We start from the raw sequence: 230,686 nt of genomic DNA, 5'->3' as shown, positions 1-230,686 counted from the left end.
ACGGTGGCGCGTCATATAGCCTCCATTCGGTCTTTTCATCAATTTCTTCTAAGGGAAAAAGTAACCGATCAGGATCCGTCCATACATATAGAAACACCAAAACCGGAACGAAGTCTTCCAAAGGTATTAAGCATGGAAGAGGTTGAAGCACTATTGGAAGCCCCAAAGAAAATGGATGAATTCGGTTTACGCGATAAGGCAATGCTAGAACTGATGTATGCGACGGGTATGCGTGTCAGTGAGTTGATATCCATGGATGTAAGTGATGTCCATGCATCGATGGGTTTTGTCCGTTGTGTAGGGAAAGGAAATAAAGAGAGGATCATTCCGATTGGCCAAACTGCATTGGGTGCGATTGAGCATTATATGGAAAGTTCCCGGGGAAAAATGGCCAGCCCCAAGCACAGGACAGATTCACTTTTTTTGAATCATCATGGAAACAGGCTGACAAGGCAGGGATTTTGGAAGATTCTAAAAAAACTTGTAAAATCGGCACAAATTGAAAAAGAAATTACACCGCATACACTAAGACATTCTTTCGCGACACATCTATTGATGAACGGGGCTGATTTACGTGCCGTCCAAGAAATGCTTGGTCATGCGGATATTTCGACAACTCAAATTTATACACATATTACGAACGTACGGATCAAGGATGTATATTCAAAATTCCATCCGCGAGCATAAAAGAATAGTAGAATGATAGAAAGGTTGTGAATTTAACTGCGAAGCGGTTGAAGGAGCAGCCTTTTTATTTCAGTGTGGACTTGACTGGTAAAGGGCTGCTGATGATTCTAAAGCACGCTCTATTGGCACTTTGTTTTATTCCGAAATATATTATTTGTCTCCATCATGGTAATCGTTTACAATGTAGAGAGGTCAGACTTCTGACGTTCTCACGGTTTCATTTAAAATGAAGAGTAACTGAGCAGAATAAGGGTATTATAGAGAGTATAAAAAGTGATTTACTATTTTAGGAGGAATGACTCATGAAAGGGAATTCAGCATTTAATCGAATATTTGTAATAGTTATGGATTCAGTTGGAATTGGCGAAGCACCTGATGCAGATTTATTCGGTGATAAAGGGGCGGATACACTCGGCCATATCGCAGAAAGAATGAATGGATTGAACATGCCGACTCTCGCAAAATTGGGTTTAGGCAATATCCGTGAAATCAAGGGGATTGAAAAAGCTCAGCAACCTCTCGCATACTATACGAAAATGAAGGAAGCCTCTACAGGAAAAGATACGATGACTGGGCATTGGGAAATCATGGGTTTGAATATATCGACTCCATTCCGTGTATTTCCGGATGGTTTCCCGGAATTATTAGTCAATGAACTCGAGGCGAAGATGGGTCGGGGAATTATTGGGAACGTCCCGGCAAGCGGCACGGAAATCATTGAAAGGCTCGGCGAGGAACATATGAAAACGGGTGCGCTGATCGTATATACATCAGCAGATTCCGTATTACAGATTGCTGCACATGAAGACATCGTCCCGATAGACGAATTGTACAAGATTTGTGAAATTGCCCGTGAAGTGACAATGGCTGATGAGTTCAAGGTTGGGCGCGTGATTGCCAGACCTTTCACAGGTGAACCAGGAAACTTCAAAAGAACGCCTAACCGTCATGATTATGCATTGAAGCCTTTCAACCGGACAGTAATGGATGAATTGAAAGATTCTGGATATGATGTGCTCGCAATCGGGAAGATCTCGGATATCTTTGATGGGGAAGGCGTCACTGAATCATTAAGGACCGTATCCAATATGGATGGAATGGATAAATTAATCCAAACGGTAGAACAGGATTTCAAAGGGTTAAGTTTCCTTAATCTAGTCGACTTCGATGCTTTATACGGTCACCGCCGCGATCCAGAGGGATACGGAAAGGCATTGGAAGAATTCGATGCTAGGATGCCGGAAGTCCTTGATAAACTGAAAGAGGATGATTTATTGATCATCACTGCCGATCACGGGAATGATCCGGTTCATGAAGGAACCGATCATACACGTGAATATGTACCTTTATTAGTCTATTCCAAACGATTTACAGAAGGTGCCGAACTCCCGATAAGAGATACATTTGCTGATATCGGGGCGACGGTCGCTGCTAACTTTGATGTGAAAATGCCTGCCTACGGGAAAAATATATTGGGCGATCTAAATTTAGGGGAGATTAAATAGATGTTTAATAAAATAGAAACTGCTGCGTCATTTATAAAAAGTAAAATTGAAGGCTCTCCGGAGATAGGCCTGATTCTTGGTTCCGGACTTGGAGTATTGGCGGATGAAATTGAAAATCCCATAACGATTCCATACCACGAAATCCCGGAATTCCCGGTATCGACTGTTGAAGGACACGCTGGACAGCTTGTCATTGGACAATTAAGTGGCAAAAAAGTTGTAGCCATGCAAGGGCGTTTCCACTTTTATGAGGGTTACTCCATGGAGAAGGTCACTTTTCCTGTACGTGTAATGAAACTTCTTGGTGTTGAGCAGTTAATTGTAACGAACGCTGCCGGAAGCGTTAATGAAAGCTATGAACCAGGTGACTTGATGCTCATTACGGATCATATTAATTTAATGGGGGCAAACCCATTGATTGGTCCTAATGAAGAGCGTTTCGGACCTAGATTCCCTGATATGTCGGAAGCTTATAATAAAGACCTTCGGGCACAAGCGAAAAAAATAGCAGCTTCACTAGGATTGGATATTAAAGAAGGTGTCTATATCGGGAATACAGGACCGACCTATGAGACACCTGCAGAAGTGAAAATGGCACGGATCCTTGGCGGGGATGCAGTTGGTATGTCGACAGTTCCGGAAGTTATCGTAGCAAGGCATAGCGATATGAAAGTGCTCGGAATCTCATGCCTTACCAATATGGCCGCAGGCATTCTGGATCAGCCTTTATCGCATGAAGAGGTAATTGAAACGACGGAAAAAGTGAAAAGCAGCTTTCTGGAATTTGTTAAGCACATCGTTAAAGACATATAAAACGGACCAAAAAATACAAGTACACCTAAAGAGAAGCGGTGTCCTTAAAAAAGTGGGGATTCTAATATGAGAATGGTAGATTTAATCGAGAAAAAGCGTGATGGAAAGGCACTTACTACAGAAGAAATACAGTTCATCATCAAAGGGTTTACCGACGGATCGATTCCGGATTATCAAATGAGCGCTTGGTCAATGGCTGTTTATTTCAAAGGCATGAATGAGCAGGAACGTGCTGATTTAACCATGGCAATGGTCGAATCAGGAGATCAAATTGATTTATCGATGATTGAAGGAATTAAGGTCGATAAACATTCAACAGGCGGTGTTGGTGATACGACAACATTAGTGCTTGGACCATTGGTTGCTGCTGTAGGTGTTCCAGTGGCAAAGATGTCAGGACGCGGTCTTGGCCATACAGGCGGAACGATCGATAAGTTGGAGTCTGTAAAAGGATTTCATGTCGAAATAGAAAATGACGAGTTCATCCGACTTGTTAATAAAAATAAGATAGCTGTCATTGGACAAAGTGGTAACCTGACTCCAGCCGACAAAAAGCTATATGCATTGCGTGATGTTACGGCTACCGTTAACAGTATCGGTTTGATTGCTGGCTCGATCATGAGTAAAAAAATCGCCGCTGGTGCTGATGCAATCGTACTTGATGTTAAAACGGGAGCGGGCGCTTTCATGAAAACACTTGAAGATTCCGAAGAGTTGGCGCATGCAATGGTTAGCATCGGAAACAATGTAGGGCGAAATACGATGGCTGTCATTTCCGATATGAGCCAACCGTTGGGTTACGCAATCGGAAATGCTTTAGAAGTGAAGGAAGCCATCGATACACTTAAAGGAGAAGGACCGGAAGATTTAACGGAACTTTCTTTAACACTAGGAAGCCATATGGTATACCTTGCCAAAAAGGCAAGTTCTCTAAAAGAAGCAAGAACCTTGCTGGAAAATGCGATTAAGGACGGTTCTGCACTTAACTCATTCAAGGTTTTCCTAGAAGCGCAGGGAGGCGATGGATCAGTTGTGGATCAGCCGGAAAAACTGCCGCAGGCTGCTCATGCTTTCGAGCTGGAAGCGAAAGAGGACGGATATGTATCGGAGATCATCGCTGATGAAGTAGGAACGGCAGCCATGCTGTTAGGTGCCGGGCGGGCGACTAAGGAATCAGAGATTGATTTGGCAGTCGGACTGGTACTTCGTAAAAAAATCGGGGAAACCGTGGCAAAAGGTGAATCCCTTGTGACGATTTACAGCAACTTTGAAGATGTTTCAAAGGTAAAAGAAAAATTGTATGAAAGCATTGCGATTTCAAAAGAGAAAGTAGAAAAACCTACATTGATCTATAAAGAGATCATGGAATAAATATTTTCCAAAAAAGGCCGCGCTTTTGAGCGGCCTTTTTACGTTTATTTCATTGAAAGTTTAAAAGAGGATGCCCATGCGCATCCTCTTTTAATTTGGTTCACTTTGTTACCCTATATCCAGTATATGTTCAAAATTCATCTTTATTTGTATAAAAATGGGTTTAATGGAAAAAATAAATTCTATAAAGATTGGAGGGTATGGAGATGAAGCGGATTCTTTCTCTATTTTTAACCGTATTGGTAGCAATGGGTTTTAGCATCCCGCATACAAAAGCAGCTGAAGAAAAAGGAGTCGAATTGGCGGCAAATGCTAAATCCGCTATTTTGATTGAACGGGATACAGGTACTGTTCTTTATGATAAAAATGCAGACGATCGTCTTTCACCGGCAAGCATGACGAAAATCATGACGATGCTGCTGATCATGGAAGCGATTGATAAAGGCGAACTTAGCATGAAGGAGAAAATCAGGACTAGTGAGTATGCAGCGTCGATGGGCGGTTCCCAGATCTTCCTCGAGCCAGGTGAAGAAATGACCACAGAACAAATGCTCAAGGGCATCACGATTGGTTCGGCGAATGATGCATCGGTGGCAATGGCTGAACGTCTAGCTGGGTCGGAAGAAGAGTTTGTTAGGAAAATGAACAAAAAGGCGAAAGACCTTGGTTTGAAAAATACAAAGTTCCAAAACGCAACAGGCCTTCCTGTTAAAGATCATTACAGTTCGGCACATGATATGTCGATCATGGCGAAGGAATTATTGAAATACGATACGATTACAAGGTTCACGGGTACATATGAAGATTATCTCCGTGAAAATACCGAAAAGAAATTCTGGCTTGTCAACACAAATAGATTAGTGAAATTTTACCCTGGGGTCGATGGACTGAAGACAGGATTCACAAATGAAGCGAAGTATTGTTTGACAGCTACTGCCAAAAAAGGGAATATGCGTGTCATTGCCGTCGTTTTCGGAGCCGTTTCCCCTAAGGAACGAAACGCTCAGGTCACCAAGATGTTAGATTATGCATTTTCACAATACATCACATACCCGATTTATAAACGCGGCGAGGTGTTAGGTGAAGCCAAGGTAAGTAAAGGACAAAAGAAAACCGTGGTGGGAGTCACAAGTGAACCTATTTCAGTTTTGACAGCCAAAAACGGAACGGCAAAGGACTTTACAAAAAAAATCACGCTTGATAAAGATTTGGATGCCCCGATTAAAAAAGGTGAAGAAATTGGTACGCTTGAATTGAAGAAAAACGGTAAGGTGTATGTCGAATCTCCGATTGTTGCGAAGGAAACTGTTGAAAATGCCAGCTGGTGGCAATTGTATAAACGGGCTTTCGGCATGTTTACCCATGCGAAATAGAATAAATTGTCGCATTGCCTGTTAATCGTACTAATTTAGGCGAAACTCCACTAGTTTTGCTAGTAAGGAGGAATCGGCAGGTGAAAAAGAGAATTTGACTCTTTATAAGACAGTGAAGGAGGCTGTATATAATGAGTCTTACGATTAATATGGAGGCGAAAAATCGCGTATTGTGCATTCGTCTCAAAGGTGATTTAGATCATCATACAGCAGAAAAATTGAAAAATCAGGCAGAGGCAGCCATTCAAAAGCATAATATCAAGCATATCATCCTCAACATGGAAGAATTGGATTTTATGGATAGTTCAGGACTCGGAGTTATTTTGGGGCGTTATAAGCAGGTAAACAAAAAGCAAGGTGAAATGGTGGTCTGTGCAATTTCTCCAGCAGTAAAGCGGTTATTTGAGATGTCAGGGTTGTTTAAAATTGTTAAAATGGAACTATCCGAAAAAAACGCTTTGCAAAGACTGGGGGTTGCCTAAGATGAAAAATAAAATGGAAACGAAATTTTCTGCACTTAGCCAAAATGAATCTTTTGCCAGGGTAACTGTTGCGGCATTCATTGCCCAATTGGACCCGACGATGGATGAATTGACAGAGATCAAGACTGTCGTGTCAGAAGCCGTTACGAATTCGATTATCCATGGGTATGAGAGTGACCCGGAAGGTTGGGTCTACATTTCAGTGGTCATCGAAGGCGATACTGTGGAATTGACCATCCGGGATGAAGGACTGGGCATTGAAGACGTCGAAGAGGCTAAACAGCCGTTATTTACGACAAAACCCGAACTTGAACGTTCCGGTATGGGATTCACCATCATGGAAAACTTCATGGATGAAATCAATATAATTTCCCATAAGGGCGAAGGCACGATCATTCGATTAAAAAAGCACTTAACTACAAGCAGAGCTTTGTGCAATTAAGGGAGACTTGCATATGGATGTGGAGGTTAAAAACGAGAAGAGCAAGAAAGGCCAGCCCCATTTAAAAGATGAGGAATTGCGGAATTTAATCCAACGCAGCCAGAGCGGTGACCAAGATGCGAGGAATCTGATTGTCAATAGCAATCTGAGGCTTGTATGGTCAGTAGTGCAAAGATTCCTCAATCGAGGTTACGAACCGGATGACCTTTATCAAATAGGCTGTATTGGTCTGTTGAAATCCGTGGATAAATTTGACTTATCGTTTGAAGTGAAATTCTCAACGTATGCTGTGCCTATGATCATTGGTGAAATCCAACGTTTTATCCGTGATGACGGAACGGTTAAAGTAAGCAGGTCATTAAAGGAAATGGCGAATAAAATTCGCAGGGCCAAAGAGGAACTTTCAAAGACGTATGGCCGTGTTCCGACTGTCAATGAATTGGCGGAACATCTAGAGCTGTCGCCAGAGGAAATCATCATGGCCCAAGAAGCTAGCAGGAGCCCTTCATCCATCCATGAAACGGTTTACGAAAATGATGGAGATCCGATTACTCTTCTTGACCAGATTGCCGACCATAATGAAACATCCTGGTTCGATCAAATTGCTTTGAAAGAAGCCATACATGAATTGAATGAACGTGAAAGGCTGATTGTTTTCCTGAGGTATTATAAAGATCAGACGCAATCGGAAGTGGCGGCAAGGCTTGGTATTTCCCAAGTTCAGGTGTCAAGGCTGGAAAAGAAGATTCTTCAGCAAATGAAAAACCACATGAATCAGTGATTCATGTGGTTTTTTTATTGAGCTGAAAATAAATATTGATTTTAGGAAAAAGTAAAAGTGATTCCTTATCAGGTAGGATGAAAATATGAATGGGGTCGAATTTTTAGTTGAATTTAGGAATAAAAACGAATATTATAGTAAAGGTCGCGTTTCTCATTCGTTTTTTATCTTTCTTTCGATGAAAAATGATCAGGAAAAACGTCGATGCAGTACAATATTAGGACACCTTGTCTTTTCGTGCAAACGGTTGTCGGTGTTTCCTTTAGATCTGGAGGTCTAAAATATGTTTATGGAAAAGTTTTTCTCCCTGAAAGAAAATGGGACGGATGTCCGTACAGAAGTCATGGCGGGTGTTACGACATTTTTAACTATGGTTTATATTCTTATTGTGAATCCGGCTTTATTGTCTTCAATCGGAATTCCATTTGAACAAGTTTTCATGGCAACGGTCATATCAGCGGTGATTGGTACCCTTATCATGGGGCTCGTTGCAAAATACCCGATTGCGATAGCACCAGGGATGGGTTTGAATGCTTATTTTGCCAGCGTGGTGGGGGCACAGGGCCTTTCATACCAGACCGTATTCGGTACGGTTTTCATTGCTGGTTTGCTATTTCTATTAATTAGCGTGACAAGCTTGCGTAAAATGATAATTGATGCGATTCCTGACTCATTAAAATATGGCATCACATCCGGAATTGGTTTATTCATTGCTTTTATCGGATTGAAAAATGCTGGAATCGTAGTGCCTAATGAATCAACGATGGTGACGCTTGGCGATTTGCATCAGCCTGGAACTGTTTTAGCGTTAGCAGGCTTATTCATTACCTTGATTTTTATGGCCCGTAATATAAAAGGGGCAATTTTCATTGGTATGATCATTACGGCAATCATTGGCTACTTTATCGGTTTGCTCAACTTCGATGGGGTCTTATCTGTACCTCCAACACCGGTATTTTTCGATATCGATATTGCTGGGGTCTTCACGAATTCTTTATATTCAATTGTTTTCGCCTTTTTACTTGTGACGATCTTTGATACGACAGGAACCTTGATTGGCGTGACAGAACAGGCAGGACTAACGAAGGATGGGAAAATCCCTCGTGCCAAGAAAGCCTTTTTAGGTGATGCGATTGCGACTACGGTCGGCTCGATGTTTGGTACAAGCCCTTCGACTGCCTATGTGGAATCGAGCACTGGAGTGGCGGCAGGCGGACGTACGGGATTAACCGCTACTGTCGTGGCAATCTTGTTTGCTGCATCGATTTTCTTTTCGCCATTGATATCGGCAATTTCTTCAGTTCAAGCAATCACAGCTCCTGTATTGATCATCGTGGGATGTTTCATGATGGAAGGGCTCGCTAAAGTCAATTGGAAAATTTTCGATGAGGCATTTCCGGCATTTGCGATCATTTTAACGATGCCGCTTACTTCAAGTATATCTACAGGGATTGCAATCGGGTTCATTACATATCCCCTTATGAAGGTATTCAGTGGAAAAGGAAAATCGGTACATCCGCTCATTTATATTTTTGGATTGATATTTTTGGTTCAGCTGATTTTCTTCCCCACTCATTAATATATGAATGTAAATCAAAAAGACATGCTGTCATTGCAGCGTGTCTTTTTTTGTTTTCAAATTAGTAATATTTGGACATGGTTCACTTCCTGCATTTTCAAACTGCTTCCAATCCATACTACTAGCATAAGGAAATAAAAGGTCGGGATGTGATGATAGTGGCAGTTGTATATATCAGGATGAGGAACCGTGTACAAGTAAAGGGAAATCAAACGGTGAAGATAAAAGATATTGCAAGGATAATCGGACCTGAAGAAGTGATTACCAAAATTGAAGAAATCATATTATTAACGGTCAAGAAGGAAGATAAGAATATTATTGTCATTGATTTGGCTCAAGTTATCATGGCCATCCGTAAGGTGGATCCGACTATTGAAGTGGAGACATTCGGGCCGTCCCAAACGATCATCGAAATCATCCTCTCGAAAAAGAAAATGTCATACCTGACATTCGCCTTAGTTTGGTTTTTGTTATTTGTCGGCGGCGGGATGACGATCATGAATTTTCATGTGGATGTCAGCATGGGGGAAGTGCATCAAAAAATATTTACTATAATAACGGGAAAAGTGGAAGATAAGCCGTTATTGATCCAAATCCCATATAGCTTCGGCCTTGGTATGGGTATGATTCTATTTTTTAATCACTTCTTTAAAAAACGCTTCAATGAGGAACCTAGTCCGCTCGAGGTTGAAATGTTCAACTATCAGCAGGATTTGGACCGTTATGTAATCATGAATGAAAATAAGGAGAACGTGCGCCACCTTGATGACCGGTAAAATCATCTTCGGAATCTTTGTCGGTTTAGCCGGGGGTTTTGCGACAGGTGCCGGTTTTGTAGCGTTTTTAACTGTACTTGGGGTGATTCCGAGGCTGACTCAGCTGACAAAAACAATGAAAATGATACATTACTACGAAGGAGCCATCATAGCCGGAGTTGTCGCAGGAACATGGTTAGGATTACAGGAAACGGAACTTTCCCTCCCGCATTTTTTATTAATTCCGATCGGTTTGGCTGACGGGATATTTAATGGGATGCTCGCTGCTGCCTTAACTGAAGTCCTGAATGTATTTCCGGTTCTTTCAAAACGAATCGGAATTCAAGAGAAGATCATTTATCTGTTGATGGCACTCGTATTGGGAAAAATAGCCGGATCATTATTCCAATGGATTTATTTTGTCGATTTATAAGATTATGAGGTAACTATTCCTGATGATGAAAGGTAGGCCCAAGATGGTGACCAAACGAAAAGTGATATTGATTACGGATGGAGATGAGTATGCGAAACGGGCTGTCGAGCATGTAGCCAAGGAAATTGGGGGAAGATGTATCTCCATGTCCCAAGGTAATCCATCACGATATACGGGCTTGGAGTTAGTTGAATTAATAAAAAAGGCGAAGTATGATCCTGTATTGGTCATGTTTGATGATAGCGGTTTTATAGGAGAAGGATCAGGCGAACAGGCAATGAAGGTAGTTGCCGGGCACCCTGATATTAATGTCCTTGGCGTAATAGCGGTCGCTTCAAAGACTAGAAGGGAAGAATGGACCAAGGTGGATATCTGTATTGACCGTGATGGTAATTTGACACCGAACGGGGTTGATAAATACGGCGCCGAGGAATTTGAACTGGGCAAGATAACAGGAGATACGGTGTATTGCATTGATCAATTACATGTTCCCATCGTAGTGGGGATAGGAGATATAGGGAAAATGTCCCATCAGGACGATTTTAAAAGAGGAGCACCGATAACCAAGCTAGCGGTGGAAATCATATTGGAAAGGAGTGGTCATAATGACTTCAGAAAAACCTCAAAACATGATGCCGATTCCGAGTAGGGTAGCGGATGTTGACGCGTACATGGAAGAGAAAGTAGGTCTAGGCGTCAGCTTCGACTTAGGAGTAAGAAAGATAAAGGTCTTAAGAAAAGATGTGCATATTTACTATATAAACGGGCTGACGGATACAGAGTACATCATTGATATCCTCGATTCTCTTATTCATAACAAAAATGCCGAAATCGTGTCTACTAAAGTTTTTGATGTAGTCAAAAACTTGCTCGTACACCAATCCGTTCAGGAAATAAAGACGATGGATGAGCTTGTTGATCAGGTATTATCCGGTTTAATAGTCGTTGTTGTTGATGGAAAACCAATAGGGTTGGTTGTGGATGTCAGGAGTTATCCCGGGAGACAGCCAGTAGAACCCGATACGGAAAAAGTCGTCCGTGGATCAAGGGATGGTTTTGTCGAGAATATCATCATTAACACAGCGATAACCAGACGAAGAATCCGGGATGAAAGATTACGTTTCGAAATGTTACATGTAGGGGAACGATCGAAAACGGATATATCCATCGGCTACATTAAAGATATTGCCGATCCCGATTTAATAGAAATCGTTCGTAAGGAATTGAATAGTATTGAGGTTGATGGCATAACGATGTCTGATAAAACGATCGAAGAGTTCATCGTCAATCAAAGATATAACCCATACCCGCTTGTCAGATACACGGAACGGGCTGATGTGGCGGCAACGCATTTGCTTGAGGGGCATGTCCTTATTTATGTGGATACTTCACCGAGTGTCATCATTACCCCGTCCACTCTTTTCCATCACATGCAACACGCTGAAGAGTATCGGCAGGCACCTGCCGTTGGAACCTTGGTGCGCTGGGTCCGGTTTCTCGGGATTTTCGTTTCGTTATTCTTGCTGCCGATTTGGTTATTGTTTTGTTTAGAGCCTTCCCTCCTGCCGGATAGGTTCGAGTATATCGGGCCGAATGAAAAAACGCATATACCCATTGTGGTCCAAATCTTCATTTCCGATATAGGGATAGAATTTTTAAGGATGGCAGCCGTTCATACCCCGACCCCGCTTTCCACGGCAATGGGCTTGGTTGCGGCGGTTTTGATAGGACAAATAGCGATAGATGTTGGCCTATTTGTTCCTGAAGTGGTTCTCTACGCTTCAGTGGCGACAATCGGTACATTTGTCACTCCAAGTTTAGAACTAGGGGTTGCAAATAAAATTTCCCGTTTGGTCCTGCTAGTTTTGGTCGCTTTATTTAAAGTGCCTGGCCTAGTCATAGGCATCACGTTCTACATTATCATGCTTACTAGCATAAAAACGTTAAATACACCTTATTTATGGCCGCTTCTACCGTTTCAGCCGAAAGCCTTGTCACATATAATATTTAGAAGACCTTATCCAGGTTCTATAGAACGTCCGAGTATTGTACATCCCCAGGATTTATATAGGCAGCCGAGAAAATCTAAAGGTTGATGTTGTCGAAAAGTTGTGGTAATTTAATTTTATTCGGATAAAGCGGTAAAGTTAGGCTTCACAAAGAGATAAAGTTACTATGACTCTTTGGAGTTTAAACCAATCTGTCTTTCCGTTCGAACTACTAAGCAGTCATAGAGAACAATATTTACATGGGATAATCGATTCGGATGAGGCTTGTTCATATAGAGAACCTTTTACAGCAAGGTTTCTTTATTTGAGGCTGCCTCATTTCTTATTAATCTTTAGTTTTAAGTCAGGAAGGTGAGGCTATCATGCATTTGTACGGAACCGGTTGTGTCAATGAACGTGGACATCTGGAAATTGGCGGAGTAGACACGATCGAATTGATCGAACAATTTGGCACACCATTATATGTTTATGATGTAGAGCTAATTCGCGAACGGGCAAGAGGGTTTAAGAGAACTTTTGAGGAATTGGGGATTTCAGCTCAAGTTGCTTACGCAAGTAAGGCGTTTTCTTCGATTGCCATGATCCAGTTGGCTGAACAAGAAGGACTTTCTCTCGATGTTGTCTCAGCAGGGGAATTGTATACGGCAATTAAGGCAAATTTCCCAACAGAACGGATTCACTTTCATGGAAATAACAAAAGTGAAGAAGAGCTACATATGGCTTTGGATTATGACATTGGCTGTATAGTAGTCGATAATTTTTCAGAGTTGACACTGTTGGAAGAAATTTGTACAAACCGTGAACAAAAGGTGAAAATCCTTCTTCGTGTAACACCAGGTATCGAAGCCCATACGCATGATTATATTTTGACAGGGCAAGAAGATTCGAAATTTGGTTTTGATCTTATTAACGGCCAAGCCGAAGCAGCCCTTAGGCAAGCGCTGAAAAGTGAATTCCTGGAAGTTCTGGGGCTTCACTGCCATATAGGTTCCCAGATCTTTCAAACGACCGGTTTCCTTCTGGCAGCCCAAAAAATTATCGGCAAGCTGAGTGATTGGCACGGTTCGGTAGGGTTTCAACCAAAGGTATTGAATCTCGGAGGGGGATTCGGGATTCGGTATACACAAGAGGACGACCCGCTACCGGCGTCTCAATATGTTGAGGAGATCGTTAGTGAAGTGCAGAACCTGATTGCTGATTCTGATTTAGTGATGCCTGAAATCTGGATCGAACCTGGCCGTTCTTTAGTCGGAGACGCCGGTGTGACACTGTACAAGGTCGGTTCTGAAAAGGAAGTCCCTAATGTCCGTAAATATATTGCCGTAGATGGGGGAATGAGTGATAATATACGTCCCGCTCTTTACGAAGCGAAATATGATGCCATTCTTGCAAACCGGCCGCTTGACCCTGTAGAAGAGACAGTGTCCATTGCCGGCAAATGCTGTGAAAGCGGAGATATGTTGATTTGGGATTTACCATTGCCAAAAGCCGGCCGCGGTGATGTCTTGGCCGTATTTTGTACAGGGGCATATGGATATTCCATGTCGAATAATTACAATCGGATTCCGAGACCGGCTGTCGTCTTTGCCGAAAATGGAGAAGCCCGGTTGGTCATCAAACGCGAGACGTACGAAGATCTTATCCATTTGGATTTGGCCCTTCATGAAGCGGCAGTCGTCAATAAAGAATAGAAAAAAAGGATGGCATTGGCCATCCTTTTTTTATTTGAATCAGCTGAAAAGTGATTTGATCGCGTCTATTAAACTACTGAAGACTTCTTTCAATTTATCCAGAAATGATTGACCCTCTTCCGATTCAAGAAAATTGGAAAGCTTATCTTTAGCTGCAGTAAGCTGATCACCGACAGCGTTCCAATCAATATCCAATTCTTTTAGCTTATTGAATAAATCAATTAAACTTTGGACTTGAGCATCATTTAAGGTGATTCCAAGGTCTTTTGCTGAAGACTCGACCACCTCGCGGACCTCCTCAGTATTGGCTGGTGGATTTGCAGCCATTTCCTCTTTGATTTTCGTAACAAGTGCAGAGGCTTCTTCTGTACCGATTTCGTCACCCAATTTTGCTGTTTTCACCATTTCTTCATTCGCTGCCTGTTTCACATCTTCAGGAATCTTCTTATCGGCAGAGATTTCATAGGCTTTAATGACTCCTGTCAAAGCCGCTGTACCAGAGACGGGTATTGGAGCGGTGACATAAACGGTAGCATCCTTTACTCCAGCAGTTGCCAGTGCATTGATATACATTTCATCGGAAACCCAGTTAATGTTTTTCGACTCCAATTTAAGTCCGGTCCCTTTTTCCTCCAAAGTAATCGCAGAAGATGAAATCGCTTTTGTACCGATCAGACGGCTAGCAATATAGTCACCTAAGTATTCATGTTCCTCCGCATTTGTAACCGTAAGGACCTCAACATCATTAGGTGCTTTCATTTCTGATAAAATCATATTTTTTTGTTCATTCGTCAAATTCTCACCAAGTGTGACGATCATTTCACCAACAGCTGCATCTGCAAAAGCCTTATATGGCAATAATAGGCATAATAAAATGGTTACAATGACCCATTTATTCATTTTTTTCATGATAATCCTCCTTAACTTTTCCTGCTGAATTGGGAATCTTTCAATAAAAGGGCGGCACTTTAAATCAGATTCATAGTATTTGACGAAACAAAGGATAAAAAAGATACATATTTTCCTGAAAAAAATTTATATAGCCCAAGATAGCTACGTTTTTTTAACGAAAAAGTTTGGTGTATCTTTGTCTTTTATACCTAAGAGGGCATTCTATGAACCTAGATCACTTTACCAATGTAGTAAAATCGAAGCAAGATTGCAAGGATATTTGTCAGATTGTGTTAAGTTATAGTAGAATGAATTCGTTATTTAAATATTTGGACCATTCATAAAGGGAGTATGGGATGAGGAAAAGTAATAAGACTCTTTTACTTATGATGCTTATTATCGCTTTGATGTGGGGAGTCGTATACTGGCTGTTTATCGCTTAGCACATAGCACTTCGATAAATCAAGTGCAGAAAGTGATGTTGAAACGAACGAGGTTTTTATGTATGATGTAAATGTTATATGTGAGGATTATTATTCAAAGCAAATTAATTGTAAACAGGAAGATAATAAAAACGTTATTTAGTAACGAGGGATATTATGTTGATTAAGTATAAGAAAAGTTATGAGAAGTTTGCCATGGGATTATTATCTTTCATGCCAAATGAAAAAGAGATAAAAACGCTTCGGAATACGATGAAGAATTATGAAACGGATGAAAATCTACAGCTGTTCTTATGGAAAGATGAAGAGATTACGGGCTTGATCGGGATAGAAGTCTCTCCAAACCACATTGAGATACAACATATATCTGTAAATCCATCCTTCCGGAAGCAAGGTATCGGTAAAACGATGGTCAGGGCCATCAAGGAGCAATATCCTGACAAAGAATTAAAAGCAAATGAGTTTACCGAAAGCTTTCTTGACAGATGTGAAGAATTCTGAATATGAAAGCTGGAAAGGAGGACCACCTTTAAGGGCGGTCCTCCTTTCTTGTTTTTCGAAGGGATAGCTGCCGAGCCCTTTCAGAAATGACATCCGAACGGTCACGCATTAGATGCTTATCGACTATGGATGAATTAGCCATGTCGCTGTCTGCACCCCATATGTACCCTTCTTGCAAACACATGGTCTGGCATATTTCGTTCAAGCCTTGATCCGCAATCGGCAGATTAATGCTTTCATATGGCTTTTGAGATAACATTCGCTCATGGGTGTCCTCGAGCAATTTGGACAGTCGTTCTGGGTCGAGTCCCAACTCCAGGAGCTCGGCCTTTTTATGGTGGAGGTTTGACAGGGCTTTAGACAGGGTCCTTGCAGCCCCTTTTTTGTTTCCCCTGCGATCATGATACAGGGCAACCGCAATTTGAATGAGCCCGACCCAATGAGAGTCACGCTCTTTTGGTGCGGTTTCTTTCCAATATTCTTCAAGAATTTCATGACATTCGAAGTAATCCCTAGTCCCATGGAAATGGACAAGGAAAGAAAGGTAGTCTTCCGCGTAATTCAATAGGAGCACCCCTTTTGTTTGATGGAATTATCTAAGGTAAGGCAAAAACATTTTCTTATAGCCTAACACCCGCTATGTATACTCACCAAGTTTAGCATAGAATTTTTTCTTGGAAAATAAAGAAAGCCGATTGCAAGGCAATCAGCTTGATTCGTCAGTCTTCAATTAACACCAAGAAGCACCGACGATAACTAATAAAATGAACAATACTACAATAAACGCGAATCCGCCGCCGTGTCCAAAACCACCTGCACCCATAATGAGTACCTCCTTTGTTCTGCTATTCTTACATTTCTAGGTTATGTTGGATTTCGTAATGTGATTGGGCAACGACCCATTTGTCGGAAATCCCTAATAAAAACTTTTCTAGGGACAGTAAATTATTATTTGGATAAAGGGCGGCAATCCACTATACTTGATTAGTAAAAGAAATAGGCCTTTTCCGGCCAATTAGATTTAAATGAGGTAATTTAATGGGTTATAATATAAAAATTGACGCTTTCGAAGGTCCGATGGATTTACTCCTGCATTTGATTAATCGCCTGGAAATAGACATCTACGATATTCCGATGGCTGATATTACAGATCAATACCTAGGGTACATCCATACAATGCAGCATCTGGAATTGGATGTGGCCAGCGAATATCTGGTGATGGCTGCAACACTGCTTGCCATCAAGAGTAAAATGTTGCTTCCAAAGCATGAAGATGAACAATTGATTGATGAAGATGGGGAAATATTTGAGGAAGATCCACGGGACGAGCTTGTGGAAAAACTATTAGAATATAAAAAGTATAAATATGCAGCCGAAGAATTTAAAGGGATGGAAGAAGAACGCAGCTTGCTGTTCACTAAACCCCCAAGTGATTTATCTGTTTATGTTAAAGAAGCGGAAAGTGATAAACAAGAGTTGAATATAAGTCTATATGATATGTTGGGTGCTCTGCAAAAACTGCTGCGAAGGCAAAAAATTCAAAAGCCGCTATACACGAAAGTAACGAAACAAGAGATATCGATAGAGAAACGAATGGATGAAATCATGATTGAGTTACAATCAATAAAAGGGAAGAAAAGTTTTTTTGAACTGTTTTCGCTCCCGGTAAAGGAGCATATCGTCATCACTTTCATGGCGGTGCTGGAACTGATGAAACTAAATGAAATCATCGTTGAACAGGAAGATAATTTTTCGGAAATCATGATTGCTGCTAAGGAAGGTGTAGAACCAGTTGGAAGTTATTAATTGGAAAGGGATTCTTGAGGCATTATTGTTTGCTGCCGGAGATGAAGGGCTCTCCGTCAAACAAATTGCCTCTGTCCTGGAAATTACGGAATATCAAGCAACGGACATCGTTGAAAGTTTGAAGGAAGAATATATATCTGATGTACGCGGGATTCAGGTGATCGAAATAGCGGGTGTTTATCAAATGACGACAAAGAAAGAGCACTCGGATTACTTGAAAAGGCTAGTGGAAACATCAAGCACTCAAGGCTTGTCACAGGCGGCCTTGGAAACACTCGCAATCATTGCCTATAAGCAGCCGATTACCAGAGCGGAAATTGATGAAATTCGCGGAGTGAAAACGGAACGCCCCATTCATACACTTGTCACTAAAGTTTTAATAAAAGAGGTCGGACGTGCTGAAGGCTCCGGCCGGGCTTATTTATATGGGACAACAAAAGAGTTTTTGGATTACTTCGGCCTGAATTCCATAGATGAATTACCGCCTCTCGCCGATAATTCGGATGATAGCTTTGAAAATGGTGAAGCCGATCTGTTTTTTGAAAAATTTCAGCAAACAATCGAATAACATTTTTCTTTGAATTGTGATAATATAGAAAAAAATGAATGCGGGGGGATTGCGGGTGCAAATTGTAGCATGCAATGGATTTGGGCTTGAAAAGTCAAAGTCAAATTCACCTGAGGACTTCTTTAATCGATCCGTTATACAATACATAAAGGATGGAGAAGAAAAGACGCTGAATGTACTGTATCTTCGCTATTTTGATGAGATGGTCACTCGTTGGACCCCATATCCCGCCAATCCCATATTCAAAAGCCCTAACAGGGATATTTATATGGCTGATATCATTGCCATGGTCTGTCTACTCAAGGACCCGAGCCTGGATAACCGAAAACGTATATATATAAATGCAGAAAAAGAGCTGGCTGGTTATTTCGAAAATATGGATTTTGAAAAATTGGAGAAAGTGTTTATATCTATTGACCAAGCTAAACCATATGATATAGAATCACATGTTGACTATTATATTCAATCTTAATCATTTTGAGGAGGGTTCACGGTTGGGGAATACATTGGTAAAATCTCAGCTTGAGGATGTAAAGGGCTTTTTAGAAACGACAGTGGCTCAGCTAGAGGAATTTATAAATGAGACGACCTATTCTAAGCTGCAAGAAGAGAAAAGCGGGGATGAAACCTATTATAAAGGGATCCTTTCTAGTTTAAGAAGAATGCTTGTAAGTTGTGAAGAGGGCTTGGAGGCTTGCCAAATCGTTCTGAAAAATGATGTTTTCAATAAAGCTGCAGCTGAAAAGACGCTTTATAGAATTTATCATCAATGTATCGAAGAATACTTTTCCCCAAAATCAGATCGGTGGTTTGAGGACAGCAGATCTGCCTATACAGGGAAAAACTCGATTAAATTTCACCAAAGTGTACCTGACAGCATAATATCCATTCTGAAGGCCGTGGAAAGTGGATTCCAGACCATGCGTGAAGAATTGGAGTTTTATGAAACGGATTACCGGACGAAAATGTTACAGTCAAGATAATGAAACAGCTAGGCTTAATAGGCCTTGCTGTTTTTTTTATCTATAAATGGAATCTCCGCTTATTCGAAACATAAAATACTTTGATGATTTATGTGCATAAAGGCTAAGAGGAGGTTGCAAGATGTCTGATGTAAGAGATTATGCTAAAGAGGTAAGTGATTGGGTTGATGGAGTGATGGAATATCTTGAGAAGATCGATATCACCGATTCGCCATTGCTGTCAAATATTGAACGGCTTTCCGAGATGACAAAAGATATGGATGAGGAAGAAATGGATTATGAGGATATGGTCCTGATTGAAGAAGAGATGGCTCGGGTTTACGAGGAAATTGAAGAGCTCGCTAGGGAATTCAATATACAGGAAAGGCAATCGGTGCCGATTGGGAAGCATACGCTACCGCCGTTACCTTATGCCTATGATGCGTTGGAGCCGACGATTTCGAGGGAAATCATGTATCTGCACCATGATAAGCATCATCAAGCATATGTCGATGGTCTGAATAAAGCGGAATTGATGATGAAAAAAGCGAGGGAAACGAAAGATTTTTCCTTGTTGAAACATTGGGAAAAGGAAGCAGCCTTTCATGGATCAGGCCATTATCTCCATACGCTGTTCTGGGAAGAGATGATTCCGGGAGGGGGCGGACAGCCAAGGGGGGATTTACTTAACCAGGTTGAGAAGGATTTTGGAAGCTTTGCCGCTTTTAAAAGTCATTTTAGTGAAGCAGCCAAACAAGTAGAAGGTGTTGGCTGGGCGATTTTAGTCTGGGTTCCGCGTGCGCGGCGGCTAGAAATACTTCAATCGGAATTGCATATGGTTTTGACCCAGTGGGATACAATCCCAATCCTTGTTCTTGATGTATGGGAACATGCTTATTACCTGCAATATAAAAATAATCGGGCAGCCTATGTGGACAAATGGTGGGACGTTGTAAACTGGCCGAAAACAGCCGTAAGGTTCACCGAAGCGAAAAAGCTTATTTGGAAAAAGCAATAACAGATAAAATATAGTAAAGTTTTTGGAGAACCAAATACAAATACACGAGCCGTAAAGATTCGTTCCAGACTGTAGACAAACTCGATGAAAACTCAGTTTGCCTGCAGTTTTTTATTTGAAAAGTTCAGTTGATTTGAGAAATTCGCTCCCTTTCCGCCGACTGTCTGCCAAGCCAAATCAAAGCAAGCGCCTTTGGTGTCTCGGCTAGCCAGTTTTTCGGCAGTAGTGTCGCAAATTTCTCAATTCAATGAAGATTACAGTAAAAAACCATAAAGACCGGAGCGCTTTATTCGACCCGCAGCACTGACTTGGGACGTTAACGCAGTTTATCGACCTTCACTTACGATTCGGAATCCGAACAACATTTTGCCACCAAACTGACACGAGCCGTAAAGGTTCGTTTTTTTTTTTGCCTGAAATTTTGTATCAAGAATTTTTTAGGGAAATTATGGCAAGGATATGAAGGAGAACCTGCTAATTTAATTTTAAAGCGACTTATGATTCTCATTTGGATATTATAATTAGATTGAAAGGGAGATGATATCATCTCACGAAATAATGAGCATATGTCTTATTCAAATCCTTGAAATAACATTGGAAATGTGTTAATAATGCTAATTCGAAGTACTATGGGTTTTTAAAAATAATTAATTTATATCAATATAAAAACTGTGACCAATTTGTGAACTTAAAAATTATTAAGGTATATTTATTGACTAGTTTCTATTTAATAATTATTATAAATAGGAGCAGATAAAAAAATTAGCTATTGGAGGAATTTATTATGTCATTGATCAATAAACAAGTTGAAGATTTTAAAGTACAAGCTTACCATGCAGGAGAGTTCAAAGAAGTTACACTTGAAGATGTTAAAGGAAAATGGGCAGTATTCTTTTTCTACCCAGCTGACTTCTCTTTCGTATGTCCAACTGAATTAGCTGATCTTCAAGATAACTATGAAACATTCAAGGAAATCGGTTGTGAAGTTTACTCAGTTTCAACAGATACTCATTTCAGCCACAAAGGATGGGCTGATGCTACTGATACAATCGGTAAAATCCAATATCCAATGCTAGCTGACCCAGCAAACGTTTTATCCCGTCAATTCGGTGTATTGATTGAAGAAGATGGTTTGGCTCTACGTGGAACTTTCATCGTAAATCCAGAAGGACAAATTAAAGCATACGAAGTCAATGATTTAGGAATTGGCCGTAATGCAGAAGAACTTGTAAGAAAAGTTCAAGCTGCACAATTCGTAGCGGAACATGGAGATAAAGTTTGCCCTGCAAAATGGACTCCAGGTGAAGATACTCTTGAACCAAGCCTAGACCTTGTAGGTAAACTTTAATTTTTAATGGGAGGGTCCATTTCTACAGGTAATGGACATACCCAGCATTGATTACGATTACTGGACAAATCGTCCGACATGACTAATGACAAAAGGCACTTACCTAAAATAAGTGCCTTTTGTTTTTCAAAATAATCAGTTTAGCACGTTATAATCATTCAGCAAGGAGCACAAAAGATGAAAAAAATATATGATTTATTAATTATTGGTGGCGGTCCTGCAGGCCTCTCAGCCGGTGTTTATGCAGGAAGAGCTAAGTTAAAAACAATAATCCTAGAAAAAGGAACTGGCGGCGGACAAGCTGCAACTACGTCGGAAATAGCCAATTATCCTGGTATCCGTCATATATCGGGCCCTAGGTTAGTTGAAGAAATGAAGCTTCAAAACGAAGATTTTGGCGTTGAGTTCGCCAAAGCCGATGTAACGGGCGTGGATTTCTCCGGTGAGGTGAAAGTCGTTAAAACCCTTGGCGGGGACTACCATGCACGCGCCGTCATCATTGCAACGGGTGCTTCTCCAAGAACACTAGGATTTCCAGGTGAAGAGGAATTTACCGGCCGCGGTGTAGCTTATTGTTCAACATGTGATGGTGAATTCTTTGAAGGGTTGGAAGTTTTCGTTATCGGGGCAGGATATGCAGCTGCTGAAGAAGCTATTTTCCTGACACGCTTTGCAACAAAAGTTACAATCATCGCCCGGGAATCAAGCTTCTCGTGTGCCCCGTCCATTGTTGATAAAGTAATGGCAAATGATAAGATTGAAGTGAAATTCAATACGGAAATCCTTGGGGTATATGGAGACGGGATGATTCAAAGTGCCCGTTTCATCAATAATGCGAATAAAGAAGAATTTGAATATAAGGCGAAGGAAGATGACAGTACGTTTGGCGTATTCGTTTTCATAGGTTACGAGCCGAAAACAGAGATTTTCAATGGCCATATCGAAATGGATGATGCTGGTTACATTTTAACCGATGATGATATGAAGACTAATGTGAAGGGTGTTTATGCCGCGGGCGACCTAAGGCCAAAATCCTTGCGCCAGATTATCACAGCTGTATCCGATGGAGCGATTGCAGCAACGGATGCCGGTAAATATATTGCAGAAGAAAAAGATCGCCTGGGAATCAAAGATGAACCTGAAGTTGAGAAACCGGCGAAAAAAGAACAGGCCGCGGTCCCAGCAGGCAAGAGCGCTTTATTGAGTGATGCGTTACGTGGCCAATTAAAGGGAATCTTCGGCAAGATGGAGAGCGACGTTACATTAGTGTCCATCGTCGATGAAAGTTTGCCAAAATCAGTCGAATTGCGAGACTTCTTGTTGGATGTTGCGGAATTAGGAGATAAGCTTCATCTTGAGTTATACAACAAAGGGGAAAATACGGAAATTGAAGAAAAAATCAATGCAGATAAGTTCCCTGTCGTTTCCCTCTTAAATTCGAATGGTGAATACAGTGGCGTCAAATACCACGGTGTACCTGGCGGCCATGAGTTGAATTCCTTCATTTTGGCTATCTATAACCTGGCCGGACCTGGTCAAGCATTGGATTCAGCCGTATTGAATTCAATCAAGGGTATCAGTAAAAAAGCGAACATTAAGGTTATGGTTTCATTGGCATGTCACTACTGTCCTGACGTTGTAGTGGGCGCTCAGCGCATAGCGATTGAAAACCCTAATGTTGAAGCTGAAATGGTCGATATAAGCAATTTCCAGGAAATCAAGAAGAAATATAAAGTCATGAGCGTGCCGGCCATGATCATCAATGATGAAGAAGTGGTATTCGGAGCTAAGAAAATTGATGAAATCGCTGCATTATTAGTATAATAGAACACTAAATCGATAGGGGCCCCTATCGATTTTTTTTATGGGAAATCACGAGAAAATCAGTAGATAACATGAAGGTTTACATTCTTTTATTCATAACCCTTGTCCCTTTGCATAAACTTGTACAAAAACAAGTAAAGAGACGAGGGGGCACTCATGCGTTTTCCATATAAAGGGTTATCAAGTTTGTGTATCGTCATTCTCCTGTTGTCTTTTATGGCTCCTGTACAAAGCGCCAAAGCAAATGTATCCGTAAGTGCCCATAGTGCGATTTTAATGGATGAGGATAGCGGAAGGGTCATTTATGAAGTGAATGCCCATGAAAAGAACCGTATTGCAAGCATTACGAAAATAATGACGGCTATCTTGGCTATTGAATCGGGACAAATGGATGAAACAGTGAAGGTAAGCAGCAATGCCTTCGGGACGGAGGGCTCTTCACTTTATTTAAAAGAAGGAGAAAAAATTAAGCTCGAAGATTTGGTTTATGGCTTGATGCTTCGTTCAGGTAATGATGCCGCAGTCGCAATCAGCGAAAAGGTTGGCGGAAGCCTGGATGGTTTCGTCTGGATGATGAATCAAAAAGCTGAAGAAATCGGAATGGAAAATACCCATTTTTCAAATCCACATGGTTTGGATAATACGAAGAACCATTATTCAACCGCATATGATATGGCCATACTCACTCGTTATGCCATGCAAAATAAAACGTATGCAAAGATTGCCGGCACAAAGGAACACAGGGCACATAATTCCACAGAACAATGGGATTATGTATGGAAGAACAAAAACCGTTTACTTACACAACTATATGAGTATTGCACAGGAGGGAAAACAGGGTATACCAAACTAGCAAAACGTACTTTGGTCACGACGGCAACAAAAAACGAGCATGACCTGATTGCTGTGACATTGAATGGTCCTGATGATTGGAATGATCATATTCAAATGTACGAATCCGCCTTTAAGGATTATATGCCGACAGAAATTTTACCCGAAGGCATAGTGAAAAATATGGAAAATAAAATATATAAAGGGCATGTCTACATTAAAAATGATTTTTCGTACCCACTGACAAAAGAAGAGAGAGAATTGGTCAATGTGAAAATGAAATTGCTGAAGCCCCAGAAGGCTTGGAAAGATAAAAGGGAAATCCCGGAAGTGGTCGGTAGAGCATCCATCTATCTCGATGGAAAGAAAATAGGCACTCGTTCGATTTTTTATGGGGAAGCAAAAGAAAGCTTCAAGCAACAATCATTCCAATCTTCTTGGGCTGAGGTATTTGAAGCGGTATTGGGAATCGGACGAAATGGTTAATTACATTTGGTTCGGGATGTTTGTGATCGGTATTGTCTTTGGCATGGTTAATGGGACGATGGAACAGGTGAATGAAGCTCTTTTTGTCAGCGCAAAGGAAGCGGTCACCCTTTGTCTGGGATTGATGAGCATACTTGTTTTTTGGCTGGGTCTGATGAAAATAGCGGAGGAGTCGGGGCTGTTAGATAAACTATCCAACTTGTTCAAGCCATTCATGAGATGGCTGTTCCCAGAAGTTCCTCCTAATCATCCCGCTATGGGGTATATACTTTCCAATATGATGGCAAACACATTCGGATTGGGGAATGCAGCTACGCCTCTTGGTATAAAAGCCATGGAACAGCTAAAGAAACTAAATGGAGGAAAAGCAACGGTCAGCCGCTCGATGGTCACTTTTTTAGCAATCAATACCTCAAGCGTAACGTTGATTCCAACTACTGTCATTGCGATCCGCATGAATTACGATGCCCACTCCCCGACGGACATCGTTTTTCCGACCATAATAGCAACGGCCATTTCTGCCGTTGGAGGAATCGCGATAGATCGATATTTTTATTACAGGAGAAAGAGGAACGGGAGGGAATAGGATGTTGCACTGGATGACCACCATTTCAATTTGGATGATACCGATTTTGATTCTCTGTATATTACTCTACGGCACATTGAAAAGAGTTCCCACCTATGAGACCTTCGTTGAGGGGGGGAAAGAAGGAATCAGCATGTCCTTTTCCCTCATCCCTTTCCTGGTAGGGATGCTTGTGGCGATTTCAGTATTTAGAGCATCAGGGGCCTTGGATTTCATTGTACAATCACTGCACCCATTGCTTTCATTTCTTCATTTTCCGTCTGAGGTTTTACCCCTTGCGATTATTAGACCAATATCCGGAACAGCCGCTTTAGGAATCACCAGCGACCTAATATCGGTTTATGGACCGGATTCCTTTGTTGGGCGCTTGGCTGCCACGATTCAGGGAAGTACAGATACGACCTTCTATGTATTGACCGTTTATTTTGGAGCCGTCGGAATCAAAAAAATGGGTGATGCCCTTAAGGTCGGCCTTTTGGCAGACTTGATCGGAATCATAGCTGCCGTTATTGTCGTCACACTGGTTTTCGGTATGAATTAAAGGTAGGGAAATGGGCGATTCCATTTCTTTTTTTTTGTCTTTTTTCTTAAAATTAGCCCTCCATTAATAAGGTGCATTCAAACTTTCATCAAAAGAAACATTTTTTTGTATGGAAAAATAAGCTATGTTACACTCATTATGGAAACCAACCCATTTAACCGTCCCATTATTGGTGTAATAATAAAAGAAAAGCTCTTAATCGCGAAAAACCTTTTGTTTTTGCCTCTCAATATGTAATAATTGTATGATTGTGTATGTATAGACAATAACAAACGAATGATTATACTATGGGGTGAAGATAGATGGAACGATTACAAAAGGTGATAGCACATGCTGGACTGGCTTCCCGCCGTAAAGCAGAAGAGTTGATTTTAGAAGGTAAGGTAAAAGTGAACGGCAAAGTAGTGAAGGAATTAGGTGTGAAGGTAGGGCCTAATGATAAGGTTGAGGTTAATGAAGTCCCGCTTGAAAAAGAAGCCCCGGTTTATTTCCTATTCTATAAACCGCGCGGCGTCATTTCGGCAGTTTCTGATGATAAGAACAGAAAAGTCGTAACGGACTTTTTCCCTTACATCAATGAACGGATTTATCCAGTTGGCCGCTTGGATTACGATACTTCGGGCTTATTGATTTTAACGAATGACGGAGAATTTGCAAACACGTTAATGCATCCGAAGCATGAAGTGGATAAAGTGTATGTGGCAAAAGTGAAAGGAATGCCTTTGCGTGAAAGCTTGAAAAAGCTGGATAAAGGTATCAAGTTGGAGGATGGCAAGACTGCTCCAGCCAAGACAAGGGTATTGTCTACCGACAAGAAAAAGGAAACGGCCATCGTTGAAATCACAATACATGAAGGCAGGAACAGGCAAGTCCGCCGGATGTTCGAAGCAATTGGCCATCCCGTCATAAAATTGAAGAGGGAACAATATGGTTTCTTGACCTTGGACGGTTTAACAGCAGGAGATTCCCGGGAGCTGACTCCACATGAAGTTAAATTAATGCGGACATTAGCAACGACCGAGCCTAAACAGCGGAGAATGTAGATAAGAATTTTTCCTGTATTAATAGGTTGAAACCACTACCCCATTCTCCTCCTGGAAGAATGGGTGGTGGAAAACAACCTGTAAATACCTTTTCCTTCATGAATCGGGAAAGAATGTCACAAAACCTTCAGAAATGTAAATAAAAAGGACATGGCGTTAAATGGTATAATGGTATGGTTAAATTTAGTGTGGCCTTAGGAGGATCTCTATGGATAAAAAGAAGCGACGCCTAATTAGCAGAACCATCATTCTCCTGCTTTTAGGTGCAGCTTTAGTGTTTGCCCTTTATACGAACTTCACTAAAGATAAGAATGAGAGTCTGAGCAAAGGATCCGATGCACCCAATTTCGTCTTGACTGATATGGAAGGCAAAGAGCATAAACTTTCCGATTACAAGGGAAAAGGCGTCTTCCTGAACTTTTGGGGTACATATTGCAAGCCGTGTGAATATGAAATGCCTTATATGGAAAATCAATATAAAAACTTTAAAGACCAGGGCGTTGAGATATTGGCGGTTAATGTCGGGGAATCTGACTATGCTGTCAATAATTTCATTACAAAGCATGATCTTACCTTTCCTGTCATGATCGATAAAGGTAGGGAAGTGGAAAATGCTTATCGCGTGGATATATTGCCTGTCTCCTTTTTGGTTGATAAAGAGGGGAAAGTGATAGATATCATCACCGGAGCTTTGACAGAAGAGAGCATCCAAAAGCATATGGAGAGAATTAAACCATAATATTGGGGAGTTTTTGACATGAAAGAAGTAAAATGCGATTGTGGTCATGTAAATCCGTTTGGCACAAACATTTGTGGGAAATGCGGTATGGTGCTTGATAACGAAAAAGAGAACAAACTTATTGATATGAGATATGAAGGAAGTGCCAGGCGTTCACAAACATATAAAAAAACGATCATCGATAAAATATGGAACTTCTTTTCTTCCGTTAAGGTCGGGGTGACGCTCATTGTCATTGCCTTGATCGCTTCAGCTATCGGGACGATTCTACCCCAGGAAATGTACATCCCTTCAACAGCTACGCCTGCAGAGCATTATGAACTGGAATACGGCTGGTTCGGAATGGTGTATTATGAACTCGGGTTTCATAACTTGTATAGTTCATGGTGGTATTTGATTATCATAGGCATGCTGGGCATATCACTATTGATTGCCAGTATCGACCGGTTCTTTCCGTTATATCGATCGTTAAAAAAACAAGGGGTCACACGTCATGACGGGTTCATGAAACGTCAGCGGATTTATGGGGTGACAAAGCTTGAAGACCAAGATATAAACCTTGAAGAAGTAAAGGATAGACTAAAAAGGCAGCGTTATCATATACGAGAGGAAAACGGTCATATACTTGCCGAAAAGGGTCGTTTTTCACGTTGGGGACCCTATGTAAATCATATTGGACTTATCATTTTCTTAATTGGAGCATTATTGCGTTCCGTCCCTGGGATGTATATCGACAAAGTACTTTGGCTGCGTGAAGGCGAAAGAAAAGAAATCCCGGGTACAAATGGTGAATACTACCTCCAGAATAATGAATTTACCTTAGAGGTGTATGACAAAGAGAATGAAGAAGATGAGCAGTACAGTGCTGCAATTGATAAAACCGGTACGATCGCAAAAACCTATCAATCCGATGTTACGCTCTATGAGCGCAAGGGAGAAACCTTACCAGGGGAAAAAGTGGACCTTGATAAGCTTAAAGATTATAAAATCAAAGTCAATGAACCTCTGAAACATGATCATTATGCTCTCTACCAAGTAGACTATAAACTGGATGAACTCAGTACGATGGCTTTTAATTTGATAAATAAAAAAACCGAAGAGAAATATGGCAGCTTAAAGGTTGATTTGAATAATCCTCAAAAGAAATACGAGTTGAAAGAAGGATATTCCGTTGACTTGATCAGTTACTTCCCCGATTTCGAGTTCGATGAAAAAGGCGAACCTAGAACGATATCGAAGATTCCGAATAATCCAGCATTTATCTTTGAAATGCATACTCCGGATAAGCCAGAGGGTGAAGTCAGTTTCGTGGCGATAAAGGAGACTGTGGAGCCTTTAGGGGAAAACACTTATAAAATGGCTTTTAATGGTGTGGAAACCCAAGATGTCACGGCATTGACCGTCAGGAAGGATTTAACGCTTTGGATCCTATTCACGGGTGGAATCATTTTCATGATCGGCGTTATCCAAGGGTCTTATTGGAATCACCGGCGTATATGGATTAAGAGGAAAGATGATGAGATACTTTTGGCCGGCCATACAAACAAAAACTGGCACGGCATTAAAAGAGATATAAAACAAGCGATAGAATCAACATCACTTTCCGAACCAATGGATCAACTTGAAGAGGAGAATTCTTCTAGTAAGGGGGAAGTTTTAAATGGCTGAACTAAGCAGTAACCTTTTATATGCAGCTTTCATTTTATATCTGATCGCTACCTTTTTATTTGGGGGATCGATCAAGGATAAACGCGGAGCGGAGGAAAAGAAACAAAACAAATGGGCTAAGCTGGGCATTTTCATTACCATTATCGGATTTGCAGCCCAAATTGGGTATTTCATCACAAGATGGATTGCTGCCGGCCATGCCCCGGTAAGTAACCTGTTTGAATTTACGACCTTTTTCGGAATGATGCTGGTCGGTGCTTTTATATTAATTTATTTTCTTTATAAAACACCTGCCCTTGGGCTATTCGCTTTGCCGATTGCGTTATTGATAATCGCATATGCAAGTATGTTCCCTACAGAGATTTCGCCACTTATCCCTGCTCTGCAGAGCGATTGGCTTCATATTCATGTAACGACTGCAGCGGCAGGACAGTCAATCCTTGCCATAAGTTTCGTTACTGCCATCATTTATTTAATCAAATTCGTCGATCAGACACAATCAAGCAAAAGAACGTTCTGGCTTGAAGCCATCATGTTTACATTAGTCTGCACCCTCGGTTTCGTCATCATCACTTCTTCTTTTGCTGCCATGGATTATAAGGCAAATTTTGATTGGGTCGATAAACATGGTGCCGAGGTCAAACAGGAATTCAACCTGCCGGCATTGGTAGGTCCCAATGAAGGGAAACTTATCGAGACGGATCGGTTTGAACCACTGGTGGACATGCCTGCACTGATCAATGCCAAGAAACTGAATACTGTAATTTGGTCAATCGGTGTGGGACTCGTCCTGTATGGTTTAATAAGGTTGATTGCTCGCAAAAGAGTGGCGGCATTGATTAAACCAATCGTTAAAAATGTGAATCTGAATTTATTGGACGAGATTAGTTATCGTTCGGTCCTTATCGGTTTTCCGATCTTTACACTCGGTGCCCTCATTTTTGCAATGATCTGGGCTCAAGTGGCCTGGACAAGATTCTGGGGCTGGGATCCGAAAGAGGTCTGGGCACTGGTTACTTGGTTGTTTTATGCGGCTTTCTTGCATCTGCGCATGTCAAAGGGGTGGCAAGGGGAAAAATCAGCTTGGCTTGCCGTAATCGGTTTTGCCATCATAATGTTTAACTTGATATTCGTAAATCTTGTTATTGCTGGTTTGCATTCATATGCTTGATTCTGTATTGTAATATTTAGATGAAGGGGTCTTTTGATAGAAACGTCGAGGAGTAGGCTTATCGATTTTTCTGGAAAATGATCCCTTTTTCCGTCACTCCCTTTAATAAAACAATATTTCGTTGAAATAGCATTTATGAATTCTAAGATAGCGGTCGAAGTCTTTTTTTGTGACAAAATGGTGAAAGGTTCATGGAAGCCATGCGAAATACGCTCTTTATCGTACTTTGAGAGGAAAAAGTATTAGTCATGGAAGTTTTCATTTTGTAGAATATATGATAGGAGGCTGATTACATAATGTATAATGCTATTAAAATTCTCGTGGTGGATGATGAGGAAAGAATCCGCCGGCTGCTAAAGATGTATTTGGAAAGAGAAGAATACATGATCGATGAAGCTGAAAATGGAGATGTGGCTTTAACAAAAGCCCTTGAAAATGATTATGATTTAATTTTATTGGATATTATGATGCCTGGTAAAGATGGAATCGAAGTTTGCCGTGAATTAAGGGAAAAGAAAACGACACCGATTATCATGCTGACTGCTAAAGGTGAAGAAGTGAACCGCGTTCAAGGGTTCGAAGTGGGGACCGATGATTATATCGTAAAGCCCTTCAGTCCCCGTGAAGTCGTGTTAAGGGTTAAGGCTTTATTACGTCGCTCATCAAGCACAAGTTACATGCAGACGGAAACGACGGCAAAAGATGTGATCGTCTTCCCACATCTAACCATTGATAATGATGCCCACCGTGTACTTGCGGATAACAAAGAGGTTTCATTAACACCAAAAGAATATGAATTATTATATTTCTTGGCGAAATCCCCAGATAAGGTTTTCGATCGGGAGCAATTGTTAAAAGAAGTGTGGCACTATGAATTCTTTGGAGATCTTCGAACTGTAGACACGCATGTTAAACGCTTACGTGAAAAATTAAACCGCATATCCGAAAACGCAGCCAAGATGATTGTCACCGTTTGGGGTGTAGGTTACAAGTTCGAAGTCGTTAATGACTGATGCTATGGGGCAGTGTTGTAGGGAAGCTATGGGCAACGATCCTATTGCTCGTGTCATTTGTATTAATCGTTTTAACCGTTCTGCTGGTCGAATTCTTTGAGAATTTCCAAATTGAAAATATTGAAAATGATTTAACTAAAACCGCTGAACAAATCATTAAGGTTACCAATGAACATCAGGGATCCAGCAATGAGGTTTTACAAATAGCTTCGGAACTAATAGGCAACGAAGCGAAAATGATCATTCTTAATGATGACAAAATGATATTCTCATCCATCGGAGGAGATAATGAGTTCGAAATCACACCGGAACTCATAAAAAATGATCCCGAATTACTCAAGGTTTTTACGGAAAGAAAGACTGTTAAAAAGGAAATGGCGCTTTCCGATGATGCGGATAAAGAGGGATTGTCAGCAATCGTAGTAGGCATTCCACTTGAATTGAATGGGGAACAGGATGAAGTTTTTCTATTTCAATCGTTGGAGTCCATGGAAGAAACCACAAAATCCACTACACAGTTCATTTTATTGGCAGCGGGCATCGCCATTATTTTGACAACGATTTTTGCTTTCTTTTTATCCACAAGAATCAATGCACCATTGGTGAAGATGAGGGAAGCCGCTCTAGCGATTGCCCGGGGGAAATTTGATACAAAGGTTCCAATTCTGACTCAAGATGAAATCGGTGAGCTGGCCATAGCGTTTAATCAGATGAGGAAGCAGCTGAAATTCAATATGAATGCACTTAGTCAGGAAAAGGAACATCTCTCAAGCATTCTTAGCAGTATGGCAGATGGGGTCATTACCTTCAATAAAGATGGCACAATTCTTGAAACGAATCCGCCCGCGGAAAGGTTTCTGCAATCCTGGTACTTTGAAAAGGGCTATAACCGGGAAGATAATGTGAATGTCCCATTGGTTTTAATGAATCTTTTTGATGAATCAGAATCCTTCAATAAGGAGAAGGTCGGTGAAATTACCTTGCAGGGCCGTGATTGGGGATTGATTGTCAGTCCGCTATATACAAATGCCGACAATATTCGGGGAGCGGTGGCCATCATACGGGATATGAGTGATGAAAGACGTATGGACAAACTTAGGACTGATTTCATAGCGAATGTCTCCCATGAGTTAAGAACGCCGATTTCAATGTTGCAGGGATATAGTGAAGCGATCGTAGATGACATTGCGAGCAGTGAAGAGGAAAAGGTGGAAATGGCCCGCATCATCTATGATGAGTCTTTGAGAATGGGACGTTTAGTCAATGATCTACTCGATCTAGCTAAATTGGAATCGGGTAAAATGAACCTTAGCTATGAATGTGTACCTATTTCTCCTTATTTAAAGAGGATTACAAGTAAGTTTTCCGGGCTAGCTAAAGAAAAAGGGATCACAATATCAGCCAGTCTTGAAGATGAGCAAATTCAATGGCATTTCGATCCGGATCGTATTGAACAGGTTTTGACGAATTTAATTGATAATGCGATTCGTCATACTCCTCCAGGAGGTAACATTGATGTCATTCAGAGGACAAGTGATCGAAGGGGTCTGATCATTGATGTGAAGGACTCTGGATCCGGAATTCCCGAAGAGGATTTACCTTTTGTATTCGAGAGGTTTTATAAAGCGGATAAAGCAAGGACCCGCGGGCGTTCGGGCACCGGATTGGGGTTGGCAATCGTAAAAAATATAATCAATGCCCATGATGGCTTCATATCGGTAAACAGTTTACCTAATAAAGGGACAACGTTCAGTTTTATCCTGCCTCGAATTTTGGAGAATGCTGAATGAATGACGGGTGGCTTGCCAAAAAATCTTGTTTCATAAGGAACTGAGAAGACAAAGGCAATTGGATTTCTTTCCAACTTGTCTTTGTTTTTTTTAGGAAACAGATAAGTCTCGAATATTTGGAAATTAACGGAATTTTATAATAAGATAAAAGCCGAAGTATGTAACTTTTGTTTAGGATTGACGACTATATTTATGAACGGATGTGGGGAAATGATGGATTCCGTTTTCCACGATCTTTATGAGAAATATCATCAGGAAATTTATCAATTCATTTTTTATATGACTAAGAATCGAGAAACGGCTGAGGACCTTGTTCAGGAGGTCTATATCCGGGTGATGAAGGCGTATGAACGCTTCGAAGGAAAGAGCAGTGAAAAAACGTGGATGTATTCGATTGCTAGAAATGTGACGATTGATTACTTTCGGAAACAAAAAGGGTGGAAAGACAAAATCTTTCCTAACTTTGATTGGGATAGGCAATTGATAAAAGATAAAGAACCCATTCCCGAAGAAGTGGCTATCATGAACGATGAAATCCAAGATATTTATCAATGCTTAAACCGGTGTACCACGAATCAAAGATCCGTCATCATTTTACGATATATTCAGGGATTGTCCATTACGGAAACTGCTGAAGTATTGAATTGGAGTGAAAGTAAGGTAAAAACAACCCAGCACCGTGCTTTGAAGGCTATTAAAAAGTTGATGGAGGATTTATCAGGAAAGGAGGGCCACCGCATTGAGAAGGTCCCGTTGGAAAGAAAGCGAAATTGAAGACTTGCTCCGAGAGCTTCCGAAATTTAAAGATGACCGAACCAAGTCAGAGGTGTTTGAGAGAATACATGATAAGAAGAGAAAGAAACACTGGATACCTCTAATTGCGGGTGTTGCCTCCTTATTCTTAATGGTTGTTTTGGCATCATCGTTAATTATTGAAAAAAAAGGAACGACAAGTCAAGAGGGCAGCGGCAGTAGTGGGAAATTATCGCTATCTGAAAATAAGGAAACGGCAGATCATGAACGGCAGGATGCAAGCAACAAAGAAAATCCTCCAGAAGATAAACAGGATTATCAAGAGTTTTCGAGTAAGCAAGCAAAAATCGAATCTAAAGACGAGGTTTCAGAAATGGGACCCGGAAAAGGGAAAAAGGAAAAAAACTTTGCACAAGCGATCTATCAAGATGATCTAAACAATGCATCGATCATTACGATGGGTATCCCAGATGATCAAATGAATTTCATCGTTCCCATTTCAATTAAACTCAAACATTATGATCAAAGTGATACATTGAAACAGTTAGTTAATCAAATGTCCGATATCAATGAAGAGCAATATGGGCTATCTGACTATTTTCCACTTGATATAAAGATAAGCCAAGGAAACGATACGGCCACTGCTCATATTGATTTTCAAGAAAAAAGCCAACTATTGGATGAAGATACACTTTTTCTCCATTCGATGGAGGAAACGCTTTCCTATAATAATATAGAGAAAATGACATTTTCTACAGATGGTAAGCAAGGTGCCATGTTTGCGCATGCGGGATATTTAAAGGAGGTGGATATACCTCATCATAAAAATCGCACATACCTGCTTTACCAAGAGGATGAGTCCTCCCCAAGGTTTCTTGTTCCAAGCAATATGGGATATCAGGACTTTGAGGAGGCGCTGCAGGCTGGAAAAGGGGAGGCAGACATCGAGGGAATTTCACCTGCAATCCCGCCTGACCTGAAATGGGAAAGGATAAGCTCTCATGGAGATCTTGTGATCATTCAATTATCAGATCAAGCTGCTATTGAAAATAGTGAGGAATCCCTTCAAGCTTTAGAAGCCATACTCTTCATAGCTAAGGATTTTGGTTTTGAAAAAGTGAAGTTTGAAAATGCTCCAATTGAAGAGGTAGGCCAGCTGAACTTAACTGAAGACATATTGGTGCCCAAAGCACCGAACCAAGTGAATTGATGCAGCGGGCAAAGTCTAAATAAATATGAAGGTTTTCCATATGATGGTGCGTTATAAACACCCTGTCCATGGTTGTCAAAAGCCCCTTGCATTCACAGAAAAAGTGCCCGCGATGACGGGCACTTTTTTTTTCTTATAATGAAATACGGGCCATGAATGTAATTTCTTCTGTTTCCATTAAAAATTGTTTCATGTTATCTTCCAATGGTAAATCAAAGCTCAAAACCATGATGGCTTCCCCGCCAGCTTCTTTTCGGCCAACCTGCATGGTGGCGATATTCACTCCGTGATCACCCAGGACCTTACCTACGTTACCGATTACACCAGGTTTATCGGTATGCTGGATATAAAGTAAATTCGGTTCTGGATGAAAGTCGATTTTGAAACCATTCAAACTTACAATACGAGAACCGTAATTTTCGATATAGGTCCCACTGATAGTTAATTCACGGTGGTCACCTTTTACTTTAAGGCTGATCAAATTCGAGTAACCTAAAGAGTCCGTAGAGATTTTTTCACCAACGGTTATTCCACGCTCTTTTGCGATCAACAAGGCATTCACTTCATTTACTGATGCATCGACTCTTGATCTCAAAAATCCAGAGATTAGACTTTTTGTAAGAATCGCTGTATCGAAATCCAATGATTCTCCTGCATACGTAACGGATATTTCCTGAATTCCTTCATTCATGCACTGAGAAGCAATGGATCCCATTTGCTGAACAAGTTGATAGAATGGCTGTACCTTTTCAAACACTTCTTTAGATATGGCTGGAAGGTTGATCGAACTTGAGACTGGATTTCCTTCGAAATAGGTCAATACTTCTTGGGCAACCTGTACGGCAACATTTAATTGGGCTTCTTTAGTGGAAGCACCCAGATGCGGTGTAGCAATGACGCTATCCAGTTCAAGCAGTTTATGGCCAAGTGGGGGTTCTTCGACGAAAACGTCCAGTGCCGCCCCTGCAACATGTCCTTGGACTAACATTTCATATAAATCATCTTCGTCCAGAATACCGCCCCGGGCGCAGTTCAGTACATAAACCCCTTTTTTACAGGTAAGCAGTTTTTCTTTATTGATTAATCCTCTAGTTTCGTTCGTAAGTGGTGTATGAACAGTAATGATGTCTGCTTTAGGAAGCAATTCATCTAACGGCAGGGCCGTTACGGACATTTTCTTTGCACGATCGACAGTAAGGAACGGATCATAGACAATGACATCCATGCCGAATACCTTAGCGCGTTTGGCAATTTCCCCTCCGATACGTCCAAAGCCAATTATTCCTAATGTTTTACCACGAAGTTCAGTACCCGTATATGAAGAACGTTTCCACTCCCCATTCTTCAGTGAAGCATAAGCTTGCGGAATGTGGCGCATTAATGAAGCCATCATGGCGAATGTATGTTCAGCTGTTGAAATGGTGTTGCCGTCAGGTGCATTAACCACGACAATCCCGCGTTTTGTCGCCGAGGGGATATCTATGTTATCAACACCGACACCAGCGCGTGCTATAATTTTTAGCTGCGGCATACGGTTCATTAAATCCTCCGAAACCTTCGTAGCACTTCTTACAAGAATTGCATCAATCTGATCAAGTTCGTTTGCAGCTTCCTCTACGGTCTTTTGAATGAGATGAATATTGGATGCCTCAGATAGCGGTCCGAGTCCTTCTGGTTTAATGGCGTCTGCTACTAAAATCCGATACACGTCTAAACACCTTCCTAGGAAAAAAAATTATCTTAAATTTCAGTTAATTTTACAATTGAAATGCTGAATATGTCAATTTGGCTTAACTGTATGTAAGCGCTTAATAGAATGGTTATCTTCTGATCATCTGTTTAATGTCGCGATATAAATGGCTTCATCTAGGATTGAATAATATAAAAAAATAATTTTCATTATTTTGAATTTTCATTTTGTGTATCCGCTATTTGTTTTAAGCCATTCACTGTGACGATCGATATTCAACCTAAATGAATCAACTGAGAAAAAAAGTGCTATCAAAAAACAGGTAATTCAGATATAATGGAGAGTATAAAAAATTTTATAGATCTATCTTCGGGGCGGGGCGAAATTCCCCACCGGCGGTGATGAAGGAATTTCTTCTTCTAAGCCCGCGAGCCTTACAAGGCAGGATTTGGTGCGATTCCAAAGCCGACAGTATAGTCTGGATGGGAGAAGATGGAGGTTCCTGAGTGCGTTTCAACAGTTATTTGCTGAACGTTTGTTTGATGTAACCTTTAATTTATCCCTTTAATTCTATTGGAATTAAAGGTTTTTTTATTGAACATCAACATACTTTGGAACCCTAACCTCTTTTTCAGGTAGATCGGAAAAGAAGGAGAGAGAACTATGAAAAAGAACAAAGTGAAAAAAACGGTCACACTTGCCATGATGGGAAGCATTTCTTATTTATTGATGCTTTTAAATTTCCCGTTTCCGGGATTCCCGACTTTTCTCAATGTTGATTTTAGCGACATACCAGCACTGATGGCGGCATTAATTTTCGGTCCGATGGCTGGAATTCTAGTCGAGTTCATTAAGAACCTATTGGATTTAGTCATGACAGGGACCTTGACTGCTGTACCTGTGGGGCATATCGCTAACTTTATAGCTGGAATACTGTTTGTCTTGCCGACTTATTATGTATTTCAGAAAATCAATTCAAAAAAAGGGATGACATTCGCTTTACTTGCAGGAACAGTTTCCATGGCAGTATTCATGAGTGTTTTAAACTATTATGTCTTTTTACCGGCTTATACCTTCTTTATGGGATGGGATGCAATGTCGGCACCCGAGTCAAGAAAGCTCGTTACGACGGCAATCTTGCCTTTCAATGTGATTAAAGGCGTACTCATCACATCTGTATTCATGTTGCTGTTCATTAAATTACAGACATGGATCAATAAGCAAACATTATATAAAAATGCTTAATGGCATTGACGATAGAAATAAAAAAACAACCGGATATTCGTATTCGGTTGTTTTTTATGCCTGTTTAATTTTGGTATGGGGAGATGGCAAAAGAAAAGCCATTTTCGATAGAAAATGGCTTGTACGTTATTCGAATTTAAGTGCATCTCCGTCAAATGCCTCGTCAGCGACTTTAATAGAATCCGTTGGGCATCCTTCAAATGCATCCATCATGTCATCAATAAGTACATCAGGAATTTCAACGATTCCCTCGTTATCGTCAAGGGTAACAAATGCAATCCCTTCGTCATCGTAATCATATATATCTGGTGCCGCTGCTCCGCAAGCTCCACAAGCTATGCATGTTTCTTTATCCACAATAGTAAATTTAGCCATGAATATAACCCCTCCTAAGTTGATTGACAACTGATAATCTTTTTATTTCAGATTATTATCTCTTTCTTATTGTAAGACCGAATGCCAAACTTTTCAATAGAAATTGTATTGATAATAACTATCATGTAGCACAATGTCAACGGAAAACATCGAAATAATTAACTTGGTTCTTTCCATGATTCGTCATTTAGTCACATAATTTCCCTTGTATTCATCAATAATAACGGCGATTTTTGCAGTTATTTGTTACAATGGGTTTATTGGTTAAATGAAACAAGGATGTGAGTCCCATGAATAATTATCTACAGGCCATCATTCTATATGCGATAAAAAAATTTCAAGGCGAACGCTCCATTTATGCTATATACCATATGCTGCAGGGGAAGAAATCGTCACAAACAATCCAGGATGCCCATTTATTCGGGCTAAGGGATATTTTTGGGACAATACCTCGATTTACCCGTCAGCAATTAAATCAAAACATTGAACATTTACTTAAGCATGACTTGATTAATTTAACGGATAAACCAGATGCATATGAAATTAGTATGCAAGGTGAGGGAATGTTAGTCGATTACTTTAAAAATAATCCTTTTCCGGCGTATATAAATGGTTGGAAGTATCACAATATCACCCCGGTTTTCTGGGGAAGGTTAAACTTACTCATTCAAACCATATCCCATATTGTCCACAATGAAAGACGTTTTTATCCGATACAAAGAAATCCCAAAATCCAATTCTTCGTAAAGGAATTTTTACATGCCAATCGTCAGGATCGAGCGTTGATTGCCCAACATCTATATGATGAATTGATATCCCTTTTAGAAAGTCAAAGTGATATGAAACGAGACATTTTCATTTTGAAAATAACCGGGATTAACAGGATTGGACTTACGTTTGAACAGATTGCAAAAAGGAAAGACGTAGAAGAAGAGTATGTTCGCTTTACTTTCCTTGACTCATTGCATCAAATGCTTGCTGAAATGGAAACGGGAAAGGATTACCCTCTCTTGTCCACATTAACAAATGATTGGAAAAGTAGTGGAAATCCTCATTTGACACAATCTACACAGACTACTTTACGATACATCCAGGAAGGGAAAACTCTGGGTGAAATAGCTGAAATCCGCAGATTGAAAGTCAACACCATCGAAGATCACCTCGTAGAAATTGTCTTATCGGACAAGAGTTTTCCGATTTCAGATTATGTGTCTATCGAGGATGAGAGGAAAATTGCTGAAGCTATTAAGGAACTTGGAACGAAAAAGCTTAAAGCAATCAAGCAGATGGTCGATAATAAAGAGATAAGCTTTTTCCAAATAAGACTTGTACTTGCGAAAATAGGTGAGTGATGATGAATATAGAACGAGTCCTCAAAGAAAAATTCGGTTTTGATGAATTCCGTCCTGGACAAAAGGAAGTGGTCGAATCATTGATGTCCGGCAATCATACTTTAGCGATGCTACCGACCGGATCAGGTAAATCATTATGTTACCAGCTGCCGGCTTATCTTTTAAATAAGACTGTCCTAATTGTCTCCCCGTTATTATCATTAATGCAGGATCAGGCAGATCAGCTGAAGATGAGTGGCGAAAAAAGTGTATTGACCCTCAACTCTTTTTTGACATTAAATCAAAAAAGGAAAGCTTTCGACCGGTTGCATAGTTATCGTTTTATCTTTTTATCTCCTGAAATGCTAAGCCTGGATGGTGTGATAAAATCCTTGAAATCCATAGATATAGGCTTGTTCGTCATAGATGAAGCACACTGCATCTCACAATGGGGGTATGATTTCCGTCCGGATTATTTGAATTTAGGAGAAGTGAGGCGTGAATTGAGCAATCCATTGACTCTTGCCCTGACAGCAACTGCAACCGATGAGGTCCGGAGGGACATCGTTGGTAAACTCAATATTGAGCCGGTCAATGAAACGGTCTCATCTGTTGATCGGGAAAATATTGCAATCATTGTCGAGCGAATGTTCAGCTACGATGAGAAGCTAGCACGTGTGCTGGAGCTTGTCAGGAAATTTACCGGAAGCGGGATTATTTATTTTTCCTCTAAAAAAGTGGCGGAATCGGTCACAGGGTTTTTACAGGAAAACGGGTTCGATAGTGTCAATTATTATCACGGTGGAATGGAACAGGAACAAAGGATGCTCATTCAGCAGCAATTCATTTCCGGCCAGTTGAAAATCATATGCGCAACAAGTGCTTTTGGAATGGGTGTGAATAAATCGGATGTCAGATATGTTATCCATTTTCATATCCCGTCCACGATGGAAGCATATCTTCAGGAGATTGGCAGGGCGGGGCGAGACCGGAAACAAAGTGTGGCTGTCTTATTATATAGCGAAGGGGATGAAGGGCTTCCCCTTCATTTGATGGAGCAACAGTTGCCTACGGATTCGCAAATTGATGGTGTATGTTCTTTCCTTAATGAATCACAAAAGAATCTGGCGAATTTGACCCCCTCAGAAAAAGAACAGCTGTCGCAATACTTTTCGTTGAACGAAATCCAACTCCGTTTTTTTACCCAGTTTATTATGGGCAATAACCAGGATCAAGTGGCAGAGATGAAAGAGTATTGTCAAAAGAGGAAAACCAGGAATCAAGAAAAGCTGCATAAATTCCTTCACTGGATATATGCACAGGAATGTCGCCGTTCAGGGATACTGGACTATTTTGGAGAAAAGCATCGGGAAGTGAACCCCATCTGCTGTGATATCTGTGGGATGGATGCCGAAAAAATGGCTGATGTATGGCCGGAAGTAAAGGTGGATCCGGTCAATTCCTTTTCCACTTGGAAAAAGGAATTGGCTTATATCTTACTAAAGAAGGAAAATGGCAATGAAAAATAAGCAAGCTGAATTAATTAAACAACTTACAGATAGACAGTTACTATATAATTTGTTTCTTACACAAATTATTCTCTTAACGTTAGCCATCTTTTTAGGTATTATTTTATTTAAAGACCGTTCTGCTTTTTTCGACTTATTTATCTTTGATGACCTGAACATTTTGCTGATTGGTGTTCCTGCTGGAGTAATTGTCGTGTTAATTGACATATTGCTTATGAAAGTGACACCATCTTCCTATCAGGATGATGGCGGTATTAACGAACGCATTTTCAGTAATTTGTCATACCCGATGATATTTGTTGTAGCTTTAGTGGTAGCGATAAGTGAAGAAGTATTATTCCGTGGAGTGTTGCAAACACATTTTGGTTTGCTTCTTACGAGCCTCATTTTTGCAGCCGTTCATTATCGTTACCTTTTTAATTGGTTTTTATTTTTAAATGTATTGGTTTTGAGCTTCTTTATCGGTTTTCTATTTGAAATGACTAATAATATCATCGTGACGATTACGGCCCACTTTTTGATTGACTTTATCCTTGGTATTTTAATCAGGAACAAAAAGCAAAGAGGGTTTAGCAAGAAAGGGGGTGACTTGAATGAGCCGGGTGCAAAAGAATGAAAAAGAAAATGATCAGGCTGGTGAACTTCGTTCGCGAATTGAACGCCAGAAGGCTAAGTCATCATTGCCCAAACGGAGCAAAGTCCACCAGAATAAAAAGAAAAAAAGTAAAGTGAAGATTAAACTTCCAATGATACAATTATTAGCATTATTTTTCATTTTGCTTCCAATTGGATTTTACAGCCTTTATACATATTTTCAGGATAGGCCTTTACCTGTTACTAAAAGTGACCAAGTCGTCTTAAAAGAGGAAGATAAAGAATCGATTCCAACTACAGCAACGGCAGAAGATTTAAAGGAAAAAGAGTCGGCAAAGGCTGAAGAGGAGAAGGAAAAAGAAGAAGCAGAGGCTAAAGCCAAAGCGGAGCAAGAAGCTGAAGAAAAGGCCAAAGCGGAGCAAGAGGCTGAGGAAAAGGCCAAAGCGGAGCAAGAGGCTGAAGAAAAAGCCAGAGCGAAGCAAGAAGCTGAGGAAAAGGCCAAAGCGGAGCAAGAGGCTGAAGAAAAAGCCAAAGCACAGCAAATAGCTGACGAAAAAGCAAAGAAGGAAGCCGCAGAAAAGAAAAAGTCTGCCGAAAATGTTCAAGCCGCGAAAACGGATAAAGAGGGATACAAAGTTGTCTTACATACTGTTCAAGGTCAAGAAACATTATTTCGCATTTCTATGAATTACTACAAATCACAGGAAGGGATTGCTCTGATCAAGGAGTGGAATGGGCTGAATGGCAATGAAATTTCCAAAGGTCAAGTATTGAAAATTCCAATCAAGAAATAATGATGGCACTCTGTCTTTTATAGGCAGGGTGTTTTTAAAATTGTTTGAAACTCGGTAAGTATGAAGGCAATCGTGGCAGGTACATTATCATTTTTTCCTCTACTCTTTCATATCATGATTTGAAAGAGCAGAGGAGGAAATGCGATGGAATCGACAATCATTTTACTGGATGAGAAAACGGATCAAGCAACAAAACAAATGCTGCAAAATGTCGTGGATCGGAAGAAAAAATTCGAGGCACTTAAAAAGAAGCACCTTCAAAGCTTATGGGCAACCATGATTGTTGCTGTCCTTTTTATGATTTATCTTTATTTTTATATCGTTGTACCTTATTCCTATTCCTTTTTCAGTATGTTTAGTGTTTTCGTCGACCATTTTAGCCATTTCCTTTTTTTGGCGGCAGCAATTGGTCTATATGGATATATGGTTTTAATTAAAAAAAAGCTAGATAAAGCTGAAAAGGAGTTTCAACTGCTACGCTGTGAAATCATTAATAAAAGTAAGCAATTGTGGGAAAAAGAGGAAGAATGGAAAAATCGCCATAAGGTTTTTGAAATGATGAAGAAGAATTATGATATTAACTTATATCATGAAAATAAATGATGATTGCGTTAAATCATATTTAATTGCGGGTAATACCGTTTTATGGTTATATGAAAGTACGTTTGGATAAGGATGGAAAGAAGGTTTAACGAAGATGTTATGGTTATCTGGATTATTTTTAATCATCATCCTGCTGTCATTTGCCACGGTCATTTACATGTGGCGTACGGCTATGCAAGATAGGGTGATTTTTCAAGACTTATATTTCAAAGACTTTCCTGAAGGCTTTGGCGATGTTCGGATTTTTTTCATTTCCGATCTTCATCGACGGATTGTTGCGGATAAATTAATTGAGGAAGTTCGTGACAAGGCAGATTTGGTGATAATCGGCGGTGACATTAGGGAAAGCGGGGTTCCCTTAGAACGTGTGGAAAAAAATATATTGAAACTAAAAGAAATTGGCCCCCTTTATTTTGTTTGGGGAAATAATGATTATGAAGGAGACTTCCATGAACTGGATGCGACTCTTCTGAAACATGGTGTGAAAATCCTTGATAATACAGCTGTTTCATTTGAGTCTCAAAATGGCAGCAAAATAGCTCTTCTGGGCATTGATGATATATCGGAAGAACGTGATAGGCTTGACCTTGCACTGTCGGATTGCGGGAATGAAGGTTTTCGGATTTTGGTGAGCCATAATCCATTGGTCAAGAATCAGTTGACTCCGGAACACAATATTAGTTTTGTCCTGTCAGGTCACACCCATGGCGGGCAGATTCGCATATTCGGATTCGGGCCCTATCAGATCGGCAGCATAAAGAAAGAGGGGGACTGCTTATATATGACGAGTAATGGCTATGGGACAAGCGCAGTGCCTTTAAGGCTTGAGGCTAAGCCGGAAACGCACCTGTTCACCCTGAAAAGGGGGACGGACACTGAAATAGGCGAAGCAGTGGAAAAAACCTATTAGGCTGCTTTTAGACGAGCATATCGGGATTTTACAGACTTTGAAAAATCCACTATAATTTCAACAAATGATCGTACAGTTATTGGAGGCCTTGTAAAACCATGCAAGAAGGTAAATATAATATAAAGGCAGTTTCAAAACTGCTGGACATTCAGCCGGGAACCCTAAGGGCATGGGAAAGGCGCTATAAATTTATCGAGCCTGTCAGGAATGAATCAGGGCACCGGCTTTATACAGAAAAACATCTGCAAATCCTTAAGTGGCTCATCAATAAAACAAAGCAAGGTTTTACAATAAGCCAAGCCGTTTCACTTCTCGAAAGTACTGGCACTAAAGCGATTGGAGTCCCTGAAACGAACCGTAAGGATGAACAAACGGTTAAGTTATCGGATGAATTGATCGAAGCTCTATTAAATTTCAATGAAAATAAAGCCCATATGCTGATAAGCCAAGCATTCAGTATGTATACAATCGAACAAACCATAGTTGAAATACTCGGTTCAATATTGGTTCAGATTGGGGATAAGTGGGAAAGGGGAGAAATTACTTCCGCTCATGAACACTTTGCGTCGAACATCCTAAAATCCAGGATCAGTTCAGTCATGCATGCGATTCCGACTAATGGTTTCCTTCCGAAAGCCCTTACCGTTTGTGCTCCCGGTGAAAAACATGAATTTGGACTGTTGGTCTTCACCATTTTCTTGAAGCGGAAAGGGTATGAAACCATTTATTTAGGTGAATCCATTGCTGATAAGGACCTTTTCACCGTTTTAAACATCATAAAGCCCTCATACCTATTCATGTCATGTTCACTGAAAGAGAATCTTGATGGAACATTTATGCTGGTTGAAGCATTAATAAAGGATTTCCCGGATTTGAAGGTGGGTCTTGGCGGCGCGGCGCTGAGCCTTATATCCGAAGAAAACCGTACGGCCTTCAGCGGAGTCTTAATGGGGGACACGCAATCTAAATGGGAGGAATGGCTGAAAGGTTAGCTGCGCCGGCTTAGGTGAAATAATGGATATGCACCCTGCGACCAAGGCTTCATATGATGTATGAAGATGGTAACCAGGGGGCATTTTTTTATGAAGCTGGAGCGATTAACTAATAATAAAATCAAGATTTTTTTGACCCTTGATGATTTAATTGATAGAGGCATTACTAAAGAAGATATTTTAGGGAATTCCTTAAAGGTCCATAAGCTATTTCAGGATATGGTCGAAGAAGCATGCGAAGAACTCAGCTTTAAAATGAGTGGCTCCATTGCAATTGAAATTTTCTCCTTGCCTGCTCAAGGATTGATAATCATTGTGACAAAGGACGAAGAGGAATTATTGACAGATGAAGAGGAGTACTTGGATTTACAAGTGAAAATTGATGACTTCCCCCATATTCTGTATGTTTTCAATGACTTTGAAGATATCGTCCAATTATCTCATAGATTATCTTTTCAAGGTTTGCTTAAAAGTACTCTTTATCATTTTGAGGGAAGATACTATTTACTTATCGAAAATGTTAAAGACACCACCTATGACACGGTCATATCTTTAGCGGCTGAGTATGGCCATGCATCTACATTGACACTCTGCCGCATCAATGAATACGGAACATGTATAATCGAAAATGAAGCGATACATGTTTTACTCACACACTTTAGTTGATGTAACACGAATGAGACAGGGCAGCCACATTAGGAAAAAACAATGCGGTTTGCCTTATTTGTCTCAACTCTCGGCCGAAGAAGATATACGGTTAAAGTGTATGAAAACAGTTGATATGATAACGTTTTCATTTTTAGAATATTTCCAACTTTTAAATTCCCATTTTTACTCTTGCATATCTGTATCGAAGGTGTATACTAGCACATGAAGAGGACTATTTGTACATTATAGATTTTATATATGGATGAGATTTTCTAGGAGGTACTTTAATGGAATCGGCAAAAGGCAATAGCCATGTAAATGAAGAAGAAAAACACGACGTACTGAGGTCTACCCAAACTGTAATACATAAAGCTTTGGATAAGCTGGGTTACCCGGAAGAAGTTTTTGAGCTGTTGAAGGAACCATTGCGCTTATTAACGGTGAAGATACCAGTCCGCATGGATGATGGCTCGGTTAAGATTTTCACGGGTTACCGTGCACAGCATAACGATGCTGTTGGACCTACAAAAGGTGGTATCCGTTTTCACCCTAATGTAACGGAACGTGAAGTGAAGGCATTATCCATTTGGATGAGTTTGAAATGCGGCATCGTTGATTTGCCATACGGCGGGGGTAAAGGCGGTATCGTATGTGATCCTCGTAATATGTCATTCCGTGAGCTTGAAAGGCTGAGCCGGGGCTATGTTCGCGCAATTAGCCAAATCGTTGGGCCGACTAAAGATATCCCGGCACCTGATGTGTTCACAAACTCTCAAATCATGGCTTGGATGATGGACGAATACAGCCGTATGGATGAATTCAACTCGCCAGGATTCATTACGGGTAAACCGCTAGTGCTTGGTGGTTCCCATGGCCGTGAATCAGCCACTGCCAAGGGTGTAACGATTTGTATCAATGAAGCAGCCAAGAAACGCGGCATCGACATTAAAGGGGCACGGGTCGTCATTCAAGGTTTTGGTAACGCAGGTAGTTTCTTAGCTAAATTCATGCATGACGCAGGTGCTAAAGTTATTGGGATTTCGGATGCATATGGCGCTCTTCATGATCCTGAAGGCTTGGATATCGATTATCTTCTCGATCGGAGAGATAGTTTCGGAACCGTAACGAAATTGTTTAAAAGCACAATTTCAAATAAAGAATTGCTTGAATTGGAATGTGATATTCTAGTTCCGGCTGCAATTGAAAACCAAATCACTGAAGAAAATGCTGCTGATATCAAAGCATCGATCGTTGTCGAGGCAGCTAACGGACCTACAACAATTGAAGCGACACAAATCCTAACGGATCGCGGAATCCTTCTTGTTCCTGATGTCCTTGCTTCTGCTGGTGGTGTAACGGTTTCTTACTTCGAATGGGTACAAAATAACCAAGGATATTACTGGTCTGAAGAAGAAGTGGACGAAAAGCTGGAAAAAATCCTTGTGAAATCCTTTAATAACATATATGAACTTGCACAATCAAGACGTGTTGATATGCGCCTAGCGGCCTATATGATTGGCGTAAGAAAAATGGCTGAAGCTTCTCGCTTCCGTGGTTGGATCTAAAAGATTCAAATCATGTATTAATTTATAGTTAAAATCATGTTCATTGCTTTATCATTGAAATGATTTGTAAAAACTCCTATCATGTATTGATAGGAGTTTTTATTATTTAGACGAACGAATTACATAGTGCATGGAAAGGCAGTGGAATAAAGATGAATGTTGAAGAAGTCATTATCATAGGTGGGGGCCCTTGTGGATTGGCTGCTGCAATCGCTCTTAAAGAAGTGGGAATACAGTCCCTGATCATTGAAAAAGGCAATGTGGTTGATTCCATTTACCGTTATCCAACACATCAAACATTTTTCAGTTCGAGTGAAAAACTGGAGATTGGTGATATCGCTTTTATAATTGAAAACCGTAAACCGGTCCGCAATCAGGCGCTAGCCTATTATAGGGAGGTAGTCAGAAGGAAAGAATTGCGGGTCAATAAATTCGAAAAAGTGGAAAAAGTGGAAAAGCGTGAAGATGGGAAGTTTATAGTCAAGACATCGAAGAGTGACTATACTGCTCTGCATGTCATCGTATCGACCGGATACTATGATCATCCGAACTATATGTGCATACCGGGTGAACAGCTTCCTAAGGTGTTTCATTACTTCAAGGAGGGCCACCCCTACTTTAATTGTGATGTAGCCGTCATCGGTGGCAAAAACTCAAGCGTGGATGCAGCTCTGGAATTGGTCAAATCAGGAGCAAGGGTTTCAGTCCTTTATAGAGGATCGGATTACTCTCCAAGTATCAAACCTTGGATCCTTCCCGAATTCGAATCATTGGTCCGCAATGGAACGATCAAGATGGAGTTTAATGCGAATGTTGACAGGATAACGGAAGACAGCGTCATCTATCATGTAGGTGATGAGGAAAAAGTCATTAAAAATGATTTTGTATTTGCTATGACTGGATACCATCCTGACCATTCATTTTTAGCTTCAATGGGCATTACTATTGATAAGGAGACTGGAAGGCCCGCATATAACGAGGAAACGATGGAGACGAACGTTAAAGGTCTTTATATTGCAGGAGTTCTGGCAGCCGGAAATAATGCGAACGAAATCTTCATCGAGAACGGCAGGTTCCATGGTGGATTGATTGCTTATCATTTGGCTGTTAAAGAAAAGTGAATTATATAAATAAGGAGCTGGGACAGTATGGAAAAAATATCATTAATAACGACTGGTGGGACTATTGCCAGTAAAGCAACTGCAAATGGTATGTTGGCCTCTGGTGCATTGACTGGCCATGAGTTGGCATCACTTTGCGAATTGCCCAACGATATCGAGGTTAAAGTGGTTGATCTTTTCCAGATTTCAAGCATGTCCATGTCCTTCGAGAAAATGCAGCAGCTTAAATCAGCCATTCAAAAGGAATTGGAGGATCCTGATGTTACGGGAATCGTTGTGACACACGGTACGGATACACTTGAGGAAACGGCTTATTTCCTTGATGTCACGACTAAGGATCAACGTCCAATCGTAATAACCGGCTCACAACGTTCTCCTCAAGAGGTGGGCACCGATGTATATTCCAATCTAAGGAATTCGATATTATGCGCTGCGAGTGATCTTATAAGGGACGTCGGCGTAGTAGTCGTTTTTAATGAGCGGATCTATTCAGCCAAGTATGTCAAAAAAGTTCATGCTTCCAATTTGCAGGGTTTCGAATCTTTTGGCTATGGATATTTGGGGATAATTGATAATGATGTCGTCAGCATCTATCAAAAACCATTACATAGGGAGTGTTATGATATTCGGGATCGCATTCCCAGGGTGGATATCATCAAGTGCCATACAGGCGCTGATGGCCTCTTTATTGATGCTGCGGTTGCAAACGGTGCGAAAGGCATCGTACTCGAGGGCGTAGGAAGGGGACAGGTTACCCCGGTAATGGTAACTTCCATACAGGCTGCAATCGATAAAGGCATAACGATCATCATGACTACAAGTGCAGAAGAAGGAAAAGTTTACCCAGCTTATGATTATGAAGGCAGCGCATTTGATTTAAAACAACGCGGTGTGATATTAGGCGCTGACTATGACAGCAAGAAGGCCCGGATTAAGTTAGCTGTCATGCTGGCAAGCGAAAACACTATAGATGAGACCTTCTTTAAGTACTGAAGGATTAAATAAAATTTGGAAGACTTGATTCTTGGATTCAGTTTTTCTTCATTCCATGGTACGATTAAGGAAACGAAGATGAAAAGAGGGTCAGCTAATGCTGGTCATGTTGTCAGCGGCCATTGCGCCAGGATTGGCGCTACTGAGCTATTTCTATTTGAAAGATCAATATGAAACCGAACCGATATCGGTTGTGGTCAAAACATTTTTATTCGGTGTCTTTCTTGTATTGCCGATTATGTTCATACAGTATGTGCTTGAAACCGAACATATCTTGAATACCGATTTAGCAAATGCTTTTTTATGGGCTGCACTGCTTGAGGAATTCTTCAAGTGGTTCATACTCATTTATGTCATTTATCAGCATGTAGCATTCGATGAGCCGTATGATGGGATTGTTTACGGAGCTGCAGTCTCCCTTGGATTCGCTACAATGGAGAATATTTTGTACCTGTTGGCCAACGGGGTGGAACATGCTTTTCTCAGGGCCGTTCTCCCTGTATCCAGTCACGCTTTGTTCGGTGTGATCATGGGATATTATTTGGGCAAGGCGAAATTTTCAGCATCGAATAATAGGGTCTATTTATCATTGGCATTGATCATACCAATTTCGTTACATGGGGTTTACGATTATATTTTAGTTTCCCAAAAATTTTGGGTATACTTTATCATGCCATTCATGATTTATTTATGGTGGTTAGGCATGAAAAAAGTAAAAAAAGCACGTTTGTTGTCTGACTTTCATGCAGAAAAACTTTCTCAAAATCAATTCCTTAGCAAATGAAGAATACTATCAAAACGGAGTGCTGGCATATTTTGCCCGCTCCGTTTTTTTTATGTTTGGAATAAAAAAGCCAGTAAAGAAGAAAATAGAATTACATTAATTCAAGAAAAAGAGGAGTGTTTTTGATGAAAGGAATTTCGTCAAAATGGAAATGGCTTTTGCTGTTTTCGTGTATTACTATTTGTTTCGGAATTTACCCGGAAACAAGAACAAATGCCTTTTCGAGCCAAATCATTCAAAAAGGTGCGGTTGGAGACGATGTAATTGAACTGCAGGCACGCCTACAAAACATCGGTTACTATAATGGAAAGATTGATGGAGCCTATGGATGGGGCACTTATTGGGCACTTCGAAATTTTCAACAAGATTTCGGGCTTCCAATAGATGGTTTGGCAGGGACTACAACAAAACAGAAGTTGACGAATGCCTCTAATTTCAATAAAGAATATGTTCACCAACAGATCAATAAAGGGAACGAGTTCACCTATTATGGGGGAGTCCCCATTGAAAAACAGGTAAAAGCGAAAGGAAATGGCACTACGTCTGGAGGGGCCGCTTCCGGAAAAGCTCCTTCCAAAACAACGACATCAGCCAATCTTCCAGGAGGATATTCTCAAAACGATATACAGCTGATGGCCAATGCCGTTTATGGAGAAGCACGAGGGGAGCCATATACAGGTCAGGTTGCCGTTGCGGCAGTAATACTGAATAGAGTGGAAAGTGCTGCTTTTCCTAATACCATTTCAGGAGTGATTTTTGAACCTGGAGCCTTTACGGCTGTTGCGGATGGACAGATTTGGCTGACACCGAACGAAAGGGCGAAAGAAGCCGTGGTGGATGCTATCAATGGATGGGATCCAAGCGGTAATGCAGAATATTATTTTAACCCCGAAACGGCAACAAGCAAATGGATCTGGTCAAGGGAACAAATTAAAAGAATCGGAAAACATATCTTTTGTAAGTAAAGAGGTGAAGGAAAATGATCAGGAATATAGTGATTGCCCTGCTTGTTGTAGTTGTTGCGGGAACTGCATTCTGGGGCTATCAAGAACATAAGGAAAAAAATGCTGTATTAATCAACGCGGAAAATACGTATCAGCGAGCCTTTCATGATTTAAGCTATCAAGTGGATTTATTGCATGATAAGGTCGGCAGTACTTTGGCCATGAATTCACGTTATTCATTAAGTCCGGCTTTAACGGATGTTTGGCGTATCACTTCCGAAGCACAAAGTGATGTCGGGCAGTTGCCATTGACCTTGCTTCCTTTTAATAAGACAGAAGAATTTTTATCGAAAATTGCAGACTTCAGTTATAAAACAGCGGTACGTGACCTTGAAAAAGAACCATTGAATGATAAGGAATATGCGACTCTACAATCCTTGTACACACAGGCTGGGGACATCCAGGGCGAGTTAAGAAAAGTGCAGTATCTAGTCCTGAAAAACAATTTAAGGTGGATGGATGTCGAAATGGCTCTTGCATCAGGGAAAGAAAATTCCGATAACACGATCATCGACGGTTTAAAGACGGTGGAGAAAAAAGTATCTGGGTACGGCGAAACGAATGAGATGAATCCGACTTTTACATCTGCACAACAGAGGGATGAAAACTTTAAAAATTTGCAAGGTGAAACCATAACAAAAAAAGAAGCCATTGCGACAGCAAAAAACTATGCACACTCAAAAAGCAGAAATTTGCAGGTGAATGTGGAGGAAAACGGAAAAGGTTCCGATTTTGGATTTTATAGTGTGAGCATTCTCGATAAAGATTCCGATACCGAATTGAATATGGATTTGACAAAAAAAGGCGGTTACCCTATTTGGTATATCAATAATAGGGACGTGAACAAAACAAATATTGATTTGAATCAAGCCTATACAAAAGCTGAAGAATTTTTAAAGGAACATGATTTCAGTTCACTTGAATTATTTGAAAGTGCTCAGTACGATAATATCGCATTATTGAATTTCGTGACATCAGAAAATGGCGTCAAGATTTATCCGGATTCAGTCAAGGTCAAAGTCGCATTGGATGATGGATCCATTATAGGATTTTCAGCCGACGAGTATTTAAAATCACATAAAACCAGGGAAATAGCGAATCCGAACATATCCGAGAAAGAAGCTAAGGACAAAATCAACAGTAATGTAAAAATAATGGAAGAAGGAAAGGCGTTAATCACCAATGATATTGGTGAAGAAGTTCTATGTTATGAATTTCTCGGTACGATTAAAGATGATACCTACCGTATTTTCATTAATGCAGATACCGGTCAAGAAGAAAAGGTGGAAAAATTAAAGAATTCCGAACCGATATACGAGAATTTAATTTAATGTTAACTGTTATCATGAATCATTGGTTGTAGGGAAATGTGCTTAGTCACTTTCCCTTTTTCTTATTTCATGACATAATAACGTAAATGATTATTGGATAATATGGGGAAATTAATAGGTAATATTATGTAGTTTCCTTTCTATCAAAAGGACGTGGATAACGATGTTTAAAATTGGTGATATATTAATGCTCGAACCGAAATACTCATCACAGAAGGAAAAGTTCAATTGTATGGTTGTCGAAATGGGACAGGGTTGTGTCTATACCGACTTTCCCATCAACCTAGAGACTGGTAAAACTGCATTCCTTATGGATTGGACACAGTTGAACGTCACATTTTCCAATGAAGAGCAGGCTGTTTATGTCTTTGATTCTGAAGTGCTTGGAAAAGTGAAAGGCAGAATACCCATGATGCAAATTTTGCTGCCCGAAGCAGAAACGTTTGTGAAAATCCAACGGAGGCAATACGTGCGCCTGGATGTAACCCTGGATACAGCCATTCATCCAGAACATTCCGAGTTTCCCCCTTTTCGCGCATTAACAGAGGATATAAGTGCAGGCGGAGCTTCCATGGCTTTTAAAAGGCACTGATATACAATCGGTTTCCCACTTATACCTGTGGATGGCGCTCACGCTTAAATCAGGTGAGATTCATTATTTAAGGTTAAAAAGCAAAGTCATTCGCGTAACGGAGAAAGAGCATGGAAAAATTCTGTTGCACGTCCAATTTCTTGAACCTACAAAAAATGATGTTCAGACATTAATGAGATTTATATTTGAAAAGCAGGTCGAATTAATGAAAAAAGGCTTGCACGTTTAACATGATTGAATGAAAAACAGCGATTCCATCCATACTGCTAATATAAACAGATGGAGGGTACGGCTTATGAAAACATTTGAAAGACTATTAATTAAAGTGATCATCATTCAATTGGCCTGCTTATTTTTTTTCCAGTTCCTTTTGAGCAGGCACGATCAAATCTTTGATTTGACCAAGCTCTCGAGATATGAAGGTGTCACCAGCAATAACTATACGAAAATCATTGAAACATTCAATGAGACCGGTAGTAAAAGCGGTGATTAATTTCATTTTGTCGACAAAATGAGATGAACCGTGTTTAAAAGTAAAATATATTTTCCTTTTTATATGGAAAAAACTCTACCCAGATTGAAGAATTTAATGAAAATACTGCAGGCAAACTCGTTTTTCTATGAATTGTCTACAGTCTGAAGCGGTGATCCGCTTTTTTGTATGAAGATTTTCAAAAAAGGATAACTATTGATGGCTGTAGTGATAAAAAAAGAACAAAGGTGATTTTGAACCTACACATCCCTTTTATTAATGATTTTCCCGCTAGTTGTGATAAAATGAAAGGGTACTAAATAATCAGCATGATTGTAGGATTCTTGGGAGGATTTATGGAAAAAAAATTATCAGTCGCAATCGATGGACCAGCTGCTGCTGGAAAAAGCACGGTTGCTAAAATTGTTGCAGAAAAGTTCAATTACATATATGTGGATACAGGTGCAATGTATAGGGCCCTTACCTATAAGGCCCTTAATCAAAAGATTCGCCTGGATGATGAACCAGCATTATCAGAAGTTCTCATCAATACGGAAATCGAATTAAGACCAAGTGAAAATGGACAGTTGGTGTTCTTGGATAATGAGGACGTGACAGCCCAAATCAGGAATAATGAAGTGACTGGTTCCGTTTCGGAAGTGGCAAAGCACCGAAGCATCCGGGAAGAATTGGTTCGCAGGCAGCAAATCTTTGGTGAAAATGGCGGTGTCGTCATGGATGGCAGGGATATTGGTACGCATGTTTTACCCAACGCCGAAGTAAAGGTATTTCTTATCGCATCTGTGGATGAAAGGGCACAGCGGAGGCATCAGGAAAATATATTGAAAGGTTTTCCTTCAGATATCGAAAAGTTAAGGGAGGAAATTGCAACAAGGGACAAGCTGGACTCGGAACGCGAGGTATCGCCACTGAAAAAGGCTGCGGATGCTATCGAAATCGATACGACTTCATTATCGATTCAGGAAGTTGCAGAAAGTATCATGTCTTTAATAGAAGAGAGGAAAAGATGACATTGGATTTTTACACATTTGCCAAGAACATCGTAAAAGGCGTTTTAACGCCTTCGTTTAGGGTTAAAGCGCTCGGAAAGGAACATATCCCTAAAGAGGGCGGAGTATTGATCTGTGCCAATCACATTGATAATTTGGATCCGCCCGTAGTTGGAATGACATCTCCAAGGGATATTCATTTCATGGCGAAAGAAGAGTTGTTTCAAGCACCTGTTTTAAAGGGTATATTACCCAGAGTAAATGCATTTCCCGTGAAGCGGGGCAATAGCGATCGGGAATCCCTGAGAAAAGGTTTAAAGCTTTTGAAGGAGGGCAAGGCGATCGGTCTGTTTCCCGAGGGAACCAGAAGCAAGACTGGTGAATTGGGAGAAGGTTTGGCGGGTGCTGGATTTTTCGCTTTGCGGTCTGATGCCGTTATCATACCGTGTGCAATCATCGGCCCATATAAATTTTTGCGTCCGTTGAAGGTCGTTTACGGTCCTCCAATAAATTTTACTGAATATCGCGAACAGAAAATATCAGCCGATGAAGCTACCAAAATCATCATGGACCAAATTGGGAAATTGATTTCCGCGCATAAATAGTCCTTCATACTTGACAATTTTCTGATTTTGTTAGAATTTATAAAATAAGGGTATTGTTCCTTATTGCCGATAAAAAGGAATATAACTTTATTACTCTAAAAAAACTGTTTTTATCTTTATTAGGAAAGTGTTTTTATTGAACCACTTTAAATAAAATATGTGGCCGATGAAGAGGATATTTGCTGATCAGTCATGGGTTAAGGAGGAGTTAGTAATGACAGAAGATATGAACCAGGTAGAAGTGAACAATTACAAAGTTGGGGATCAAGTTAAAGCAACCGTTTCAAAGGTAGAAGAAAAACAGGTCATTGTCGATGTGGAAAACAGCAAGACTGATGGAATCATACCAATCAGTGAGCTTTCAAGCCTTCATGTCGAAAAGGCGTCAGATGCCGTTTCGGAAGGTGATGCATTGGAGCTGGAAGTCATTAAGGTCGAAGAAGAAGCTCTCATTCTATCAAAACGTAAAATTGACGCTCTTAAAGCATGGGATGACCTGGAATTGAAATTTGAAAATGGAGACGTATTTGAGGCTGAAGTTAAAGATGTCGTCAAAGGCGGGCTTGTTGTAGATCTAGGCGTACGTGGTTTTGTTCCGGCTTCTCTAGTAGAAGACTATTTCGTTGAAGATTTTTCTGATTACAAAAACAAAACTTTAACATTCAAGATCGTTGAGCTTGAGAAAGACAAGAATCGCTTAATCCTCTCGCATCGGGCAGTCGTCCAAGAACAAAAGGAAAAGCAAAAAGCAAACGTTTTGGATAAGATTGAAAGCGGGCAAGTGCTTGAGGGCGTGGTCCAAAGGATTACCGATTTTGGTGCATTCGTGGATATTGGAGGCGTAGACGGTCTTGTCCACATTTCCCAGCTTTCCCATCAGCATGTCGACAAGGCATCCGATGTCGTTTCCGAAGGGGATAAAGTGCAAGTTAAAGTACTATCCATCGATCGTGATAACGAAAGGATCTCACTTTCAATTAAAGATACCCTTCCGGGACCTTGGGCAGGCATTGCAGAAAAAGCGGCCAAAGGCTCTACACTGGAAGGTATCGTCAAACGCCTTGTTTCTTTCGGTGCATTCGTGGAGATTTTCCCAGGGGTGGAAGGACTTGTTCATATTTCCCAGATTTCCCACAAGCATATTGCCACACCGCAAGAAGTGCTTAAAGAAGGTCAGTCTGTCGAAGTGAAAGTGCTGGAAGTCAATGAAACGGATCAACGTCTATCATTGAGCATTAAGGAACTTGAAGAATCTCAAGCCAATTACAATACATCGGATTATGAGATCCCTGAAGAATCGAAGGGCTTTCAGCTAGGTGAAATGATCGGTGATCAATTGAAAAAACTAAAATAAGATAATAATGGTGATGGCCTTGGAGAGAAAACAACGAAAATTAGATCATATAGAATTTGCGCTAAAGACAGGGCAGCAGCATAAAACCGGACTAGAAGATATTTCGTTTATTCACCAAAGCTTACCAGGTATTTCCTTGAATAATGTGAACCTCACAGCAGAAGTTGGCGGACTTGAATTAAGTTCGCCAATTTTCATAAATGCCATGACCGGAGGCGGAGGCCCTGAAACCGAAAAATTGAATGGTGACCTAGCCATTGCTGCTCGGGAAACAGGAATCGCCATGGCGGTCGGATCTCAAATGGCAGCCATCAAGGATTCTAGCCAGCAGGCTTCTTTTAAAGTTGTAAGGCAGGTAAATCCTAATGGTGTGTTGATTGGTAATCTCGGTGGCGAAGCAACAGTCGAACAGGCTAAGCGGGCCAGCGATATGATCGGGGCAAATGCCCTTCAGATTCATATCAATGTAATTCAAGAATTGACGATGCCTGAAGGGGACAGGGATTTTGCCGGTACCCTTTCGAGAATTGAAAAAATCAATAGAACGATCGGAATCCCTGTCATCGTAAAAGAGGTTGGATTTGGGATGAGTATGGAAACGGTGCAGCAATTACATTCTATTGGTATTTCGATCATTGATGTAGGCGGGTTTGGCGGAACGAATTTTGCTAAAATCGAGAATGAGAGACGCGCAAAAATACTCGGATATTTCAATGAATGGGGCATACCGACCGCCGCTTCGATTGTCGAAGCAGTTAATGTTTCACCACAGCTATCAGTCATTGGATCAGGCGGCATTCAAAGTCCTTTGGAAATTACAAAAAGCCTGGCATTAGGAGCGAAAGGTGTCGGCTTGGCCGGACATTTCCTCAAGCTCTATAAAGAGTTGGGCTTGGAACAACTGATTAAAGAAATAAATTACATACATGAAGATTTAAAAATCATCATGACTGCACTCGGGTGCGGTAATATCTCAGAGCTAAGGAAATCGAAATTAGTCATCAAGGGCAATACCTATCATTGGTTATCTCAAAGAGGCATTGATTGTTCGGCATATGCTAAATGAATGACCAGAAAAAGAAGCATCTCAATTGAAACGGATTGAGATGCTTCTTTTTGTTCAGGGATAGACTTAACTATTCCTTTTTCGAGCCTCTTCAGGGCTTTCCATTCTAGTTGCCCCTTTATGCTCCAGTGATTGGTCCCTGTCGGACTCCACCCGTTTACTTTCTTTCAATTTCTTCTCTTGCCGATCTTTTCCCATGGTTACACCTCCTTTTCTAATGATAGGAGGAAGGTTTCCTCATTAAATGCCGTGCTATACGTTTATACTTTGAATAAACAAGCCATAATGTTCCTAAAAGGGGGGCGCTGCATGGATGGAATAATATTTTATTGGATTTCATGGATAGTTTGGGTCATTGTCATGTATTTTATTCCGAAAACGGTTCCCTTTCGTTTTGATTTTCTATTTCATCTATTAGCCGTTATGGTTTTAGCTGGCTATAAACTGGATGCTCCCTTGGTTTCCGTGCATTTGAGCGGGCCGTATCTTTTCTTTATACTGTGTGTGTATATTAGGAAGAAATCAATCATCAAGATGATGGAACTGATCAGCGGAAGTCTTATTATCACTCTCGCTTATGCCAGTTTTCAACTTTTTTCTTTGCTTGATCCGATATGGCTCATCATGAAACCGACTTATCTTTTGTGTATTTTTCTGAATTATCTTATCCTATTACTTTTTAAAAATTGGAAACATCGATTGTTCGTCCTTTTAATTGGGATGATGATGGGAGATATCATATATTCTGGATTGCTTGCTTACCACTCTTTACCTTATGTGGCCCTTGCTTACACATGGCATGATAATGCAGTGCTGGTTTTGGGCGCAAACATACTGTGGAGAATGTTGGAACTGGCTGGCCAATTCATTTATTCAATATCTCAATCGAGATTTTTATCAAAACAAGGAAAAGAGAATTTTAATCAATGAAGAGTATGGTGAAAAATTTATCAAAATGGTGCAAACTGGAATTAGAAGGCTTTTATTCATACAATCATTGTTGATTGGCGAGAAATTTGTTACTATATGATAGTTAGAGGTCTGTAGATAATCGTAAAATGCTCTAAACAATTAAAAAGGAAGCCGTTTGCCAAAGCTTTCTTCATTTTTTTGGGCTGTTTATAATCAAGTTTGAGCATGCAGAGGGGTCAGCTTCACGTCACCTCAGGAACTGGGGCGTCAAGTGGACAAACTGCCCGTGAATACTTGATACATTTAACTGAACATCAGTTGCGAATATTCTTACTGATGAAAGATTCCTTTAAATGATGATGGATACAGCTCTTTCCTTTAAAAGGAAATAATGAAAATCAATAATGCAAAGCAACCGTATAAATGCATTCATGAATTTCGTGACTTTGACAGAGATATAGTAGCAGAAAGGGTGAATAGCAATGCCAAAACCGGTAATTGCGATAGTCGGTCGTCCGAACGTGGGAAAATCGACAATCTTTAATAGAATAGTTGGAGAACGGGTTTCGATTGTCGAAGACGTTCCTGGAGTGACCCGGGACAGGATTTATAGTTCTGGTGAATGGTTGACACATGATTTTAACATTATTGATACAGGTGGAATTGATATCGGTGACGAGCCGTTCCTGGAACAAATTCGCCAGCAGGCTGAAATTGCCATCGACGAAGCTGATGTGATAATTTTTATGACGAATGGTCGTGAAGGGGTAACGGCTGCTGATGAAGAAGTCGCTAAGATTCTCTATAAATCGAGAAAGCCAGTTGTCCTTGCAGTAAATAAAGTAGATAACCCAGAAATGAAGGATCAAATTTATGATTTCTATGCGTTAGGTTTTGGCGATCCATTCCCGATCTCCGGGTCTCATGGGCTTGGTCTTGGTGACCTTCTGGATGAAGCGGCCAAACATTTCCCTAAATTCACTGGCCAGGATTATGATGATGATGTCATTAAATTCAGTTTGATCGGAAGACCGAACGTAGGTAAGTCATCTCTGGTCAATGCATTGTTAGGTGAAGAACGTGTCATTGTAAGCGATATTGAAGGTACGACTCGCGACGCGATTGACTCTCCGTATAAGTACAATGGCAAAGAATATGTCATTATTGATACAGCAGGGATGAGGAAAAAAGGTAAAGTGTATGAAAGCACGGAAAAATATAGCGTACTTCGTGCATTAAGGGCAATTGAACGTTCAGACGTTGTTCTTGTGGTCCTGAACGCTGAAGAAGGTATTCGTGAGCAGGATAAAAAAATTGCTGGATATGCCCATGAAGCGGGTAGGGCGGTCATCATCGTCGTCAATAAGTGGGATGCCATCGAAAAAGATGAAAAAACGATGAAGGATTTTGAAGAAAAAATTCGTGCCCATTTCCTATTCTTGGATTATGCGCCAATCATTTATCTTTCTGCCTTAACGAAAAAACGGACACATACCTTAATACCGGTCATTGATCAGGCTAGTGAGAATCATGCTATCCGGGTTCAGACAAATGTATTGAATGAAGTGGTCATGGATGCCGTGGCGATGAATCCGACACCGACACATAATGGCAACCGTTTGAAAATTTATTATACGACTCAGGTAGCGATCAAGCCGCCAACTTTCGTTGTATTTGTTAACGATCCGGAGTTATTGCATTTCTCATATGAGAGATTTTTAGAAAATCGAATTAGGGATGCCTTTGGTTTTGAAGGAACACCAATACGAATTTTTGGACGCCAGAGAAAATAGTAAAGGTGGTTATACCATGGTGAAAGATAAAGAAAGTATCGCAGTGATCGGAGCAGGGAGCTGGGGAACTGCTTTAGCGCTCGTGATCGCTGATAACCAGCATGAAGTGAGATTGTGGGGACATAATCAGAATCAAATCAATGAAATAAATCAAAATCATACGAATGAAAAATACTTGCCTGGGATTGAATTGCCTTTGGGGATTAAAGGTTATTCTTCAATTAAGGAAGCATTGGTCGGGATTGAAATAATAATTTTGGCTGTGCCGACCAAAGCCTACCGGGAAGTGCTTGGGCAGATTGAAGAGGCTCATGATAAGCCATTGACAATCGTTCATGTAAGTAAGGGGATTGAACCTGATTCCCTGCTTCGTATATCGGAAATGATTGAAGAAGTCTCTTCGGCGGATTGGCTTAAAGATATAGTGGTTCTTTCAGGACCGAGTCATGCTGAAGAAGTCAGTCTACGTCACCCGACAACAGTTGCCGTTTCTTCAAAGAATATGAAGGCTGCCGAAAGGGTTCAGGACATCTTCATCAATAACAATTTCCGTGTGTATACAAATCCGGACTTGATTGGTGTTGAAATCGGAGGGGCATTAAAGAACATCATTGCATTGGCTGCCGGAATTACGGATGGTTTAGGCTATGGGGATAATGCCAAGGCTGCATTAATGACACGAGGATTGGCTGAAATATCCCGTCTAGGGGTGGCCATGGGTGCTAACCCGCTTACGTTTTCAGGTTTAGCTGGGATTGGCGACTTGATCGTCACTTGTACAAGCGTACATTCCCGTAATTGGAGAGCTGGGAATATGCTTGGAAAAGGGCAAAAGCTTGAAGAAGTTTTGGAAAACATGGGTATGGTCGTTGAAGGTGTCAGAACCACTAAAGCCGCCTATCAACTAGCACAAAAGTACGAAGTGAACATGCCGATCACTGAAGCTCTGTACGATGTTTTATTCAATGATGAAGAAGTGAAAAAGGCAGTTGACCTCTTGATGAATCGTTCAAAAACGAATGAGATGGAAGAACTTTATAACATTTTGGATAGCAGACAGCACGATTGAAATCCGAATCTGTTGATTTTCATAAAAGAATTTCATTAAATTAGGCATTTGATGATGCGCCTTGCCGTGTATCAGCATACAATGCAACGAAAGTAAACTAGTAATTTGACCTCGGCACGGGGGATTTAGTCAAATGAGCAGAAGATATCTAATATCTTCTGCTTTTTTTTATGGGCAAAAAAGCACCTGTTCTCTTATGAATAATTGAATAGATTATTCAAATTTGCATAAAGCATTCTACATATTTCCTTGTTTTTTGTTATAAATCGACTATTTTTTTTTGGTATGAAAATTGCGAGGTGTAATATGACCAAAGAATTATAAGGGAGGCCAGAAAAGTTGGTTAACTTTTCTCGCTAAAAAAGGAAGGGGAATGATACATGCAAACAGGTAATCTGAAAAGGTCTTTAAACTTGTGGCATATCGTATTGCTTGGTGTTGGATATATGACGCCGATGGTTGTTTTTGATACATTTGGGATAGTTTCCGAAAAAACGGGGGGGCATGTGCCAACCGCTTATGTCATTGCTCTTTTAGCGATGTTGTTTACTGCCGCCAGTTATGGGAAAATGGTAAAAATTTATCCGCAGGCAGGTTCATCCTATACTTACACACAAAAAACGATCAATCCACATTTAGGCTTCCTTGTCGGGTGGTCTTCATTACTTGATTATTTATTTTTACCGATGGTGAATGGCATATTGACAAAAATATACTTAACCGCTCTTTTTCCGGAGGTGTACCCGTGGATATGGGTGGTGGCATTTGTCCTTTTAATGACAGGCATTAACTTATTCAATGTTAATTTTGCCGCAAACTTTAATAGCTTCCTTGTTTTTTTTCAAATGTTGGTGATCGTTATATTTGTGGCGCTTGTCGTTAAAGGTGTCATGGGTGGAGAAGGAACTGGAGAGGTCTTATCGGTTCAGCCATTCTTCGGGCATCATATGGAAATGTCGACGCTCATAACTGGTGCTACAATCCTGTGTTTTTCTTTCTTGGGGTTTGACGCTGTCACTACTTTATCGGAAGAAACACCGAATCCAGCTAAAACGGTTCCCCGGGCCATCTTTTTGACCGCCCTTATCGGAGGGGTTTTATTTGTGACGGCATCATTCTTTACACAGTTATTTTTCCCGGATGTTTCCCGTTTTAGCGATCCAGAAGCAGCTTCTCCGGAAATTGCCCTTTTTGTGGGCGGGAAGTTATTTCAAGCCTTCTTTCTTGCAGGAACTTTATGCGGTACACTTGCCTCGGGGCTTGCATCCCATGCTAGTGTTTCTAGGTTGCTATATGTCATGGGACGTGACCAAATGATCCCGAAAAAACTATTTGGGTTTGTCCACCCAAAATACAACACGCCATTTTTTAATGTCATATTTGTCGGGTCCATATCATTGGTTGCACTATTCCTTGATTTGGTTACAGCCACTTCCCTCATAAACTTTGGGGCATTAATTGCTTTTACTTTCGTGAATATTTGTGTAATCGTCCATTCAATAAGAAACAAAAGCTTCAGAACGATTAAAGGATTTCTTTCAACTATTCTGTCCCCGGTTTTAGGTGCTGCATCGGTCTTCATCCTTTGGCTTAATCTCGAGACGAGTTCATTGATCCTAGGAATTGTATGGGCGGTAATTGGGATTGGTTATCTTCTGTATCGTACAAAATGGTTTACGGAATCCCCCCCGCTATTCCATTTTGAAGAGGCACAGTGAATTTACTCACTTCATGAACGAAGGAGGTTTATATGACTGTTGAGAAAATGAAAATGTCTTTAACGCTCTTTCTATTCGGTTTTTTGTACATGGAATTAGCAACAGTGATTTAGCGCTTATTGGATTGCTGCAGAGATGTCACATGAAATGGTTCCGGAGGTCTGCCTGCTCGCTTTAATGGTGATGCTTCTCACAGCATGTATTATGGACAGATGGCAAAGGTCATTCCTTCGGCAGGTTCGGTATATGCGTAGGCGCGCAAAGTTCTATCAATACATATGCCGGTTTACTTAGATGGATTATTTATTCATTACAATGGTCAATTACTTGTTTTCAGCATTTTTCTTTTCAGCAGCTTTTCCTTTTGTACCGGCTTTTACATGGGTACTGAATTTACTGATTATTGTGACGGTTATCGATATCATGGGGGTGAAACCGGCTGCGTTCTGTACTATGGCTGCTTTTCATAGCCATATTCATCGTTTTATCAATCCTGATCAGGAATAATAAAAAAAGGTGAACGGTCCTTTATAAAATAAGTCTAAGGTGCATAGCAGGTTTTTAGGTCAAAAGGGTCCGTTAAAGGACCCTTTTGTTGTGGAATGGATAAAGGTAAATGCTGGATATGAGTAATCGTACATGTTATTTTTTATCTAGCAATTCAGAATTGTGATAAAATATAGGTTAGGTTACAAAAGGAGAGTGAAACTGTGTTATCTATTCCGGATGATAAAATAAGACCATTCATAACTATAGCAATTGATCAGCCTACATTATCAGACCAAAAAATTCATGAGATACAGGAACCTTTCTTCTTTCTTATGAAGGAAAATCAAGTGTTTGCGTATATCCGCATGGATGACCTCCCGTTAAATGAAAAAATAACGACAGTCGATCAGCTTTTACAGTATGCTTTTTCGATTGATAATGTCTGTAAATTAACCCCTAACATATCCTTGCCGCTTCTGTTTCAAATTATCGGAGAACCTATCGTGCTGATAAAAACGGATGATGGCCTGCTTACCGGTTATGTAAGAAGGGAAGATGTGTTAGCAGAATTATTCAAGCAGGACAGCAAACAAAATTTAGACCTGCTAAATGTTATTTTAACCTCCATTCCTATGGGGATTTTTGTAGCTGATAAAGAAAAAAATATTGTGAACTTCAATGAATCAGGCTTGAAAATGATAAAAAAGCCTTCTGAACAAGTCCTAAATGAACCTGCTGCGGACATCTTCAATAAGCAGCATATACATAGCGTGTTTGCCAGCGGGAGCAGTATTCTGAATCAGTTGGAGATTACTGATGTCATGAGTGTGCTTGTCGACTATAGCCCGATTCTGAACCATGAAAAAGAAGTCGAAGGCCTGATCATCATCGTTCAGGATTTACCGATGGTTGAGGAAATGGCCATGGAAATTGAATTGATAAAAAGCTCGAATAAAGACTTGAATGCTATTTTAGCGAATATCTATGATGAAATACTTGTAGTCAATCAAAAAGGAGAGCTGCTGCGTTATAGTGACAGCATCATCTCAGGATTCTGGGGGAAGAATTTAAAAGATTATATCGGGAAGAATCTTTTGCAATTAGAAGATGAAGGGATTTTTAATCCTTCGGTCACCCGGTTAGTCCTTGAACAAAAAAAGAAAGTATCGATTGTCCAAGATACGAAAATGAATAAGAAAGTCCTTTCCGTCGGCACCCCTGTGTTCAATGAAAAAGGGGATATAGATCGAATAGTCATTGCATCAAGGGATATAACGGAAACGACACAATTGAAATCGGAATTAAATGAAATGAGGAAAGAACTGGATTCATTCAAAAAACAGGATCAATTTTATAAAGAGTTGGTTTTTGCAAGTCCTAAAATGGAGCAGATAATCAGCCAAGTCAAGAAAATCGCTCATTTCTCATCAACTGTTTTGATCAACGGGGAGTCGGGAGTAGGTAAAGAAGTGATAGCCGAAGCCATTCATAAAATGGGCAGGCGGTCCAAGCAGCCTTTCCTTAAGATAAATTGCGGGGCGATTCCGGAAAACCTCCTCGAAAGTGAATTGTTTGGTTATACGAAGGGTTCCTTTACAGGAGCAGATAAAAATGGGAAAGTAGGATACTTTCAGCAGGCTAATAAAGGTGTTTTATTCCTTGATGAAGTGGGTGACATGCCCATACACCTGCAAGTCAAGCTGCTGCGGGTCCTTCAGGAACAGGAAGTGATTCCGATTGGCAGCACTACACCCATTTCAATTGATGTTCAAATTGTTGCGGCCACGAATAAGAGTCTGGAAAAAATGGTCGAGATGGGGACGTTCAGAGAAGATTTATTCTATAGATTAAACGTCATACCCATACATGTGCCCCCTTTAAGGGAAAGGCCGGAGGATATACCGCCGCTAGCCTTTCATTTCCTGCAAAAACTGAATGAAAGGTATCAGCGGAATTACCACTTTTCCCCCGATGCATTAAATATACTGGAAGTCTATACATGGCCGGGGAACATCCGTGAATTGCAGAACATGATTGAAAGATTGGTTGTTTCTGCAGATGAAGAGATGATCGATGCTGATTTCATTCAAAGGTTCATACCTGTGGGCAGTGACTTTAAACAATCGAAACCCATCATTACGAGAATCCTTCCGCTGCAGGAAGCACAGGATCATGTCGAAGAGCAATTGATCATGCTTGCCATGAAACAGTATAAAACTACGACCAAAGCGGCAAAAGCGCTCGGGATAAGTCAATCGTCAGTGAGCAGGAAGTATCAAAAAGTGTTAGCTGAACAGAGTAAGAAAATCGAAAAAAATGCATATTGAATAAAAGCCGTTGCCGAGTGATAAAAAATCACTTGTCAACGGCTTTTATTTTATTTTTATAAGAGCATTTGGGAAGTTTTTTATGATTTATAAGGATGATTATGCAAATTGAAATATTGATATGCAAATTTGCATAATTTTAGCGTGATTTATCAAAAAGAATGCGGTTTTATTGGTTAATTAACTTGGCATGGTTCTTGCTTGATTAGTAAGTATAAGAAAAAAGGGAGGTAAGCATCAAAGTTTTATAAAATAAGCAATTTCAATTAATCATCCACTAAAGTTATAAAAAAAAGGAGCTTATAAAATGTCAATTAACGTAGAAAGTAAAAACACTCAAGCTAACCAATCAGCAACCCAAGATTATATTAAAAAAGTGCTTCAATTAATCGAACAAAAAGAAATTTCAAAAGAAGACGCGCAATGGATAACAAGAGAAACGGTCGAGAATTTCCGTAACCATGTAAACCCTGGATTTTTGGAATATCGGAAGACGGTCACTAAAGACACGCAATTCGCTTCGGTGGAGTGGTCTGATCAAGATTCCTGTTTTACGGATGTAAATGGAAAAAAATATATTGATTGTTTAGGTGGCTTTGGTATTTATAATGTTGGCCATCGTAACCCTAAAGTAGTAAAGGCCGTAACCGATCAATTGCAAAGGCAAGCCCTTCATAGCCAGGACTTACTTGATCCATTACGTGCAATGCTTGCCAAGATCCTTGCTGAAATCACACCGGGAGATCTAAAATACTCGTTCTTTACGAACAGCGGTACCGAGAGCGTGGAGGCTGCACTTAAGCTGGCTAAAATGTACAGTGACCGATACACGATCATTTCCACGACAAAATCATTTCATGGGAAAAGCCTTGGTTCCCTATCTGCAACGGCAAAGGGCATGTTCAGAAAACCGTTCATCCCGTTGGTACCAGGTGTGCGTCATGTACCATTCGGTGATGTGGATATGATGAGAAAAACGTTTGAAAGTTGTGCATTGGTCGGTGAAGATGTTGCTGCTGTGCTGTTGGAGCCTATTCAAGGTGAAGGAGGGGTCATTCTTCCTCCGCAAGATTATTTAAAGCAGGTTCGGGCATTGTGTGACGAATATGATGCGTTATTGATCTTGGATGAAGTGCAAACAGGAATGGGACGGACAGGTAAAATGTTCGCTTCTGAGCTATATGATGTTGTTCCGGACATTATTTGTTTAGCGAAAGCATTTGGCGGCGGAGTAATGCCTGCAGGGGCTGTCGTAGCCAATGAGAAAGTGTTTAAAAGCTGGTTCGACAATCCATTCATGCACACAACCACATTTGGAGGAAATCCACTTGCTTGTGCTGCGGCCATTGCTACGATTGACGTACTTTTGGAAGAAAACTTACCGCAGCGTGCTGCAGAAGTTGGTGAATACTTCCTAAATGGGTTAAGGGAAGTGGCTGCTGAGCACAAAGATAAGGTTTTGGAAATCCGCGGCCAAGGATTGATGATTGGCATTGAGTTCCATAAAGATGAAGTGGGTTATGAATTCTCAAAAGCCCTCTTTGATAAAGGCATCTTGGTGGCAGGTACGCTTATCAATTCCAAAACAATCAGGATTGAGCCGTCATTGACTATTCAGTTGGATGAAGTCGATACAGTCATTAAAGCGTTTAAAGAGGTCTTGCCGACGCTTCAATCTTAATTTAAAAAAGCAGAAAAACAGCCTTTGGGCTGTTTTTTTGTTGCTTGGAGGGAGGAGGTATGGAAATTACTTACTATACTTATTTCTCGTTTTATATTTTTTTCATGAAAATGAGTCATGAAAACGGGAATTACACAGATTGGACAAGGATTTAATTCCTTTAACGTAATTTGGTATGTTATAATAATTTCTGGAAAAAGGAGTGATGAAGATATGACACCAGCTCTGCAAAAAATGTGGATATCCTTTATAGCAATGGGCTTTATGATTATCTCTATATTTCTAATCTACTTAAGCCGCTATAAATTAAAAGGTTTTTGGAGAGTCTTGACAGCAATTATCGCATACATACTTATGATTCTGGCCGGCTTGATCATCCTTATCGTTGTTCTTAGCGGGCCAACCACTTGATAGGTGAGGAGAAATGATGAGAATTTTTTTCAAAATATTATGTTTATTTTGCATCTCTGTATCATTATCTGGCTGCTTATATCCGGAGAAGCAAAAAATGCAAAACCAATTGCCTTATAAAGAGCAAATACAATCCGTCCAAAGTGCAGTGGATCAATTTCAGAAAGATGAAGGGGGCATACTGCCCATCGTTACAAAAGATGCAGGTACACCGATTTATCAAAAATATGTCATAAAATTTTCAAAGATTTCACCTAGGTATATGGCTGAACCGCCGGACAATGCATTTGAATCAGGAGGTGTCTTTCAATACATCCTCGTTAATGTTGAAAATGATCCGACCGTAAAGCTGTTGGATGTCAGGATGGCGCAGAAGATTCAGGATGTTTCCTTGAGATTGACTGCCTATCAGCAAAGCAACGGATACCCGCCATTTAAGGAAAGGTTATCCGATAATGTCTTCACGCTTGATTATGAAAAAATGGGCCTGAAGGACGCTCCGACGGTCACGAGTCCATTTTCACAAAAAGACTTATATCTCGTAGTTGATGGTCAAGGCAGTATTTTTGTTGATTATACCCCGGATTTAATTGAGGCATTAAAGAAGCATGAGGGGGAAATGAAGCCGGGTGAAGATATCCGGGAACTGCTGGTGCAAAGTTCGGAGTTCGTCCCTGCCTATTCATTGCCATATACAATTGATGAAAAAACAAAAAATCCAATATTCCTTACAAAATAGGCATAACCCTTCTTCTGCAAAATATATTGTAGGGGAAGGGTTATTTCTTTTATCTTTATTTCATCTTACTTTTAAAATAACAACCCTTATATAAAATTTCTGGTGGAGGAAGGGATTGAACCAGGGAAATAATTGGAATAAATTTTTAGGACAACATCATAGATATATAATGTCCTAAATAAATGCAAATGGATAAACGAAATCCCAAAACTCTAATTCGGGAGGGGATACCTTGGAAAAGGTAGATATTTTTAAAGATATAGCTGAACGGACCGGTGGCGACATATATTTGGGGGTGGTCGGTGCCGTCAGGACGGGGAAATCCACATTTATTAAAAAATTCATGGAGCTAGTCGTCATTCCGAATATTCCGTCAGAGGCGGACCGCGCAAGGGCACAGGATGAATTGCCTCAAAGTGCTGCTGGAAAGACGATCATGACTACGGAACCTAAATTCGTACCGAACCAGGCAGCATCGATTCAAGTGGCTGAAGGTCTCGACGTGAATATTCGTTTAGTCGATTGTGTCGGTTATACAATACCTGGGGCTAAAGGGTATGAAGATGAAAATGGTCCCCGCATGATTCACACGCCTTGGTATGAAGAGCCGATTCCGTTCAATGAAGCGGCTGAGATCGGTACTCGCAAAGTAATTCAAGATCATTCCACATTAGGTGTGGTCGTTACGACGGATGGGTCGATAGGAGAAATCCCGCGAAGTGATTATTTAGAGGCCGAGGAAAGGGTTGTCGAAGAATTGAAGGAGGTTGGCAAGCCATTTATCATGATTGTCAATTCTGTTCAGCCTCACCACCCGAATACGATAGCCCTGAAGGAATCCCTGCAGGAAAAGTATGATATCCCTGTATTGGCGATGAGTGTCGAAGGAATGCGGGAATCGGATGTTTACAGCGTACTCCGCGAGGCCCTGTACGAATTTCCAGTTCTCGAGGTCAATGTTAATCTTCCGAGCTGGGTAATGGTTCTGCGCGAGGATCATTGGTTAAGGGAAAGTTACCAGGAAGCGGTTAAAGAGACCGTAAAGGATATTAAACGCCTGAGGGATGTAGATCGTGTAGTCGGTCATTTCAATGAATTCGAGTTCATTGACCGTGCAGCGCTTGCAGGCATTGAGATGGGGCAGGGTGTTGCAGAGATCGACCTATACGCCCCTGATGAACTCTATGATGATATTCTGAAGGAAATTGTCGGTGTGGAGATTCGGGGCAAGGATCATCTATTATCTTTAATGCAGGACTTTGCGTATGCCAAAGCAGAGTATGACCAGGTGGCCGATGCATTGAGAATGGTCAAACAAACAGGATATGGTGTCGCAGCCCCTTCCCTTAACGATATGAGTCTTGATGAACCGGAAATCATCCGTCAGGGAGCCAGGTTCGGTGTCAGGCTAAAAGCCGTAGCTCCTTCCATCCATATGATCAAGGTCGATGTCGAATCCGAATTCTCGCCAATCATCGGTACTGAAAAGCAAAGTGAAGAATTAGTCCGGTATCTGATGCAGGATTTCGAAGACAATCCACTATCCATTTGGAACTCAGATATTTTTGGCAGAAGCCTAAGTTCCTATGTAAGGGAAGGCATACAGGTGAAATTAGCGATGATGCCTGACAATGCCCGCTACAAATTGAAAGAAACACTGGAGAGGATTATTAATGAGGGCAGTGGGGGATTGATTGCCATCATCTTATAAAAACGTTTAAAAGCTGGACCAACTCCATTTATGGATTGGTCTTTTTGCATGCGAAAGACTCAGGATCACAAGAAAAATATCATTTATGAACGCTAAAATTTGAAATAATCTGCTGTTTTTTAGTATAATCTTGAAAAAACCCTGTGGTTAAGCGATTTTCAGCAATACAAGAAGTTTAATTTCTATAAAAAAGGGAAATGATGAATAGCGAAAGACAAAATTTATAATATATACAATTATTGATGAAAAGATTCCCATTATTTTTTGAATTCCCTTGCTAAGCTAATAGGATTTGTGATAATCTACATACAGAAAACGCGTTATAACAGCGATTTCAACGTATTTATAAATTTCTGGATGAATTATTTGGAAATTAATTCGGCTTGATAATCCTTGATTGCCAGGGAATGAAAATTTTGGACCGAAGCTAATATCAAATCACTATTATAGTGTTGTAATAATGATTTTTTATAAAGATTCCTTTTGGGAGGAGGTGAATGGCATGAACAAAACAGAATTAATTAATGAAGTTGTTACAGCAACTGAAATTTCTAAGAAAGACGCTACAAAAGCTGTTGATGCTGTTTTTGATACAATCTTAGAAGCTCTAAAAAACGGTGATAAAGTCCAATTGATTGGTTTTGGTAACTTTGAAGTTCGTGAACGTGCGGCTCGTAAAGGCCGTAACCCACAAACTGGTGACGAAATCGAAATTGCAGCTAGCAAAGTGCCAGCTTTCAAACCCGGTAAAGCGCTGAAAGATGCAGTGAAGTAATTCTACCATTACATACGGGTGCTTAACCGAAAAGGGCCGCGTGAAAACGCGGCCCTTTTTTTGCTTCTTAATTTCCATCTGTGATAATATAAAAGACAGTGAATATTTTAGAAACGCTGCAGATGGTTAATCCATCACAAGGAAATGCCCATCCAAAAACCGCTTCCGGCGAAACTGCCGTTCAAGGGCTCAATGTATGGGTGTATGGGTCTTCTTTAATAATTGCAATTATGGATATCCGGGTGCAATGCGCTTTGGATTTTTTATCTGAATACATAATATTATTGATTTTTTAGGAGGTACAAAAAATGGCTAATGTTGATCATGCCAAATTGGAAGAAGCGGTTAAAATGCTTCTTGAGGCTGTAGGGGAAGACCCAACGAGGGAAGGACTGCTGGATACTCCTGGCCGTGTAGCCAGAATGTATGAAGAAATTTTTTCTGGACTTAATCAGGATCCAAAGGAATATTTCGATACTGTTTTTGGAGAGGACCATGAAGAACTCGTACTTGTAAAGGATATTCCGTTTTACTCAGTATGTGAACATCATTTAGTCCCTTTTTACGGGAAAGCCCATGTAGCATATATTCCGAAAAACGGAAAAGTGACTGGCTTAAGTAAATTGGCACGGGCGGTTGAGGCTGTATCGAAGCGTCCGCAACTTCAAGAGCGCATCACTTCTACAGTTGCTGACTCGATAATGGAAAAGCTCGAGCCTCATGGTGTAATGGTTGTAGTAGAGGCTGAACATATGTGCATGACCATGAGAGGTGTAAAAAAACCTGGATCTAAAACAGTGACTTCAGCTGTAAGGGGAACGTTTGCGAAGGATCATCGTACTAGGGCTGAAGTGCTGGCATTCATTAAAGACTAAGGACATGGGGGCAGGAAAAAATGAATGAAAAAAAGATCTTGAATGATTTTGTCGTAATCAAAGCCATTGAGGATAGTGTGAACGTCATCGGGTTGACAAGGGGAACGGACACCAAGTTTCATCACTCCGAAAAACTTGACTCAGGAGAGGTGATGATCGCACAATTCACGGAACATACCTCGGCAATTAAAATCAGGGGCCATGCAAAAGTCTATACTCCATTCGGAGAGATAGAAAGTGATTCCAAAAAGAATTCACCTGAGAAATGATAGCTTCTCAATACTTGGTTAATTAGTAAATCAATCATCTGATATCACGTTTAACAAGCTGTAAATTTCCCGCATCCATTTTTTTGAAGAGCAAAAGACGATGGTTTCCTTACCTTTGGAAGTTTCATTTTATAAACGTTGACCATTTCATCTGATTGTTTTTATGGTATAATAATGTGTATTTTACACAGACAGAAACCAATATGTATGAAAAAAATTATCTTTCGGGGATGCAAGGGTGATCTCAATTGTTAAACATAACGGACGACATAAGGCAATTAAAGCGATTAATAGAAACGAAAGCTCAACATCCATATTTATTGAAGTATATACAAAAGCCAAGCTTGGACGAAGATAAACTGATATTGCTTTGGGGATTGTTTAACGATTTGGACGTTTTAAGCGAAAAACGAAATCAATACATCATTTCAACCATGTTAGTGCAAATTGCTCTGGATACCCATGAAATCGTCTCGAATTCAGGAGAAGGAACCGAGTTGCCCGAGGTATTGAAAAATCGTCAATTACAAGTGCTTGCCGGTGATTACTATAGTGGCTTATATTATCAAGGGCTTGCCAGTGTAGGTAATGTTGATATGATCCGTATACTTTCGAGCGCGATAAAAAAAATAAATGACAATAAAATCATTCTTTACCAACAAGGGTCCATTAATGATGTCCCAACGCTTTTAATGACGATCAAAGCGATCGAGGCTTCGCTGATTCATAAACTCGCGGATTACTATAATGAGCCTGCCTGGATAGAAATAGCGGAAGATCTGCTGCTTTTAAAACGGTTGCATGCCGAGAAGAGCAGTTATATGGAGTCGGGGCAATCGATAGTTTTTGATGTCCTAAGGGAAATGCCTCTCGATGACTCGATTGACGGGAAAGTTACCATTTCGGAAAAAGAAGAACAGGTACGCACCCAATTCGACATTTGCCTGAGGGATGCCAGGCAATCCGTACAGTGCTCGATGCGGAAGCTGGCAAAGTTGGATGATGAACTTCTGGAAAGAGTGAAGGCCATCTTGGAACAAACAGAGAGTATAGCAAATTCATATGTGAAAGAAGGGTGAATCATGGAGCAGTCTAAAGAGCAAAAAGTTCATCATGTCTTTGAAAAGATCTACGGAAATTATGACAAGATGAATTCCCTCATCAGCTTTAAACAGCATCTTAAATGGCGGAAGGCTACAATGGCCATCATGAATGTCCCAAAAGGCGCCCATGCACTGGATGTATGCTGTGGAACAGCGGACTGGACCATTGCCCTTGCTAATGAAGTAGGACCAGAAGGAAAGGTTGTTGGTCTGGATTTTAGTAAGAACATGCTGAAAATCGGCGAACAAAAGGTAAATGAACTCAATCTAGAGCAAGTGTCCCTAATGCATGGGAATGCAATGGAGCTTCCTTTTGAGGATAATAGCTTTGACTATGTCACGATCGGTTTCGGGCTGCGGAATGTCCCCGATTACATGAAAGTGCTCAAAGAGTTAAACCGGGTAGCCAAGCCGGGTGGAATGATCGTTTGCCTGGATACTTCACAGCCTACGATGCTTGGCTTTAAACAGGGCTATTATTTTTATTTCCGTTTCATCATGCCCATGTTCGGCAAATTATTCGCAAAAAGCTATAGCGAATACTCATGGCTGCAAGAATCGGCTCGGGATTTCCCTGGCATGAAAAAGCTTGAAAACATGTTCAAGCAGGCGGGAATGGAAAATGTCAGTTATAAGGCCCATTTCGGTGGGGTAGCAGCAACACATTTCGGGTACAAGCCTTCAAAATAAGCATAATAGCAATGGACAAAGCTGGGTGGAATGTATGAAATTTAAAATGATGTATTCATTTTTGAATGCAGATTTGCAATTAATAGAAAAAGAACTGGAAGCCGCAATCGAAGCGGATTCCACAGTTTTAAGGGAAGCTTCCCTGCATTTGCTGCAATCCGGTGGAAAACGGATCCGTCCGGTATTCGTCCTATTGGGTGCGAAGTTTGGCAACTATGATATTCATGTCGTAAAGCATGTCGCAGCGACTTTGGAACTGATTCATACAGCTTCCCTTGTGCATGATGATGTTGTGGATGATGCGGATTTACGCAGGGGATCTGCTACCATTAAATCAAAATGGGATAATCGTGTCGCCATGTACACAGGCGACTTCATTTTTGCTCGTGCACTGGAAATGATGGCGGTTATCGAGTCTCCGCTGGCGCATCAAATTCTCGCTGATACTATGGTTGAACTATGTCTTGGTGAGATTGAACAAATAAAAGATAAATACAATTTCGAACAGAATTGGCGGATATACTTTAGAAGGATCAAACGGAAAACGGCACTGCTCATTGCATCCAGTTGCCAGTTGGGAGCCATTTCAGCGGGTGTTGAAGAGAGAATTCACCAAAAGCTATTTAAATTCGGATATTATGTCGGTATGTCTTATCAAATCACCGATGATATATTGGATTTTACTGCTTCGGAAGAAGAGCTTGGGAAACCAGCCGGCAGTGATTTGATTCAAGGTAATATCACTTTACCCGTATTGATTGCTATGGAAGATCCAAAGTTAAAAAAGCTTATCGAAACAGTTCGGGAAGATACGCCAAAAGAGGAAATGTCCCATATAATTCATGTGATAAAAACTTCCGGTGCCATTGAACAGGCAGCGAGGATCAGTGATATGTATTTAGAAAAGGCTTTTACTGAGTTGAAAGGTCTTCCTGCCATCAAAGCTAGAAAAACTTTATCGGATATCGCGAAAAATATCGGAAAAAGAAAGTTTTGATAATGGGAGTTGCGAAACTCATCAAACAATGGTAATATTCTAAAAGTATTGCCTTATATAGGCAAATAACAATGATACATATTAGGAGTGACATTCATGGAAAGAACATTTTTAATGGTTAAGCCTGACGGCGTTCAACGCAATTTAATCGGTGAAATCGTTTCCCGTTTTGAAAAGAAAGGCTTCCTTCTTGCAGGAGCAAAATTAATGGTCATTTCTCAAGAATTGGCTGAGCAGCATTATGGCGAGCACAAAGAACGTCCTTTCTTTGGCGAACTAGTGGACTTCATTACTTCAGGTCCTGTCTTCGCAATGGTTTGGGAAGGTGAAAACGTAATCGCTACTGCACGTCAAATGATGGGTGCCACTAACCCTAAAGATGCAGCAGCAGCAACAATTCGTGGCGATTTTGCCGTAACTGTCGGCAAAAACATCATTCACGGATCTGATTCAGCTGAAAGCGCTGTACGCGAAATCGGTTTATTCTTCAAAGAAGAAGAACTTGTTGAGTACTCTAAACTTGTTAACGAGTGGGTTTATTAATTAATACGATCTATTTAAAAAAAGCGGGTTCCATCGTCATTATGCGATGGAACCCGCTTTTTTTAATTGCTTTTTTAATTTCAAGCAGCAACGTAAGGGATAATTTTAGTTTAAAGAAAATATGGCACTCTCCGATATATATAAAGGGAAGAACCACTTAAAATAATTATGTGCAGGGGAGTCGTGGGAATGCCTCAAGAATATGAAGAGTTTATTCGTAATATCAAAATGCTGACAGGCATTGATTTGGCATTATATAAGGAAGGGCAAATGAAAAGGCGACTAACATCTCTATATGAAAAAAGAGGATATCATTCATTTCGTGAATACTACAAAGACATTCAAACCAATCCCGGTGTATTAAATGAGTTTTTGGATAGAATGACAATCAACGTTTCCGAATTTTATAGAAATGCGAAAAGATGGGAAGTGTTGGAGCGGAAAATCCTGCCTGGGTTATTAGAAAGCAAAAAAAAGTTGAAAATTTGGAGTGCTGCCTGCTCAACTGGCGAGGAACCATATACGATTGCCATGATATTATCCAATCTGGTCCCACTTAGCCAGATAGAGATATTGGCGACGGATCTCGATGAAAATGTATTGGCGCGAGCGAAATTGGGGATATATCCCGAACGTTCCTTAAATGAAGTGCCTGAGGAAATTAAAAGGAAATACTTTGAAAAAAAAGCGGATTTTTATCGTGTCGATGATGAAATCAAGAGAAGGGTGACATTTAAAAAGCAAAACCTTCTTGCTGACCGATTCGACCAAGGGTTCGATTTAATCGTTTGCCGCAATGTTTTAATTTATTTCATTGAAGAAGCCAAGAATTTATTATATGAAAAATTCAGTGCATCGCTAAAAAGCGGCGGGGTATTTTTTGTAGGAAGTACAGAGCAAATATTCACCCCAGGAAAATATCAATTTGAAACGATCGACACATTTTTTTATAAGAAAAAGTAAATACTTTAGAAAAAAGGGACTGAACCTGCACGTGCGCATTCAGTCCCTTTTCGTTTGCCGTGTAATAGCAATTCCAGTAGAACTCTAATTTGAAAGAATAAACTATATCGAAAATGTTTAAGTACTTGTAAAATAGAAAGAAAAGTGATTAAATTCAAACAATATGGTTTTTACGTTTTACATATACCCATATTTCATAAAATTGTGGTATATTGATACATATACACTTTAAAGTGCTAAAAGGGGGCTGGAAGATGAGATATTTAACAGCGGGAGAATCACATGGTCCGCAACTGACTACTATCATTGAAGGATTACCGGCAGGAATGCCGATTTCGAAAGAGGATATCAATCAAGAATTAGGACGCCGGCAAAAAGGGCATGGACGTGGAAGAAGGATGCAGATCGAGAAAGATCAGGCTTTTATTTCTTCGGGAATCAGACATGGCTACACACTCGGTTCACCGGTTGCTTTGGTCGTTGAGAACGATGACTGGAAGCATTGGACAAAGATTATGGGAAGCGAAGGGCTTTCAGAAGAGGAAGCTGAAGAAATTAAACGTAAAATCACCCGGCCACGTCCTGGTCATGCCGACTTGAACGGCGGGATTAAATATGGGCACCGCGATTTGAGAAATGTTCTGGAACGCTCTTCAGCCCGTGAAACGACAGTAAGGGTGGCAGCAGGAGCTGTCGCTAAAAAGCTATTGTCTTTATTGGGGATAGAAGTGGCATCTCATGTTTTGGAAATTGGCGGAGTGAAGGCAGAACCGCCAAAATACGAAAGTATTCAGCAATTGCAACAAGTAACAGAAGAATCTTCTGTTAGATGTTTTGACAAGAACGTAGAACAGCAGATGAAGGATGCAATTGATGAAGCGAAACAAAAAGGAGATTCCATCGGCGGCATCGTTGAAGTCATTGTAGAAGGAATGCCGGTGGGTGTAGGAAGTTATGTGCATTATGACCGTAAGCTTGATGCAAAACTAGCCGCAGCGATAATGAGCATCAATGCATTTAAAGGGGTGGAAATAGGTCTTGGATTTGAAGCTGCCCATCTATTTGGCAGTGATGTCCATGATGAAATCGCATGGGACGAAGAACAGGGCTATTACCGGAAAACCAATCGCCTTGGCGGTTTTGAAGGCGGTATGACAACTGGAATGCCGATAGTTGTACGCGGTGTGATGAAGCCGATCCCAACTTTATATAAACCTTTGAAAAGCGTTGATATTGATACGAAGGAAGTTTTTGAAGCAAGTGTCGAACGTTCCGATAGTTGTGCGGTTCCTGCAGCAGCAGTGGTTGCTGAGGCGGTAGTAGCATGGGAACTGGCGGCTGCCATCGTTGATCAATTCCCTTCAGATCGTTATGAGCAATTAGCGGAATACATAAGATCATATCGGGAAGAAGTAAAGGAGTTTTAAATCATGGAATCCATCCAAATAAAAACGGCTTCCAAGCAATATCCGGTTTTAATTGGCAAGAAGGCAATAAATGAATTGCCCGAATTAATATCACATGAATTAAATCATCTAAACAAGATTCTGATCATAACTGATGAGAAAGTGGCGGCACTTCATTTGCAGACCGTGAAAAACGCCCTGATCAAGACGGGGAAACCTGTCCTGCATCATGTAGTACCAGAAGGGGAGCATGCTAAAACATTCGATGTGTTTTATGAATGCCAAAGCTTCTGTTTAACTCAACAGATTAATCGCAAGTCATTGATTATCGCCCTTGGCGGTGGTGCAGTAGGTGATTTGGCTGGATTCGTTGCGGCTACTTTTATGAGAGGGATTCCATTTATACAGGTTCCGACGACTTTACTCGCCCACGATAGTGCAGTGGGCGGCAAGGTTGCGATCAATCACCCGCTAGGGAAAAATATGATTGGGGCCTTTCATCAGCCTGAAGCGGTCATTTATGACCTTGAATTTTTAAAAACTCTGCCCCTTAAAGAATTAAGGTCAGGTTTTGCAGAAGTCATTAAACATTCATTGATAGCCGATAATGAGTTTTATCTATGGTTAAAGTCGAATATTGTTGATTTGAATGATATAACGGATGAGCAATTCCTGACAATGATTACAAAAGGAATTGGAATTAAAGCTAAAATTGTCGAAGAGGATGAGAAGGAAAACGGCATTCGTGCCTTTTTGAATTTTGGTCATACGCTCGGACATGCAGTGGAAGGTTCAATGGGATACGGAAACTTTACGCATGGGGAATCCATTTTAATCGGGATGGTATATGCTCTTAAATTAAGCAAAAAGAAAGTGGATCTCGATTTTAAACTGGATGAGTTTATTAGCTGGGTTTCTTCTTTAGGTTATCAAATAACGATTCCAACCAGGCTTGAACATGCAATGCTGCTTGAATTAATGAAAACAGACAAAAAATCGGTCAATGATTCAGCTACTTTTGTCCTGCTAAACGAAGTAGGGTCACCGCTATTAATGGATATAGCCGACTCTGAGCTGATAGAGGAAATGGCGGATATGATATAGAGTTCAGGAGAAGGGGGGACTATGTGTGATAAGAGGAATAAGGGGTGCCACTACTGTAGAAAGAGACAAGGAAATGGAAGTGATTTCCGCTGCCGAAAAGTTGATGGCAGAGATCATTCAGGTCAACGAGATTGATCCCGAAATGGTAGCTTCTGTGTTTTTTTCTGCTACGGAAGAGATTCGTTCTGTCTTCCCTGCTAAAGCCTTGAGGAAATTCGAAGGCTGGACTTATGTACCGGTTACATGCATGAAAGAAATACCGGTCAGCAATTCCTTGCCATTTTGCATTCGGGTCATGATCCATGTAAATACGACGAAATCTCAAAAAGAGATACAGCATGTATACCAGGCAGGGGCTACGGTATTACGGCCAGATTTGACAAAGCAGATATAAGATGATTTTAAATCTATGAATATGATATACTATTCTCACACTTTCTTACTTTAAAGTGATAAAAATATAGAGGTGATTGACATGAAATGGAATGAAGCGGTCCTTTCCTTGAAGTCTTATCAACCGGGAAAATCTACTGATGAAGTGAAAAAATTATACGGGTTGGAAAAAATCACGAAATTAGCTTCAAATGAAAATCCTTTCGGCTGTTCGGAAAAGGTAAAGGAGTCCGTTAGGAATTCAACCCATTCGTTTGCCATCTATCCAGATGGATATGCAACGATGCTAAGGGAAGCTGTTGCAAAACATACAGGTGTGAAAGAAACTCAGCTTATTTTTGGAAATGGATCTGATGAGAACATTCAAATCATCTCCCGAAGCCTATTGGGGGCTGGAAAGAATACGGTCATGGCAACAGGCACTTTTTCACAGTATCGCCATAATGCCACGCTAGAAGGTGCAGAAATCAGGGAAGTTCCTCATATTGATGGTGCTCATGATCTAGAAGGAATGCTTAAAGTTATAGATGAAAAAACAGCAGTTGTCTGGCTTTGTACACCAAATAACCCAACAGGTAAATACATTACGGAACAGGACTTATTATCATTCATTGAAAGAGTGCCGGAAGATGTACTTATCGTTTTGGATGAAGCTTACTGTGAATATGCAACGGCTGAGGATTACCCGAGAACGAATCAATGGATTAATAAATATAAAAATTTGATCATACTCCGGACATTCTCAAAAATCTATGGACTTGCCAGTTTTAGGGTAGGGTACGGATTGGCGGATGAGGATATCATCCAGAAACTAGATCCATCCCGGGAACCATTCAATGTCAACACATTCGCACAGAATATTGCTATCGTCGCTTTGGAAGATCAAGCCTTCATTGAAAAATGCAAGGAAGAAAATCAAAAAGGGCTTAAGCAGTACTATGAATTTTGCAATAAGGAAAATTTAGCTTATTACCCGTCACAAGGTAATTTCATCTTTATCCATTTTAAACAGGATGCCGAGGTGGTGTTTCAATATTTGCTTGAGCGCGGATACATTGCAAGGTCGGGGAAATCTTTCGGTTTTCCTACCAGCTTAAGGGTCACCGTTGGTTCTACGGAAGAAAATGAAGGAATGATTAACGCTATTAAAACTTTTTTGAATGAAGTTGAGGCACCTTCTGATTCGCTGCTTTAACGTTTCATCAAACCTAGAGGAGCACAAAAGATGCGGGGGAGAGAAGAGTGAAGGGTAAGGTTTTTGTAATAGGTCTAGGTCTAATTGGCGGATCATTGGCCATGGCTGTACGCCATGCACATCCTGAAGCCGTTATTGTTGGTACGGACCTAAGTGAAAAGAATATTCAACTATCGATGCTATTGGGGATCATTGATGATTCTGTATCATCATTGGAAGCGGGAGCATGTGATGCTGATTTGATTCTACTTGCTGTGCCTGTCAATGAAACCGTGAAGATTTTAGCTCAATTGGCTGAGATGGATTTGAAGAGTGATGTCCTCATATCGGATGCAGGAAGTACGAAGGATACAGTCGTTAAGGCAGCAAAACCATTGATAGATAAAGGGGTGGCCTTCATCGGGGGGCACCCTATGGCTGGTTCCCATAAAAGCGGTGCTGCGGCAGCCAAATTGCATTTATTCGAACATGCATTTTATTTGCTTACTCCAGAAGATTCCATCGAAGAAGAAAAAGTCGAGCAGCTGAAAGGGTGGCTGCAAGGAACAAGAGCGAACTTTCTGGTTGTGTGTCCTGCCACGCATGATAAGCTGACTGGGGTCATTAGTCATTTCCCGCATATTGTCGCATCGGGGCTCGTTAAGCAGGCAGAAAATTACAGTAAGGAAAATAAGTTGATTTCAAGGCTTGCAGCAGGTGGATTTCGAGATATTACAAGAATTGCTTCAAGCAGTCCGGAAATGTGGCGTGACATTTTGTTACATAACCGGGATGTGTTACTTGAATTAATGAATGATTGGCTGAATGAAATGGAGCATATAAAAGGCCTGGTCGCGAATGAAGATAGTGAAGAAATCCTTCGATTCTTTACCGATGCCAAGATTTTCAGGGATGATTTGCCAACACATGCGAAAGGCGCCATACCAGCGTTTTATGATTTATATATCGATATACCGGATTATGCCGGAATAATTTCTGAGATTACCGGATATTTGGCACAAGAAGGTATCAGCATTACAAACATAAGGATCATTGAAACCAGGGAAGAGATATACGGTGTGCTGGTCATTAGCTTCCAAACGGATGTTGACCGCATAAAAGCTGCAGAGTGTATTTCAAGACATACAGATTATGAAACGATCCTGGCATAACATTTATAGGGAAGGATGGTTTTATGAATACAAAAAAATTACAAACGAACATCCAATCATTACGTGGTTCGATTGCCATACCTGGAGATAAGTCGATCTCCCATCGTTCGATAATGTTCGGAGCCCTTGCCGAGGGGGAAACGACAGTCACTAATTTTCTTCCAGGAGCCGATTGTTTAAGTACGATTTCCTGTTTTAAGCAGCTTGGAGTTCATATTGAACAAGATGGCCAGCACGTCAAAATTGAAGGCAAAGGTTTTAATGGATTAAAGGAACCGGAATCAGTACTGGATGTCGGAAACTCTGGTACCACGATCAGGTTAATGATGGGCATTTTGGCAGGACAGGAATTTTCGGCCGTTTTGGCAGGTGACGAATCGATAGCTAAACGTCCAATGACCCGGGTAGTCAACCCGCTTCGTCAAATGGGAGCGGTCATTGACGGTCGAAAAGGAGCCGAATACACCCCCCTCTTCATAAGAGGAGGCAAGTTACAAGGGTTTCGCTATGAATTGCCTGTGGCAAGTGCGCAGGTGAAATCAGCGATAATCTTGGCCGGTTTACAGGCAGAAGGTGAAACGATCATTATCGAACCGGAAGAGACCCGGGATCATACAGAACGAATGATCCAAGAGTTTGGCGGAAAAATCGAAAAAGACGGTCAAACGATTAAAGTAAGCGGAAACCAAGTCTTCAAAGGGACTACCATCCATGTGCCGGGTGATATTTCTTCAGCGGCTTTCTTCATGGTGGCTGCAGCGATTACGGAAAATAGTGAAGTGGTATTAAAGAATGTCGGCCTTAATTCGACAAGGACTGGAATCATTGAAGTCATGAAATCGATGGGGGCGGATATTACGATTGAGAAGAAGACGAGTGAGGGTGAACCTGCAGGAGACATCACTGTCAGAAGCTCCCGGCTAAAGGGAACGACCATCAGCGGTGATTTAATTCCCCGTCTCATCGATGAAATACCGGTAATTGCACTCCTGGCAACACAGGCTGAAGGGATAACGACAATCAAGGATGCAGCAGAACTTAAAGTGAAAGAGACGAATCGAATTGATACTGTTGCAAATGAGCTTTCCGTCCTGGGCGCAGATATAACCCCGACAGCAGACGGATTGATCATCAAAGGGCGTAAAGCCTTGAATGGTGGCAAGGTTACAAGCCATGGGGACCATCGTATCGGGATGATGCTTGCTGTAGCGGCTTTGATAACGGATGGGGAAGTGGAACTTGCTGACCCTGATGCCATAGATGTATCATATCCACAATTTTTTGGGCATTTGACGCAATTGATAAAGTGAATATAAAAAAAGTTTACATACCTTATTTGGTCTGTAAACTTTTTTTAAATGCTGAAAAGTGTTGAAAGCGCTAACATTCGGGCTTTTTCTATCTGTATTGATCATGAAAATAATGAAAAAGGGGTTCATGATCAAAAAGGAGATTTACCATAGCGTGGAGAATTAACTAGTAACCTTTTTTTAATGAGAATGGGAGGGGACTTCATCAATGGAATACAGGGCTACAGTATGGTAAACTAATGAATACTGTTTACTATGCATCTCGCGATTATATGGTATTTTGTTCTTAATGGCAGAGTATGTTACATTATGGCGTGAGTGTGTATGACTAGGGACCAAGTCTATCATGCAAAAGGAAGGATTCAACAATGAACACAGTGGAACAAGTTATACAGCATTTAAAAAAAGGGGAATTAACAGAAGCTCTTAAACATATAAATCGAATTAAATCATCAGAGTCAGCAGAGGACATATTGTTGCTGGCCGAAGAAATGCTCCAGCTTGGTTTTGCGGAGGAGGCAAAGGATCTTTTTGAACATCTGCTGCAACTCTATCCCAATGAAGGAGAATTAATTGTTTCGTTGGCTGAAATCCTGATTGACATGGACCAGGAAGATGAAGCGATGCTGATGCTTGAAAAAGTAAGTGCAGATGATGAAGTATATCCAAGTGCTTTGCTTTTGGAAGCGGACCTCTATCAATTACAGGGGATGGACGAGGTCAGCGAAAGGAAATTACTGCAGGCCAAGGAAATGCTTCCAGATGAGATCATCATTGATTTTGCACTAGCTGAACTGTTCTTTCATCAAGGAAGGGATCAGGAAGCCATTGCAAATTACATAAAGGTTTTAGAACATGAACAAGAAATCGCTGGTGTTAATGTCAATCAGAGGCTTGCTGAAGCATTAAGCAGTTCGGGGAAGTTCGAGGAGGCCCTTCCGCACTTTGAAAAGGCCTTAAAAGATGGACTTGAAATCAATACCCTGTTTGAATATGCATTTACAGCTTTTCAGGCAGGTCTTTATGACACAGCCGTACGAAAGTTCATTGAACTGAAAGAATTAGATCATGAATACCATTCTTTATATTTGTACCTGGCAAAGAGTTATGAACATCTTGAAGATCTGGAAAATGCCTTGAAAACAGTCAAAGAAGGAATCAAGGCTGATGAATTCAATAAGGAACTTTACTTCTTCGGTGGAAAAATTGCCTTGAAAAGCGGGCTTGATGAAGAGGCGGAAAATCTATTTAAAGAAGCACTAGCCATTGATCCGGGATACCTGGAAGCTGCACTCACCCTCTTGAAATTGTATATGCACCACGAAAGGTATGAAGATGTATTGGAGTGTATTGGTGAAGTAAGGCGATATGGAGAAGATGATCCGCAGTTTGAATGGATAGCTGCTGTATCATATCAGCATACTGAACAATTTAAAGAGTCATTAACCAGCTATCATAAAGCATATAATTCATTCAAGAACAATCAAGATTTCCTTGAAGATTATGGTTTCTTTTTAATTGAAGAAGGAGACAGAGCCACATCTAGAGAAGTATTTAATAAGCTCCTTGAGATGAACCCGGCGAATGATGAGTATGCGATGATTTTGGAGCGGCTAGGTGAAAGCACAGATGAAATGTAGATAAGTGAAACGAAACTAAATCTAGACAGAGGAGGGAATTCATGGTGGCTGCCCCTGTTTCTGTGAATGAGAAGAAGGATTTTATTCGGTGGTTTTTAAATCATTATCAACTGAAACGAAGAGAATGTGTGTGGATATTGAATTACTTAATGAGTCATGATCAACTAATGAAAAAGGTTCATTTTGTAGAAAATGCACAATATTGCCCACGTGGACTGATTATGTCGACACATTGTGTGGATGAGGTCCCTTTCAGGTTCTATAAGTCCAATATCATGACGACCGATGCAGAGAAATCTTTTCATGATATCCGTTTAAATCGGGATGAAGACATTTATATTCAGCTTAATTTTAAATCGTCTTATTCTTCCTATCAATATGCAGCGGTACTCGAGAACAACCCCTTCATGCCGAAATCAACGGCATCGAATGAAAAAGACCAGCTGCTGGCTGAACAATTTTTGGAAAGAAGCATGTTGTATTTTCAAAGGGACCGTTTGCTTAAGGAAATCGATGAAGCCCTCGATAAGCATGATGAACAAGCATTTAAGGACTTAACCGAACAATTGAATCAATTAAAAGTACTTGGATGAAATAAATTGACCTTTCCGTAATCAGGAAAGGTTTTTATTTTTTATAAAACATTGATAAAATCCACATTTTTGTAAAGACTATGGGTATATGGTAAAGATGTTATAAAAATAATGGTAAAATGATAAGGAGTTGATTTAAAAAATCGGGAGTGAAGAAAAAACATGAAGTGGACAGCAAAAGATCTTGACATGTATATGCAGTCAAAAGAGTATGTGGATACCGTTTTGATTCCTTTGGTTCCCCTATCTTTTCAAGGGCAAATGAAGCAAACGGGCTCAATGAATGAATTTCTTACCATTTTAAGCTTGGAAATTGAAAAGCAGATGAAAGGAAGAATTCTTTTATTGCCAACATTTCATTATTTAAGTGGTGAATTGGATAAGGTTGAGCGGTTAAAGCGTTGGGCCAGTGAAGTGAAAGAAAATAATTTCGAGCATGTTTTTTTTCTTACATCGGATTTTGATTGGAAAAAGGAAGAGCGGGAATTAGGAAATAATTTAGTATGGATTCCTGCCATCCCCCTGGAAGGGCTTGAAATTGAACAAGCAAGGGAAATGATTAACCAGCAAGTTCTCCAAATCCTTGATATTTTCTCTTATAATTGGAAAAATGAAAAAAAGTAGGATTTTTCGCATTATTTGACACATAGTTGCCACCTTTTGGGTTTTACAAATATTGACCTTGGTAAATTATTGAGATATCATGGAAATGTCCTAGTTTTATAGTGTCGCTATTTATTGGTCCTTTGGGCTCTCAGTATAGTAATAGAGGGGGGGAAAACGCATGAGCAAGCATAATGTTTCACGACGTCAATTCCTTAATTACACACTTACTGGCGTTGGTGGATTTATGGCGGCCGGTATGTTGATGCCTATGGTTAGGTTTGCAATTGATCCTGTATTATCAGCAGATAAGGGCGGGGATTACGTTGCAACTAAACAGAAGGTAGGTGAACTGACTACCGAACCAACCCGTGTCGACTTTAGTTTTAAGCAGGTCGATGGGTGGTATGAGTCTGAAGAAACAAATACAGCTTGGGTTTACAAAACGGATGATGGTAAGATCGTTGCTTTATCTCCAATCTGTAAACATTTAGGCTGTACGGTAGGCTGGAATACGGATAAGACTAATCCGAATCAATTTTTCTGTCCTTGCCATTATGGCAGGTATACGAAAGATGGGGTGAATGTGAAAGGGACACCGCCGGTTTCACCATTGGATGTCTTTGACACGAAAGAAAAAGATGGAATACTTTATTTGGGTCAACTAAAACCGCATGGGGAGGCGTAAACATTGCTAACAAAGTTATATGACTGGGTGGACGAGCGTTTAGATATTACGCCGTTATGGCGGGATATTGCTGACCATGAGGTTCCTGAACATGTTAACCCCGCACATCATTTTTCTGCATTCGTATATTGTTTTGGTGGGTTAACTTTCTTTATTACGGTCATCCAAATCTTGTCAGGCATGTTCTTGACGATGTACTATGTCCCAGACATTAAAAACGCTTGGGAATCTGTTTATTATTTACAAAATGAAGTTGCCTTCGGTCAAATCGTCCGTGGTATGCATCACTGGGGAGCAAGTCTAGTTATAGTTATGATGTTTTTACATACTCTTCGTGTCTTCTTCCAGGGAGCTTACAAAAAACCGCGTGAATTGAACTGGATGGTCGGCGTATTGATTTTCTTCATCATGCTGGCATTAGGCTTGACTGGTTATTTATTGCCATGGGATATGAAAGCGCTATTCGCAACGAAAGTTACTTTGACAATTGTCGAATCGGTACCGTTAATGGGACCGGCACTCAAGACATTGATAGCAGGAGATCCAACGATCGTTGGAGCACAGACATTGACACGATTCTTTGCAATTCATGTATTCTTCCTGCCTGCAGCATTATTTGCTTTACTAGCGGCTCATTTCCTGATGATCCGAAAACAAGGTATTTCAGGTCCACTTTAAAAGAATGGTGAACCAAGAACCAAAAAAACCTTTTCATAAAGGAGGGGAATTGTTCAATGCATCGTGGGAAAGGTATGAAATTCGTAGGTGACTCGCGTATCTCCGCGGACCGTAAACCGAATATTCCGAAAGATTATTCAGAATATCCTGGGAAAACTGAAGCATTTTGGCCTAATTTCCTTTTAAAAGAATGGATGGTAGGAGCTGTATTCCTTGTAGGTTATCTATGCCTGACAATCGCACATCCGTCACCATTGGAAAGGATAGCAGATCCTACAGATACAGCGTATATTCCGCTGCCAGACTGGTATTTCCTATTCCTTTACCAATTACTTAAGTATACCTATGCTTCAGGCCCTTATAATGCAATCGGGGCTCTAGTAATACCTGGTTTGGCTTTTGGAGCTTTGCTCTTGGCACCTTTTTTAGATCGTGGTCCAGAGCGGAGCCCGGCAAAACGTCCTTTTGCTGTAGGCTTCATGCTCTTGGCAATTGCTGGCGTTTTCTATTTAACATGGGAGTCTGCAGCCCACCACGATTGGGAAGCTTCCAAGAAACAAGGAGCGATTGTGGAAGGTGCAGACATTGATAAAGAGAGCGATGGGTATAAACTGATGGATTCCAGTGGCTGTATTAGCTGTCACGGAGCAGAGTTAACTGGTGGAGCAGGAGCGCCAAGCTTAATTGACACTGGCTTGAGCCCAGAAGAAATCTCTAAAATCGCAGTCAAAGGCCAGGGCGCTATGCCAGCTGGCATGTTTAAAGGTACAGATGAAGAATTGGCAACATTAGCTGAATTTGTATCTGGTTTATCGGCAAAATAAAATAGCCATCCACAGCATTTTCTTTCATATGCTGCAAATGAAGCTGACGACTACGGTTGTCGGCTTTTTTATTGGTAAATTGAAGCGTAAATGAGAAGAAATTGAAATGAATGCTTGGTTTTCTGGTTAATGGCCTGTAAAATGAGTATACATGAGAATGTTAGTGAGGGTAAAAGAATGAATGTTATCTACAGTTGGCTTGCAAATCGGCAAATGCTCGTTTTGTTATTAATGATAAATATATTCGGAACTGCCTATGGATATTATTGGTATGGCAGTCAATTGGAAAACACTCCTGCGATTTTTTTGGCATTTGTACCGGACAGCCCGACAGCTAGTCTGTTTTTTGTTTTTGTTTTATTGGGGTTCCTGTTAAGAAGGAATTTCGGACTTATTGAAGCGTTGGCGATAATGACACTATTCAAATATGGCATATGGGCAGTTGTAATGAATTTGATGACCTTCGTGACAACAGGTTCACTGCCTTGGGAAGGTTATATGTTAATGGCTTCTCATTTGGGGATGGCGGTTCAAGGGGTATTATATGCACCATTTTATCGAATAAAACCTTGGCACTTGATAGCGGCAGGGATTTGGACCATACATAATGACATAATCGACTATGTTTTTGAAATGATGCCAATATACCGTGATTTATTGGTGTATATGGACGCGATAGGTTATTTCACTTTTTGGCTCAGCATACTTTCCATTTTTGTCGGCTGGTTCTTTGGATATAGAAAAAAGCGGTTCACCCTGTCCTTCATCTCTTAAAAAGTCAACACTAAATACAGCTTTGTAAAAGCAGGGTTAACTTTTTTATGTTGAACGAGGTCTACTCATGTTTTTTCTTTCATATCGTTTTAGTAGAGATATGAGGAGGGACGAGTAGCATGTTGAAAAAATTCATATTAACCATTGCTGTTTTATTTGTCGTCTTACATTTCCCTGTCTATGCAGAATCCTCTTCAAGTTTGGAGCAATTAGATGACATTTCCGATAGAGCCTTGGAAATGACCAAGTTGAAGCGATATGGAGATTCGGAAAAGATGCTGACGTTTTTTTCTGACCGGTTTTTAAAAGATACAGCGAAAGAGCAGATCCTTGACATGGACGAACTTCGAATTATCACTGTAGCTCATAATGAGGCGTTGATGACAATAAAGGATATGAACAAGGGAGATTCCGAAAAGGTTAATTCTGTTACAAAGTTCCGGCTTGTTGTTGATGCGGTCAAGTCTACTCATCAGCCACTTTGGACAGAGATGGAGGATCAAATGATGAGTTCTTTCCAGCAGACAAAGAATGCCGCCATCAAACAAGACACAATTACATTCAATAGCCAATTGAACTTATTCCTATCACAATATGAAATGATATATCCAAGCTTGAAAGTCGACCTTTCCAAAGAAACGATGCAGCAACTGGACACGAGGATTCAATATATCAACCAATACCGCCCGGAGGTAATCAGTGATGGAGATAATCAAGAGGAACTGGATGCGTTGCAAAACGAACTAACCTCCATTTTTGATGATATGGGGGAAGATGATGCAGATCCTTCCCTTTGGTGGGTCATCATTTCGACAGGCTCAATCATTATCATGACGCTTTCTTATGTAGGCTGGAGAAAATATAAAGGTGATAGGGAAAAACCAAGGAAAGAGCATAATGATTAAAAAGACACGGGTAGAGAACACTATATTTGACAGGGGTGCCTTCAATCCATAGAATTAAGGGTAATAAGAGTTATAGGAGGATACCATGTATTTCATTTATTTGGCGATTATTATTTTAATCCCGATTTATGCACAAATGAAAGTGAAAAGCACGTATAAAAAATATTCAAAAGTATCGGCCTCTTCCGGAATGAATGGTGCTGAGACGGCTCGTGCCATTTTGGATCAAAATGGACTGTTCAATGTCAGGGTCGAAGAGACGCCTGGAATGCTTTCGGACCATTATGACCCAAGGGATAAAACGGTGCGTTTATCAACGGATAACTATCACGGCCATTCAGTTGCCGGCGTAGCTGTTGCAGCCCATGAAGTTGGACATGCGATTCAAGATAAAGAAGCATATGCTTTCTTGCGTTTCCGCCATGCATTAGTACCGGTAGCTAATTTTGGCTCTAACATATCTTGGATTTTGATTTTAATCGGGATGCTAGCTTCACTTCCTGGTTTGCTTTTGGCGGGTATCGCATTTATGGCAGCCGCTGTATTGTTCCAAGTGATAACACTGCCGGTTGAATTCAATGCTTCTTCTAGGGCTATGGATCAACTCGTTTCCGCTGGGGTCATCCGGAATGATGAAGAACGGGAAACGAAAAAAGTATTAAGTGCTGCTGCGATGACTTATGTTGCTGCCGCTCTTGTAGCCGTACTGGAATTAGTTCGTCTTCTGCTTATGTATACAGGAATGAGAGAAGAAGATTAATTTGAAAAAAGGACTCCATCTTGGGATGGGGTCCTTTAAATTTTAAAGAGTTTTTGCTGCACATTGCTAATAAAATGCAGTTAGACAGGGCAACATTAATCAATGGATTACCTTTCAATGGGATTCTTGTTCTCATCAAGGGTAAAGCCCTCACCCAATACATCATGAACTTCACTTACTGATACAAATGCATGAGGGTCCACCGATGTTATGGCATTTTTTAAGCGGACTAACTCATTTTTCCCGACAACACAATAGAGTACTTCCCGATCATTGCGTGTAAAGGATCCATATCCCCTTAATACAGTTACGCCCCGCTCCATATCATTCATGATTTTTTCTGCAATTTCCAAGTTTTTATCACTAATGATCATTGCACCTCTAGCAGCATAGGCTCCTTCTTGCATAAAGTCGATTACTCTAGCACCTATAAATACGGCAACGAGGGTATACATCGCTTCACGGTAATCCAGGTAAGTAAGGATGGACAGGCCAATGACGACGGCATCAAAGATGAACATCGTCCGTCCCATGCCCATCCCTAAGTAACGATGGGCAAAACGGGCAATGATATCCACTCCGCCTGTTGTCCCGCCGTAACGAAAGATGATGCCCAGCCCGACACCAACAGATACCCCGGCAAACAATGCCACCAGCATCAAATCGTTTCCGAGATCGATTTCGATTTCGTATCTCTCGAAAACCCATAGCCAAACGGAGAGGCCAACCGTTCCGATAATCGTATAAAAGAAAGATGTGCGCCCTAAATATTTCCACCCTATTAAAAATAAGGGAATATTCAAAATCAAATTAGAATAAGAAGGATTTATCCCGATAAGTTGATATATAATCAATGTGAGACCTGTGAATCCGCCTTCGGCCAAGTTGTTCTGCATGTTAAAATGCACGAGGCCAAAAGCGAAGATTCCAGCCCCAAAAAGGATGAATATGATATTTTTCAATTTTAAGCCCAAAAGCATGTCCCATACCTCCAAAGGTTTACATTTCATTAATTTACTTATTATAACTAATTAACCAACTATGGGCAATTTTGATTCGCGAACGTATCTGTTGTCATCTGTTTCACTTTTAGCTAACATGGAGAAGGTATGATGTTTGAAAACGAAATCAAGAATGGGTGACTATATGGAAAAGCATAAGACGATCCAACAAATGCAAGCGGAAGTCGACCAATACATAGGACAATTTAAAGAAGGATATTTCAGCCCTCTGGCCTTGCTGGCCCGTATGTCTGAAGAACTTGGGGAGTTGGCTAGGGAAGTCAATCATTACCATGGTGAAAAACCAAAGAAGGCAACAGAAGAAGAGAATACGATTGAAGCGGAATTGGGGGACATGCTTTTTGTGTTGATTTGTTTTGCCAATTCTTTAGGGATTGACCTTCAAAACTCGCATGATTTGGTCATGGAAAAGTTCACAACCCGTGATAAAGATAGATGGACAAGAAAAGAAGAAAAAATGGAGGAGGAAGGTAAAGATGAGTAAAGTGAAAGTTATTGTAGCCGGTCCACGTGGCAGAATGGGAAATGAAGCGGTGAAGCTTGTACATAGGACAGAAGGGTTTGAATTGGCAGCTGTCATAGATCGCAAGCATAACGGTGAAAGCCTCTCCGCAATAGAAGGTTTTCACGGTATTGAAGCACCGGTTTTTTCGGATATAAATGAATGCTTTTCTTCCGTAAAAGCGGACGTATTGATCGATTTGACCACACCCGAAGTGGGGATGCTTCATACCGAAACGGCACTTAATCATGGCATCCGCCCTGTAGTGGGAACGACTGGTTTTACTAAGGAAGATTTAGCGAAGCTGGATTCATTAACAAAAGAAAAGGGCATTGGTTGCATCATCGCGCCAAACTTTGCAATTGGAGCCATTTTGATGATGAAGTTTTCCCAAATGGCCGCAAAGTACTTCCCGGATGTGGAAATCATAGAAATGCACCATGATCAAAAACTGGATGCACCTTCTGGAACTGCTGCCAAAACGGCAGACATGATTGCAGCAGTCCGTGAAACGAAACAACAGGGGCACCCTAATGAAAAAGAAACCATCCAGGGGGCAAGAGGCGCAAATGTAGATGGCATGCATATCCACAGTGTCCGGCTACCTGGATTGGTTGCCCATCAACAGGTGCTTTTCGGAAGTGATGGAGAGTTATTGACGGTTCGGCATGATTCCTTTAATCGAGCTTCCTTCATGTCAGGAGTCAAACTTGCTGTCGATACCGTCATGAAATTGGATGTTCTTGTATACGGTCTGGAAAATATTATTGAATAGGGATCAGGAGGATTTACGATGAAAATTGCCTTAATTGCCCATGATATGAAAAAAGAAGATATCATTCAATTTGTAACAGCCTATAAAGATGTATTTGAGCAGCATGAATTATATGCTACAGGAACGACCGGGAAAAGAATCATGGAAGAAGTATCGCTGCCTGTCCATCGTTTTCATTCAGGACCTCTTGGCGGGGATCAGGAAATAGGTGCAATGATCGCGCGCGGAGAAATGGACATGGTCCTATTTTTTCGCGATCCATTGACATCACAGCCACATGAACCTGATGTATCGGCGCTTATACGCCTATCAGATGTTTATGAAATTCCCTTGGCGACAAATATGGGCACGGCAGAAGTGCTGATACAAGGTTTGAAGCATGGGTATATGGACTGGCTAAAACTACGGCAAAAACAAGGTGAGATAAATGATAAACAAAAGTAACATAGATATCCTGGCTTTCGGCGCACATGCGGATGATGTTGAAATCGGTATGGGTGGCACGATCGCTAAATATGTGCAACAAGGCAGGAAAATTGTCATTTGTGATTTGACAAAAGCTGAAATGTCATCCAATGGAACCGTTCCATTGCGGCAAGAGGAAGCGCATAAGGCTGCTGAAATCCTTGGGGTGAAGAGGATTTCCCTTGATCTACCCGACCGGGGACTATACATGAAAGCGGAATACATAAATCAAATCATTAACGTCATTCGCCAATATAAACCTGCCCTTGTGTTTGCACCATTTTTGGAAGATCGCCATCCCGATCATGGTAACTGTGCCAAATTAGTCGAGGAAGCAGTTTTTTCGGCTGGAGTAAGAAAGTATATGGAAGAAGAAGGCCTTGATTCTCATCGTGTCCAAAATATGTACTATTATATGATCAATGGGTTTCACAAACCGGACTTCGTCGTGGACATCACTTCTACAATATCGAAAAAGCTGGATAGCCTTAGGGCATATGGCAGCCAATTTGAAAAAAGTCAAGTATCTGTAGAAACACCGCTGGTTAATGGTTATATCGAGACTGTCGAGGCACGGGAGCGGATGTTCGGTAAAGAAGTGGGTGTCGCCTATGCGGAGGGATTCATGACAAAAAAACCGTTACTGATCGATGCCGACTTGTTAGGAGAAAAATAATCTTATGAAATTAAAAATTGGAATTACCTGTTACCCTACAGTTGGGGGTTCTGGTGTCGTAGCAACTGAATTAGGGAAGATGCTTGCAGAAAAAGGACATGAGATACATTTCATTTCTTCAAGCCTCCCTTTTCGCTTGAATAAGATGTACTGTAATATTTTTTATCACCAGGTTGAAGTGAACTCGTATTCAGTCTTTCAATATCCACCATATGACCTGGCGCTTGCAAGCAAGATAGCGGATGTCGTAAAACGGGAGAAATTAGATATCCTTCACGTTCATTATGCAATTCCGCATGCTGTTTGTGCGATCCTTGCAAAGCAGATGTCAGGTAATGAAGTAAAGATCGTAACCACACTGCATGGTACGGACATAACCGTATTAGGCCATGATCCCTCATTGACCAATTTGATAAAATTCGGGATAGAGCAATCCGATGTCGTTACAGGAGTATCTAATTCCCTTGTTCAGCAAACGCACGAATTAATCGCACCGAATAAGGAAATCAAAACCGTTTATAATTTTATTGATGAAAGAGATTACCATAAATCTGATTCCGATTACCTTAAGGATGAATACGGAATCAGTGAAGATGAAAAAGTGATCATACATGTTTCGAATTTCCGTTCGGTCAAGCGAGTGAAAGACGTCATCCAGGCGTTTTATTTAACTCAAAAGAAAATGCCTGCAAAGCTTCTCCTCGTAGGAGACGGGCCGGAAGTGACAACCGTATTGAAATTGGCTAAAGATCTTGGAATCGATGATTTGGTCTTGTTTCTTGGTAAGCAGGATAACCTTGCCGAATTATATTCAATCAGTGATTTGATATTCTTGTTATCGGAAAAAGAAAGTTTCGGACTTGTGCTGCTCGAGGCGATGGCATGTGGAGTTCCTTGTATCGGGACGAATATCGGGGGAATTCCTGAAGTCATCGTTGATGGGGAGACTGGTTATATTTGTGAATTGGGAGATGTCAAAATGGTTGCTGAAAAAGCGATTGGACTTTTAAGCGACCCGATTTTACATAAACGCTTTTCTGTAGCTGCGCTGGAAAGGGCCAATACTAATTTTCACTCCGATACGATAATGTCAGAGTATGAAGCCATCTACATTCAAGCACTTGAAGGTAAATCCATGGAATAGGGAGGGGATGCTGATGGATCGGTTATTCTTAAAATCAGTACCCATTCTGGAATTGATTGAAGAAGCAGGATACGAGGCTTATTTCGTTGGCGGCTCTGTAAGGGATTATATCCTTGGCAGGCCCATAAACGATGTGGACATCGCTACTTCCGCAACACCCCAGGAAATCAAAAGGATTTTTCCTAATACGGCTGATATCGGGATCGACCACGGGACAGTGCTTGTCATTACGGATACGGGTACATACGAAATTACGACGTTTAGAACGGAAAGCGGGTATTCGGACTTTCGCAGACCCGATGCTGTGCAATTTGTCCGTTCTTTGACTGAGGATTTGCAAAGAAGAGATTTTACGATGAATGCAATGGCAATGGATAAGACCGGAAAGATCATAGATCCATTTAATGGTAAGCGAGATTTGGCAGAAAAAAGGATTATCACGGTTGGCAACCCGCATGAAAGGTTTCATGAGGATGCATTGAGAATGATGCGTGCTTTAAGGTTCGTCAGTCAACTTGATTTTGAACTGGATCAAGAAACCTTTGATTCCCTTAAAGAGAACGCTCAGATCATCAGTGAAATCGCTGTCGAAAGAATCCTGGTTGAATTTGAGAAGCTAGTGGCCGGCTCCAATAAGATAAGGGCTTTCTCACTCCTACTGGAAAGCGGATTATATCAATACCTGCCTCTATTCTCCAGTAAAAAAGATCATTTAATGGAAGTGCTGAACCTGCCGCTTCATCAGCTAAAAGCGGCAGAAATATGGTCTATAATCATGGTTCACACAAAGGATCAGGAAATGGAAGAGGCTTTGAGGGAGTGGAAGCTGCCATTGAAAAGCATAAGAAACGTTCAACGTACGATACAGCTAGTGAAGAAAGAAGATCCATCAGCCATCGATGTATTTCAGGCAGGTCATGACGTAACTGTACAAGCTGCAAAAGTCAGGGCGGCGATGACTGGCGGTAATGTATCGGATGCGGAGGAGAATGCACATCAAAGCTATAATGGACTTATTATTAAACAAATGTCTGATCTTGCCGTTACGGGGACGGATTTATTGAATTGGCAACAAGAAAAGCCAGGTCCATGGGTCAAGGAATACTTGGAAAAAATATTGAAAGCTGTCTTGAATGAAGAATTAAAAAATGATAAAGAAGAAATAAAGAGGTGGCTGGTGAAATGCAATCTGAGTTAAGAACAAAGCTGATGGAAGCCCTCTCAAAAGCGGATGGTGCGTTTATATCCGGTCAGGAAATTGCTGAATACATTGGCTGTTCGCGCACAGCTGTCTGGAAGCATATAGAAGACCTGCGCAGTGAAGGGTATAATGTTGAAGCCGTAAGGAAAAAAGGCTACCGGATCATATCAGCGCCGGAAAAAGTGTCCGAGAGCGAAATACAGCTTGGCTTGGAAACAAAAACGATCGGCAAGATGATCCACTATCAGGAAACTGTAGAATCCACGCAAAAAATTGCGCATCAACTCGCAAATGAAGGCGTTCAGGAGGGGACCCTCGTCGTTGCCGAGGAGCAGATATCCGGAAAAGGAAGGCTAATGAGATCTTGGCATTCCCCAAAATTCAGCGGCATATGGATGAGCCTCATCCTAAGACCGAAAATCCCGATTCATGAGGCTCCACAGCTTACATTATTGGCCGCGGTCGCTGTTGCTCAGGCTATAGAGGATATCACTGATTTGAAGCCGCAAATAAAGTGGCCGAATGATATTTTGGTGAATCGCAAGAAAGTGGTGGGCATCCTTACGGAGATGCAGGCGGAATCAGATAGGATCCATTCTGTCATTATCGGAATTGGAATGAATATCAATCAGCAATTGGAGGATTTTCCTGAAGATCTGCAGGAAAAAGCGTCTTCCCTTCTCATAGAAAGTGGAGGGACGGTTTCAAGGTCCAAGGTCATTCAACGAGCATTGTTTCGTCTGGAAAATTTGTACGAACTCTATTTAGATCAAGGCTTCATGCCAATAAAGGATTTATGGGAGAGTTATGCGATCAGTCTTGGACAGGTAATCAAAGCCAGTACCGTTAATGACACGATTGTCGGAAAAGCGTTGGGCATAACGGATTCAGGCGTTTTACTTCTTGAAGACGGAAAAGGAACCGTACATTCGATATATTCTGCAGATATTGAAATTCAGTAGATTTTTGTCAAATTCGTGAAAATTAAATAGAAATTTTCAATTTGCCTTGTTATAATGCAAGTGGGCAGTATCTCATGTGAACTGCACCCCCATAAATACCAAATTATTTGAAAATCTGCCTTGATCCAGAGAACTGGACTGGGACGGAGGGATGAAACTTCTGATGAAACAAAGGGATTGACTAAAAAGATAAGTGCTGTTTATTGATCGATATGTGGCTTTTTTAGCCATTTTTCGTAGCAAACAGATACTTTTTTAGTCAGTCCTTTTTTTGCCCATGAATGTATAGACACCAGTTTTCGCTGATGTTTTCATCTCCTCCATCAAAAGGAGGAAACGTAATGAAATTGTCCGGAGATTTTTTGAAAATGAAACAAAATCAAGAGAAAATTGTCATGCTGACGGCTTATGATTACCCGTCAGCAAAGTTAGCCGAACAATCAGGTGTAGACATGATTTTAGTCGGAGATTCTTTAGGAATGGTCGTATTGGGATATGAGTCAACGATTCCAGTTACGGTGAATGACATGATCCATCATACAAAGGCAGTAAAACGCGGGGCACCAAGTACATTTGTCGTGACGGATATGCCATTTATGAGCTATCACCTATCTATGGATGAAACACTCAAGAATGCAGCCCGGATCATGCAGGAAGGTCATGCGGATGCCGTAAAGCTTGAGGGAGCGGATGATGTAGTTGAAAAAATATCAGCATTGACCAAGGCGGGCATCCCGGTTGTAGCCCATCTTGGCTTGACTCCTCAATCAGTCGGAGTTCTGGGCGGATATAAAGTGCAAGGAAAAGATGCCGAAAGTGCAGCACAGCTCTTGGAAGATGCGAGAAAGTGTGAAGCTGCGGGGGCGATGGCAGTAGTCTTAGAATGTGTTCCATATCAAGTGGGGGAACTCGTCACACGGAACCTTGACATTCCAACCATTGGAATTGGGGCAGGTGCTGAAACGGATGGTCAAGTCCTCGTTTACCATGATGTCATCAAGTATGGGGTAGACCGGCTGGCGAAATTCGTAAAAGTTTATGGAGATGCAAATGAACTGATTGGCCAATCGATTACAAGCTTCGTGAATGAAGTGAAATCTAAAGTTTTTCCGTCGGAGAAACATACATTCACGATGAAGGAAGAGCAGCTTTCTGAACTTTACGGAGGGAAAAGATGAAAACATTTACATCAGCAGCTGATTTGCAATTGGCACTTAGAGAGGAAAAAAACAATAACAAAAGCATTGGCTATGTAGCGACAATGGGGTTTTTACATGAGGGGCATGCAACCCTTTTGGAAAAGGCGCGCAAAGAAAATGACATTGTGGTATTGAGTATTTTTGTCAATCCGACGCAATTTGGACCCAATGAGGATTTTGAAACATATCCGCGGGATTTGGAACGGGATGAAAAAGTCGCAGCCAATGGCGGAGTTGATTATCTCTTCTATCCAACAGTCCACGAAATGTACGGTGAAGAACCATCTGTAAAAGTTGTTGTCCAAAGCAGGACGGATGTTTTATGCGGCAGACAAAGGCCTGGACACTTTGATGGTGTTGCGACAGTCTTAACGAAATTCTTCAATATCATCCTTCCTGATAGAGCTTACTTTGGTAAGAAGGATGCCCAGCAAGTCGCCGTGATAGATGGACTGATCAAAGACTTTAATTTCCCTATCCAGCTTATTGCTGTAGATACCGTACGTGAAGAAGATGGGTTAGCGAAAAGCTCGCGAAATGTGAACCTATCAGATCAGGAGCGCTTGGAGGCTAAAGAGCTGTACCAAAGTTTAATGAAGGCCAAAGAGGCGGTTGAATCAGGTGAAAGAAATGCAGCAACCGTCACGGCTCTAGTAAGTGAACATATTGGTGCCCACACAAGTGGAGTGATCGACTATATTGAAATCTATCAATACCCGGAACTTAAACCGCTTGAATCGCTGGCTGGAAACATCATCATTGCAATGGCTGTAAAGTTCAAGCATGCAAGACTAATTGATAATATCACTTTATTTGTAGAATAATTCATGAAGATCAGGGGGAATTGAGATGTTTCGAACGATGATGAATGGAAAAATCCACCGTGCAAGGGTAACTGAGGCTAATTTGAACTATGTAGGCAGCATTACGATTGATGAAGACATAATTGATGCGGTTGGTATTCTGCCTAATGAAAAAGTCGCCATCGTGAATAATAATAATGGTGCACGACTTGAAACGTATGTGATTGCAGGTGAACGGGGCAGCGGTGTCGTGTGTTTGAACGGAGCGGCGGCAAGACTGGTGCAGCCGGATGATATCGTGATAATCATTTCTTATGTGATGGTTTCAGAGGATAAACTGGGGGATCATAAACCAAAAGTTGCTATCATGGATGAAAATAACAAAATCATTGATCTGATTTCAAACGAACCTGCAGCTACAATCATGTAAGCGGAGGGCCGGCACAATATGCATGGATCATGCATACAGGTGCCGGCCCTTTTCGTCCGTTGATGAACCGCTTGTTTCCTTTATTACGATTATTATGGTATAAAAAAGATAAGAGAATTCCATCAGGAAGTGGAGAAAGTGAAGTTTGAGGTGTACAATTCATGATGCAACGATATGTAGTGGTCGATTTGGAAACAACAGGGAATTCTCCGAAAAAAGGGGATAGGATTATTCAATTTGCTGGCGTGGTCATCGAAAATGACCAAATTGTGGATGAATACTCGACATTTATCCACCCTGGACAGGAAATTTCCTTGTTTATTGAAGAATTGACCGGAATAAGCAACGAGACGGTAAAAAATGCACCTGACTTTGAAGATGTTGCAGAAAATATTGCCCGGCTTATAGAAGGGGCTTGTTTTGTTGCCCATAATGTTTTATTTGATTTATCTTTTCTACAGGAAGAACTAGTACGATGCGGGTTTGAGCCGTTTTATGGTTCCACCCTTGATACAGTGGAGTTAGCGAAAATATTAAAACCAACATCCGATGGATATAAGCTGCACCAGCTGGCTAAAGAAGAAAACCTAGATCATTCCAGGCCCCATCAAGCGGATAGTGATGCATATGCGACCGCTTTATTATTGTTGGAATTGAAAAAAAAGCTGATGAATCTTCCAGTGATGACACTTAAACAGTTATTTCGATTATCATATTCCTTACAAAGTGAGATTTCCGAATTGATAGATGCTTGCATTGCAAGCAAACTTGCTAAAGCAGAAGTCCATTCACCTGATCTTATCACTTATAGGGGCCTTGCATTTAAAAAGGCCGAAGACGAAAGTGATCAAAAAGACACGGGGGCGGAATTCCCGCTCGATGATGAGAAAAAAATAGCCATGCTTCAAAGTGCATACCCTGCCTTTGAAGCAAGAAGCGGACAACTTGATATGATGAACATGATTCACCATTCCTTCGAATCCAGCCAAGATGCAATCATTGAAGCTGGGACAGGAATTGGGAAATCCATAGGCTATCTGCTTCCGGCCGTCTATTTTTCAAAAAAACATCATAAACCTGTCGTCGTTTCGACATACACGCTTCAGCTACAGGATCAACTACTCCAAAACGAGGTTCCCAAGCTTAAAAAAATACTTCCCTTTACCTTTCAAGCTGTTTTGCTAAAGGGGAGAAGTAATTATTTGAGCTTGGCAAAGTTCGAAAGGGCATTGCGTGAGAAGGAAGATAATTATGAAACGGCATTAACGAAAATGCAGATATTGGTTTGGCTTACCGAAACCGTAACAGGTGATAAAGATGAATTGAATCTTACAAGCGGCGGTCAGCTATTTTGGAACAGGCTTCAAAGTGATGGTCTTACATACGCCGGGTTAAAACAGCCCTGGCTTGAATTGGATTTTTTTGAACGGGCAAAAAGAACAGCTGCCAAGGCGGATATCATCATTACTAACCATTCATTTTTAATGACGGATCTGCTTACAGAAGATGCCTTGATTCCAAAAAAAGGGTATTTGATTCTCGATGAAGCACACCATTTGGAACAGGCAGCATCTAAACAGCTTGGGAGCAGGCTTAATTACATTTCGGTGAAGACCGTTTTGAACAGACTAGGGACCTCAGATCAAAAGCAATTATTATATAAATTGGACAGGATGCTCTTAAATAATGGACTGACGCATGGGAAGTCCACGCATGAATTAGATCAAAATCTTAGTGATTTTTCCTATGAATTCGAACAGCTTTTTTATTACATTTCCAATCAGGCGGAAAAACTTTCACGTTCCATGAGTCCGAAACGGCTTTCATTCAAAATAGATGATGGAAGATGGGGTAAAGCGATTCTGGTCGCTGAGAGATTGGTGGATTTATTAGGATACATCATCACGGAGTTAGAGAAAAGATTGGCTCTTTTATTGAATAATGAGTCCCCCTTAGGAAAAAATTCATTATTTCACTTGAATGATATCGAGGTGCTGGTTGGACATTTACAGGATACCAGGGACTCCTTGCATGAGTTTTTCATCAAGCCGCATGAAGAAAATATTTATTGGCTTGATTATACGAATGCAGCACCCCAGCATGGGGTGACATTGACAGTTCAGCCGATTGCAGGAAGTAAACGGCTATGGGATTCCTATTTCGGACGCCAAAAAAGTGTGGTCATGACATCGGCAACCCTTGTGGTGAAGGATTCTTTTAAGTATTTTAAAGAACAACTCGGTTTAGAGAATGAACCAATGCAGACAGCAAGTTTTCCTTCACCCTTTCCTTATAAGGAACTCGTAAAGGTACTGGTTCCAAATGATCTACCAGATATCAATTGCTTATCGGTGGAGGAATTCTCCGAAACCGCGGCAAACCATATTATTGCTGCCGCTCAAGCAGCGAAAGGGAGGATGATGGTCTTATTCACCTCGCATGAAATGCTGCGGGCGACCTATCATTCCATCAAAGACAGTGGGGTCCTGGATGAGTTCACCCTGTTTGCACAAGGGATTTCTGGCGGAAGCCGGATGAGGCTGCTCAGGAATTTCCAAAACTTCGAGAAAGCCGTCCTGTTTGGGACAACCAGCCTATGGGAAGGCGTCGATATCCCAGGCGAGGATTTATCTTGTTTAATCATTGTCAGGCTGCCATTTTCGCCGCCGGATGAACCAGTGACAGCTGCAAAATGTCAACTTCTCGAGAAGCAAGGGCGTAATCCTTTCTCTGCGTATTCTTTACCTGAAGCCCTGTTAAGGTTCCGGCAAGGATTCGGCAGGCTCATACGCACGCCAGAAGATAAAGGGATATTGGTTATTCTTGATCGCCGCATCATCACTGCCAAATACGGCCCTGAATTTCAAAAGGCCATTCCGGAAGTGGACTGGCACCAAGCCTCAATAACAGAAATGGCTGAAATGATAGAGAAGTGGATTTAAAGAATCTTTAGATTTTTCATTAATCTAAAATGAATTTTTATGAATTTATAAAGAAAAATAACCTTTGAACTGGTATAATGTGATAGGTGGTAAAGCCTTCAAATCCTATTCATACCAGTGGTTGTTGACAATTTATTAAAATGGAGGGGCGTTTTCATGGAAAGTAAAATCGAAGTAATTTCAACAGTCAGGTTGCAACATTCTCCTGATCTGTATAAAATTGTGGATTCCTTGAACCGAACATTGAAAAAAGATGATTTAATGTTCGGTCTCGCATTGGATTCCGAAGATCAAGAAAAAGCGATATTTACAATTTATCGTACATAGAAAGAGGGAAAAGCAGCTTTGAAAAAATGGTTGATTATTGCTTCTATCCTGGTCCTTTGTTTTATCGGATTTGTCAGCGGGGCATATATTAAAGCGTTGCAGCCTAAAAATGAGGCTGGTAATGAGGCTTTTAAAAAGGCGAAGGAAGAGGGCGGCCTTGTGACCATGGAAGAATTCTACCTTTATAATGGGCAGGATTCATACTCCGTCATCATTGGTAAGGGAGAAAAAGGGACTAAAAAAATAGTCTGGCTTCCTGACGACAAGAAGAAAGAAATAGTAGTGGAAAACTATAAAGATGGTAAATCAAAAAAAGAGATTTTAAACATTGTCAAAGAAAAGCTTAATCCCCAAAAAATCATTTCGGTTAAGCTAGGCATGGAAAAGAACGTTCCGCTTTGGGAAGTAACATATCTTGATGAATCCGAGCGTTTTAACTATGACTATTATGATTTTAAAACTGGGGAATGGCTAAAGTATTATCGAAGCATTTAGAATGGAGGATTAATTTAAAATGAAATTAGCGAACCGGGTTCAGTCATTAACGCCATCAACAACATTGGCCATTACGGCAAAAGCAAAGGAACTTAAAGCCCAAGGTCTGGATATAATTGGTTTGGGTGCTGGTGAACCAGATTATAATACGCCCCAACATATCATAGATGCAGCACTTCTGTCCATGAATGAAGGTCAAACTAAATACACGCCATCCGCTGGTCTGCCGAAGCTAAAAGAAGCAATTGCGGCTAAATTGAAGCGTGATCAAGGCTTGGAATACAAACCGTCTGAAATTTTAGTTGGCTCAGGTGCAAAGCACGCGCTTTACACATTGTTTCAAGCTATCCTGGATGAAGAAGATGAAGTCATTGTTCCGATACCATATTGGGTAAGCTATCCTGAGCAAATCAAGCTTGCTGACGGAAAGCCAGTTTATGTAGTCGGTACGGAAGAAAATCAATATAAAATCACTAAAGAACAATTAGAACAAGCAATTACCGAAAAAACGAAAGCGGTTATCATCAACTCGCCAAGCAATCCAACGGGCATGCTTTATTCGAGGGAAGAATTGGCGGCTATCGGGGAAGTTTGCCTGGCTCATGATATCTTGATCGTTTCCGACGAAATTTACGAAAAATTGGTTTATGGAAATGCTAAACATACATCCATTGCAGAGATTTCACCTGAATTGAAAAAGCAAACGATCATCATCAATGGTGTATCTAAATCGCATTCGATGACTGGCTGGAGAATTGGTTATGCAGTCGGTGAAGAGTCCATCATTAAAGCAATGACGAACCTTGCCAGCCATAGCACATCAAATCCTACCACAACTGCTCAATATGGTGCGATTGCCGCTTATGAAGGTACACAAGAACCTGTTGAAGAAATGCGTCAGGCATTTGAAGGCCGTTTGAATAAGATATATGATAAATTGGTTGAAATTCCAGGCATTAGCTGCATTAAACCACAAGGGGCATTTTATTTATTCCCGAACGTTAAACGTGCAGTTGAATTAACAGGGTACAGCAATGTCGAAGATTTTACGACTGCGTTGCTGGAAGAAGCTCAAGTGGCTGTTATTCCAGGTTCAGGGTTCGGTGCACCTGATAACATCAGACTCTCTTATGCAACTTCACTGGAGCTGCTGGAAGCAGCAGTTGAAAGAATACATTCATTCGTTAAATCAAAAATGACATAATTTTTTAATAACCTGCAGACTACCTGGCTACATCAGGGTCTGCAGGTTATTTTAGTTGAATTATATTTTAACTCACTTCACTATGGCAAAGGAAAAGGTGGGTTACTGATCTCCCTTTTTATCAATGGAGTTTTTTGTCCCATTAAGACCTGCAGAGAAACAGTACATAAAGAAAAATGGAAATCATATATGATTTTTAATAAAAATCGATTGCAATCATATATGATTTCATATATGATGAAAATATGGAAGAGAAAAACAAAATCCCCAGCAAAAAACAAATAGCTTATGAGCACCTTCGTAAATTAATTTTGGATGGAACATATGGTTCTGGACAGCGGATCATTATCGATCAAACGGCAAAAGAACTTAGTCTAAGTCCGATTCCTGTCAGGGAAGCGATCAGACAACTGGAATCCGACGGCCTTATTCAATATAAGCCTTATAGTGGAGCAGTGGTTACAAGCATTAATGAGAGCGAATACATTGAAACTCTATCTGTTTTATCTTTGCTTGAAGGATATGCAGCTGCCCTTAGTTCTTTAACGATGAAAGATGATGATTTTGAAAATCTGATTAATATAAACAAAGAAATGGAAAAAGCCCTCCATAACTTTGAATTAGAGCTGTTTGGTAAGTTAAACGAATGTTTCCATGAGGAAATTTATGGAAAGTGCGGAAATTCCTTTTTAAAGGAGGAAATTAAACAGGCGCAACAAAGAATGAATAGAGTCAGAAAGTCCATGTTCACCATGGTACCGCAACGCGCAGTCCAATCGATTCGCGAACATGAAAGCATCATAAAGCTTTTAAAGGAAAAAGCATCTTTTGAAGAAATTGAATCTCTGGTGAGAAAGCATAAACTGAATGCCATCAATACATTCAAGCAGAGGTCGGAAACTAATCACGATCAGGCACTTTGATGACCCAGGCCTTGTTTTATAATAGTCGATCGATTATTCATAAAAGCAAGGCCGATTTTTTCACTTTAATTATTCCGAATATTCAATTAATGAAAGGGCGGTAGAAAAAATGTACGAGGAAATCAAAAGTCGTTTAAGAGGATCCATAGCTCCAATTATCACTCCGTTTGATGACAAGATGGAAGTGGATGTAAAGGCAATTGAAAATCTAGTAAACTGGCATATTGAAAGCGGTTCCCATGGAATCTCGGTATGCGGGACTACCGGCGAGCCGAGTTCTCTAACGATTGAGGAACGGGAATTAGTGATGGAAACGGCAATCAAAAAAGCAAAAGCACGTGTTCCGGTTGCACCAGGTACTGGATCCGCCAATCAGAAAGAAACATTGCATTTGACTAAAAGGGCACAGGAAATGGGGGCTGATGCTGCTTTAGTCATCGTTCCTTATTACAATAAGCCGAATCAACAGGCACTTTACAATCACTTTAAGACGGTTGCCGATTCCGTTGATATCCCGCTTATCGTTTATAACATTCCCGGAAGAACGGCGACGAATTTGGAAGTGAAGACATTGGCACGCCTTGCTGAAGATTGTGAAAATATAATTGGCGTAAAGGAATCTAATAAAGATTTTGAACATGTGAACCGTGTCTTATTGAATTGCGGAAGGGATTTTCTCTTATATTCTGGCATCGAATTATTATGCTATCCGATGCTGGCTATTGGTGGGGCAGGACATATTAGTGCTACAGCTAATATCACTCCTAAAGAAGTGGCTGAAATTTATAACCATTGGGTTGAGGGTGATGTGGAAAAGGCACTTGACCTCCATTACAAATTAATGCCATTGAATGATGTTTTGTTTAAAGAAACCAATCCAGGACCATTAAAAGCTGCGATGGGGATGATGGGGAAAATCAATCCTGCACTACGGCCGCCGATGGGACCGCCTTCGGAACCGTTGGAAAAAGAACTGCGTGAAACCCTTCAATCATACGGATTGATTGACCAAAAAATCCAGTCATAATTGCTAGATTGGGAAGATTGCACAAATCCAAACGATTATTGTCATCTTCCCGAATTAATTTTTAAAGGAGGATTTATTCATGCAAACTTTTCCGGTGCAAGATGTCAAGCATTACATCAATGGTCAATTTGTTGATGGAATCTCAGGAAAAACATTTGAAAATCTAAGCCCTTTTAATAATCAAGCAATCAATAATGTGGCAGAAGGATTTAAAGAGGATATTGATCAAGCGGTAGCTGCCGCAAGAGCTGCATTCGATAATGGTCCATGGAGAACGATGAAAGTGGAAGAAAGAATGAAGTACATTAATAGGATTGCTGATTTAATTGAAGAGAATGCCGAAGAAATTTCCTTTTTGGAATCCCTTGATACAGGGTTGCCGATTAGCCAGACAAAAAAACAGGCGGCAAGGGGAGCGGAGAATTTTCGTTTTTATTCTGAAATGGTAAAAAGCAGGCTGATAGGAGAGTCGTATCAAGTGGATGACACTTTCATCAATTATACGATTCATAAACCGATAGGAGTGGCAGGATTAATCACTCCTTGGAATGCGCCTTTCATGTTAGAAACCTGGAAGATCGCCCCGGCTCTGGCTACAGGTAATACATGTGTCCTTAAACCGGCGGAGTGGTCTCCATTGACTGCCAATAAATTAGCACAAATCATTGACCAATCAGGTCTGCCAAAGGGCGTATTCAATATCGTTCACGGTTTTGGGGAGACAGCAGGGGCGTCCTTGGTTGCACACCCAGAGGTCCAATTGATATCCTTTACCGGAGAAACGACAACTGGCGCTGAAATCATTAAAAATGGTGCGGATACGATGAAACGTTTTTCCATGGAACTCGGAGGTAAATCACCAGCCGTCATTTTTGAAGATGCCGATCTGGAAAAGGCCATGGATTCAGTGGTTTGGGGAATCTATTCATTCAATGGGGAGCGCTGCACAGCCAATTCCAGATTATTTGTCCATGAATCGATAATAGACCAGTTCGTTGCAGAATTGAAGGAACGTGTTCATAATATCAAAATTGGAAACCCAATGGATCCAGAAACGGAAATCGGACCGCTGATCCATCGTAACCATTTTAATAATGTCTCCCGTTATCTGGATAAAGCAAAAGATGAAGGGGCGGAAATTGTAAGCGGTGCGATACCAAGTGCGTTCAACGAAGGGAATTATATTGCCCCGACGCTTCTCTTGAACTGTACAAATGATATGACGGTAGCACAAGAAGAGATTTTTGGACCAGTCATGGCAGTCATTCCTTTCAAGACTGAAGAGGAAGTACTGAGAATGGCTAATGATGTAAAGTATGGGCTTGCTGCTTATGTATGGACAAATGATATGAAACGGGGACATAGGTTTGCTCAAGCTGTCGATAGTGGGATGGTCTGGGTGAATTCCCAAAACGTAAGGGATTTGCGGATACCGTTTGGAGGATCGAAATATAGTGGGGTAGGACGTGAAGGTGGCCATTATAGCTTTGAATTCTATACGGAAACACAAGTTATCCACGTAGCAATTGGAGAACATCACATTCCTAAATTTGGGGACGTAAAACGAAATGCGGTTTCTTCTGCTGAAAAATAATCCGGGTGTCATAAAGAAGGGGAGAATACAATGAATTTTTCTATTATTCGTGTTGCGAGAACGATACTAAATGTAACGGATTTAGATAAATCAAGAGCCTTTTATGTGGATGCTTTAGGTTTTATTGAAACGGAAAGAACGAATGATCACATATATTTACGTGGTTTAGAGGAAGCGCATCATCACTCGCTTATCTTGCAAAAGGCAGAAAAGCCAAGCGTTGAAGCGATAGGATACAAGGTTGAAAAAGAGGAAGACCTTGAAGAATTGGAATCTTTCTTCCTGTCCAAGGGAATGAAAATGAAGTGGATGAAGGAAGGAACACAGCATGCACTAGGCAAGTCGCTCCGAGTTCAGGATATTTCCGGATTGCCAATCGAATTTTTCAGCAAAATGGATAAAGCAGAGAGGTTGCTGCAACGATTCGATATGCATAGGGGTTCAAGGGTCCAAAGGATCGATCATGTGAATTGTAATGTAACAAATGTGCAAAAAGCCTATGATTTTTATGTGAAAGAATTAGGTTTTGCCTGCTCGGAAGATACAGTGGATGAGTCGGGCCAATTATGGGCTACGTGGCTACATAGAAAGCAAACCGTCCATGACCAGGCATTCATGAACGGAATCGGTCCAAGACTTCATCATGTAGGCTTCTTTCTGCCTGACCCCCTTGCAATTATCCATGCCTGTGATGTACTGGCATCACTTGGATATGCACAGTCCATCGAACGCGGACCAGGAAGGCATGGCCTATCCAATGCATTTTTCCTATACTTAAGAGACCCGGACGGTCACAGAATCGAATTATACAATGGGGATTACTTAACATCTGACCCGGATATCGAACCGATTCATTGGGATTTGAATGATCCAAGACGCCAGACATTTTGGGGAGCAAAAGCCCCGGATTCATGGTTTGATGAGGCTTCAGCTGTTCTTGATATAATATCAGGTGAAGAAGTTCCTCTTAAAGAACCGATTCTGGCAAAAAGCAAGCCTGAATTCATCATCTGAAAAAAGCGGGATTCAGGATGAAGATCGAGTGTTTCGGCAAAACATACATTGACTTCACATGGTCATTTGGATAGGGCGCTTGTTTATATATACCTGTTCCAAGACCAATTGTCACCGTTTAAGGGAATTGGTGAATAGTTGATGGAAAACTGGAAGATTTGAAACGTGAAAGTATAAATAAGCCGAAACGGATGACGGATATGCGAGCCAAGTCTATTGCGAAAGTGCAAGCCTTCTAAAAGATATGGTCTGGGACAGGGCAGCAGTGGGAACTAACTGCTGCCCTATCTGTATATGTCACCGGTTAGACAAAATGTGTACGGAAAGCTTAGGGATGGGCTTAGACCTTCTTGTGCAGATGAGTTGTTTGGATTTTGGGAAAAAATTTCTGACAATGGAGAGGCTCAATACCATTTATAGTACCGTCCTTTGAAAAATAAATTTCAGAAGAGGTGTGAAGAGATGGTTCGGTTGGAAAAAAACCTTCAAGAATCGGAACAAACTAATCTAGTGGATTATGAAAGGATTGTTGCTTCCAAAGAGTTTCAGAATATGCTTTCCGATAAAAAGAAATTCGTCATCCCTTTTACGATATTCTTTATGGGATATTCCCTGCTTTTGCCCTTCTTAGTTTTTTACACTGATATCCTGGATCACCCTTTCATTGGGGACATAACATGGGCGTGGGTGTACGGTGTCTCCATCACGGTTATGTCTGTATGGGTTTGCAGCGTATATGTAAGGAAATCCGAAAGAATCGATGAACAAATAAAAGAAATCATCGAGAAAGAAGGGCTTTGAATCATGAATTGGACAGTTTTTATTCTTTTTGCACTAATGTCGATAGGCACCCTTTTCATTACGTATTTCGCTTCCAAAAAAACTAAAACGGCAGGCTCTTTTTATACGGCTGGGGGCGGTTTGACAGCTAGGCAAAATGGACTTGCATTGGCCGGGGATTTTATGTCGGCTTCCACATTTTTAGGGTTGATTGGAGCATTTTCCTTAACGGGGTATGATGGATTTTTCCTGATGTACGGAGCACTTGTTTCATTCCTTGTCGTGTTATTCCTGGTGGCTGAACCTTTAAGGAACTTAGGGAAATACACATTGGCTGATATGGTGACTACAAGGTTTAAATATAAACAGGTCCGGGGAGTGACCGCTTTTAATACCTTGGTGATATCAGTCATGTACATGCTGGGTCAACTTGTTGCGGCAGGTGCTTTATTTAAATTGCTTTTAGACATCCCGTATAATACCTCTGTCATCATCGTAGGTATTGTAATGTTGGTATTTGTACTATTTGGGGGGATGACGGCGACGAGCTGGGTGCAGATCATTAAAGCCATCCTGCTGATTGGCGGCGTGTTTATATTATTCATGATCGTCATGTGGAAGTTGAATTTTAGTTTCATTGGAATTTTCACGGAAATGAAAACAGCGACACCCATGGGTGCAGATTACCTGAAGGCAGGTATTAAATATGCCAGTGGGTGGGATGCAGCTTCCTTGTCCCTGGGCCTAATTCTGGGAACGGCAGGTCTACCGCACATTTTAATACGTTTTTTGACTGTCCCGAATGCACAAGTGGCAAGGAAGTCGGTTGTTTGGGTGATGTGGATTATGGGTGCTTTTCATATCATGGTCATTTTTCTGGGATTCGGTGCTGCGAAGTTGGTTGGAACATCGAATATCATGAACGCTAATCCAGCGGGTAACATGGCTGCACCTTTATTGGCCCAACTTGTGGGCGGGGACATCTTATTCGCCTTTATTGCGGCCGTTTCCTTTGCAACGATACTCGCAGTTGTTGCGGGAATCGTTTTAACAGGTGCTACGGCATTTTCACATGATTTTTACAATGAAATTTTAAAAGATGGCAAAGCTACGGAAAAACAGCAAATGACGATGGCTAGATGGGCTTCCATTGGTGTGACTGCACTTGCAATCGTTTTATCATTAGGTCTGCAGGAATTCAATGTAGCGTTTCTGGCATCGATTGCTTTTACATTGGCAGCCAGTTCGAATTTGCCAGTCATCCTTCTCACCATCTATTGGAAAAAATTCAATAAAACCGGTGCAATGGTCGGTATGATGACAGGTCTTTTTGGTACACTTTTGCTCGTGGCCTTAAGTCCAAATGTCTGGAACCCGGTCCCCGGAGCCACCATCATGACAGGTGACCCGATTTTTCCTTTGAATTCACCAGGAATCGTTTCCATTCCGCTTGGGTTCCTCGCATGCTATTTGGGTGCCCTGTTCGGTAACCGCAGGACAAATTTGGAAACGGTTACAAAAGACAATTATAATGAAATCCTCGTAAAGTCCAATACCGGTCATGATGTTAAGGGTGTTTTGCGACATTGAATGATATGCCTATTAATAAAGGGCAGGTCATCGAACTTGTGAATCGATTTTAACAAGCAGCCATCTAGGTTGCTTTTTTTCTTTTCATTGGAATAGAAATTCAAACCAACACCATAGATTATTAGAAAAGGTACAAATGAAATGAAGATTTAAGGATAACTGGCCATTCATTCAGAAAAAGTTTCTAGAAATTTGACGGCGCCTTTGGAAAGATAGCGTTCTTCGAGCCAAATAAGGGCGGCTTCGGATTGTACTTCACAATCTATCAATTCGACTATTTTTATACCCTGGGTTGAAAACGATTTGGATGTGGTACGTGGCATGATGGTAGCGCCTATTTCTTCCTTCACTAAAGATAATATCATTGCAGCATCAGGACATTCACATACAATCGTAGGTTCAAATCCATGTCTGGAGCACTCATCGACTATAAGTTCAAATGTACCTTGACCGCTTACCCTATGCAGCAATAAGAGGGGAAATTCCTTGATTTGTTTAAATTCGATGGAGTCTGGGATATCCCAATCATTTGGGGTGACAAGTACAAAATCTTCCGGTGGAAGGTTAACCGATGAGAATTGCTTACCATTAATAGGGAGCCTTACAATGGCCAACTCGATTTCCCTATTTATTAAGCCTTCCGTTAAACGGAACGTATCACCTTCCATTAACTTGAATCGTATGTCAGGGTATTTTACTCTAAAGGTTCTCATCCTTTGCGGAATGTAAGAAAAGCAAGTTTTTACAGACCCAATGGAAAGAGTGCCCTTTACCCCTTTACTGACTTCCTTCACTTCCAGAAGTGTTTCTTCAAACTGATTCAATAGTGCTTCAGCTTTTTTATATAAAACCTGGCCAGTCTCAGTGAGTTCAAGTTTTTTTCCATTCCGATCGAAAAGTTTTTCACCGATTTCCATTTCCATCAATTTAAGTTGCTGGCTAAGAGGCGGTTGAGCCATATGTAATTTTTTTGCAGCTTTGGTTACTTGTTCTTCCTGAACGATTGTCACAAAATATTTTAACTGTCGGATGTCCATTATATACACCTCATACATATGATTTACATATACATTTTGAACTTTTAAAGTATTTTATATATATCATAACACATGGTATATTTTGTTATAGAAATTAATTCAATATTTGGAATTTATTTAATTGTAAGCGCTTCATTTATATCGATGTTAAAGGGGGATGCAAGCATGCCGGCTAAAACAGGTAAAGAATATATCGATAGGGTAGACAAAGCAAAGGCGAATGTATGGATCAATGGAGAGCAAGTAAAAGATAAGATCAGTCAACACCCAGCTTTTAAAGGGGTCATGAAAACACAGGCTGAATTATATGATTTGCAGCATGATTCCGCGAAAAATGACATCATGACTTATATTTCACCAACTTCAAACGAAAGAGTAGGGACCTCATTCATGCAGCCGCGGACTAAGGAAGACCTTGAAAAAAGGAGGAAGATGATTCAAGAATGGGCAAGGCATAATAATGGAATGATGGGACGTTCCCCTGACTATATCAACAGTGGGATGATGGCGTACGGTACTGCAGCTGATATGTTCGGCACTCAGGATTCGGCATTTGCTAAAAATATGAAAGATTATTATGAGCTCTGCCGGGAAAAGGATTTGTCGTTGACACATACCTTGATTCAACCCCAGGTTAATAGGGGAGTTAGTGCCGCAAAGCTTCCGGACCCTTACATCGCTGCACGGATTGCTGGCAAGAATTCAGAAGGGCTGATTATAAAGGGAGCCAGATTATTAGCTACACAAGGAGGAATAACGGATGAAATCATGGTTTTCCCTTCAACATTGCTTAAACAATCGGAAGAAGAAAACCCTTATGCATTCGCATTCTCCATACCAAATAATACACCAGGGTTGAAATTCATTTGTCGTGAATCATTCGACTATGGCAAATCACATTTTGACCATCCACTTGGTTCACGATTTGAGGAAATGGATACGATTATCGTTTTTGATGATGTAGTCGTGCCATGGAATCGCGTATTTGCATATGGGGATGTCGGCATTTGCAACCAGGCTTATAATGAAAGCAATGCAGTTGTTCATATGACCCATCAGGTGGTAGCGAAGAATATCGCCAAAACAGAGTTCATTCTGGGGATTTTGCAACTAATGGTGGAAACCATCAATATCGGGCAATACCAGCATGTTCAGGAGAAAATTTCGGAAGTCATCATAGCGCTTGAAACGGTAAAGGCTTTCATTACAGCTTCGGAGGCAAACGCGAAAGTGGATAAGTGGGGAATGATGACACCCGATTTCACACCGTTAAACATAGCCAGAAATTATTATCCGAAGATTTACCCTAGATTCAGTGAAATAATGCAGCTTCTTGGTGCTAGTGGCTTAATGGCGATACCAAATGAAGCCGATTTCAATTCGGAGCTTCGACCGGATTTGGATAAATATCTTCAAGCCGCGAATGGTGGAGCCTATGACAGGGTTAAATTGTATCGTCTCGCATGGGATGTATGCATGAGTTCATTTGGTTCCAGGCAAACGCTGTACGAAAGATTCTTTTTTGGGGATCCGGTCCGTATGGCGAGCGCTTTATATAACGGCTATGATAAACAGGAATATGTGGACCGTGTCAAGGAGTTCTTGAACCGTACTGAAAACCTTGCAGAAATCAACTGAGCCCGGTAGCATTGGCAAAACATTTTAATTTAAAGGCCTTCCCGATGATGAGGAAGGCCTTTAAATATGAAATCTTGTTCATTTATTATATCGACCATGGATATTATTCTTCTTATATGTTCCAAAATCACTGAATTCCGTTAGTTCCATGGAGAGGGCAAGATATCTTTTTGAAAAGAGGGAAGCCAAATGGGATTCCATCGTTTCGAAAAGTAGGTCACATACTTTGGTTTTATCACTGTCTTTACGTCCAGCGCCAATTTTTAGTATGGCATGAACAAATGCATCATCCTCTGTACCATCGGCAACACGATAATGCTTCAATTCAATGGCCCGGGATCGAATGCCGCCAATTGGAAAGATGGAAGGATAAGATATCAGTACATCGTTCACCTTCCTTAATAAGCCATCAATCTGGATTTCATCTTTGATATTATCCGTATATTCAATAATAATATGAGGCATGTGATTAGTCCCTTCCGTTAATTATGGATTTTTAAATGCGGCCGATCCCCGCCTTCAGTAAATATATCGTCACCGACTATTGTGCTGACGAGTTTCCCGATTCCTTCAATTTCAGTGATGATTTCATCGCCTACAGCAGTATCCGCCAATCCTTCAGGTGTGCCGGTCAAAATGATATCACCTGGACTCAATGTCATGAAGCTGCTGAAATATTCAATTAAATCAGCAATGCCGAAAATCATGTCTTTCGTGTTGCCTTGCTGAGTCAATTTTCCGTTGACGTAAGTTTTGATGGCAAGATTCGAAGGATCTGGAATATCTTCGGCATCAACTAGCCAAGGTCCAATGGGGGTGCAGGTATCGCGATTTTTGACCTTTAAGTTTGGCCGGTAGTAATTCTCCAGATAATCCCGTATTGCATAATCATTTGCAACCGTATATCCACTTACATACTTAAAGGCTTCTTCCTTTTTTATGTTTTTCGCCTTTTTCCCGATGACGACTGCCAGTTCACATTCATAATGCATAAAAGCTGCATCAGCAGGCCGTCTTGTCTGTCCCCGGTGGCCGATAAAGGTATTGGGGCCTTTTAAGAACGCAAGGGGTTCTTCCGGGGCTTTAAAAGCAAGCTCCTTCGCATGGTCTGCATAATTCAAGCCAAGCGCGAAGACAGTTCGTGGTTCCACTGGGGGAAGCCAGACAACATCCTGCTCATTGACAATCCGGCCATCCGCCAATTGGAGATGGCCGTGATATTCACTTGCTGGATGTACGGCACCTGCATAGGCTACACGTGCTCTCTTCATAAAATCCCCTCCAGTGATAGTTTTTCCTCGGGAATGATTGTATTTTCCAAATATCCGATTTCATCAATTTCTATTCTGACATGATCATTGGCTTTTGCCAGCGGTGCATTTTCTGGAACTCCAACTAGAAGGACGTCACCTGTACTCAAAGTCATGAAGTCTGTTACATCCTCAATAAGGCGGGATATGGAGCGAATTAAATTTGAAGTTGAATTTTCTTGCTTTAGCTCTCCATTTATATATACACGGATGCCTAAAGAATCGGGGTTGGATATCGATTCCTTGGATACGACCCAGGGACCGATCGGGCAAAATCCATCACGGGCTTTATGGCGGATCGCAGGACGGAAAAAGCTTTCATGAGGAATGCTGATATCATTGGCAATCGTAAATCCTTCTATATAATCCAATGCATGTTCTTTCTTGACTCTTGTGGCCGTTTTACCGATTACAATTCCAAGTGCGGCCCCGATTTCCAATTCAGGTATGCTGTTTGGAAGGGGAACTGGATTTGAAAAAGAAGAAAACGTGTTTCTAGGTTTAATATAAAGGATCGGCCCTTTAGGAGGTTCATTATAGGGAGGATGGTCGATCTTTCCCTTCAATGCTTCCAATGATCCTTTATAGTTTAATAATGTTCCATATACCGTTCCTGAAATAGGGTTATCCAACTTGATTTGTGATACCTCATACTTATCACCATTCATTAATATGTAGCGGTTCGACAGTATTTCGATTTCTTCTGAATAATCTGACTTAATGAGCTTCACTCTTGCTTTTGTCATGGACACTCACCCCTTGATTTTTATTAATCATATATGATATCGTATATGATTTTTTGCTTAAGTTCAACACATTTAGATTATTCAGTATAATTAGACAAAAAATGTTAGAAAAAAGAGGTGTTTCAAGAGAAAAATGCCTTGAACATTTAGTTAGTATGAAGCTAGGAATTCAAAATGAAAGAATGTGAATGGGGATGTTCCGATGATGGCAAAGAGTATTTAGAAAGTTTACGAGATGGAAGAACTGTATTCTTGAACGGAGATAAGGTAGATGATGTGACGACACACCCGGCATATCGCAACTCTGCCAGGTCAATTGCCCAACTGTATGATGCTCTCCATGATCCGGTTAGTGCACGGATTTTAACGGCTAAGACAGATGAAGGCCATACTACCCATAAGTTTTTCAAGGCTTCAAAGAACGCAACAGAGCTGCTTGAAGCAAGGGATGCCATAGCGCAATGGTCAAAATTGAGCTATGGTTTCATGGGTCGCACGCCTGATTATAAAGCTGCCTTTACAGGGTCGTTGGGACCGTATAGCGATTTTTATAAAGGATTTGAAGATAATGCGAAAAGATGGTATGAAAAAACCACAAGGGATGTTCCCTTCTGTAACCATACAATTATAAATCCGGCAATGGATAGGAATAAACCGCTACATGAAAATAAAGAGGTTTTTGTGCGAACGGTAGAAGAACGGGATGATGGAATAATCGTAAGCGGCGCCAAAATGGTTGGTACTTCTGCAGCCCTTACGAATTATAATTTTGTCGCGAATTATTCTCCTGTCGATCTTGGGGAAGGAGATAGAAGCCATGCATTGATTTTCTTTGTGCCGATGAATGCGCCTGGATTAAAAATGATCAGCAGACAGTCTTTTGAAGAAACGGCTTCCAAGACAGGCACTCCTTTCGATTACCCGCTTTCAAGTCGGTTCGACGAAAATGACGCAGTCATCGTCCTTGATCATGTTTTCATCCCATGGGAGAATGTATTCGCCTATAATAATGTGGAAATTGCCAATGGATTTAGATCCAAGACTGGGTGGATGAACCGATATACATTTCATGGCTGTACACGCTATGCGGTGAAATTGGACTTTATGGCTGGGCTTCTGATTAAGGCTACGGAGATGGCAGGAACGAATCAATTTAGGGGAGTACAAGCCAACATCGGGGAAGTGCTTGCTTACAGGAATATGTTTTGGGCAATCTCGACAGCGATGGCTACAGATCCTATGGAAGGGCTGAATGGCACTGTTCTGCCCAATAGCACATACGCAACTGCATATAGGGTGTTTGCACCTATGGTATGGCCAAAGGTAAAACAGATATTTGAACAGGTTGTAGCAGGTAATCTCATTCAACTCCCATCAAGCTCCAAGGATTTTTTAAACCCTGAGGTCCGTCCGTATCTCGATAAATATTATAAGGGATCTGGCGGGGTTTCGGCAGTGGAAAGGGTAAAACTGATGAAACTTATATGGGATTCCATCGGAACTGAATTTGGTGGAAGGAATGAATTATATGAAATCAATTATGCGGGTAACCATGAAAATATTAGGCTAGAAACCATGAAAATGGCAGATTCAAATGGACAATCGGATAAATTCAAAGCTTTTGTGGACTTGGCAATGGACGATTATGACCTTCATGGCTGGACAAACGATAAGTGGATAAATGATGATGAAGGCATTGATGCTGATGTGATCCAGCTCCGAATGAATTAATCTGAGTAGGAAAACGTGAATGGTTTGTATCGGAATCCCACCGGCTTTTCCACCACTGCATGATATGAATGCGTTTACATTTTTCCTTGATAGGTAAGGTGTGGAAAAAGTATAATATTATGTAAAAGGAAAGCCGGGGGGAATCATGACGAATCTTTTGAATCTTAAGAATGACGAAGGGGAAATTCATTTAAATGATGAGAGGATGATCCTGACTTCCTCTTCAATTTTCGGTACCCTAAGAAAAGACTTGATCGAGAATATTGGATTTGAAAGAATGAAGTCTTTTTTAATACGTTATGGCTGGAATATCGGAGTCAATGATGCTAAAAAGGCACTAAAAGGGAATTTGTCAACGGTTAAGGAAATACTGAGGCAAGGTCCCATCTTACATATGCTGCAGGGTTATACAAAAGTTAATACTAAAAAACTGGAATTATCAATGGATAATCAAACGGATGTACACTCTGTAAAGGTGGAAGGGGTTTGGGTGAATTCCTATGAGGCAGAGGAACATATCACCCAGACAGGCATCGCGGAAAAGCCAGTCTGTTATACATTGACGGGTTATGCAAGTGGATTTTATTCGACGGTCATGAAGTGATTTTTAAGGAAAGTGCCTGTAAGGGCGCTGGGCAATCAGAGTGTAGATACGAAGGTAAATCGATACATTTATGGGGCATGGAGATTCAGGATGAATTAAAATATTATAAAAGCAAACCGATTGTTCAAGAGCTTGCCGTGACATATGAAAAGCTGCTGGAGGAACGCAATAGTTTATCAAAAGTGATGGATATTCATAATTTGCTGACAGAAGAGTTAATTAACGGAAGAAGCCTTCAATCGATAGTGAGGACGGTTTATCAGAAAACGAAAATACCTTTGTTGATGGAGAACTTCAATAGCAATCAGGTTTATCATGCTGGATTTCACAAAGGGAAGGTAAGGGAAGTCAGGAATCAGCTCAAACTAATGAGAGAAAATGGTCCTGTTACATTGGAGACCGGAAGAATCGTAAAAGATGGGATGGAACTGCTTTATACTCCCATTACGTTACAAAATAAAACTTACGGCTATTGTGTTTTTGCGCAATCGGATCCGGTCGAAGGAAAAACTAACTTGGAAATCAATCGAATGATTCTTGAAAGGGTTTCCATGACCGGTTCCTTATTCCTCTTAAATGAGAAAAGCAGTTTTGAAGCCCTCGAAAGGGTAAAAGGTTTATTTCTTGAACAAATATTAAATGGAGAGTTTGCTTCCAAAGAAGAAATAATAAAAAAAGCATGTATTTAGACGCTTCATTGGATCATCCTTTCACCATTGCGGTACTTGGCTATGGTTTTTCCTCCAATCGGGGGACAGAGAATGACTATTTCATTCAGCAGAAAATCATCGAAGAGATTTATAGTTTCTTTAAAAAGCGGAATCAAGTTGTCTTAACAGCCTTAAGGGATGGTAATATCGTATTGCTTATACCGCTGAGTCCGGGAACTGAATTTCAACTTCGCACCAAGGAATGCATCAATCACTTATATACTGTTTTTAGCGGATATAACTTTAAAATGGGGCTTAGCACAATAAGTGATGAATTGGAACGGGTTCACGAGGTTTTTCAAGAAGCTTTAACCGCATTGAATATGAATGAAGGAACTCTGGATATTATTAAATTTGAAGAAGTAGATCTGCTATCCATTTTAATGCATGCGGGGAGTACTCCAGCGGTCCTGCAAAAAGCCGAGAAAATGCTGGGTCCTTTATTGATGAAAGATGACCCAAAAATGAATGAATTATTGAAAACGCTTTATGTATTTCTGCAATGCGGTGGAAATCTTGAATGCAGTATGAAAGAATTGAACATTTCAATGAGTGGTTTACGGTATCGGATCAAAAGACTTGAAGAGTTGCTTTCCTGCCAAATAAGAGATCCTAAAAGTGCTTTTCAATTATATGCATCATTTGAAACCCTGTTGAAGGCGAAAATGATTACCATTGGTCGATAGGATTCAATCCTTTGTTGAAAATAGAAATGTCGAATGATACATATACCAAGATGACTTTACTGTAATGAGCTTGGGCGATAGTGAAAAGTAATCTACATACAATCTGGCGAGTACTCTCCAAAACATTATAAGTGTGATAGAAAAGGCATGGAAGTTCCGCTTCAATTGATTTATTTGCTTGTAAGCAGGGCTATGGGTATAATAAGTAGAGTAAATTCCTTAGTAAGTTAAGCTATTTTTGGAGGTAAATTCCGTGAAAATTACAATAAAAGATGCTAGCAAATTCGTCGATCAAGAAGTTACCATTGGAGGCTGGCTTGCCAGCAAACGTTCCAGTGGGAAAATTGCTTTCCTTCAAATCCGTGATGGCTCTGGTTTCATTCAAGGTGTGGTCGTGAAAGCTGATGTGGGTGAAGAAATTTTTGCTCTTGCGAAATCGGTTTCGCAAGAGTCATCCTTGTATGTAACAGGTGTCATTCAAAAGGATGAACGCTCGCCGTTCGGTTTTGAGTTACAGGTGAAAGATATTGAAATCATTCATGAATCATTGGATTATCCCATTACACCTAAAGCGCATGGTCCTGAATTCTTAATGGATAACCGCCATTTGTGGCTGCGTTCAAAACGGCAGCATGCAGTCATGAAGATCCGGAATGAAATAATCCGTGCTACATATGAATTCTTTAATGAAGAAGGTTTCGTTAAAGTGGATCCCCCAATTTTAACTGGAAGCGCACCAGAGGGAACGAGTGAATTGTTCGCGACCAAGTACTTTGATGAGGATGCATACCTTTCACAAAGTGGTCAGCTCTATATGGAAGCGGCTGCCATGGCACTTGGGAAGGTATTTTCATTTGGTCCTACCTTCAGGGCAGAAAAATCCAAAACAAGACGACATTTAATCGAGTTCTGGATGATTGAACCAGAAATGGCTTTTATCGAATTTAAAGAAAACCTGGAGGTTCAGGAGCAATTCGTTTCTTCGATCGTCCAATCCGTATTGAAAAACTGTCAGCTTGAGTTGAATACACTGGGCCGTGACATAGCGAAGCTTGAACAAATTCAAGCTCCTTTCCCACGTATTACATATGATGAAGCCATTAAGTTCCTTCATGAACAAGGATTTGATGATATCCAATGGGGTGATGATTTTGGAGCTCCGCACGAAACTGCGATAGCGGAAAGTTATGATAAGCCCGTTTTCATAACTCATTACCCAACTAAAATCAAACCTTTTTATATGCAGCCAGACCCTGACAGGAAAGAAGTCGTTCTTTGTGCCGATTTGATCGCTCCAGAAGGATATGGAGAAATAATTGGCGGTTCAGAGCGGATTCATGATCAGGAATTGCTAGAGCAGAGAATCAATGAGCATGGCTTGAGCGAGGATGCTTACAAATGGTATATGGAATTAAGAAAATATGGCTCTGTACCGCATTCAGGCTTCGGTTTGGGATTGGAACGCACCGTTGCATGGATCAGTGGGGTCGAGCATGTCCGTGAAACCATCCCGTTCCCACGCCTATTAAATCGATTATATCCTTGATTCCGTAATGAAACGGTTATCTTGCCATATTTGGCAGATAACCGTTTTTTGTTAAAATTATAAACTTATTCGGGGAGCCGTATTCATGTTATACTTAACCAGAGGTGTCCAAAAACATGAATAAAGAACATTTATATGCGTGGTTTAAGGAAGGAACGATAACGATTCCATCCTTTTTGCTGACTAACTATAGTACAATGGGACTAAATGAACAAGAAATGGTCCTTTTATTACAATTGCAAAGCTTCATAGATAAAGGTAACCATTTCCCTGCACCATCCCAACTTTCTGACCGAATGACATTGCAGGAAACGGAATGTCTATTCTTGATCCAGCGTTTGGTCCAAAGGGGATTTATTGAAATGATGGTTGAGGATAGCCAAGAAATCGGACAGGAAAAATACTCGTTGTCTCCACTTTATGAAAAAATGATGGACTGTTTCTTGAAAACTTTGAAACAGACAGAGTCTGCTGAAATCCAAAAAGCGGGGGAGAGCCTTTATACGATTTTTGAACAGGAGTTCGGCCGCCCTTTATCTCCATATGAATGTGAGACATTGGCAATGTGGATGGAGGATGACCATCAACCCGAAATCATTAAGTCAGCTCTGAGGGAGTCTGTCATTTCCGGAAAATTGAATTTCCGATATATTGATCGAATTTTATTCGAGTGGAAAAAGAATGGAATTAAAACCTTGGAACAGGCAAGGGAGCAAGGACAAAAGTTTAGGGTTCACCAAAAGAGGGACCGAAAGACGGAAAATGCACGACCATTGAAAGATGTGCCTTTCTATAACTGGCTCGAGCAGTAATGTAAATTGAAGGAGAACCAATATGTTGAATAAAGCTCAAATTCGATATTGTCTGGATACGATGGGTGAAATGTTTCCGGATGCCCATTGTGAGCTGAATCACTCCAATCCATTTGAATTGGTGATTGCTGTTGCCCTGTCAGCTCAGTGTACGGATGTATTAGTCAATAAAGTAACGAAGGATTTATTTCAAAAATATAAAACGCCTGAGGATTACATAAGCGTTCCGATAGAAGAGCTGGAAAATGATATTCGCTCAATCGGTTTGTTTCGTAACAAGGCTAAGAATATACAAAAGTTGTCGCGCATGCTGATCGAAGAATACGGTAAGGAAGTTCCCAGAGATCGTGATGAGCTTGTTAAATTGCCTGGCGTTGGCAGAAAGACGGCGAATGTAGTCGTTTCCGTTGCTTTTGATGTGCCTGCGATTGCTGTGGATACCCATGTAGAGCGTGTTTCCAAGCGTCTGGGATTATGCCGTTGGAAGGATAGTGTCCTCGATGTTGAGAAAACGTTGATGGCTAAGATACCAAAGGATGAATGGTCCGTTACGCATCACCGCCTGATATTCTTTGGACGCTATCATTGCAAGGCCCAGTCACCAAGATGTGAAACCTGCCCGCTTCTTGAATTATGCCGTGAAGGAAAAAAAAGAATGAAAAGGAAAGAAGCCAATTGACGCAGTCCATATCATTGAAAGTCCCTGAAGAATTGGACCACCCTTTGTTTTTTCCTGAAAAGGAAACCATCTTGGAAAAAGAACGTTTTGCAGGTTGGAGTGGAACGATCCCATTCGAGGCTTTCCCGTATGAGTTACTTTATTATAATAATGTAGAGGCGTATGCACCTTGGACTAAGGGGGCATTGCATATAAAGGAACTGCTGGAAAAATGGAAGGGAATTGATTCAGAATGCAGTTTGCTATTTTCCGAGCGAAAAGTGGGACAGACTTTGGGACTCATGAAGCAGGGGATCGGTTTATTTTTAACCGCAGTCTTCTGGATGCATGGAAAGCCAGTGGCATTGAGTGATTTCCGGGCAAAAATAGAATCCTTTACCAATATTCCGGTGAACCTTGCTGAAAGGCTTTCTTTCATCCTTGCTAGACCCGCTTTTTTTCATTCATATAGACAGCTTAGTGAGTTGTTCCGAGAATTTGAAAAGCAATATGTGAAGTTCATGATCAAAAATAAGAACAGCCAAAAAAACGTCTAAGCTTTTAGCTTAGACGTTTTTTAAGTCAATCTTTATATATATTTATTCCGTATCTTTGTTTGGATCTGGGTCCGGGTTAGGGTTAGGGTCAGGGGTCTCGCCTGGTTTTTCCTCTTCTACCGTTCCAGGGTCAGTGGCATCATCCCCGCCTTCGACGTCCTCATCACCATTATTCCCATTTCCATCATCAGTGTTGTTGCCATTACCATTACCATTACCATCATCAGTGTTGTTGCCATTACCATTATTGCCGGTGTTGCCGTTATTTTCGTCATTGCCATTATTGCCGTTTTCGCCATTGTTATTTTTGTCTTCGTCTTGCTTATCTTCTTCGCCTTCAGCAGGCGTTTCTTGTTCTGGATCTTCACCTTCGGCCGGATCTTCAATCTCCTCGTCCTCAGTATCCTCAGGAGCTTCCGCTTCAGCAGGTATTTTGACAGATGTACTCGCAGGATCACTTTGTTGGTTATCCACTAAAGCCACCACTGAGAAAGTATATTTACTACCAGGGGTTGGATTAGGGATCGTTAAACTAGTATCCTTCGATTTTTTTAATACGCTCTCTGCTCCGCCATCAACGGACATCTTAACCTCGAATTGGGTATTTCCATTTCCTTTAGGATATGACCATGATAGATTGATTTCATTGCTTTCCTGATTGTAAGAAGCGTTAATGCCAGGTGAGTCGATTTTTTCATATTCTGTCGTCACTTGTGTCGGTTCGTGACCTTTAACATAATATTCATAAGTGATTTTACTGCTTGGTGTGTATTCATTGGCTTTAACAGCTGGATTCGAACCTTTGATGACTCCAACCTTCACAACACTGTCAGGTTGATCAAAGTCTTTCGTTTCTTTTGATTGAGCCATATGTTCCATTAAATTCTTAAAGATGGATTTAGGGATCCTTTGAGATGATTCACCCAGATATTCCATTTTCTCACCAGATGCATTATCATAACCAGCCCAAACCGCGACAGTATAATTGGTTGTATAACCTGCCATCCAGCTATCTTTTACACCGGAAGATGGGATGTTGTTCGCTGCACGCTGTTCAGGCGTGAAATTGGTTGAACCCGTTTTACCGGCTACAGGGAGACTAGGTATATTGGCTAACCTTCCTGTTCCATAAGGTTCTTTCATGACGCTTTTCAACATATCCGTCACGATGAAAGCTGTGGAATCTTTCATGACCGGTTTTGATTCCGTCTTGTTTTTAATGGTTGTTTTATCACGTAAAACAATCTTTTTAACACTATGCGGCTCATTATAAATACCGTTGTTTCCGAATGAACTGTAGGCTCCGGCAAGTTCGAGTGTAGAAACATCCTTACCGCCGCCCAATGCTGCCGATTCGGTGATTTCCTTGTCAAAAGGAATGCCAAGGTCAGCGGCAAAATCACGTGCCCGGTCCAAGCCGACTGCTTGAAGCGTTTTTAAGGCAGGGATATTTAATGACCGAGCAAGTGCTTCACGAGTGGTTACAGTACCATAATGTCGTCCGGAAGCATTTTTAAGCGATGTTCCATCACTGTAAGTGTATTCCTCATCCTTGATTTGATGGTAGGTGGACCAATTTAAATATTCTACGGCAGGACCATAATCCAGAATAGGCTTAATGGTCGAACCAGGTGATCGCTTGGCATCCGTTGCATAATTCCAGCCGCGTTTAACCGTCGTGTTCCTGCCGCCGCCCACTGCTTTGATTTCACCAGTTTCTGTATCGAGTAATGTGACTCCGGCTTGGAGATCTTTACTTGGATAATTGATGATTTCATCACTATTCAACATGTTATAGACATATTCTTGGGCATCTTTATCAATTGTAGTTTGGATTTCCAAACCATCCGTAAAGACGTTATAGTCACCCATATCCCCGACTTCCTCAATTACCAAATCGATGAATGCATCGTATGCCGTCGTATCGATTTGACTCTTATCGATTTCTTGAAGTCCCTCTGTTATATCGATGCTTTGTGCATTTTTCATTTCCGTTTCGGTGATATATCCATGTTTATTCATTAAGTGCAGGACAATATCACGGCGTTCTTTTGCACGTTCAGGGTATTTATACGGGTCATACCTGCTTGGACTTTGCGGTAATCCTACAAGCATGGCCGCTTCGTTCAATTTTAATTCGTTTAGATCTTTTCCATAATAAGTTTGCGATGCAGTTAAGATTCCGTTTGCGCGGTTTGCAAAGAAAATCTTATTCACATACATTTCAAAAATTTCTTCTTTTGTATATTTTCTTTCAAGCTGTATGGATAGCCACATTTCCTGGACTTTCCTTTTGATGGTCTTATCAGGTGTTAAATAAGAACGCTTGATAACCTGCTGGGTCAATGTACTTGCACCCTCTGAGCCGAATCCGTTTTTGAAGTTGGCTATGACGGCACTGCCCAGACGTAAGAAATCGACACCGTGGTGTTCATAAAATCGTGAATCTTCCGTTGCCAGGAAAGCTTCTTCGACAAGGTCGGGTATGTCTTCATAATTTACATAATCCCGGTTTTCCTTTCCGATTTCAGCTAGCAATTTACCATTTTCATCGAGAATCTTGGATGTGACCGGATCTTTCAAAAGCTTTGCGTCAAGTTTTGGAGCGTCGCTGATAAAGTAAGCCATTGCAGCTCCTCCGGCAACAAGGCCTATTATTCCGATTGTAACAAGTATAAGGAAAATTCGCTTAAGCATATTTGTTGGCTTTTTAGGACCTGTTTTCTGTCCCTTTTTTTGAGTCTGCCCCTGCTTTCGGCGTTCTTCTCTAGTATTATATTTTTCAGCCATTACAGCTAACCTGCCTTTCTAAAAAAACTAAAAATTTTCTGCGATGAGCGAATCTACTACTTTAATATAGTCAATTCTCGGTTGAAAGCCAAGAGTAATCTTTCGTGAACTGCTTTCAACCTCTTGAAGAGTTATAGATTTGCGCCCGCCTTCTTTCATTCTCTTCCAATAAAAACTCAGTTGTTCAGAACTCATTACATATATATCATCCATTGCTGAAAACCGAATGATCACAAATGCAATTCCGTCATGCTGAACGATTTGTTTCATATGTTCAATTTGATGGTCATGAAAATTCTTCAGAGGGAACGAACTGCTGTTTTTCGTTTCTTTTGCCTCAAAATCAATGTACTTTCCTTTATAAACACCATTGTAATCGGTGGTCGATGCTTGTTTGAAATAAGCTTCTTTAATGACTGCAGCACTTCTTTTCGGATAGTGGACATCAACAATTTGAATGGGTGTCGGTTTTTTATGGATGACGGCAATGCCGTGTGCTAAATAATACTGATTGGTTTCGTTCAAATCGTCTTCCAATGTTTTTCCCCGGTTGCTGTAACTGATTTTTTTAAGTGGGCTTTTCTTTTCTTTCATAGCCTGCGGTACAAATCTTCGTCCGTTGGGATAATGAAATGCCACTTTTACCCCTCCTTTTTTTCACTTATCTATATTAGCAAAAAAAGAATACAAAATGTGAATAAAAAGAATTGTTTATTAGAACGATAGGATTTATGTACAACTATATGTCACAATTCATCGCTATAGAAAGGCGGACACATAGATGCGAATATTAAAGACGGAAAAGCAATTGCTACATTCCATAAAAGCTCAAACCGCTAAAGAAAATAGGGATAATATATCAAGGACAAAGGCATATGAACGATTTTTCAAAATGCATCCCGAAATACAATGGTCTTTTTTAGCGGGGATGGTTTCTAGAAATGCAGGCTGGAATATGTGTGATCTTGAAGGGATTTGGTTTTCCCATTTGCTTGGACAGAAATACAGGCATCTCTTATTCCTGACGTATGAAGAAGCCAACTGGAGAATATTCCAAGATGCTTATCCGCAATTGCTTCTCTATCATTATTCGACGAAGTATGGACGTCCTTTGTTTCACTTATGTCATTATTTTTTTATTACCAAATTTATGACGAACGAATGGTATTCCTTTTGGAAACATGGAAATCGGGAAAAATTAGTCACTGCGCTTATCATAAATGAACAAAACATCATAGAAGAACCGGTTATTAAAAAACAATCTTTCGTATTTCATTCTCTATTATTTTTCTTGCAGGACTGGATGCATTTTAGCACCGTTTTATTTCCTACTTGCAATGGAGAACTGTATGGCTCGTCCGTTTCGCATTTTAGAAATATCGATAAAAGGATTGAATTGGGGAAAAGGTTGGCCGGCCTTTTATTTTCTGAAGAATTGTTTCCGCTATTCTATGAATTTTCCTGCAGGACAGAACCAACGGGGGCCAGATATGATTATGAACAATATCGAAAAAATCCTAGGTACCATGAAACCCCGATGCTGAGGGGAGTATATCCATTGATACATCATCAAGCAGGGATGACAGAGCAATGGGATATGATAAAAAAGGTTAAAAAAAAATGGTTCATTGAACCCAAATGGGAAGAAGCCCCGCATTTGACCGATTGGTATGACCATAAACAAAAGCAGCTGCATACGGCAGCAATAATCAAAAATTGGATATTATAAAAGCAAACAGGGAAGGCGTCGTGTAAGCCTTCCCTGTTTTATCGGTCAGTATTTATGTCTTACGTAGAGGGGCGGTTTTCTCCGCTAAGCTTCGGGTTTCCCGTTCCTGCCTTTTTAGTGGGCGGCTTTTGTCGTTTTTCGTTTTTTTGCTGTCTGCTTTCATTCGACTGCATAAAATCACCTCCTGTCTGTATTCTTGTTTAAAACTTCATTCTTCATTCTGCCATTGTTGTCGAAGGGCATAATAAATTAAGCGAATTGCACTTTCTTTGCCGATTCCCTTCTAGTTTTGTCAGTCATGAAGGGCTTTCTGATAAAAAAAAGAATAGTACAGGTAAAGAATGGGAGGGATCAGCATGGTCAATAAAAGTGTCGCAACAGAAGAGATATTAAGGATGATAGCTGAGATCAGTACCAGCCTGGATCGTTTGGAAATTTCATATGGGGAAACTGTAAATACAGTGCGGTGCAAATTATGGGCGGAGCAATATACATTAGTTAACGAAGCCCAGGAAGCCATTGAGAAAGCCGAGGATTATTGGGTAAATGCTGAAGGTGTAAACCATTCCTTTTCCATTGTCCCGAAAAAAACAATAATAAAGCACAATGTTCTCACTGAATTGCACGTATAAGCCAGAGGAATATCATTTTATAATGAACTGGATTATAATAAGGGAAACAATTGTGCGGAGGAATATATTGTGCAAAAAGAAAAACTGCAGCTATTAACAGAACAATTAATAAAATTTACGGACCAAGCGGATGATATCTATGAGAGTGTACGGAAGGAAGGAAAGGAAAAGGATTTTTTTTCGGAAGTCAAGCCGTTTGCAGACCAGGTAAGGACCGCATGCATCGAATGGGAAACCGGAATGAAGGAGTGGATGAAAGAAACCGAATTTAGGCATCTTTTCCCCGAGCAAATCGAACAAACCGCCCATAACCTTTCTGATGTGGCCGTACAGGCATTTTTTCCTAAAACAAGTTATAAGCGATTTAAAAGCCATATTCAATCGGTGGAATTCATCCTTAATAATGTAAGAACGGAAATCAATCGGATTTTATCATAAAAATACCTACACTTTATTACCCCTTTTTTCATATATTATCAGAACCATGTAATGAAAAAAGAGGAGGGCTCATTGACATGATGAGATCCGGTTTTAACCAAATCTCCCCAAATCAAGGACAGTTTCCTCAATCAATGACGGACTATTGGGGAGGGTACCAGCAGCCAATGCCGTATCCTCCGCCCAATAATCATAATCATGAACAACCATTTATGTATCCATATCATCTCCAGGATACAGGGGGCTATATGACACCATATCATGATCCTTATCAGCAAGCGGCCTATCATCCATTCCAATCAGTCCAGCAGCAGGCGATGCCTGTGGGAGCTTATCCGGGCAGCAGTGTAATGCAGCCAATGGCACAAATGCAGCCAATCCAGTCCAATCAGCAGCCGCAAGCTTTTAGCCCGTTCGCCAATCCGTTACAGCCAGCTAAAAGACCTCCGCAAGGTCAGCAGCAGGCTCATAATCCATATCCTAAGCAGCAGTTCATGCAAAAACCCCAGCCATCGGGTTTCAAATCGGTCATGAATCAATTCAAAACACAAGATGGCTCGATGGATATAACGAAGATGATGAATACAGCTGGACAAATGATGAATACAGTTTCTCAAGTATCTTCAATGGTCAAAGGAGTAGGGGGCTTCTTCAAAGCTTAGATGGTGAATAAAGGAAAAGCAGACTTACAAGTGACCCAGCCACTTTTTTAAGTCTGCTTTTATTCATGTCTAATGGATTTCAATCCGATTCCCCCTGATTTTGGGTAGCTGAAGCGTGAGGATGCCATCGCGATGTCGAGCGGTGACTTTTGCTTCATCAATGGGTTTTGGAAAGGAAATGGTTCTTGAAAGAGTACCTGCTGAAACTTCTTTTTGAAACATTCCTTGATTTTTATGTCTTCTATCTACTTGCTTTGCAGTTATGGTTACGGCATGGGCCAGTACATCAATTGATATTTGGCTGCGTGCAATTCCAGGCAAAGTGGCGGTAAGGGTATATTCTGAATGCGTTTCGTGAACATCAACCGGAAAGCTGCGTTCTTTCGCCGAACCGAAGAAATCGTCAAGAGATTGCAGCATGCCTTTAGGAGGCCTTTCGGAAAACAGCCGATCCATTTTGTTAATGAAATGGGTAAAGGGTTCTATTCTCCGATTATTTTTTTTTTCAGAAGAGGTCATCACGGTGCTCCTTTCTAAAAAATTCCTTTGCCTATAGGCTATGTGAGGAATTAAGAAATGTGAATGCACTGTTGGGTTTCAGATAAAGGACTATAGGGAATAACGTTACTGAATGATTAGAAAAGGAAATGAGGGATTTATATGACAGATAATGGCAAGCTTTCCTACATAGATACCGGGAAAGGAAATGAAACATTGTTGTTTATTCATGGATTTTGCGGAAGCCATGAATATTGGAGTGACATCATTGCTGAATTAAAGGATGAATACCGGGTTATTGCCGTTGATTTACGGGGACATGGTGCAAGTGAGGAAATAGGGGAATCTTTCTCGATTGAAGATATGGCTGCTGATATTGCGTCATTACTGGACGAACTGGAAATCAGAAAGGTATATATGTTTGGTCATTCGCTTGGGGGATATATCACCTTGGCGTTCGCAGAAAGGTTTCCTGGGAAATTGTCTGGTTTTTCATTGGTACATTCTACAGCTTTGCCGGACGATGAAACTGGAAAGGCTGGGCGCTTAAAATCTGTCGAGAAAATCAAAAGTGAGGGGATTCCCGCTTTCATTGACGGACTTATACCAAAGCTTTTCTCTAATCCCGAAGATTCCAATATTGAACAAACTAAGGAAATAGGATATAAAACAAGTGAAAGCGGCGCGATAGGGTCTTTACATGCCATGAGGAACAGAATAGACAGAAATCATGTACTCAAAGATACAAAGTTACCTGTCTTATTGGTTGCAGGTGAAGAGGATAAGCTAATTCCCGTTGAAAAAACCTTTTCTGTAAAAGGGAGCCATATCCATGAAGTTATACTTAAGGGAAGCGGCCATATGGGAATGCTGGAAGCTCCAAGCAGATTACTCGAAGAAATCATTCGCTTTGTCGAAAAGAATTAAATGATAAAAGACCGAGCTGGAGACGGGATGTTGCCGTTTCCAGCTTTTTTTTGAATAGGAAATAGTTTCCCTTTTGCATAGAACGTTCATTCGGTAGAATAGGAGTATGAGGTGGTTATATGAAACTGCGAAAAAATTTACAAGAAGTTATTAAGGATTTAAAAACTAATGAGGATTTTAAAGCTAACATCGTACATTGGCAAGTAATTGAAGCGAAAGAGGCAAAACATGTCCCTTTTCCCGCTGCAATGAATGATAAGATTAAGCATGCTCTTGAAATACGGGGGATAAATGGGTTGTACACCCATCAGGCAACTGCATTTGATACTGCTGTCAGTGGCAATAGCCTTGTGGCGGTCACACCAACAGCTTCTGGTAAAACATTATGCTATAATTTGCCGGTCCTTCAAAAAATAATGGAAAATGAAAAAACCAGGGCGCTTTATATATTTCCGACAAAAGCGCTGAGCTATGATCAAAAAAGCGAATTGAATGAAATGATTGATGAAATGGATGCTAAGATAAATAGTTATACATACGACGGGGACACACCTTCAAACATCAGGCAAAAAATCCGCCAGGCCGGGCATATCGTGATCACCAATCCTGATATGCTCCATTCCGGAATCCTGCCCCATCACACGAAATGGGTCTCTTTGTTTGAAAACTTGAAGTATGTGGTCATTGATGAACTTCATATTTACCGCGGCGTTTTCGGAAGTCATACAGCCAACGTCATAAGAAGGTTAAAAAGGATCTGCAAGTTTTATGGAAGCGACCCTGTATTCATCTGTACTTCCGCTACGATCAATAACCCAAAAGAGTTAGCAGAAGAGCTTACGGAAAAACAAATGGTCCTGATCGATAATAACGGAGCCCCAAGTGGGAAAAAGCATTTTGTATTTTATAATCCCCCAATAGTCAATAAACCGCTCAACATACGAAGGAGTGCGGTGTTGGAAGTCAGGAAGCTGGCAAATGAATTTTTGAAAAATAAAATACAAACCATCGTTTTTGCGCGAAGCAGGGTTCGAGTGGAAATTCTATTGACGTATTTACAGGAACTTGTGTCAAAGCAATTGGGGCCAAAATCGATCAGGGGCTATCGCGGCGGATATCTGCCAACACAGCGTAGGGAAATTGAACAAGGCCTCAGGGATGGTTCCATTTATGGGGTGATTTCCACAAATGCACTTGAGTTGGGTGTCGATATCGGCCAGCTTCAGGTTTGCATAATGACCGGTTACCCTGGATCCATATCGAGTGCCTGGCAACAGGCTGGGCGAGCCGGAAGAAGGCATGGTGAAGCATTGATCATCATGGTCGGCAGTTCCAGTGCCCTTGATCAATATATCGTACAGCATCCCGATTATTTCTTTACCAGAAATCCAGAAACTGCAAGAATCAATCCGGATAATCTTTTGATCTTGGTTGATCATGTAAAATGTGCAGCATATGAGCTGCCATTTAAAAAAGGCGATACTTTTGGGAAAACCGAGATTATGGACGTTCTTGAATTCCTTACGGAAGAAAGGGTCTTACACCTAAATGGGGACAAATGGCATTGGATGAATGATGCTTTTCCCGCAAGCAATATCAGCCTGCGCTCAGCGGCACAGGAAAATGTCGTGATCATCGACCAAACGAATGCACCGGTTAATCGGGTCATAGGGGAAATGGATACGTTCAGTGCAATGACCCTTCTTCACGATGAAGCCATTTATTTGCACCAGGGAATTCAATTTCAGGTGGAAGAACTTGATTGGGATGAAAAGAAGGCTTATGTACGTGAAGTCAATGTGGACTATTATACGGATGCTAACCTTGCTGTCCAATTGTCTGTATTGGAAGTCGATAAACAGCGAACTTTCGCTTCCACAGCAGCTGCTTTTGGTGATGTCGCAATCCGGGCGATGCCCACGATCTTCAAAAAAATCAAATTCGAAACTCATGAAAATATTGGTTCAGGTCCAATCAGTCTCCCCGAGATGGAACTGCATACGAGTTCGGCCATGCTTTCCATGGATCCTGATATATTTAAGTGGGACGAAAATCGAATAGAACAAGGAATGATAGGTGCGTCGCATGCGCTTAATTACATGATTCCGCTATATGTTATGTGCGATCCGCATGATATTCATGTTTATCCGCAGGTTAAGGCAGCGCATAATGAAAAACCGACCATTTTTATCTATGATAGTTATCCGGGAGGCATAGGGTTAAGTGATAAAGTATATGAAAACTCTGAAGTCATTCTGCTGGAAACAATATCAATGATCGAAAATTGCACTTGTGAAAGCGGCTGCCCTTCCTGTATCGGGACGGAATCCGCAACGAAAACAGCCAAGAGTGATGCCAAACAATTATTAGGTCAATTTTGTAAGCAAAAACATTAATAGATTGCATTGATAGGTGAAAAGAGGTGTAATTTCATGTCTTTAAAAAATAAATTGAACCGTATGAAAACGCATATGAACCTAGGGAAACAACCTTCTCCTGTAGAAGAAAATGACCAGGCAGTGAATGAAGAAATTCCTTACTTTGAAAAGTGGCTGGAGAACGATACCGTTTCCTTTCATTTCGACGGTGACTATTGTTTCATTAGGGAAGTCCGCTACCCTATAAATCACAAACACGGGTTATATGAATTTTCCGAGCTGAAAAAGGTCGTAAAAGAATGGAATCAAACTTCATTGGAGCATCCGCTATCCGCCAGGGGCGTTAAAAGTGAAGATCTGTTTTTCTTCGATACGGAAACGACAGGGCTTGGAGGCGGAGCGGGCAATACCATTTTTTTACTTGGCTATGCTTATTTAGAAGGAGAAGAAGTAGTCGTGAAGCAACATATCCTTCCGCAGCCCGGAAGTGAAATACCGCTTTATCAAAGCTTTCTGGAAAACATCAATTACGAAACGCTTGTCACATATAATGGTAAATCCTTTGATTGGCCCCAGCTAAAAACAAGACATACCTTGATAAAAGAACATGTACCAAAACTACCGGAATTCGGACATTTCGATTTGTATCATGCTTCAAGACGCCTTTGGAGAAACAAATTGGAACGAGTGAAATTATCAGCAGTCGAAACAGATATTCTAGGTGTACATAGGGAAGATGATATTCCAGGATATTTGGCGCCGATGATTTATTTTGATTTTGTTGAGAGAAAGAATCCGGAAATTCTATTTGGGATCATGAAGCATAATGAATTGGATATCTTATCACTTATCACATTGTATATTCATTTGTCCCGAAAAATCCTCCAAATCGATGGATATACGGAAGAGTCCATGGAAATTGCTCGATGGCTCGCTTATTTGGGGAAAAAAGAAGAGTCAGTTGAGACATATCAAAAAATATTGGAAGCGGGTAATGAGGAAGATCGGATAATAGCTGGCCATGCCTTAGCCTTCCAGAAAAAGAAGCAAAAACAATTCAATGAAGCGTTGGAAATTTGGAAGGAAGTCGCCTTAAAAGGGAATGTGCAAATAAGGATACAGGCGCAGATTGAATGTGCAAAATTATACGAACATCAATTTAAGGACGTCGGTCTTGCTCTAAAATGTTCAATGATCGCACTTCAAGAGATGGTGAGGGAAGGGACCTTGAAAAAACAGTTGGAATTGGAAAAGAGGATCCGGCGGCTCGAAAAGAAAGAGGGATCAAAGGATATTTCTGTATAAGATAAGGGGCCGAGAATCTTCTATTAGTGCAAAAGGCCGAAAATAAAAAATATGTATACAATTATTGTAGCCTTCAACTATTGTGTGTAAAATGGAAAGAGTTGAGGGTGAAATTCCGAAGCGTTCATTTCATGCCTTTACATCATATAAAATTAAGGTGAAAGCGGAGCGAAGAAATGTATAAAACGACTTTATTTCTATTTTTTGTAGTCCTTTGTTTAACGATTGTTTTATTTACTTCATTAAAAGACAGTCTCTATTCCTTTTTGTAGAAAATTACCCTCAGTACATTTGAAGAGATAGCATTAATATAATAGTGTACTTATCGACAGCCCATACATCGTTTTATACTTAATCTGTATAATTAGGTCATTTCATCAGTACACGTATCCCCTATTTTTCATAGTCTGTAATGGTAAGACTAAACTTATCATGACGAAAGGGGACGTATTATAAATGTATTTTCGTAATTGTGGAGGAAATAAACCCCATGTAATGGGCGCATCCAACAATGTAATGGGCGCATCCAACAATGTAATGGGCGCATCCAACAATGTAATGGGCGCATCCAACAATGTAATGGGTGCATCCAACAATGTAATGGGAGTATCCAACAATGTAATGGGAGCATACGACAATGTAATGGGAGCATACGGGAACGCACCTGGAGTAATGGGCGCATCAACCGGTAAACACCCCAATAACGTAATGGGAGCGTCAACCGGTAAAAACTCTAACGTAATGGGAGCCTATAGTCCAACGGCTGTGTCTCCAGCGCAATATGGTCCAACGGCTGTGTCTCCAGCGCAATATGGTCCAACACAAACATCTCCATCTCAAGTTGCCCCAGCGCAAGTCTCTCCAACACAGCAATATGTCAATACGAATGTATCGAACACAGTGATTCCTGTCGTTCATCCATCACATACTACAAATGTGAATAAACATGTGAACACGTTTAAGCATTATTTCCCGCATACTCAATCCGTGGTGAACGAGTGCTATAATCAACACTTGATTTGTGGAAGGCCACCGCATAAACCATGCTGTCCGCCTAGGCATTTCGGATACTAAAAAATAAGGGCTATTAAGCCCTTGTTTTCTTACATAATCATGTTAAAAGGAGATTAGTCTAGCGATGAAGGTTTTGTATATGACGGGCTACAAAGCTTTTGAATTCGGGATATTCAAAAATGACCATGAAGCCGTAAAATATATAAAGAAAGCGATGAAGGAGCGTCTCCTGCCAGTGGTGGAAGACGGGCTGGAATGGGTGATCATCTCAGGTCAGTTGGGTACGGAACTATGGGGTGCCGAAGTGGTGTTCGAATTACAGGAAGAATATAATCAGCTTAAATTAGGGGTGCTTACCCCTTTCCTGAAACAGGAAGAGTCATGGAACGAGACGAATCAAGATTATTACCGATCCATATTGGCCCGTGCCGATTTTGTTGAGTCCATTTTCAACAAACCATATGAAGGGCCACAACAGCTGAAAATCAAAAATAGGTATATGGTCCATAAAAGCGATGCCATGCTCATCATTTTCGAAGCTGAAAAAGAAGGATCAGCCCGATATCCTTATTTCGAGGCGATGAAAAAGGCGGAAACACAGCCATACCCCATCTTTCAGATAAACTTTGATGATCTGCAACTGGCTGCGGAAGAAGCCAGTTGGTCCGAAGAATGATGGAGTGAAAATAATTATGGATTAAAAGTTGTTTCTAAAGCATAATCATATTATGATGAAATTTAGATACAGATTTAATGGGAATACATACCGTTCTCTGAAACAGTAAGCTTACAAAATGGTGTTTCGTTGACAAACCCAAGCAGATTTGAAAAAATAATAAAAAGTCGATTGTATTGGCGAAAGTATTGAGGTGAAGTCTTATGCTATCCGATAAGATAAAATTAACGGCTAAAGATATTCTTGAAAAAGATTTTAAAACAGCCATGCGCGGTTATAAACCTGAAGATGTGGATCAATTCCTGGATCTGATCATTAAAGATTATGAAGTGTTCCATCAGGAAATTGAAGATCTAAAACAAGAAAATCTTAAATTGAAAAAACAAGCCGAAGAGAGTACAAAACGTCCAAATCAACCTGCTCCAAGTGCCACTCCGGGAACCACTAACTTTGACATCCTTAAACGGTTATCCAACTTGGAAAAGCACGTTTTTGGTAACAAGCTTTTTGACTGAGATTTTGCATTGTAAAAGTGAAAATGATTTTGGTATTGTGTTTTCGTGAATAATGGAGTATAATCAATTATGTTATGTTAACGTTTGGGTAATTGCTGCTGCATTTATGCAGTAGAGGAAAGTCCATGCTCGCACGGACTGCGATGTCCGTAGTGTTCGTGCCTGGCGAAAAAATAAGCTTGGGCAGCAATCTTGGATTGCTGACGGCTGGGAAAATGCCTAAGTCCTTTTGGATATGGCATGAATACCTATAAAAGTGCCACAGTGACGGAGCCTTTACAGAAATGTAAAGGGTGGAACGAGGTAAACCCCACGAGCGAGAAACCCAAATTAATGGTAGGGGCGCTTTCTTCCTTGGAATTGAACGAGGAGAAGGACAGAAGCACTTGCTTCTGTAGATAGATGATTACCGCCGAAGTACGAGACGCGAGTCGCTTGCAGTACTGAGGAACAAAACATGGCTTACAGAACGTTATCATATAACACCAAAAGCACAACTCTCCTTTTAAAAGGGGAGTTTTTGTTTATGGAGAATGCCCTATTATAAAAAGATTGGGCATTTCCATTTATTTTTCGTTTTCTGAAACGCGGCTGTGTTAAACTTAAAACTTGGCAAGTTTTTCATTGCGTTCGAATGATTAGGAAAATGGCTTAAATGAAGTCTGTCGGTAACGTTTTTAAAAATAGTGTTGGAATGTTAAGCATTTCTTTGATTCTGGGTATCCTATTTATAAAGGTTCCTTAACTCTTCTGTTAGCCCTAAAATGAAGGTATCAAGACAGAACTTCAAACTTCAGGATAATGGATGGGAAGCATACATAATTGGTTGGATGATTTAATTGCAGCGTGTATCCTAAGGTACATGGATAATTGAGTAAAGCTTTACTTCACGTGATTAATACGCTACATGATGATGATATAAGCTAGGCAAACAATGGCTAACTGAAATATAAAAACGCGGTGGACCATAAGGTTTACATGTAAAAAATCAATGCCTGATTCTAAATACATAAATGAAAGAAATTCGGGAAAAGGTGCCATTGATTTGGATTAATGGAAAGAAGGTGCAGGATTAATGAAACAATTCGATATAATTGCAACATCAGCAATGGGATTGGAATCAATTGTTGCCAAGGAGGTGCGGGATCTTGGTTACGATTGCCAAGTCGAAAATGGTAAAATCACCTATAAAGGGGATCAATCCGCCATTGCCCGCTCTAATTTATGGCTGCGCAGTGCCGATAGGGTGAAAATTAAAGTCGCGGAATTCAAAGCATATTCATTTGATGAGTTGTTTGAAAAAACAAAGGCCTTGAATTGGGAGGATTTCTTATCAGCCGATGTCGAGTTCCCCGTGAGTGGAAAATCCGTTAAGTCAAAGCTATACAGTGTCCCTGATTGTCAGGCTATTGTAAAAAAGGCGATTGTTGATAGATTGAAAAGTAAATATAAGCAAGTATCTTGGTTTGCAGAGACAGGCCCTTTGTTTAAAATTGAAGTGTCTATTTTAAAAGATGTAGTGACACTTACCATAGACACTTCAGGTGCGGGTTTGCATAAACGGGGTTATCGGACAGGGCAGGGAGAGGCGCCCCTAAAAGAAACATTGGCGGCTGCGTTAATCATGCTGACCAATTGGAAACCGGATAAACCTTTCATAGATCCATTTTGTGGATCTGGAACGATTCCCATCGAGGCGGCCTTAATTGGGCAGAATATAGCACCTGGATTTAACAGGGAATTCGTTTCTGAAACCTGGTCATGGATGGACAGCAAGGTTTGGGATGAAGCGCGGATTGAGGCTGAAGATTTAGCCGACTATGATCAATATTTGGACATAACCGGTTGTGATATTGACCATCGAATGGTCGATATAGCTAAAGCGAATAGTTTTGAAGCCGGTCTTGGTGATCTGATTGAATTCAAACAAATGCAGGTAAGGGATATCTCGACCAAGAAAGAGTATGGTGTCATTGTCGGGAACCCGCCTTATGGAGAACGTCTTGGTGAGAAAAAAGCGGTAGAGCAGATGTATAGGGAAATGGGCCAAGCCTTCAAGAAGCTTGATACATGGTCGGTATACATGATTACCTCCAATCCTGACTTCGAACAGCATTACGGTAAGCCTGCAACGAAAAAAAGGAAATTGTTCAATGGTTTCATCCGTGCTGACCTATATCAATATTGGGGGAAAAGGCCGCCAAGGCAGCCTCAAGGTGAATGAGTAGGTAGAATATAATGGAGGATTTTGCTAGTCAGGACGATTTATTCATAATAGGTTCCAGTCTTGCTTATCATTTCCTTTTCTGTTATTCTAATAGTGAATTATTTTTGTTCAGATTTAAGGAATACCTTAATATTCTTTTGAGCAAGGATAGTAATATAATGTGTGGAGAACACACTAGGAGGCAACAAAAATGGAACAAGGTAAAGTAAAATGGTTTAACGCAGAAAAAGGTTTTGGATTCATCGAACGTGAAGGTGGAGACGATGTATTCGTACATTTCTCAGCTATCCAAGGCGAAGGTTTCAAAACACTTGAAGAAGGCCAAGACGTTACATTTGATGTAGAACAAGGTCAACGTGGACCACAAGCATCAAACGTAAACAAAGCTTAATTCAACCCTATATTATTTACAGACAGGCTCTCTTGGAGCCTGTCTTTTATTTTACGAATCGGGCAACCAGACAGCATACATACATATTACCTTTCATTCTGATAATAGGTAAATATCTTGACTACTAATGTGAAATAAAGGATAATATACTTTTGCCTAAGATAATAATGATTCGGATTCTATATAATGATGATAGATAAAAGGGGAGACCATGATGCTTAAAACACTGCCTTTTTCGGTAACAAAGGAAGATTCTTTTTACGATAAGCTTTCAGAATGGATCGGTGATGTTTTTTACGATATTCTTCCCGAAAAAGGATTTGAGCTGCGTGACGAACAAATCTTCATGGCTTTTCAGTTAGAAAAAGCCTTTAAAGAAAAAAATGTAAGTTTTGCTGAAGCAGGGGTAGGGACCGGTAAGACTTTGGTCTATTTACTATATGCGATTTGTTATGCGAGATATACGAATAAACCGGCAATTATCTCATGTGCAGATGAAACATTGATTGAACAGCTTGTCAAAGAGGAAGGCGACATCCAAAAAATCAAGAATGCTTTAGGTATTGAAGTGGATGTTCGGCTTGCCAAATATCACGATCAATATGTTTGTCTTAAGAAATTGGATTATGCTGTGAATCATGAGGATTCAGAGGGGATAGATCAGCTCTATGATGAACTTCCCAAGTTTGTTCATGATAACTCATCCATGAACGCCTATACAGCATATGGGGACCGTAAACAGTATCCATATTTAAATGATGAAGACTGGTCTAAAGTTGGCTGGGATCAGCTTCAAAACTGTTTTACTTGTGATAAACGCCATCGTTGTGGGCAAACCCTATCACGGGACCACTATCGAAAATCAAGTGATTTGATCATTTGTTCACATGACTTCTTCATGGAGCATGTATGGACTAAGGAAAAGCGTAAGCGTGAAGGACAGTTACCATTACTGCCTGATCATAGCTGCGTTGTCTTTGATGAAGGTCATCTCTTGGAATTTGCTGCTCAAAAGGCTTTAACTTATAAAGTTGGGGAACAAACCCTTGCTTCGGTTCTGGAATTGCTTACAGCCAATCAGGTTCGTGAAGAAACCTTATACATCATCGAGGACTTAATTGATATCAATGAAGAATTTTTTGATTTGTTGGATGAAAAAGCGATACATGTCAGCGGATCTAATCGTTATGAAATCCCGATGTCAAAAGAAATAACTAGCTTTGCCCAAAAGCTTCATAAAAAGGTTGAAGAGTTAGAGGAGAACCTTGTTTTTGAAGCGGAAATGTACACGATCAATGATTATGATTTAAAAGTGACGGAAGAGTATTTAGAGCAGCTGGGCTACTCCCTTTCTCTATTTGTGAAGGATGAACAGGCCGTTTCCTGGTTTGAAGAAAATGAAATGACCAAAACATTGGTGATCATGCCAAGGCTTGTGCAGGATATCTTGTCTGAACAGGTATTCTCGAAAAAAATCCCTTACATTTTTTCATCGGCAACATTATCGGATAATAAATCCTTCCAATATATTGCAGATAGTTTAGGGATAGAAAAGTATGACAGCTTTTCCGTTGAATCACCATTTGATTACGATGAAGTCATGAAAATGAACATGCCGGTCTTCGAAAATGGAGATCAATTGGCAAAACTTCAATATACAATGAAGACAATTGAGGAAAATGAAGGTCGAACACTAGTGTTATTCCATTCAAAAGAAGAATTGCAATGGTTCAAGGAAAACTGCCCAATATCATCCTATCCATTTTATTTTGAAGGGGAAGCGGAAATAAGCGAGCTTGTTAAGAAGTTCCAAGAGGATGAGCAATCTGTCCTTTTCTCCTATCATTTATGGGAAGGGCTTGATGTTCCAGGACCTTCATTACAAAATGTAGTGATACACTCGCTTCCATTCCCGCCTCGCGATCCGGTTTTCGAAGCCAAACGTAACTCGGTTACCGATGCATTCGAAGAAGTGGATCTTCCATACATGCTCCTTCGATTGCGCCAGGGAATAGGGCGTTTGATCAGGACGAGCAATGATTCGGGAACCGTCCAGATTTTGATTGAAAAGGATCTTCCGGAACATGTGAAAGAGAAGATTGTATCCATTCTTCCTGTAACGATTTAAATAAAACCCAATCCAAAATAAGAGCCAAGGGAACCCCTTGGCTCTTATTTATTTTAATTTATTAATCGGAGTGGTTCTGATATGAAAGACTTTTGTATAATATGGTAAAGTGTAGTTGGAAGGAGCAGTGAATATGAAAAAAAAGGGTATAGATCTGATAGAAAAAGACTTTAAAGAATATGTAAAGAAAATCTCGGCTTATAATGAAGCTCTTGCGTTAATTTTTTGGGATTTGCGTACAGGTGCACCTAAAAAGGGAGTTGAGCAGCGTTCCGAAGTTATCGGTATGCTTTCCTCCGAAGTGTTTAATATGAGCACAAGTAAGGAAATGGAATCCTTCATTGCAGAACTTTCGATGGATAAAGCCATTCTTAGTGAATCGACGAATAAGATGGTACAAGAGTGTAAAAAAGAGTTTGAAAGGAATAAGAAAATTCCTGCGAACGAATATAAGGAATTCGTCATTTTACAATCGCGTTCTGAAAGTGCATGGGAAGAGGCAAGGGAAAAAGCTGACTTTTCTTTATTTCAACCTTATCTGGAGCAAATTGTGACATATACCCGCAGGTTCGTAGAGTACTGGGGATATGAAGGGACGAAATATAATACCCTTTTAGACATATATGAACCAGGCATGACTGTAGATATACTTGATGGCGTATTCAGTGAGCTTCGGTCGAGGATCGTTCCCTTGGTAAAACAGATTGCAAAAAGCGAACATAGACCGGAAACAGCGTTCCTATATAAAGAATTTCCAAAAGAAAAACAGCATCAACTCAACTTGGAGATTTTAAAACAGCTAGGATACGATTTCAAGGCTGGCAGGCTTGATGAAACAGTTCACCCTTTTGAAATTAGAATAAATAGGGGCGATGTCCGGGTGACGACCCGATACGATGAAAATGATTTTAGGGGGGCAATCTTTGGTACTATTCATGAGTGTGGACATGCCATTTATGAGCAGAATATCGCCGAAGAGTTAACCGGAACACTTCTCGATAGCGGGACATCAATGGGGATCCATGAATCACAATCTTTGTTTTTCGAAAACTTCATTGGACGGAACCATAGCTTTTGGAAAAATAAATTTTCCTTATTAAAAGAATATGCTCCCGAACAATTCCAAGATGTGACGCTGGATGAATTTTACCGGGGCATTAACGAATCAAAACCATCGTTCATCCGTATTGACGCAGATGAACTTACGTATCCTCTACATATTATGATTCGGTATGAACTGGAAAAGGCCCTCTTTAATGGGGAACTTGAAGTGAAGGATTTACCGGAAGTCTGGAATGAAAAATACAAGGATTATTTGGGAATTGTGCCTGAAAATGACGCAATGGGCGTGTTGCAAGATGTACACTGGGCAGATGGCAGCTTTGGTTATTTCCCTTCTTATGCATTGGGATATATGTATGCAGCCCAAATCAAGCAATCGATGCTTAAAGATTTGCCTGATTTTGATGAACTGTTGGAAGCGGGTGATATTGAACCAATCAGGAAATGGCTTAATGAAAAAATACATAAATACGGAAAAACAAAAAAGCCTCTGGAGATTTTGAAAGAAACGACAGGGGAAGGCCTGAATGTTCAGTATTTAATAAAGTATCTTGAAAATAAATATAAAGAAGTTTATAAAATCAAATGAATCAAAGAAGAAGGACTTGCATTAAATGTCAAGGCCTTCTTCTTTTTTATGGGTCACCCCAAAAGGGCATGAGCAAAATACCAGTAAATGTTATTTGAAGTAGGGGTGGTGTTTTTTTGATAGGAAATCCAAGTAATTTAGGTTCCGTGATTTCGCAATTTTCTAATAATACGAATAATGATTTATTTTTTTAATTTAAAGTTCGGTTTTTTATCAAAAATTACTTTTCAAATAGAGCCAGCGTTGGTATAATTCATATATTATAAAATATAATGTTTCACTCGTATAATAGCAGGGATATGGCCTGCAAGTTTCTACCGGATTACCGTAAATAATTCGACTATGGGTGAGTAATAGATCTTGTTGCGTAAATGAAGGCTTTTGCTGATTCATTTTTCATTCATGCCCAAGAAGTATTGCTTCACTCCAAAAAAGTGCCGCAATGTTTCTTGGGCTTTTTTATATGCCGGGAAATAATTGTGTGGTTTATGGATCAATAAACATCCAAGATTGGGAGGAACCTTCATGCAACTTTTAAAGGAAAAAATCTTGTCCGAGGGTCAAGCTTTATCAGAAGATATTTTAAAAGTAGATTCATTCTTAAATCATCAAATGGATCCTATGCTAATGAAAGAAATTGGTAAAGAATTCGTTAAACGTTTCGAACACAAGGAAATCACGAAAGTGCTGACAATTGAATCATCAGGCATTGGTCCTGGTTTGATGGCTGCTTTGGAATTGGAAGTTCCGCTCATTTTTGCCCGTAAACGTAAATCACTTACTTTAACAAATGATTTAGTGACGGCGTCCGTTCATTCCTTTACAAAAAAAGAAACCAATACCATTACGGTTTCCAATAAATATATTGAAGCTGGAGATAAGGTCTTGATCATCGATGACTTCCTTGCGGTCGGACAGGCAGCCAGGGGCTTGGTGGAAATCTGTAAGCAGGTTGGAGCAGAAGTGGCCGGAATCGGCATCGTGATTGAAAAAGCATTTCAAAGTGGTGGTAAGGATCTTAGGGAACAAGGTTTCCAAGTGGAATCACTTGCACGAATTGCTGAGTTGAAATTCGGTGAGATAACGTTCGCTGAGGAAAAGGAAGGAGCAGCCGTCAATGTCTAATCAATCACCATTAAAAGTTGCTTCCTTAGGATTACAACATGTTCTCGCCATGTATGCCGGTGCAGTCGTCATTCCATTGATTGTCGGTGGGGCGCTGGGATTGACTGCAGCGCAGTTAACTTATTTAGTTTCGATAGACATTTTGATGTGCGGGATAGCAACTTTATTGCAAGTGTGGAAAAATAAATTCTTTGGAATTGGGCTTCCGGTCGTCCTAGGCTGCACATTTACAGCAGTTAGCCCGATGATTGCAATTGGTACGCAATATGGAATCAACTCCATTTATGGATCTATTTTGGCGTCGGGATTGATCGTCATTATCATTAGTAAGTTCTTCGGAAAACTGGCAAGGTTCTTCCCGCCCATTGTCACTGGATCGGTCGTTTTGATTATTGGCATTACGCTCATTCCTGTTGCCATCAATAACCTAGGTGGAGGCCAGGGAGCTGCTGATTTCGGAGACTTGAATAATGTAGCTCTTGGTTTTGGAACTTTGTTATTCATCATATTCATGTATAAATTCTCGACGGGATTCGTACGCTCCATTTCTATTTTATTGGGGCTATTAGTCGGAACCTTTGCGGCCTTCTTCCTTGGAAAAGTGGATTTTAGCTCAGTGGTCAGTGCAAATTGGCTGCATATGCCACATTTTTTCTACTTTGGAACTCCGACATTTAACGTCACGGCAATCATTACAATGACATTGGTGGCGATCGTCAGCTTGGTGGAATCGACTGGTGTTTATTATGCCCTTGGTGAAATCACGGACAAAGAGATTTCAGAAGACGATCTAGCTCGCGGATATCGTTCTGAAGGACTTGCCATCATGATTGGCGGTTTGTTCAATGCGTTTCCGTATACAGCTTTTTCACAAAATGTCGGCTTGATTCAATTGTCAGGCATTAAAACAAGAAATGTCATATACACAACAGCCGGCATTCTCATTTTCATAGGTTTTGTTCCGAAAATTGGTGCATTCACGACAATTATCCCTTCATCCGTGCTTGGCGGTGCAATGGTTGCGATGTTCGGGATGGTAATTGCCGCTGGAATTAAGATGTTGAGCAAAGTGGATTTTGCTTCTCAAGAAAATTTATTGATCATCGCTTGTTCAGTAGGTATGGGACTTGGAGTGACGGTCGTTCCTGAGTTATTTGCGCAAATTCCGGAAAGCTTTCAAATCTTAACGGAAAACGGTATTGTAGCCGGAAGTTTGACAGCCATTTTCTTGAATATCGTCTTTAACATCGTCCCTACAAAAGGCAAAGTGAAGGAATCGCGTATTGAAGGGCAAAATGTAGCCTGATTAAAAATAGTTTCGGTAAACTTGATAGATTCACCCATTAAATGCCCAAATTTCTCAGGTGATGAGGATTTTGGGCATTTTTTCATTTAGGCCGAATAATATCATTGATAATGAAATTGGCGTTTTGTCAGATAAAAGGAAACTCTCTTCACTTTTTGAATATATTGATAGTATATGTTCAGGAAAGTAGTGATAGGGATGGAGAAAAAATATTGTATTCATTGTCGGACCATTCTAAGCCAGGAGTATAGGTGCAGTGTGTGTGGAAAAGAGGAGTTTCAAAATATCATTATACAAGTGCAAAATCAATCTTCAGTAAAGAAGGAAGAATGAAAGTGCCCCCTTACCGATTATAGGTAAGGGGGTTTTATTGTTTCGTGATTACATTTCGATCATTAAGATGATCTGAAGTGTTCCTACGCCTTCAATGAAATGGGTAAATGGATTGCTTCATGAAACCCATACATTTTGGTATTGCCCACAATGACGGTGGGCGGTGTAATATCAATCAATGCATTCTCTCCTGCTAAAGAGTTGGCAATATTACCGCCAAGCATGTTACCGAATTCTGCTGCAAAAGATTCAAGCATTTCACCTTCTAACAGCATGCCAAACATGCTTTCACCTATATTACTCATGCATCCGTTAGTCCCCTCAATCATTATTCTCCCACGGATATCCCCTGTCATGCCAATAAGGACGCTAATCGATTCCTGTTCGAAAGGCTGTCTTATGAGGTAAGGCTTTTGAATGTCCAAAGTGAAAGGAATACGGACTTAACGGCCAGGCTGGTTCCATTTAACAATTTTGTGATTATAGTGTTGATTTCCATTCGTTCCTCCACTTGTCTGGTTATGTTCTCTATTTTATCAAATTTATAGTCTTTTTTACCTATTTATTAAGAAAAAAAGAAAAAATATTATAAAATCCCGATAAATATAACCATTTAGCTATAAAGCATAATTGATATCTCGGTGGGTATATTAACCATATCATGAATAATCAGGGGTGGAATCATGCCATATTTATTATCTGCATCACATATAAAGCTGCCACATTTACTCTCACAGGAAAAGATCATGGAATTTTCGAGAGAAATATTTGGAGCATCCTTTAAAAATATAGAACGGTTACTAAAAGCCTTTAAGAATGGGCAAGTGGAAAATCGGTATTTTTCAAATGATCTTGATTGGTTTAAAGAGGATCATTCTTTTGCCGATCGTAATGATTTATATATTGAGCAGGCAGTCAAGTTTGGGAAAGAAGCTATAGAAAAATGCTTAGCCAACAGAGAATTTTTAAAAGAAGAACTGCAGGCAAACGAGCTAGATGCTTTCTTCTTTATTTCAAGCACGGGGATTGCTACCCCGACCATTGATGCCAGGATAATGAATGAACTTCCATTTAACCCGCATACTAAAAGGATTCCGATTTGGGGGCTTGGCTGTGCAGGGGGAGCGAGTGGCCTATCACGTGCTTTTGAATATTGCCAAGCATACCCGACGGCGAAGGTCATTGTTTTAAGTGTGGAGTTATGCAGTCTGACATTTCAAAGGAACGATATCTCCAAAAGTAATTTAATTGGAACTTCCTTATTTTCTGATGGAGTAAGCTGTATTTTGGTTTGCGGTGATGAAGTGCCGAATGAACAGTTTTCAAAAAAAGTAAGACATTTGCAATTTTTGGATTCTCAATCTACGCTTATGCCGAATTCATTGGATGTAATGGGTTGGGATGTTAAAGATCAAGGATTATACGTGATTTTTTCGAAAGATATCCCTACAATCATCAAGGATTGGCTTAAACCGAATGTTCAAAAGTTCTTAATGGAGAATGGATTCGATCTAAGTGACATAAAAGATTTCATCGCTCATCCTGGAGGCAAAAAAGTAATCGATGCTTATCACGAAGCCCTCGGATTCGATGAAAGCATGACGGCAGAGTCAATGAGCGTATTGAGGGAATTTGGAAATATGTCCTCAGCAACTATTTTGTACGTCCTGGAGAGGTTCATGCAGCGGGGCGGGAATAAAGGTGAGGTGGGCTTGGCTGCTGCATTAGGGCCTGGGTTTTCATCTGAACTTGTGTTAATGAGGTGGAAGTGATGATCTTTGCCATTTTCATTATCTTGATCGCTATACAGCGCCTGGTTGAATTATATATCGCCAAACAAAATGAAAAACAGCTGAAAGCTGCAGGAGCAGTGGAATACGGTGAGTCCCATTACAGATGGATGGTTCTAATGCATCTTAGTTTTTTTATTGTTCTCATTATTGAAGTGGTCGTGCTTGAAAGGAATATGTCAGGACTTTGGCCAATTTGGCTGACCCTTTTTCTAATTGCGCAGTCAGGCAGGATTTGGGCAATCCGTTCATTGGGAAAACATTGGAATACAAAAATCATAGTGGTTCCTGATGCCGATGTAGTCATTAAAGGTCCTTATAAATATTTCAAACATCCGAACTATATCATAGTCGCAACTGAGATTTTAGTTATTTCCTTATTATTCAATGCATATTATACTGCTATCATCTTTAGTTTATTGAATGTTTGGATGATGACGGTAAGAATCCCGCTGGAAGAGAAGGCATTAAAGGAACATACGGAATATTCTACGGTTTTTAAGGGAAAATAATAAAAAAATTTAATTTCTTATTGAAAATGATTATCGTTCGTGATAAGATTCTAAATGAAGATGAAAATTATTCTCATTCGGATCTCGATAATTTTATTTAAATAACTAATAACTAAAAGCTAAACAATATATAAGAGGATGGTGTTGGTAATGGTTTGGGTATTCATTTTATTGACAATCGCTACATATGGTTTTGTGATGAAACATGTATTGAATAATATTCAAAAACCGGCAAAGGCAGTAAAACCTTATACCGAGTCACCAATTGAAAACCGAGCTGCTTTTAACCCCACCCCTACAACCAGGTAAACATCCTGGTTTTTTTTTGCATTCCAAGCCAATATGAATCAAACTGAGAATCCACCAATCGGTGGTTTTTTTTTTGAACATGGACTGTAATGAATCATATAGTAAAAATAAAGCTGATGGTATGAATAACAAACGAAATCGTTTACAATAAGAATATCAAAATGACGATAGATTAAGGGGTATGGATTCATGATTCAAGAAACATTAAAGCAACAGTCCAAATTGGGGATTTTGACTGCCATGTATGAGAAATTTCAATCGGCAGGTGATACAGGCAATGCAGATAAACTGAAACAGTTAATCATGAAAGTGAATAATGAGGAGTTCATCATTGCTTTTTGCGGGCATTTTTCAGCGGGGAAATCCAGTATGATCAATTTTTTCCTTGGTGATCAAGTACTGCCTTCAAGTCCGATTCCAACGAGTGCAAATACGGTAAAAGTCCAAAAAGGGGAAGACTATGCGAAGGTCTTTTACCATCATCAGCCACCAGTATTATTTCCTGCACCTTATGATTTTAAAGAGGTCAAGAAATTTGCCAAGGATGGAGACTCAGTATCGGCAATAACGATAAGTTCGAATGATTTTTCACTGCCGGATTCATGTGCGATTATGGATACGCCAGGAATTGATTCAACAGATGATGCACATAGAGTTTCTACGGAATCTGCCTTGCATCTAGCTGATGTCGTCTTCTATGTCATGGACTACAATCACGTCCAATCAGAGGTGAACTTCCTATTCACGAAAGAATTGTTAGAGGCTGAAAAACCGACATACTTAATTATCAATATGATTGATAAGCATGATGAGAACGAGCTTAGCTTTCAAGACTTCAAGCTTTCCGTTTCTGAAGCATTTGCGAACTGGAATGTATATCCTGATGGGATTTTTTATACTTCCGTAAGAGACTTGAACAATAGTGAAAATGAAATAGAAGTGGTCAAGCAATTCATATATGAAATGGCTGGCAAAGGTCTAAATGATGGGAAAGATGCCATCATGCAATCGGCTAATGCCCTTGTCGAAAGGCATCTTAATTGGCTGAAGGAGCAGTATGAAGAGGAACATGCCGATGATTTTGAAGTATTGTCTGAACTTCCTCATGAAGAACGAGTACACCTGACGAATCAAGTGGACAGCCTATTGAAAGAAAAAAAATCATTAACGGGACGCATAGAGGACATCAAGGTCCAATATGCTGATGCATTAGAAACGATTTTGAAAGGTGCGTACATCATGCCCGCGGCAACACGGGACCTAGGTAAATCTTTCTTGGAATCCGCTCAGCCTGACTTTAAAATGGGATTATTATTTGCCAAGAAAAAAACGGATGCCGAACGTGAGGCACGTATCAAGGCGTTCTTGAACGATTTACAAGAAAAGGTGAAAACCCAGCTTGAATGGCATCTTAAAGAATTAGCCGTTAAAATGCTTAATCAAGCGGAGATCCATGATTCAACACTTGAAGGTAAGGCTCAGGCACTTCAGATCGAGGTAACGGAATCTTACATAAAAAATTCTTTGAGGCCTCAAGTCGATATTACGGGTGAATACGTTTTAAACTATACGAATGATTTAGCATCAGCCATCAAAAAGAAAGCGCGTGATGTATCTGAAGGATTTTTGAATGAAATGGTTACCGTTATGGAAGGAATAGTGGAACAGCAGTCTATAACCATCGATAAGGAGCTTGAAGGTTATTCTGAATTTGCGGAAGCCCTTAAAGTTACTGCTGCGATGAACGCGGAAATCGTTTACCAAACGGAGCGTTTAGAGGCCATTGCAAATCAAACTGAATCATTAGTCGATGAACGCGATATTGATATGCTTTTAACTCAATGGAATGAAGAGGAAAAAAATATTACAGTCAAAATCATGAGAACTGAAAAAGGAAGTAATTCAAGGTCCGTCAACGAACAACCTGAAAGTGATCATGATAAAGAAAACAAGGAAGCTGTACCTTCCGTGACAGTTTCTTCATCTGATGCTGCTGATTTACGCGGAAAAGAAAAGCTGATGGAGACTGCAGCGAGTTTACAACAGGCGGCCAAGCTTATCCAACCTTTGAGAGGATTTCAATCACTTTATAAGGAATTGAAAGAGAAGGCAAATCGCTTGGAACAGCAGACGTTCACTGTTGCCCTCTTCGGTGCATTCAGTGCGGGCAAATCTTCCTTCGCCAATGCGTTGATGGGAGAAAGCGTCCTTCCTGTTTCACCAAATCCGACAACTGCGGCAATCAACAAAATCATGTCTTCGGACGCTGAGCATCCACATGGAACGGCAACCGTCAAATTAAAGACCGAAGCGATGCTGTTGGAAGATGTAAGCCTGGCCTTGGCAGCTTTTGATAAATCGGCAAAGACTCTAGATGAAGCCCTCCAACTAGCAGGGCAAATCATTGCGAAGGCGGGGGAAGTCGATAAGGGGAAGACTCATTTATCCTTTCTAAGGGCTTTTCATCAAGGGCTGCCTGAGTACCAAAATGATCTAGGAAATGTGGTTACGGTAGATCTTGAAGGATTTAAACGTTTTGCTGCAGAAGAGTCCAAGTCATGTCTTGTTGATCTGATTGAATTGCGTTATGACTGTGAAATGACTAAGCAGGGGATGGTCCTTGTTGACACGCCTGGGGCGGATTCGATAAATGCACGACATACAGGAGCAGCTTTTGAATATATTAAGAATTCGGACGCCATCCTTTTTGTTACCTATTATAATCACCCATTCTCACGGGCGGACAGGGAGTTCTTGATACAACTTGGACGTGTGAAAGATTCATTCGCTATGGATAAGATGTTTTTCATTGTCAATGCCGTCGATCTGGCACAAACCACTGACGAATTGGATGAAGTGATGGATTATGTCACAGATCAATTGAATGGTTTCGGAATCCGTTTTCCAAAACTGTTCCCGCTTACGAGTAAGGGAGCGTTGATGGAAAAACAAACGCCTGGTTCATTTAAGCATTCGTTCCTTCCTAATAGCGGAATCTCGGAATTCCAAGGCCAATTCGATTCTTTCATAGAAAACGATTTAACTGGGCTTGCAATTGAATCGGCTCAAGCGGCTGTAAAAAGAACGGAAGAACTGCTAAGAGATGTAATTACAGCTTCAAGGCAGGATGAGAAAGCGAAACGAAATGCCTTGGAGACCCTTTCTCAAGAGGCACAGTCCATTTCGGAACTCCTCTCAGTCATTAAAGGGGATGCGGAAAGGCAACGTTTGAAAAAAGAAGTCGACGAATTGACTTTCTATAGTAAACAACGAGTCTTCTTCCGGTTTAATGATTTCTTCAAAGAATCGTTCAATCCGGCTGTTTTAAAAGATGATGGAGGCGATCTGAAAATTGTCCTCAAGCAATCGATGAAGAACTTGTTGGATGCGTTAGGCTTTGACCTTGCCCAGGAAATGCGGGCAACGGCATTAAGGACGGAAATGTTCGTAAATAAATTACTGAATGAGAAACAAAGCAGTTTGCTTCAGCAAATGCAAAAAGTAAGAAGAACCCTTTCATTGCAGCCATATGAACCTAATGAGAGGGAGTCCATTGAATTTACAGGAGCTTTTGCCCAATTGGATACGGGGGAATTCAAAAAGGAATTGGCATTATTTAAAAATCCAAAATCTTTCTTTGAAAAAAATGAGAAAGCGAAAATGAGCGAAGGGCTTCAGAAGCGTTTGGATGAACCTGCCCTTATATATGTTAAAGAACAGGGTGAGCGGATTTTCGAAATGTATAATGAAGTCCTCGATCAAGAGTTACTCGCGATTCAAAAAGAGTTTAAGACGGAAATATCGGATATCTTTGCAGGCTTACGTGCAGCATTGGAGGAAACGGTCGATTTACCGTATTATGAAAATGCTGTAGCTGAATTGGCAAAAATGCATTCGAAATAGAAACGAGGTTCATTCATGAAAGAAAACCTTATTTCAAGATTGAGATACCTGGAAAAGAAAGAGGATATGACCATTTTGATGGCTGCTGTTACTGGCAGCCATTCTTTTGGTTTATCATCCGGCCAATCTGATTATGATGTTCGATTTATATATGTTCATAATGATAAGCGATCATACCTCAGCTTAAGTCAGCCAGTTGAAGTCATTCAAATGAAAGAAGGCCAATTTGACATGGAAGGCTGGGATCTATTTAAATCATCACGTCTTACCTTAAAGAGTAATCCTGCTCTATTTGAATTATTTCAGTCGCAAATCAAGTTGATTATGCATCCGGATTATTATAGGAAGATGAATGGTTTGATAGCAGATTGCTATTCCAAAAAGGCACTTGGGCATCATTATTATCGGATGATGAGCGACAATCTTCAACAATTGACAAAAACAAGGGAATCCAAAAGAAAAGAACTAAAAATATGGGTACAAGTATGCCGTTCATATTTAATCTTGGAATATATCATCCAACGGGGTTCGCTGCCACCTTTATCGGTATGGGAATTACTTGATTTGGTTTCAATTGATCAAGAATTGGTAACCGGGATGAACCGGATATTCAAGGCAAAACAATTGGAAGAATGTATAAGCAACAATGAAAGTGAAAAGAATCTTTCGCTATTAGAAGGGAAATCACTTTCCTTAAAGAATGAGATAACTAGGCTACATCAAGGGAAGAGCATGGAAACGGAGCTTAATGAATTAATTTGGGCCATTTTGAAGTAGGGGGTTATACAGATGAGTTTTATAATCGAAAAAGAAGAGCTGTTGCCGTTGTTGAATTCCAATGATATCAGAATTTGTGACTGCCGCTTTCAGCTAGGCACTCCTGATGCAGGGTATAAGGCATACAAAAAAGACCATATTTCCGGCGCTGTTTATTTCGATCTAGAAAAGGACTTATCGGGTCAGGTTAAAGAACATGGCGGAAGACATCCTCTTCCTGACCTGGCAACCATTAAAGGTAAACTGGAATCAAATGGAATCACCAATGATACGGTACTTATTGCTTATGATGGCGGCGAAGGTTCTTTTGCTTCCAGGTTTGCGTGGCTGCTGAGCTACCTTGGGCATCGGAAAGTTTTTGTTCTTAACGGGGGATATCGCGCCTGGAGGGATGCGGGCTATCCCATTGACTCGAATCAAACGAATTATGTGCCAGCAGAATATCATATCGATTTAAATGAGTCCGTTGTTGCTTCTTTTCAAACAGTAAAGGATTACACAATGAATAGGCCAGACGATATCATTTTAATCGATTCAAGGGAATCTAAACGCTACGAGGGAATTGAGGAGCCGATTGATAAAAAAGCCGGCCATATACCTGGTGCCGTAAATAAGGTGTGGACGAACGTTCTGGAAAATGGCTATTTTAAAAAGAAGGAAGATCTTCAGTCGAATTTCACAGGCATCGGTAATGATAAGGAAATCATTGTGTACTGCGGTTCAGGTGTAACGGCATCACCAAATTATATCGCTCTGAAAGAAGCGGGCTTTAAAGATGTGAAGATTTATATTGGCAGTTTCAGTGACTGGATCTCCTATGATGATAATCCAATTGAATAATATTTTTTCCAATTAAACGATCCTTAAAAAAGGGGACGGTTATGTTAAGATGGAAGTACATCATGATAGAGGTGATAATGTGTGTTAATGAAAGAAAACGAGCAGCACCCTTCCCTTATGCTTGTTGATGGGATGGCGCTTTTATTTAGAGCTTTTTATGCAACGGCTGTTACTGGTCAATTCATGATTAACTCGAAAGGCATACCAACCAATGCCGTTCAAGGTTTTTTGAAACATATGCTGACGGCGGTGAATCACTTTTCACCAAGTCATGTAGCGGTGTGTTGGGATATGGGCAGCAAGACCTTCAGAAATGAATTATTTGATGGATACAAGGCTAATCGATCAGAAGCTCCAGTCGAAATGATTCCTCAATTCGACCTCGCGAAAAAAGCGGTTGAAGCATTTGATATCCCTAACATAGGGCTCTCTGGATATGAGGCGGATGACTGTATCGGGACAATTGCCAAGGCATCTGCCCAACATAGCCGGGTGGGTATATTGACTGGCGATCAAGATATGCTTCAGTTAATAGATGAAAACATTTCCGTACTTTTGTTAAAAAAAGGGTATGGTAACTATGAGGTGCATAATCCCGATAGCTTTTTTGAATGGAAAGGGATCACACCAAGACAAATGATCGATTTAAAAGCTTTAATGGGTGATACAGCTGATAACTATCCCGGAGTTAAAGGAATAGGGGAAAAGACAGCGTTGAAATTATTGATTCAGTATCAAAGTATCGAAGGGATTCTTGAAAATGTTGCTTCATTGACGAATGGGCAGAGGGCTAAAATTGAATCCGCCGTCGATATGCTTCATTTATCCAGAAAGCTAGCAGAAATAAAATGTGATGTACCAATTTCATGTTCTTTGGACGATGCGGTCTATCAGTATGATCGCGAGAAGGTCAAAAATCTGGCTAGGGATCATGAATTCAGGGCTTTAATGCGAATGATCTAATCAAACAAGCGGAGCTTCCCAATGGAAGCTCCTTTATTTTGTACGATGATTTTTTTGTCGAAAAATGGATAGTCAAAATCTTTGATATACGGTAAGATGAAAATAAGGCATGAAGTATGGAGTGGATGCAGAATTGGCGAAATCAACTGAAGAGTATGTTAGTTTTTTAGAGGGTAAAGGTTTCACTTTTGGTAATGACGCTATTGGTTTTATTTATTTTGGTAAGCGCTACACGGATGCAAGTGATATTTTAGTCAATGCAGCAATAGAATTGACATTGAAGGTACAAAAGAATTTTGATGGCAGCTTTTATATTTCCTTTTTGGAAAACTTAAAACAAAATGGCATTGAAACGCGTAGTGCAGCGGTATCGTTTGCAAAAGAACAGGGGCTGCTAAAATAAATCGGACTTCATAACTTAGAAGTCCGATTTATTTTATTGGGCTTTTTAAGAAAGCTCCTGTGTCACCGGTTTCTTTTTCTTAACAGGCAGTTCAGCGAAAATCATTCCCAAGAAAATGAATGCGCAGCCGATGATGGAGGCGGTAGTCAATTTTTCCCCTATCAATATGTATGAGGATAACGCAGCAAAAACCGGTTCCATTGAAAAGATCAGCGCCACTCTTGTAGGTGTCGTATAGGCTTGGAAGAAGGTTTGTGCGAAAAAGGCGAACGCCGTGGCAAGGGCTGCAGTAACCAATAAAGCAGTCCATACATCCTTCTTTAACATCACCTCTGAGCTCAAGATGACGGAATGATTCTCGTTGAAAATGAAGGCTGAAACAAATGATAATAAAGATACGGTAGAAACCTGAATCAGCGTCAACGGTAAAGCGGGTAGGGTCTTGGCATATCTAGCGGTAGTAATGATCTGCATGGCAAAACTGATTGCGCATAAAAATACCAGTAAATCACCGATATTCAAATTGGAGCGGTCAGCGAAAGTCATTAGATAAAGCCCAATGGTTGCCGCTGCGACACCGATCATTGTATTTCGGGAAAGCCGATGTTTTAAAAGCAGCAAGGAAAAAACAGGTACCATGACGACACTTAATCCTGTTATGAAGCCTGTCTTCGCAGGAGTCGTATAATTCAATCCGATCGTTTGAAGCCCATATCCCAGAAAAAGCCAAACCCCAATATGAAACCCGGCTATAATGAGGCCCTTATTCCAAGTTTTCCCCTTTTTGTGTAAAGTCGATATATAAGGAATGAGCAAGAAAACGAAGGCCATGAAGAAACGGACGGCATTAAACGTGAATGGGTCAAGAAATGATAGGGCATTTTGAACCATGACAAATGTGACGCCCCAGATGAATACAACGAATAATAACGAAAAATCAGCTGTCTTGTTCATGAATTTCCTCAGCCTTATTCATGCGAATGGCCCGTCTCGCCAATTCATCCGCGGACTTGTTTTCGAGGTTTGGAATCCATTTCATGAAAAATAATTCAAGCTCGTCGGAAAGCTTTAGCGCCCGTTCCAGCAATATCGCATACTTATTTTTTGCAAATCTTTTTTCAATGGCCTGGTTGATGGCTTGGGAGTCAGTACGGAAAGAAACGATTTGATACTTATTGGCTACACAAATTTCCAATGCTTTGATTAAAGCATGGTACTCCGCTTCATGGTTTTCCATATTTCCAAGCGGAAATGAATGCCTCTCGACCACACCGTTATTATTTATGAAAACACCTGCGCCGCTCGGCCCGGGATTGCCCGCACTGGCACCATCAATATACACTTCGATCAATATATGCTCCTCCTCGAGTTTAACTGTCAATATGCCTTTATAAAAAACGTTTCATATAAAATAAGATTGAAACATGAGAATTTCAGGCTGATATGGGAACTATAATTAAAAAGAATGATTCAATGCTTACAATATATTATAAAGGGTAAGACGAAAAAAAGGTATGAAAATTGTAAGCTGTTCTGCATGAATGGTGAATGGATAAGGAGCTGGAAATCTTTGAAGGTAATTATGCAATGGACATATCATGCTTCAAAAAAACCATCTGCCGATTTCGTTTCGGATTGGCTTGATGCCGGGACTGCACTGGTCATTACGGAAGATCTTGAAAAGGCAGGAAGGCTGAAAGAAGTGGAATTCAAGGATGAATTCGATACAACATGGACGAAGAAAGAGCTAAAGAAACTCCTGACGGAAGTTGAGGAAGAGCCGCAGGATGTGACGGTTTTTTTTGATGGCGGTTTTCAAAAAGATGAAAAGGTGGCAGGACTCGGTGTAGCGATTTATTTTCGTCAAGGTAAGAAGTTCTGGCGGTTACGCACCAACGTGAAATTGGACCAATTCGAATCCAATAATGAAGCGGAATATGCGGCCTTTCATGAAGCGGTCAGGCAGATGGAGGAACTTGGGATCCACCATCAAAGCTGTGTCTTTAAAGGGGATTCTCTAGTTGTCTTAAATCAACTTTCCGGTGAATGGCCCTGTATGGAAGAAAACTTAAATAAATGGCTGGACCGCATTGAAGCGAAACTGGATAAATTAAAGATCATTCCGGTCTGCAAGCCAATTTCTCGGAAGGAAAACCAGGAAGCTGATCGCCTGGCAACACTTGCACTGCAGGGAAAAGCCATTTTCAGCAAAATAGAGATTGCTGAGTCAAAGGAGCCATAACAACAATGAACAGGAAAAAAATATATGAAGAAGTGGAAGATGTTCTCGCTTCATTTTGCCAGGATTGTTTTTTACGAAAGCATTTTCGAAAAGAGAAGGGGCGTACGTATGCCCATCAGTTTTGTATTTCAGAATGTACGGTTGGTGAAAAATTAAAACGCCTGGGCAATGAACTTAGTGACCGAACTTAAGTGCCAAAAAATTGTTTTCATTAAGACTCAATGTCATGAAGGATATGGTATTATAGGTAAAAAATAGAGAAAAGTGTGAGAGCAATGAAAAATAGAAGAGGAAAGCTGATTAATAAAGCGAATCCGCCTCTTACCATACCTGAAATTGATTTCATAATGGTAGAATTGAAAAAAGGTGAATCTACTTTAACTGAAGATCATGTACAACCTAAAGTAAAGATTCATGAAAGAATCAACAAAGCTTCTATTCAAATCAAAAACATCTTTCAAGAGATACGTAAAGAAGGAAAAATACAGCTGAAAAGGTTGAAGTGATTAAAGCGGAGGTAGCACCTGTCATTGCGGAAGCTGCAAAGAATCCTAATGTTTATTACCTTTTCGAAGAGATGCAAGCAAACAACGAGTACACGTATAAGCATAATATCGGTGTCGGAATCATTGCCACTTAACTAGGGATGAAGCTTGGATTATCGAAAGAAAACCTTTCAGCACTGACACTGGCAGCCACGCTGCATGACGTTGGTAAAACAAGGATTTCGGATAGTATATTGGAAAAGCCGGGTAAACTGACTGCGGCAGAATATGAAGAAATGAAACGCCATGCCATTTATGGTTATGAATTACTTAAAAATATCCCTGGAATCCCAACATCGATTGCATTAACAGCCCTTCAGCACCATGAGCGGGAAGATGGGAAAGGCTATCCACTTGGTCTGATTGGGAATGATATCCATCATCATTCGAAAATCGTCGCAATAGCCGATGGTATTCCATGCGATGTCTTCAAATCGTGTATATCATCAGGCCATGCCGTTTTATAAGGTGATTGAGCAAATGAACAGCGATATGTTCGGTAAATTCAATCCAGAAATACTGCTGGAGTTTGTAAACCGATTAATGTCCACTTTAGTCGGAAAAGAAGTCACGCTTACCAATGGACGGAACGGCACGATCATCATGATCAATCCATACGATCCCCTTAAAGTCCTATTGAAAACCAGTTCAGGGATCATGGATTTGCGAATGGAAAAAGAATGTCAGATTGAACGAATCATCGGTTAATGAAAAAGAGCCCGATTATAAAAAATCGGGCTTTTCGTCATTCTGCTTTACTGAATCGAAATAAGTTTTGAGCATCACTTTATTTTCGCTGAAGTCTGCAATCGTATATTGATCAAGGACCTTTAAAAAAGCATCCAAGGCATTATTAAGGACAAATTTCAATGAACAAACGGGAGAAATCACACAGTTATCGTGATCTTTAAAACATTCCACTAAATAAAAATCTTCTTCGGTTCTCCGTACCAGTTCCCCTACATTTATTTCAGCGGGTGATTTTGCAAGCCGGAAACCGCCATTTCTTCCACGTATCGTCTCAATATAGCCTAATTTCCCTAGATTATGAACAATCTTCATCAAGTGATTTTTAGACAGTTGATAAACTTCAGATATCTCTTTAATATTTGACAATTTGCTTTGGTCGTGGGAAGCCAGGTAAATCAACACTCTAAGTGAGTAATCGGAATAACTCGTCAACCTCATGTTTATCGCCTCACATTCTATCCCCATTAGACTATATCATAAATGTGAACATTTTATAAACATGAAAACTTATTATTTAAAAAGATGTATAAAAAATATTGCTTTTAATGCATTTAAGTTCTAATATAAACATGTATTCAAAATACTTGTTTATGAAGAGGGGTTTACCTATGCTATCCCAGAAAACTATCGATGTTATCAAATCAACTGTACCCGTATTAGAAGTGCATGGTGCAACTATCACAACTGTATTCTATAAAAATCTTTTCGAAGCACATCCTGAATTGTTAAATGTCTTTAATCACGCCAATCAAAAAAAGGGGCGCCAGCAAACTGCACTTGCCAACACGGTTTTGGCAGCGGCTAAACATATAGATCAACTTGAAACGATCTTACCTGCCGTGAAGCAAATAGCACAAAAACACAGAAGTCTTGCAGTTAAAGCTGAACATTATCCCATTGTTGGAGAATATCTATTAGGTGCAATCAAGGAAGTGTTACAAGATTCGGCTACAGAAGAGATCCTCCAAGCTTGGGGAGAGGCCTATGGAGTCATTGCCGGTGTTTTCATTAGCATCGAAAAGGAAATGTACGATCAAGCTTCCAATCAGGTCGGCGGATGGTCTGATTTCAAACGATTCACAGTGGTGGAAAAAGTACGGGAAAGTGACGTAATCTCTTCCTTTTATTTAAAGCCAGCAAATGGAGACAAGGTTCCATCATTTCTTCCTGGACAATATATTACCGTTCGCATCGAGATACCGGGTGAACGCTATTTATTCAACCGTCAGTATAGTTTGTCTGATGTTCCGGGAAAAGATTACTTCCGGATTTCCGTTAAAAAAGAAAAGCCTGGAACTTCTCCTGATGGAAGGGTCTCTAACTACTTGCATGAATCCATTCAGATGGGTGACAGTATAGACGTAACGGCTCCTGCAGGTGATTTCACCATTGATTTGGGAAAACGAACTCCGGCAGTATTCTTGAGCGGAGGCGTTGGCATAACGCCTTTCATGAGTATGGTTCATGCAGTAGCTGAACAAACACCTGAGCGTGATGTCCAATTCATTCACGCATCCGATAATGGCAATTTACAGCCGTTCAGAACGGAACTGACGGATCTAACGCACAAGCTTGCCAGTTATCATTTATCCTTTGTCTATAAAAATCCGAGTGAGGATGATAAGAACCTGCCGAATTTTGCAAAGCAAGGGTATGTCGATAAGGAATTATTGAGCAGTATTGTTAAACCTGAAGCTGATTATTATGTGTGCGGCCCTGTGCCTTTCATGAAGGCCATCATCACTTACCTGAAAGAGCTTGGGGTAGATACGGATAAAATTCACTATGAATTCTTCGGCCCAGCCATGGCGCTATAAGGTTCATTCATCGAAGGAATGTTATTGACATCAAGAAGATAATTTTGCATACTATATTAAAACAATGAACGTTGAGGGAAGATTAGTATGCGAGAATCACTGTGACAGAGAGCGGCGTCAATTGCTGGAAGACCCGCGACAGGAAAGCGCAGAACCTGCTTCTTGAGTCCTATGCAAAACATAGGCGCCAACCCTGGCGTTATCAGGCAAAGTGGAATGCATGAACTTGCATTCAATGAAGGTGGTACCACGGAGAGCAGCCCTTTTCGTCCTTATTTCGAGGATGAAAAGGGCTTTTTTTCATGTCTTAGATATTTATTGGAGGAAGTAATCGATGGAAAAGAAACGCATCGTTGTAAAGATAGGAAGTAGTTCTTTGACCAACACACAAGGTGAAATCGACCAGAATAAATTTTCCGATCATATCCAGGCAGTGGCAGCTTTAAGGAAAGCGGGCCATGAAGTTGTCCTTGTTTCATCAGGTGCTGTAGCGACAGGTTTTCGCAAGCTTGGCTACCCGACGAGACCTGTCACTCTCAAAGGAAAACAAGCTGCTGCAGCTGTAGGTCAAAGCCTATTGATTCAATCGTATATGGAACAATTAGGGCATTTTGGAATCGTTCCGGCGCAGATTTTATTAACAAGGAAAGATTTCTCGAAAAAAGATAGATATAAAAATGCATATGCCACATTGATGGAATTGCTTGAACGCGGCATCCTTCCGATTATAAATGAAAATGATACAGTATCGGTCGAGGAGTTGACTTTTGGTGATAATGATATGCTATCCGCCTTAGTAAGCGGGCTGGTCCACGCGACCAACTTGATCATATTAACGGACATTAATGGGCTTTATGATTCCAATCCACAGACAAATCCAGGGGCTAAACGATTTGAAAAGCTATCCGAAATAACGGAGGATTTATTGCAAATGGCAGAAGGTGCAGGATCCAATGTCGGAACCGGTGGGATGAAATCGAAGCTGATTGCAGCGCAAACTGCATTGTCTCTAGGGGTGAAAGTATTCATCGGTTCTGGTTTGGGGAGTGATAAACTTCTAACAATCCTTGAAGGCAATGGTGATGGCACGTATATTGGGAATGATGTCTTGACGACGGTAACGAAAAACAAACAATGGATATCCCTTCATTCACAAGTATCCGGGAAAATTTTCGTTGATGAAGGTGCCGAAAGGGCCTTAGTTTCAAATGGCAGCAGTCTGCTGCCAGCTGGAATTTATGAAATTAAAGGAGTCTTCAATAAGGGTGATGTTGTCGAAGTCTTTGGTGCAAATGGATTATTAGGGCGGGGTGAGGTCCTTTATTCCGACGAAGAATTAAAACAGGCGATGGGAAAGAGGACATCCGAGCTTATAATCACTTCCATAGAAGTTATCCATCGCGATAAATGGGTGAAAGCATAAAAAATCAATTTCAAAAAAAAGGGGGAATTTAGAAATGAGTGAAGTGACGTCGAAAGGAAAGGCAGCCCAAAAAGCCAGTTATCAGCTAATCGGTTTGAGTACGGAAAAGAAGAATGAGGCACTTGGAAAAATTGCTAAACAACTTATTATTGATAAAGATTTTTTGATAAAGGAAAACCAAAAGGATCTGGAAGATGGCAGGAAAAAAGGCTTCAGCGAGTCTATATTAGATCGAATTATGTTGAATGTTAACCGTATTGATGACATGGCAGCGGCCATTATGCTTTTAATCGATTTAAATGATCCGATTGGGGAACAATTGGAGACGATCGAAAAAGAGAATGGTTTATTGATTAAAAAGCAACGGGTGCCGATCGGGGTAATCGGGATGATTTATGAAGCAAGGCCTAACGTGACAATCGATGCAGCTACATTATCCTTGAAAACGGGGAATGCTGTCCTATTAAGAGGCAGCTCGTCAGCCAAATACTCCAACATGGCACTAGTTTCTTCCATTCATAAAGCATTAGAGAATACGGAAATCCCTGTAGAAGCTGTTCAGTTGATCGAGGATACAAGTCGTGAAACCGCTAAGGAACTTTTTCATCTTAATGAGTATTTAGATGTTTTGATTCCGCGCGGTGGAAAGAATTTAATTGAAACGGTCATTAAGGAGTCCACTGTTCCCGTCCTTGAAACAGGAGCAGGCAATTGCCATATCTTCATCGATCAGACCGCAGATATCACGATGGTCGAGAAAATTGTCTTAAACGGTAAAACTCAGCGCCCATCCGTATGCAATGCTATTGAGGGGCTTCTAATTCATGAAGAATGGTTTGAAGAAAATGGAGTGCGTATTCTGGAACTCCTGGACGAAAAGGGTATTGAAATATATGGTGATGAAGTGGTTTGCAGCTCCTTTCCGAGAGCGAAAACGGCTACGGAGGAAGATTGGTCAACTGAGTACCTGGCTTTAAAAATCAGCGTAAAAACTGTAAAAGGTGTATCCGATGCCATTGATCACATAAACCGATACGGTTCAAAGCATTCTGAAGCAATCCTAACGAGGGATGAACAAAACGCTTCCGCATTTTTGAATAAAGTAGATGCCGCAGCAGTTTATCACAATGCTTCCACCCGTTTTACCGACGGCTTTGAATTCGGTTATGGCGCAGAAATCGGCATTTCCACACAAAAGCTGCATGCACGTGGACCAATGGGGTTACCGGCCTTAACATCAAGCAAGTACTTCATATACGGCCAGGGGCAAATCCGGGAATGAAATTCATTTATTTCATGGAAGGTTATTAAAGCTCAATTAAGGGTATTGTACAATACATTACTTTTAAAGGAGCAGATACCATGGACAAGAGGTTTATAGCAATATATGAAAATGAAAATGAAGCGACTTCAGCAGTCAAAAATTTAAAGGAACATGGATATACATCCGATCAAATATCAGTAGTGGCAAAAAACATCGATAAATTACCAACTGAAGCCGAGGAAGTCAGCCCGGCAAAAACTGATGGATTAGTAGCAGGGGCAGCAGCCGGCGGAGCTGTCGGATTGACAGGCCTGCTTATTGGAATGAGTGCATTAGCCGTACCAGGAATTGGTCCGATATTGGCAGCAGGACCGATTTTCACCACTTTTGGCGGAGCCGCAGCCGGGGCAGCATCGGGAGCAGGCGGATTGAGGAAGCCATTATTGGATCTTGGACTGGAGGAAGCCGAAGTCGATCAATATATGGAGGATATTAAAGCAGGGAAAATCCTTGTCATAGCCGATCCTTTTTAAGTTCGTAAGTAAAACACCTTGAACGAACAGACTTACGATGTTTGACAACTGAACTCAATAAAAACTCAAAATTAAACAGGTCTTATTTATTGAAAAACCCCGTTCAGGATTTCTTGAACGGGGTTAATCTGTTTGTAGGCTAATTTTATTGTCACTAACGATAAAATCAAAAGGAATTCCACATTGATATGAAGAATAAAGGAATATAGTCCTATTAGCGAGGAAGGGAAGGGAATTATGGTGAAAAAGTAGAAGCCGATGCCACTTTAAGAAATTATAGATGATTTTATTCATGATGATTTTCCCCTTGAGAATCATTATACTGATGATAATGTTAAAGTGAAAGATGGAATATCTTAATAAAACGGGGAATTAATCTCAAGCGTACTTAAGGCATTTACTTTTCATATTCCGACTTTGAATGAAATACTTTGGGTCATTCTAAGCTAACTCGAATTTATGAAGTCCTTGTATGACCAGGGCCTTGAGCTTATATCCAATAACTAAAATGATTTTCCGCTGGAGGTGGGTGTTTTGATAAAAATAAAACTCGTTGTTCCTCGAAAAGGGTATATTACGGACGCTTTTGAAAGATTTGAGGAATTCAACAAGTTGGAAGCATCGGAAAACAATGATAACGGATCGGTGAAGTTTGTATTAGAGGAGGTAGTTGAGGATGCCGATAAGATTGGGAAGCTGAAGCTTGATGCTGATGTAATCATCTCAAGGGGATTAATCACGAAACTTTTAAAAGAAAGCAATGAATTCATTCCAATCGTTGATATACCAGTACAAGGTATTGATCTCATTCGTTCCCTGTATGATTGCAAGGCTCGTTTTGGCAGTAAAAAAGTGGCTGTCATAGGTGCTTTAAATATGATTTATGGTGTTGAAAACCTTTCAGATATCGTTGATTTGCCAATTCAGTCCTATATATTAAATGATATCGAGTCCTCAGTCAGTTTAGTGGATTTAGCAGCCAGAGATGGCTGTGAAGTTGTGTTAAGTGGTTTAAGTACATGTAAATATGCCGAAGAAATAGGGTTGGGAGCCATTCTGGTTGATACTGGAAAGGAATCATTTCGGCAGGCGTTGATTGAGGCGAAGCGAGTAGCTCTTGTCAGCAGAAGGGAACAGGAGAAGACCAAGCGTTACCAAACGATTCTTAATTATGCTTATGAAGGGGTTATTGCTATAGATTTAAAGGGACAAATATCAGTATTTAATACGGCGGCTCAGGAGATTTTGTCCATTGCCAAGGGGAGCTTAATTGGAAATTCTATATACGATATAATAAAGCCCGGGAAATTTCGTAATATGCTTTTAAGCGACGATGAATACGAAAAAGATACGGTTGCTTACCAATCCATTCAATTATCTGTAAAAAAAGTTGGGATATTTTTAAAAGGTAAAAAAGTGGGGGATATGGTCGCCTTTCAAGATGTTACCCGCATTCAGGAGATGGAAGGGAAGTTCTTTAGAAAGCTTCATTCACGCGGACATGTGGCGAAGTACACATTTGATGATATATTGTATCGGAGTTCGGAAATCAAGAGGACGATTGAAACGGCTCAACGTTATAGTGAAGTAGATTCAAACATTCTTATAATTGGAGAAACTGGAACGGGCAAGGAAATATTCGCCCAAAGCATACATAATCATAGCAACCGTAAAAATAACCCGTTTGTAGCCATTAATTGCGCAGCCCTTCCGGAAAATTTATTGGAAAGTGAGCTTTTCGGATATGCAGAAGGAGCTTTCACGGGAGCCATGAAAGGCGGAAAGCAAGGATTTTTTGAACTGGCCCATAGAGGTACGATTTTTTTAGATGAAATAGGAGAAATCTCCCCAAAAATGCAAAGCCGGCTGCTACGTGTCCTGCAGGAGCGGGAAATCATGCGCATCGGTGATGATAAAGTAATTCCGGTTGATGTGAGAATTGTGTCGGCTACGAACAAAGATCTCATGCAAATGGTAAAAAGTAATGACTTTCGGGAGGATCTGTATTATCGCTTGAGTGTGCTGGATCTTGTATTGCCTCCGCTTCGGGAACGCAGAGAAGATATTCCGTTATTGGTGAATGCTTTTATTCGGAAAGGTCATTCGGATCAAAAACAAATCAAGATTACGGATAGTGCCATGAAAAAGCTGAGTGAAGGGAATTGGGAGGGGAATATTCGCCAATTGCAAAATTTTTGTGAGCGATTATGTGCTCTTTATAAGAACAAGTTAATTGATGTGTACGATATCGAAATGTATTTTCCGAATAGAAGTAAAAAGAAAATACCGCTGTCGCAACAAGACCGAGAGAGCGATATGTCACCTGGAATACATTTATCCGAGCGTGAAAGAATTGTTCAAACATTAATAAAGGAGAATTTTAATAAAGGAAAAGCTGCCCTTGAGTTAGGGATGAGTCGCACGACATTATGGAGAAAGATGAAAAACTTGAATATTGAAACAAATTGAAACGTAATGAAACAAATTAATTCATTATGAAACAATTTGTTTACTTTATTTATGTCTTAATTTGAGAACTAATTGGCCTCTTTCTTGAATAAACGGATGTTTTTTATGTTGGCACAATAATTGTATATAAACAATGGAGTAGAAAAGATTTTTCCTTCAAGGTTAACATGAAAGGTTGGTGGGAATGTGAGTCATTTAGTGTATATTCCTCAAGATATTGAGAAAGAGGGGAAAAGTTATTTAGTAGAAAAAGGCTTTAAGATTAAAGTAGGGTCTGATCTGTCGCAAGAAATTCTTATCGAGGAAATCAAGGGTTGTGATGCAGTACTAACGAGATCAACGGCTGTAATAAATAGAGAAGTTATTACAGCAGCTGAAAACCTCAAAGTAATAGCTAAGTATGGAGTGGGCTTGGACAATATCGATATCGAAGCCGCTACAGAGCGTGGCATTTATGTAACAAATACCCCAGAGGCGAATGCGAATTCTGTAGCTGAACATGTAATGGCATTAATTTTATCATTGTCCAAAAACTTAAGCTTGGCTGATAAAGAGCTGCGCAGCGGGAATTTTGCTATCCGTAATCAACTTTTTGGCATGGACTTGGAAGGCAAGACTTTGGGGATTATTGGACTAGGGAGAATCGGTAGAATACTGGCAAAAAAGGCTTCCGAAGGCTTCGATATGAAAGTGATTGGCTACGACCCCTATGTTACAGCCAGCCCGAATTCCGATCTGGAGATAGCAACAGATTTAGAATGGGTATTCAGAAACTCTGATGTTATTAGTCTACATCTGCCGTTAACGAAAACAACAAAAGGAATAATAGGAAGCCGTGAGTTTTCCTGGATGAAACCTTCCTCCTTTTTTGTAAACGCTTCCAGGGGCGGTGTGGTGAAGGAAATTGATTTAGTAAACGCTTTGCAAGCGGGCGAGATTGCAGGCGCTGGAATAGACGTATTTGAAGTTGAACCTCCTGATAAATGGAATCCCCTTTTTAAATTGGGTAATGTGATTGTCAGTCCTCATAATGCGGCATTGACGAAGGAAGGTTCGATACGAATGGCTGTACATGCAGCAATGCAAGTGGAACAAGTTCTTACTGGCGTGAAACCGAACTGGGCTGTAAATGAGCCCTTAACTAAAGGGGTGTCAATGTAATAATACAGCGATAATTATCTGTTTTTTCTGAAAAAATGAGGTTTGAAAAATTCGGGTTTGGGATTTGTTGATAAGGATGCCAGTTCACTTGTGTTGACGGCTACGGCCACGATCCTTTCAAAAAATGTATATAAGGTGTGGAAGCCGAATACATCAGATGAACAGCTTCAAAGATTGAGCAGGATGTTAGTAACTGTCATTTCTATAGTGACTCTATATTTTACGTTCAATGGCGGAGAGTCGATTTTTACGTTATATCTTATGGCATATAGCTTCATGGCACAGTTGTTTCCAGCACTATTTTTCAGTCTGTGGAAAAATAATCCTGTTACCGTTCAAGGAGCTTTTGCCGGAATGATCGTTGGAGTCCTAATTGTCATATACTCGACTACTTCAGGTACGACGCTTGCAACTTTATTTCCATCTCTACCGCAAGGAATACAAGATCTTGATGTGGGCTTAGCTGTATTATTCATCAACATTGCAGTAACTTTGGGAGTGAGTGCCGTTACTAGAAAAAATTCAATTCGGCTGGAAGAGAAAAAACAAATTTCCGGAATGGAAAAACTTATTAAATGATAGTGGGAATGAGTTCAATATTAATATAATCATAAATTACTAGAACAAACACGTACTTGAAAGCGGGAGGCTTGATTATGAAAGTCAGTGGAGGAAGAGCAGTAGTAGAAGTAATGGCAATAGAAGGGGTAAAAAAAGCTTTTTGTGTACCAGGTGAAAGTTATCTTAGTGTAATGGATGCACTATATCAACATCCTGAAATAGAACTTATTTCCGCCAGGCATGAAGGAGGTGCCTCTTTTATGGCGGAAGGGTATGCCAAGGCTTCAGGGGAGGTAGGAGTTTGTATGGCAACGCGTGGAGTGGGGGCTACAAACTTAGCTATCGGCATTCATACTGCTGCTCAAGATTCAACCCCTTTGGTTGCGCTTATTGGCCAAGTCGAACGCCCTTTTAAAGAGAAGGAAGCATTTCAGGAAGTGAATTTGACGGGTTTTTTCAGTCATTTATGTAAATGGACGGTAGAGATCGATCGTGTGGAAAGAATTCCGGAATTATTGCAACGGGCTTTCCATATTGCGCGATCGGGTCGTCCGGGCCCTGTATTAGTGGCTTTGCCGCATGACATGTTAGAAGATGAGGCAGAGTTGAACACTAATCCTTCTTATCGCCCGCTTCCTCCTCAACCACATATGGAAGATGTGAAGCAGGCGATGGCTACGATACGAAACGCGGAGCGCCCCGTATTGATTGCAGGCGGAGGAGTGATTCATGCTAAGGCCAACAGGCTGCTTGTACAATTTGTGGAGACAATGAAACTTCCTGTCGTTACAGCTTTCCGGCGATTTGACGCGTTTCCGAACTCACACCCTAGCTATGCAGGATGGCTTGGGTTTGGGACACCTCAATATTTACTTGATGCAATCCGTGATGCAGATGTAGTTTTGGCATTAGGGACACGATTCTCTCAAGTAGGAACCCAAGATTACACCTTGCTTTCTAAAAATACAAAACTGATCCATGTGGATATTTGTCAGGAAATTTTTGGTAAAGTGTATGCTCCTTCCCTTGCCATTGAAGCAGATGCCAAGAGCTTCTTGGAACAAGCACTGCTAACGCCAGAATCAGAATCTTTTATTTCAAGCGAGGATCATTTGAAGGAATTGCACGATAAATATATGGAATTTTCTGAACCAAAGGCCGACTATACAGAAGATTTCGTGGATATGGACGGATTGATGCATGATCTTGCCGTCGGTCTGCCGAAGGATACCATCATTACAAATGATGCAGGAAACTTCTTTGGGTGGCTATCCAGATATTATCGTTTTGAACAAGAAAACACATACGTGGGGCCAACGTCGGGTGCGATGGGATATGGACTGCCTGCTGCTATTGGGGCAAAGCTGGCGCAGCCTCACAAACATGTTGTTTCTATTTCAGGAGACGGCGGCTTTATGATGACTCTCCAAGAGATTGAAACCGCTGTACGGTATAAAATTCCGACTATATCAATTGTTGTGAACAACAATATTTACGGAACAATTCGTGTACATCAAGAAAGGCATTTTCCAAATCGGGTCGTTGGAACTGACTTGTCTAATCCTGATTTTGCTGAATTGGCGCGCTTATTTGGAGCACATGGTGAAAAGGTTGAAAAAAATAGTGATTTTGCGCCAGCACTGCAAAGGGCGATTGCTTCAGGGCTGCCTGCTGTAATCGAAGTTGCAGTCAATCCAAAGATTCTATCTGTAGGCCAAGACAAGAAGGAAGTCCACGAAAAGCTAGTGTCGAACAATTAACATTGGAAGTTAGCAGGAACCAATAAAAAGAAAGTATTTAAGGGAGGTTTCATAGTTGTTAAAACCATATTTAGTTGTGGAATGGAATGATACGGAAACAGATGCTAAAGGCTGGCTGGTCGTCCATAACTTTGTCAAAGGTTACACAGGCGGCGGTACTAGAATGCACCCAACGGTTACAAGAGAAGAGGTCGAGAGGTTGGCCGAGGCTATGGCTTATAAGTATGTAGCCTGTGAGTCTGAGACGACTGGCGGTTGTAAAGCGGGCATTGCCTATGATTATAAAGCGCCAGACGCATATGCAGTGTTAAGAAGATTTCTGATTGCGATGATGCCTTATATAGATATAGGGGTATCGTTAGGCAGTGATTTAGGTACCAAATATGAAGATGTGCTCAAAATATTTAATGAATTTGGCATTGATATCCCCCTAACGAAATCGATGAAGCAGAATCCGAATGTTCTGCAAGGGATAAAAGACTTCGATGAACTGTTGACGACAAAAATCGACGGGTTGTTTTTAAACGATGTCGTAACAGGCTATGGTGTGGCTTTTTCCGCAGATGAGGCATGGAAATTTAAAAGCGGAAAAGGTGGAGCGAGAGTTGTCATTCAAGGATTCGGCTGTGTAGGGGCAAGCTGCGCATTGAAAATGTCCCAGTTAGGTTATAAAGTTGTGGGAATTTCCGATGCAGCCCTTTTGGTTACGTGTGAAGAAGGATTAGATGTCCAAAAGCTTATTGATCATAAGAATATGTACGGGGAAATGGATAAAGCCTTTTTTGAACCGCATTATGATGTAAGGCCAAACACGGAATGGCTCGACATAGATTGCGACATTTTAATTCCGTCCGCATTGGAGGATGTCATCCACATATCCAATGCCAAAAGCGTAAAAGCGAGCTTAATCGTTGAGGCGGCGAACATTCCCCTTTCTTCCGAGGGAGACGAAATCATAAAACAGAGAGGAATAGATGTTGTCAATGATTTCGTTGCCAACCTTGGGGCGATAAGATTTTATGATGTGGTTATTTTCGGACTAGTTAAACCAAATCCACAAGCTGTCGTTGATGATATAGAAAAACTATGCAGGAAAAATACGTATCATTTGTTTACACAAGCTAAAAAACAAAAAAAATATCAAAGAGAAGTAGCTTATGAAATATTTAAACCGACAATCAGCGACCTTCCAGAATATGCAGTGCCTTCCGAAGCGTTATCGTGAAACTCTCGTTAACTTGTGTTAATCATAAAAGTGTTCAGGCAGTTTATCGATCAGAAACGGGGGGGACTTCATGCAAACAGAACATGAAAATCAGCCAAAAGAATTACAGCGTTCAATGAAGAGTAGACATTTATTCATGCTCTCCTTAGGTGGGGTAATTGGAACAGGTCTTTTCCTGGGCTCAGGATATGCAATCGGTGAAGCTGGACCCTTAGGAGCGATTGTTGCCTATTTGGTCGGTGGTTTATTAATGTACTTGGCGATGATTTGTCTCGGTGAATTATCGGTAGTGATGCCGGTATCCGGATCCTTTCAGGTCCATGCAACGAAATTTATCGGTCCCGCCACTGGATTTGTCATTGGCTGGATTTACTGGCTGAGCTGGGCTCTTTACGTAGGACTGGAATTTGTAGCGGCCGGTTTGCTCATGACTAGATGGTTTCCCGATACACCAGTATGGATATGGTGTGTGATATTTACGGTACTTTTATTCACTATAAACGCATTAACAACGAGAAGTTTCGCTGAGACAGAGTATTGGTTCTCTGGGATTAAAGTACTAGCCGTCATTCTATTCATAATTATCGGTGCTGCAGCGATGTTTGGATTGATTCATATGGAGGATGCACAACCTGCCCCGTTCTTTTCCAATTTTATAGGAGATGGACTATTCCCTACAGGATTCACGGGTGTGTTCATATCGATGATGACAGTTGTGTATGCTTTCCAGGGATCGGAAATCATGGGTGTTGCAGCAGGAGAGACGGAAAACCCGCAAAAAAGCATTCCTAGAGCGATTCGAAATATCGTAATACGTGTACTGCTTTTCTATGTACTAGCAATCTTTGTTCTATCGGCCATCGTTCCGTGGAAAGAAGTTGGGGTATTGGAAAGCCCATTTGTTACCGTGTTTGAAATGGTAGGCATTCCTTATGCAGCTGACATTATGAATTTCGTAATTTTGACGGCGGTCCTCTCTGTAGGAAACACGGGTCTGTTTGCTTGTACAAGGATCCTTTTCTCCCTTTCTCAAAACGGTATGGCGCATTCTGCATTTGGAAAGCTCAATCGGCGAGGTGTACCTTTTAACGCCTTACTCGTCACCATGGTCTTTGCCTTGCTGTCTTTACTTACTAGTGTAGTAGCGGAAGAAACGTTATTCGTTGTGCTACTTTCCATAAGCGGGGTTGGAGGGGTGCTTACTTGGATGGCGATTGCGTTCGCACAGTACAGATTCCGTAAGCAGTATATCAGAGCAGGCGGAAAGGTTGAAAATCTGAAGTTTAGAGTACCTTTTTTCCCGTTTGCCCCGATTCTTTGCATCATTATGTGTCTTGGTATTTTCGTGTTCACCGCTTATGATCCGACACAGCGAACTTCGTTGTATTGGGGATTAGGTTTCGTCGTTGCTTGCTATATATTTTACTATTTTAGATATGCGAGAAGGAAAGTGGAGGTGCCAGCCTTAACAAATGAACAGACCAATGATTTTATTCAATAGAGATTATTCTTAATATGCCAGACAAAAGAAAACGTTCGGGTATGCAGGAATCGTTGAAGTATCCATTTAGAAGTTTCCGGTTATAAGCAAACCTATTATTTAAAAGTAGAAAAATAGAATACGGAGGAAATCGTATGCGTTACTTAAATTATATTAATGGAAAATGGAAAGAACCCACTACAGGGGAGTATAAGGAAAATCTTAGTCCCCATAATGGTGAAATTTTAGGGGGATTTCCATCAAGTGCTGCGGCTGATTTACATGATGCAGTGGCAGCCGCAAAAAATTCATTTCCTGACTGGAAAAAGCTGTCGTTTCAGCAACGGGCTTCATACTTGCAGAAAGCAGCTGATATTTTGAAAAAGAATATTCAGGAAGTAGGTCAAGATTTGATAAAGGAAGAAGGGAAAACATTCTTGGAAGGGATGGGGGAAGCCAATCGTGCTGCCAGCATACTTGAATATTATGCTGCTGAAGCCCGGCAGCCAATCGGGGAAGTAATTCCTTCAGCAAATGCCAATACATTTTTATACACTATCCGCACCCCGCTAGGTCCGGTGGGGTTGATTACACCATGGAACTTTCCTATCGCCATCCCTGTATGGAAATTGGCGCCGGCCCTGATTTACGGGAATACAGTCGTGATTAAGCCGGCTGATCTTACACCTAAGTCGGTCTATCATGTGATAAAAGCATTTGATGAGGCGGGTCTTCCGCCTGGTGTCATCAATTGTGTATTCGGAAGGGGTTCCGTCATTGGTGCTGCGTTAGTGGAACATCCGGATGTGAAGGCCATATCTTTTACCGGCTCGAATCAAGTAGGTCAGCAAATTCAAAAACAAGCCATTGAGCATGGAAAGAAAGTGCAAGCGGAAATGGGAGGGAAAAACCCGCTTGTCGTCCTCGCCGATGCTGATCTTGAAAAAGCAGTGGAAATAGCTATAGGCGGAGCTTTTAAATCCACAGGGCAAAAATGCACAGCCACTAGCCGGGTGATTGTGGAGGAAGGAATTTATGAAGTATTTCGGGAACGACTTGTCGCGCGTACGAAAGAATTAAAAGTGGGCGACCCGCTCAAAGAAGAAACATATATCGGTCCCGCTGTATCTAGATCACAACTCGATGGCGTGCTTGAAATGATCGATGTTGGGAAATCAGAAGCTACGCTGTTGTGTGGAGGGGAGATTCCGGCAGAAGAAGAATTGGCGAACGGTTTTTATGTCCGACCGGCTATCTTTGAAAATGTTCCACAACATGCCCGCATTGCACGTGAAGAAATCTTCGGACCAGTCATCGCACTTTTTAAGGCCGGAAATTATGAGGAAGCAGTTAAGATGGCAAATGATACAGAGTATGGATTGAGCGCAGCGATTTGTACAAACAATTTAACATTGGCTCAACGGTTTATTGAAGATGTGGAGGTGGGTCTTGTTCATGTCAATTCGGAAACAGCAGGAACCGAACCGCAAATGCCATTTGGCGGATGTAAAAATTCAAGTGCAGGCAGCCGTGAACAAGGGAAGAGTGCCGTTGAATTCTATACAGAGGTCAAGACAGTCTATATGGATCGAGTATAACTAAAATGGTACCAAGCATTTTTTAAACTTTTATATTAGATGATAATCAGGAGGGATTTTCAATATGTCTATTAAAGAAAATGTACAGTTCAGCCCTACACTCCCTTATTCACGGTATGTCGAACCAGAGGTATTCAATGAAGAAAGAAAAAAAATCTTTAGAAAAAGTTGGATATTAGCTGGCCATGCAAGCCAAGTTGAAAAAGTAGGCGATTTCATGACAATAGACATCGCCGGAGAGCCTATTATCGTTTCTCACGGTACTGATGGTGAACTGCGTGCTTTTTACAATATTTGCCCTCATCGCGGAATGAAAGTGGAAAACTCGGATAAAGGAAATAAGAAAATTTTACAATGCGGATACCATGGATGGACGTTCAAATTAGATGGAAGTGTGCATAGAGCTCCTAATTTTAAAACGAATGAACTGGGAATACACAGCTGTATGAAATCCATTCGCTTAGAAGTACAGAATGCTATGATATTTGTCAATCTAGATAAAAATGCACCTTCTATGGCAGAAGCATATCAGGAATTTTTAGAGGAAATGAAAGAGTATCCCTTCTTTGATTCACTGAAACTAGTTAGGGAAACCAGGCGTGTAGTAAAAGCTAATTGGAAAGCCGTTGTTGACAATTACCTTGAATGTGATCATTGTTCCATTGCTCATCCTGGCTTTGCAAAATCCTTTGATTTATCAAACTTTTGCACAACGACACACGACAAATTCACCTATCAATATATGACAGCAAGTAAGAATGGCGAAGGTGATCAAGCGCGTTTTTATTGGGTTTGGCCAAATATGATGATTAACGTTTATCCAGGAGACGGGAATGTGAATACCATCCAAGTAATTCCTGTTGATGCCGTGACGTCGTTAGGTATTTATCGTGATTATTCCCTCAATGAAAAAACAACCATAGAAAAAGAAGAATATTTTAAATTTGTTGATCAAGTACGGCAGGAAGATTTTGAACTGGTGGAAAAACTGCAAAAAGGATTAAGTTCCGAGGCATTTACAAATGGTATCTTTTCTCCAACTGAACATGCTGCAGTCTATTTTCATGAACTTATTGATAAAAAGCTCCAGAACTAACAACTGAGCTGCCTAATGGAATGCACTTAAAAAAGAAACGTGATACAGAGAATTTTTGAATTTAATAGCCTAAGCAACCAACCAGTGTGATTCGGCAGTTTACCGGATCACACTGGTTGAGTTGTTTTTTAGTGCTGAGTTTTTTGATTATTTCAACCGATATTATTCCGGGTGTGAGGATTTGTTCTTCCATTGTTGTTCTTCAGCAAGAAACTCAAAAAAAACATTCATGGCAGTAAGCGGATGCTCATTTACTCTTTTAAAGTAATTACTTTTTCTGGCATCTGTTAAATAGCTGCTTTTTTTGATTCTATCCAACATATATTTTTGACTCATTTTCACTATTTCTTTTTGGTTGTGTTTGTTTTCTTTTAATAAGGCAAATCCTACAGCTCCCACCAATGCATAGATTCCAAGTGCGATTTTCGAGATGGGTAAAGATTCGTTCTTAAATAAAAGGAAAAAAAGATTAATGATGGAAAAGCCTATCATCACCGTCGAAAAAAAACCGTATTTCATATTTTTCTTCAACAAGGGGGACAAATTTGATTGAAGTTGTTCGATTTCGGCTTGCATGAAACTCGGTATATTATTTATTTTAATATTCATTGTATCCTCCTTAATATTGTTCAAAAATGGCACTGAGAAATCGTACCTATTCAATGAAACAGGAAAAGGAACCTAATAATATATATCTTATCGTTTGGAAACGTGTTTGTCATTTAATATAACCCTTGGACTCTTTTAAAGGGAAAAGTACAAGCAGTGATGTGAATAAGAATGCCATTTATACTTTAATAACCCAGTTAGACAGGGTTATTAAAGTATATTGCCTTAATATACTAACAATGGTATTAATGATGAATGGATTATGGTAAAATGGTCCTCAAATGGAAGCTATATTTTTGTTTTTTGATTATTAATAGTTATGGATGGCCTTGCCGCGCCTTTTTTTGTCATAAATACGTGACTATAGTGGTATTTAGTACTTTTAAATCGAGTTTTGGAACAAATCAATATATAATTAGAAAGCGAGATATTAGATTCAAAGATTAAGGAGGGACATAAAATGATGGAATGGGCTCTGATCATTTTGTTTGCTGCAGCAGTATTACTGTTCATTTTATCGTTTATTAAAAAGGATTCTGCAAAAGTGGACAGTCAATTGGAACAGCTTGCTATCACTTTTGGAGATGAAATGAATGTATTACAGGAAAAAATCAGGAACATCGAGATAGATGCTGAAATTACGGTGCAAGAGGCAGGCGTTCTAGCAATGACTTCCGAAAAGCGGAACTTGTTGCGTGAAGTACTCGACCTACATAAGCGAGGCTATTCATTTGAAAGCATCGCACTGAAGACAAAACAGCCGGAAGAAGAAATTGAAAGCATGCTTACTCCTTACATAAAAACGAAGAATGAAAGGAGAAATGTGGCCAATGACATCTAAATCAATGCGCAGCTTTGCCGGAGGCCTTGTTGTTGCAGCAGGCTTATGCGGTGCAGTGTACTTCTTTGGTCCAGGTGAAGCGACCGGCACATCAGAGAAACTATCAGAAGATGAAATGAAAGAGTCTCTGGCTTCAGAAGGGTATGTCATACATTCCGAAAAAGAATGGGAAGATCAGATTACTGAAGCACAGTCGGTTAAAGATAAAGCTGAAGCGGAAAAAGAAACGGTAAAAGAACCAACAGAAAAAATCATATACCGTACAGTTCTTACTGTGTCTAAAGGCTCGACAAGCATCGATGTGGGTAAAAACCTACAAAGGGCAAAAGTCATTAAAAATGCCAATGAGTTTTCTGACGCGGTTGAAAAGAAAGGCAAGGCCAACGGGTTACGACCTGGAACATATGTGGTGGATAGTGCGATGACGACGGAAAAAATAATTTCCATCATATTTAAATGAACATAAAAACGACCATCGAAAAGAGGGTCGTTTCAGACTGTAGACAAACTCGATGAAAATCGAGTTTGTCTACAGTTTTTTTATGGTTTATACAATGAACGTTGACTCCATGCATTCGCTTTTCCCGCAGGAGTCCCGAACACCCGCTCCAATCAACTTTGTTTTAAATTTTAGATAGAACCCCTTATGTCGAAAAAAGGGGTTCGAAATGTTTTCACGCCGAACATGATTTTTAAAGTGAACTTTGTTATCCTTCATGTTTTTTGTTTATACGGAGGAAACCTCTTTAGATTGAAGAAATTTGTGACACTCCTGCCGAATAACTGGCTAGCTGAGACCCCGGAGACGTTTGCGTTGAGGAGGCTTGGCAGACAGTCGGCGGAAAGGAGCGGATTTCTAAAATCAACTGGAACGATTTTTAATGCAGTCAACCCTCAATATTTCAAATGGTTTGCTGTTATTTTACAATAAGATAAAAGAAATCGATAAAAATTTTTTTCATGTTTTCTTTAACTTAATCTTTGTCCGCACTCCGGCCCACACTGCAATGATAAGACCTCCAATAGTATCTGCGATTAAATCTATCATTGTATCTTTATTTCCTCCGCCTTGCAGTGTCATTCCGAATAATTGATCAGAACTAAATTCGTAAATCTCCCATATGACACCACCAAGTGCTGAGAAGGAGAGGGTAAACAAAAAGACAAACCAAGGAGATATTTCTTTGCCTGCATTTCTGTATACCAATCGTTCATATAAAGCAATTCCCGTAAAAGCGAGAAGGGAACCGCTTAGTAAATGTAAGAATGTGTCCCACCACCCCAGTCCATACCAACCTAAAATAGATCCTAAATATTGTGAACCGAATAAGAAGATTAAATAGGAAATGATAATTGGCAGATTGAATTGAAGCTTGGTAAATAGGGCCAATAAAAGGGGAATTGCTCCACATACCACACCGCCTATCGAAACGAGTGATTTAAAAGTTTCATCGGCTGTATAGTAAAAAATAGATAAAGCTGCCATGAAAAGTACATACCCTGAACTTAATGAAATAACTAGCTTACGATTCATATGAATACCTCTATAAATTATAATTTTGATTTTTGTACAATAGAATAAATGGAGATAAGCAGGCCGCCCGTAAGACCGAAAATTAAATCGTACATGGTATCTTTATTACCGCCTCGCTGCATGGTATGAGTAAAAGTGAGATCTCCTACGAACTCATATATTTCCCAAAGAACAGTGGCAATGACTGAAAGTGAGAGAACAAATAGAAAGATGATCCACCTTGAAACATCTTTTCTCGCTTTTTGAGGAATGAATTGTTTATAAAGAGCAATTCCAACAAAAGCCACGAAAATACCTTTGTAGAAGTGAAGGCCAGAGTCCCACCATTTAAAATCCACATAAAAATTTGCGATGGACCCTAAAAATGTCGTACAAAAAACTAAAACATAGTAACCGATTATGATTGGAATGTTAAAAGGATTATTTTTTACAAACAGTAATAAAATGGGCAAGGCACTTACCAATATTCCCCCAAGGGCTACCATCCATCGGGAAGAATCATCTTTTATGAGGTAAAAGATAAGTAAGCCAGTCATGAATGCTATAAAAACCAGACTAAAAATGATGATTATTTTATGTTTCAATATACTCACCTCATTCGTAAATATTCATTAACCCCGACAATTTCGGACTTCTGGAATATTTTTATGATGTTCTTTTAATCTTTTTGTTATTATCATTGTTGGCTGCCATGGTTTTTAATGGTGTTTTTAAATTTAGCCGTGATAAACAATAATAAAGGCATGACCAGACCATATCCAGCATGATAACCAGAATTAAAATGATTCCTCCGATCAATGTGCCAATATAAAAAGTTTTACCCCCTTTTTTATTTTCATTGACTTTTGAAGGGAAAATCATTAAAAACATAACAGGAGACAGCGTGAACACGCTGATGAAAAAAAGTGTCGTACGTATGACAGGTTTGGCTCCATTTTCAAATACTGGCTGAATGTTTTGGATATTGGCTTGAGGAATGATGGATACCAAAAAAATAATCAGTAATATTAATACGGGTATGAAGAATATTTCCAACGTGCATGTAAAAGTTTCAATACCAAGGCGAACTGTAAAGATCACTACTGCAGCTAACATTATATTTAATGCTGCAAGTGGAGTATCCGGCATCCAAAAAGTTTCAATGAAATTCCCCACATAATAAATAGTCTCGGCAGCAGTTGAAAAAGACCAGATAAAAAATGTGAAATTGATCATCTTTGCTTTCCGACTAACTTACCGAAAACCTTTTCATTTATTTGATCTAAAGGGAGATCAGGATATAAATTTCCAACCCTGATGTAGAACCATACAAAAATTAATGCGATTCCTGTCCCAAATAATGCAGCAAGCCACGCATCCTGCTTTGCAAAACTAGTTAAAGGAGAAGGAGTATGTAAAATAACCGTTCCTACCGAATACAAAAGGATTAAAATCATCATTTGATGTGATGAAATTTTGAAACTACCAGGCATTATTTTTCACCTTTATGTTTGTTCCTTCCTTCTTAATACTCCTTAGTTTTGGCTATTCATGTTCAAGTTATTCACACGGAAATAATTTGAATCGTCATGGCTTTTCTTCGAAAATCCATTCCCATTTCATTATTCGGGCTAGATTTTGCTGCTTTTTATATTATTCTTATTTCTTATTCCGGAATCAAAATCGAAAATAAACAACCTGTATTTGAAATAAGTGTAACCTCCTTATCAAAAGTGTGTATGGCCGTTTCTCAAATCCGAGACAAAATATTCAATTGTCAAACACATAGGAAGATAATTTATAAACGAGTGATGGGTAAATTCGCGGGACAAAACATGGCGTATTATAGAAGAATAATTTTACTTGTCCCACTTCCATTATGTAGCTTCTCCTATTGGTTCAAGAAATAGTATTTAAATTCCCCCACATCATAATGTTTTAGGAACTGAATATTTGATTTAACTTACACCTAATTTTTCATCAAATCATCATTTGGTGAGATTTTCTGATTAACCTGCTTCGATACGTCAATTAAGGTAAAGATGCAACAATATTTTGATTTGTAATAGATTTGAGTTGGCGCGATTCTTGCATATTATTTATGTGTATATCTATGTGTGTATATCTAATAAATATGGAGAAAGGAGAAGAATGGGAAACTGTTAGACAAACAATTATTAAAAACATTTATTTGATGTTTAATTTGCCCTTGGTTATATGTCAGAAAATTAATCCGGATTTATAAAGGGAAGGCGAAGCCATTAAACTAAAAAAAGGTAGGGGAATATTAGTATGAAAATACCAGTGGAAAATATAGTAGAGTTAACTGTAGAACATCAATTCTTACAGGCTTATCCTATATTAAGTCAGTTGCGTACTGATTTGACTTTTAAGGAATATCTAGAATTATTAAATGATATGCGTAAGGAGGGTAAAAAGTTATTTGCTTTATATCATGATACGAGCATCGTAGCGTTAGCAGGTATTAGCTGGCGTGAAGATTCATACAATGAACGCTATGTTTATGTGCAAGATTTGGTTACTGATGTAAATCATCGTCCTAGTGGCCTTGGATATAATCTGCTAAGTTATATACATAATTGGGCAAAAGACCAGGGAGCTGAATATATTACATTAGAATCTTGAATTCGGCGCCTTGTTACCATATATTGTTCGTCGCCATTCGCCTATTCAAAGGCAAAGTGCCTGCACCCAAAAAATTAGTTGAAAGCTTATAGAAACTCTGTGGAGAGAAATCTCTGCAGGGTTTTTCTTCATTTATCTTTTTTCGTGCCCCTAAACCATCCAACTTCATTCCACTTTAGTCCAACAAGCAAAAATTAAAATCGTTGCTCTCGAAAATGATAATAGATTATGCGAATATTGGCAATCTATGCATTTACTCATAGAATACTTTTAAACATAACTTCCAAAAAAATTTGATTAGTTGTGCTTCAGGATGCCTATAAACGATTAGATAAGGCAACTATCGCCAAAGATAAGAAAGTTGAAGATTATTAAAAAACAATTAATATACAAAATTACCTTAAGGCATTTTCAGAAAAAGCCTACATCGGGGTTGTCAAAGAAAATCCATTTTTAATTTTATACCTACTGAACTGACTCCAAAAGAGAAGTTGCTTCCGAGTTTGCAGTGATGACGGGAAGTGGTTAATGTAATTCAATTTTGTGGAAAAAGCAGGTCCAAAAATGTTAATATCCGAGCCATCTTCAGCAACCTTTAATTGAATTTTGCTCTTGAAAATTAATTCCAATTTATTTTACTTAGATGGATATAATTGCAGCCAAGGTGAAAACATAATTTTAACAGGCTTTTGGTTATGAGGGGGTTAGCATTGAAATCTCGAGTTCCTATTCCGTTGAGGAAGTTAATTGAAGATAAACAATCAGTGAAAAATAAAAAACAACAAGAAGACCTAAATCAAAGCGGAAATCCAAACTCCAGCAAAACTAAAAATCAAAACCAAAATCCAGTTCAAAAAGCCCAAAACAGAAGTAAAGACTCAAAGAATCATCAAACAAAACTTATCTCTTCTGACCTTCAATTTAATTTAGACCATATTAAGAAAACGGTAGGAAATAGTTCAGACATAGTTATAAGGGATTTTCAAGCAGGTAAAAATGGGCAAATTAAATTAGGCATCGTATATACCGATGGATTAACGGATTCAGCTTCCATCCAAGATTTCATCCTCGACACTTTAATGGTTGAAATTCGGAGTTCGGAGTTGGACGTAGCAGTCCTTAATCACACTGACTGTTTTGAAATGATAAAATCACATATTCTTCCTGTAGGGGGAATAGTGGAAATAAATGATTTTCAAAAGCTTTTTAACCATGTTCTATCGGGAGACACGATGTTATTGATGGACGGCTCCCCAAAAGGAATGGCACTCGGATCAAGAGATTGGGCCGATCGGGGAGTTCAGGAACCTTCCTCCCAAACAGTAGTAAGAGGACCAAAGGATGGGTTCACTGAAACGCTGCGAACAAATACTGCTTTAATACGACGGAGAATAAAAGATCCTAACCTATGGCTTGAAACAAAACAGATTGGTGAAAAAACGCAAACAGACGTAGCGATTATGTATTTAAAAGGTGTTGCCGATGATAAAACGGTTTCAGAATTGCAAAGCCGGATAAATCGAATCAATATAGATGCGATCCTTGAGAGTGGTTACATTGAAGAGCTTATTCAGGATGAAGTATACACTCCTTTTCCAACCGTTTATAATACGGAACGTCCTGATGCTGTAGCCGCTGCCATTTTAGAAGGAAGGATTGCGATACTAATTGACGGAACTCCGTTTGTCCTTATCGTTCCAGCACTGATGGTGCATTTTTTCCAGTCCAGTGAAGACTATTATCAACGGGCAGACATTGCAACATTAATTCGAGTATTACGGTATTTATCCTTTTTCCTTGCTTTGCTTACACCGTCACTTTATATTGCTGTCTCAACCTTTCATCAAGAAATGCTTCCTACTCCTTTACTCATAAGTCTAGCCTCACAGCGAGAGGGTGTTCCTTTTCCAGCTTTTGTAGAGGCGATGCTGATGGAGGTAGTATTTGAAATTTTGCGTGAGGCAGGTGTGAGGATGCCTAGGGCAATCGGTTCATCCATTTCCATCGTGGGTGCATTAGTTATTGGACAGGCTGCTGTCGAAGCAGGGTTCGTTTCAGCAACAATGGTTATCATCGTGTCCTTAACAGCCATCTGCAGCTTTGTGTTTCCAGCCAATAGTATGGCCATGGCTTTTCGGATGCTTCGATTCTTGTTTATGATCCTTGCCGCTACATTTGGGTTATACGGGATCATTTTGGGGCTGATCGTGATGGTCCTGCATTTAAATAGCATACGATCTTTTGGTTTACCATATTTAGCTCCAAATGCACCATTCATTTTACAAGATCAAAAAGACAACATCATTCGTATGCCACATTGGTCATTATTAAAGCGGCCTCGTTTGATCAGTAAAAATGATACAGACAGAGGAGAAGTAAGTTCTCCTAAACCACCTAGATAAAATGATGAGATTATGAGGGTTTACGATGAAAAAAATGCTAAAGGTATTTTTAATGTTACCTATAATTTGTTTATCCGGCTGTTGGAGCAGCATTGAGTTGAATGAACTTGCCATCGTTACTGCCATGGGAATTGATAAAACGGAAGATGGGTATCTTGTAAGCGTCCAAGTTCTAAATTCGAGTGAGCTGGCAGGTGATGCCAGGTCTGGCCGTACGGAAGTTGTAACTTTCAGGAAAAGCGGTGCAACCATTGCTGAAGCAATAAGAAGCCTATCAACTGATATACCGAGAAGGTTATATGTCGCACATCTTCGTGAAATTGTCTTTGGTGAGGAAATGGCCAGGGCGGGAATTGCAAAACCTTTGGATGTCCTTTCCCGGCAAAAGGAGTTGCGTTCCGATTTCTATATGACCGTTGCGAAGGGTTCAACTGCTTATGATACGCTTAATGTGCAAACGGCGCTTGAAAAAATACCTGCAAATAAAGTTTTTGATGCCTTGGAAAATTCAGATAGAAGGTGGGCAGCGACAAGGACGGTCACTTTGGATGAGCTGGTCAGCAGTATCGTCAGCAAAGGCAGACAGGCCATGCTAACGGGGATTTACGTTTATGGTGATCCCGAATCAGGAAGCAATGTTACGAATGCGCAAAATATCTCACCGAAATCCGGCTTGCGTTTGGATTATCTTGGAGTATTCAAGAAGGATAAACTTGTCGGCTGGTTAAACAGGAACGACAGTAAAGGTGTTAGTTACATTACAGACCATGTTAAGTCCACTGCGGTAAATATTCCATGTGAAGGTGAGCAAATTACGGTCAACACGACTAGTTCAAAAACGAAAATCAAGGGGAAAATGAAAAACGGAAATCCGAAAATTGATATAAATGTCACGTCAGAAGGGAGTATAGGTGAAGTAGAATGCACAATCGATTTAACTAAACCTGAAAAAATCGAAGAATTGAATAAAAGATACGCAAAAGACATTAAAGATAAAATAGAAGGATCGATAAAAACGCTTCAAGAGAAGTATCAAAGTGATATCTTCGGTTTTGGTGAAGAAATTCATAGAGCGGATCCTCAAGCATGGAAACGTTTAGAAGGAAATTGGGAACAGGAATTCGCAAATTTAGACGTGAATGTAACCGTTAATGCAAAGATTCGCAATTTAGGCACCATATCAGAATCCTTTCAAAAAGAAATCGAGGAGTAAAGATCAATGTGGGCAATTATTGGAACAGTATGTACTGGAGCTATTATTTCATTTTTCGAAATACCACCCCTTATTAAAAAGAAATGCTGGAAGGAAATTGTCATTTTCATTTTATTGCTTTTAGTTGGTATGACGTTGAGTATTTTAATTATCAAGGATATTACCATTCCCACTCCTATAGACTGGATAACGAAAATATATAGTCCACTCGCTCATTTCATGGATCGTATTTTATCCTAGGGAGGTATCGAATATGCTTGAAAAAGGAAAAATCAGCTCTGGTGAATTTCTTATAATGGTCATCATATTCACGATAGGAGGAGCGATACTTACTTTACCTTCCGTACTTGTCTCTTTAGCAAAACAGGATGGCTGGATTGCCTATATCTTAGCTACTCTCATCGGTTTATGTTTCGTATTCTTATTTACCCGGCTCGCATCACTTTACCCATCCATGACTTATATAGAAGTTAATGAAAAAATATTTGGGAAATGGATTGGGAAGATCTTTGCAATCCTATTCTTATTTTATTTATATTACCTTTCTTCAGCGTTACTTAGTGAAATTGGGAACTTTTTTTCAACTCAGGTCCTGGTTGAGACACCTATGGAAATGATAATGATCTTGTTTATATTAACAAGCTTATTTGGTGCACGGCTAGGATTGGAAGTTATCTGCCGGACTGCATTAATCTTTTTTCCTTGGCTTGTACTGCTGCTTTTCATATTATTCGTATTTCTTATCCCGGATATCAAAATCGAAAATATACAACCTATATTTGAAGAAGGCATGAAACCGATAATGAGGGGATCATATCACTCTTTAGCACTGCCTTATGTTCAGCTTGTTTTCTTTTTGATGATCACTCCATATGTAAACGAAAAGACTAAAGTGAAGAAAAACTTTTATTTAGGAGCTTTGTTAGGTGGCGGCGCTCTTTTCTTAGTGATCATTTTCAGTATCCTCGTATTGGGTGCTGATAATACAGCAAGATTGACCTATCCTTCTTATGAATTGGGGATGAGGATAAGCATCGGTAATTTTTTTGAAAGGGTCGAGGTCATTGTGGCCTTCATTTGGGTTTTTACAGAGTATTTTAAGTTGACCATATGCTTTTATGGACTCGCTTTAGGAATAGCTCAATTGCTAGGATTAAAAAATTACAAAATTCTTCTATTCCCATTAGCTTTTCTAATTCTCACTTTTACCATCTTTTCGCATCCCGATATCGTGCATTATCAAAACTTTATGGCTACAGCTTGGACACCATTATCCTTAACGATTTGTTTTATTCTGCCATTGTTATTATTAGTGGTTGGGAAAATTAGGGGAAGGTAGGGGCAGCTTGCATCACATTAGATATTTCCAAGCGGATGTTGCATCTGGATGCGGCTTACAGATTTAATCCCAAATGGGAAAGGATTCGCTACCACATGGCGAAATCACTGCCTAACTTTTACATGTTAAAGGACTTCCGGGAACTATCCGTGATACACATGTCTCGGATCTTTTTGCATGGAAAAATCGGCACTTTTCAAAGAGCATATAATTACGATCTAAATAAGGGAGTGTAGCACCCATCTTATAGTTAAAGCAGATGCCTGAATCATTAAAAGTCATAATACGACATCAAATTCCAACATATTTCTACTTTGCCATTTTGTATAATGAGATAGAAAAATATTATAAGGGAGTGATTGTTGTAATATGAAAAACAGGAAAATTATTTCAACTCTAGGAGTTGCCGTTTTATCGGCAAGCATTGCGGTACCAACATTTGCAGCTAATGAAACATCACCGGGAACACCCATTCAACAAACTTATTCGGTTTCAGGTTTTACAGATCATGCTGAACTAGGGAAAAAGCTAGAACAAATTGCGAGTGATAGCCAAGGTAAAGTAAAAGTGGATGTAGCTGGATATTCAAATAGAAATAGAGAAATCTATAAAGCAACCGTGGGAACAGGCGACAAAGTCGTTTTAATTCAAAGTGAGATCCATGGAAATGAGAAAACCGGTACGGATGCCATCTTGAATATCTTGAAGTTTTTGGGGACCAACTCTCCTGAAGCGGAGAAAATTCGTAAAGAAATTACCCTTGTCGCTTTGCCTAAAATGAATCCGGATGCTGCTGAATTGAACCGTCGCGGAAATGATATGACCTGGGCAGAGGTCGTGGAACAGTTTCCACAGTTAGCAGGAGCGAGTCCATCTTGGAACTATTATACATACAAAAATGAATCATTCGATTATGAGTCCAAACCTGGTTTCGATGTGAATCGTGACTTTAATCCTGATTTAAATTATATTCCCCAAGCTAAAGACTTCCCTGGAAAATCATCCACCCCTGGTTGGTTCATAACACCTGAATCACAAACAACACGTGATGTTTACAAGTCTCTATTGAAGCAATACGGAAAGGTGGAGATTTTTGTGGACTTGCATCACCAAGCTCCCTATTATGAAGTTGATGGAACGGATGATTTAGTCACATACTCGATTTCCGCTCAATTTGTTCCAGATCCAAGCTCGCCTTCAGGACAAGATTATGCCAAATATGCAAAAAACTATAATTATGATTTTTCCAGACAATTGAATGTAGCGGTATATAATGCTATGAAAGAACAAGGTAATTCTCCATATGGAAATATATCCTTATATCCGCAAAACCAAAACCTTCCTGGAACGGCTTTGGGAGCCTTTGCTTTAAACGGAAGTGGGACAGTGCTCTTTGAAGTTAGAGGCCAAACACAGTCCTTTGGCCAAAAGAAAAAAGGCATGCTCATTAAAGCAGTTGAAAGAGGGTTATATGGAATAATTGATGGAGTTACTGATGGCTCTGTATATAAAATCAATCCGGAACAATACGAGTCAATTCCACTGACGGAGGGCAGGCAATAATAAATATTTAGTGAGGAAATGATACTTTTAACTTCCAGCCTATATTGAAGTAACCAGACGGGTGTCCGCCTGGTTTTTCTTCATCGGGAACAGAAAATGTTTTTTTGAATATCGCCTTTGTAGAAGTAATTACTTTCAAGTTATATTGTGTAGAAGAAAACTATTTTGAAACATAGTTATTTTTCACTATTAACATAAAGTAGTAAAAATGTCAGAATATTATTAATAGTTATTTTTCTGATTATTATATTTGATAAGGAGGGTTTTTATTGAATTTTAAAAAGAAAGTTCTATCAGTTTCATTATCTAGTTTAATGACCTTAAGCGCAGTAACAGCTGTTGCGCTACCAGTCGGAGCGGTTGGAAATGGCCCCAGTGCTGGAAATGGACAAGTGACAACTTCAAATCTTCATACATATGAAAGCCTGGTAAGCTATCTTGAAACGCAGGATGCAAAACAAGAAAGGCTGGCACTGGAAGTAATCGGGGAAACGGTAAAAGGGAGGGATATTTACCTAGCGAAGTACATGTCAAATCCTAAGAATCCTACTATACTATTTTTAACTCAACAGCATGGAAATGAACAACTGACTACTGAGGGTGCACTCGAATTCATTAAACATCTAGGCACGAACAAGACTAAAGGAATTTTGGAAAATGTTAATATACTGATCATTCCCATGTTAAACGCAGATGGGGCCATGGGAGATGTTAATTTCCCTCTTGATGACTATTTAGCAAAAGGTGATCGGCATCTAACACGGGCAAATGCAAATGGGATCGACTTAAACCGTGAGCATGATAAAAAAACTGATTCCATGCAAGTAGAGGTAAAGGCTTTACACGAAAATGTATTTGCGAAATACGATATAGATTACATGATAGATTTACATCATCAAGGGACGCTAAGTGAAACAGACGGTGAACTTGTTTCAGGTTCAATTCTTTATCCTACAAACGCAAAAGTAAAGCCTGAAGTGTTAGAAGCGTCAAAAAAACTGGGTGCTGTTGTATATAACTCCATTGAACCAACTGGTTGGGGGCATATTGGTAGGTATGATGGCGGTTCTGGAGAAAATATAGGCCGTAATGGTGCAGCCGTTCGTTATGATATTGCTACACTGCTCTTTGAGATGCGAGGTATGTCGGACCACAATGTCGAGTCAGTAGCGCTTGGACAAAAAAGTAATGGCTATCTAATAAAGCAAACGGTAACCACTTTGGATGCAGCTGTCAGAGCTATTGCCGATGATTCAATTGAAACTGCTGATGCAAGCTTTTGGGACACCCTGCCAACACAATACAATCGTCCCGGGATAGAATCGGACGAATAAAATGAAGACACATTCCATTCTTTCAGATGGGATGTGTTTTTTTATTTTCCTACACCGATAGTAGCTTGAATTGGTTCATCAGACTATATAAATGATTTATAGTGGAAATAGCAGGACAAGATAAAAGATTACATAGAAAAAAGGCATCTGCTTTCACTAAAAGCAGATGCCTTTTGAACGATTACAGTTTGGACCTGATTTGTCCCTACATTAATAGTGGGTGTTTGCTCCTATAAGCTTTTTTCGGTTGAATTCTCCTTTTTTTGTTCTTCTTTTAGTTGTAAGGCTACTAAACTGGCAAAGTCATGAATGATGGTGGCTGCCAATAGTGATGTAATTTGTGTTGGATCATACGGCGGGAGGACTTCCACCAGGTCGAACCCAATAAAGTTGAATCCTTGCAGAGAGCGTATCATCTCTAGGGTTTCAAAGCTATTTAGACCGCCGACCTCCAAGGTGCCAGTTCCAGGAGCGCAGGATGGATCAACAAAATCAATATCAAAGGTCAAGAAACATGGTGTATCCCCAATGGTTTTCTTGACTTCCTTCACGACATCTTCGATTCCTCTCTTCTTCAACTCGGGCGTTGTTATCACATTGTAGCCTAGATCTGTACTGGAATCTAAATCTCCTGGATGATTGAGCGTACCTCTGATGCCAATCTGGAAAACTTTATCCGTTTGGAGCAAACCTTCCTCATATGCACGGATAAACGGCGAACCATGCCAGTATTTTTCTTCATAATAAGTATCCCAGGTATCTGTATGTGAATCAAAATGAAGAAGTGCAACAGGACCGTGTATTTTTGCGGCTGCTCTTAGATTAGCCAATGTTACTGAATGATCTCCTCCGATTCCTATTGGAATGATCCCGTTTTTCATCAAGTCTGACATAGCCTTTTCAATTAACTCATAGCTTCGATGTATATTATGGGGAATGACCGAAACATCCCCAATATCAATTGCATTACATTCGTCAAACGGAAATACCTTGTGAATGGGATGATAAGGAAACAACGTCATGGATGCTTGGCGGACTGCCTGTGGAGCAAACCGGGCTCCTACCCTGAATGAAGCAGCTGTATCAAAAGGCATACCTACCACTGCCAATTTGGCATTTTCTCTTGTAGAAGGTAAGCGCATAAATGACCCTGTGGTACAAAACTCTGGTTTAACATCAGGTGATAAAGGATATTTCATTTTTCTATTCCTCCATTTTCTTATAACTTAATAGTTTTGAAACTCATTTTGAAACTCAAATAATTGAATTCCTATAGATGATTAATCATGCAATAATCATGCCAAGTCACGGTAAGTGATTTAATGAGGGGTTTTACCAGATAACATTGGCTTTGTGTATGCAAAGGCGAATAATTTATGGGAAATTGAATCGCCGATGGAAGAGATGCTGAAAGATTCATTTCTATAAATCAATCATTTGCCGGTAAGAATACAGGAATTAAGTAGCAATTTAGGCGTTTTTCGTTTGTCAAAGTAAACCGAAATCATGTGGCACATAAATTGCATTAAGGTATACATGTAAAACTTTTATAAAAGAGGGAGGCATGAGATTAATCTAGTAAAGAAATTGAACCAACAAGTTTGAAAGCGGTTTCAAGGGGGAATGATAGGTGGAAAATGAGGTTACATTGAAAAGATCACTGAAATTATGGCAAATCGTTATGATGGGGTTAGCATATATGACCCCCATGGTCGTATTTGATACATTCGGCATTGTATCTGGGATTACGGGAGGCCATGTGCCGACTGCCTATATCGTTGCATTGGTGGGGATGCTTTTTACAGCTGCCAGCTATGGAAAACTTGTAAAGGTTTTTCCTGCTGCAGGTTCTGCCTACACTTATACGCAAAAGGCCATAAACCCGCATTTAGGGTTCCTGGTAGGATGGTCTTCGTTGTTAGACTATTTGTTTTTACCTATGGTCAATGCATTGTTAACCAAAATTTATCTGACAGCATTATTTCCAGGAGTTCCTACATGGATTTGGGTAGTAGTGTTCGTAGCAATCGTCACCATTCTCAATCTCAGGAGCGTCAATGTACTTGCTAACTTTAATGCGCTTTTTGTTTTAATTCAGATTGCCATCATGGCAGTGTTCATCATTCTTGTTGTCAAAGGTTTGAATAATGGAGAAGGTACAGGAGAAGTGTTTACAATAATGCCTTTTGTAAAAGAAGGAATGGACTTCTCGGCCATAATAACCGGGGCCACGATCCTTTGTTTTTCCTTTTTGGGATTTGATGCAGTAACGACACTATCTGAGGAAACGCCGGATCCGAAAAAAACGATTCCAAAAGCGATATTTTTAACTGCACTTTGGGGTGGAATCATCTTCATTACCGCATCTTTCTTTATTCAGCTCTTTTTTCCGGATATATCCCGTTTTAAGGAACCGGATGCTGCATTACCGGAAATCGCCCTTTATGTAGGCGGGAAGCTATTTCAATCCATTTTTCTTTGTACCACTTTCGTCAATACGCTAGCCTCGGGATTAGCATCGCATGCCAGCGTTTCCCGTCTTTTGTATGTTATGGGACGTGATAAAGTGTTTCCGGAAAAATGGATTGGGTTTATTCACCCTAAGTGGAAGACTCCAGCCATTAATGTACTCATAGTCGGAGTCATTTCATTGTCGGCTTTATTCTTTGATTTAGTGACAGCAACGTCACTGATCAACTTTGGTGCATTAATGGCATTTACCTTTGTAAATCTGTCAGTGATCAGCCATTTTATCATTCGGGAAAAGAAGCATCGAACGATAAAGGGGTGTATTCAATACTTAATTATGCCTTTAATTGGTGCTATAGCGATTGGCATTCTTTGGATCAACCTTGAGACAAGTTCCCTAATAATGGGGACAAGCTGGTTCATTATTGGTTTTTGTTATCTATTATATATCACAAAGGCATTCCGGAAGGCTCCGCCCCAATACCAAGTTGAAGAAATTCAGCTATGAGATTTTCCAAGAAAAAACGCATCCGATTAGGATGCGTTTTTTTATGTATTTAATAATTACTGTTTATATATGCAAATCTGAATTGCTTATGAATTAATACATATTTCCTGATGGTTGCATGATGATGTTGATGATTGGGAAATGGCGGTATATTGCTATCCACATAATATCCTCAAAGCTGGCACGAAAGTTGCTTAATAAGTTATAAGAATATAAGTGAGGTGCTAAAATGACAGAGAAAATTAAGGTAATAGAAAAACGTCAATTGGATAATCCATTGCAAGAATTCCAGGATATCTTAAAAGAAGCGATTCATGTTTTGAACTATCCAGATCAGGTTTTTGATTTTCTAAAAGCGCCTATGCGTTTTCTGGAAGTCTGTATTCCTATTCAAATGGATAATGGGGAGACAAGGATGTTTCAAGGGTATCGGGCTCAACATAATGATGCAGCCGGTCCAACTAAAGGGGGGATTCGGTTTCACCCGGATGTCACTCCCGAAGAAGTTAAGGCATTGGCCGGGTGGATGAGCTTGAAATGCGGAATAACCGATCTTCCATATGGAGGGGCGAAAGGCGGCATTGTGTGTGATCCCAGACAGATGAGTTCATCTGAGCTTGAACGATTAAGCAGAGGGTATGTCAGGGCAGTAAGTCAAATAGTGGGACCTACAAAAGATATCCCGGCACCTGATATGTATACGAATTCACAAATCATGGCCTGGATGCTGGATGAATACGATCACATCAGGGAATTCGATTCACCCGGCTTCATTACAGGAAAGCCTCTGAGATTAGGGGGATCGAAGGGCAGGGAAAAGGCCACTTCCAAAGGAGTATTATACACACTTCAAATGATATGTGATTTAAAGGGGATTCCTATTGAAGGCATGCGGGTAATCATTCAGGGATTCGGGAATGTTGGCAGTCATTTGGCCATGTATTTACATGAAATGGGGGCTAAGGTTGTCGGAATAGCGGATGAGCTTGGAGGTTTATATGATCCGAATGGCTTGGACATTCCTTACCTTTTGGAGAACAGGGACTCGTTTGGGGTCGTTTCGAACTTATACAAAGATTCGTTATCCAATCAAGAATTATTGGAAAAAGAGTGTGATGTGCTGATTCCCGCAGCCATCAGCGGAGTGGTGAATAAAGATAATGCAACACGATTAAAATGTGAAATCCTGATTGAAGCAGCAAATGGTCCGACCACAAAGGAAGCAATCAAGATTCTTGATGATAAAGGTATAGTGCTAGTCCCGGATATTTTGGCGAATTCAGGAGGGGTGATAGTCTCGTATTTTGAATGGTGCCAGAACAACCAAGGTTATTACTGGACGGAAGAGCTTGTGGATGAACGATTGAAGGAAAAGATAACGGCCAGCTTTTTGAATGTCTACCATACTTCACAAAAATATTCCGTGAACATGAAAGTGGCGGCTTACATTGAAGGGATTCGCAAAATAGCTGAAGCATCCCAGCTACGAGGTTGGGTCAGGTTCTGAACGAATTAGGGCTTACAAGAAAGGAGGCAATCCGTTGAATTTTGATATTCTTTCCGAAAATAAAGAAAACCAGGCTATTCATCATTATTGCTTATTGTCACAAGATTATAGATATGATGTGACCATTGTATATTCGGGCCAGTTTTTCGGTAAAGCAATGGTGACTTCCATGCAAAGCGGAAGAATGATCCTGCTTTGTGCCAATGATATTAATTTAGATCAGTACTGGGCCCCGACCCTGGGCATTGAACAAGAAGATATACCTGAGTTCCAAAACTTTCTCAAGTTAGTGTTACAAACTCCATTTCATTTTGAAGAATACTGAAGGAAGGAATGATGTAAATGTACGTTGATGTGATTCTAAGCCCTTGTGATGGCAGGATTGAAAAAATTTCAATATCCAAAAATTCCAGATTTTACGAATGGGAACAATTATTTCAGATTAAGAAGGCAGATGGATGTGTGGAAATCATTGATATTGGTGTCAGCGGAAAGATAGAATCATTGGAGGTATTGGAGGGCGAACCTGTGGTGGCCGGCGAGGTCCTCGCCTATTTCAGGGAAGATTTATTCGTGACCGGCAGCGATTAATATAAAAACGAAAAGAAGATGAAATGATTCATCTTCTTTTTCGGCTTATCCGATAATCCACCACTGCTCGCTTATTCATGGTCCCCTATACCCCAATTTTGCAGAAACCCGATTGCCAGTTTCCATCACATTCTTAATGAGGAAATCAAGTCTTTCTTCTGTCAGGTTAAAGCTGACAAAACCTATGCTCACCGCACCGTGAACTTCCCCAAAATGGTTCAATATCGGCACGGCAACAGAACATGTTCCCTCTGTTCTTTCACTGTGACTGATTCCATGTCCCTTCATTTTAGTCTCTTGCAATATATCCCAAAAATCTGCTCTTTCTTGAGTTGGCAGAAGAGCATCTACAATTTTTTTCGCTTGTTTATATGGCATATAGGCGAGCATCGCTTTATTGGCGGCCCCAATATGCAAAGGAACTCGTGAGCCAAGCTGGTCATAAACCCGGATTTGGCTTTTTTCACTGTCGATTCGTTCGATAACGAGTGATTCCATTCCGATTGGCTGGCTAAGATAGACGCTTTCCTCCACTTTGTTCATCAGTCTTTCCAGTTCAGGCCTTATTTGGCTGATGTAATCCATTTTGTCATACATACGTAAACCGTATTCGAGCCAAATATTACCCAAACCATATTGTTTGGAGTGCCCGTCCTGTTGGATTAATCCATGCGAGGACATCGCTTTTAACAAACGATGCATGGAGCTGACAGGAAGATCACACTCTTGAGAAAGTTCTGTAATTGACAGCCAGTTTTCCGATGAATTGGAAACCAGCACCTTTATAACGTTCATGGCACGGTCGATCGATTGCATAAACAAACCACCTATCTTTCATTCCAAGTTGTATATAACGCTGATTTATTTGAATATTTAAAACATATTGACATTATACCAAAACTAATTTTATAATAAAAGAAAAATTCCTGTTGGCGGAAATGTTTTCCGCTATGCGGAAAAGGAGGGGGAGGCAGTGACATATTGTTCGTCCATGTACAAACCATTGGAACGTGTCATTGTAAAACATCCGAAAGAAGCTTTTATTAGTCAAGAGCATTTAAGCCAAGCATGGCGGAACTTCAACTTTGCGGAAGAGCCAGATTTCAACGAAGCGCTAACAGAGTATGGTGACTTTATTTCCATTTTGGAGAAATATGTTCCAAACATCGATTATTTGCCAGCATCTTCGGTAGTCGGGATTGACTCCTTATATGCGCATGACCCGGTCAAATTCACAAGCCAAGGGGCCATTATTTTAAAGTCAGGGAAAGAATTGAGGCAGCCTGAAGCTAATGTATACAAGGAATTTTGCAAGGAAAAGAACATACCGATTATTGGGTATTTAACGGGTGATGCGGTCGCGGATGGCGGTGATATCATTTGGCTTGATGATAAAACCCTGGTTGTCGGACATGGTTATCGTACAAACGCAGAAGCCATTCGGCAATTAAAGGAAATGACCGCATCTTGTGGATGATTTCATCGTAGTTCAGCTGCCGCATGATCAAGGAGAGGGAGAGTGTCTCCATCTTATGTCTTTCATCAGCCTAGTCGACCATGATTTAGCCGTAGTTCATTCCCGCCTTATGCCTGTCTTTTTCAGAAAACTGCTTATTGAACGAGGCATTCAGCTTATCGAAGTGCCGGTTGATGAGTACTTGAACTTGGGCTGTAATGTGCTTGCCATCGCTCCGCGGGTTTGCGTGATATCTTCTGGTAACGCTTACACGAAGCAAAAGCTTCTTGATGCCGGAGCAACGGTTTATGAATACAAAGGAACTGAAATCAGTTACAAAGGCACTGGCGGTCCAACTTGTTTAACCTGCCCGGTGGTGCGTACAAAGGGGGATTGATAATTGTAAAAACACCAGGAAAAAGGTATGTAAATGGATTAACGGCATCCGACCTTTGCACACCTGATTATGAAAAAGTAATGAAACAGATGCGTCTTACGTGGAAGCTTCGTTCCGAAGGGATATGAAGAGACGGCCCGTCAATTGAATGAAGCTGGATATAAAACGATTGAGCTGCAAATGTCGGAGTTACAAAATCAGGACGGTGGATTGAGCTGTTTGTCACTGCGGTTTTATATATCGGGAATTTCCGTTAAGTGTTTCTTCCTGCTATTACTCTAATATTTGATGAAAATCGGAAAGGGGATTACAATGAGTCAATTACTATGGGGTACTCCAGAAACGCTCCGTGCTTTGTTATGTGAACTTGTTAGCTGGGAAAGCCGTACTCTTACATTGGGGGAACGGACGTTTCCTTATAAGGTTCAAGAGAAATTGAGGGAGCTTGAATATTTTAAAAGGAATCCGGCGTACTTATCGCTTCACGAGGCTGATTTAGGGAGGAATTTTGTCAATGCCTTTTATAAACATTCCGATAGCAAGGAGACCGTTGTATTAATCAGCCATTTTGATACGGTTCATACTGAAGAATACGGTGATCTTGAGACTCTTGCTTTTCAGCCGGAGGAGCTCACAAAAAAACTTCATGACCGAAAAGATGATCTACCGGAAGAAGCGCGCATTGATCTTGAATCAGGAAAGTACTTGTTTGGTAGAGGAACAATGGATATGAAAATGGGGCTTGCCCTTCATATGGCTATCATCGAAAAGGCAAGCATTGAAAAATGGCCGATCAATCTCCTGCTGTTAACCGTTCCTGATGAGGAAGTGAATTCTGCGGGAATGAGGGCTGCAGTTAAAGAACTTGTGTCTTTACGTGATAAATATGACCTTTACTATAAAATGTTTTTTAATAGTGAACCTTCCTTTTCACAGAAGCCGGGCGATAATAGCCATTATATTTATTCCGGAACTTTGGGGAAAATCATGCCCGCTGCCCTTTTTTATGGGAAAGAAACTCATGTGGGTGAGCCATTAAAGGGCATAACGGCTAACTATATAGCCTCATTCCTCACGCAGCTCATGGAGTGGAACACTCTTTTTCAGGAAAGTGATCTTGGCGAGGAAACACCTTTACCAGTATCGCTTCAGCAAAAAGATCTGAAACTACAATATTCAACACAGACACCTTATCGTGCAGCAGCGCTTTATAATGTGTTCATTATGAAAAGGACAGCTGCAGAAATAATGGATTTATTCGAGCAGGTTGCAAACGAAGCAGCGATAAAATGCAATGAATCTTATAAAGCTCTTTGTCTGCGTGAACAAATTGAAGGTATAGGTGAAGTACAAGTATTGCGCTACGAAAAGTTACTTTCATATGCCGAGGGCAAATTTGGCGGCAGTTTTGTTGAGCAAATAAAGAGTGAAGTTAAAGGAATCATGGATTTGGATGAGCGGGAAAAATCATTTAGGATCGCTGAAAAATTGATGATACAATGTCAGGAGCTTTCACCCGCCATTGTATTGCTGTTCGCACCGCCATATTATCCAGCCGTCAATACGTCCGATGATCCGCTTATCATGGAATCTGTGAAATTAATGAAGGAAACTGCCAGCATGCTTGATGAAGAAGTCAGCCAAATTCATTATTTTAATGGCATTTGCGATTTAAGCTATGTTCAATATTCTGATGAGTCTGATGGCTGGACGGCTTTTGAAAAAAATACACCGGTCTGGGGCGATACTTACAGCATTCCTTTTGCTGATATGCAAAAACTTCAGGCACCCGTACTTAATGTGGGTCCATTCGGCAAGGATGCACACCAGCGTACTGAGCGCCTTCACATCGATAGTGCCTTCGTCCATACGCCCGTTATGCTGGAGAAGTTAGTAAAGAGTATGTTTAAGTGTTTGGTTGAGAAGTGATGGTCCGACAGGAAAACTGGATTAATAGTATTAAACTTTAACTGGGGGTATTTATATGAATGACCTGCCTAATGGTCAAATCACTTCCGAGCCGCTTAATCAGAATAATAAGCCACTTAACCAACTAACGGAGTTACCGGAAAAAGGGATTAATCCTTTTGTCTTAATGTTTATCGTAATTGTAATAGTGACGGTTTTAACCTATATCTTACCTGCAGGCCAATATGAAAGAATTGAAAAGGATGGCCGAAGTGTAGTCAATCCCACTTCCTTTGAATTCGTAGAATCAACACCAGTGGGATTATTGGAAATGTTCAGCAGTATTCACGCAGGGATGATTGAAGGAGCATCAATTATCTTGTTCGTCTTTTTGTTTGGCGGAGCATTGGGAATCATGCAGGCAACAGGAGCACTGGATTCTTTCATTAAGTTTGTGGCTGTCCGATTCGGAACAAAAGAGAAATTGCTTATTCCGCTGATGGTATTGATCTTCGCTTCATTAGGGACACTGATCGGATCTGCTGAAGATGCATTAGTTTATATCGCGATCATTGTTCCGATGACGATTGCATTAGGCTTTGATGCACTTACGGGTTTTGCGATCGTCATGCTTGGGACATTGGCGACTGGATTCATTTCGGGCATTACGAACCCTTTTAATGTAGGAGTTGCCCAAAGCATTGCAGAACTGCCTATGTATTCGGGAATGGGATTGCGAATCGCTCTTCTTGCAGTGTTTTATGTCGTTACAGTATTGTACATCTATTTCCATGCAATGAAGGTTAAAAGAAACCCTGAACTGGGGGAGTATGGGAAATTCAGGCGTGAAGATCATGCACATTTTGATAAAAACTTTAGGATAAGTAAGAGACATAGCGCCGCTTTAATTATTTTATTGGTGAATTTTATCCTATTAGTATATGGAGTTATTAAATTAGGATGGTATATAAGTGAAATTGGCGGCTTGTTTTTATTAAGCGGGATCATTATGGGCATAATTGGAGGCTTAACTCCATCCAAAATGGCTAATGGTTTTATTTCAGGAGCAGGCGATATGGTTTCTGGGGCATTGATAATAGGAGTTGCGCAGACAATCCTAGTCATCATTACAAGTGGCGGATTGCTGGATACCATTTTATATTATGCTGCAGGATTGGTTGAACAACTTCCTCCCGCCATAAATGCAATCGGAATGTTCATTGTCCAATTATTTCTTAACTTCATTGTTCCATCCGGAAGTGGGCAAGCTGCATTGACGATGCCGATCATGGCTCCATTAGCGGATTTAATGGGTGTGACAAGACAAACAGCAGTATTAGCTTTCCAATTAGGGGATGGGATTTCGAATATGATATTTCCGACTTCTGGAGTGCTATTGGCTGGATTGGCAGTGGCAGGCATATCATTTACGAATTGGGTAAAATGGGTGTTTCCATATCTTCTGATTCAGTTTGCGATAGCGATTATCTTTTTGATCATTGCTCAAAGCATACAGTATGGCCCTTTTTAAAGATCTGAAAAATCTGAATATTGGCACTAATAGGAGGCGTTTATGATGAAGACAATACAGGAGACGCTTGTAGATGAAGTGATTTCATGGAGACGTCATTTTCATGAAAATCCGGAGCTCTCATATCAGGAGCACCAGACTTCTGAATTTATCTACAGGAAATTAAAAACCTTTTCAGGATTGGAAGTGACGAGACCAACCGAAACGAGCGTTTTAGCGGTTCTTAAAGGAACTAAAAAATCTGCCCGAAAATCGAATACCATATCTTTTCGTGCAGATATTGATGCTCTCCCGATTGAAGAGGAAGCAGAAATTGAATTCAAATCAAAAAATCCTGGGGTTATGCATGCATGCGGACATGATGCACATGCTGCGATGTTATTAGGTGCTGCTAAAGTCCTCTCCGGAAAAAAAGATACGATTGATGGAGAAATCAGGTTTATTTTCCAACACGCAGAAGAGGTACTGCCTGGGGGAGCTCAGGAATTGGTGAAAAAAGGGGTCATGGAAGGAGTGGATTATGCATTTGCACTGCATGTTACTCCTTATGAACGAACAGGAAAAATATGTTTAAGGGAAGGGGTATTCTGTGCTGCAGCCGATGATTTTGAAATTAAAATTATTGGTCAGGGCGGTCATGCGTCGACTCCGGAATTAACGGTAGATCCGCTGATCATTGGTGCCGAAATTACGACGAATATTCAACATATCGTTTCCAGAAAAATTTCAGCACTTAGGACACCAGTCATTTCAGTCACTCAGTTCCATTCCGGAAGTGCGCTCAATGTCATACCAGAATATGCGGAAATCGGTGGTACAATTCGTTCCTTGGACTCTGATAGCCGTGTGAAAGCAAGAGAGCATCTTGAGCAAATCGTTAAGGGGATTTCGGAAGCGCATGGGGCAAAATGTGAAATTACTTGGTATTTAGGGTATCCAGCAGTGGTAAATGATAAAGCTGCTGTTGATATTTCAAGAACGGTCATGGAAGGTATTTTTGAAGAGAATAACATCATCAAGGTTGATGATCCCATGTTTGGAACAGAAGATTTTTCGGCTTTTTCCGAAATCGTTCCCTCTTCCATGCAATTTCTAGGCGTCCATAATAATGAGTTTGGAAAAGCTTATCCTCTACACCATCCTAAATTTAAAATCGATGAAAAGGCTTTAGGGTATGGAGTAAGATATTTTGTAGGAATAGCGGATAAATTGTGCAGTCATTAAAATAATTGAGAAAGCATGGGCTAAGAAGGGGCACCCGTTATAGTTTAAGAGAGGAATTCGGTTGTCTCTTCTCTCTATCATACCTATATATCTGTAATTTCCGCTTCTGGAATAAAAGAAACTCCATATAAATTACGGCAGGAGCAAAAAGGTATTCCACATTTTAAAAAGATAAACTACCTATTTAGGAGGAATATATATGTTTAATCACGCGATTGTAAGAAAGATTGGAAAAAGTTTTGTAACTGGCTTAACAACATCGGATTTAGGAAACCCGGATTATGAAAAAGCGCTTGTACAACACGAGGCTTATGTAGAAGCATTAAAACGCTGCGGTGTGAAAGTGACCGTTCTCGAATCTGATGAAAGATACCCTGATTCTACGTTTGTAGAAGATACCGCAGTGTTGACCCCGAAATGTGCACTTGTAACCAATCCTGGTGCAGATAGCCGTAATGGTGAGATTTTTGAAATGAAAGAAGTTTTAAAGGACTTTTATGAAACAATCGAATATATTCAATCACCAGGTATGTTAGATGGCGGAGATGTAATGCAAGTTGAAAATCACTTCTATGTTGGCCTTTCAACCAGAACGAATGAAGCAGGTGCTCTGCAGTTCAAAGATATCATGGGTAAGTATGGTTATGATACGACCATCATTCCCCTTAAGAAATTCTTTCATTTAAAAACGGGTGTCAATTACCTGGGAGACAATAATTTATTAGTGGCAGGGGAATTCATTAATCACGAGGCTTTTTCTAGCTTTAATCAAATATCCGTAAAAGAGGAAGAAGAATATTCGGGTAACTGCGTCAGAATGAACGACTGCGTTATTGTCCCAAAAGGGTTTGATGGTACAAAGAAAAAAATTGAAGATTTGGGATACACAGTGATTGAAGTGGAAATGTCGGAATTTCAAAAACAAGATGGCGGCCTTAGTTGTCTCTCATTGAGGTTCTAAGATGGTTTGGGAGAAGGCATAGGCTAATAGATAAGATAAGGACGTGATTATATGGGGTATGGACTGGAGAATAATGATCAGCTGCAACGCTCAATGAAAAGACGCCATTTATTTATGCTTTCACTTGGCGGCGTAATTGGTACAGGCCTTTTTTTAAATGCAGGCTATACAATTAACCAAGCGGGGGCAGGAGGAGCCCTGATCGGTTATCTAGCCGGTGGTCTTATTTTGTATATGGTCATGGTCTGCCTTGGCGAGCTAGCCGTTCATATGCCGGTTACTGGATCATTCCAAAAATATGCTGCCGAATATATTGGGCCTTCCGCTGGTTTCTCTCTAGGATGGATGTATTTCGTAGGTTCAGCCGCAACTGCAGGAGTTGAGTTTACGGCAGCAGGAATATTGATGAAACAATGGTTCCCCCATAGTCCTACCTGGATTTGGTGTGCTGTGTTCATAGTGCTTTTATTTACATTGAATGCATTAACGACAAGAGGCTTTGCAGAGGCGGAATATTGGTTCGCTGGAATAAAAATCGTTGCAGTGATTTTGTTTATCTTGATTGGGATCGCTGGCATCTTTGGTTTTGTCTCTTTATCTGATCGTCCAACCCCATTCTTTGAGAATTTGGCTCCTTCTGGTCTTTTTCCAGCAGGCGGGATTACAATTATCTTTGTGACAATGATGAATGTAATATTTTCTTACCAAGGCTCTGAACTAATAGGAATAGCGGCAGGGGAAAGTGAAAAACCTGAAGAGAACATCCCTAAAGCCATTCGAAACGTACTATTTAGAATCATTGTTTTTTACATTTCGTCCATTATCATCCTTTCTGCCATATTCCCTGCTTCGGAATTAGGCTTATTGGAAAGTCCTTTTGTAACTTTGATGAAGATAGCGGGGATACCTTATGCAGCAAGTATCATGAATTTCATTATTTTGACAGCCATTCTTTCTGTGGGGAATTCATGTCTGTATGCTTCCACGCGTTTGCTTTGGTCGATGGCCCATGATGGAATGGCACCTAAGGTGTTTGGTATATTGTCCAAAAGGAAAGTGCCATTGAATGCCCTTCTTTTTACGATATGCTTTTCGCTTCTATCGTTATTGACCAGCTTCATTGCGGCGGATACTGTGTTCGTGATACTTATGTCCATAGCTGGAATTTCCGTCACGATCTCTTGGATGGGAATTGCTTTATCGCAATATATGTTTAGAAGGAAGTTTATAAAAGCGGGTGGTAAAACGGAAGATTTACAATACATAGTACCATTTTACCCATTTGTCCCGTTATTCTGTTTAGGCTTTTGTTTGCTGATTCTAGTATTCCTTGCCTTTGACCCTACTCAACGAGTTGGACTGTTTTATGGAATAGGATTTTTGGTAGCCTCTATATTATTCTATAAATTTAAATTGGCGAAGAAAGTAGAGTCAAACACTAACTATGAAAATGAAAAAATTTTGTAATAAAGTTCTATATCGATTGCCCGTTCGTATTAAAAGGTTAGCCAGTTTTTACTGGCTGACCTTTTTTTAATCTTGAGGTTGCGGTCACTGTGATGATTTACAGAATCGGAAGGGAAATACTGACATTGTGACGAAGTGGAAGGAATATCTTACAAGAGAGGAAGGAGGAATTAACATGTCTGATAACAAAGTGACTAACAACATCACAACGGGCGTAGAGGGGCGGGATCTCGTCATGGAGCGTATATTTGACGGGCCGCGGGGCCTTGTTTTTAAAGCATCTTCAAATTCTGGGCGTTTGGCTAGCTGGTGGGGACCGCAGGGATGGCAAACGGAAAATCGGGAGTTTAATTTTAAGCCTGACGGCGTATGGCATTATTGCATGCGGTGCACAGATGAAAACCATGGTGAATTTCATGGCCAAGAATCTTGGGGTAAAGCTGTTTATCAAGAAATAATCGTGCCGGAGAAGATTGTCTTCACGGATATGTTTGCAGATGAAGAAGGCAACGCAGCCGACGGTATGCCAGTTACACTGGTAACGTTGACGTTTGTTGAACACGAGGGTAAGACAAAACTTATCATGCGTTCTCGATTCGCATCAGTCGAGGGACTTCAGCAAGTAATGGAAATGGGTGTAGTCCAAGGATGTGCCTCACAATTTTACCGCCTCGATGACCTTCTCGAAAAGGTTCAAAAGATAGGGTAATTAGCATTCTATTAAACAAGTATGATTCTTCCTTAAGCAGGATCGCTTTTCTTATGTCGCTAAGGGCAGTAAAGCATATGAAAATTAACTTTCTTACCAGATTGAGATGGAAAAGACAACAATAATATTAAAATTGGGGGAAGTAATGAAGATCAATCACATAAATTTAACTGTTAATGATGTTACAGCTTCACGTGAGTTTTTAGAAACATATTTTGGTTTATCATGTGCAGGGAGTCGAGGAGATGGGTTCGCTGCAATGAAAGATGATGATGGATCCATATTGACTCTAATGAAAGGAAGCGATGTACAATACCCCAAGACTTTTCATGTTGGTTTCATACAAGAAAATGAAGAACAAGTTAACAGAATCAATCAGCGGTTGAAAGATGATGGATTCAAGGTAAAACCTCCAAAACATTTACACAGATATACTTTCTACGTAGAAGCGCCCGGAGGATTTAACGTTGAAGTACTGTGTTAAATTGGAGTAAAAAACGCAGTTCAGTGAGGTACGGTGACCTTATCAAAAGTTAAGCATTTAACAACTGAAGTATTTCCATATTATTCAGCATCAGGCGCTTTTAAGAAGCCCAATTCCTCAATTTAAATGGTGAGAAATTGGGCTTTTTATATTGGAATTTTTCTTAACGTTGTAAATCCGCATTTTCCTGACGATACGCATAATAGTGACAAGAGAATATTATATATTTAGATATAGACCTCGCTAGAATATTTTAATTTAATTATACACAAAGGGTGGTTTGTAAATATGTACGGAGTCCAAAGTGTAGACAACAGAAGAATTAAGACAAAACATCTCTGGTGAAATTCTTGTTTGAATGGGATTGAGTCAGCGGATTGTTAGTGGTAAGGGTGTCTTCATGATCCGCATTGTGCTCTGCTTTTTTTCCCGAATGTCATCTCAATATCTTCTTCCCATCCTACCGGGGAAGACGTTAAGAAGGTAAATCGGACTTTGTTTTCGCAAACCAAATCCATTCATGATAAGATAAATAAATCAAATACTAGTAAGGCGGGGTGGAGTCAGTCAATTCTGGCTCCTCCCTGCCTTTTTTGCCCACCCGATATTGGAGGTTTTACTTTGAATGTTATCGTAAATAAAATTAAAAAAATGGGTTACAAGCATGTTTCTTTGTACGCCGTCATAGCACTTTGTTTTGTTACCTCTGTTTTCTTTGTTCATCACAATTATTCATTCTATGAACATCCAATAGCCAAAGTCATCAAAACAAATCTGGAAAATTCAACTGAATTGAATGATATGTATCAAAATGAAGATCGACTATTTACCCAGAGTATAATAGCTGAAATACAAAATGGAGAAGAAAAAGGAAAACTTATTCATTTAAAGAATGAATATTCCTCATCCGGAGCTTTTGATCAAGAATATCGAGTTGGAAATGATTTATTTGTTTCGATTGATACAAAGACAGAAGAAAATTCAGAGTTAACTGGAACCATAAAAGACGTAAAGCGTGATAAATTTGTGTTGATTGTAGCATGGGTTTTTATCTTTACATTACTTATCGTTGGAAAAAAGCAAGGCCTGTTTTCAATTATAAGTTTGGCAGTCAATGCCATATTGTTGTCATATGCATTAGATTTTTATTTGAATTCATCAGACATTGGTTTGGTATTGATATGCAGTATAAGTATCATTCTATTTACGGTCCTTTCCCTTTTACTCGTTAACGGTTTTAATGAAAAAACATATGCAGCTATTATTGCGACACTGTTAGGGACTTTTTTATCGCTGTTCATTACTTATCTTGTTATGTGGGTAACTTCCGAAAATGGCCTTCGATATGAAGAAATGCAATTTATCACTCGTCCTTATAAAATGGTGTTTATGGCAGGGTTATTTATCGGATCTTTAGGAGCCGTAATGGATATAGCCATTACCATGTCTTCTTCGATTTTTGGGTTGTATGAAAAGAATAACCACATATCAGTAAAAGCACTTAAAACTTCAGGGTTAGAGATTGGAAAAGACATTATGGGAACCATGACAAATATTTTGTTTTTTGCCTATATAAGTGGCTCAATACCTATGATTATTTTATATTTGAAAAATGCTTCTGCATTGGGATTTACCCTTTCCATGAACCTTACATTGGAATTGGCCCGTGCCCTAGCTGGTGGTATTGGAATCGTGTTAACTATTCCGATAGGTCTATATGTCTCTATTTTTTTCATTAATCGAAAGAGGGAAAGACAATGAATGTATTAGTGTTGCTAGCGTTTATACTATTAATATTGATGATCTTGATTGGCGGAAAAAAAGGGGCACGTTCATTTTTTGCTTTGTTCCTAAACTTTGGTGTGTTACTTTTTACCATCATTTTTATGACAAATCCAAATAATGATCCGTATATCGTAACATTGATTGCATGTACGGTGATTAGTTATATTAATTTATTTTTTATTAACGAAGTGAACAGTACAACAAAAACAGCATTCATTTCTACTATTATCACGATTGTTATTGTACTCATTTTTATTGTCATTGTGACGGAAAATGCGATGATACAAGGTTTCGGTGAAGAAGAAATAGAAGAGCTTAGCATCTTTTCCCTTTATATTGGAGTAGATTTTGTTAAAATTGGAGCTTCAGTAATTATTATGAGTACTATTGGCGCGATTATCGATACAGCCATGGCCATTTCATCTCCCATGCGAGAAATGTTTCTTCACCATCCATCCATTAGCAAGAAAGATTTATTCACATTTGGATTAAGTATTGGAAGGGATATCTTAGGTACATCTACGAATACACTATTTTTTGCTTTCTTTGGAGGCTATTTGGCATTGCTTATATGGTTTAAAGATTTATCCTACTCTGTTGGAGAAATCGTAAACTCAAAAATATTTAGTGCTGAAATGATCACTATATTTTGTGCTGGAACAGGTGTAGCCCTGATAATTCCTATTACTGCTTTAATTACTGCTTATTCTTTGGTGAAAAAAAGAGAAAATAAAGAGAAAGTTATATAGGCTTCATGGCAAAAAGGCTTATGAGCACTCATTTGTATAATAGGAATAAGTCATTGGGTTGTTCCGTAAAAGCATTGCAATGAGTATCCATATGCTCTGCCAAATCTTCTTAACAGTTTATATTTAGTGGAAGAACAACATATAATATTGCCTATATAAGTGTGGTCAATCTGAAAAAAATAGTTAGATCAAAAAAATGGGTGGCATTAATGCCATTTTAATTCCTTCATAACGTTCAAGATGTATATGGTTAGATAATAACGAAAAAGCTGACTGCAGAAGCCCGTTCAAGACGGCTCCTGTAATCAGCTTTTCTTTTTTTACTCTAGTATTCAGTCGGTCTGATAATGCATGACTGCATTTCGAAATTAAACATGTATATTGAGTTGCTTACGGAGACGTTGCATTTCCGAATTGAAATAGGCTTTGCTGTAATCACATCCGACAATAGCAACGATACTGCCGTCATCATCAATGATTGGCGCAAAACTTGTTTTCCACTCACCGTACCTGTCTTCGTATATGGGAGTAACACCCGCTTTACCATTAAACGCCTGGTAAGCGACATTAACCATTTCCGGGGGACCCATATATTCTTCCCCCGGTTCAATTACAAAGCCTTTGTCTGCAACGAGGTGAATCAGACGTCCATCATCCGTCATGATAAATATAAAGACCCATTCAATTACGCCTTCCTTTTCTTGAATCATGGTAAGTTTTTGTTTTAATTTCTGGGAATAGGAAGTTTGCCGGTTCATATTTTTTTGTAGACTGATAACCTCCTCAGCTGGAATGATAGCTGCGGTTACAACGGCAATGGATCGAAGCCGCTGGTTTATTTGTTCTTCTAAAATGGCCCGTTTATCCACTGGTGAAAAGCTTGCCTCTTCAATTTTATTACGTAATTTTTTATATTTCCTGCTCATCGTCGGCTGGCTGACTTCCAATACCTTTGCCGCTAGTTTCAATGATTTGTATTGTTCCATCGCCATGTTGATCAGCTGTTCCTCCACAAGGTCGACTGCTTCCTGCAAAGGCATTAGAAAATCGATGACAGGTAGTGAAGTGGGTTTGTTGGGCCCTTTAAAAGGAAGCACCTCTCTAACCAACGCAACATCCACTTCGGGTATTCCGCTAGTAATCACAAGCCTTTCAACTGTATTTTCAAGTTCGCGCACGTTGCCGGGCCATTGATAGATACATAGCAAGTCGATTGCATCCGGTGTGAAAGCTACCTTTCGATTGTATAGTGTATTGTACTTTTGTAAAAAAAACTGAACCAGATGGGGGATTTCATCTACACGATTCCTAAGCGGCGGAAGGTGGATAGGCACGACATGAAGACGATAATATAAGTCTTCTCGGAATTCACCTTTTTTGACCATTTTTTCGAGCGATTTATTTGTTGCGGCAATCACTTGAATATCAACAGGGTGTGAGGCCGTACTGCCAATTGGGGTGACAACGCGTTCCTGAAGGACACGAAGCAGTTTTACCTGTACGTTAGGCGGTAACTCGCCCACTTCATCCAAGAATAAGATACCCTTATGTGCAAGTGTGAATTTCCCCTTGGCCCCGTCTTTCCTTGCGCTGGTAAAAGCCCCTTCTACATAGCCAAACAGTTCGCTTTCAATCAGGTTTTCCGGGATGGCGCCGCAATTGACAGGTATAAATGGACCGTCGCTTCTATTACCCATATTATGTATGGCCCTGGCGGCTATTTCCTTTCCTACCCCGGATTCCCCCAATAACAGGACGGTTGCGCTGACATCACAAACCATTTGCATTTTATGCAGAACATCAAGCATCGGTTTACTGCGGATCACAAATGGAAAAGATGGCTTCTTCGATTCCAATAAAGGCCCCGATTGCCCCCTTGATGTATCTGGATAAGAGTCTTTAATTTCTTTGTAAGCCCAGACCCATGCCCCGGATTCAATCGGGTATGCCGTCACCAGCAGCTCTGGACCCTGCCATGAGGACTGCATGAAACTTTTTTTTTCATTTTTGCCCATTATCTCTTCTGCCAAGCTTGTAGTAAATAAATCTTGTTCAACATCCTTGATGGAACCACCGACATTTCAGGATGGTGCCATTTTTATCTGTCACAATAAGCTGATCGTAAATAGACAAGAGTGCAGAGGTGAAGTGATCCATTTATGTCTACCAGCCTTTCATTTAACTTCCTAGTTTTTATATTACAGAAATTTCACAATTGTTCAATAGTTTCAAAAATGAATATTCTTCCTATTGAAAATCCTGTTAGCATAGTGTTTTCTGATTGGCATGGTTATTGCAATAAAGTAAAGAGAAGGGACTAGAAAGCATGATTGCAAAGGAGGGAGAAGCGATTTTGAATAAAGAGAATCAGTTCCAACAGAATATCAATTCAGAAGATCCCTTTATTAAAAATCTATATTCAGATTTGAATGAGCGGATCAATGCGTATGAGCAGGAAGAAGCCGTGAAAATCGACAAAATGAAATGGAGTGATGCGACAGGTTCTATTTTTTTCATGATTTTAATCATCGCCTACCTAATCTATTCACTTGTCTAATGTAGTTGTTTCGATCACCCAGAACTATATCAGCCTTATACCAAGCAATACAATCATTATTCTATAGTTGGGAGAGAAGCGTGTGAGCAAAGAGAATTCCTCCATTTCAAAGGATGTGGCCTTTGGGTTTTTACCGGCAAGTAAAAATGACCGGATTTTTAACCTTCGGGATTTAATTTTAGTTCAAGTTGTTATTGGCCTCTCATCTTTTGGGCTGTTAACTGGTGGATACACAGGTACAATGCTTGACGCGAAGCAGTCACTTGCAGCGATTTTATTCGGTAACGCCTTCCCGATGCTGTTGATAGTTCCCATTACCCTTTATTTTGCGCGTTATGGCATAGACACCTTTGTAGGGTTTCGAAGTTCACTTGGGTATTTAGGATCGAATATCTTTTTCTTTGTTTTTCTTATTTTAACTCTCGGCTATATTTCCATTGCGCTATTTATGTCCGGCCAGGCGTTAGCAGAGGCGGCTAATTGGATGGGGATGCCCACGATTTTCTCAAGCCAAGCAACGGGAGCGCCCTTTTTCTCGATTTTGCTCTTCATCTGTGCATTCCTTGTAACGGTGAGGGGACCGGTAGCGATTCAAAAATATACCGCAGTAGCCGTTCCGGTTTTTATGGTTCTCATGTTTGGCCTGCTCGCAATAGTCTTGTTTGGACAGGGGTTCACGGAAGTTGCTCATATACTTCCTTCTGAGCCATTTGAAACGAGTTCTCGTTCATTCGCGACAGCCCTGGAGTTAAACATCGGTCTCGGCTTTTCATGGCTTCCGTACCTTGGCCAATACAGCCGTTTATCTAAAACAGAAGGAGGAGCATTTAAAGCGGGCTTCTACAGCTATGGAATCATCGTCTGTATCGCCGCGTTAGTTGGGGCCCTTGCTGCATTAGTAACTGGATCTCTTAATCCTTCTGACTGGATGTTCTCCATCGCAGGAAGTTGGGGCGGCTTCATTGGCTTGATTTTACTTTCGGTAGGGAATGTCGGTGCAGCCATATTCCTTATGTACTCACAAGCTGTCAGCTTTAAAACTGTATTCCCGAAAAAGTCATGGATGATTGCGATGGGAACAACTGTACCGACTATATTCTTACTTCTAAGCTCAACGTTCTACGATGCCTTTGGTTCATTCATTGCTGTCATTTCTTTTATTATGGCTGTTCTTGGCGGCATTGTCGTTGCAGATTACTTTTTTGTAAAGCGCCAACGCATTTCAATAAGGGATTTGTATGACACGCAAGGCTCTTATACTTATTGGAAAGGCATTAACCCGTCGGCCGTTCTCACGGTAGTTATCGGAACGACCATTTACTGGGTACTCTATAATCCATTGACTTTTGAAGCAAGTGACTTTTTCCTTTATACAGCTGCCGGAATTCCAACATACTTTGTCGCTTTAGTCACCTACTATGTTTCATCTAAATACATTTTCCGTTTTGAAGTTGACATGGAGCGTCCATCTGTTGAATTAAAGGAAGCTAAATAGAAAGTAACTCACTTTAAAGAATTTAGGGAACGAGAGGAGATTGTTCAATGTTTACACAAAGTTTAGATTTCAAAACAACAGATTTAGATACATTCCCATTTCCATTCACTTCAGGTAACTATCGTTATTCAAACGACTTGAAAAAACTCTCAAACGTTAACTGTATTGAAGTTACACCAGAATACAAACTTCAAGTGGAAACGAAGCGTCGTCTCCTTCAAGAACAGCCGCATATAAGGTTTCAATCTTTTTCACACACAATGGAAATGCAATGGGAAGTGTTGGAAATGCTCATCGACATGGCAGCTGATCGCTATCCGGAGCATTTCGAGGTTATTAAAGATGGTGACAACTGGACTTTCAAGAACCACATTTTCGGTGAAACCGAATCATTCGTGTATGGCGATGCCAGCACGCTTCCAAATGAGCCGCTTGATTATATAGGCCGCCATTTCCATAATGATTTTGTTTTAATGGTTCATCGCGACAGTAATTTCTATTTGGAAGTGGGGCAAGTTTCATACGCCGCACTCTTCTCGGCTAACTGGAATAAAGGCATGTCCTTTGATGAGATCCATGCGCCTGTTCCATTTGTATCACGGAAAGGTGATGAACTGGCAGATCGGGTTCGTAAGTTTTTATTATCCATCGAGCCAGGAAAGCCATGGACACGCATTAACTGGAACCTGATGGCGGACCGTTGGGATGTCAACTATGAAACGATGGATGTATGGGGACCGCAGCGTTCTGAAATAACACCGGAAAATGCAGGTAAACTTGTTCGTTTGCGTGTTGAAGAACAAAAATTTTATCGCATGCCACGAAGCAACGCCATTCTATTCGTATTGAATACTCAGTTCCTGCCGCTGGAGGATTTGACATTGCGCCAGGAGTGGTTTGATCTGACATATAGCGTACTACAGGATATTCCGGAACCTATGGCTGAATACAAAGGAATTGCCCCGTTTCTTCAGCAATCGGTCGAATATTTGAGGAGTATTGATGAAAAACAAAAAAGCGAAGATAAACAATAAGTAGGAGGATAGTGCCTTGTACAATAGTCCAGTATTGTTTGATAAATCCATTACGATCGTAAATAAATTTACTCCTCGGAATGAACGAAGAAAGTTTGTCGTCATTTCTGATCAAGCCGGATATGAAAAGGCGAAAAGTTTCACTTCTGAAATCGCAGGAACAGTGCCTGTTGAATGTCTTTCCATTAATGGAATGGAAGATAAAGAGGAGATTAAGAGAGTCATCTTGTCACAAAAGATGGGCACCCAATTTTATATTGCGGCTGCTTGGAACAATGCCGTAATGATCTTCTCGCTCGGGGTGGAAGCTGGTCTATCTGAAGCTGAGATCCAAACGGTGATTATCGGCCCTAAACGGCGGTACGTATATTGCATGAAATGTTTCGAAGTGTCGGAAATCGCAGAAGAAGCCGAGATTGCAGAATGTGACCATTGCAGGGCCAGTCTTGAAATAGGACCTTTTTATTCAATCGTACGGGAAGGTTATATTGGTTACCCATTCATCCCAATCGGAAAAGAAGAAGTAGGGAGCTGATCATCATGCGGGTAGTAGGAAATATTCAAATGAAAGTAAATAAGATCATTCAAGAAACTCCATTCGTAAAACAGTTCGAATTGATTCCAGTTGATGGAAAACCATTGCCTGCTTTTACTGGCGGTTCGCATTTGACCACTTTCATGCCGGCCGGGGATACGATAATCGAGAGAGAATACTCCCTTATCAGCAACCCAAGGGACCGTAAAAAATATGCAATTTCCATTCGGCGTAATGAGGCGTCACGCGGAGGTTCCGCTTTCTGGCATGATCATGTAACGATAGATTCCAGATTGGAAGTCAGCTTCCCTAAAAACAACTTCCCTCTCAGCTTTCGAGCTAAGCATCATGCATTTTATGCAGCTGGAATCGGCATCACCCCATTTCTGGCAATGATGGAAGACATGGCTGCCGAAGGCCAAACCTTCGAACTTCATTATGCTGCACGCACACCGGAATTATGTGCTTTTTATGATCTGTTGAAAGCCAAATATCCTGATCAATGCACCTTTTATTTTTCGCAGGCAGAAGACAAACGCAGAATGATGCCTGAGGCAATGATGGATCATCGCATTGGCACGCATGTATATTTTTGCGGACCAATCGAGATGGTACAAGAGTACCGAAAAGCTGCCAGTTCCTATGGTTATCCGGAACATGCGATCCACTTTGAATTATTTGCGACAAAACATGACGGGCCGCAAGAACCTTTCATTGTCGACCTATCAGACAGCGATCGGTCCATCCGCGTTCATGAAGGTGAAACACTGCTTGATGCGCTTCTAAGGGAAGGCATTGATGCACCTTATTCTTGTAAAGTGGGCGGGTGCGGAAGTTGTGAGGTAGATGTTGCAGAAGGTGAAGTGGATCACCGTGATTTCTTCCTTAGCGAAGAAAACCGTCAAACACGCAACTCAATCCTGACTTGCTGCTCACGTGCGAAGGACGACAGACTTGTTATAAAACTTTAACGATTCCGTAAAGGAAAAATTTAAAAAAATAATGAAAACCGGAGGAATGAAACATGACAATTTTAGAAACGGCAGTTTTAGAGCTTAAAAATTACATCGACGGTAAGTGGCAGACCTCATCTTCAAATGAAGTAATCCAGGTAATCAATCCTGCAACACAGGAAGTCATTGCAAGGGCTCCGCGTGCCACCAAGGAAGATACAGAAAGGGCAATCTCAGTTGCGAAGGCAGCTTTTGAAAGTGGAATCTGGTCAGGCCTAACAGCACAGGAGCGTGCTTCCTACCTATATAAAATCGCTGATAAAATTGATGAACGTGCTGAAGAGTTGACGATTCTTGAAACAATGGACAATGGGAAACTTAAAGCAGAGGCAGGTTTCGATATTGCCGATGCCGCCGCGTGTTTCCGTTACTACGCTGGTTTAGTCCTTCATCCAGAAGGGGAAACTTATCAAGTTCCCGCTCCAGTACAAGCGATGGTTGTTCGTGAGCCAGTAGGTGTAGCCGGTTTGATTGTACCTTGGAATTTTCCTCTTCTTATGAGTGTCTGGAAAATCGCACCGGCCCTTGCGGCAGGTAACACCATTGTATATAAACCGGCTGAAGTGACACCTGTTACAGCAATGAAATTATTTGAAATCCTGGAGGAAGTAGGCATCCCTAAAGGTGTGGCTAATATGGTGATGGGCCGCGGCACTGTTGTCGGTCAAACCATTGCGGAAAGCAACGATGTTGACATTGTTTCATTTACAGGAAGTACGGATGTTGGCCGAACAATCATGAAGGCGGCCGCGGGCAACTTAAAGAAAATTTCCCTTGAGCTTGGCGGTAAATCACCTAACATCGTTTTTGCAGATGCAGATTTAGAGACGGCCGTCGATTACGGATTATTCGGCATCTTTTTCGGTGCCGGCCAAGTATGTTCATCAGGCAGCCGCATCCTGGTTGAGGAAAGTATTTATGATGAATATGTAAAACGCTATGTGGAACGCGCAAATAAAATCAAAGTAGGGCCTGGCCTTGCGGAAGACAGCAACATGGGGGCAATTGTCAGCGAAGCGCAAATGAATAGCATTTTGAACTATATTGAAATCGGCAAACAGGAAGGTGCGACACTTGCAGCTGGCGGTTACCGTCTTGTTGATGAAGACCTTGACAAAGGATACTTCATTGCACCGACTGTATTCACCGATGTAACACCTGATATGCGCATCGTACAAGAGGAAATTTTCGGTCCGGTCGTTGTCATTCAAAAGTTTAAAGATGAAGAAGAAGCTATTAAACTTGCAAATGATACAGACTACGGCCTTGCAGGCGGCGTCTTCACTAACGATGGAGCAAAAGGATTGCGAGTGATCAAGAAGGTACGGGCAGGCATTACATGGGTAAATGATTATCATCCAACATATGTCGAAGCGCCATGGGGCGGTTACAAACAGAGCGGGATTGGACGAAGTTTAGGAAAATACGGCTTGGATGAATACCAGGAAATTAAACAAATCAACATTAATCTCGATGTAAAACCGGTCGGCTGGTTTCCAAAATAATCGTCACTTACTTTCTTTAATCAAACCAAAAACCTAATCCAAATACGGATTAGGTTTTTTCAAACTGTCGAGAAACCTTTTAAAGTCTTCAAAAAGAAGGTAATGTTGTTTCTAAGCTTATAATAACTGAGAGTCAAGGTATTAAGCCATTTCGCAAGCTTATTTATTATGCAACAAAAGAGGTAGTTTATTAAACACTATTGGTATGTTCAACTACCCACGACTTATCACTAAACGTATGCTTGAATGGGATGCCTAAGAACATTAGCCTATCGGCAAATTTTAAATAAGGCTAATTCCTACGGTTAGATGCCTTATGCTTCATTCATTAGATTTATTCCTGCGTTAATACCTCGATCGCGGTGAGAAGAACAAAAAGGACAATCCCACTTACGAAGATTAAGATGTTTAACGTCTTTATTTTGGTAACCGCTATTACATAATGAACACAATATAAGTTAATAATTATTGCCTATAATGAATATGAAAAGGAAAGGAAGTCGACAGGTATATCAAAGAGTACTCTTATCAACGCTAAATATCGAGAGAAGGCAAGGTTATAATAGAATATATAAAAACGTTTAGGAAATAATCGCTGGATGCCAGAAAGCGTTCAATTAAATATTAAAGACCAGTCAGGGAACACGTTAGGAGTGAAGATTGATGACTAAGTTTTATTCGGATATGACAGTGGAGGAAGCGATATCATGTTTTCCGATAGGAAGCACTGAAGTGGAAGTTTTGGATGATTCAGATGATTTCATCGGATTTTTGACTATAGAGGCGTTATCTGCGGCAGTGCAGCAAAGTGATTTGACGAAGCCAATTTCTCATTTCATTACCGTTAATGCACCGCTGCAAAATTTACGAAATTACTCAATACCCTATGAACAATTTCAAGCATTCTTCGAGAGTGATTTATGCAGGGTTGTATTTAATGCCCTGTATGATGGCGTGTATATCACGGATGGTGATGGAACGACATTATTTATCAATCAAGCGTATCAGCGTATTACTGGAATAAGAGAAGAGGAAATCATCGGAAAACCGATGAGTTATTTAGTTGAGCAAGGCATGATATCCGTTTCAGCTTCATTGGACTCCATTCGAACGAAGAATCAAGTTACTTTGACACAAAGAATTCGAAATGGAAGAAAGATTATCGTATCGGCCACACCTATTCTATCGCCACAGAATGAAGTCATATTTGTCATTAATAGTGTTAGGGATATTACTGAATTAATCCGGATGAAGTATACGATCGACAGCCAAAAGTTATCTTTTCAACCTATTTCTCAATTATTGCCTGGCTCGGAACAGGTGAATTTACAGGAAATAATCATTGGTCCCTCTACAACTCCTTTATTCAAATTGGCTGATAAAGTAGCTAAAACGGATGCGAAGGTCTTGTTGCAGGGGGAAACGGGAGTAGGGAAGAGTTTAATCGCCAAGTACATACATGCCAAAAGCTCCAGGAAGGAAAAAATTTTCCTTGAATTAAATTGCGGAGCCATCCCAGCGAACTTGGTGGAATCTGAACTTTTTGGATATGAACCAGGGGCATTTACCGGATCCCTTAAGAATGGGAAAATGGGGATTTTTGAGAAAGTGAATGGTGGCACGTTATTTTTGGATGAAATTGGGGATTTACCTTTAGAGCTACAGGTAAAACTTTTGAAAGTGGTAGAAGAAAACAAGTTTATGAGAGTAGGTTCTACCGAAATGAAAGAAGTGGATGTCAGGTTAATTACAGCCACCCATCGCGATCTGGCCTCCCTCGTGCAAGAAGGATCTTTCCGCGAAGATCTTTATTACCGGCTTAATATCGTTTCCTTTGAAGTCCCGCCTTTACGCCAGCGAAAGGAAGAAACGATCCCGCTTTTAGAAATGTATTTGAAAAAATTCAATGAAAAATATAATGAAAAGAAAAAGATGACACCAGAATGCTATGAATGGCTGACGAACTATTCGTGGCCTGGCAATATACGTGAGCTTGCGAGTCTTGCAGAGCGGCTGGTCGTCACGACTTATGATGATACGATTGATTTGCCTAATTTACCATCTTTCATCCAGCCGGTCTTATCAAAAAAAACGACAACACATTCTTTGAAGGAAGCCGTTTCCGAGCTGGAGCGTTCCCTGATCCTGAATGCGATGAAGAAGTATGGGACTACAAGGGCCGCTGCCATCTCTTTGGATATCAGTCAAAGCGCTTTGGTGCAAAAAATGAAAAAATTTCACATTCGATTTGAAAACGAATCGAATTAGTTTTTTTGATTTGATTTCTACTCATTATTTATACTGTTACCCATGAAAAAAAGGTTATCCCCCTTATGAATTAAGCGTTTTCACACTTTGGCATGATTCCTGCATTAGTAAATACATGAAAGGGGAGATAACCATGAATATTTCTATTTTTTCTATGGCTAACAAATTGGTGACAGGAGCAAATTCTTTACAGCAGCTGACTGATGAGGTTACGCGATTAGGGATGAAGAATCCGTTGATAGTTACAGATAAAGTTTTAGTGGGTGCTGGGGTTGTGCAAAGGGTTGAGGATTTACTTTCTACAGAATGTGGTATTTTTTCGGATGTGAATCCAGAACCGGAAATTGAAATCGTTGAGCAATGTGTACGGTCAATCAAGGATGGAAAACATGATGGACTGATTGCGGTAGGCGGTGGAAGTGCGATGGATATTGCGAAAGCCTCTTCCGTCATGGCTACGAATTCAGGTAGCATCGAGACATATTTCGGTACGAACTTGATTGAAGTTCCAGGTCTACCTTTAATAGCCATACCGACGACGGCAGGAACCGGGTCAGAAGTGACGAATATTTCGATTTTATCGGACAAAAAAGAACAGGTTAAGAAGGGGATTGTAAGTCCGTATCTTTTACCGGATGTAGCGATTGTATCGCCCGTCATGACGCTGACTTGCCCGCCAAGTGTGACTGCTGCGAGTGGAGTGGATGCACTTGTTCATGCGGTCGAGGCTTATATTTCCAAATTTGCTTCGCCCGTTACGGATGCTTTGGCAATTGGGGCCATGAAGTTAATCGCAAAAAATTTACCAAAGGCTTATGCTGCGCCAGATAATCTGGAAGCACGGGAAGCGATGATCACTGGAAGCCTAATGGCAGGGTTAGCTTTTGGCAATGCTGGTGTTGGAGCTGTTCATGCCTTAGCTTATCCGCTTGGAGGCCGCTTCCATTTATCACATGGCGTCAGCAATTCATTATTACTGCCATTTGTCATGAAGTGGAATAAAATTGCATGTTTGGAAAGGTTCCGCGAGATTGCTGAAGCACTTGGAGAGAAAGTCAATCATTTAAATGATGATGAGGCAGCGGATAAGGCTATAGAAGCGATGACCAGAATATGCCGTTATGTTGATATACCACAGTCACTAAGTGAATTTGACATTCCTGAATCGGCTTTAAGTGAAATGGCTGCTGAGGCCATCAAACAAGTCCGTTTACTTCGCAATAATCCCCGTGCATTAAACGTCCGGGATATCGAAAAAATATACCGTTCAGCCTATGGCTTTTAAGTGGAGGAAACAATATGAAATGGAAAAACCGTCGCTACGGAGAAGAGACATCGTATATACCTGCGGGACCTTTTAAAATTAGACTGCCATTTGTCCATTATCGTTTTGAGTGGCCTGACTATGTTCAAGGCTTATTGATGTGCGCAGTTGACCTTGGAGCGATAACACTGCTTGCAGACCATCTGGGTATGCCTTTTGATGTGGCTCTAGCCGTCGTTGTCTTGAATGGATTATTATACTTGGCACATCATTTACTCGGGGACCCAGTTATACCAGGTTGGATTACACCTGCGGTTCCATTGCTTGTATTGTTCGTCGGGCAATTTCCCGAAGGACCTGATCGGGTCTATGCACTCGTTGCATTTCAACTAACATTAGGTATTTTATCGATATTGCTAGGAATGACCGGACTTGCCAGTAAGGTCGTTCGATTAGTGCCAAATGCAATCAAATCAGGCATTATTTTAGGAGCGGGTATTGGTGCTGTCGTTTCCATTTTTGAAGTGGGTGGAAAGTTTGATTTATTTCCTTATACAATAAGCATTTGTATCGGCTTTGCCTTTTATCTACTTTTTTCGAAAAGTTTTGGAAAATTGAAAATGCGAAATAAAGTTTGGATATTCGTAGGCAATTTAGGGATATTGCCAGCAATCTTGCTTGCGGTCTTTGTAGCCCCAATTTTTGGAGAAGCAAAATGGCCTGATATCCAATGGGGATTTAGCAGTCCGGATTTTGCTACGCTTTGGTCAGACTATACTGTTTTCGGTTTAGGTTTTCCTGCCTTGACCTTCTTTTTAAATGCGATTCCAGCTGTTTTTGCTACTTATTTAGTCGTATTCGGGGATGTGCTCAAAACTAAAGCGCTGCTTTCTGAATCCGATGAGATCAGGGAAGATGAAAAAGTGGACTATAATCCAAACAGAGCTCATTTAATTTTTGGTGGCCGAAATGTGATCATGAGTTTTATCGGACCCGATATAACAATGTGCGGTCCATTGTGGGCAGCCATGCAGGTCGTGGTTGTGGAACGGTTCAAGAATGGCAAGAAAGCCATGAATTCTTTCTTCGGCGGTGCCGGCTCGTTCCGTTGGGGTACGAATACAGGGTTATTCTTATTGCCGGTAGTCAGCTTGGTGGAACCAATTCTCGGTGTGGCCTTAGCCTTAACGCTTTTGGTTCAAGGATATGTTAGCGTACGCGTAGGCGTGATGCAGGCGAAGAGCCAACGCGACCTGGGAATTGCAGGGGTCGTTGCTGCCATCCTTGTTATAAAAGGTGCTGGAATGGCGTTTGCGGCAGGAATTCTATTATGTGCCCTTTTATATGGCAAGGACTTTTTCAAAGGAGAGAATGATAAGACATTTACAGATCATGAAGAAGAAGAGGAGATTAAAGCAGGATGAAAAAAGTAGTGGAAAAATGGCCAATTTATATAAACGGCGAATCTATTCATACAGAAAGTCATTTTGTAGTGGAAAATCCAGCAACATTGGAGCCTGTGGGCTATGTTCCGGACGCTAACGAAAAAGAGGCAAAGGCTGCAGTGGATGCAGCTCAGGCTGCTTTTCTGACTTGGTCGAAAACAAGTGCATACCATAGGGCGGAATTACTTGAGAAGTGGTACACGATCATTGAGAACAGGCTGGATGAAATTGCAACGATCATGACACTGGAACAAGGAAAGCCATTGGCAGAGGCAAAAGGTGAAATGAAATATGCTTCAAGTTTCGTGAAATGGTACGCTGAAGAAGCAAAGCGCAACTACGGAGAAATTATACCAGCCTCTGTTGCATCAAAGCGTATTTTAGTGCAAAAGCAGGCAGTCGGTGTCGTTGCTGCCATTACCCCGTGGAATTTTCCTGCTGCCATGATCACGAGGAAAGTGGCGCCAGCCCTTGCCGCAGGATGTACCGTGGTCATCAAACCAGCGGAACAAACGCCTTTGACCGCTTTGCTATTAGTTGAAAGTGCCCATGAAGCAGGTATTCCGGCAGGTGTGATAAATATTGTAACTACACAGAAACCGGGAGATGTATCAGACGTGTGGATGAATGATTCACGTGTTAAAAAGATCACATTTACCGGCTCCACTCCTGTAGGGAAACATCTAATGAAAAAAGCCGCAGAAACAGTAAAAAAAGTCTCGCTTGAACTCGGTGGATTGGCTCCCTTCATCATTGCTGAGGATGCGAATATCGAAGAAGCTGTAAATGGTTTAATTCAATCGAAATTCAGGAATGCTGGACAAACATGTATTTGTGCGAATCGAATATTCGTCCATGAGACAATCGAACAGCCGTTTTTACAAGCTTTTGAAGAAGCCGTTTTAACTTTGAAGGTTGGAAATGGAATGGAAGGAACCGATCTTGGTCCATTGATAGATGGAGCCGCAGTAAAAAAAGTTCAGCTTCAATTAGAGGATGCTGCAAGTAAAGGGGCTATCATCCATAACATCTCAAAAGTCGATGAAAAACAAGGCCATTTTATCGCACCAGCCATACTTTCCAATGTAACGGATGATATGCTGTGCATGCAGGAAGAAACGTTTGGGCCAATTGCGCCAGTCAGTACATTCAAAACCGATCAAGAAGCGATAGATCGAGCCAATAACACGAATTTTGGCTTGGCAGCTTATGTGTATACCGAGTCATTAAATAAGGCAGTTGCCTATTCGGATGCTCTTGAATATGGGATTGTCGGTATTAATGACAGTGCCCCATCCACTGCCCAAGCACCATTTGGAGGAATGAAGGAAAGTGGTTTAGGCAGGGAAGGGGGACACTATGGCATGGATGAATATTTAGAAGTGAAGTATGTATCCATGCAACTTGGCCAGTAAAAAAACTGAAGAGTCCGCGATGATTCTTCAGGTAAAATAAGAGTAGAAGGCACATCTAATATCGATGTGCCTTTTACTCTTATTAAATGGTTATTCCTTCAGATATGAAGGAGGGAAGGTCATGTTTCCAAGGATGACATCGAAGTCAGCACCGGTAGAGTTGGGAACGTTACTTGTATTACCATGGAAAGTCTCATTTGCAAGTAATGCAAAGGCCACCGCTTCCTTCGCTTCAGAAGAGTATCCCAACTCTTCTTGAGTCAAAACTTGAATAGAATTTCCAAGCAGTGATTGAATCATATTTAATAACGTTTTGTTATAGCTGCCACCGCCGCTAATAATCACTTCTTCAATATTAGTTTTTGGAAAGATGAAATTTCGATAGTTCTCCACAATCGACTTTGCTGTAAACATCGTTACTGTTGCTAAAATGTCATGACTGGGAAGTGATTCAAACATCTTTAATAGTTTTACTACATATTGCTTGCCAAACAATTCCCTGCCGGTTGATTTTGGCGGAGGGCTCATAATATAGGGGTGACTGAAAGTAGTAAGAATCCCGTTCTAAAAAACCCCCTTAATATGGACAAGGGGGGTTAGTAGAATATTATCTTTCAAGTTTGAGAGTTTTCCAGCTCGAAAAGGAAAGATACAATTATTTCGCTAAGCTTTCTGTCAATCGGTTTTCTTTCCAAATGACTGTAATGCCAAGGCCAATGACGATAATGACAGCAGCGAAAAGATAAGGGTAGTGGATGTTTACGTCAAAAAGCAACCCTCCCATAGATGGCCCGGCGATATTCCCTAAGCTCGTATAGGTGGAGTTCATTCCAGCAACGAATCCTTGTTCTTTCCCGGCAGCTTTTGATAAAAATGTCGTCAATGCCGGACGAAGCAGGTCAAATGCAAGGAATATGAAGCAAGTTACCACTAGTACTGCCAAAAAGCTAGAAATCATTGTGGAAGCTACCGCAAAAATGGCACCAACGATTAAACATAATTGGATAAGCTTCTTTTCGCCGAGAATATCTACCAGCTTTCCAAACATAAATACCTGCACAACAACTCCGAAAATAGAGCTTATTGTAATGATAATTGCAATATCCTTCGGCGTGAAACCGAATTTATGATCAGAAAATAGGCTAAACACAGTTTCATAGGCTGATAAGCCAAAAGCGAGTACAAATACAATGATGAACGCAATAAAGTAAAGCGGATTTAGTGATTTTTTTAAATCGCCCATAAAGTTTGTTTGCTTTGTATTAGCAGAAACTTTTGCAAGCTGTTCCTTTGTCATCGGCTCTTTTAAAATGAATATAGATGAAAGGCATGCTAAAAAAGCAATGGCCGCCGCAAGGAAGAAGGGCAAGCGTATACCATATTCTGCAACAAAGCCACCGATCCCGGGTCCTATTATAAAGCCCAAGCTAATTGCGGCTGAAATATAGCCCATTGCTTTTGGCCTTTCCTGAACGGATGTAATATCTGCAACATATGCCGTAACACCTGGCATGATGAAGGCAGCACTGATTCCCCCAAGGATCCTTGATAAGTAGAACACGGATACGTTTGTCCCTACACCGAAGATAAGTTCTGAAACACCAAAAAGGAATAAGCCGATGATGATGATTTTCTTTCTGCCGTAACGGTCAACCCAACGACCTGCGAATGGTGACATAACAAGCTGTGAAACAGCAAATACGGCAACCAGATAGCCCATCGTACTTCCTGATAAATGCATGATATTCATAAATGACGGCATAACGGGGATGATGAGACCAATTCCCAGAAAAGCAATGAATATATTGCTTAGAAGAATAATTAATACCGCCTTTTGTTCTTTAATTGGTTTATTCATGTTTTAACACCACTTTCTTTGTGAATCATTCTTGTGAAATACCTCTCCAAAACACTTTCCAAGAGGCTGCTAATTTATCCTTCAACCGTTTCTCATCATTGCCGTATACAAGCTCAAGCAAAATGGAATCCACAACTCCCAAGAAAGCATAGGTCGGCGTTATGGCTTCATCTTCGGCGATTAATTTGGCATTGATCCAATCATGGAATTTACATTCAAGGATCGCCTGCACTTTTTCCTCGATATCTATCACTTCCTGCCCGATTTCTTTTTCAAGATGCGCTGGCGGAAAAAAGGACATACGCAGCCAAAACTTTATATGCTCATTTTCTTGGAAAAGATCGATGACCAATTGTAGGAATCCAAATAAATCTTTTTCAGGATTTTTTGAATCAACTTTACTGAAATATTGGAGTTTCGAAGATAGCTCCGTCTCTTTCGCATCACGTAAAACTTGCAGAAAAAGATCATCCTTGCCTTTAAAATGAGCGTAAATGGATTGCTTTTTCATGCCGACTTCTTCAGCTATTTGAGAAAGCGACGCTCCTTCATAACCATGAATCGTAAAATATTTTAGAGCGGCGTCCTTAATTTCATTACTTTTCAATAATATCACCTCATAATTTAACGAACGTTCGTCAGTTATAATAGCAAATTAAATAAATTTATGCAAGCGAATTTGTTTATTAGAAGGTATTATGCCCAGAAATCATTCATAATTAGGCGATATATTTGAGAAGGACAATATTGTTGTTTCCAGCAATAGATATGCACTCAAGGCTTTTTACAAAATTCCCGCATATAATTCTATATGGATAATAAAGAGACAGGTGGGATGAAGTTGGATACGCTTGACATCAGAAAAGTGATTCATTACTATTACACAAAAATACAAGAAACGAATCATCCTTATTATTGGTACTGTTTGGCTGAGACTCAAGCTAGGGCCGGGTTAACAAGTGAAGCAATGCAAACGATTGATAACGCCTTGTCGTTTCCAAATCCTTATCCTTCAAGGCAGGAACTGCAAGACATGCAACTGAACCTCCAAACTGTTCTTTCAAGGGAAATGAACTCCAACAGAACAGTCATAGTGACCTCAAAGCAAGGCGATATTGATGGGGACGGGATAAAGGACAATGTTTTTCTAACCGCAAACAAAACCCCTGATAGCCCCTTTTGGAGGGATATAACTTTGGTTATCCAAAATGGGAGGACTCATCAATATCAACAAGTTCCCATAAAAAATAACTCAGGATATAATCCGACCATTTTTCTTGGTGATTTTACAGGTAATAAGGGGGATGACATTTTAGTGGTCATTGATACAGGAGGAAGCGGTGGTTCGATTTATGCGTATGTTTTTGCATATCTTAACGGTCAACTCAAGACCATTTTTAATTCAGATACATTCAATGAAACATATAAATACGATGTGAATTATGAAAACCATTACAAAGCAAAGGTGAACAGTACTTACCTAAAAGAAAGTTACATTCTTGACCTTACTTATAAGGATAAGGACTATTTAGCTGAAATATATAACAAGGATGGTGTACTGAAGGCGCCAATAGAAGGATGGGTCAATCCTTTATCTGGTTTATATCCGGTTGATTACAATAGGGATGGCATATATGAGCTCGAAGCGTATCAGAGGATCGCAGGGAGATACAATGCCGACTCACTGGGATTTGTACAGACCGTTTTAAAATGGAACGGGCTGGCTTTTGCTCCTGACCGGCAGAATGTGGCTATTTTTGGAGGGGAAATATAGCACAATGGAATAGAAGGTTCATGAACAAGGTACGGGAGAAATCTTCGCCCTAATGAAACCGGAAAATATTCTTGGCAATGGTTCAGCTGATTGTGTGCATTTACGAAAATTGTACCGGCTTTCTAAGAGGACGTGATGGTTTCTTTACTTCATCTAAGATTACACAAATTTTTTCAATGGGAAGTATCGCTAATTGGAATTATTAGTAAGCAATGCCTACACGTGATTTTAAATAATCGCTACTTTTTATTTGGCTGAATGCAAATTCTGCTGTATCCGGCACGGATATTTCAACCCCATCCTCCGGCAAAAAGTCACCTTCTACTCGATATATACCAACACTTTCTCCATGGGGCAAATACGTAGGACAGACAATCGTCCATTGAAGTTTTGACTGTTTAAGCATATCGTAAACTTTATGATGTTCTTTCGCTGCGCGGGTAGACTTTTGCTTTGATTCCCCAGACTGATAACGCAGAGAATTGGGGGTTGTTCTGCTTTGCAGGATTCCTGCGGTTCCAATGGTTATAATTCGTTGTATTCCTTCGTTTTCCATTGCTTCGATAATCATGGGCATACTTGCTGATAAAGTGGTTGTCCCATCAGTATTAAGCGCACTAATAACAACATCAATCCCATGAATGGCACGAACAATATCAGTTTTATTTAATACATTACCTTGAATAATGGTTAAATGGGCATTGTTTATTCCAATCTTCTCTGGAGTGCGTACTAAAACTGTAACATGATGCTTATCATGCAGACCGTAAGTAACTAATTGACCCCCAACTCGTCCAGTTGCACCCAAAATTAAAATATTCATAGAAACGAACCTCCTTTTTGCGAATACAATCATTCCACTAACATTATATCGTCATTTTCAACTAATGAAAGCTTTAGTGCATTAAGATATCATAATTCAGAGTCTTGCTGTTAAGGAAAATATGCGTTGATGAAAATACAAAATGGGCCGCTCAAAAGCTTAATGAGGGGCCCATTTGTATTAAAATAACAACATTTCTTAAACAAGACATTAACGACCACAATTCCTACTCTAATATTCCTGTTCTTTTTTCGATTTTAGAAAAGAATCAACTGAGTCATCTAATAATTTCTCCCGATTAGGATCTTCATTGACATCTGTATCCACTTCCATCACTTCGTTTAATCGACTAACCTGACTTTTTTGTTGAGCTGGATTATTTTTTTCGTTTGGCATATAAACTCCTTCTTGAACAGTTATTTTATATTTAGTATGAACAATTGATCCAATATGAAATCCAATATTGTGTAAGATTATTTCAGCTTCTTTCCCGAATTGAGTCCAGTTATCTTGATGGAAGGTTAAAACAATATACATGATTTTATTTTGGGTATTATTTACTGAATATTAAAAATATTGTAATATTTAGTTTGTGTTATTGTTTATTTGAAACGTAGTTTTATATTCAAAACAAGTGGTTTTCCTTGTGAAAAGTCAAATAATTGACAGGAGGTTTTTGTTATGAAGAAAAGAATAAGGTATACTTCTTTTGGTTTTTGGTTGGTGGTTTCAATAATTCTATCATTATCATTATTACTTCCTTCTTTTGGCCAAACTGCTGTAAAGCAAACAGACTTTAAAGTAACCCTATTAGGAACAGGTTCTCCACTTTTAAGTACATCCCGCTCCGGTCCAGCTACTCTTGTAGAAGTTGGTAATGAAAAACTCCTCTTTGATGCTGGACGTGGAACTGCTTTACAATTGTATAAAGCGAATATGTTACCAGGCAGTGTAGATAAGTTGTTTCTTACTCATTTGCATTTGGATCATACAATCGGCATACCGGACGTATGGCTTACAGGTTCTTTACCAACAGGAGGGAAAAGAGAGCAAGCATTTAACATTTGGGGACCTAAGGGAACCGAGAAAATGATGTTACATATGCATAAAGCATTTAAAGCCGATTTGGATGCAAGGAATGACTCTGGAAATGGAAACGTTGAAGGAGCAAGTATTATGGCAAATGATATCAAGGAGGGCATTGTCTATAACAAAAAGGGAATTGAAGTAATAGCCTTCAAGGTAGACCATAAATCAATTGAGCCCGCTTTCGGTTATCGGGGGGTTAATTACAAAGGACATTCTGTAGTTATCTCAGGTGACACCCGCTATAATGAAAATCTAATTACATTTGCTAAAGGTGCTGACGTAGTTATTCATGAGGTTGCTGCTGCAAAACCTGATAATGAATCAGAATCAATCGCCTATATACTTGATCTTCACACTACACCGGAGGAAGCAGGTAAAGTCTTTAGCCAAATACAACCAAAACTTGCTGTGTACTCACATATAGTATTATTGGGTGGATTAACAGAAGAAAAAGCTAATTTGCTCGAAAGAACTAAAAAAACATATGGAGGAACTGTTTTAGTAGGTAAGGATTTGTTGTCCATTGAAATAGGGGACAAGGTACAAGTACAGCAGCCAGGAAACAAGGCGTACCCGGGGAATTAAAACAGACCAGCTTCAGCTATTTCATGAAAGAGAGGGCTTACTTCAAAGGGAGGTTGCTGATGCAACCTTTTTCTTATGTTACTAAAGGGGCAGGCAGCGATAGTTGACTCAATTGATAAAATTGGAGAAGTGTTAATTCCAGGTGAAGAACCAGGTGAGATAGACTAACCTAAAGAGCATAGGAGTTATCATTAACGAAAAGGGCGCTTTAATTTAATAAAAGGAAAGCACATATTATACGTGACTAATATGTGCTCTTCTTTATAGGAATTTATAATGTTGTAGGTCTTAAAATCTAATGCTCTAATACCATTCACATGTTCTGAAGGTATATTGAATAAGGAAGTATAAATTAAAGATACCCATTTAATACTGTGCCAAAAAGATCGAATTCAGGATCTTTTGACGGAGTTATTGGAGGGGCTTCGGATCGCCCTATTGAAGAGTTGAAAACAGGCTTACCTTCATCTGACTCTACAGAGTTTTCGTCATTCTTTTTATACAATGGGTTATCAATCATACCCAAATCAACTCCTTTTAATAAGATTAACGAATGGTATGTTATTAATTCCCTAAATATTTTGATTTTATACTAATAAATATGGCGATGACTGGGATTCGTTGAAATGAACGGGTAAAAACTTGTCACCAATCGTGCTAAAATTTTTATTACAGGATGCTTAATGATTATTTTATGTTAATAAAAAAAGATTGGTACCGATTCTTTGATAAGATGATGGGTGTAATGAAATTCCAAGCAGGATCATTATCGATACCTGTACACGAATTTTTTTGTGCATCGCCCTTCTTAGTAGCAAAAGATTGAAAACATCATTCCATCCCTCCGATACACATTCTTACAGGACGCTCAAGCGATTGGACAAGTTCTATTCCTTTTGACTAAGAAGATCAAAGTGGAGTGAGAATCCTTTGCTTGTTAACAAAGAAAGCCCACTCAGAAAAGCCGATTTCCTTTAGTCTTTTTTTTACTTGTTCAAATTCATCTCCAATACGTTCAGGTGTATGTGAATCTGATCCAAATGTTACCTTCACATTATAGAAAAGAGCTCGTTCTAAAATGTCATCTGCAGGATACCACCCACCGCAATCTTTTGTTTTACCAGAGGTATTGATCTCAATGGCGATATCTTCTTGACTAATGATTTTTAACGTTTTTTCAATACTGTCAGTTTCAATGGATGAAAAGGCTGGGTAAAACCCTTTCATTGCATCAATATGGCCTAAGATTTGAAACACTCCGCTTTTTGCAGATTTCTGTATTAATTCATAGTATTCATCCTTTATTCTTGACTGTTCTTTAGAGGTCAAACCATTCCAACGCCCTCTTTTAAAAATGCTAATATCTTGAACATAATGAACAGATCCAATTATGTAGTCAAAAGGGTGTAAAAGATATTGATTACGGTAGACTTCAATGTGATCAGGGAAGAAATCACTTTCCATTCCTAATAACACGTGAATGTTACCTTCATATTTATCTTTTAAGCGAAGTACTTCTTCAATATAAGGGACAAGTTCACTTTTTGCCATTGCAATAGTAGGGTAGAGATGGTCGTCCTCACTATAAAAATATGGTGAATGATCAGAAATCCCAATATAATGCAAACCATATTCAATGGCTCTCTTTACATAATCCTCAATTGTGCCGATAGCATGTCCACAGCGGTGATGGTGAGTGTGCAGATCAAATTTTATTGAATTTGTCATTTCCTTAGGCCTCCTAAAATGAACAGATTGTCTTGTTTTATCATATCCAAAAATCACACTCTTTCTCAAGAATTGAAGGAAGATTTATACCTTCCTTTCAATTGCCTAGGAAATATGAAAAAAGTTTGGTAAGACCCCTCCAAAACAAATTTCTTTTTAACAATTTAATCTTATACATATCAATTAATGAAATTTAGTTCGAGTAATTGTATAATTGTTGAATTTCCTAGGCAAACTTAAATGATCAAATATGTAAAAGGAAAGGAAAGATACAGAATGACAAAGGTATTGTACATCACGGCTCATCCTCATGATGACAAGCAATCTTACAGTATGGCCGTTGGAAAAGCATTTATTGACACGTATAAAGAAGTAAATCCTAGCCATGAAATTGTGAATATTGACCTTTATAAAGAAAATATTCCTGAAATTGATGTGGATGTTTTCAGTGGTTGGGGGAAACTTCAATCTGGAAAGGGCTTTGAAGAACTCTCGTCGGAAGAGAAAGCAAAAGTTAGTCGACTTTCAGAGTTATGTGAGCAATTTATAGCTGCCGATAAATATATATTTGTAACACCTTTATGGAATTTTTCATTCCCGCCAGTATTGAAAGCATATATTGATTCCGTTGCTGTTGCAGGTAAATCATTTAAATACACCGAACAAGGCCCAGTAGGTCTTTTAACTGATAAGAAAGCCTTGCATATTCAAGCTCGTGGTGGTATTTATTCAGAAGGACCAGCAGCTGAACTGGAAATGGGTCACCGATATCTAAATATCATTATGCAATTCTTCGGAGTGCCTTCCTTTGAAGGTGTATTCGTTGAAGGACATGCAGCAATGCCTGATAAAGCACAAGAAATAAAAGAAAATGCAATAGCACGATCAAAAGATTTAGCTTCTACTTTTTAAAAAAAAGAGCCAACAACTGAAGTGAACCCAAAAAGTTAGACACTTTATTTACTTAGGCAGCCTTGAGGGCATGAACCCGGTAATCTACCGGGCTCATGCCTTTTAATTTTACCT

Annotated in this window: 228 protein-coding genes, 1 other RNA gene, 3 pseudogenes and 2 riboswitches (1 of these 234 cut by a window edge); of the genes and pseudogenes, 198 read left to right on the top strand and 34 right to left on the bottom strand. The window is 40.3% G+C overall.

Features of this window, described 5'->3' with window-relative positions; genetic code table 11:
- The 14 genes from xerD to lysA form a co-directional block, all read left to right on the top strand.
- On the top strand, nt 1-687 hold the 3' portion of the coding sequence (gene xerD / locus V3595_RS14210) for a site-specific tyrosine recombinase XerD (protein WP_101222475.1). The gene continues 207 nt to the left of window position 1, outside the view; only the last 687 of its 894 coding nucleotides appear in the window; its start codon lies off the left edge, out of view; the stop codon is at nt 685-687.
- Between the two features lie 302 nt (nt 688-989).
- Entirely contained in the window at nt 990-2,192 is a 1,203-nt protein-coding gene (gene deoB / locus V3595_RS14205; RefSeq protein WP_101222474.1) for a phosphopentomutase, read from the top strand.
- Nucleotides 2,193-3,005 (top strand): purine-nucleoside phosphorylase, encoded by an 813-nt coding sequence (locus V3595_RS14200; protein WP_485907847.1) that lies wholly within the window; start codon nt 2,193-2,195, stop codon nt 3,003-3,005.
- A gap of 66 nt (nt 3,006-3,071) precedes the next feature.
- A complete protein-coding gene (locus V3595_RS14195; RefSeq protein ID WP_137016106.1) occupies nt 3,072-4,376 on the top strand; it encodes a pyrimidine-nucleoside phosphorylase in 1,305 nt (434 codons plus the stop codon).
- A gap of 206 nt (nt 4,377-4,582) precedes the next feature.
- Nucleotides 4,583-5,749 carry a D-alanyl-D-alanine carboxypeptidase family protein gene (locus V3595_RS14190; protein ID WP_485907844.1) on the top strand — a complete coding sequence of 389 codons (1,167 nt, stop codon included), beginning with the start codon at nt 4,583-4,585 and terminating at the stop codon, nt 5,747-5,749.
- Between the two features lie 131 nt (nt 5,750-5,880).
- Entirely contained in the window at nt 5,881-6,231 is a 351-nt protein-coding gene (gene spoIIAA / locus V3595_RS14185; RefSeq protein WP_034308142.1) for an anti-sigma F factor antagonist, read from the top strand.
- 1 nt (nt 6,232) lies between these two features.
- Complete coding sequence (spoIIAB, locus tag V3595_RS14180; RefSeq protein WP_034308139.1) at nt 6,233-6,673, top strand: anti-sigma F factor; 441 nt, start codon at nt 6,233-6,235, stop codon at nt 6,671-6,673.
- Nucleotides 6,674-6,686: 13 nt separating this feature from the next.
- The gene (gene sigF, locus V3595_RS14175) at nt 6,687-7,454 is read left to right on the top strand and encodes an RNA polymerase sporulation sigma factor SigF (RefSeq protein ID WP_034308137.1); all 768 of its coding nucleotides are present in this window, start codon (nt 6,687-6,689) and stop codon (nt 7,452-7,454) included.
- A gap of 289 nt (nt 7,455-7,743) precedes the next feature.
- Nucleotides 7,744-9,033, top strand: a complete 1,290-nt coding sequence (locus V3595_RS14170) for an NCS2 family permease (protein ID WP_485907969.1) — start codon at nt 7,744-7,746, stop codon at nt 9,031-9,033.
- A gap of 152 nt (nt 9,034-9,185) precedes the next feature.
- Nucleotides 9,186-9,809 (top strand): stage V sporulation protein AA, encoded by a 624-nt coding sequence (locus V3595_RS14165; protein WP_485907842.1) that lies wholly within the window; start codon nt 9,186-9,188, stop codon nt 9,807-9,809.
- On the top strand, nt 9,799-10,221 hold the full coding sequence (locus tag V3595_RS14160; RefSeq protein ID WP_034308131.1) for a stage V sporulation protein AB: 423 nt from the start codon (nt 9,799-9,801) through the stop codon (nt 10,219-10,221). The genes V3595_RS14165 and V3595_RS14160 overlap by 11 nt, the downstream gene beginning before the upstream one ends.
- A gap of 43 nt (nt 10,222-10,264) precedes the next feature.
- A complete protein-coding gene (spoVAEA, locus tag V3595_RS14155; RefSeq protein ID WP_402897494.1) occupies nt 10,265-10,870 on the top strand; it encodes a stage V sporulation protein SpoVABEA in 606 nt (201 codons plus the stop codon).
- On the top strand, nt 10,851-12,317 hold the full coding sequence (locus V3595_RS14150; protein ID WP_485907968.1) for a spore germination protein: 1,467 nt from the start codon (nt 10,851-10,853) through the stop codon (nt 12,315-12,317). Before spoVAEA ends, V3595_RS14150 begins: the two co-directional genes overlap by 20 nt.
- A 275-nt stretch (nt 12,318-12,592) precedes the next feature.
- Nucleotides 12,593-13,921, top strand: a complete 1,329-nt coding sequence (gene lysA, locus V3595_RS14145) for a diaminopimelate decarboxylase (protein ID WP_485907840.1) — start codon at nt 12,593-12,595, stop codon at nt 13,919-13,921.
- 39 nt (nt 13,922-13,960) lie between these two features.
- Here lysA and V3595_RS14140 read toward each other — a convergent pair whose 3' ends face one another.
- Entirely contained in the window at nt 13,961-14,830 is an 870-nt protein-coding gene (locus V3595_RS14140; protein ID WP_230176973.1) for a DUF1002 domain-containing protein, read from the bottom strand.
- 581 nt (nt 14,831-15,411) lie between these two features.
- Here V3595_RS14140 and V3595_RS14135 point away from each other — a divergent pair.
- Complete coding sequence (locus V3595_RS14135; protein WP_101222466.1) at nt 15,412-15,756, top strand: GNAT family N-acetyltransferase; 345 nt, start codon at nt 15,412-15,414, stop codon at nt 15,754-15,756.
- Nucleotides 15,757-15,784: 28 nt separating this feature from the next.
- Here V3595_RS14135 and V3595_RS14130 read toward each other — a convergent pair whose 3' ends face one another.
- Both V3595_RS14130 and V3595_RS14125 read right to left on the bottom strand, forming a co-directional pair.
- Nucleotides 15,785-16,321, bottom strand: coding sequence for a DUF309 domain-containing protein (locus tag V3595_RS14130; protein ID WP_485907839.1), 537 nt, complete (start codon nt 16,319-16,321; stop codon nt 15,785-15,787).
- A gap of 165 nt (nt 16,322-16,486) precedes the next feature.
- On the bottom strand, nt 16,487-16,579 hold the full coding sequence (locus tag V3595_RS14125; RefSeq protein ID WP_081108854.1) for a YjcZ family sporulation protein: 93 nt from the start codon (nt 16,577-16,579) through the stop codon (nt 16,487-16,489).
- A 215-nt stretch (nt 16,580-16,794) separates the two neighbouring features.
- On the opposite strand from V3595_RS14125, the gene V3595_RS14120 reads away from it, so the two are divergent.
- The 18 genes from V3595_RS14120 (at nt 16,795) to V3595_RS14035 (ending at nt 35,113) form a co-directional block, all read left to right on the top strand.
- On the top strand, nt 16,795-17,562 hold the full coding sequence (locus V3595_RS14120; protein ID WP_101222464.1) for a segregation/condensation protein A: 768 nt from the start codon (nt 16,795-16,797) through the stop codon (nt 17,560-17,562).
- Complete coding sequence (gene scpB / locus V3595_RS14115; RefSeq protein ID WP_076365560.1) at nt 17,549-18,130, top strand: SMC-Scp complex subunit ScpB; 582 nt, start codon at nt 17,549-17,551, stop codon at nt 18,128-18,130. The genes V3595_RS14120 and scpB overlap by 14 nt, the downstream gene beginning before the upstream one ends.
- A 55-nt stretch (nt 18,131-18,185) precedes the next feature.
- The gene (locus V3595_RS14110; RefSeq protein ID WP_485907836.1) at nt 18,186-18,602 is read left to right on the top strand and encodes a hypothetical protein; all 417 of its coding nucleotides are present in this window, start codon (nt 18,186-18,188) and stop codon (nt 18,600-18,602) included.
- 22 nt (nt 18,603-18,624) lie between these two features.
- Nucleotides 18,625-19,113 (top strand): YpuI family protein, encoded by a 489-nt coding sequence (locus V3595_RS14105; protein WP_137016092.1) that lies wholly within the window; start codon nt 18,625-18,627, stop codon nt 19,111-19,113.
- Nucleotides 19,114-19,234: 121 nt separating this feature from the next.
- On the top strand, nt 19,235-20,110 hold the full coding sequence (locus V3595_RS14100; RefSeq protein WP_485907834.1) for a superoxide dismutase: 876 nt from the start codon (nt 19,235-19,237) through the stop codon (nt 20,108-20,110).
- Between the two features lie 784 nt (nt 20,111-20,894).
- Nucleotides 20,895-21,458 carry an alkyl hydroperoxide reductase subunit C gene (gene ahpC, locus V3595_RS14095; protein WP_034308115.1) on the top strand — a complete coding sequence of 188 codons (564 nt, stop codon included), beginning with the start codon at nt 20,895-20,897 and terminating at the stop codon, nt 21,456-21,458.
- Nucleotides 21,459-21,635: 177 nt separating this feature from the next.
- Nucleotides 21,636-23,282 (top strand): FAD-dependent oxidoreductase, encoded by a 1,647-nt coding sequence (locus V3595_RS14090; RefSeq protein ID WP_485907832.1) that lies wholly within the window; start codon nt 21,636-21,638, stop codon nt 23,280-23,282.
- 156 nt (nt 23,283-23,438) lie between these two features.
- Nucleotides 23,439-24,599 carry a D-alanyl-D-alanine carboxypeptidase family protein gene (locus tag V3595_RS14085; protein WP_485907830.1) on the top strand — a complete coding sequence of 387 codons (1,161 nt, stop codon included), beginning with the start codon at nt 23,439-23,441 and terminating at the stop codon, nt 24,597-24,599.
- A complete protein-coding gene (locus tag V3595_RS14080; RefSeq protein WP_101222457.1) occupies nt 24,592-25,185 on the top strand; it encodes a nucleoside recognition domain-containing protein in 594 nt (197 codons plus the stop codon). Before V3595_RS14085 ends, V3595_RS14080 begins: the two co-directional genes overlap by 8 nt.
- 1 nt (nt 25,186) lies before the next feature.
- Nucleotides 25,187-25,726 (top strand): spore maturation protein, encoded by a 540-nt coding sequence (locus V3595_RS14075; RefSeq protein WP_137023788.1) that lies wholly within the window; start codon nt 25,187-25,189, stop codon nt 25,724-25,726.
- A 302-nt stretch (nt 25,727-26,028) separates the two neighbouring features.
- Nucleotides 26,029-26,769: a 23S rRNA pseudouridine(2605) synthase RluB gene (gene rluB / locus V3595_RS14070; protein ID WP_034308106.1), complete on the top strand. Its 741-nt coding sequence runs from the start codon at nt 26,029-26,031 to the stop codon at nt 26,767-26,769.
- 208 nt (nt 26,770-26,977) lie between these two features.
- Complete coding sequence (resA, locus tag V3595_RS14065; protein ID WP_485907828.1) at nt 26,978-27,508, top strand: thiol-disulfide oxidoreductase ResA; 531 nt, start codon at nt 26,978-26,980, stop codon at nt 27,506-27,508.
- A gap of 18 nt (nt 27,509-27,526) precedes the next feature.
- Nucleotides 27,527-29,176 (top strand): cytochrome c biogenesis protein ResB, encoded by a 1,650-nt coding sequence (gene resB, locus V3595_RS14060; RefSeq protein ID WP_485907826.1) that lies wholly within the window; start codon nt 27,527-27,529, stop codon nt 29,174-29,176.
- A complete protein-coding gene (ccsB, locus tag V3595_RS14055) occupies nt 29,169-30,347 on the top strand; it encodes a c-type cytochrome biogenesis protein CcsB (RefSeq protein ID WP_485907824.1) in 1,179 nt (392 codons plus the stop codon). The genes resB and ccsB overlap by 8 nt, the downstream gene beginning before the upstream one ends.
- Before the next feature lie 296 nt (nt 30,348-30,643).
- The gene (locus tag V3595_RS14050) at nt 30,644-31,360 is read left to right on the top strand and encodes a response regulator (protein WP_101222452.1); all 717 of its coding nucleotides are present in this window, start codon (nt 30,644-30,646) and stop codon (nt 31,358-31,360) included.
- The gene (locus V3595_RS14045; RefSeq protein WP_485907967.1) at nt 31,357-33,150 is read left to right on the top strand and encodes an ATP-binding protein; all 1,794 of its coding nucleotides are present in this window, start codon (nt 31,357-31,359) and stop codon (nt 33,148-33,150) included. Before V3595_RS14050 ends, V3595_RS14045 begins: the two co-directional genes overlap by 4 nt.
- 213 nt (nt 33,151-33,363) lie before the next feature.
- Nucleotides 33,364-33,924, top strand: a complete 561-nt coding sequence (gene sigX, locus V3595_RS14040; RefSeq protein WP_101223453.1) for an RNA polymerase sigma factor SigX — start codon at nt 33,364-33,366, stop codon at nt 33,922-33,924.
- Nucleotides 33,890-35,113: a hypothetical protein gene (locus V3595_RS14035; RefSeq protein ID WP_485907823.1), complete on the top strand. Its 1,224-nt coding sequence runs from the start codon at nt 33,890-33,892 to the stop codon at nt 35,111-35,113. The genes sigX and V3595_RS14035 overlap by 35 nt, the downstream gene beginning before the upstream one ends.
- A 133-nt stretch (nt 35,114-35,246) precedes the next feature.
- Here the strand turns inward: V3595_RS14035 and serA are convergent, their stop codons facing one another.
- On the bottom strand, nt 35,247-36,821 hold the full coding sequence (gene serA, locus V3595_RS14030) for a phosphoglycerate dehydrogenase (protein ID WP_402897466.1): 1,575 nt from the start codon (nt 36,819-36,821) through the stop codon (nt 35,247-35,249).
- Between the two features lie 343 nt (nt 36,822-37,164).
- Nucleotides 37,165-37,301: riboswitch (FMN riboswitch) on the top strand.
- A gap of 165 nt (nt 37,302-37,466) precedes the next feature.
- Between serA and V3595_RS14025 the strand changes: the two genes are divergently transcribed.
- Entirely contained in the window at nt 37,467-38,048 is a 582-nt protein-coding gene (locus V3595_RS14025; RefSeq protein ID WP_485907822.1) for an ECF transporter S component, read from the top strand.
- 126 nt (nt 38,049-38,174) lie between these two features.
- Here the strand turns inward: V3595_RS14025 and V3595_RS14020 are convergent, their stop codons facing one another.
- Nucleotides 38,175-38,423 (bottom strand): ferredoxin, encoded by a 249-nt coding sequence (locus tag V3595_RS14020; protein WP_034308087.1) that lies wholly within the window; start codon nt 38,421-38,423, stop codon nt 38,175-38,177.
- A gap of 290 nt (nt 38,424-38,713) precedes the next feature.
- Here V3595_RS14020 and V3595_RS14015 point away from each other — a divergent pair, with 290 nt between their 5' ends.
- The 21 genes from V3595_RS14015 (at nt 38,714) to fni (ending at nt 57,721) form a co-directional block, all read left to right on the top strand.
- Nucleotides 38,714-39,775: a YpbB family protein gene (locus tag V3595_RS14015; RefSeq protein ID WP_485907820.1), complete on the top strand. Its 1,062-nt coding sequence runs from the start codon at nt 38,714-38,716 to the stop codon at nt 39,773-39,775.
- A gap of 2 nt (nt 39,776-39,777) precedes the next feature.
- The gene (locus V3595_RS14010) at nt 39,778-41,283 is read left to right on the top strand and encodes a RecQ family ATP-dependent DNA helicase (protein WP_485907818.1); all 1,506 of its coding nucleotides are present in this window, start codon (nt 39,778-39,780) and stop codon (nt 41,281-41,283) included.
- On the top strand, nt 41,273-41,899 hold the full coding sequence (locus V3595_RS14005; RefSeq protein WP_053535615.1) for a CPBP family intramembrane glutamic endopeptidase: 627 nt from the start codon (nt 41,273-41,275) through the stop codon (nt 41,897-41,899). Before V3595_RS14010 ends, V3595_RS14005 begins: the two co-directional genes overlap by 11 nt.
- Complete coding sequence (locus V3595_RS14000) at nt 41,877-42,671, top strand: LysM peptidoglycan-binding domain-containing protein (protein WP_485907815.1); 795 nt, start codon at nt 41,877-41,879, stop codon at nt 42,669-42,671. The genes V3595_RS14005 and V3595_RS14000 overlap by 23 nt, the downstream gene beginning before the upstream one ends.
- A 144-nt stretch (nt 42,672-42,815) precedes the next feature.
- Nucleotides 42,816-43,274, top strand: coding sequence for a YpbF family protein (locus V3595_RS13995; protein ID WP_034308074.1), 459 nt, complete (start codon nt 42,816-42,818; stop codon nt 43,272-43,274).
- A gap of 94 nt (nt 43,275-43,368) precedes the next feature.
- Nucleotides 43,369-44,184, top strand: coding sequence for a metallophosphoesterase (locus V3595_RS13990; RefSeq protein WP_485907813.1), 816 nt, complete (start codon nt 43,369-43,371; stop codon nt 44,182-44,184).
- A 98-nt stretch (nt 44,185-44,282) separates the two neighbouring features.
- Complete coding sequence (locus tag V3595_RS13985; RefSeq protein ID WP_485907811.1) at nt 44,283-45,176, top strand: MerR family transcriptional regulator; 894 nt, start codon at nt 44,283-44,285, stop codon at nt 45,174-45,176.
- A 90-nt stretch (nt 45,177-45,266) separates the two neighbouring features.
- The gene (locus V3595_RS13980) at nt 45,267-45,842 is read left to right on the top strand and encodes a genetic competence negative regulator (RefSeq protein WP_101222440.1); all 576 of its coding nucleotides are present in this window, start codon (nt 45,267-45,269) and stop codon (nt 45,840-45,842) included.
- A 269-nt stretch (nt 45,843-46,111) separates the two neighbouring features.
- Complete coding sequence (locus V3595_RS13975) at nt 46,112-47,389, top strand: Glu/Leu/Phe/Val family dehydrogenase (RefSeq protein ID WP_048681753.1); 1,278 nt, start codon at nt 46,112-46,114, stop codon at nt 47,387-47,389.
- Between the two features lie 152 nt (nt 47,390-47,541).
- Nucleotides 47,542-48,510, top strand: coding sequence for a YpdA family putative bacillithiol disulfide reductase (locus V3595_RS13970; RefSeq protein ID WP_485907810.1), 969 nt, complete (start codon nt 47,542-47,544; stop codon nt 48,508-48,510).
- Nucleotides 48,511-48,537: 27 nt separating this feature from the next.
- Nucleotides 48,538-49,503, top strand: coding sequence for an asparaginase (locus tag V3595_RS13965; protein ID WP_485907808.1), 966 nt, complete (start codon nt 48,538-48,540; stop codon nt 49,501-49,503).
- 97 nt (nt 49,504-49,600) lie between these two features.
- The gene (gene prsW / locus V3595_RS13960; RefSeq protein ID WP_485907806.1) at nt 49,601-50,287 is read left to right on the top strand and encodes a glutamic-type intramembrane protease PrsW; all 687 of its coding nucleotides are present in this window, start codon (nt 49,601-49,603) and stop codon (nt 50,285-50,287) included.
- A gap of 125 nt (nt 50,288-50,412) precedes the next feature.
- A complete protein-coding gene (gene sleB, locus V3595_RS13955; protein ID WP_485907804.1) occupies nt 50,413-51,252 on the top strand; it encodes a spore cortex-lytic enzyme in 840 nt (279 codons plus the stop codon).
- Nucleotides 51,253-51,266: 14 nt separating this feature from the next.
- Complete coding sequence (gene ypeB, locus V3595_RS13950) at nt 51,267-52,622, top strand: germination protein YpeB (RefSeq protein WP_485907802.1); 1,356 nt, start codon at nt 51,267-51,269, stop codon at nt 52,620-52,622.
- 163 nt (nt 52,623-52,785) lie between these two features.
- Complete coding sequence (locus V3595_RS13945; protein WP_485907800.1) at nt 52,786-53,214, top strand: flagellar brake protein; 429 nt, start codon at nt 52,786-52,788, stop codon at nt 53,212-53,214.
- 31 nt (nt 53,215-53,245) lie between these two features.
- The gene (locus V3595_RS13940; RefSeq protein ID WP_485907798.1) at nt 53,246-53,443 is read left to right on the top strand and encodes a PilZ domain-containing protein; all 198 of its coding nucleotides are present in this window, start codon (nt 53,246-53,248) and stop codon (nt 53,441-53,443) included.
- Nucleotides 53,444-53,509: 66 nt separating this feature from the next.
- Nucleotides 53,510-53,707 carry a YpfB family protein gene (locus V3595_RS13935; protein ID WP_485907796.1) on the top strand — a complete coding sequence of 66 codons (198 nt, stop codon included), beginning with the start codon at nt 53,510-53,512 and terminating at the stop codon, nt 53,705-53,707.
- Nucleotides 53,708-54,042: 335 nt separating this feature from the next.
- Nucleotides 54,043-54,717 (top strand): (d)CMP kinase, encoded by a 675-nt coding sequence (gene cmk / locus V3595_RS13930; protein WP_402897434.1) that lies wholly within the window; start codon nt 54,043-54,045, stop codon nt 54,715-54,717.
- Nucleotides 54,714-55,301 carry a lysophospholipid acyltransferase family protein gene (locus V3595_RS13925; RefSeq protein WP_485907794.1) on the top strand — a complete coding sequence of 196 codons (588 nt, stop codon included), beginning with the start codon at nt 54,714-54,716 and terminating at the stop codon, nt 55,299-55,301. Before cmk ends, V3595_RS13925 begins: the two co-directional genes overlap by 4 nt.
- Before the next feature lie 214 nt (nt 55,302-55,515).
- Nucleotides 55,516-56,655 (top strand): 30S ribosomal protein S1, encoded by a 1,140-nt coding sequence (gene rpsA, locus V3595_RS13920; RefSeq protein ID WP_485907793.1) that lies wholly within the window; start codon nt 55,516-55,518, stop codon nt 56,653-56,655.
- 19 nt (nt 56,656-56,674) lie between these two features.
- Nucleotides 56,675-57,721, top strand: a complete 1,047-nt coding sequence (gene fni, locus V3595_RS13915) for a type 2 isopentenyl-diphosphate Delta-isomerase (RefSeq protein WP_485907791.1) — start codon at nt 56,675-56,677, stop codon at nt 57,719-57,721.
- A gap of 66 nt (nt 57,722-57,787) precedes the next feature.
- Here the strand turns inward: fni and V3595_RS13910 are convergent, their stop codons facing one another.
- On the bottom strand, nt 57,788-57,919 hold the full coding sequence (locus tag V3595_RS13910; protein ID WP_101222431.1) for a YpzI family protein: 132 nt from the start codon (nt 57,917-57,919) through the stop codon (nt 57,788-57,790).
- Nucleotides 57,920-58,030: 111 nt separating this feature from the next.
- On the opposite strand from V3595_RS13910, the gene V3595_RS13905 reads away from it, so the two are divergent.
- The 33 genes from V3595_RS13905 (at nt 58,031) to V3595_RS13745 (ending at nt 90,810) form a co-directional block, all read left to right on the top strand.
- Nucleotides 58,031-58,651 carry a YphA family membrane protein gene (locus tag V3595_RS13905; RefSeq protein ID WP_485907789.1) on the top strand — a complete coding sequence of 207 codons (621 nt, stop codon included), beginning with the start codon at nt 58,031-58,033 and terminating at the stop codon, nt 58,649-58,651.
- A gap of 464 nt (nt 58,652-59,115) precedes the next feature.
- Nucleotides 59,116-60,426 (top strand): ribosome biogenesis GTPase Der, encoded by a 1,311-nt coding sequence (gene der, locus V3595_RS13900; protein ID WP_137016033.1) that lies wholly within the window; start codon nt 59,116-59,118, stop codon nt 60,424-60,426.
- Nucleotides 60,427-60,442: 16 nt separating this feature from the next.
- Complete coding sequence (locus V3595_RS13895) at nt 60,443-61,495, top strand: NAD(P)H-dependent glycerol-3-phosphate dehydrogenase (protein WP_485907788.1); 1,053 nt, start codon at nt 60,443-60,445, stop codon at nt 61,493-61,495.
- Between the two features lie 380 nt (nt 61,496-61,875).
- Complete coding sequence (locus V3595_RS13890; RefSeq protein WP_485907786.1) at nt 61,876-63,213, top strand: APC family permease; 1,338 nt, start codon at nt 61,876-61,878, stop codon at nt 63,211-63,213.
- 294 nt (nt 63,214-63,507) lie between these two features.
- Entirely contained in the window at nt 63,508-63,720 is a 213-nt protein-coding gene (locus V3595_RS13885) for a hypothetical protein (RefSeq protein WP_485907784.1), read from the top strand.
- A gap of 203 nt (nt 63,721-63,923) precedes the next feature.
- Nucleotides 63,924-66,029, top strand: coding sequence for a sigma-54 interaction domain-containing protein (locus V3595_RS13880; protein WP_485907782.1), 2,106 nt, complete (start codon nt 63,924-63,926; stop codon nt 66,027-66,029).
- A 307-nt stretch (nt 66,030-66,336) separates the two neighbouring features.
- Nucleotides 66,337-67,710 (top strand): putrescine aminotransferase, encoded by a 1,374-nt coding sequence (locus V3595_RS13875; protein WP_485907780.1) that lies wholly within the window; start codon nt 66,337-66,339, stop codon nt 67,708-67,710.
- A 213-nt stretch (nt 67,711-67,923) separates the two neighbouring features.
- Entirely contained in the window at nt 67,924-68,121 is a 198-nt protein-coding gene (locus V3595_RS13870) for a DUF2768 domain-containing protein (RefSeq protein WP_101222425.1), read from the top strand.
- Between the two features lie 13 nt (nt 68,122-68,134).
- Nucleotides 68,135-68,860, top strand: coding sequence for a hypothetical protein (locus V3595_RS13865; RefSeq protein ID WP_485907779.1), 726 nt, complete (start codon nt 68,135-68,137; stop codon nt 68,858-68,860).
- 232 nt (nt 68,861-69,092) lie between these two features.
- Entirely contained in the window at nt 69,093-70,571 is a 1,479-nt protein-coding gene (spoIVA, locus tag V3595_RS13860; protein ID WP_101222423.1) for a stage IV sporulation protein A, read from the top strand.
- 502 nt (nt 70,572-71,073) lie between these two features.
- Nucleotides 71,074-71,346 carry an HU family DNA-binding protein gene (locus tag V3595_RS13855; RefSeq protein ID WP_034308023.1) on the top strand — a complete coding sequence of 91 codons (273 nt, stop codon included), beginning with the start codon at nt 71,074-71,076 and terminating at the stop codon, nt 71,344-71,346.
- Nucleotides 71,347-71,654: 308 nt separating this feature from the next.
- The gene (folE, locus tag V3595_RS13850; protein WP_063233209.1) at nt 71,655-72,221 is read left to right on the top strand and encodes a GTP cyclohydrolase I FolE; all 567 of its coding nucleotides are present in this window, start codon (nt 71,655-71,657) and stop codon (nt 72,219-72,221) included.
- 20 nt (nt 72,222-72,241) lie between these two features.
- On the top strand, nt 72,242-72,490 hold the full coding sequence (gene mtrB / locus V3595_RS13845) for a trp RNA-binding attenuation protein MtrB (protein ID WP_137016024.1): 249 nt from the start codon (nt 72,242-72,244) through the stop codon (nt 72,488-72,490).
- A 248-nt stretch (nt 72,491-72,738) separates the two neighbouring features.
- Entirely contained in the window at nt 72,739-73,569 is an 831-nt protein-coding gene (locus tag V3595_RS13840) for a heptaprenyl diphosphate synthase component 1 (protein WP_485907777.1), read from the top strand.
- Between the two features lie 3 nt (nt 73,570-73,572).
- Complete coding sequence (locus V3595_RS13835; protein WP_352920278.1) at nt 73,573-74,283, top strand: demethylmenaquinone methyltransferase; 711 nt, start codon at nt 73,573-73,575, stop codon at nt 74,281-74,283.
- 34 nt (nt 74,284-74,317) lie between these two features.
- A complete protein-coding gene (gene hepT / locus V3595_RS13830; protein WP_485907775.1) occupies nt 74,318-75,280 on the top strand; it encodes a heptaprenyl diphosphate synthase component II in 963 nt (320 codons plus the stop codon).
- Nucleotides 75,281-75,376: 96 nt separating this feature from the next.
- A complete protein-coding gene (gene ndk, locus V3595_RS13825; protein ID WP_034308008.1) occupies nt 75,377-75,823 on the top strand; it encodes a nucleoside-diphosphate kinase in 447 nt (148 codons plus the stop codon).
- A 189-nt stretch (nt 75,824-76,012) separates the two neighbouring features.
- Nucleotides 76,013-76,786: a CheR family methyltransferase gene (locus V3595_RS13820; RefSeq protein ID WP_485907773.1), complete on the top strand. Its 774-nt coding sequence runs from the start codon at nt 76,013-76,015 to the stop codon at nt 76,784-76,786.
- Between the two features lie 254 nt (nt 76,787-77,040).
- Nucleotides 77,041-78,213, top strand: a complete 1,173-nt coding sequence (gene aroC, locus V3595_RS13815; protein WP_485907771.1) for a chorismate synthase — start codon at nt 77,041-77,043, stop codon at nt 78,211-78,213.
- Between the two features lie 3 nt (nt 78,214-78,216).
- Nucleotides 78,217-79,296 (top strand): 3-dehydroquinate synthase, encoded by a 1,080-nt coding sequence (gene aroB / locus V3595_RS13810; protein WP_485907769.1) that lies wholly within the window; start codon nt 78,217-78,219, stop codon nt 79,294-79,296.
- Nucleotides 79,297-79,321: 25 nt separating this feature from the next.
- Nucleotides 79,322-79,690: a chorismate mutase gene (aroH, locus tag V3595_RS13805; protein WP_485907768.1), complete on the top strand. Its 369-nt coding sequence runs from the start codon at nt 79,322-79,324 to the stop codon at nt 79,688-79,690.
- An 81-nt stretch (nt 79,691-79,771) separates the two neighbouring features.
- Complete coding sequence (hisC, locus tag V3595_RS13800) at nt 79,772-80,884, top strand: histidinol-phosphate transaminase (RefSeq protein ID WP_485907767.1); 1,113 nt, start codon at nt 79,772-79,774, stop codon at nt 80,882-80,884.
- 47 nt (nt 80,885-80,931) lie between these two features.
- Nucleotides 80,932-82,035 carry a prephenate dehydrogenase gene (locus V3595_RS13795; RefSeq protein ID WP_485907765.1) on the top strand — a complete coding sequence of 368 codons (1,104 nt, stop codon included), beginning with the start codon at nt 80,932-80,934 and terminating at the stop codon, nt 82,033-82,035.
- 23 nt (nt 82,036-82,058) lie between these two features.
- Nucleotides 82,059-83,345, top strand: coding sequence for a 3-phosphoshikimate 1-carboxyvinyltransferase (gene aroA / locus V3595_RS13790; protein ID WP_485907763.1), 1,287 nt, complete (start codon nt 82,059-82,061; stop codon nt 83,343-83,345).
- 368 nt (nt 83,346-83,713) lie between these two features.
- A complete protein-coding gene (locus tag V3595_RS13785; protein WP_485907761.1) occupies nt 83,714-84,985 on the top strand; it encodes a tetratricopeptide repeat protein in 1,272 nt (423 codons plus the stop codon).
- Between the two features lie 41 nt (nt 84,986-85,026).
- A complete protein-coding gene (locus tag V3595_RS13780) occupies nt 85,027-85,578 on the top strand; it encodes a ReoY family proteolytic degradation factor (RefSeq protein ID WP_133347570.1) in 552 nt (183 codons plus the stop codon).
- Between the two features lie 162 nt (nt 85,579-85,740).
- Nucleotides 85,741-86,202, top strand: coding sequence for a YpiF family protein (locus V3595_RS13775; RefSeq protein ID WP_137016004.1), 462 nt, complete (start codon nt 85,741-85,743; stop codon nt 86,200-86,202).
- Between the two features lie 160 nt (nt 86,203-86,362).
- On the top strand, nt 86,363-86,869 hold the full coding sequence (locus V3595_RS13770; RefSeq protein WP_057276295.1) for a Rieske (2Fe-2S) protein: 507 nt from the start codon (nt 86,363-86,365) through the stop codon (nt 86,867-86,869).
- Nucleotides 86,870-86,872: 3 nt separating this feature from the next.
- Nucleotides 86,873-87,547: a menaquinol-cytochrome c reductase cytochrome b subunit gene (gene qcrB, locus V3595_RS13765; RefSeq protein ID WP_034307974.1), complete on the top strand. Its 675-nt coding sequence runs from the start codon at nt 86,873-86,875 to the stop codon at nt 87,545-87,547.
- A 56-nt stretch (nt 87,548-87,603) separates the two neighbouring features.
- Nucleotides 87,604-88,371 carry a menaquinol-cytochrome c reductase cytochrome b/c subunit gene (locus V3595_RS13760; RefSeq protein ID WP_137016001.1) on the top strand — a complete coding sequence of 256 codons (768 nt, stop codon included), beginning with the start codon at nt 87,604-87,606 and terminating at the stop codon, nt 88,369-88,371.
- A gap of 177 nt (nt 88,372-88,548) precedes the next feature.
- On the top strand, nt 88,549-89,145 hold the full coding sequence (lhaT, locus tag V3595_RS13755; protein WP_137015999.1) for a lipoprotein heptaprenylglyceryl N-acetyltransferase LhaT: 597 nt from the start codon (nt 88,549-88,551) through the stop codon (nt 89,143-89,145).
- 119 nt (nt 89,146-89,264) lie between these two features.
- Nucleotides 89,265-90,050 carry a sporulation protein YpjB gene (ypjB, locus tag V3595_RS13750; protein WP_402897395.1) on the top strand — a complete coding sequence of 262 codons (786 nt, stop codon included), beginning with the start codon at nt 89,265-89,267 and terminating at the stop codon, nt 90,048-90,050.
- 85 nt (nt 90,051-90,135) lie between these two features.
- Nucleotides 90,136-90,810, top strand: a complete 675-nt coding sequence (locus tag V3595_RS13745) for a zinc metallopeptidase (protein ID WP_485907758.1) — start codon at nt 90,136-90,138, stop codon at nt 90,808-90,810.
- A gap of 107 nt (nt 90,811-90,917) precedes the next feature.
- Here the strand turns inward: V3595_RS13745 and V3595_RS13740 are convergent, their stop codons facing one another.
- Entirely contained in the window at nt 90,918-91,790 is an 873-nt protein-coding gene (locus V3595_RS13740) for a YitT family protein (protein ID WP_485907756.1), read from the bottom strand.
- A 166-nt stretch (nt 91,791-91,956) separates the two neighbouring features.
- Between V3595_RS13740 and V3595_RS13735 the strand changes: the two genes are divergently transcribed.
- The 20 genes from V3595_RS13735 to V3595_RS13640 all read left to right on the top strand — a co-directional run bounded on the left by V3595_RS13735 (nt 91,957) and on the right by V3595_RS13640 (nt 111,885).
- Complete coding sequence (locus tag V3595_RS13735; RefSeq protein ID WP_485907966.1) at nt 91,957-92,316, top strand: nucleotide pyrophosphohydrolase; 360 nt, start codon at nt 91,957-91,959, stop codon at nt 92,314-92,316.
- On the top strand, nt 92,309-93,109 hold the full coding sequence (gene dapB, locus V3595_RS13730; RefSeq protein ID WP_485907755.1) for a 4-hydroxy-tetrahydrodipicolinate reductase: 801 nt from the start codon (nt 92,309-92,311) through the stop codon (nt 93,107-93,109). Before V3595_RS13735 ends, dapB begins: the two co-directional genes overlap by 8 nt.
- 18 nt (nt 93,110-93,127) lie before the next feature.
- Nucleotides 93,128-93,553 carry a methylglyoxal synthase gene (locus tag V3595_RS13725; protein WP_137015992.1) on the top strand — a complete coding sequence of 142 codons (426 nt, stop codon included), beginning with the start codon at nt 93,128-93,130 and terminating at the stop codon, nt 93,551-93,553.
- Complete coding sequence (gene bshB1, locus V3595_RS13720) at nt 93,537-94,250, top strand: bacillithiol biosynthesis deacetylase BshB1 (RefSeq protein WP_485907753.1); 714 nt, start codon at nt 93,537-93,539, stop codon at nt 94,248-94,250. The genes V3595_RS13725 and bshB1 overlap by 17 nt, the downstream gene beginning before the upstream one ends.
- Nucleotides 94,251-94,254: 4 nt before the next feature.
- Nucleotides 94,255-95,394 (top strand): N-acetyl-alpha-D-glucosaminyl L-malate synthase BshA, encoded by a 1,140-nt coding sequence (bshA, locus tag V3595_RS13715; RefSeq protein WP_485907752.1) that lies wholly within the window; start codon nt 94,255-94,257, stop codon nt 95,392-95,394.
- 13 nt (nt 95,395-95,407) lie between these two features.
- The gene (locus tag V3595_RS13710) at nt 95,408-96,592 is read left to right on the top strand and encodes a CCA tRNA nucleotidyltransferase (protein ID WP_485907750.1); all 1,185 of its coding nucleotides are present in this window, start codon (nt 95,408-95,410) and stop codon (nt 96,590-96,592) included.
- A complete protein-coding gene (locus tag V3595_RS13705; protein WP_402897382.1) occupies nt 96,577-97,557 on the top strand; it encodes a biotin--[acetyl-CoA-carboxylase] ligase in 981 nt (326 codons plus the stop codon). Before V3595_RS13710 ends, V3595_RS13705 begins: the two co-directional genes overlap by 16 nt.
- A gap of 341 nt (nt 97,558-97,898) precedes the next feature.
- Nucleotides 97,899-98,735: a 3-methyl-2-oxobutanoate hydroxymethyltransferase gene (panB, locus tag V3595_RS13700; protein WP_485907748.1), complete on the top strand. Its 837-nt coding sequence runs from the start codon at nt 97,899-97,901 to the stop codon at nt 98,733-98,735.
- On the top strand, nt 98,732-99,580 hold the full coding sequence (gene panC, locus V3595_RS13695; protein ID WP_485907746.1) for a pantoate--beta-alanine ligase: 849 nt from the start codon (nt 98,732-98,734) through the stop codon (nt 99,578-99,580). The genes panB and panC overlap by 4 nt, the downstream gene beginning before the upstream one ends.
- Nucleotides 99,581-99,605: 25 nt before the next feature.
- Complete coding sequence (panD, locus tag V3595_RS13690; RefSeq protein WP_054400285.1) at nt 99,606-99,989, top strand: aspartate 1-decarboxylase; 384 nt, start codon at nt 99,606-99,608, stop codon at nt 99,987-99,989.
- Between the two features lie 161 nt (nt 99,990-100,150).
- Nucleotides 100,151-102,931, top strand: a complete 2,781-nt coding sequence (gene dinG, locus V3595_RS13685) for an ATP-dependent DNA helicase DinG (protein ID WP_485907744.1) — start codon at nt 100,151-100,153, stop codon at nt 102,929-102,931.
- A gap of 156 nt (nt 102,932-103,087) precedes the next feature.
- A complete protein-coding gene (locus V3595_RS13680; protein WP_064505144.1) occupies nt 103,088-103,258 on the top strand; it encodes a YpmA family protein in 171 nt (56 codons plus the stop codon).
- An 18-nt stretch (nt 103,259-103,276) separates the two neighbouring features.
- Nucleotides 103,277-103,753, top strand: a complete 477-nt coding sequence (locus V3595_RS13675; protein WP_485907742.1) for a cell wall elongation regulator TseB-like domain-containing protein — start codon at nt 103,277-103,279, stop codon at nt 103,751-103,753.
- 19 nt (nt 103,754-103,772) lie between these two features.
- On the top strand, nt 103,773-104,957 hold the full coding sequence (locus tag V3595_RS13670) for a pyridoxal phosphate-dependent aminotransferase (RefSeq protein WP_485907740.1): 1,185 nt from the start codon (nt 103,773-103,775) through the stop codon (nt 104,955-104,957).
- A 245-nt stretch (nt 104,958-105,202) separates the two neighbouring features.
- Nucleotides 105,203-105,880, top strand: a complete 678-nt coding sequence (locus V3595_RS13665) for a GntR family transcriptional regulator (RefSeq protein ID WP_485907738.1) — start codon at nt 105,203-105,205, stop codon at nt 105,878-105,880.
- A gap of 109 nt (nt 105,881-105,989) precedes the next feature.
- Nucleotides 105,990-106,907: a 2,4-dihydroxyhept-2-ene-1,7-dioic acid aldolase gene (gene hpaI, locus V3595_RS13660; protein ID WP_485907736.1), complete on the top strand. Its 918-nt coding sequence runs from the start codon at nt 105,990-105,992 to the stop codon at nt 106,905-106,907.
- Between the two features lie 79 nt (nt 106,908-106,986).
- Nucleotides 106,987-108,501: a 5-carboxymethyl-2-hydroxymuconate semialdehyde dehydrogenase gene (gene hpaE, locus V3595_RS13655; RefSeq protein WP_485907735.1), complete on the top strand. Its 1,515-nt coding sequence runs from the start codon at nt 106,987-106,989 to the stop codon at nt 108,499-108,501.
- A gap of 30 nt (nt 108,502-108,531) precedes the next feature.
- The gene (gene hpaD, locus V3595_RS13650) at nt 108,532-109,515 is read left to right on the top strand and encodes a 3,4-dihydroxyphenylacetate 2,3-dioxygenase (RefSeq protein WP_101222390.1); all 984 of its coding nucleotides are present in this window, start codon (nt 108,532-108,534) and stop codon (nt 109,513-109,515) included.
- A 429-nt stretch (nt 109,516-109,944) separates the two neighbouring features.
- Complete coding sequence (locus V3595_RS13645; RefSeq protein WP_485907733.1) at nt 109,945-110,316, top strand: DUF485 domain-containing protein; 372 nt, start codon at nt 109,945-109,947, stop codon at nt 110,314-110,316.
- Between the two features lie 3 nt (nt 110,317-110,319).
- Nucleotides 110,320-111,885 (top strand): solute symporter family protein, encoded by a 1,566-nt coding sequence (locus V3595_RS13640; protein ID WP_485907732.1) that lies wholly within the window; start codon nt 110,320-110,322, stop codon nt 111,883-111,885.
- A gap of 167 nt (nt 111,886-112,052) precedes the next feature.
- Here the strand turns inward: V3595_RS13640 and V3595_RS13635 are convergent, their stop codons facing one another.
- On the bottom strand, nt 112,053-112,922 hold the full coding sequence (locus V3595_RS13635; protein ID WP_485907730.1) for a LysR family transcriptional regulator: 870 nt from the start codon (nt 112,920-112,922) through the stop codon (nt 112,053-112,055).
- 165 nt (nt 112,923-113,087) lie between these two features.
- Between V3595_RS13635 and hpaB the strand changes: the two genes are divergently transcribed.
- Nucleotides 113,088-114,560, top strand: a complete 1,473-nt coding sequence (gene hpaB, locus V3595_RS13630; RefSeq protein ID WP_485907728.1) for a 4-hydroxyphenylacetate 3-monooxygenase, oxygenase component — start codon at nt 113,088-113,090, stop codon at nt 114,558-114,560.
- A 78-nt stretch (nt 114,561-114,638) separates the two neighbouring features.
- Here the strand turns inward: hpaB and V3595_RS13625 are convergent, their stop codons facing one another.
- Genes V3595_RS13625 through V3595_RS13615 form a run of 3 tightly spaced genes read right to left on the bottom strand, consistent with a single transcriptional unit; the run spans nt 114,639 to nt 116,616 of the window.
- Complete coding sequence (locus tag V3595_RS13625) at nt 114,639-115,025, bottom strand: 5-carboxymethyl-2-hydroxymuconate Delta-isomerase (RefSeq protein WP_485907726.1); 387 nt, start codon at nt 115,023-115,025, stop codon at nt 114,639-114,641.
- A 17-nt stretch (nt 115,026-115,042) separates the two neighbouring features.
- Nucleotides 115,043-115,831 carry a fumarylacetoacetate hydrolase family protein gene (locus V3595_RS13620; RefSeq protein ID WP_485907724.1) on the bottom strand — a complete coding sequence of 263 codons (789 nt, stop codon included), beginning with the start codon at nt 115,829-115,831 and terminating at the stop codon, nt 115,043-115,045.
- On the bottom strand, nt 115,828-116,616 hold the full coding sequence (locus V3595_RS13615) for a fumarylacetoacetate hydrolase family protein (protein WP_485907723.1): 789 nt from the start codon (nt 116,614-116,616) through the stop codon (nt 115,828-115,830). The genes V3595_RS13620 and V3595_RS13615 overlap by 4 nt, the downstream gene beginning before the upstream one ends.
- Before the next feature lie 174 nt (nt 116,617-116,790).
- Here V3595_RS13615 and V3595_RS13610 point away from each other — a divergent pair, with 174 nt between their 5' ends.
- The 8 genes from V3595_RS13610 to V3595_RS13575 all read left to right on the top strand — a co-directional run bounded on the left by V3595_RS13610 (nt 116,791) and on the right by V3595_RS13575 (nt 123,920).
- Nucleotides 116,791-118,347, top strand: a complete 1,557-nt coding sequence (locus V3595_RS13610; protein WP_485907722.1) for a 4-hydroxyphenylacetate 3-hydroxylase family protein — start codon at nt 116,791-116,793, stop codon at nt 118,345-118,347.
- A gap of 145 nt (nt 118,348-118,492) precedes the next feature.
- Nucleotides 118,493-118,951, top strand: coding sequence for a XylR N-terminal domain-containing protein (locus tag V3595_RS13605; protein ID WP_485907720.1), 459 nt, complete (start codon nt 118,493-118,495; stop codon nt 118,949-118,951).
- The gene (locus tag V3595_RS13600) at nt 118,948-119,640 is read left to right on the top strand and encodes a hypothetical protein (RefSeq protein ID WP_485907718.1); all 693 of its coding nucleotides are present in this window, start codon (nt 118,948-118,950) and stop codon (nt 119,638-119,640) included. The genes V3595_RS13605 and V3595_RS13600 overlap by 4 nt, the downstream gene beginning before the upstream one ends.
- On the top strand, nt 119,631-120,347 hold the full coding sequence (locus tag V3595_RS13595; protein ID WP_485907717.1) for a PucR family transcriptional regulator: 717 nt from the start codon (nt 119,631-119,633) through the stop codon (nt 120,345-120,347). The genes V3595_RS13600 and V3595_RS13595 overlap by 10 nt, the downstream gene beginning before the upstream one ends.
- Before the next feature lie 253 nt (nt 120,348-120,600).
- Entirely contained in the window at nt 120,601-121,893 is a 1,293-nt protein-coding gene (gene asnS / locus V3595_RS13590) for an asparagine--tRNA ligase (RefSeq protein WP_485907715.1), read from the top strand.
- Nucleotides 121,894-122,009: 116 nt separating this feature from the next.
- Nucleotides 122,010-122,705: a DnaD domain-containing protein gene (locus V3595_RS13585; RefSeq protein WP_101222379.1), complete on the top strand. Its 696-nt coding sequence runs from the start codon at nt 122,010-122,012 to the stop codon at nt 122,703-122,705.
- Between the two features lie 22 nt (nt 122,706-122,727).
- Entirely contained in the window at nt 122,728-123,384 is a 657-nt protein-coding gene (gene nth / locus V3595_RS13580) for an endonuclease III (protein WP_101222378.1), read from the top strand.
- Complete coding sequence (locus V3595_RS13575; RefSeq protein ID WP_485907713.1) at nt 123,381-123,920, top strand: YpoC family protein; 540 nt, start codon at nt 123,381-123,383, stop codon at nt 123,918-123,920. The genes nth and V3595_RS13575 overlap by 4 nt, the downstream gene beginning before the upstream one ends.
- 42 nt (nt 123,921-123,962) lie before the next feature.
- Here the strand turns inward: V3595_RS13575 and V3595_RS13570 are convergent, their stop codons facing one another.
- On the bottom strand, nt 123,963-126,710 hold the full coding sequence (locus tag V3595_RS13570; RefSeq protein ID WP_485907711.1) for a PBP1A family penicillin-binding protein: 2,748 nt from the start codon (nt 126,708-126,710) through the stop codon (nt 123,963-123,965).
- Between the two features lie 27 nt (nt 126,711-126,737).
- Nucleotides 126,738-127,349, bottom strand: a complete 612-nt coding sequence (recU, locus tag V3595_RS13565) for a Holliday junction resolvase RecU (RefSeq protein ID WP_402897339.1) — start codon at nt 127,347-127,349, stop codon at nt 126,738-126,740.
- A 142-nt stretch (nt 127,350-127,491) separates the two neighbouring features.
- Between recU and V3595_RS13560 the strand changes: the two genes are divergently transcribed.
- The 4 genes from V3595_RS13560 to V3595_RS13545 all read left to right on the top strand — a co-directional run bounded on the left by V3595_RS13560 (nt 127,492) and on the right by V3595_RS13545 (nt 130,171).
- On the top strand, nt 127,492-128,439 hold the full coding sequence (locus V3595_RS13560) for a DUF2515 family protein (RefSeq protein ID WP_485907709.1): 948 nt from the start codon (nt 127,492-127,494) through the stop codon (nt 128,437-128,439).
- A gap of 356 nt (nt 128,440-128,795) precedes the next feature.
- Entirely contained in the window at nt 128,796-129,071 is a 276-nt protein-coding gene (locus V3595_RS13555; protein ID WP_101222373.1) for a hypothetical protein, read from the top strand.
- 69 nt (nt 129,072-129,140) lie between these two features.
- Entirely contained in the window at nt 129,141-129,509 is a 369-nt protein-coding gene (locus V3595_RS13550) for a YppE family protein (RefSeq protein WP_485907708.1), read from the top strand.
- Nucleotides 129,510-129,586: 77 nt separating this feature from the next.
- On the top strand, nt 129,587-130,171 hold the full coding sequence (locus V3595_RS13545) for a YppG family protein (protein ID WP_485907707.1): 585 nt from the start codon (nt 129,587-129,589) through the stop codon (nt 130,169-130,171).
- 69 nt (nt 130,172-130,240) lie between these two features.
- Here V3595_RS13545 and V3595_RS13540 read toward each other — a convergent pair whose 3' ends face one another.
- Complete coding sequence (locus V3595_RS13540; RefSeq protein ID WP_485907706.1) at nt 130,241-130,690, bottom strand: Hsp20/alpha crystallin family protein; 450 nt, start codon at nt 130,688-130,690, stop codon at nt 130,241-130,243.
- Nucleotides 130,691-130,831: 141 nt separating this feature from the next.
- Between V3595_RS13540 and V3595_RS13535 the strand changes: the two genes are divergently transcribed.
- The 13 genes from V3595_RS13535 to V3595_RS13475 all read left to right on the top strand — a co-directional run bounded on the left by V3595_RS13535 (nt 130,832) and on the right by V3595_RS13475 (nt 146,312).
- A complete protein-coding gene (locus V3595_RS13535; protein ID WP_485907705.1) occupies nt 130,832-131,596 on the top strand; it encodes an alpha/beta fold hydrolase in 765 nt (254 codons plus the stop codon).
- Nucleotides 131,597-131,715: 119 nt separating this feature from the next.
- The gene (locus V3595_RS13530) at nt 131,716-133,992 is read left to right on the top strand and encodes a DEAD/DEAH box helicase (protein ID WP_485907704.1); all 2,277 of its coding nucleotides are present in this window, start codon (nt 131,716-131,718) and stop codon (nt 133,990-133,992) included.
- Nucleotides 133,993-134,028: 36 nt separating this feature from the next.
- Complete coding sequence (locus V3595_RS13525) at nt 134,029-135,279, top strand: ribonuclease H-like domain-containing protein (RefSeq protein ID WP_485907702.1); 1,251 nt, start codon at nt 134,029-134,031, stop codon at nt 135,277-135,279.
- A gap of 456 nt (nt 135,280-135,735) precedes the next feature.
- A complete protein-coding gene (locus V3595_RS13520) occupies nt 135,736-136,353 on the top strand; it encodes a CotD family spore coat protein (RefSeq protein ID WP_485907700.1) in 618 nt (205 codons plus the stop codon).
- A 64-nt stretch (nt 136,354-136,417) separates the two neighbouring features.
- Complete coding sequence (locus V3595_RS13515; protein WP_485907699.1) at nt 136,418-136,969, top strand: SLOG family protein; 552 nt, start codon at nt 136,418-136,420, stop codon at nt 136,967-136,969.
- Between the two features lie 203 nt (nt 136,970-137,172).
- Complete coding sequence (gpsB, locus tag V3595_RS13510; protein WP_061463822.1) at nt 137,173-137,484, top strand: cell division regulator GpsB; 312 nt, start codon at nt 137,173-137,175, stop codon at nt 137,482-137,484.
- 80 nt (nt 137,485-137,564) lie between these two features.
- Nucleotides 137,565-137,954, top strand: an RNA gene (gene rnpB / locus V3595_RS13505) — RNase P RNA component class B.
- A 605-nt stretch (nt 137,955-138,559) separates the two neighbouring features.
- Nucleotides 138,560-139,708 carry a THUMP domain-containing class I SAM-dependent RNA methyltransferase gene (locus V3595_RS13500; RefSeq protein ID WP_101222366.1) on the top strand — a complete coding sequence of 383 codons (1,149 nt, stop codon included), beginning with the start codon at nt 138,560-138,562 and terminating at the stop codon, nt 139,706-139,708.
- A 193-nt stretch (nt 139,709-139,901) separates the two neighbouring features.
- The gene (locus V3595_RS13495; RefSeq protein WP_034307871.1) at nt 139,902-140,102 is read left to right on the top strand and encodes a cold-shock protein; all 201 of its coding nucleotides are present in this window, start codon (nt 139,902-139,904) and stop codon (nt 140,100-140,102) included.
- 211 nt (nt 140,103-140,313) lie between these two features.
- Nucleotides 140,314-142,230, top strand: coding sequence for an ATP-dependent DNA helicase (locus V3595_RS13490; protein WP_485907696.1), 1,917 nt, complete (start codon nt 140,314-140,316; stop codon nt 142,228-142,230).
- Nucleotides 142,231-142,363: 133 nt separating this feature from the next.
- Entirely contained in the window at nt 142,364-143,881 is a 1,518-nt protein-coding gene (locus V3595_RS13485) for a carboxypeptidase M32 (RefSeq protein WP_485907695.1), read from the top strand.
- 261 nt (nt 143,882-144,142) lie between these two features.
- Nucleotides 144,143-144,244: riboswitch (purine riboswitch) on the top strand.
- A 162-nt stretch (nt 144,245-144,406) separates the two neighbouring features.
- Entirely contained in the window at nt 144,407-145,006 is a 600-nt protein-coding gene (locus tag V3595_RS13480; protein ID WP_485907693.1) for a xanthine phosphoribosyltransferase, read from the top strand.
- The gene (locus tag V3595_RS13475) at nt 144,999-146,312 is read left to right on the top strand and encodes a nucleobase:cation symporter-2 family protein (protein WP_485907692.1); all 1,314 of its coding nucleotides are present in this window, start codon (nt 144,999-145,001) and stop codon (nt 146,310-146,312) included. The genes V3595_RS13480 and V3595_RS13475 overlap by 8 nt, the downstream gene beginning before the upstream one ends.
- 416 nt (nt 146,313-146,728) lie before the next feature.
- Here the strand turns inward: V3595_RS13475 and V3595_RS13470 are convergent, their stop codons facing one another.
- Nucleotides 146,729-147,070 carry a chemotaxis protein CheX gene (locus tag V3595_RS13470; RefSeq protein ID WP_485907690.1) on the bottom strand — a complete coding sequence of 114 codons (342 nt, stop codon included), beginning with the start codon at nt 147,068-147,070 and terminating at the stop codon, nt 146,729-146,731.
- A 258-nt stretch (nt 147,071-147,328) separates the two neighbouring features.
- Here V3595_RS13470 and V3595_RS13465 point away from each other — a divergent pair, with 258 nt between their 5' ends.
- From V3595_RS13465 to V3595_RS13430, 8 genes are all read left to right on the top strand, one after another.
- Complete coding sequence (locus V3595_RS13465; protein WP_485907689.1) at nt 147,329-148,417, top strand: type III polyketide synthase; 1,089 nt, start codon at nt 147,329-147,331, stop codon at nt 148,415-148,417.
- On the top strand, nt 148,417-148,947 hold the full coding sequence (locus tag V3595_RS13460; protein ID WP_485907687.1) for an isoprenylcysteine carboxyl methyltransferase family protein: 531 nt from the start codon (nt 148,417-148,419) through the stop codon (nt 148,945-148,947). The genes V3595_RS13465 and V3595_RS13460 overlap by 1 nt, the downstream gene beginning before the upstream one ends.
- Before the next feature lie 150 nt (nt 148,948-149,097).
- On the top strand, nt 149,098-149,256 hold the full coding sequence (locus V3595_RS13455) for a hypothetical protein (protein ID WP_485907685.1): 159 nt from the start codon (nt 149,098-149,100) through the stop codon (nt 149,254-149,256).
- Nucleotides 149,257-149,445: 189 nt separating this feature from the next.
- Complete coding sequence (locus V3595_RS13450; RefSeq protein WP_485907683.1) at nt 149,446-153,159, top strand: dynamin family protein; 3,714 nt, start codon at nt 149,446-149,448, stop codon at nt 153,157-153,159.
- 15 nt (nt 153,160-153,174) lie between these two features.
- Entirely contained in the window at nt 153,175-153,936 is a 762-nt protein-coding gene (locus tag V3595_RS13445) for a nucleotidyltransferase domain-containing protein (protein WP_485907682.1), read from the top strand.
- A 12-nt stretch (nt 153,937-153,948) separates the two neighbouring features.
- Nucleotides 153,949-154,776 (top strand): sulfurtransferase, encoded by an 828-nt coding sequence (locus V3595_RS13440; RefSeq protein ID WP_485907681.1) that lies wholly within the window; start codon nt 153,949-153,951, stop codon nt 154,774-154,776.
- An 87-nt stretch (nt 154,777-154,863) separates the two neighbouring features.
- Nucleotides 154,864-155,739 carry a 5'-3' exonuclease gene (locus tag V3595_RS13435; RefSeq protein ID WP_485907964.1) on the top strand — a complete coding sequence of 292 codons (876 nt, stop codon included), beginning with the start codon at nt 154,864-154,866 and terminating at the stop codon, nt 155,737-155,739.
- Between the two features lie 121 nt (nt 155,740-155,860).
- Nucleotides 155,861-156,142, top strand: coding sequence for a DUF6123 family protein (locus V3595_RS13430; RefSeq protein WP_230176922.1), 282 nt, complete (start codon nt 155,861-155,863; stop codon nt 156,140-156,142).
- Between the two features lie 45 nt (nt 156,143-156,187).
- Here V3595_RS13430 and V3595_RS13425 read toward each other — a convergent pair whose 3' ends face one another.
- Both V3595_RS13425 and V3595_RS13420 read right to left on the bottom strand, forming a co-directional pair.
- Entirely contained in the window at nt 156,188-157,096 is a 909-nt protein-coding gene (locus V3595_RS13425) for a DMT family transporter (protein WP_485907680.1), read from the bottom strand.
- Complete coding sequence (locus V3595_RS13420) at nt 157,080-157,493, bottom strand: reverse transcriptase-like protein (protein ID WP_230176921.1); 414 nt, start codon at nt 157,491-157,493, stop codon at nt 157,080-157,082. The genes V3595_RS13425 and V3595_RS13420 overlap by 17 nt, the downstream gene beginning before the upstream one ends.
- Before the next feature lie 219 nt (nt 157,494-157,712).
- On the opposite strand from V3595_RS13420, the gene V3595_RS13415 reads away from it, so the two are divergent.
- The 6 genes from V3595_RS13415 (at nt 157,713) to V3595_RS13390 (ending at nt 159,637) form a co-directional block, all read left to right on the top strand.
- The gene (locus tag V3595_RS13415; RefSeq protein ID WP_485907679.1) at nt 157,713-158,384 is read left to right on the top strand and encodes a ribonuclease H family protein; all 672 of its coding nucleotides are present in this window, start codon (nt 157,713-157,715) and stop codon (nt 158,382-158,384) included.
- Nucleotides 158,385-158,389: 5 nt separating this feature from the next.
- Complete coding sequence (locus V3595_RS13410) at nt 158,390-158,575, top strand: zinc-finger domain-containing protein (protein ID WP_101222353.1); 186 nt, start codon at nt 158,390-158,392, stop codon at nt 158,573-158,575.
- 84 nt (nt 158,576-158,659) lie between these two features.
- Nucleotides 158,660-158,890, top strand: a complete 231-nt coding sequence (locus V3595_RS13405) for a hypothetical protein (protein ID WP_485907678.1) — start codon at nt 158,660-158,662, stop codon at nt 158,888-158,890.
- Nucleotides 158,887-159,024 carry a hypothetical protein gene (locus tag V3595_RS13400; protein WP_485907677.1) on the top strand — a complete coding sequence of 46 codons (138 nt, stop codon included), beginning with the start codon at nt 158,887-158,889 and terminating at the stop codon, nt 159,022-159,024. The genes V3595_RS13405 and V3595_RS13400 overlap by 4 nt, the downstream gene beginning before the upstream one ends.
- 6 nt (nt 159,025-159,030) lie before the next feature.
- The gene (locus tag V3595_RS13395; protein ID WP_485907676.1) at nt 159,031-159,396 is read left to right on the top strand and encodes an HD-GYP domain-containing protein; all 366 of its coding nucleotides are present in this window, start codon (nt 159,031-159,033) and stop codon (nt 159,394-159,396) included.
- Nucleotides 159,397-159,409: 13 nt separating this feature from the next.
- Nucleotides 159,410-159,637, top strand: a complete 228-nt coding sequence (locus V3595_RS13390; RefSeq protein WP_485907675.1) for a hypothetical protein — start codon at nt 159,410-159,412, stop codon at nt 159,635-159,637.
- A gap of 15 nt (nt 159,638-159,652) precedes the next feature.
- Here the strand turns inward: V3595_RS13390 and V3595_RS13385 are convergent, their stop codons facing one another.
- On the bottom strand, nt 159,653-160,117 hold the full coding sequence (locus V3595_RS13385; protein ID WP_350299303.1) for an RrF2 family transcriptional regulator: 465 nt from the start codon (nt 160,115-160,117) through the stop codon (nt 159,653-159,655).
- Between the two features lie 170 nt (nt 160,118-160,287).
- On the opposite strand from V3595_RS13385, the gene hmpA reads away from it, so the two are divergent.
- From hmpA to V3595_RS13325, 12 genes are all read left to right on the top strand, one after another.
- Nucleotides 160,288-161,496 carry an NO-inducible flavohemoprotein gene (gene hmpA / locus V3595_RS13380; RefSeq protein WP_485907674.1) on the top strand — a complete coding sequence of 403 codons (1,209 nt, stop codon included), beginning with the start codon at nt 160,288-160,290 and terminating at the stop codon, nt 161,494-161,496.
- Nucleotides 161,497-161,830: 334 nt separating this feature from the next.
- A complete protein-coding gene (gene proB / locus V3595_RS13375; RefSeq protein ID WP_402897279.1) occupies nt 161,831-162,919 on the top strand; it encodes a glutamate 5-kinase in 1,089 nt (362 codons plus the stop codon).
- 34 nt (nt 162,920-162,953) lie between these two features.
- Nucleotides 162,954-164,201: a glutamate-5-semialdehyde dehydrogenase gene (locus V3595_RS13370; protein WP_485907673.1), complete on the top strand. Its 1,248-nt coding sequence runs from the start codon at nt 162,954-162,956 to the stop codon at nt 164,199-164,201.
- Nucleotides 164,202-164,281: 80 nt separating this feature from the next.
- Complete coding sequence (locus V3595_RS13365) at nt 164,282-164,716, top strand: general stress protein (RefSeq protein ID WP_485907672.1); 435 nt, start codon at nt 164,282-164,284, stop codon at nt 164,714-164,716.
- Between the two features lie 534 nt (nt 164,717-165,250).
- Entirely contained in the window at nt 165,251-167,185 is a 1,935-nt protein-coding gene (locus V3595_RS13360; protein WP_485907671.1) for a sigma 54-interacting transcriptional regulator, read from the top strand.
- A gap of 186 nt (nt 167,186-167,371) precedes the next feature.
- Nucleotides 167,372-168,346 carry a hydroxyacid dehydrogenase gene (locus V3595_RS13355; RefSeq protein ID WP_485907670.1) on the top strand — a complete coding sequence of 325 codons (975 nt, stop codon included), beginning with the start codon at nt 167,372-167,374 and terminating at the stop codon, nt 168,344-168,346.
- Between the two features lie 42 nt (nt 168,347-168,388).
- Nucleotides 168,389-168,925 (top strand): sodium:solute symporter family transporter, encoded by a 537-nt coding sequence (locus tag V3595_RS13350; RefSeq protein WP_485907669.1) that lies wholly within the window; start codon nt 168,389-168,391, stop codon nt 168,923-168,925.
- Between the two features lie 77 nt (nt 168,926-169,002).
- Complete coding sequence (locus V3595_RS13345) at nt 169,003-170,667, top strand: thiamine pyrophosphate-dependent enzyme (RefSeq protein ID WP_485907668.1); 1,665 nt, start codon at nt 169,003-169,005, stop codon at nt 170,665-170,667.
- Between the two features lie 55 nt (nt 170,668-170,722).
- Nucleotides 170,723-171,892, top strand: a complete 1,170-nt coding sequence (locus V3595_RS13340) for a Glu/Leu/Phe/Val family dehydrogenase (RefSeq protein WP_485907666.1) — start codon at nt 170,723-170,725, stop codon at nt 171,890-171,892.
- Between the two features lie 70 nt (nt 171,893-171,962).
- Nucleotides 171,963-173,393 (top strand): amino acid permease, encoded by a 1,431-nt coding sequence (locus tag V3595_RS13335; protein WP_485907664.1) that lies wholly within the window; start codon nt 171,963-171,965, stop codon nt 173,391-173,393.
- A 134-nt stretch (nt 173,394-173,527) separates the two neighbouring features.
- A complete protein-coding gene (locus tag V3595_RS13330) occupies nt 173,528-174,970 on the top strand; it encodes an aldehyde dehydrogenase family protein (protein WP_485907662.1) in 1,443 nt (480 codons plus the stop codon).
- A 64-nt stretch (nt 174,971-175,034) separates the two neighbouring features.
- A complete protein-coding gene (locus V3595_RS13325) occupies nt 175,035-176,066 on the top strand; it encodes an aromatic ring-hydroxylating oxygenase subunit alpha (protein ID WP_241590240.1) in 1,032 nt (343 codons plus the stop codon).
- 162 nt (nt 176,067-176,228) lie between these two features.
- On the opposite strand, the gene V3595_RS13320 is transcribed toward V3595_RS13325, so the two are convergent.
- Nucleotides 176,229-176,675: a DUF5392 family protein gene (locus V3595_RS13320; RefSeq protein ID WP_485907659.1), complete on the bottom strand. Its 447-nt coding sequence runs from the start codon at nt 176,673-176,675 to the stop codon at nt 176,229-176,231.
- A 460-nt stretch (nt 176,676-177,135) separates the two neighbouring features.
- Between V3595_RS13320 and V3595_RS13315 the strand changes: the two genes are divergently transcribed.
- The 3 genes from V3595_RS13315 (at nt 177,136) to V3595_RS13305 (ending at nt 178,447) form a co-directional block, all read left to right on the top strand.
- Nucleotides 177,136-177,516: a hypothetical protein gene (locus V3595_RS13315; RefSeq protein WP_241663317.1), complete on the top strand. Its 381-nt coding sequence runs from the start codon at nt 177,136-177,138 to the stop codon at nt 177,514-177,516.
- Nucleotides 177,506-177,976: a hypothetical protein gene (locus V3595_RS13310; RefSeq protein WP_485907657.1), complete on the top strand. Its 471-nt coding sequence runs from the start codon at nt 177,506-177,508 to the stop codon at nt 177,974-177,976. Before V3595_RS13315 ends, V3595_RS13310 begins: the two co-directional genes overlap by 11 nt.
- A gap of 291 nt (nt 177,977-178,267) precedes the next feature.
- A complete protein-coding gene (locus V3595_RS13305) occupies nt 178,268-178,447 on the top strand; it encodes a hypothetical protein (RefSeq protein ID WP_137019952.1) in 180 nt (59 codons plus the stop codon).
- Nucleotides 178,448-178,474: 27 nt separating this feature from the next.
- On the opposite strand, the gene V3595_RS13300 is transcribed toward V3595_RS13305, so the two are convergent.
- The 4 genes from V3595_RS13300 to V3595_RS13285 are packed head-to-tail and all read right to left on the bottom strand — an operon-like array spanning nt 178,475 to nt 180,522.
- Nucleotides 178,475-179,050: a DUF2238 domain-containing protein gene (locus V3595_RS13300; protein ID WP_137019953.1), complete on the bottom strand. Its 576-nt coding sequence runs from the start codon at nt 179,048-179,050 to the stop codon at nt 178,475-178,477.
- Nucleotides 179,051-179,067: 17 nt separating this feature from the next.
- Entirely contained in the window at nt 179,068-179,643 is a 576-nt protein-coding gene (locus tag V3595_RS13295) for a DUF2238 domain-containing protein (protein WP_485907654.1), read from the bottom strand.
- Nucleotides 179,644-179,695: 52 nt separating this feature from the next.
- Nucleotides 179,696-180,265 (bottom strand): GerAB/ArcD/ProY family transporter, encoded by a 570-nt coding sequence (locus tag V3595_RS13290; RefSeq protein WP_485907652.1) that lies wholly within the window; start codon nt 180,263-180,265, stop codon nt 179,696-179,698.
- On the bottom strand, nt 180,262-180,522 hold the full coding sequence (locus V3595_RS13285; protein ID WP_485907651.1) for a GerAB/ArcD/ProY family transporter: 261 nt from the start codon (nt 180,520-180,522) through the stop codon (nt 180,262-180,264). The genes V3595_RS13290 and V3595_RS13285 overlap by 4 nt, the downstream gene beginning before the upstream one ends.
- Nucleotides 180,523-181,321: 799 nt before the next feature.
- Between V3595_RS13285 and V3595_RS13280 the strand changes: the two genes are divergently transcribed.
- The 7 genes from V3595_RS13280 to V3595_RS13250 all read left to right on the top strand — a co-directional run bounded on the left by V3595_RS13280 (nt 181,322) and on the right by V3595_RS13250 (nt 189,526).
- Nucleotides 181,322-181,675 (top strand): GNAT family N-acetyltransferase, encoded by a 354-nt coding sequence (locus tag V3595_RS13280; RefSeq protein ID WP_137019956.1) that lies wholly within the window; start codon nt 181,322-181,324, stop codon nt 181,673-181,675.
- Nucleotides 181,676-182,385: 710 nt separating this feature from the next.
- On the top strand, nt 182,386-184,077 hold the full coding sequence (locus V3595_RS13275) for a spore germination protein (RefSeq protein WP_485907648.1): 1,692 nt from the start codon (nt 182,386-182,388) through the stop codon (nt 184,075-184,077).
- A gap of 25 nt (nt 184,078-184,102) precedes the next feature.
- Nucleotides 184,103-185,290: a Ger(x)C family spore germination protein gene (locus tag V3595_RS13270; RefSeq protein WP_137019958.1), complete on the top strand. Its 1,188-nt coding sequence runs from the start codon at nt 184,103-184,105 to the stop codon at nt 185,288-185,290.
- A 6-nt stretch (nt 185,291-185,296) separates the two neighbouring features.
- Nucleotides 185,297-185,530: a hypothetical protein gene (locus tag V3595_RS13265; RefSeq protein ID WP_053535516.1), complete on the top strand. Its 234-nt coding sequence runs from the start codon at nt 185,297-185,299 to the stop codon at nt 185,528-185,530.
- A 13-nt stretch (nt 185,531-185,543) separates the two neighbouring features.
- A complete protein-coding gene (locus V3595_RS13260) occupies nt 185,544-186,629 on the top strand; it encodes a GerAB/ArcD/ProY family transporter (protein ID WP_485907646.1) in 1,086 nt (361 codons plus the stop codon).
- A 369-nt stretch (nt 186,630-186,998) separates the two neighbouring features.
- Nucleotides 186,999-188,192: a M14 family zinc carboxypeptidase gene (locus V3595_RS13255; RefSeq protein ID WP_485907645.1), complete on the top strand. Its 1,194-nt coding sequence runs from the start codon at nt 186,999-187,001 to the stop codon at nt 188,190-188,192.
- Nucleotides 188,193-188,461: 269 nt separating this feature from the next.
- A complete protein-coding gene (locus V3595_RS13250) occupies nt 188,462-189,526 on the top strand; it encodes a M14 family zinc carboxypeptidase (RefSeq protein ID WP_485907644.1) in 1,065 nt (354 codons plus the stop codon).
- 230 nt (nt 189,527-189,756) lie between these two features.
- Here the strand turns inward: V3595_RS13250 and speB are convergent, their stop codons facing one another.
- Complete coding sequence (gene speB, locus V3595_RS13245; RefSeq protein ID WP_137019968.1) at nt 189,757-190,725, bottom strand: agmatinase; 969 nt, start codon at nt 190,723-190,725, stop codon at nt 189,757-189,759.
- Between the two features lie 431 nt (nt 190,726-191,156).
- Between speB and V3595_RS13240 the strand changes: the two genes are divergently transcribed.
- The 4 genes from V3595_RS13240 (at nt 191,157) to V3595_RS13225 (ending at nt 194,601) form a co-directional block, all read left to right on the top strand.
- Complete coding sequence (locus tag V3595_RS13240) at nt 191,157-192,503, top strand: APC family permease (RefSeq protein ID WP_284702825.1); 1,347 nt, start codon at nt 191,157-191,159, stop codon at nt 192,501-192,503.
- 229 nt (nt 192,504-192,732) lie between these two features.
- Entirely contained in the window at nt 192,733-194,010 is a 1,278-nt protein-coding gene (locus V3595_RS13235; protein ID WP_137023103.1) for a Glu/Leu/Phe/Val family dehydrogenase, read from the top strand.
- 34 nt (nt 194,011-194,044) lie between these two features.
- Entirely contained in the window at nt 194,045-194,335 is a 291-nt protein-coding gene (locus V3595_RS13230) for an SAV0927 family protein (RefSeq protein ID WP_137019970.1), read from the top strand.
- A 17-nt stretch (nt 194,336-194,352) separates the two neighbouring features.
- A complete protein-coding gene (locus V3595_RS13225) occupies nt 194,353-194,601 on the top strand; it encodes a biotin/lipoyl attachment domain-containing protein (protein WP_137019971.1) in 249 nt (82 codons plus the stop codon).
- Between the two features lie 75 nt (nt 194,602-194,676).
- On the opposite strand, the gene V3595_RS13220 is transcribed toward V3595_RS13225, so the two are convergent.
- Nucleotides 194,677-195,417 carry an IclR family transcriptional regulator gene (locus V3595_RS13220; protein ID WP_485907642.1) on the bottom strand — a complete coding sequence of 247 codons (741 nt, stop codon included), beginning with the start codon at nt 195,415-195,417 and terminating at the stop codon, nt 194,677-194,679.
- A gap of 175 nt (nt 195,418-195,592) precedes the next feature.
- Between V3595_RS13220 and V3595_RS13215 the strand changes: the two are divergent.
- The 11 genes and pseudogenes from V3595_RS13215 (at nt 195,593) to V3595_RS13165 (ending at nt 207,272) form a co-directional block, all read left to right on the top strand.
- A pseudogene (locus V3595_RS13215) lies at nt 195,593-196,454 on the top strand (dimethylarginine dimethylaminohydrolase family protein).
- Nucleotides 196,451-196,582: a hypothetical protein gene (locus V3595_RS13210; RefSeq protein ID WP_485907641.1), complete on the top strand. Its 132-nt coding sequence runs from the start codon at nt 196,451-196,453 to the stop codon at nt 196,580-196,582. Before V3595_RS13215 ends, V3595_RS13210 begins: the two are co-directional and overlap by 4 nt.
- A 184-nt stretch (nt 196,583-196,766) precedes the next feature.
- Nucleotides 196,767-198,383 (top strand): M20/M25/M40 family metallo-hydrolase, encoded by a 1,617-nt coding sequence (locus V3595_RS13205; protein ID WP_485907639.1) that lies wholly within the window; start codon nt 196,767-196,769, stop codon nt 198,381-198,383.
- A 166-nt stretch (nt 198,384-198,549) separates the two neighbouring features.
- Nucleotides 198,550-199,893 carry a YfcC family protein gene (locus V3595_RS13200; protein ID WP_485907962.1) on the top strand — a complete coding sequence of 448 codons (1,344 nt, stop codon included), beginning with the start codon at nt 198,550-198,552 and terminating at the stop codon, nt 199,891-199,893.
- Between the two features lie 45 nt (nt 199,894-199,938).
- On the top strand, nt 199,939-201,117 hold the full coding sequence (locus V3595_RS13195; RefSeq protein WP_485907637.1) for an amidohydrolase: 1,179 nt from the start codon (nt 199,939-199,941) through the stop codon (nt 201,115-201,117).
- Nucleotides 201,118-201,316: 199 nt separating this feature from the next.
- Nucleotides 201,317-202,078 carry a dimethylarginine dimethylaminohydrolase family protein gene (locus V3595_RS13190; protein WP_485907635.1) on the top strand — a complete coding sequence of 254 codons (762 nt, stop codon included), beginning with the start codon at nt 201,317-201,319 and terminating at the stop codon, nt 202,076-202,078.
- A gap of 51 nt (nt 202,079-202,129) precedes the next feature.
- Nucleotides 202,130-203,545 (top strand): amino acid permease, encoded by a 1,416-nt coding sequence (locus tag V3595_RS13185; RefSeq protein WP_485907633.1) that lies wholly within the window; start codon nt 202,130-202,132, stop codon nt 203,543-203,545.
- A 175-nt stretch (nt 203,546-203,720) separates the two neighbouring features.
- On the top strand, nt 203,721-204,254 hold the full coding sequence (locus V3595_RS13180) for an SRPBCC domain-containing protein (protein WP_485907960.1): 534 nt from the start codon (nt 203,721-203,723) through the stop codon (nt 204,252-204,254).
- 145 nt (nt 204,255-204,399) lie between these two features.
- A complete protein-coding gene (locus V3595_RS13175; protein WP_485907631.1) occupies nt 204,400-204,738 on the top strand; it encodes a VOC family protein in 339 nt (112 codons plus the stop codon).
- 621 nt (nt 204,739-205,359) lie between these two features.
- On the top strand, nt 205,360-206,499 hold the full coding sequence (locus tag V3595_RS13170; RefSeq protein WP_485907629.1) for a YibE/F family protein: 1,140 nt from the start codon (nt 205,360-205,362) through the stop codon (nt 206,497-206,499).
- A complete protein-coding gene (locus tag V3595_RS13165; RefSeq protein ID WP_485907627.1) occupies nt 206,496-207,272 on the top strand; it encodes a YibE/F family protein in 777 nt (258 codons plus the stop codon). The genes V3595_RS13170 and V3595_RS13165 overlap by 4 nt, the downstream gene beginning before the upstream one ends.
- Nucleotides 207,273-207,640: 368 nt before the next feature.
- Here the strand turns inward: V3595_RS13165 and V3595_RS13160 are convergent, their stop codons facing one another.
- Nucleotides 207,641-209,302 (bottom strand): sigma 54-interacting transcriptional regulator, encoded by a 1,662-nt coding sequence (locus V3595_RS13160; RefSeq protein WP_485907625.1) that lies wholly within the window; start codon nt 209,300-209,302, stop codon nt 207,641-207,643.
- Between the two features lie 296 nt (nt 209,303-209,598).
- Here V3595_RS13160 and V3595_RS13155 point away from each other — a divergent pair, with 296 nt between their 5' ends.
- The 6 genes from V3595_RS13155 to V3595_RS13130 all read left to right on the top strand — a co-directional run bounded on the left by V3595_RS13155 (nt 209,599) and on the right by V3595_RS13130 (nt 215,411).
- Nucleotides 209,599-209,829, top strand: a complete 231-nt coding sequence (locus V3595_RS13155) for a hypothetical protein (RefSeq protein WP_137019981.1) — start codon at nt 209,599-209,601, stop codon at nt 209,827-209,829.
- A gap of 82 nt (nt 209,830-209,911) precedes the next feature.
- Nucleotides 209,912-211,324: a purine-cytosine permease family protein gene (locus V3595_RS13150; protein ID WP_485907623.1), complete on the top strand. Its 1,413-nt coding sequence runs from the start codon at nt 209,912-209,914 to the stop codon at nt 211,322-211,324.
- A 47-nt stretch (nt 211,325-211,371) separates the two neighbouring features.
- Entirely contained in the window at nt 211,372-212,358 is a 987-nt protein-coding gene (locus V3595_RS13145; RefSeq protein ID WP_485907621.1) for a heme-dependent oxidative N-demethylase family protein, read from the top strand.
- A 16-nt stretch (nt 212,359-212,374) separates the two neighbouring features.
- Nucleotides 212,375-212,893, top strand: coding sequence for a hypothetical protein (locus V3595_RS13140; RefSeq protein ID WP_402897196.1), 519 nt, complete (start codon nt 212,375-212,377; stop codon nt 212,891-212,893).
- Between the two features lie 5 nt (nt 212,894-212,898).
- Nucleotides 212,899-213,864, top strand: a complete 966-nt coding sequence (locus V3595_RS13135; protein ID WP_485907619.1) for a PDR/VanB family oxidoreductase — start codon at nt 212,899-212,901, stop codon at nt 213,862-213,864.
- 53 nt (nt 213,865-213,917) lie between these two features.
- On the top strand, nt 213,918-215,411 hold the full coding sequence (locus V3595_RS13130; RefSeq protein ID WP_485907617.1) for an aldehyde dehydrogenase family protein: 1,494 nt from the start codon (nt 213,918-213,920) through the stop codon (nt 215,409-215,411).
- A 314-nt stretch (nt 215,412-215,725) separates the two neighbouring features.
- Here V3595_RS13130 and V3595_RS13125 read toward each other — a convergent pair.
- A pseudogene (locus tag V3595_RS13125) lies at nt 215,726-215,863 on the bottom strand (IS200/IS605 family element RNA-guided endonuclease TnpB); the annotation flags it as partial.
- Nucleotides 215,864-216,074: 211 nt separating this feature from the next.
- On the opposite strand from V3595_RS13125, the gene V3595_RS13120 reads away from it, so the two are divergent.
- From V3595_RS13120 to V3595_RS13105, 4 genes are all read left to right on the top strand, one after another.
- Nucleotides 216,075-217,679 carry a sigma-54 interaction domain-containing protein gene (locus V3595_RS13120; RefSeq protein ID WP_485907615.1) on the top strand — a complete coding sequence of 535 codons (1,605 nt, stop codon included), beginning with the start codon at nt 216,075-216,077 and terminating at the stop codon, nt 217,677-217,679.
- A 133-nt stretch (nt 217,680-217,812) separates the two neighbouring features.
- Nucleotides 217,813-218,964 (top strand): iron-containing alcohol dehydrogenase, encoded by a 1,152-nt coding sequence (locus tag V3595_RS13115; protein WP_485907613.1) that lies wholly within the window; start codon nt 217,813-217,815, stop codon nt 218,962-218,964.
- 14 nt (nt 218,965-218,978) lie between these two features.
- A complete protein-coding gene (locus V3595_RS13110; RefSeq protein WP_485907611.1) occupies nt 218,979-220,367 on the top strand; it encodes a hypothetical protein in 1,389 nt (462 codons plus the stop codon).
- A complete protein-coding gene (locus V3595_RS13105) occupies nt 220,364-221,803 on the top strand; it encodes an NAD-dependent succinate-semialdehyde dehydrogenase (protein ID WP_485907609.1) in 1,440 nt (479 codons plus the stop codon). Before V3595_RS13110 ends, V3595_RS13105 begins: the two co-directional genes overlap by 4 nt.
- A 90-nt stretch (nt 221,804-221,893) precedes the next feature.
- Here the strand turns inward: V3595_RS13105 and V3595_RS13100 are convergent.
- The 3 genes and pseudogenes from V3595_RS13100 to V3595_RS13090 form a co-directional block, all read right to left on the bottom strand.
- Nucleotides 221,894-222,346, bottom strand: a pseudogene (locus V3595_RS13100) (anhydro-N-acetylmuramic acid kinase); the annotation flags it as partial.
- A 112-nt stretch (nt 222,347-222,458) separates the two neighbouring features.
- A complete protein-coding gene (locus V3595_RS13095; RefSeq protein WP_485907607.1) occupies nt 222,459-223,661 on the bottom strand; it encodes an MFS transporter in 1,203 nt (400 codons plus the stop codon).
- A gap of 25 nt (nt 223,662-223,686) precedes the next feature.
- Nucleotides 223,687-224,277 (bottom strand): TetR/AcrR family transcriptional regulator, encoded by a 591-nt coding sequence (locus V3595_RS13090; protein WP_485907605.1) that lies wholly within the window; start codon nt 224,275-224,277, stop codon nt 223,687-223,689.
- A 417-nt stretch (nt 224,278-224,694) separates the two neighbouring features.
- Here V3595_RS13090 and V3595_RS13085 point away from each other — a divergent pair, with 417 nt between their 5' ends.
- Nucleotides 224,695-225,435, top strand: coding sequence for a VCBS repeat-containing protein (locus V3595_RS13085; RefSeq protein ID WP_485907959.1), 741 nt, complete (start codon nt 224,695-224,697; stop codon nt 225,433-225,435).
- A gap of 202 nt (nt 225,436-225,637) precedes the next feature.
- Here V3595_RS13085 and V3595_RS13080 read toward each other — a convergent pair whose 3' ends face one another.
- Together V3595_RS13080 and V3595_RS13075 are read right to left on the bottom strand one after the other, a co-directional pair.
- Nucleotides 225,638-226,258, bottom strand: a complete 621-nt coding sequence (locus V3595_RS13080; RefSeq protein WP_485907603.1) for an NAD(P)-dependent oxidoreductase — start codon at nt 226,256-226,258, stop codon at nt 225,638-225,640.
- Nucleotides 226,259-226,489: 231 nt separating this feature from the next.
- Nucleotides 226,490-226,795 carry a hypothetical protein gene (locus V3595_RS13075; protein ID WP_485907601.1) on the bottom strand — a complete coding sequence of 102 codons (306 nt, stop codon included), beginning with the start codon at nt 226,793-226,795 and terminating at the stop codon, nt 226,490-226,492.
- Nucleotides 226,796-226,939: 144 nt separating this feature from the next.
- Here V3595_RS13075 and V3595_RS13070 point away from each other — a divergent pair, with 144 nt between their 5' ends.
- The gene (locus tag V3595_RS13070) at nt 226,940-227,932 is read left to right on the top strand and encodes an MBL fold metallo-hydrolase (RefSeq protein ID WP_485907600.1); all 993 of its coding nucleotides are present in this window, start codon (nt 226,940-226,942) and stop codon (nt 227,930-227,932) included.
- 352 nt (nt 227,933-228,284) lie between these two features.
- Here the strand turns inward: V3595_RS13070 and V3595_RS13065 are convergent, their stop codons facing one another.
- On the bottom strand, nt 228,285-228,452 hold the full coding sequence (locus V3595_RS13065) for a hypothetical protein (RefSeq protein WP_350299224.1): 168 nt from the start codon (nt 228,450-228,452) through the stop codon (nt 228,285-228,287).
- Between the two features lie 389 nt (nt 228,453-228,841).
- Nucleotides 228,842-229,660, bottom strand: a complete 819-nt coding sequence (locus tag V3595_RS13060) for a histidinol-phosphatase (protein ID WP_485907599.1) — start codon at nt 229,658-229,660, stop codon at nt 228,842-228,844.
- 276 nt (nt 229,661-229,936) lie between these two features.
- Here V3595_RS13060 and V3595_RS13055 point away from each other — a divergent pair, with 276 nt between their 5' ends.
- The gene (locus tag V3595_RS13055; RefSeq protein ID WP_485907598.1) at nt 229,937-230,572 is read left to right on the top strand and encodes an FMN-dependent NADH-azoreductase; all 636 of its coding nucleotides are present in this window, start codon (nt 229,937-229,939) and stop codon (nt 230,570-230,572) included.
- Nucleotides 230,573-230,686: the final 114 nt, after the last annotated feature.

The organism is Bacillus sp. CFBP9009 (assembly GCF_036541465.1).
GTDB lineage: Bacteria > Bacillota > Bacilli > Bacillales > DSM-1321 > Peribacillus.
The sequence above is the reverse complement of the archived record's forward strand: the minus strand, read 5'-3'. Positions and strand labels throughout refer to the sequence as shown.

Excerpts from the sequence above, each read along its gene's own strand:
- V3595_RS13365 (WP_485907672.1), top strand. The coding sequence starts at position 164,282 with ATGGACAAGAGGTTTATAGCAATATATGAAAATGAAAATGAAGCGACT.
- V3595_RS13265 (WP_053535516.1), top strand. The coding sequence starts at position 185,297 with ATGTGGGCAATTATTGGAACAGTATGTACTGGAGCTATTATTTCATTT.
- V3595_RS13965 (WP_485907808.1), top strand. The coding sequence starts at position 48,538 with ATGGAAAAAATATCATTAATAACGACTGGTGGGACTATTGCCAGTAAA.
- V3595_RS13780 (WP_133347570.1), top strand. The coding sequence starts at position 85,027 with ATGGTGGCTGCCCCTGTTTCTGTGAATGAGAAGAAGGATTTTATTCGG.
- V3595_RS13705 (WP_402897382.1), top strand. The coding sequence starts at position 96,577 with ATGCAATCTGAGTTAAGAACAAAGCTGATGGAAGCCCTCTCAAAAGCG.
- V3595_RS13540 (WP_485907706.1), bottom strand. The coding sequence starts at position 130,690 with ATGACCTCTTCTGAAAAAAAAAATAATCGGAGAATAGAACCCTTTACC.
- V3595_RS13940 (WP_485907798.1), top strand. The coding sequence starts at position 53,246 with ATGGCGCTCACGCTTAAATCAGGTGAGATTCATTATTTAAGGTTAAAA.
- V3595_RS13175 (WP_485907631.1), top strand. The coding sequence starts at position 204,400 with ATGAAGATCAATCACATAAATTTAACTGTTAATGATGTTACAGCTTCA.
- V3595_RS13785 (WP_485907761.1), top strand. The coding sequence starts at position 83,714 with ATGAACACAGTGGAACAAGTTATACAGCATTTAAAAAAAGGGGAATTA.
- V3595_RS14150 (WP_485907968.1), top strand. The coding sequence starts at position 10,851 with ATGATGCCGATTCCGAGTAGGGTAGCGGATGTTGACGCGTACATGGAA.
- V3595_RS13475 (WP_485907692.1), top strand. The coding sequence starts at position 144,999 with ATGTCTAATCAATCACCATTAAAAGTTGCTTCCTTAGGATTACAACAT.
- V3595_RS13145 (WP_485907621.1), top strand. The coding sequence starts at position 211,372 with ATGTTTACACAAAGTTTAGATTTCAAAACAACAGATTTAGATACATTC.
- der (WP_137016033.1), top strand. The coding sequence starts at position 59,116 with ATGCCAAAACCGGTAATTGCGATAGTCGGTCGTCCGAACGTGGGAAAA.
- resA (WP_485907828.1), top strand. The coding sequence starts at position 26,978 with ATGGATAAAAAGAAGCGACGCCTAATTAGCAGAACCATCATTCTCCTG.
- sigX (WP_101223453.1), top strand. The coding sequence starts at position 33,364 with ATGGATTCCGTTTTCCACGATCTTTATGAGAAATATCATCAGGAAATT.
- dinG (WP_485907744.1), top strand. The coding sequence starts at position 100,151 with ATGATGCAACGATATGTAGTGGTCGATTTGGAAACAACAGGGAATTCT.
- V3595_RS13670 (WP_485907740.1), top strand. The coding sequence starts at position 103,773 with ATGAAATTAGCGAACCGGGTTCAGTCATTAACGCCATCAACAACATTG.
- V3595_RS13760 (WP_137016001.1), top strand. The coding sequence starts at position 87,604 with ATGCATCGTGGGAAAGGTATGAAATTCGTAGGTGACTCGCGTATCTCC.
- V3595_RS13280 (WP_137019956.1), top strand. The coding sequence starts at position 181,322 with ATGAAAATACCAGTGGAAAATATAGTAGAGTTAACTGTAGAACATCAA.
- resB (WP_485907826.1), top strand. The coding sequence starts at position 27,527 with ATGAAAGAAGTAAAATGCGATTGTGGTCATGTAAATCCGTTTGGCACA.
- V3595_RS13770 (WP_057276295.1), top strand. The coding sequence starts at position 86,363 with ATGAGCAAGCATAATGTTTCACGACGTCAATTCCTTAATTACACACTT.
- V3595_RS13560 (WP_485907709.1), top strand. The coding sequence starts at position 127,492 with ATGCGAATATTAAAGACGGAAAAGCAATTGCTACATTCCATAAAAGCT.
- V3595_RS13120 (WP_485907615.1), top strand. The coding sequence starts at position 216,075 with ATGACTAAGTTTTATTCGGATATGACAGTGGAGGAAGCGATATCATGT.
- V3595_RS13135 (WP_485907619.1), top strand. The coding sequence starts at position 212,899 with ATGCGGGTAGTAGGAAATATTCAAATGAAAGTAAATAAGATCATTCAA.
- mtrB (WP_137016024.1), top strand. The coding sequence starts at position 72,242 with ATGAATGAAAAAAAGATCTTGAATGATTTTGTCGTAATCAAAGCCATT.
- hmpA (WP_485907674.1), top strand. The coding sequence starts at position 160,288 with ATGCTATCCCAGAAAACTATCGATGTTATCAAATCAACTGTACCCGTA.
- V3595_RS13855 (WP_034308023.1), top strand. The coding sequence starts at position 71,074 with ATGAACAAAACAGAATTAATTAATGAAGTTGTTACAGCAACTGAAATT.
- V3595_RS14140 (WP_230176973.1), bottom strand. The coding sequence starts at position 14,830 with ATGAAAAAAATGAATAAATGGGTCATTGTAACCATTTTATTATGCCTA.
- prsW (WP_485907806.1), top strand. The coding sequence starts at position 49,601 with ATGCTGGTCATGTTGTCAGCGGCCATTGCGCCAGGATTGGCGCTACTG.
- V3595_RS13895 (WP_485907788.1), top strand. The coding sequence starts at position 60,443 with ATGGTGAAAGATAAAGAAAGTATCGCAGTGATCGGAGCAGGGAGCTGG.
- V3595_RS13195 (WP_485907637.1), top strand. The coding sequence starts at position 199,939 with ATGAAGACAATACAGGAGACGCTTGTAGATGAAGTGATTTCATGGAGA.
- V3595_RS13260 (WP_485907646.1), top strand. The coding sequence starts at position 185,544 with ATGCTTGAAAAAGGAAAAATCAGCTCTGGTGAATTTCTTATAATGGTC.
- V3595_RS13075 (WP_485907601.1), bottom strand. The coding sequence starts at position 226,795 with ATGTATATTGTTTTAACCTTCCATCAAGATAACTGGACTCAATTCGGG.
- V3595_RS13595 (WP_485907717.1), top strand. The coding sequence starts at position 119,631 with ATGTATTTAGACGCTTCATTGGATCATCCTTTCACCATTGCGGTACTT.
- V3595_RS14200 (WP_485907847.1), top strand. The coding sequence starts at position 2,193 with ATGTTTAATAAAATAGAAACTGCTGCGTCATTTATAAAAAGTAAAATT.
- hpaD (WP_101222390.1), top strand. The coding sequence starts at position 108,532 with ATGAATTTTTCTATTATTCGTGTTGCGAGAACGATACTAAATGTAACG.
- V3595_RS13995 (WP_034308074.1), top strand. The coding sequence starts at position 42,816 with ATGGAATCGACAATCATTTTACTGGATGAGAAAACGGATCAAGCAACA.
- V3595_RS13515 (WP_485907699.1), top strand. The coding sequence starts at position 136,418 with ATGAAGGTTTTGTATATGACGGGCTACAAAGCTTTTGAATTCGGGATA.
- aroB (WP_485907769.1), top strand. The coding sequence starts at position 78,217 with ATGGAATCCATCCAAATAAAAACGGCTTCCAAGCAATATCCGGTTTTA.
- V3595_RS13105 (WP_485907609.1), top strand. The coding sequence starts at position 220,364 with ATGAAAAAAGTAGTGGAAAAATGGCCAATTTATATAAACGGCGAATCT.
- V3595_RS13060 (WP_485907599.1), bottom strand. The coding sequence starts at position 229,660 with ATGACAAATTCAATAAAATTTGATCTGCACACTCACCATCACCGCTGT.
- hpaI (WP_485907736.1), top strand. The coding sequence starts at position 105,990 with ATGTACGAGGAAATCAAAAGTCGTTTAAGAGGATCCATAGCTCCAATT.
- V3595_RS14005 (WP_053535615.1), top strand. The coding sequence starts at position 41,273 with ATGAAAAATAAGCAAGCTGAATTAATTAAACAACTTACAGATAGACAG.
- V3595_RS13345 (WP_485907668.1), top strand. The coding sequence starts at position 169,003 with ATGAAAGTCAGTGGAGGAAGAGCAGTAGTAGAAGTAATGGCAATAGAA.
- folE (WP_063233209.1), top strand. The coding sequence starts at position 71,655 with ATGGCTAATGTTGATCATGCCAAATTGGAAGAAGCGGTTAAAATGCTT.
- V3595_RS13875 (WP_485907780.1), top strand. The coding sequence starts at position 66,337 with ATGTCAATTAACGTAGAAAGTAAAAACACTCAAGCTAACCAATCAGCA.
- V3595_RS13205 (WP_485907639.1), top strand. The coding sequence starts at position 196,767 with ATGAGTCAATTACTATGGGGTACTCCAGAAACGCTCCGTGCTTTGTTA.
- V3595_RS13110 (WP_485907611.1), top strand. The coding sequence starts at position 218,979 with ATGAAATGGAAAAACCGTCGCTACGGAGAAGAGACATCGTATATACCT.
- V3595_RS13910 (WP_101222431.1), bottom strand. The coding sequence starts at position 57,919 with ATGGGAAAAGATCGGCAAGAGAAGAAATTGAAAGAAAGTAAACGGGTG.
- ahpC (WP_034308115.1), top strand. The coding sequence starts at position 20,895 with ATGTCATTGATCAATAAACAAGTTGAAGATTTTAAAGTACAAGCTTAC.
- V3595_RS13945 (WP_485907800.1), top strand. The coding sequence starts at position 52,786 with ATGTTTAAAATTGGTGATATATTAATGCTCGAACCGAAATACTCATCA.
- V3595_RS13775 (WP_137016004.1), top strand. The coding sequence starts at position 85,741 with ATGAAGTGGACAGCAAAAGATCTTGACATGTATATGCAGTCAAAAGAG.
- V3595_RS14025 (WP_485907822.1), top strand. The coding sequence starts at position 37,467 with ATGAAAAAGAACAAAGTGAAAAAAACGGTCACACTTGCCATGATGGGA.
- ccsB (WP_485907824.1), top strand. The coding sequence starts at position 29,169 with ATGGCTGAACTAAGCAGTAACCTTTTATATGCAGCTTTCATTTTATAT.
- hpaE (WP_485907735.1), top strand. The coding sequence starts at position 106,987 with ATGCAAACTTTTCCGGTGCAAGATGTCAAGCATTACATCAATGGTCAA.
- V3595_RS13190 (WP_485907635.1), top strand. The coding sequence starts at position 201,317 with ATGTTTAATCACGCGATTGTAAGAAAGATTGGAAAAAGTTTTGTAACT.
- cmk (WP_402897434.1), top strand. The coding sequence starts at position 54,043 with ATGGAAAAAAAATTATCAGTCGCAATCGATGGACCAGCTGCTGCTGGA.
- speB (WP_137019968.1), bottom strand. The coding sequence starts at position 190,725 with ATGAAATATCCTTTATCACCTGATGTTAAACCAGAGTTTTGTACCACA.
- V3595_RS13555 (WP_101222373.1), top strand. The coding sequence starts at position 128,796 with ATGGTCAATAAAAGTGTCGCAACAGAAGAGATATTAAGGATGATAGCT.
- gpsB (WP_061463822.1), top strand. The coding sequence starts at position 137,173 with ATGCTATCCGATAAGATAAAATTAACGGCTAAAGATATTCTTGAAAAA.
- V3595_RS13545 (WP_485907707.1), top strand. The coding sequence starts at position 129,587 with ATGATGAGATCCGGTTTTAACCAAATCTCCCCAAATCAAGGACAGTTT.
- V3595_RS13525 (WP_485907702.1), top strand. The coding sequence starts at position 134,029 with ATGTCTTTAAAAAATAAATTGAACCGTATGAAAACGCATATGAACCTA.
- aroA (WP_485907763.1), top strand. The coding sequence starts at position 82,059 with ATGAATACAAAAAAATTACAAACGAACATCCAATCATTACGTGGTTCG.
- hpaB (WP_485907728.1), top strand. The coding sequence starts at position 113,088 with ATGCCGGCTAAAACAGGTAAAGAATATATCGATAGGGTAGACAAAGCA.
- V3595_RS13665 (WP_485907738.1), top strand. The coding sequence starts at position 105,203 with ATGGAAGAGAAAAACAAAATCCCCAGCAAAAAACAAATAGCTTATGAG.
- V3595_RS13740 (WP_485907756.1), bottom strand. The coding sequence starts at position 91,790 with ATGCTTTTGGGCTTAAAATTGAAAAATATCATATTCATCCTTTTTGGG.
- V3595_RS13465 (WP_485907689.1), top strand. The coding sequence starts at position 147,329 with ATGCCATATTTATTATCTGCATCACATATAAAGCTGCCACATTTACTC.
- proB (WP_402897279.1), top strand. The coding sequence starts at position 161,831 with ATGGAAAAGAAACGCATCGTTGTAAAGATAGGAAGTAGTTCTTTGACC.
- V3595_RS13460 (WP_485907687.1), top strand. The coding sequence starts at position 148,417 with ATGATCTTTGCCATTTTCATTATCTTGATCGCTATACAGCGCCTGGTT.
- deoB (WP_101222474.1), top strand. The coding sequence starts at position 990 with ATGAAAGGGAATTCAGCATTTAATCGAATATTTGTAATAGTTATGGAT.
- V3595_RS13085 (WP_485907959.1), top strand. The coding sequence starts at position 224,695 with ATGCAACTGAACCTCCAAACTGTTCTTTCAAGGGAAATGAACTCCAAC.
- rluB (WP_034308106.1), top strand. The coding sequence starts at position 26,029 with ATGGAACGATTACAAAAGGTGATAGCACATGCTGGACTGGCTTCCCGC.
- V3595_RS14085 (WP_485907830.1), top strand. The coding sequence starts at position 23,439 with ATGCGTTTTCCATATAAAGGGTTATCAAGTTTGTGTATCGTCATTCTC.
- V3595_RS13870 (WP_101222425.1), top strand. The coding sequence starts at position 67,924 with ATGACACCAGCTCTGCAAAAAATGTGGATATCCTTTATAGCAATGGGC.
- V3595_RS14195 (WP_137016106.1), top strand. The coding sequence starts at position 3,072 with ATGAGAATGGTAGATTTAATCGAGAAAAAGCGTGATGGAAAGGCACTT.
- V3595_RS13325 (WP_241590240.1), top strand. The coding sequence starts at position 175,035 with ATGTCTATTAAAGAAAATGTACAGTTCAGCCCTACACTCCCTTATTCA.
- V3595_RS13225 (WP_137019971.1), top strand. The coding sequence starts at position 194,353 with ATGTACGTTGATGTGATTCTAAGCCCTTGTGATGGCAGGATTGAAAAA.
- V3595_RS13235 (WP_137023103.1), top strand. The coding sequence starts at position 192,733 with ATGACAGAGAAAATTAAGGTAATAGAAAAACGTCAATTGGATAATCCA.
- panB (WP_485907748.1), top strand. The coding sequence starts at position 97,899 with ATGAAATTGTCCGGAGATTTTTTGAAAATGAAACAAAATCAAGAGAAA.
- V3595_RS13440 (WP_485907681.1), top strand. The coding sequence starts at position 153,949 with ATGAGTTTTATAATCGAAAAAGAAGAGCTGTTGCCGTTGTTGAATTCC.
- V3595_RS13615 (WP_485907723.1), bottom strand. The coding sequence starts at position 116,616 with ATGACAAAAGCAAGAGTGAAGCTCATTAAGTCAGATTATTCAGAAGAA.
- V3595_RS13255 (WP_485907645.1), top strand. The coding sequence starts at position 186,999 with ATGAAAAACAGGAAAATTATTTCAACTCTAGGAGTTGCCGTTTTATCG.
- V3595_RS13735 (WP_485907966.1), top strand. The coding sequence starts at position 91,957 with ATGGAAAAGCATAAGACGATCCAACAAATGCAAGCGGAAGTCGACCAA.
- V3595_RS13425 (WP_485907680.1), bottom strand. The coding sequence starts at position 157,096 with ATGAACAAGACAGCTGATTTTTCGTTATTATTCGTTGTATTCATCTGG.
- V3595_RS14075 (WP_137023788.1), top strand. The coding sequence starts at position 25,187 with ATGTTGCACTGGATGACCACCATTTCAATTTGGATGATACCGATTTTG.
- V3595_RS13165 (WP_485907627.1), top strand. The coding sequence starts at position 206,496 with ATGAATGTATTAGTGTTGCTAGCGTTTATACTATTAATATTGATGATC.
- V3595_RS13115 (WP_485907613.1), top strand. The coding sequence starts at position 217,813 with ATGAATATTTCTATTTTTTCTATGGCTAACAAATTGGTGACAGGAGCA.
- bshB1 (WP_485907753.1), top strand. The coding sequence starts at position 93,537 with ATGATAAACAAAAGTAACATAGATATCCTGGCTTTCGGCGCACATGCG.
- V3595_RS13080 (WP_485907603.1), bottom strand. The coding sequence starts at position 226,258 with ATGAATATTTTAATTTTGGGTGCAACTGGACGAGTTGGGGGTCAATTA.
- V3595_RS13200 (WP_485907962.1), top strand. The coding sequence starts at position 198,550 with ATGTTTATCGTAATTGTAATAGTGACGGTTTTAACCTATATCTTACCT.
- V3595_RS13435 (WP_485907964.1), top strand. The coding sequence starts at position 154,864 with ATGAAAGAAAACGAGCAGCACCCTTCCCTTATGCTTGTTGATGGGATG.
- sleB (WP_485907804.1), top strand. The coding sequence starts at position 50,413 with ATGAAAGGAATTTCGTCAAAATGGAAATGGCTTTTGCTGTTTTCGTGT.
- V3595_RS14010 (WP_485907818.1), top strand. The coding sequence starts at position 39,778 with ATGAATATAGAACGAGTCCTCAAAGAAAAATTCGGTTTTGATGAATTC.
- V3595_RS13390 (WP_485907675.1), top strand. The coding sequence starts at position 159,410 with ATGAACAGCGATATGTTCGGTAAATTCAATCCAGAAATACTGCTGGAG.
- V3595_RS13385 (WP_350299303.1), bottom strand. The coding sequence starts at position 160,117 with ATGAGGTTGACGAGTTATTCCGATTACTCACTTAGAGTGTTGATTTAC.
- V3595_RS13320 (WP_485907659.1), bottom strand. The coding sequence starts at position 176,675 with ATGAATATTAAAATAAATAATATACCGAGTTTCATGCAAGCCGAAATC.
- V3595_RS13220 (WP_485907642.1), bottom strand. The coding sequence starts at position 195,417 with ATGCAATCGATCGACCGTGCCATGAACGTTATAAAGGTGCTGGTTTCC.
- V3595_RS13970 (WP_485907810.1), top strand. The coding sequence starts at position 47,542 with ATGAATGTTGAAGAAGTCATTATCATAGGTGGGGGCCCTTGTGGATTG.
- V3595_RS13300 (WP_137019953.1), bottom strand. The coding sequence starts at position 179,050 with ATGAATCGTAAGCTAGTTATTTCATTAAGTTCAGGGTATGTACTTTTC.
- V3595_RS14125 (WP_081108854.1), bottom strand. The coding sequence starts at position 16,579 with ATGGGTGCAGGTGGTTTTGGACACGGCGGCGGATTCGCGTTTATTGTA.
- spoIIAB (WP_034308139.1), top strand. The coding sequence starts at position 6,233 with ATGAAAAATAAAATGGAAACGAAATTTTCTGCACTTAGCCAAAATGAA.
- V3595_RS14090 (WP_485907832.1), top strand. The coding sequence starts at position 21,636 with ATGAAAAAAATATATGATTTATTAATTATTGGTGGCGGTCCTGCAGGC.
- V3595_RS13625 (WP_485907726.1), bottom strand. The coding sequence starts at position 115,025 with ATGCCTCATATTATTATTGAATATACGGATAATATCAAAGATGAAATC.
- panC (WP_485907746.1), top strand. The coding sequence starts at position 98,732 with ATGAAAACATTTACATCAGCAGCTGATTTGCAATTGGCACTTAGAGAG.
- V3595_RS13535 (WP_485907705.1), top strand. The coding sequence starts at position 130,832 with ATGACAGATAATGGCAAGCTTTCCTACATAGATACCGGGAAAGGAAAT.
- V3595_RS13070 (WP_485907600.1), top strand. The coding sequence starts at position 226,940 with ATGAAGAAAAGAATAAGGTATACTTCTTTTGGTTTTTGGTTGGTGGTT.
- V3595_RS13270 (WP_137019958.1), top strand. The coding sequence starts at position 184,103 with ATGAAAAAAATGCTAAAGGTATTTTTAATGTTACCTATAATTTGTTTA.
- V3595_RS13865 (WP_485907779.1), top strand. The coding sequence starts at position 68,135 with ATGATGAGAATTTTTTTCAAAATATTATGTTTATTTTGCATCTCTGTA.
- ypeB (WP_485907802.1), top strand. The coding sequence starts at position 51,267 with ATGATCAGGAATATAGTGATTGCCCTGCTTGTTGTAGTTGTTGCGGGA.
- V3595_RS14165 (WP_485907842.1), top strand. The coding sequence starts at position 9,186 with ATGATAGTGGCAGTTGTATATATCAGGATGAGGAACCGTGTACAAGTA.
- V3595_RS13710 (WP_485907750.1), top strand. The coding sequence starts at position 95,408 with ATGGATCGGTTATTCTTAAAATCAGTACCCATTCTGGAATTGATTGAA.
- V3595_RS13065 (WP_350299224.1), bottom strand. The coding sequence starts at position 228,452 with ATGATTGATAACCCATTGTATAAAAAGAATGACGAAAACTCTGTAGAG.
- V3595_RS13585 (WP_101222379.1), top strand. The coding sequence starts at position 122,010 with ATGAATAAAGAACATTTATATGCGTGGTTTAAGGAAGGAACGATAACG.
- dapB (WP_485907755.1), top strand. The coding sequence starts at position 92,309 with ATGAGTAAAGTGAAAGTTATTGTAGCCGGTCCACGTGGCAGAATGGGA.
- V3595_RS14160 (WP_034308131.1), top strand. The coding sequence starts at position 9,799 with ATGACCGGTAAAATCATCTTCGGAATCTTTGTCGGTTTAGCCGGGGGT.
- V3595_RS14100 (WP_485907834.1), top strand. The coding sequence starts at position 19,235 with ATGTCTGATGTAAGAGATTATGCTAAAGAGGTAAGTGATTGGGTTGAT.
- V3595_RS14120 (WP_101222464.1), top strand. The coding sequence starts at position 16,795 with ATGGGTTATAATATAAAAATTGACGCTTTCGAAGGTCCGATGGATTTA.
- V3595_RS13290 (WP_485907652.1), bottom strand. The coding sequence starts at position 180,265 with ATGATCAATTTCACATTTTTTATCTGGTCTTTTTCAACTGCTGCCGAG.
- V3595_RS13455 (WP_485907685.1), top strand. The coding sequence starts at position 149,098 with ATGGTTTGGGTATTCATTTTATTGACAATCGCTACATATGGTTTTGTG.
- V3595_RS13725 (WP_137015992.1), top strand. The coding sequence starts at position 93,128 with ATGAAAATTGCCTTAATTGCCCATGATATGAAAAAAGAAGATATCATT.
- V3595_RS13980 (WP_101222440.1), top strand. The coding sequence starts at position 45,267 with ATGAAGCTGGAGCGATTAACTAATAATAAAATCAAGATTTTTTTGACC.
- V3595_RS13890 (WP_485907786.1), top strand. The coding sequence starts at position 61,876 with ATGCAAACAGGTAATCTGAAAAGGTCTTTAAACTTGTGGCATATCGTA.
- V3595_RS13185 (WP_485907633.1), top strand. The coding sequence starts at position 202,130 with ATGGGGTATGGACTGGAGAATAATGATCAGCTGCAACGCTCAATGAAA.
- nth (WP_101222378.1), top strand. The coding sequence starts at position 122,728 with ATGTTGAATAAAGCTCAAATTCGATATTGTCTGGATACGATGGGTGAA.
- V3595_RS13635 (WP_485907730.1), bottom strand. The coding sequence starts at position 112,922 with ATGGACATCCGACAGTTAAAATATTTTGTGACAATCGTTCAGGAAGAA.
- V3595_RS13315 (WP_241663317.1), top strand. The coding sequence starts at position 177,136 with ATGATGGAATGGGCTCTGATCATTTTGTTTGCTGCAGCAGTATTACTG.
- spoIIAA (WP_034308142.1), top strand. The coding sequence starts at position 5,881 with ATGAGTCTTACGATTAATATGGAGGCGAAAAATCGCGTATTGTGCATT.
- V3595_RS14170 (WP_485907969.1), top strand. The coding sequence starts at position 7,744 with ATGGAAAAGTTTTTCTCCCTGAAAGAAAATGGGACGGATGTCCGTACA.
- V3595_RS13935 (WP_485907796.1), top strand. The coding sequence starts at position 53,510 with ATGAAAACATTTGAAAGACTATTAATTAAAGTGATCATCATTCAATTG.
- V3595_RS13905 (WP_485907789.1), top strand. The coding sequence starts at position 58,031 with ATGGATGGAATAATATTTTATTGGATTTCATGGATAGTTTGGGTCATT.
- ypjB (WP_402897395.1), top strand. The coding sequence starts at position 89,265 with ATGTTGAAAAAATTCATATTAACCATTGCTGTTTTATTTGTCGTCTTA.
- rpsA (WP_485907793.1), top strand. The coding sequence starts at position 55,516 with ATGACAGAAGATATGAACCAGGTAGAAGTGAACAATTACAAAGTTGGG.
- spoVAEA (WP_402897494.1), top strand. The coding sequence starts at position 10,265 with ATGGTGACCAAACGAAAAGTGATATTGATTACGGATGGAGATGAGTAT.
- V3595_RS14135 (WP_101222466.1), top strand. The coding sequence starts at position 15,412 with ATGTTGATTAAGTATAAGAAAAGTTATGAGAAGTTTGCCATGGGATTA.
- V3595_RS13885 (WP_485907784.1), top strand. The coding sequence starts at position 63,508 with ATGGATTATTTATTCATTACAATGGTCAATTACTTGTTTTCAGCATTT.
- V3595_RS13990 (WP_485907813.1), top strand. The coding sequence starts at position 43,369 with ATGTTATGGTTATCTGGATTATTTTTAATCATCATCCTGCTGTCATTT.
- V3595_RS13495 (WP_034307871.1), top strand. The coding sequence starts at position 139,902 with ATGGAACAAGGTAAAGTAAAATGGTTTAACGCAGAAAAAGGTTTTGGA.
- panD (WP_054400285.1), top strand. The coding sequence starts at position 99,606 with ATGTTTCGAACGATGATGAATGGAAAAATCCACCGTGCAAGGGTAACT.
- V3595_RS13640 (WP_485907732.1), top strand. The coding sequence starts at position 110,320 with ATGAATTGGACAGTTTTTATTCTTTTTGCACTAATGTCGATAGGCACC.
- V3595_RS13610 (WP_485907722.1), top strand. The coding sequence starts at position 116,791 with ATGAAAGAATGTGAATGGGGATGTTCCGATGATGGCAAAGAGTATTTA.
- V3595_RS13500 (WP_101222366.1), top strand. The coding sequence starts at position 138,560 with ATGAAACAATTCGATATAATTGCAACATCAGCAATGGGATTGGAATCA.
- ndk (WP_034308008.1), top strand. The coding sequence starts at position 75,377 with ATGGAAAGAACATTTTTAATGGTTAAGCCTGACGGCGTTCAACGCAAT.
- V3595_RS13335 (WP_485907664.1), top strand. The coding sequence starts at position 171,963 with ATGCAAACAGAACATGAAAATCAGCCAAAAGAATTACAGCGTTCAATG.
- hepT (WP_485907775.1), top strand. The coding sequence starts at position 74,318 with ATGAAATTTAAAATGATGTATTCATTTTTGAATGCAGATTTGCAATTA.
- V3595_RS14015 (WP_485907820.1), top strand. The coding sequence starts at position 38,714 with ATGAATAATTATCTACAGGCCATCATTCTATATGCGATAAAAAAATTT.
- V3595_RS14050 (WP_101222452.1), top strand. The coding sequence starts at position 30,644 with ATGTATAATGCTATTAAAATTCTCGTGGTGGATGATGAGGAAAGAATC.
- lysA (WP_485907840.1), top strand. The coding sequence starts at position 12,593 with ATGCATTTGTACGGAACCGGTTGTGTCAATGAACGTGGACATCTGGAA.
- bshA (WP_485907752.1), top strand. The coding sequence starts at position 94,255 with ATGAAATTAAAAATTGGAATTACCTGTTACCCTACAGTTGGGGGTTCT.
- V3595_RS13820 (WP_485907773.1), top strand. The coding sequence starts at position 76,013 with ATGCCTCAAGAATATGAAGAGTTTATTCGTAATATCAAAATGCTGACA.
- V3595_RS13405 (WP_485907678.1), top strand. The coding sequence starts at position 158,660 with ATGAAAAATAGAAGAGGAAAGCTGATTAATAAAGCGAATCCGCCTCTT.
- V3595_RS13330 (WP_485907662.1), top strand. The coding sequence starts at position 173,528 with ATGCGTTACTTAAATTATATTAATGGAAAATGGAAAGAACCCACTACA.
- V3595_RS13925 (WP_485907794.1), top strand. The coding sequence starts at position 54,714 with ATGACATTGGATTTTTACACATTTGCCAAGAACATCGTAAAAGGCGTT.
- V3595_RS13155 (WP_137019981.1), top strand. The coding sequence starts at position 209,599 with ATGATTGCAAAGGAGGGAGAAGCGATTTTGAATAAAGAGAATCAGTTC.
- V3595_RS13445 (WP_485907682.1), top strand. The coding sequence starts at position 153,175 with ATGAAAGAAAACCTTATTTCAAGATTGAGATACCTGGAAAAGAAAGAG.
- aroC (WP_485907771.1), top strand. The coding sequence starts at position 77,041 with ATGAGATATTTAACAGCGGGAGAATCACATGGTCCGCAACTGACTACT.
- V3595_RS13975 (WP_048681753.1), top strand. The coding sequence starts at position 46,112 with ATGGAATCGGCAAAAGGCAATAGCCATGTAAATGAAGAAGAAAAACAC.
- V3595_RS14190 (WP_485907844.1), top strand. The coding sequence starts at position 4,583 with ATGAAGCGGATTCTTTCTCTATTTTTAACCGTATTGGTAGCAATGGGT.
- hisC (WP_485907767.1), top strand. The coding sequence starts at position 79,772 with ATGAAATGGAATGAAGCGGTCCTTTCCTTGAAGTCTTATCAACCGGGA.
- V3595_RS13450 (WP_485907683.1), top strand. The coding sequence starts at position 149,446 with ATGATTCAAGAAACATTAAAGCAACAGTCCAAATTGGGGATTTTGACT.
- V3595_RS13490 (WP_485907696.1), top strand. The coding sequence starts at position 140,314 with ATGATGCTTAAAACACTGCCTTTTTCGGTAACAAAGGAAGATTCTTTT.
- V3595_RS14080 (WP_101222457.1), top strand. The coding sequence starts at position 24,592 with ATGGTTAATTACATTTGGTTCGGGATGTTTGTGATCGGTATTGTCTTT.
- V3595_RS13530 (WP_485907704.1), top strand. The coding sequence starts at position 131,716 with ATGAAACTGCGAAAAAATTTACAAGAAGTTATTAAGGATTTAAAAACT.
- V3595_RS14000 (WP_485907815.1), top strand. The coding sequence starts at position 41,877 with ATGAGCCGGGTGCAAAAGAATGAAAAAGAAAATGATCAGGCTGGTGAA.
- sigF (WP_034308137.1), top strand. The coding sequence starts at position 6,687 with ATGGATGTGGAGGTTAAAAACGAGAAGAGCAAGAAAGGCCAGCCCCAT.
- V3595_RS13680 (WP_064505144.1), top strand. The coding sequence starts at position 103,088 with ATGGAAAGTAAAATCGAAGTAATTTCAACAGTCAGGTTGCAACATTCT.
- V3595_RS13745 (WP_485907758.1), top strand. The coding sequence starts at position 90,136 with ATGTATTTCATTTATTTGGCGATTATTATTTTAATCCCGATTTATGCA.
- V3595_RS13485 (WP_485907695.1), top strand. The coding sequence starts at position 142,364 with ATGAAAAAAAAGGGTATAGATCTGATAGAAAAAGACTTTAAAGAATAT.
- V3595_RS13605 (WP_485907720.1), top strand. The coding sequence starts at position 118,493 with ATGACGAATCTTTTGAATCTTAAGAATGACGAAGGGGAAATTCATTTA.
- V3595_RS13985 (WP_485907811.1), top strand. The coding sequence starts at position 44,283 with ATGCAAGAAGGTAAATATAATATAAAGGCAGTTTCAAAACTGCTGGAC.
- V3595_RS13410 (WP_101222353.1), top strand. The coding sequence starts at position 158,390 with ATGAACAGGAAAAAAATATATGAAGAAGTGGAAGATGTTCTCGCTTCA.
- V3595_RS13285 (WP_485907651.1), bottom strand. The coding sequence starts at position 180,522 with ATGCCTGGTAGTTTCAAAATTTCATCACATCAAATGATGATTTTAATC.
- V3595_RS14020 (WP_034308087.1), bottom strand. The coding sequence starts at position 38,423 with ATGGCTAAATTTACTATTGTGGATAAAGAAACATGCATAGCTTGTGGA.
- V3595_RS13480 (WP_485907693.1), top strand. The coding sequence starts at position 144,407 with ATGCAACTTTTAAAGGAAAAAATCTTGTCCGAGGGTCAAGCTTTATCA.
- V3595_RS13055 (WP_485907598.1), top strand. The coding sequence starts at position 229,937 with ATGACAAAGGTATTGTACATCACGGCTCATCCTCATGATGACAAGCAA.
- V3595_RS13180 (WP_485907960.1), top strand. The coding sequence starts at position 203,721 with ATGTCTGATAACAAAGTGACTAACAACATCACAACGGGCGTAGAGGGG.
- lhaT (WP_137015999.1), top strand. The coding sequence starts at position 88,549 with ATGAATGTTATCTACAGTTGGCTTGCAAATCGGCAAATGCTCGTTTTG.
- V3595_RS13835 (WP_352920278.1), top strand. The coding sequence starts at position 73,573 with ATGGAGCAGTCTAAAGAGCAAAAAGTTCATCATGTCTTTGAAAAGATC.
- V3595_RS13130 (WP_485907617.1), top strand. The coding sequence starts at position 213,918 with ATGACAATTTTAGAAACGGCAGTTTTAGAGCTTAAAAATTACATCGAC.
- V3595_RS13310 (WP_485907657.1), top strand. The coding sequence starts at position 177,506 with ATGACATCTAAATCAATGCGCAGCTTTGCCGGAGGCCTTGTTGTTGCA.
- V3595_RS13620 (WP_485907724.1), bottom strand. The coding sequence starts at position 115,831 with ATGAAGAGAGCACGTGTAGCCTATGCAGGTGCCGTACATCCAGCAAGT.
- V3595_RS13095 (WP_485907607.1), bottom strand. The coding sequence starts at position 223,661 with ATGAATAAACCAATTAAAGAACAAAAGGCGGTATTAATTATTCTTCTA.
- V3595_RS13395 (WP_485907676.1), top strand. The coding sequence starts at position 159,031 with ATGAAGCTTGGATTATCGAAAGAAAACCTTTCAGCACTGACACTGGCA.
- V3595_RS13520 (WP_485907700.1), top strand. The coding sequence starts at position 135,736 with ATGTATTTTCGTAATTGTGGAGGAAATAAACCCCATGTAATGGGCGCA.
- V3595_RS13370 (WP_485907673.1), top strand. The coding sequence starts at position 162,954 with ATGAGTGAAGTGACGTCGAAAGGAAAGGCAGCCCAAAAAGCCAGTTAT.
- V3595_RS13570 (WP_485907711.1), bottom strand. The coding sequence starts at position 126,710 with ATGGCTGAAAAATATAATACTAGAGAAGAACGCCGAAAGCAGGGGCAG.